Raw genomic sequence first — 217,005 nt, 5'->3', positions numbered from 1 at the left:
CCTGCTCCGGCAGCGGATGCAGATCCAAACAAGAAGCTGTCTCCTGATGAGATAGCAGCTCTTTTTGCCAGCGCAGGCGGCGGAGATGAAGCAGAGCCCGAACCTGAAGCAGAGCCCGAACCTGAGCCTGAGCCCGAGCCTACACCTGAAGCAGAAGCCCCGGCTGCAGCTGCTGATGATGATCCCAACAGGAAGATGTCTCCTGATGAGATAGCTGCCATGTTTGCTGCAGCAGAAGGTGATGACAGTGATGCTGCCGAGTCAGAGACGGAAGCTGTGCCCGATGAGCTGCTCCTTGACGAATCCTCCTTTAGCGAAGAAGACGGTGCAAAAAAGGCTCCTGCCCAGGAGGAAGAGAGCTCTGTAGAGGATATAGAATCGCTCTTTGAGAATCTGGGCGGGGATAATGTAGGCGAAGCACCCACCACCGAGGAAGCTGCAGGTGAAGAGGCTGAGGGCGATGAAGGAGGCGGCGAAGAATCCCTTGACGAGCTTATGATGGGCCTGTCCGAAGAGGGCGTGGAATCTGAAGCTCCTGAAGATGAAGCTGAGCCCGAAGGAGAGCCTGAAGGAGCTGATGAGCTGCCCGAGAAGCCCAGGAAAGGCGCTCCTTCCAACGATGAGCTGGATGACCTGGAGCTGGAGAAGAAGGGAAAAGACGGCAAAAAGCGTAAGGAAAAGAAAGAAAAAGGCAAAGGATTATTTGCTAAGATACTCTCAGCTATTTTTGCAGAAGAAGAGGCTGATGTAGTAAATGTAGAAAATAACGAGCTGGCGTCCCTTACCAGTGAGAACCAGGAGGTCCTCAACGAGCTGGAGGGTGAAGCCGCTGCCGCAGGCAAGAAAAAGAAGAAAGAAAAGAAGCCTAAGGAGAAAAAGCCTAAGGAAAAGGCTCCTAAGAAAGAAAAGCCAAAGAAGGAAAAGAAGCCTAAAGAAAAGAAACCAAAGAAGGAAAAGAAGCCAAAGCCGGATCCCGGTCCTCCGCCGCCGCCTATGCCAAAGCGGAAGATCATACTGGGATTCCTTATAGCTATCCCTATTGGTCTTATGGCGATCGCACCTGCTATGGCTCTGCCCAGATCAGGAATACTGCATGAAGGCATAAAGGCTTATGAAAATGCTGATTACTGGACCGCTTACAAGGATCTCTACGCTCTCTATAGAAAAGGCGAGTTAAATGAAGAGCAGGAACTGATCTATTGGAAGTCCAGAACAGTAATGCAGATGCAGCATTACTACAATCAGTATGAGACCTTTGCAACTTCCGGTCATGAGCTGGAAGCGCTCAATGCTCTGATCAAAGGCGTGGGTCAATATGCGGATATCAAGGAAAGTATACAGGAGATATATAACATAGAAAGCGTCCTCTATCAGGGCGAAGGACATGATACTACTGTTGAAAACGAAGTCGATTTAGCGTACTATAATATAACGTCGGTGCTTCAGACGAAGTATGGTCTCACAGTAGAAGATGCTCTGGAACTTCGTAAGATCAGGCACGACCGTGAATATACCAAGAAATTGCAGGTTATATGCGGTATGAGGAAGGCACCTGACTAATAATTTTAAGGAAGGTTACCTTCATGCTGGCTATAATCGACTATGATGCAGGAAATATCAAAAGTGTTATAAATGCCTTTGACTACATTGGCTGCAAGGCCATGGTCACTAGAGATCCGGTTGAGATTGCAAAGGCAGATCATGTAGTACTTCCCGGTGTGGGAGCTTTTGGCGATGCCATGAATAAGCTCCGCGAATATGAACTTGATGGTGTGATAAAAGAGGTTACTGCCTCCGGGACACCGTTTCTGGGTATATGCCTGGGTTTGCAGCTGCTATTTGACTCCAGTGAGGAATCAAAGGATGCTGCAGGCCTGGGCATTTTGCGTGGGGAAATAGTGAAGATCCCGGGAGGAGATGGCCTTAAAGTTCCTCAAATAGGCTGGAATGAACTTACTTTTCCTTCAGAGGGCAGACTCTTTAAGGGAATCCCTGAGCATAGCTGTGTATATTTTGTACATTCATATTATCTAAAGGCCGGTGACAGGGATATAGTCAAAGCTCGTTGTGAATACGGTGTGGATATTGACGCTTCTGTTGAGAAGGGTAATGTTTTTGCCTGTCAGTTCCATCCTGAGAAGAGTTCTGATGTGGGCATGCAGATCCTGAAGAATTTCGTTGAGATCTGATACGCGGATTGTTGACCGGAAGCTATATTCCGGCTTGGAGGACTAATATGCTTAAAAAGAGGATCATCCCCTGCCTTGATGTCAATGACGGCAGGGTTGTAAAAGGGGTTAATTTTGTAAATCTGAGGGATGCCGGAGATCCTGTCAGTGTAGGCGCTGCTTATTCTGAGGCCGGAGCCGATGAACTGGTATTTCTTGATATCACTGCTACTTCTGATGCCAGGGCTACAGTTTCCAAGATGGTCAGGCAGGTGGCAGAAAAGGTATTTATTCCCTTTACTGTAGGCGGAGGCATCAGAAGCTGTGATGATATGAAAGCTATCCTTAGAGAAGGTGCTGATAAGTGTGCTATCAATTCTGCAGCTATACTCAGGCCTGAGCTGATATCTGAAGGTGCTGACAAGTTTGGAAGCCAGTGCGTTGTGGTAGCAATAGATGCCAAGAGAAGATCTGACAAAAGCGGCTTTAGCGTGTACAGGAGCGGCGGCAGGATCGATACAGGTATCGATGCTATAGAATGGGCTATGAAGGCAGCTGAGCTTGGAGCAGGAGAGATACTCCTGACCAGTATGGATGCAGATGGCACCAAGGCAGGTTTTGACCTGGAGCTGACAAGGGCAGTGGCTGATAACGTATCTGTCCCTGTGATAGCATCAGGCGGCGCAGGAGAGAAGGTCCACTTTTATGATGCTCTGACAAAGGGCGGAGCAGACGCAGCGCTGGCTGCATCACTTTTTCATTACAAGGAACTTGAGATCTCAGAACTCAAGGACTATCTGGACGAAATGGGCGTAGCAGTTCGCAGAGTCTAAGAAGACTATAGCAATAAGGGAGAAAGATCATGTCAATGCTCACAGGGGAATGGCTGGACGCAGTCGGAAGTGAATTCAAAAAGGATTATTATAAGGATTTGTATAAGTTTGTATTAAATGAATACAATAACTATACTGTATATCCTCCGGCTGATGATATCTTCAATGCCATGCATCTGGCCCCTTTGAATAAAGTTAAGGTGGTGATCCTGGGGCAGGACCCCTATCATGAACCCGGCCAGGCTCACGGCCTGTCATTCTCGGTTAAGCCGGGCATTCAGACTCCCCCGTCTCTGGTGAATATCTATAAGGAGCTCCATGATGATCTTGGATGCAAGATTCCTAATAACGGTTATCTGACCCACTGGGCAGAGCAGGGAGTCCTCTTATTAAATACAATTCTTACTGTACGAGCTCACCAGGCATTTTCACACAAGGATAAGGGCTGGGAGACTTTTACAGATGCGATCATATCTGCTGTTGACAAAGAAGACAGGCCCATCGTATTTATGCTTTGGGGCAGTCCTGCTCAGAAGAAAGCAGCTCTCTTGTCCAATCCACGTCATCTTGTTCTTAAGGCGCCTCATCCCAGTCCATTGTCTGCTTACAGGGGCTTTTTTGGCTGCAGGCATTTCTCTAAATGTAATGATTTTCTGGTAAAAAATGGCTGCGAGCCCATTGACTGGCAGATAGCAGACATTTAAATACGATTTTTTTGATTATCTGTAACTGCTCACTTCTTTTATACTAGTGCATTTTGATGTCATGAAAGAAGTGAACAGTGATTTTTTGTCCAAATGGTCAAAAGTTAATTCTTTCATCTGTACATTTGAAAAGAAGTATGTTAACTTATTAAAAAACAAAATTGTATACAAAAATACATGTAAACGAAAGGTAGCATATGAAAGAGGCATTTTTAACTGCCGATCAGGCTAAAAAGATCGCAGAAACATATCCCACACCCTTCCATATTTATGATGAAGAAGGCATCAGAGCCAATGTCAGGGCTGTTCAGAAAGCCTTTGCATGGAATCCCGGCTTTAAAGAATATTTTGCAGTAAAGGCAACACCTAATCCTGAGATATTGAAGATAATGCTGGAAGAGGGATGCGGAATGGACTGCTCTTCAATGTCAGAGCTGGTTTTATCCAGGGCCTGCGGAGCAAGAGGCAGTGATATCATGTTTTCTTCCAACGATACTCCCGCAGAGGAGTACCGGTTTGCTTCCAAGATAGAATCTATCATTAACCTTGATGATATTACACATATTGAATATTTGGAGCGTATCGGAGTTGCTTTTCCTGAGACTATGAGCTGTCGTTTTAATCCCGGTGGAGTATTCAGGATGAGCAATGGCATTATGGATAATCCCGGAGAATCCAAGTATGGCATGACCAGAGAGCAGATCAGTGAAGCCTTTAAGCTTATGATGAAGAAGGGCGTAAAGCGCTTTGGTATCCACTCATTCCTGGCTTCCAACACTGTGACTAATGAGTATTATCCCATGCTGGCAGGTCAGCTCTTTGAACTGGCCGTAGAGCTTCACCGGGAAACAGGCGCTGATATCGCATTTGTCAATCTCTCAGGCGGCGTAGGTATCCCCTACATGCCTGACCAGGAAGGAAATGATATCTATGAGATTGGTGAAGGCGTCAGAAAGAAATTTGAAGAGATCATGGTACCTGCAGGTCTTACTAATACTTCTATCTATACAGAGATGGGAAGATTCATGACAGGCCCTTACGGAGCTCTTGTAACCAAGGCTATCCATGAGAAGCACATTTACAGGGAATATATTGGCGTAGATGCCTGCGCAGCTAACCTGATGAGACCTGCTATCTACGGTGCATATCATCATATTACAGTCCTGGGCAAAGAGAACGCACCTCTTGATCACAAATATGATGTAGTAGGATCCCTTTGTGAGAACAATGATAAGTTTGCTGTAGAAAGAGCTCTTCCCAAGATCGAAGAGGGAGATCTTCTCTTTATACATGATACAGGTGCTCATGGCTTTGCCATGGGTTACAACTATAATGGAAGACTGTGGTCCTCAGAGCTTCTCCTTAGAGGAGATGGATCTGTTAAACTCATAAGAAGAGCGCAGAAGATGGCGGACTATTTTGCTACATTTGACTGTCTGCCTGTAAGTGAAGATATCAAAGAAATAATTAAGGAAGAGGGGCTGGAATAATGACTAAGAAGGTTGCAACAAAGGCTGCTGTTAAGGCTTATACTGAAATGACTGCCGAGGAGCTGAAGAATGAGCTGGCAGGTCTTAAAAAGGAATATGAACGCTATCAGGCAATGGATATGAGACTGGACATGAGCAGAGGTAAGCCCTGCAAGGAACAGCTGGATCTGTCCATGGGAATGATGGATGTACTGAGCTCCGGATCTGATCTGAGATGTGAAGATGGTACTGATTGCCGTAACTATGGTGTACTGACAGGTATTGATGAAGCCAAGGAACTGCTGTCAGATATGATGGAGAATAATCCCAATAATATCATCATCTATGGCAATTCATCACTTAATGTAATGTACGATTGTGTCAGCAGGTCTTATACACATGGTGTTATGGGTAACACTCCCTGGTGCAAGCTGGAGAAGGTTAAGTGGCTCTGTCCTGCACCCGGATATGACAGACATTTTGCTATCACTGAGTATTTTGGTTTTGAGATGATCACTATCCCTATGACCAAGGATGGACCGGATATGGATATGGTAGAGAAGCTGGTATCCGAAGATCCTGCTATCAAGGGTATCTGGTGTACTCCCAAGTATTCCAATCCTCAGGGATATTCCTATTCAGATAATACTGTCAGAAGATTTGCCCGCCTTAAGCCTGCTGCTCCTGATTTCAGGATCTATTGGGATAATGCTTATGGCGTACATCACCTCTATGATCAGGATCAGGATCATCTGATCGAGATCCTGGCTGAGTGTAAGAGAGCAGGCAACCCTGACCTGGTATACAAGTTTGCATCCACATCCAAGATCACCTTCCCCGGATCCGGTATTGCTGCAATGGCTACCAGCTCTAATAATATGGAAGATATCATCAAGCAGATGAAGAATCAGACTATTGGTCATGATAAGGTTAATCAGCTCAGACATGTTCGTTATTTTGGAGATATCTGCGGACTCATGGAACATATGAGAAAGCAGGCTGATATCCTTCGTCCCAAGTTTGAGACAGTTGAGCATATATTTGAAGCTGAGCTTGGCGGCCTGGGTGTAGGTCAGTGGACCAATCCCAAGGGCGGATACTTTATCAGCTTTGATACTCTTGAAGGATGTGCCAAGACAGTTGTGGCCCTGTGCATGAAGGCAGGTGTCAAGCTCACAGAGGCAGGAGCTACCTTCCCTTATCACAAGGATCCAAGGGATAGCAATATCCGTATTGCTCCTACATTCCCGCCTGTATCAGATTTGGAAAAAGCAGCACTTCTTTTTACTCTTTGCGTTAAGATAGCAAGTGCAGAGAAGCTCCTTAAGGAAATGAACGCATAAGACAAAAGATATAATATAGAAAAATAGCTGATCTGATACAGAGGAACTTATATGCACAAGGCAGCAGATGAGTTTATTGAATATCAACAAAGTGTTAAGGGTGTGTCTGACTCTACTGCAGAGTCTTATTTGAGCGACCTTGAGAATCTTATATCCTTTTTGGAGAGTGATGGGATAAGCTCCTGGGCTGACGTGACAGATGACCGCCTGGTAATGTATATCAGGAACCTTAGAGAGAATATGATGGCAGATTCCACCATTGCCAGAAAGGTATCATCTATCCATTCCTTCTTTCACTTTATGGTGGAAAATGGTGAACTGCCGGATGATGTATCAGAGATATTAAGAGCTCCAAAAGTGGAGCGGGGTCTTCCGGAAGTGCTTACTGTAAGGGAAATAAACGCTTTATTTGAACAGCCTGACAGGAATACCGCAAAGGGCAAGAGAGATATAGCTATCCTGGAGCTGATGTATGCCACAGGCATGAGAGCAGGAGAGATCATATCACTTAATATAGATGATATTGATTTCAGAGTGAATTGTATCAGGTTAGAGGACAAGGGGATTGAGAGGATCATTCCCTTTAGTCAGGAAGCCAGAACGGCTATTATGAGATATCTCATGGATGTTAGGCTGGATTTTCTGGGAGACAATATTGACGATGGTACACTCTTTTTGGCAGTTGCCAGCGGAAAGGCCATGAGCAGGCAGGGGCTTTGGAAGATGATCAGGCGCTATGGTGACAAGGCAGGTATTGGAGAGAAGATCACCCCATATACTATCAGGCATACTTTTGCAGCACACCTTTTGGATAATGGTGCAGATATAGCTGTGGTACAGGAGATGCTGGGACATCAGGACAAGGCATCTACCAAATGGTATGCAGCAAATAAAAATAATTATGTCCGTGAGATATATGAGAGAACAAGACCAGGTAAAGACAGATTCACTTGATTACGGGTGCGGGGTTATAAGCCCCGTACCCGTAGAACTGCGTCAGCAGTGATTTTATAACGAGCAAAAAGCGAAGCGTTTGCGAGTTTAACAGCATAAAAAAATCGCATTCATCTGAATGCGATTTTTTTTGCTAAAGACAAATAAGTAAGTTTTATATGATCTATTTGGAGAAGCTGTTTGATCAGCAAAGCTCTGCAATGTCATAAAGGAGCTTCTCTGTATCCTTCCAGCCAAGGCAGGGATCTGTAATAGACTGACCGTATACACCACCGCCGACTTTCTGGCAGCCTTCCTCTATATAGCTCTCGATCATTACGCCCTTGACCAGGTTCTTTATGTCTACGGAATGAGTCCTGGAGTGGAGTACTTCTTTTACGATCCTGATCTGCTGGCGATACTGCTTGCCGGAGTTGTTGTGATTGGCATCAACGATGCAGGCAGGATTTACAATGTCTCTTTCTGCATAGAGCTGGAAGAGGAGATTGAGATCCTCATAGTGATAGTTGGGAATGCTACGTCCGTTCTTGTTCTGTGATCCTCTCAGTACGCTGTGCGCCAGAGGGTTACCCCCTGTCTTTACCTCAAAGCCCCTATACATAAATGAATGTGGATGCTGGGCAGCATATATGGAATTGAGCATTACTGAGAGATATCCACTGGTGGGATTCTTCATACCGGCAGGTACATCAAAACCGGAAGCAGTCATTCTATGCTGTTGATCCTCTACCGATCTGGCACCTATAGCTACATAGGAAAGGATATCAGCTACATATCCCCAGTTATCGGGATAGAGCATCTCATCTGCAGGAGTAAGCCCTGACTCCTCGATAGCCTTGATGTGCATATGTCTCATGGCTGTGAGACCCTGTCTGAAATCTGTCTTGCCTTCAGGATCGGGCTGGGATGTAATACCCTTGTAGCCTTCACCTGTGGTCCTGGGCTTATTGGTATATATCCTGGGGATCAGGATGATCCTGTCCTCAACCTTCTCCTTGATAGCAGCAAGCCTTGAGATGTAGTCAAGAACCGAATCTTCATTATCTGCTGAGCAGGGCCCTACGATCACCAGGAATCTGTCGTCTTTACCTGTGATAACATCAGCAATCTGTTTGTCTCTTTCTTCTTTTACTTTTTTGAGCTCAGGTGAGAGGGGCATTTCCTCTAAAATCTCCTGAGGAGTTGGGATTTTTTGAATGTATTTAAATGACATCTTTTCTTTGACCCGAATATGTTTTTCGGGCTGTCTCCTTTCTTTGACTCTGCTGTTTTGACTTGTTTTGCAGTTTGATCTCGGATCCGGTCCCTCTTTGAATAAATACTACTTCGTATTTGGAAAGCTTTTCTATGGATTTTGTAAATATCGAAGACATTTGTACAAAATTGTGATTTTTTAACTACTTTTGCACTTTACCGAATCAACGTATTGAATATCCATGTTTAGTAGTATATCATAATTCCAATCGTTGTATAGGGTAAATATTTTATTTCTTTAAATGCTCTTGCAGACAGTATTTTAGAGCTTTTGAGAAAAAATTACAACAATTTCTTGTTAAAAGCTGTATATTTTATACAAAATATGGTAAATTGTTATAGAAATCACAATGTGGGTATAAAGGGGTTGTGATTTCCACCAACTTTTGACGTAAGGACTGGGTAAAATTACGGGAGAATTTAGTCTCTGCGTCTCTTTTGGGAGGAGTGTTTTGGAAAAATTCAAAGAGTACATCGAACTGATATGTGAGGGGAGTGATCCTCTTATAGTGTCGGACGGCTTTGCTATGATGATGTTTTCGGAAGATACGGGAGCGGTAGGTCTTTTGACGGAAAAGGTTGGCGGAGGCGCTGTGACAGGTACAGAGCTTGCCATGGACCTTGAAGAGATCTGTGTTGCTCTTAAGATCTACATGCATGATAATTCTGCTCTGAATTGTGGATGTAATATGGAAGCTGTTAAATCCTTCATCTGTATTCACAAGGAGGATGAGGAGGTTATCAGATCGTCCATGGGGCTTTTATATGACAGGGTAGAACGTAGAGTCCATCTGGTAGGTATCAGATCGGATAGTGATCATATGGAGCTGCTCTATGATCATCTGATGAGAGAAATGGAAAGAGCTGCTACGGGTACTGTATCAGGAGCTCTTTCATCCGGCTTTGATATAGTGGAAGAGGATGACCGCTTTATGAAGGCTGTTCCTTCACATAAGCCAAGGACTGATTACAGACTTCGCTCCGCCTTTGACTATGTTAGCAGTGGAGTCTTTGTGTTCGCCAATAGTGCCAAAGAGGAACCATATCTTCATCTTTTTGCCAAGACTGCAGGTATTTCCGACAATGCCATCAGACGAGGATCATATGAGTATTATCCTTATGTGACCATCAGAAACAGGATCATGATCCCTGTAAAAGACTGCAGGTGGGATAGTGTCATTAGCTGCAAGGCGCTCCTTGAGAGGATGCAAAGGGAGAATGAACCTCTTTTTGATACCAGGCATTGATCTTATTTGCTGATAATACATTTGCTCAGAATTACTTTATTGAATACCGTAAGTAATATAAATAAATAATAAATATAATTTTTGTCTCCTGAAATCCTCTTAATACTTGATTTTTAGCTGACATTTTGTATAATTTGTTTATATGCTGTTCATTTTATGTTAATCTTATGTTTAAAATATACATTGCGTGCCTATTTTTATTGGATTATCATGAAATGAGCTTATTTTTGAAAAGTCTGTTCAATAAGAGGATAGTTGATGGATACTAGAATATATTTAAGCCGCGAGTCTGTCGCACGCAGCAGGTGTTTGAGCAGGACTGAGGAGGTTCGTATCAAAACGGCATCTACTTTTGAGGCAGTTAAATGGATAGCAGCAGTGGGACTTTTTGTTGCCTTCACAGTAGCCGCAGTACTTCTTCCCAGACAGGTACTTTATTCTTATCTGTTTCTGTATACTGTTCTGATAGTTCTTTTTCATAAAGAGCTTTCATTTAAGGAGATGGTGAAGGGCGCTAGAAGCGGAGTCTGGTTCTGGCTGGTGACAGGCGGATTGTTTGCGGTCCTTTTTCTGATCAATAAATTAAATTACTACATCAGTTTTCAGCTTTTAGCCGGTACAGATACAGGTACTATCAGTATCTGGATGAGAGAAGAGTATTGGATCCTTGCTCTCTATGGTATCATCTTTGTGATCTTAGAGCCCCTTGCTGAGAATATGGTGCTCAGGAGTGCTCTCTTATCTGTAAAGAATAGAAAGCTCCTCCCTGTATTTGTATTTCTTAGTCTTGCTATTTGCGGACTGCTTCATGCACAGGGAATTGTAGGTATCGCCGAAGCCATGCTTCTTGCTTTGCCTTTGACTTTTGTATATTTGAAAACCAATAACGTATATATCACTTTGTTCGCGCAGATTGCCCTGGCATGTGCCACCAAGCTGCCTGATCTGATCTACTCGGCGATGAGGATCGCTCTTCGCTGATCAGAAGCTGATTTAATTCAATGAACATGTGGCACTGCCATATGTTCATTTTTTATAGCAGCACCCGGCAAGCGACCGCCATGCCTTTCGTGAGTTGTAAACAATATTAACAGGGAGCCCTAGATGACATCTATGACAAAGAAGATATTATTATCCTTAACAGGGGCTGTTTTACTTATATATCTTGGTGTAGCAGCATTTTTTTCTAATAGATTTTTGCCGGGATCCATGATGAATGGACAGGATGTGTCATGCATGACTGTGGATGAAGTCAGGAAGCGCTTTGCTGATGAGGCTTCCGGCTACAAGCTGACTATTAGGGGCAGAGAAGATATGACTGACAGTATCAGTGCTCGCGATATTGGTTTTGTCCCTGATTTTGACGGCATAAGGGATGATCTTGTCAGCTTTTCTGAAGGCCTTAAGTGGCCGTCTTCGTTTTTTTTCGCTCATGAATATGAGACCGGTGCAGTGGCTGATTATGATGATGAGTTGTTAAGTGCTGAGTTTGACGGGCTCGTATTTAATCTTTCTGCTAATATCAGAAAGCCTGTGAATGCTGAACTTGTGTTTGATGATGAAGCTGCACAGTATGCTATCAGACCTGAAGATAACGGAACTGAGCCTGATATATCAAAAGAAAAGGAAACGATAGCAGAAGCTATAAAATGTATGACTCCTGATATTGATCTTGATGCGAATGATTGTTATCATAATGCGTCAATAGATTCTGATGATAAGGAGCTTAATACACTAGTTACTAATCTGAATAAATATGCCTCTGCCAGGCTTAGTTACAGCTTTGGTGATAATGAAGTGGTGGTAGATGGAAGCATGATCAAGGACTGGCTTACCGTGGACGGGACCAGTGTGACCTTTGAAGAAGAAAAGGTCAGTGATTTTATCAATCAGCTTGCAAGAACCTATGACAGCTTCGGCAAGGACAGGCAGTTTGTAAATCATGATGGCAAGGAGATCACCATTAGGGGCGGAGATTATGGATGGTGGATGGACAGAAAATCCACCGCTGCTGAGCTGGTAGAAGCTATAAAGGAATGCCGCGTTTGTGATATGACCCCTGTGTATTATGCCACAGCCTCGGCTTATGGGGATAATGACTGGGGCGATAGCTATGTGGAAGTAGATCTTGATGAGCAGCATGTATATATTTATGAAAATGGCGAGCTCATAATAGACTGCGATTGTGTATCCGGTAAACCTACAGCTGACAGGATCACTCCTACAGGTACCTATGGCATTACATATAAAGAAAGAGATGCCACTCTTAGAGGCAGCAATTACAGCTCTGATGTAAAATATTGGATGCCCTTTAATCGTAATGTGGGTCTTCATGATGCGTCCTGGAGATCTGAATTTGGCGGAGATCTGTATGTTACAGGAGGTTCCCACGGCTGCATTAATCTGCCGCCTGATATTGCTGAACAGATTTTTGAGCATGTATTCCCCAGAGAAGCAGTACTGGTCTATGGTGGTATGAGCGTGGACCAGGCCAAAGCATATGTAAGGCGTAAGAAAGAAAACGAAGCCCAGCTTAATGCTCCGGCTCCCAGTGAGAATATTCCCATTACGGATGCCCAGCAGACATCGCCTGCTGATAATAATCCTGATGCAAACATAGAGCAGACCGCCCCGGCAGAGCCTTCTGTCAGTCCATGATCATTTTATGATAGCCGTAGCTGGATAGTTACGGCTATTTTTCTGAATTGCAGGTGAAAAAGTCTGTAATTATTGATACAATATATTTTACAGGGCGTGATTCTAGCCCTAATTTCCATGAAAATAATGACAAGTTAACTTAATAAAGGAGGAATAAGATGGGTTTATTAGCAGTTGGTATCGGTTCAGCAAAAGATGTTCTTGCAGATTCCTGGAGAGATTATTTCTACTGTGATTCTATGGATGAGACTGTTCTGGCATGCAGGGCTCTGAAGAAGACTGACAGAGGTAATAAGAAGGGAAGCAATAATATTATCAGTGACGGTTCTATTATTGCAGTCAATGAAGGACAGTGCATGGTCATTGTTGACCAGGGCCAGGTGGTTGAACTTTGTGCAGAAGCAGGTCAGTTTACATATGACAAGAGCAGTGAGCCTTCACTTTTCTATGGCAAGCTTTCTGCCAATATTGGCAAGACCTTTGAGCAGTTCTTTAAGAGAGTATCCTTTGGTGGCAATACAGGCACAGATCAGAGAGTATACTTCTTCAATACAAAGGAAATAATGGGTAACAAGTACGGCACAGCTAATCCCATTCCTTTCCGTGTTGTGGATAAGAATACAGGGCTGGATCTGGACACCAAGCTTAAGGCTCATGGTGAATACAGCTTCAGGATTGAGGATCCCCTTCTTTTCTATAAGAATGTATGCGGCAACTTTGAAGGCAGCTATACAAGAGATGAGATCGAGTCACAGCTTAAGAGCGAGCTCCTTACAGCTATGCAGCCTGCTCTGGCTCAGATCAGTGAGATGGGCATCAGATATTCATCCCTTCCGGGACATACAATGGAGATCGCTAATGCTCTTAATGATGTATTGTCCAAGGACTGGAGAGATAAGCGCGGTATCGTTATCGTAAACTTTGGTATCAGCTCTGTTACCATTCCCGAAGAGGATGAGAACAGGATCAAGAAGCTGCAGGAGACAGCAGTATTTACCAATGCAGCAATGGGCGCTGCCAATATGAACGCAGCTACAGCTGATGCTATGAGGGATGCTGCCAAGAATACAGCTACAGGTCCTATGTTTGCATTTGCCAATATGAATGCTGCAGCTCAGATGGGTCAGGCACAGCAAAACAGCCTCTATCAGATGGCAGCTCAGCAGGCTCAGGCACAGCCTCAGATGGCTCCTTCATCCCAGGCAGGAGCATGGACATGCGCATGTGGTGCTACCAATACAGGCAAGTTCTGTTCTAATTGCGGTCAGCCTGCTCCCTCTGCTAACTGGACCTGTTCCTGCGGTGCTGTGAACAGCGGTAAGTTCTGTTCTAATTGCGGACAGCCCAGGCCATGAGATTGACATAAAGTATTAACTAGGATTTTGGAGGAATAGAATGGCAGCACACGAATATGAATGCCCTGCCTGCGCCGGTGTGATGGAGTTTGATGCTTCGCTCCAGAAGCTCAAATGTCAGTTTTGTGATACTGTCATATCGGTTGATGAATATAAGAAAATGGTATCCAAAAAGGAATCTGAGTCTGCTAACCATGCACCCGGTGGTTTTCATGATCAGATGACTGCAGAGGATGCTGATAATGCCGGTTTTGGCGAGGATAAAAACGTATATCTGTGCCAGTCCTGCGGCGGTGAGATCATAGCTGATAAGACTCAGGGGGCGGCTACATGTCCTTTTTGCGGTAATAACGTTACTTTCAAAGAAGTATTTACCAAAGGCAGAAAGCCTGATTATATCATTCCCTTTAAGCTTACAAAGCAGCAGGCCAAGGATAAATACAGGGAATATGCTAAAAGCAAAAAACTGGTACCCAAAGCTTTTACCAATGAAAGTCATATAGACGAGATCAAGGGTGTATATATCCCTTACTGGCTCTTTGATGCCAGTGCTCAGGGACATCTGGATGCAGAATGTACCAAGGTAAGGACCTGGTCCGATAAGGATTATGCTTATACAGAGACCAGTCATTACAGTGTGTCCAGAGATGGCAATGAGTCATTTACCATGGTTCCTGTAGATGGCTCCAGCCATATGCCGGATGAACTCACAGAGGCTATTGAGCCCTTCAATAAGGAAGGGCTTGTAGCCTATGATGAAGCTTATCTGGCCGGATATGTTGCCAATCAGTATGATGTCAGTGAGGCAGAATGCGCCAAGAGGGCAAGACAGCGTATCACCAACAGCTTTTCATCTGATATGAGGGCCTCAGTGTCAGGCTATTCATCTGTTCATGTTGTGAATAACACCATCAATATTGATGAAAAGAAGGTCAACTACGCACTTTATCCTGTCTGGCTCCTAAATACTACATATAAGGGGCAGCGCTACCTTTTTGCCATGAATGGTCAGACCGGCAAATTTATCGGCGACCTCCCTGCGGATGAGGGCCTTGTAAAGAAATATTACTTTATCTATGCAGGTATTGCTGCACTTGCAATGATCATTTTTGAGATGATCTTCAAGATATAAGAAGGGAGCAGGAGATGAAAATATTAAAAAACGCTGCGCTTATTGCCTGCGTGATATCTCTTGTGGGCCTTCCTTGCTTGAAGGCTCATGCAGATGATCACATAGGGCAGTATGGCAACTATGGATTTGTACAGGATGAAGCGGACCTCTTATCGACAGAAGAGGAGATGGGGCTCTTGGAAAAACTGGAGTCTGACGGAGCAGCTCATGATCTGCAGATAGCTGTTGTGACCGTGGAGTCCTATGAGCAGTCTGACATCCTCTATTACGGCGATGACGTTATGGATTACAATGACTGGGGCTTTGCAGGTGATGAAGCCGTTAAGGCTATACTACTTGCCTTTTGCCCTACCGAGAGGACCTACGCTGTAGTGATCGAGAATGCTGCAGCCGGGATATTTACTGATAATGCCCAGACAGCTCTTGATGATATGTATATACCATATCTGAGGGATGGCAGATATTATGATGCCTTTGCGAGTTTCTCTGCAGGCTGTGATAAGATCTGCAGAGCTTATGAAAATGGCGAATCTACATATGATCAGTATGGTGAGAAGGATAAGGGTATCAGTGGAGTTGCCTGGTGGAAATGGCTGATATGCCTGTTGGGCGGCGGACTCTTTGGCATGGCTCCTGTCAGTTCCATGAAGGCTGCGCTTAAGAATGTAGTCAAGAATGACAGTGCCGGTATGTACAAGAATCCCGGTGGTATGAATCTTACAGGCAGACAGGATCTCTTCCTGAGAAAGAATGTATCAAGGACAAAGATTCAGCATGATGATAATAAGTCTTCGGGAGGTGGTGGTCATACCACCATGCATCATGCATCTTCCGGTCACAGCCATGCAGGCCACAGCGGCAAGCTGTGATCTTGTATAAGCATCCCTGCACTTGTGACTGAATATGATCAGACGAAAGGTCAGGTATTATGTCAAAAGATCTTAATGAAGACAGTAAGAATATAGCTCAGGAAGAAATAAAGGATTCAGCTGTGCCTCAAGAGGACGAGAGTGATAACGGTCAAAAAAAGAGCGGCAGGAGAAAGGTCCTGTCCGCTCTTCGTTATATACTGATCATAATTTTGTTATGCATTATAGTATATGAGGCTTATTCTATATATACGGAAGAGAGCGAGAGGGCAAGAGCTGTAAAGGACTATGAAGAGCTGGAAACAGATGTAGTCATGGCAATACCGGAGCCCGAGAAGAAGTATGCCATCTTTGATGACTATACTGAAGAAGGCGCTGTGTCTGAGGATATTGAATTTCCGCGCTTGTATGTTAATAATGATCTGCTAGAGAGCAGTAACAGTGACTATATAGGCTGGATATACTGGGACTTTGACGTGGTGGATGACAAGTATGACTTTACATTAAACTATCCTATAGTCAAAGAAAACAGCAAGGATGAGTATCTCCATCTTACCTATGACAGGCAGAAAAACAGTGCGGGCTGCATATTTATGGATTTGGCCTCAAACGAGTATTTTGAAGGCTACTCTGATTTTCTCTTTGGTCATAATATGAGAAACGGCAGCATGTTTGGCTCTCTTGATGGTATATACAAGACAACGGATAAGGACACTTTGGAGAAAGAGCCTCTTTATGTCTATATTTATACCAAGGACGCAGTATTTCAATATGTGGTATATGCATATGAGAGGACTCAGTCAGGTAATCCTGATGTATACGGCGTCATAGCAAACGACGAGGCTTATGATGCCTATGTGAGCAGGATGAAAAAGCTGGGCAGCTATAAATGCCCCATTGATGTATCCTTTGACAACAGGCCTGAGATACTGAATCTCTCTACCTGTTCCGGGCCTGCGGGCACCAGCAGCAGACTTGTAATACATCTGGTCAAGATCAGGACTTTTATAGGATGAAAATGTGATCTTGTAAAAAATCATTTAAATGCTCATGAAATGTTTGAAAACCGTTAAATTTTTCTTTGAAAAGCTCATAAAACCTATAGTCTGACATGGTACTTATGTCGATAAAACAATCAGCTAAAGTTCGTAATATCGTTAAAAAAATATCAAAAATATCATATTTTGACCTTGGGAATGTATTATTGACTTGAAAATATGATTAAAATATGGTAAGATTCTAGTAGAAAATATTGAGCATAGCTCGAAAGGATTCGATATGAAAATGAACGAGAGGATGAAAAGGGTATTTTCCAGTATTTTAGCGGTTGCACTTATTGGTCTGACAGTGGCCTGCGGAGCAAGAGATGCCGGGATTGATGATGTAGCTGCACTGCGTGGCAAGGGTGTAGGTGCTGGCGAGATATATATTGATGAACCTGCTATTGCTCTTGCGGGTAGCTATGCTACACCTGAAGAGGTATCAGCAGCTGTTACAGCAGCATTTAACCTTGTAAATACACACAGAGCCAATGCAGGACTCTCAGCACTTACCTGGAGCGATGGACTGGCACAGGCTGCAGCAGTTAGAGCTAATGAGATCACTACGAGCTTCTCACATACAAGGCCTAACGGATCAGACTGGTGGACAGTTAATTCCGCACTTCAGTATGGCGAAAATCTTGCAAAGCTCTATAATTCAGCTGATACAGTTACAGCTGCCTGGATGAACAGCCCTACACATAAGGCCAACATCCTCTACGGCGGATTCAAGACTATCGGCATTGCTATTTATCAGGGGCCTAATGGTTGGTATTGGGCGCAGGAATTTGGCTATTGATCTGCTGATGATCAGAATTAAATATGATTAAAATTATTAAGGAGCTTCCTGGCTAAGATTATTAGCAGGTAGCTCCTTTTTTGATTCGGAATATCATATATATACATGTACGGATCATTTATTTATTTATTTGCTGAAAATGATCAATTGAAATATACGGCCTTATCTGAATATTTCTCATCGCAGTACTTGCAGCGATAGATCTCATTGGCTTCGTCAGCCAGATAGAAGATATGCGGCAGTCCCTGCTCGATGGAAGTGATGCATCTGGGATTGTGGCAATGGAGCACTCCCTTGATCTTGGTAGGAAGAGTGAGAGCTCTCTTTTCTATGATCTCTCCATCCTTGATCACATTTACCGTGATATTGTGGTCGATGAAGGCCAGAATATTCAGATCCATGCTGTCAATATCACATTCTACCTTAAGGATATCCTTGCGTCCCATGGCCTGGGATCTGGCATTTTTGATAATGGCTACTGTGCAGTCCAGCTTATCCAGGCCCAGATGCCTGTAAATGGACATGCTCTTGCCTGCTTCTATGTGATCCAGTACAAAACCTTCTTCAATCTTACCTACGTTAAGCATTTGCATCCTCCTTATCAGAAGCTGTGTTTCTACCCTTTATCCCCAAAAGCGTCAGTATGAGGGCCATTCTGACATAGAGCCCGTATTGTACCTGCTTGAAATATGCTGCCCTCTTGTCATCATCTACTTCTACAGATATCTCGTTTACCCTTGGAAGGGGGTGAAGGACATTGAGACTGTCCTTGGCCATGTTCATCTTATTCTTGTCCAGGATATAGAAATCCTTTAACCTTACGTAATCCTCTTCGTTAAAGAAGCGTTCTCTCTGAACTCTGGTCATGTAGAGGAAATCAAGCTCCGGCATTACATCTTCCAGCTTGATGACTTCTCTGTAGCTGACTCCCAGCTTATCCAGCTTCTCTGTGATATAATCAGGAACTCTGAGCTCTTCGGGAGATATGAATATGAAATTGATATTGTCATATCTGCAAAGGGCGTTGATCAGGGAATGTACAGTCCTGCCAAACTTCAGATCTCCGCAAAGACCAATAGTAAAGCCCTCAAGGCTTCCATGGAGAGATCTGATGGTGAGCAGATCTGTGAGAGTCTGTGTGGGATGCTGATGGCCGCCGTCACCTGCATTGATCACGGGAATCGAGGATCTGGCTGCGGCTACCATGGGAGCGCCCTCCTTTGGATGTCTCATGGCGCAAATATCTGCAAAACAGGAGATGACCCTTATAGTATCGGATACGCTTTCGCCCTTGGCTGCGGAGGATGATCCGGCATCAGAGAAGCCTATTACCTGACCGCCAAGTCTGAGCATTGCTGTCTCAAAGGAGAGTCTGGTCCTGGTGCTGGGCTCGTAAAAGCAGGTGGCCAGGATCTTGCCGTCGCACATATGGGAATAATCCTTCATGTTTTTCTCAATGTCGGCAGCCAGATCAAACATTTCATCCAGCTCCTGAAGACTAAAATCCATTGGACTCATCAAATGTCGTAAATTATTCATGCTTGCCTCTTTTCTGTGCTGTTAACTGTTCCCAAAAAAAGAAGAGATATTATGAATAAATATCTCTTCCTGTTATAAACTATTTAAAATAATGACTATTATGAAAAATGGAAATAGTGACAGAAGGTAGATCGGCATACATCTTGGAAGTTGAAAGTTTAAAAAGCTTTAACATATATCCGGCCTCCTGTTGCTTCGTTTTTACTTCTTAGGTATGATATCACGCCGTCTTCATAACTGCAACAGGATTTGACCAAATGTTTAAAAAAACTTCCCCAAGGTCATTGCCTATGTTCATGGGACTTGTTTCTTGGGGTTCTTGGGGGTGAAGACGCTGGGAGGAGCTGCCCCGTTTGTGGGCATGTGATAGATCTTGGTGTCATCATCAAAGGCTGTGAAATACACATAGCGGGAGGTGAGGTTGATATTGTGATAGACTCCCTCCATTACGGCTACATCGCTGCCTCCTGTGAGGCTCATCACGCGAAGGGCCGGCTTGTCATCAACAGAGCAGGCATAGAAGATGTAGTTATCATTCATGTTAAAGCAGTCTGCGCGGCGAGTTGATAGGGCAGTAACTGTACCTGTAGAAGGATCGAGCCTGCTGATACGGTAATCATTTTCAGCGTCCATGAAATATATGCTGCCCTTATGGTATATGGGATAGAAGATGCTACCGGTCTTTACGGTAGTGATCTTGTCATTGTTCTTGGTATCAAGTGCATATAGATTATGATCTTCAAGGATGCCTGTAAAATAGATCACTCCGTCCTCTGATGCACAGCTTGGATCAATAAAATCATTAGAGACTTTGGTGAGATCTGTTTTATCTATACGTATCTTATTAAATGTTCCAAACTCCTTTTGAAGCTCCTGGAAATAGACATAGCTGCCTATGAGGTTCTGAGCACCTGTATAGCCTCTGTAGAGACATACCTGGGAAGAGCCGTCAAGATTACTCCTGTATACGCCGTACATACGCATGACAGCGCCAAAGCCTGTGCCGCTGCCTGAGAGATTCTTGGAATTCATGTAGAAATAAAGGAAACGTCCGTAGCCGGATATGTGATCTACATTCATATCTGTGAGCTGTCTGACATTTTCTTCGTTGACATTCATGGAATAGAGACAGCCTGAATCATAGAGATTCCTGAAATATACCTTGCCATCCAATTCCAGGAACCAGCCGCCGTTGTTCATGTTGCCCGGAGTATTGCCCCTGACCCCCGGATCGTTCATGGGAACATGCTTCCTGTATATATAGATGCCTGCAAAGCCCACTGCAATGGCTATCACTATTATGCTTATCACTATTTTCAAAATCTTTTTCATTATTACAGCCTCCCTGCGTAAAAAGAAAAGCATCTAAATATATTGCTAAAATAAAACGGCTGTTTTTCGCAGTCTTGTCATTGCATATATAATGCTCTAGCTGTACAATCATTGACATAAACACGTGATCAAGCGGCATTATATGCTATGCATCAAGGTTGTCAAGCGGGTATTCCTTGCAATACCTGTGCCTTAGGGATTTCGATATACCTTTCCCATTATTATTTCGGCATAAAGTATAGGATAAATAATATGAACTAATATGATAAAATCTTAATTTCTTGAGTTGATAAAGGATTTAGAAGGAGTCTGATTTGGAACTGGAAGAGATTAGAAATAAACTGGATGAAGTAGACAAAGAGATAGTAGAGCTCTACGAAAAAAGAATGGATCTGTGCAGCAAGGTTGCTGATTACAAGATATCCAGCGGCAAAAAGGTCTTTGACCCTGCCAGGGAAAAGGAAAAGAAGAGCGCTGTAAGAAAGCTCTGTACAAGCGAATTTAACGGTGACGGTGCAGAAGAACTTTTTGACCAGCTCATGAGTGTCAGCAGAAAGCTCCAGTATCAGAAGCTCTCTGAAGCAGGCGGAGGCGGCAGGCTTCCCTTTATTGAAGTTAAGGACCTTAAGAGAGATAAGATGAGAGTGGTCTTTCAGGGTGCTGAAGGCTCTTATTCCCAGGCTGCAATGCAGAGCTTTTTTGGCAAAGATGTGGAGAATTTCCATGTTGAGACCTTCCGGGATGCTATGGTGGCCATAGATGAGGGATCTGCTGATTATGCAGTCCTTCCCATCGAAAATTCATCTGCGGGTATTGTGACAGAGATATATGACCTGCTCACAGAATACGAGAATTATATAGTTGGAGAGCAGATCATACCTATAGAACACTGCCTTATAGGAGTGCCGGGAGCCACTATAGAAGATATTGAAAAAGTATATTCCCATGCTCAGTCCCTTATGCAGTCATCAAGATTCCTTGCCGAGTACCCTTCCTGGGATCAGATCAGCATGAAGAACAATGCATTTGCAGTAGCCAAGATCGCAGCTGACAATGACAAGAGAAAGGCTGCCATAGCCAGCGAGTATGCTGCGGACTACTACAAGATGAATATACTCAAAAAGAAGATCAATTCATCAGATACCAATTCCACAAGATTCATCGTAGTATGCAATCAGAAGATATATCTGCCTGATGCCAGGAAGATATCCCTGGTGCTGGAGGTATCCAATGAATCCGGCAGTCTCTATCACGCTCTTTCACATTTTCATTATAATCATGTGAACATGACCAGGATCGAATCCAGGCCAATAGAGGAGAGAGACTGGGAATACAGATTCTTTATAGATATCGAGGGAAGTCTGTCTGACAGCGGCGTTATGAATGCCATAAGGGGACTTCGCGAGGAAACAAGGTCACTCAGGATCCTTGGAAATTATTAACAGTAACTAGTAAACAGTCAAAAAACAGACGGGAAAATGATATAATGAATAGAGATTTCATTTGCTATCAGACAATCGGAAAAGACAGTATTTTCAGTAAACTTGCAGATTTGATCCGGAGAGACGAGGATGATAAGATATCTTTTTCCGGAGACAGGACACTTCTTTATGAATGTATGGCTGAGCTTGTAGAGAGAGCATCTGCAGGGGGCTTTTATGGGAATCTTTGGCATGTGCATATAGCAGAGCTCATTGTCAATGATGAGAATGCCTATTCTCTGGCATGTGAGAGAAGAGGCGAGATAGACGGCAGTGTAAATGACCTGGTTCTTATGGATATGGAGAAGCTCAGGGAGTATTTTGATTATGACTTCTCCGGTATCATCAAGAAGCTGGGCGCTCCTGAGCTGCCCTTGATATTTGATTATAGGCCGGACAGCGCTGATCATAGCAGATACAACAAAAGGATCAGGGACAGGATCTGTAATCTGGCAGATGAGCTTAGCAGGGCAGCTGATGCCAAAGAGATGAAAGCAGCTGTTACTGCTTTTTACAAAGACTTTGGCGTGGGCAAGCTTGGCCTTCACAAGGCCTTTAGAGATCTGGAGGGAGAGATCATCCCCATCAAGAATATCAGGCATGTGAAGCTCTCTGATCTGGTGGGCTACGAAATAGCCAAGAAGAAGCTGGTGGATAACACAGATGCCTTTATAGAAGGAAAGCCCTCCAACAACTGCCTGCTCTACGGCGATGCAGGAACAGGTAAGAGCACCTGTATCAAGGCTATTGCCAATGAATATTATGACAAGGGCCTGAGGATAATCGAAGTATACAGGCACCAGTTCAAGGACCTGAACCATATTATCGACCAGATAAAGGGCAGGAACTACAGATTCATCATATATATGGATGATCTGTCCTTTGAAGATTTTGAGACTGAATACAAATATCTGAAGGCTGTGATAGAAGGCGGCCTGGAAAAGAAGCCTGAGAACCTTCTTATGTATGCAACATCTAACAGAAGGCATTTGATCAAGGAGAGCTTTTCTGACAAGAAATCCCTGTCAGATGAAGGTGATATACACAGAAATGATACTGTGCAGGAGAAGCTGTCTCTGGCAGACCGCTTCGGTGTGAGCATATATTTTGGCAGACCTTCTTATAACGAATATCAGAATATCGTTATCACTCTGGCCCAGAGGGCAGGCCTTGATATTTCTGAAGAAGAGCTCCTTGCAGAGGCTCGCAAGTGGGAGATGGCACATTCCGGTTTGTCGGGGCGCACTGCATCCCAGTTTATAGATTATCTTTTGGGACTTAGCTGCTGATCTATATAGCAGATTGCTGGAATTTAGCGAATCTGACCTGTAAATATAGCATGGAGGTAGACATGAGTACGGTTTTTTCAGCGATCCACGTAGGCTCCTATGAACTGTCCATGAAGATCTACGAGATATCCAAAAAGAGCGGTATCAAGACCCTGGACCATATCAGGCACAGGATCGATCTTGGTACCGAGACTTATGCAACAGGTACTATTTCCACCAGACATGTTAATGAGTTGTCCAGACTTCTTCTGGAATTTTCCTCTATCATGAAGAGCTATGGAACAGATTATTCCATGGCTTATGGCACCAGCGCCCTGAGGGAGACCCGCAATATCAATATCATCCTGTCTCAGCTAAAGCAAAGGACTGGGATCCATGTTGACGTATTGTCCAATTCCGAGCAGAGATTTCTGGATTACAAATCTATAGCTCTCCATACTGATGAATTTGAGAATATCATTGAAAAATCCACCGCCATTATAGATATAGGCGGCGGATCCATTCAGGTGTCACTGTTTAACAAGGACAAGCTGGTGACTACCCAGAATCTCAAGATGGGTGTACTGCGCCTTAATCAGACTCTGCAGAGCCTCTCCAAAGGGCGTCAGTTCTATGAGAATCTCATATCTGAGCTGGTGGATCCTCAGCTGGCGATCCTGTCCAATATGTACCTGTCCGACAAAAAATACAAGAATCTCATAATCATTGACGAATATATAAGCCCCATTCTACAGAAACTATCATCTGAGGGTCATCCAAGGTCTTATCTTACAAGAGAAGATTTTGACAAGCTGATAAAGCGTTTTATGTCCCTTTCTCCCGAAAACCTTGGCAAGGAAATGAATATCAGCCCCGAGTATGCAGGACTTGCCTGCATATCAGGACTTCTGATCAGCCGTCTGGCTCACAGCCTTAGCACAGAGCTTTTCTGGGCTCCGGGAGCTACGCTATGTGACGGAATGGCCTATGAATTTGCCGAGAACAAGAAGATACTGAATCTCAAGCATGATTTTTCTGCTGATATCATAGCCTGCGGCGAATCAATAGCGGGGCGCTATGGCGGCAGCAAGCAGCGAGGAGAGACTCTGCGCTCCATAGCACTCAATATCTTTGACAAGACCAAAAAGATGCATGGCATGGGCAAAAGAGAAAGGCTGCTGCTGGAGCTCTCGGCCATACTCCATGATTGCGGCAAGATGATCAGCTTTATCAATATGGGAGACTGCGGCTACAATATCATCATGTCCACAGAGATCATAGGCCTGTCACACAGGGAGAGGCACATGGTAGCCAATATTGTGAGATTCAATTATGACCGCTTTGAATACTATGATGATTCTCCTGCCTGCTATGAAGGTCTTAACAGAACGGATTATATGACTATTGCCAGGCTTACAGCCATACTTCGTATATCCTCCGGACTGGATCGTACCCACAAGCAGAAGTTCAGGAGTGTTAAGATCTCATTTAGTGACAATGATCTGATCATCACTGTGGATACTGATCTTGATATCACGGTTGAGAAAGGCCTGATCGGAAAGAGAGCGGATTTCTTTGAGGAAATATACGGTGTAAGACCCGTTATCAAGCAAAAGAGAAGCTTTTAGTCCGGTCAAAAGATAAGCTTACAGATGAGGGAAAAGAAATTTTCAAAAAGGTATATGTGATCTTGCTTATTAAAAGATTACTGATATGGAGGGGTTATGGCTGATATGAATAATCACAAAAGCGGCGCTATAAACGTCGAAGATCCCAAGTACTATACCAATAGGGAATTATCATGGATATCCTTTAATAAACGAGTTTTGTCAGAAGCCAGGGACAAGTCCAATCCCCTGTTTGAGAGGCTAAAGTTCCTGTCTATAACTGCTTCCAATTTGGATGAATTCTTTATGGTCAGGGTGGCATCCCTAAAGGATATGATCCATGCCCAGTATTCCAAGCCTGACATAGCGGGACTAACGGCTTCCATGCAGCTGGAGCAGGTGTCCGAATCTCTGCATGAGTTTGTCAGCCTGCAGTATCACACTTTTAACAAGATGCTGCTGCCCCTCATGGAAGAGAACGGACTCTATATTGTCCGCAATCACAAGGAACTCTCAGAGGAAGAGGCTGAATATGTGGACAGGTATTTCACGGAGTTTGTATATCCTGTTCTCACACCTATGGCTGTGGATTCTTCAAGGCCCTTCCCTCTTATCAGAAATAAGAGTCTCAATATCGGAGCGCTGATCCGTCCAAAGGTAAGGCCTGAGAGCAAAAAGTCCAAGGGCTCCAAATATGATTTTGCCACAGTACAGGTACCTGACGTACTGCCCAGGATATTGGAGCTTCCTCAATATGAAGGAGAGCAGAGAAAGATCATCCTCCTTGAGCAGGTCATTCTCAGAAATATGGACAAGCTCTTTTTGAACTATGATATTGAGAGCTCCTATTGCTTTAGGGTAGAGAGAAATGCCGATCTGTCCATAGATGAAGATGAGGCTGAGGACCTGTTAAAAGAGATCGAGAAGCAGGTCAAGAAGAGGGCATGGGGTGAAGCTATCAGGCTGGAAGTTGACAGCATGATGGATAAAAAGCTCATGAAGACCATAGTGGATGAGATGGGTATATCCGATAAGGATATCTATTCCATAGATGGTCCTCTGGATCTCACTTTCCTGATGAAGGTCTACAAGATAGAGGGTTTTGAGCATCTCAAAGAGCATGGCTACAAGGATCCAGCCATTGTTCCCGAGATCAGCCCTGATGAGAATATATTTGCATCTATAAGGCAGGGTGATATCCTGATGCATCATCCCTATCAGACCTTTGATCCTGTGGTAAGATTTGTATCTGACGCTGCTTCCGATCCCAAGGTCCTGGCTATCAAGCAGACTCTCTACAGAGTATCAGGTAATTCGCCTATCATAGCAGCCCTGGCTAGAGCTGCTGATAACGGCAAGCAGGTTACTGTGCTGGTAGAGCTCAAGGCCAGATTTGATGAAGAGAATAATATAGTATGGGCCAAGAAGCTGGAGCAGGCGGGCTGTCATGTTATATATGGTCTGGTAGGTCTCAAGACTCACTGCAAGATAACTCTTGTGGTACGAAGAGAGGATGAGGGTATCCGCAGATATGTACACCTGGCAACAGGTAACTATAATGATTCCACAGCCAAGCTCTATACGGATATAGGCCTCTTTACCTGTAAGGATGCCTTTGGCGAGGATGCTACGGCGGTATTTAATATGCTGTCAGGCTATTCAGAGCCTCTGGCCTGGAACAGACTGAGCCTGGCTCCCCTATGGCTCAAGGACAGGATCATATACATGATCGACAGAGAGGCTGATAATGCAAGGCGCGGTGAGACTTCCAGGATCATAGCCAAGATGAACTCCATCTGCCACAAGGACGTGATAGCAGCCCTCTACAGAGCTAGCCAGGCAGGAGTCAGGATAGATCTCATAGTCAGAGGCATATGCTCTCTTAAGGCAGGGATTCCCGGTCTGTCAGACAATATAAGAGTCAGATCTATTGTGGGTAACTATCTTGAACACAGCAGGATATTCTATTTTGAAAACGCCGGTAAGCCTGAGTATTACTGCAGCTCAGCTGACTGGATGCCCAGGAATCTGGAGCGCCGCGTTGAGATCATGTTCCCTATAGAAGAGGGAAGGCTGCAGGACAAGATCAGGCATATCTTGGATGCAGAGCTCAGAGATACTGAGAAGGCGCATATCCTGGCTCCTGATGACAGCTACAACAAGGTGGACAAGAGGGGCAAGACCGAGCTGAATTCCCAGAAGCTCTTTGGCGATGAAGCCTGGCTTTTGGAGAGTAAGAACATCTCCCTGACTGGAGATTCCCGTACATTTATTCCGGAAAAGGGACCGGAGGAAATAAATAATTTAGAACATTGATATAAGGAGTAGTGATAATGACAGATCTGATACTGGCTTCTGCCAGCCCCAGAAGACGCGAGCTTATGAAACAGGCAGGACTTGAATGCAGGATAATACCCGCTGTAGGGGAGGAAAAGGCAGAGGCTGATGATCCGGCGCTCCTGGTTGAAGAATTGTCTTTTCAAAAGGCCAGAGAAGTATTTGAGAAAGTTACCGGCAGACAGATGATAGCTCCCACAAGGCTTCCTGCATACAATGGAGAAGCTGGTGATAATATAACAGATGGCTTTTCTTATTTTGGCTCCGGACCTGTTGTAATCGGCGCAGATACCGTTGTATCATATAATCATAAGGTGATGGGTAAGCCAGTTGACAAAGATAATGCAAGGGAAATGATAGATAGCATCCAGGGCGGCGAGCATGAGGTGTTTACCGGGGTTACATTTATTTGGCCGGATGAGGGATGCGATAAATATGTTACCTTTCATGAGCTTACAAGAGTCATGGTCTATCCTATGTCATCTTCAATGATCGAGGACTATATATCCGGCGAGGAGCCCTATGATAAAGCAGGGGCTTATGGTATCCAGGGTAGTTTTGCTATTAATATTAAGGGCATAAATGGCGATTATAATAATGTGGTAGGACTACCTGTTTCCAGACTTTACAGGAGCCTGGATATATATGGACTCATTTGATTTTACAGATATACCAGAGGTGTTTGCTTATGTATGATGATGAAGTTCTTGATTGTTTTCTGAAGAATCAGGGTCAGCTCTTTCCTGAGAATGTTGCCGACTCGCCTGAAGAGGCTGAGGCTTTTTTGGATGATTGCTGTGCTGTTGTAGTTGATTCCGCCAAAGAGGTTGTGGAATACTTCGAAGAGGCCGGTGTTGATTTTGATATTGACAGCATCCTTGAAGCTTCTGAGGTTTTTGATATAGGAGACGGAAGATATCTTATAGTTGAGGGATGAGGAACGGCAGAGGTACTTTGATGCCTTTTTTATCCTGATCAGGACTTTGATATTACCGGTGACTTTGTGTCACCGGTTTCTTTTTGGGATTGATCTGTTTTATGGGATTGGTTTCTTTTATGAAAGCACTTTTGATGCTCATGACAATATAAGAGATTGAGGAGGACTATGAGAATAGTAGACTTACATACACATTCCACTGCTTCAGACGGGAGCGTAAGGCCCTCACAGCTTGTGAAAATGGCTCATGATAAGGGACTTGCAGCTCTGGCTCTTACAGATCACGATACTGTAGCAGGACTTGATGAAGCTGCTGAGGCAGCAAAAGCCTATGATGATCTGGAGTTTATACCGGGTATTGAGTTTAGCAGTGAATATGAAGGCAGAGATATCCATATAGTGGGCCTTTACATGGATTACCGAAATGAATCTGTGGCTGCAAGGCTAGATGAATTTGTGGATTCCAGAGTCAGGAGAAATATCAGGATGTGCGAGCTCCTTAGGGAAAACGGCCTGGATATAAGCTTTGACAGGCTGCAGGAAGCTTTTCCCGAATCTGTTATTACCAGGGCTCATTATGCCAGATATATGCTGGAGCATAAGATGGTGGGATCTCTCCAGGAGGCTTTTGACAGATATATTGGAGACAGGTGCAAATGCTTTGTGCCCAGGGAAAAGATCAGCCCTGCAATGGCTGTAAAAATGGTCCTTGAAGCAGGAGGCGTACCCATCCTGGCGCATCCTGTTCTCTACCACATGTCTGATGCAAGGCTAAGGCGCCTGGTGGGAGAGCTTAAGGAAGAAGGGCTTATGGGCATAGAGGTCATTTATTCCACATATACTCCTTCCGAAGAAAGGGATATGAAGAGGATAGCAAGTGACTTTGGCCTCTTAAGATCAGGGGGCTCAGACTTCCATGGAGCCAATAAGGAAGGGATAGATCTGGGAAGCGGCAAGGGGAGATTATCCGTACCGGAGGAATATTATCTTGCCATAAGGGAAGCTGCTGATAATAAGGCACTTGCAAAATAATAATATTCCTATATAATGTTGCATTGGTGTATAAACGTAAGTACGTATTTGCTCCCTGAGGGCGGCAGATACTGATTATAATACATAACAAGAGAAGTTTAATTATTTATCACGAGTAGATTTACTGAAAGGATTAGTATGATTCAGGCAAACGGAGTTACTTTACGTGTTGGCAAAAAGGCCCTTTTCGAAGATGTTAATATCAAGTTCACTGAGGGTAACTGCTATGGTATTATCGGCGCTAACGGTGCCGGTAAATCAACATTCCTTAAGATCCTCTCCGGAAGACTTGAGACCACAAACGGCGATGTTACCATGACTGAAGGCCAGCGTCTCTCATTCTTGGAGCAGGATCAGTACAAGTATGATGATCAGGTGGTACTGGATACTGTTATAGGCGGTAATTCAAGACTCTTTGAGATCATGAGAGAAAAGGATGAGATATATGCCAAGGAAGATTTCTCAGATGAAGACGGCATAAGAGCTTCCGAGCTTGAGGCTGAGTTTGCCGAGATGGACGGATGGGAAGCTGAGTCCAATGCAGAATCACTCCTTAATGGTCTGGGCATCGAGACAGAATATCATCAAAAGCTCATGAAAGAGCTAAACGGTGCTATGAAGGTCAAGGTCCTTTTGGCAAGAGCACTCTTTGGTAATCCTGATATACTCCTTCTGGACGAGCCTACCAACCACCTGGATCTGGACGCTATCGCATGGCTTGAAGAGTTCCTGATCAATTTTGAGAACACCGTTATTGTAGTATCCCATGACAGATACTTCCTTAACAAGGTATGTACATATATCGCTGATATCGATTATGGCAAGATCCAGCTCTATGCCGGTAACTATGACTTCTGGTACGAGTCTTCACAGCTGATGATCCGTCAGATGAAGGAAGCTAACAAGAAGAAGGAAGAGCAGATCAAGGAGCTAAAGGAATTTATAGCAAGATTCTCAGCTAATGCAAGTAAGTCCAAGCAGGCTACTTCCAGAAAGCGTGCTCTTGAGAAGATCCAGCTGGATGATATGAGACCTTCAAGCCGTAAGTATCCTTATATTGATTTCAGGCCCAACAGAGAGATCGGTAATGAAGTACTGACAGTGGAGCACATCAGCAAAACTGTAAACGGCGTAAAGGTGCTTAATGATGTTTCTTTTGTAGTACAGCATGATGACAAGATCGCTTTTGTAGGCGGTACAGAGCTTGCAAAGACTACTCTTTTCCAGATACTTACAGGAGAGATGGAGCCTGACGAAGGCACATATAAGTGGGGTGTGACCACATCCCAGGCATATTTCCCCAAGGATAATACCAGGGAATTTGATAATGACTACACCATAGCCGAGTGGCTGACCCAGTATTCAGAGGTCAAGGATGCCACATACGTAAGAGGTTACCTTGGACGTATGCTCTTTGCCGGCGAGGATGGTGTAAAGAAGGTCAAGATCCTCTCCGGTGGTGAGAAGGTGCGCTGCCTTCTGTCCAAGATGATGATCAGCGGAGCCAATGTACTGATCTTTGACGAGCCTACCAACCACCTGGATATGGAATCCATTACCGCTCTTAATGACGGTATGGTCAAGTTCCCCGGAGTTGAGCTCTTTGCCTGCAGAGACCACCAGGTAGTGCAGACAACAGCCAACAGGATCATGGAGATCCTTCCTGACGGCAGCCTTGTTGATAAGCGTACTACATACGACGAATATCTTGAAAGCGATGAGATGGCTCGTAAGAGAACAGTTTATCAGACTACCGACGAAGACGAAGAAGACGATTAAGCAACATAAGGCAGGAAAAATTTTATATGATTTTTCTTGCCTTGGTTATTGCTATGCGTTAAAATATAATAGCTTTTTAAGACAATTGTCCAAACCGGAAAGGTAAATGATGAAATTTAATAAAGCTTTATTCAGGCTTTTGACTATACCTGCTTTGGCAGGAGGTGCCTATCTGGTTGCGGTCATGCCGCGTATGACAAAGCGGCCCAGCAGGAAACCTTTTGTTAGCAGACTATACGCTCACAGAGGCCTGCATGACAATAATTCCGATGCACCGGAGAATTCCATGAAGGCCTTTAGAAAGGCTGTGGAAGCCGGATATGGTATAGAATGTGATGTTCAGCTATCCAGAGACGGTATACCGGTGATCTTTCACGATTCAACTCTTGCCAGGGTGGCCAGATATGACAAGGGTTATGAATCGCATTTTGCAGTCAGGAATCTGGATGGTTCCAAGGGGGTCAGGGGTAAGATCAGTGACTACAGCTACGACGAGCTGCAGCATTTTCATCTGATGGATTCAGAAGAGAAGATACCCAAGCTTGAGGACTTCCTGGATATGGTTGACGGCAGAGTTCCTCTTATCATAGAGATCAAGATAGATATGGTTGATACCGGTGTATGTGCGGTGGCTGACGGGCTGCTCAGGAAGTATAAGGGTCCTTATTGTATAGAGTCATTTAATCCGCTGGCACTTCTATGGTACAAGAAGCATCATCCCCAGGTCATGAGGGGACAGCTTGCAGAGGAATTCCTTAAGGATGATGAGCTGGATCTCCACTCCAGGATATGGAAGGTGCCTTCCAATCTGATGCTGAACTTCCTTACAAAGCCTGATTTTGTGGCATATAATTACAAGCATGCCAATAATTTCAGCAGACGTATAGTCAGGAAACTCTACAGAAATGTATCGGCTGGTTGGACCATCAAAGACCAGAAGGCCCTTGATGAGAACCGAAACAAGTTTGATATCTTTATATTTGATTCCTTTATTCCGGACAGTGACGACAAGTTCGACGAGTTCCAGGATGAGGGCAATATTGAGAGGGAATATACCGCCCTCCGTTCATGATTTTGGTAATATCTGTATATAATTGGACAAACTGCGGGTAGCTCCGGGGATTTGACATTTATACGGATGATTATAGAAACAAGTATTATGGTAGATTGCCGTAAATGGAAGATACGGCAAAGAAAGGGAAAAAGAATATGGCTAACAAGTGGGTTTATACCTTCAAAGAAGGTAACATGTCAATGCGAAATCTTCTTGGTGGTAAGGGTGCTAACCTTGCAGAGATGACTGAGATCGGTCTTCCTGTTCCTCAGGGTTTCACAATTACAACAGAGGCTTGTACTCAGTACTACGAAGATGGCCGCAAGATCAATGACGAGATCATGGCTCAGGCAATGGAAGGCGTTGCTTGGATGGAGAAAGAGAACGGCAAGAAGTTCGGCGATCTCCAGAATCCTCTCCTTGTATCTGTTCGTTCCGGTGCTCGTGCTTCCATGCCCGGCATGATGGATACAATCCTTAACCTTGGTCTGAATGACGAGGTTGTAGATGCAATGATCAAGGGCAATCCTGATCCTGCATTCGAGCGTTTCGTATATGACTCATATCGTCGTTTCATCCAGATGTTCTCTGACGTTGTTATGGAGGTCGGCAAGAAGTACTTCGAGCAGCTGATCGACAAGATGAAGGAAGAGAAGGGTGTTAAGTTCGACGTTGAACTTACTGCAGCTGATCTTAAAGAGCTGGCTACACAGTTCAAGGCTGAGTACAAGAACCAGCTGGGAACAGATTTCCCTTCAGATCCCGTAGAGCAGCTTAAGCTGGCTATCGAGGCTGTATTCCGTTCATGGGATAACCCTCGTGCAAACGTATATCGTCGTGACAATGATATCCCTTATTCATGGGGAACAGCTGTAAACGTAATGCCCATGGTATTCGGTAACCTGAATGATCAGTCCGGTACAGGTGTTGCATTTACACGTGATCCTGCTACAGGTGAGAACAAGCTCATGGGTGAGTTCCTGATCAATGCACAGGGTGAGGACGTTGTTGCTGGTGTTCGTACTCCTATGCCTATCGCTCAGATGGAGAAGGAATTTCCTGAAGCTTATGCTGAGTTCATCAAGGTTTGTGAGACTCTTGAGAATCACTACCATGATATGCAGGATATGGAATTCACAGTAGAGAACAAGAAGCTCTATATGCTTCAGTGCCGTAACGGTAAGAGAACAGCTCAGGCTGCTCTGAAGATCGCTTGTGATCTGGTTGATGAGGGACACAAGACAGAGGCTGAAGCTGTTGCAATGATCGATCCTCGTAACCTTGATACACTTCTTCACCCTCAGTTCGATGCTGCTGCTCTTAAGGCTGCTACTCCTCTTGGAAAGGGCCTTGGCGCTTCACCCGGAGCTGCTGCAGGTAAGATCGTATTCACAGCTGATGATGCTGTTGAATGGGCTGAGAGAGGCGAGAAGGTAGTTCTGGTTCGTCTTGAGACATCTCCTGAAGATATCACAGGTATGAAGGCTGCTCAGGGTATCCTGACAGTACGTGGTGGTATGACATCTCACGCAGCAGTTGTTGCTCGTGGTATGGGTGAGTGCTGTGTATCCGGTTGCGGCGATATCATCATGGATGAAGAGAACAAGAAGTTCACACTTGGTGGCGTAGAGTTCCACGAAGGTGACACAATCTCTATCGATGGTACAACAGGTAACATCTACCAGGGCCTGATCCCTACAGTAGATGCTAAGATCGCTGGTGAGTTTGGCCGTATCATGGGCTGGGCTGACAAGTACAGAAAGCTTAAGGTTCGTACAAACGCAGATACTCCTGCTGATGCTAAGAAGGCTCGTGAGCTTGGTGCTGAAGGTATCGGTCTTTGCCGTACAGAGCACATGTTCTTCGAGGCTGACAGAATTGCAGCATTCAGAGAAATGATCTGCTCCGATACAGTAGAAGAGAGAGAAGCTGCTCTTGACAAGATCCTGCCTTATCAGCAGGGAGACTTCGAAGGTCTCTTCGAGGCTCTTGAGGGCAACCCTGTTACAATCAGATTCCTTGATCCTCCGCTTCATGAGTTCGTTCCTACAGAGGAAGCTGACATCCAGAAGCTGGCTGAGGCTAAGAACAAGAGCGTAGAAGAGATCAAAGCTATGATCAACTCTCTGCACGAGTTCAACCCTATGATGGGTCACAGAGGATGCCGTCTTGCAGTTACATATCCTGAAATTGCAAAGATGCAGACAAAGGCTGTTATCCGTGCAGCTATCAACGTACAGAAGAAGCATGCTGACTGGAAGGTTGTTCCTGAAATCATGATCCCTCTTGTATGTGATGACAAGGAACTTAAGTTCGTTAAGAAGGTAGTTGTTGAGACAGCTGATGCTGAGATCGCAGCTGCAGGCGCTAACCTTGAGTACGAAGTTGGTACAATGATCGAGATCCCCAGAGCTGCTCTTACAGCTGATGATATCGCTAAGGATGCTGATTTCTTCTGCTTCGGTACTAACGATCTGACTCAGATGACATACGGCTTCTCAAGAGATGATGCCGGCAAGTTCCTGAATGCTTACTATGACACCAAGATCTTCGAGAACGATCCTTTCGCTAAGCTGGATCAGACTGGTGTTGGAAGACTTATGGAGACAGCTATCAAGCTTGGTAAGCCTGTTAATCCTAAGCTTCACGTTGGTATCTGCGGCGAGCACGGCGGTGATCCTTCATCTGTTGAGTTCTGCCACAAGATCGGTCTTGACTATGTATCATGCTCACCTTTCCGTGTGCCGATCGCAAGACTGGCTGCAGCACAGGCAGCTATCGCCGAGTCACGTCAGTAAGCGAGACCAGTTGTTTTTTGGGAACTTTTGAAATCTCGAAGGATTTTATGAGACAATCTTCAAAGATTTATCATAAGAAAAACGGGTTCAGATTTCCCGAAAAGCTTGTAATTAAGCTATTTCTAGTATAGGGTGTCTACTTTAGACACCCTATATTTTTTTACACAAAGATAAAATTCAATTAAGCTGCCGGAGTACTTCATACATTTTTTGCTGACTACATTCGACAAAATTTCGGAGCATTTGTTCCGAAAATCGTAACACGAAAAATGGACCATTTTGATGTTTGTTCCGAAAATCGGAACTTTGAAGGAGGTTTAAAAATGTCTGAATTTACGGGTAAAAAGCTTAAAGAAGCACGTGTGAAGAAAGGATTATCCCAGGATGAGGCTGCTAATCTTATGAATGTTGCAAAGAGAGCGATTAGTGAGATGGAAGCAGGTAAGAGAAGTATATCTGCAGATGAGCTTGCTCAGTTTTCTCGTATTTATAATGTAGATGTGAGAGAATTGCTTTTTGTTGAATTTACAGAAGCTGGTGATGAGCAGAGATTAACTGCCAAATATAGTTCTTTCCTTAAGCTACTTGAAAAACTATCTGATCGAGAGGTCGAAGATGTTTATTGGGTAATAAAGCGTAAGGTTGAAGGATTGCTTTAAGAACTAAATAATGCTTAGGATGCCCGCATTGCAGATCAAACCTGCTTTGCGGGCATTATTATGCTTCTTAAATTTTGCATTTTAAAATATCCTAAAAAATATTTTGAGATATTTCAGAAAATCCCAGTAAATACAAGGGTTATAGAGCTTCGCTAACCAAATATCAAATAAGATAGTGCATAATTATAAAATAAAAAAAGCAAGTATTTTGGGCGTTTCGATGGTATAGTCAAAATATATTTTGGTAAATTTTAACGATAAAAAAATAACTAAACTTGAATGAGTAGTGAAAATATGCTAATATACTTATATTAATAATTAACGGAGGTGCTTCTATGGGTTTTTTAACGGATGCAATTATTGATGCGCTTAACGACATGAAGAAAAACTATGAGCCTGCTCCTGCCGGAGTTGCTTATTATGCTAATGGATGTGGTTGTACAGGTAATTGTGGACAGTCATGTTCAGGCGGATGTGAAACAGGCTGCTCTGGAAACTGTGGTAGAAGTTGCAGTGGATCAGGAAGCTGATTTTCATTGAGTGAATACGCAAAAAAGCTGCTTGCCGATCTATGGTGAGCAGCTTATTTTATATTATTGCAAGGGAGAGCAAAAAATGAGCGACATTAGAAAAGGTACTAGGTTTTCTCCTAGTTTATGTGTTACACATAGCTGTAATTTAGATTGTGTCTATTGTTATCAAAATCATGATGGAAATAATCGAATGACTTTTGAGACAGCATGTAGTTGTATTGATTGGATATTTTCTAATATTCCTGAAGATATGGATGGGGTTGAGATTACCTTTATTGGTGGAGAACCATTAGTTGAATTTGAGTTAATAAAGAAAATATACGAGTATACTCATAAACGGTATGGTGCTGATTATTCGTATATTTTTTATGCTACAACAAATGGAGCATTATTAAATGATGAAATGAAAACTTGGTTTGCTGAAAGAAAGAATAAATTTGTTTTAGGACTAAGTTTAGATGGATTGCCTGAAACGCACAACCATAATAGAAGTAATTCATACGATAAAATAGATAAAGAGTTCTTCTTGAATACGTGGCCAAATCAAGGAGTTAAGATGACTATTTCTGATTTTACACTTCCTAATTTAGCCGACAATATAATTCATATTCATAGATTAGGTTTTAAAGAGATTGATGGCGTGAATCTCTTTGAAGGTGAATTTGATTGGAGTGATGAAAAATATATAAAAATGCTTATTCCTCAATTAAAGAAGCTAGTCGAGTTCTACGTTGAGCATGATGAGTTAATGCTGGATCAGATGATGGGACGACAAATTGGTGTCTGCGTTGAGGAAGTTGAGAACAAACGAAAATGGTGTGGAATTGGCGTTGGTACAATCTTTTTTGATACTGATGGTAAAAGATATCCATGTCCTTTTGTAACCCCGATGACATTTGATGAGAAGGAACTGGAGGATATTCAAAAGACTGACTTTAAAAATGATGATGGCTTTGTAGACGAGGAATGTTTTGATTGTTTTATTCATCCAATCTGCCCTTATTGTCCAGGAGCAAATTATTTAACGCAGAAATCGTTTAAGAATCGCGATAAATCAAAATGTAGAGCGCAGAAGTTAATAACATTATATGTTGCTGATTTACTTGCAAAACGCCTTTTGAAAAACCCAGATTCGCTTCCTAAGGATAGGGTATATAATACTATTACAGCAATTGAACGCATTAAGAAAGATTTTATGCCAGAATTTAAGGAGTACAAGGATATTATGTAATTAAAGGAGATCTGTCATGAAGGATATCATAATCAGAGGTGCAGAAACCAATAATCTTAAAAAAGTCTCTGTTAACCTAAAAAAGAATGCGATAAATTTGATTGTTGGGCCATCGGGAAGTGGAAAATCATCTTTGGCTTATGATACAATTGCACAAATTGGCCTTCATGAGCTCGGATCAATGTATTACGATGGTGTAAAAGAACCCGAGTATAAGGTGGATTCTTATGAGAATATATTAGTTACAGTTCCGATAAAACAGATGAACAACAATAATAATGTTCGTTCAACTATTGGGACATATTTTTCTTTAAATTCTAATATCTCAAAGATTTTTTCATCTCTTTTGGATCTACCATATGATTTATTCGTTTTAAATAAGACGGAAAATGTCTGTCCACATTGTTTAGGACTGGGATATACGAAGCAATTAGACGCAAATAAGATTATTGATTTTAATAAAAAGATTGCTGATGTACCGATTCGCTGTTGGAATCGAAACAAGGATTTTTACAGACAAATATTGGAATCGTATTGTGCAGATGTTGGAATCAATACGTCTCTAAAATTTAAGCAGTTATCAGATAATCAAAAGCATTTACTACTGGAAGGTTCCGGAACAAAAAAATATACAATAAAGTATAAAGTAACTAATCACTATTGCACAAGGACGACTTCATATTATGGACCATTGATAGAAAAGCCTATGCTCAAAAACTTTGCGCCGAGTTCCAAATTTTATTCTGAGTTACCGTGTACCGAATGCCATGGTGAAAAGTTTGAATCAGGGCATAAAAAATATAAAATTTGTGGCTATTCAGTAGGCGAAGTTTTATTGCTTTCTTTTGATAAATTACATGAATGGACATCGCTGGTTCGAAAACAGTATGACTGTAAAAATATAGATTTTTCACTTACACAATTAGAGACTTTTGCACAAAAAGCATCAGAGTTAAAAGTGGGTTATCTATTTATGAATAGAAATATCCCGTCATTATCTGGTGGCGAGTTACAACGTTTGAGATTGATTCAAGTGTTTGCAACTCAGCTTACTGACTTGTTAATTGTATTGGATGAACCATTAGCAGGGTTATCTACTGATGAAAAGAAAATAGTATATAAGAATGTTAAAGCACTTGAAAAAAAACATACCCTTCTGATAATTGATCATCATGATATGTTTGTCAAAGATGCTGCTCAAATAATAGCTTTGGGGGAGGGGAGCGGCAAAAAAGGTGGTAATATTATCGATGCTTCTAAGTACTTGGAAAAACAAAATAAAAAGTACGTATTGAAACCTAGAACAGAGGAAGCTACAATTACTGTTTCTTTATCTGGTAGAATTTATGGATACACTGGCGTTGATGTTTCATTTGGAAAATCCACTTTAAATATCATATCCGGTAAATCTGGTGTTGGAAAATCAACAGTTTTGCGAGAATATTTACCTAGATATTTTGACAACTATGAATATATTAATCAAAAACCACTTGAAGGAAATTCGCATTCGTTTGTTGCAACAAATTTAGGTATCTTGGAAAGAATATCTAAGTGTTTTGCGAAAAATTGCAAAAAAGATAAAAGCCTGTTTTCAAATATGTCTAGTGCAAGTGGTGCTTGCCGAACATGTGGTGGGACGGGATTGATTACGTATGGTTCAGAGTTACAAAGTCAAATAGTTTTGAAGTGCAAAGATTGTAGAGGAACGGGATTTGATAAAAAATTACAAAACTATCAGATTAAAGGAAAATCAATTTTGGATATCTGGGAAATGACGATAGATGAGGCGATTGATTATTTTGAGGATGTTGAAAAGACGGTTTGTGAGATTTTAAGAACGGCTCAGAAGTTAATGCTAGGGCATCTTCAAATTGGTGAACGAATATCTTCCCTATCCGGAGGAGAAAACATAAGAATAAAGCTTGTATCTGCGCTTAAAGGGAAATCTGAGGTTTATGGAATAGATGAACCATTCAAGGGACTTGATAATTCTGAAATATTTGTTGTTGCCAAAGCGTTAGCTGAATTATGTGAACAAGATAAAACGGTTATAGTTGTAGATCATGAGGAGGAAAGCTTTGCTTTCTTTGCAAGGCATATAGAGCTACAAAACAATGAAGGACATTTGGTAGGAAAAGTAATCAAATAATGAGATTATGTTTACCTAATAAATACCGTGCTGCCCGCATTGCAGATTACACCTGCTTTGCGGGTATTTTTTTACATTGACATATACGGAGACCGTATATATAATAAAAAGTAGAAAGATATACGGAGACCGTACATAGGAGGTGCGTTATGGCAGATTTAGATTTGAAACTTGATGGTATCGCCAATGGATTATTAGTTGAACAAACTGATAAGAAAAAAGCCGATGCGGACAAGAAGAAAAGAATGTATGCAAGCGCCTTTGCGTATATTAGAAGCCAGACTGGAATGAATAAGAAGGAGTTTGCAGAATACCTTGGAATTCCTTATAGAACTTTACAGGATTGGGAACTAGGAAATACCCAGGCTCCAGAATATGTGCTCCGGCTAATTGCTTATAAAGTACAGATGGAGAAGGAAAGGGGGAACCTATGATGACAGTATTATATGGTATTGGAATGATATTAAGATTTATCCTAAAAATTGCTTTATTACCAGTTCAGGCGGCACTTACCTTGCTTATGCTTGCTATTGGATTTATTGGTGGTTTTGCAAATATTGCATGTGGATTAATAGGGTCGTTCTTTGTAATTGGTGGCATTTGCTCATTTATTAATGGAGATATATCTCTTGGATGGCAGGGGCTTCTTGTGGGTATTGTTGTTGCAGTGATTCCTCAGGCATTAACTCTTTGGGGAGAAGAAGGATTACTTGGATTAAAGGAACTTTTAGGAAGAATTTAATGGTATGACCGACATTGTCTCGTTTTGACTCGTTATGTCTCGCCATGACCGACATTAGCACTTTTCTTATGGATTTAACGGTGCTATTATTATCATAGACAAGTGAGAGGTAAACAAAAGCCTCCCACTTGTTTTTCTTTTGCAGAAGAATAGGAAGCAGATTTAAGCGTCAGCATGACCAAACCCTCACGGTCATGCTTGGCGCTTTTTTTGTTGTCCGAAACCGGAAAGCGCGCGCCGGTGTTTCTATTAAAACTGTCAAAGAAAAGGAGAAAATTGAATATGGATTATGAACGTTTCAAAGAAGGTTTCCAGGATGCCTTAAAGGCAGAACTTGCTGTTAGAGGAGCTGATGTTGAACTTACTGCTCGTAGAGTAGATAAGATGAATGATAGCTATGATGCTATCACAGTAAGACCTGTGGACAGTTCCATTGGAGTGAACATCAGCGTTGAGAAAGCATTTGCTGCTTATGAGAATGGTACACCAATCCCTGAGATTGCAGAGCATTTTGCTGATGCAGTGGAGAAAGGATTTCGTGAATCCCCTCAGGTCGATCTGGAGTCGCTCTCTGATTATGAGCAGATGAAGAGCAAGCTTTCTATGGAAGTGGTTTCTGCAGAGAAGAATGCGGAACTTCTTGAGAGCGTACCTCATGAAAGAATGGAGGATATGGCTGTTGTTTATCGCTTTGTGCTTGATCAGACAGATTCCGGCAATGGAACAATCCTTGTTACCAATCAGTTGCTTGATCAGTATGGCATTACCAAAGAGCAGCTTCGCGCTGATGCCATGGAGAATGCACCAGAGATTAGACCATCTGAAATCAGAGGTATGTCTGAAGTGATGAGTGAGCTTGCACCTGGCATGATTCCTGAGGTTGCACCGGAAGATGAGCAGATGTTTGTTGCTACAGTTCCGGATAAGATTCATGGAGCCGGTGTTATCGCATATCCGAATTTCATGGAGGATGCAGCTCAGAAGATGGGCGGTGACTTCTTCGTTCTCCCAAGCAGTATCCATGAGGTTTTGCTTGTGAAGGACAATGGCCAGATTACAGCCAAGGAGCTGGAAAATATGGTCAAAGAGGTCAATGCTACTCAGGTTGAGCCTGCAGATCAGCTTACAGATCACGTTTATCATTACGACAGTCAGAATCATATTTTTGAGTTGGCTGATAAGTATGAGGAACGTCAGCGTGAGGCTGAACACGAGGCTGTTGATAAAGATTCTGTCCTTGGAGATCTAAAAGAAAAGAAACAGGAGATTGCAAAGAAAGATCCGGCTAAGGATGCAGCAACAAAGGCTGCAACCAAGAAGCATGAGACTTCTTTATAAGCTCCATCAATAAGTAAGAGAGAGGCTTCCCTAGTTTTAGGGAGGCCTTTTTCAGTGGTGAAAGGAGATATCTAAGATGAGTAAGAAATATATGAGAGTTCAGAAGAACTTTAATAAGAATGGCATTTCAAGAGTGCCTCACAGTGTGGCACCTAAGCTTGGCCCAGTTACACCTTGCAATTGCAGTCATCCTTGCCCTTATGGCAATGGAAGGACGTTTTGCTTTCCCTGCTATCAGAAGCTTGTTGCTGACAGCAGAAGTAACAGTGTTGCTACAGGTAATGCCTAAAGAGGTGTGGTATGGACTTTGGCTATTTTCATGAGGAAGAGTCTGAGCAGTTTGCCTTCTATAGGATTCCCCAGGTTCTCTTTAAGGATGATAAGTTTGCAAAGCTTTCTACGGATGCCAAGGTTCTGTATGGATTATTTCTGAATCGGGTATCTCTTTCCAAAAAGAATCATTGGATTGATGACGAGGGCAGAGTGTATGTCTATTACACACTTGTCAGTATTCAGGAGGATTTGCATTGTGCGAGTCAGAAGGCTTTAAAGCTTTTAAAGGAGCTAGAGAGTTATGGACTTATCGAAAGAGTTAAGCAGGGACTTTGTAAACCTGACAGGATCTATGTGAAGAACTTTGTCCTGCTTCAGGAATCACCAGTCCGGAGTGGTGAAAATCACCATGCCGGTGTAGTGAAAATCACCAGCCCGGAATGTCGAGAATCACCACCTAATAATACTGAGTTAAATAATACTGAGTGTAGTAATACTAATCTTATCTTATCTAAGAGCAGAGAAGATGAGAGGGAGCTATACAGACAATATTTATACCAGTCACTGGATATAGAGATACTCAAAGAGCGCTACCCCTATGGAGTAGAAGAGATAGATGAGATTTTTGACATAATCCTGGATGTGCTGTGCAGCAATCAGAAGTTTATCACTATATCCGGGGATAAAAAGCCTATTAATGTAGTGAAAAGCAGATTCATGAAGCTGGATAGCAGCCATATCCAGTTTGTAATGGACAGTATGAAGGACAAGACTACAAAGGTTCGCAATGTGAAGAAATACATAGTGGCAGCACTTTATAATGCGCCAATTACGATTAACAACTATTATCAGTCGCTGGTCCAGCATGACATGGCGACAGGAAAAATCTAAGGAGGAATGACAATGGAACAGATTACAATTGATATTCAGCTTGATCCTATGAAGGATGGAATTAAAGTACCGGAGACAGATGTATCAAGGCCTGATGCTCATGCTGTGATTCTTGGAACCAACGGCAAAATCAGACAGATTTCTATGAAGGAAGCAGAGCATATTCTTGATCAGATGGCCACTTGTGGTGCAGGGACTCACCTTGGAAAGTCAGATTATATTGCTGTTTACAACAAAGATAAGCTTTTTAAGGCAGAGGGTGAAGAGTATTTAGTTGGCAGCGTGCTTATTTTTCAAAGAGCAGGGAATGTGCTTAAGGCTATCCCTGATGATGAGATTGGTGATCTCTTAGAGGTTGCTATGGCACAGATGGATACTTTGAAGGCAGGAGACGCCTGCTTTTCAGCAATGCGTGTTGATTAAGGGAGGAAAATTATGAGTAGAACAATACCGAGAGCTTATGTTACTGCAGCATGGAATAAGAATCCGGTTGTGGCAAAAGAAGATGCAAAGAAGTACTGCCAGGAGTTGGTAAAGGAAGGATATCTTCCCCTTTGCCCTATCCTTGCTTTTGATGGAATCTTTTCAGCTGAGGATACAGAAGCTCATAAGAGATTCAAGGAGATGTCAGAGGATCTGCTTCGTAGAGCAAGATTCCTTGTTATCTGTGGTAATAAGCAGAATGAGGAAGTGAAGGATGATATCGCAATAGCCAGAAAATCCAAGGTTATTGTTACAACCTTAGATGGAGTTATTGGACTATGACTGGCCCAGATAGAAGGGAGGCGATAATTCGTGGTTAATGAAGAGCTATCAGCCAAGTCGCTCCATTTCATGGTGGAAAAAGGTGTTAAGCCAACAGCTAGGTTGTTACTTAATGTTCTAAAAGCTTATTTGCGTCATAGGCATGATAAAAAGTACTTCGGGAAGGAAAAGGTTAAGACTGGTAAGATGCCGGTGAAAAAGCTCATAAAGCAAGGCAAAGGTGCTCAGAAGATTGAGCTGGATGGTGAAGATATCCATTTATTTAATCGCCTTGCCAGGAAGTATGGTGTAGATTATGCCGTGGTTAAGGACAAGGAGGCTGGCACTTATAAGATCTTTTTCAAGGCTCAGGATGCAGATGCTATCTCTGATCTAGTAGCGGATTATACCAAACGTACCCTTGGAAAAGAAAAAGGTGCAAAGGAGAGCATACTTGGTAAGCTAAAGAAACTTAAGGAAAAGGTTGCTTCTATACCTCGCAAGGTAGTTGAGAAGAGGAAGGAGCAGACACGATGAATCAAAAATTAAAAAAGAAGATTATCCTGAATATCCCTTATATAGCAATAGGTCTGTTTGCTACCAATTTAGGTGAGGCCTGGCGAATTGCAGAGGGGATGAATGCTTCGGAAAAGCTTCAGGGGCTTATTATCGGAGGTGGATTTCAAACCGCATTTACGAATCCGCTTCCTAGCTTACATCCCTTTGATTTGCTTATTGGCGCAGCGTGTGGAGCAGCACTAAGACTTGCAGTTTATCTGAAGGGAAAGAATTCTAAGAAATTTCGGCATGGCTCAGAATATGGTTCAGCCAGATGGGGGAAGCCCTCCGACATAGAACCTTTCAAAGATCCTGATCCGAAGAATAATGTGATTCTGTCCCAGACGGAGCAGATTACACTAAGTTCCAGACCATCACAGCCAAAGTACGCAAGAAATAAGAATGTGCTGGTTGTAGGTGGTTCCGGCTCAGGTAAAACACGCTTTTTTATTAAACCAAACTTGCTGCAGTGCGACAGTAAGGATTACCCTTGTTCGTTTGTAGTAACTGATCCAAAAGGTTACTTTTGGATAGGACAATAGTAATGTCACCTTGAAAAAAGAAAGGAGGCTCATATGAGTAAACACCAGTACACAGCCCTGTATGAACGCCTTTCAAGGGATGATGAATTGCAGGGCGAGAGCAACAGTATCACCAATCAGAAGCAGCTTTTAGAGGACTATGCTAAAAAGCACGGCTTCGATCCCGTCCGTCATTTCACCGATGATGGAATCAGCGGGACAACCTTTGACCGTAAAGGCTTTAAGGCAATGATCGAAGAGGTTCTTGAGGGGAACATATCCACGATCATCGTTAAGGACATGAGCCGTTTCGGTCGTGACTATCTGAAAGTCGGTTACTACACCGAGATCATGTTTGTCGAGAAAGGTGTCCGCTTCATCGCTGTTAATAACAACATAGACAGCGCAAATCAGACAGACTCAGATTTTACCCCGTTCTTGAACATCATGAACGAATGGTATGCCAGGGACTCAAGCAGAAAGATCAGTGCGGTATTTACCGACCGTATGGAGCGTGGACTGCGTTGTAGCGGTGCCATCCCCTACGGGTATTACCGCAAGCCGGATGATAAGCAGACTCTGTATGTTGATGAAGAGGCGGCAAAGGTTGTAAGACGTATCTTTGACATGGTTGTGCAGGGATATTCCTATAACGAGATTATCCGCATCTTTCACGATGAGAAGATCCTTATTCCGGCAGAATACGAGAGAATACACTCACCATCTGATTGCAGACATAATCCCGTGCCGGATCCCTATATGTGGAACTCAACAACATTGGGATATATCATCCACCGGCAGGAATACTTGGGGCATACGGTACTTAAGAAATCAAAGGGAATATCGTATAAATCCAAGAAGAGAGTGAATGTGGCTGCTGAGGATCAGATGGTTTTTAAGAATACACATGAACCGATAATTGACGAGGAAACTTGGAAGCTTGCCAATAAGATAAAAGCTCGCAAGAAGAAAACACCATATGCCGAGGATCCGTTTAATCTTACCGGATTGCTATATTGTGCCGATTGCGGATCAAAGCTGATCCGTCATGATGCACAGCCGACCACACGGGAAAAGATGGATTCAGATCGGGCGTATTGTTGTGGGATGTACCGTAAGGGAGTCAACAAGGTTTGTACCATGCATTACGTTAAGCGAAACGATATGCTTGAACTGATCCGCAAGGCAATACAGAGAGCAAGCAAGTATTCGATAACTAACGAGCAGGAATTCAGAGAAAAGATCATGGCAGAGTTATCGGTCAAGCAGGAGCTTGATGATTCGGAGAACGAAGAAAAGCGTACATCTGCCGAGAACAGGATGCAGGAGCTTGATGTTCTGATAGGCAAGCTGTATGAAACATATGCCATGGAGAAGATAGCACCGAAGCAGTATGAGCGCCTTATGAGCCAATATAACACCGAATATGAGGAGCTTGAAGCATTGGTGGCTGAGTTATCGCCCAGAGCGGAAGAACGTGATCCCAAGGCTGATATGGAGTCTTTCATAACGCTTGCCAAGAAATATGCGGACTTTGAGGAACTTACACCATTGATGGTCAGTGAGTTTATCGACAAGATCATCGTACACGAATCCAACGGGATCCGTGGTTTTGGCAGAAAGCAGAAGATAGAAATCTATTTCAACTTCATTGGTCAGTTTATCCCACCGATCCCCGAAGAGGAGATACGGGAGGAAGCCAAGAAGCAGGCAGCCGTACAAGCGGAGAAGAACCGGATCCGTGCCGAGAAGAGAAAGGCTACGCTTGTCAGATATAACGCCAAAAGGGAAAAGAGGCTTGAAGAACTCAGGCTTGCCGCTGAATCCGGAGATCCCGAGGCGAAGGCGCAGTATGAGGAGCATTGCAGGAAAGAAGAGGAAAAGCGGGAGCGAAGCAAGGCATACTTCAAAGAGCGTTATCGCAGGGAGCAGGAGAAATATGCGAATACCAAGGCACTTGCAGAGCAGGGAGATCCGCAGGCGGTAGAGCTTTTGGCAGAGTATGACCGCAGGATAGCGTACCGGAAGAAACGTGTGAGTGAGCAGGGAAAGGCAAAGCGCAGAGCCGAGAAAGAGGCGCATGCAAACATGACGTTAATTACCGCTAATGCATAACCTTACAATAGGGCAGGTAGGGAAATATCCAAAGAGCATAATGCAGTTTCTTTTCATCCGATAACTATCGTATGAATTGAAAGAAAAAAGGCATCCAAAGAGATCAGCAGAGATACAGATCCCAGAGGGTGCCTTTTGAGTATGCGGATTGTTCCCTTTCTTCCTTTCCTGTCCTTCCCTTTTCCCTCTCTTCTTCCCCCTTAGAAAGAAAAGCGAAAAGAAAGAACCAAAGAAAAGATAAAAGAAAGATATACCCCTATTATTTTTCTCTTATCCTATCCCATCCTATCCTTCTTTCCTTCCGTCCCCCTGCGGGGAACGCTGAGTATGCGGTCAGTCTGTCAGTCAGTCTGTCCGTCAATCAATATCTTTATAGCCATATATGGCAGAAAGGAGCAATTATGCAGAAAGACAAACAAATGGACATTATCGCTGATTATTACATGGCACTTGGGAAGTATTCCCCGAACGAGAAGTACAGTGAGAGCAATGTCAGGGTTTACACCTCACCGGATAGCGACTGTTGGCTTGTCCTTGAACGCAAGGGAGAGAATGCCATACAGGCACGCATGACGGACGAGACCGGAAAAATCATATCTTGGGACAACTACGAGGTGATGAATGTTGCCGTTAAGCAGATCGAGGCTATTCGGGTATCTGTCAGCGGACGCAGTGAGATACTGTTTACCCCCGCAGAACTGAGGGTAATTGAACGCTATGGAGACCTTGACCGGAATACCACGAGAGGCAAGCTTGATATCCTGCTTGAAAGGTTCAAGGACGATGGCACAAAGAAGAGCGCACAGGCGGTTATTGATAAGCTTGGGAGGATATCGGATAAGTCCTATGCAGATCTTTATTCCGTCAGACAGCGGAAGATGGAAAATGAGAAAGAGTTTAGCATGGAAAACCGCTTTAAGGTGGCACGAGAAAAGGCGGAGAAACACAATGCAGAGGTCAAGAACCTTGTCGTGGAGAGAAGAAAGGGAAAGGGGATCGTGCTATGAGGCTAACCCGATATGAGCAGGAAACAATCATCAACTTCAATGCCGGAGATCAGACCGCCACCCTTTACACCCGTGATCCTGCCATTATGAGAAAAATTGATGCGTTAGTTATCGAGTTTCCCGACATATATAAGTGCATAGGCGAAACAGACATCGACAAGACGTATGAAATGCCTAAATCTGCCGTTAGTTATCGTAAGCCGAGAAAGATAAGCAATGATACACGCAAGAAAATGAGGCAAAGAATGCGTAAAATCAATGGAACGTGACTTATAGTCGATTGACTTATAGTCTACAAACAAATATAGTTTATCATAGTTTGGAGGCTTGTAGTATGATCGAAAAATACGTGGGAGAAAAGATAAGAGAACTTCGTAAAAACGCTTCGCTTACGCAGGAAGAGTTGGCGTTTAAGTCTGGTCTTGATCGCACATATATTGCAAGCGTAGAAGCAGGGCACAGAAATATATCTATAAAAAACCTTGATAAGATAACGCAGTCGTTAGGATGTACACTGTCGGAATTGTTCGAGGATTACGAGGTGAAATAAGACGATGAGCAAATATGTATTAGGGACAATTGAAGCATCAGAACAGTTGATAAAGGACTTGTACATCAACTTAAGAAATGAAGTAAATGCATGGTCTAAGATTACTTGTCAGACACCGCAGGCAAGAATGGGATACATTGGTCAGCATTTGGTAAGTGTTGTTACAGGTTATCCAGGGGGCAAATCGGGAGCCCGGGGATATGACTTGGTTATGGATAACGGTGATTACGGCGAAATCAAGACATGTTATCGTGTTGATCAGCTTGGAGCATGTGGGGATTGTGGTGCTGTCGTATCAAGTTTGGAAAAAGAGTGTTCAAGTTGCGGATCAAAAAATATTATTAGAAAAGATGATTCAAAGTGGTTGATAGGAATTCAGCATGATCAAGAGTTTTCTGAGATATCTGATCCTAAAAGTTATTACTTTGTTTTATTCGAGTTTGAAGATATTAAGGATTATGATAATGACAATATCATAGCTTCGATATGGGAAGTGGATCCGAAATGCAAAGGGTTTATGTATTGCATGATTGACTACTATTTCAATATCCGAGCAAAATCAAAATCTAAGGCACCGTTTAATATGTGGCCCTACAATTTAAAGTTTGAAATCACAAATCCCAAGCTCATTTACAGATCGGTAATATATAGTGATGGAAAAATTGAAACGAAGATATTTCCGACATTGAAAAACGGATATATTGATGAACTTAAACCAATGCCGTCGTATTCTTCAGCAACTACATTAACACCTGAGAATATATCATCGGTCATAAAAAAAATATCTCCGAGTGCATCGGTTTCAGGAAGCAAGAAAGAATTGCTTGAAAGGCTTGAAAATCTTAGAAGAGAAAAGAAAATCGGAAATAAAGAATTGTGCGATATGTTAGCGGATGCAATCTACTATCCATATATCGAAATACAGAAGGATAAGATACCAGAGCATCTGTTTACATACTTCAAGAAAATATCTGATATTAAGTAATGAAAAAACATCCCGCCCGAATCAAATCGGGAGGGATGTTTGCATATACTGTAATCTTTCAAGAGATTTGCTATAGTATTCATCGTCTATTTCAAATCCTAAGTATTTACGATTATGGTTAAGAGCAGCTTCAGCAGTTGTTCCACTTCCCATGAAGGGATCAAGAATCAGATCACCTTCGTTACTGCTTGCCAAAACTAATCGCTCAATCAACTTCAGTGGTTTCTGAGTAGGATGAAATCGCGCTTTTTCTCCATAGAAGTTTATATCATCCCATACGTCAGTTATTCCGAGTTGTGCGTTATAAGTTTGTGAGAGTTTATCATACGGGATATTAAAATCAAGTATTTTTTCAAGCTTGTGCCATAATTCTTCGGTGGGTAATTGTTTACAAACATTTTTACCGGTATAAATACTCCACATACCCCCACCATTGGATTTTACGCCAAGAGCTTCGTTAATCTCTTTAGCAGTAAGACCTAATTCTTTTTGACGCTGTTTTAGGAATTGCTTAACAAAAGGTTTACTGTCTTTGTAAAGAAAAAGGATGCTTTCGGTAACATTGGGGAACATCTTATAGTTCTTCGTAGCACGTCCGGATACTGCTTGCATACCTTTGTTGAGGATAAGTTGCTGCCGCAATTCCAATCCGCATTCTTCAAGAATAGGAAGCAAGCGACTAAGCATTCTAAAATACCCAAAAAGATAAAAGGATCCTCCTTTTCGGAGGACACGGGAGGCTTCGCTAAACCACTGTTTTGACCACTCAATATAGTCTTCTTCGGTTCTCCATTTGTAATCCCATTTTTCACCAATAACCTTGAAATATGGGGGATCGGCTATGATTAAATCAATGGACTCATCTTCGAGCTTATCTTTCATGCCCGAAATGCAGTCCATTTTGTATATTACATTCTCATCCATTCTTGACACCTCTAATGTAGATTATAAGTAACATTATATATATTTTCGGATGATTGTCAAGAGTAGTATTCATGCATATTTAAACTTGTTCATCTGACGGTAACGAATGATTATTTTATTTCATCGATATCGTCTTTTTTTATCAGTAAATCGCCGGAAACGGCACACAAAGAAAGGAGATTTTCAAAATGGAAGAACAGAAAAAAAAGACAAAGGTTGATCGTGCGGCACGGAAAGTGAAGCAGGCACAAGCGGAGTACAGAAAGGCAGTCCGTGAGCAGAAAAAGCAGGAGCGAAAAGTTCAGGATCGACACAAGTATATGATGGGCGGTTGTGTGCAGAAATACTTCCCCGAAGGGCTTAATGTATTCGACTTCAACGAGCTTGAAATGAACCGGATCATATCTTGTGCGTTCAGTCTTAAGGATGTGAAAAACATGATCAACACCGTTATCAAGGAAAGACCGGATCCCGATGCAGAAAACGATGAAGAGGAGGTGGCAGATGATGAAGCCGAAAGTGATGATTCTGATGATGAAGAGTAGGTCGGTGCCGAGGGGGATTCCCGCACAGGTCTTTCACCGAGATTTTCTCGGTGCGCACAGATATACCACCAGAGGTGGTACTGCGCGTCCTGCCGGAGGCGTCCTGCGGACAGCTGTTGTCTGCCACGGGCAGCCAAGAGGGGAAGCTACACTTCCCCTCCGGTGTGCGAGGCACACCTACCCTATTGTATACTTTGCGTCTGATGAAGCTCTAAAAAGCAGAGCTTCACCATCCACAAAGTCTGCCCTGCCATCCTGTCACTATCGCAACCCGTCAAGGTGTAGGAAAGCGAGGTGTCGGCATGGCTGTTAAAAACATAAGTACCCGCATGAAGATATGCGGCAGGACGGCGAAGTGTACCGGAGGTCACTCTGCCGTTGAGCAGTCCGGTTATATCAGCCGAGAGATCATGTATTCCGAGTATGACGGCAAAACATATTATCCGAAGTATGCCGAGGACTTGGTGCATAATGAAGTATTGCTACCGGAGAATGCACCCGAGGAATTTAAGGATCCGAAAAACTTATGGAACTCTGTCGAGATGTTCGAGAAGAAAGATGATGCGCAGCTTGCAAGAACTTGGCGAATTGAACTTCCGAATAATTGGACATATAAGTTTGCAATCATGTTTTTGAGGGAGCTATGTAAGAGGTTGTTCGTTTCAAAAGGTATGTGCGTGCAGTTTGCCATCCATGATTCTGAAAATGATAAAGGTCAGCGCAATCTTCACGCTCATATTATGCTCACCATGCGGAGCATTGACGAACAGGGACATTGGATGCCAAAACAGAAGAAGGTTTATCTCACCGATGAGAACGGAGAGCGTATTCCTGTTATTGATGAAAAGACCGGACAACAGAAGGTTGATAAGCGTAACCGAAAGCTATGGAAGTGTACCACGATCAAGACCAACGATTGGGACGATAAGAAGTATGGAAAGTTGTGGAGAAAGGAACTGACGGATGCTATCAATTCTGCCAATGCAGAGCTTGGAATGACAGAGGATCATTGGGAGCATCGTTCATTCAAGGAGCAGGGACTTGATATCATACCCCAGATCCATCTTGGGGAAAAAGCAAGTGCCATGGAGCGTGCCGGAATTAAGACTATCCGAGGCGATATCAATCGGGACATCATAGCGAGAAATGCAATCATAAATGCTGCCCGTGCGGCATATGAAAAAGCCAAGGAAGAACTTGCGGAAGTTGTGGCTATTCCGGTCACTGTTATTAAGACATTCAAGAGTGAGATCGTTGATATGATCCGAAAGATGGCGGAGCGTAACAATAACCGTCTGACACTTCCCGTCATGAAGGGTAAGTTTATCGGTGCCGTTTCTGATCGTGCATCTTTGCAGGACAAGGCAAAAATGGAAGCATATGTGCAGAGCAAAGGTTGGACTACCTTTGATGCAATGCAGGCTGACAGGAAAGAAGTGAAAGCAAATTATGAAACGATGGAAAAGAACAGAAGCGTTATGACTGATCGTATGGCTTATCTTCAAAAGCTACTCGATTTTCATGATGAAACCTATGAGCCATATCACAAGATCAATGCTGAGTATTGGAAACTGAAAAAAGCCGAGGAAAAGAACGGAAAGCCACTTGGATTCTTCAAGAAGAGTCAGGCAGAGGAATATAAGAAACAGCATCAGTCACAGCTTAATAGTTTCAAAATGTATAAGAACGTGATGAAGGATATGATTGAGGAGCCGGACAAGAAGATTAAGCCGAAAGCATGGAGAGCGGAGCTTGAAGGCTTGCAGGAAAAGTATCGGCAGACAGAAAAGCCGATGTCTGATGCAATCATTAACCTTGCTAAGATGGAAGTACTCAGCTACAACAAGCGGTATCTTGAGCAAATGCTTCAGAACGAGCGCAATGAGAGGACGAAGAATCTCAGCAGAAATAATGATCGGTCACTGTAAAAATCAAAACAATAATGAGAAGAAAAGGCATGGTTATCATATAGATGATCGTGCCTTTATTTTTGGAGAGGAGGATTATGGAGAATACCGAACAGAAATACAATGCCGGAGGAACTTTTGAGACCACCATTGGCAAGACACAGTATGAAGTCGTAATGAACTTCAAGGAGGAAGGCATGAGTATGCAGGAAAAGGCTCTCAGAGTGGTAAAAGAGGGAGCTTCCGAGGATAGTAAGCCTGCGTGATTTTATGCAAATGACACCATTTTGGTCTTGACAAAACTCATCCAAAGGGAAGCGTGGTTCTTGAATGTGGCAATGCACTTTTGAAGAAGGGGTATCGAATTAAAATCTTCAATACCATTAACTTTAACAAGAGTATGCATTACAATCCTTTCGCGTATATTCATAGTGAGAAGGACATCCTAAAGCTTGTAACTACGTTGATAGCCAACACTAAAGGTGAAGGAAAAGGCGGAGATGAGTTCTGGGAAAAAGCCGAGAAATTGCTGTATTCAGCGCTTATAGGATACATCCATTATGAGGCTCCGATAGAGGAACAGAACTTCACAACACTTCTTGAAATGATCAACGCAATGGAGGTCAGAGAAGATGATGAGGAGTTCAAAAACGCAGTCGATATGCTCTTTGAAGAGCTGGAAGAAAAAGATCCAAATCATTTTGCAGTTCGCCAATATAAGAAATACAAATTGGCAGCTGGAAAGACAGCTAAGTCAATCCTTGTAAGCTGTGGTGCCAGACTGGCTCCATTCGATATCAAGGAGCTTCGAGAGATTACAGCTTATGATGAATTACAACTGGATACGATAGGTGATAAGAAGACGGCGTTGTTTTTGATTATGTCAGATACAGACGCCACTTTTAATTTCCTGATATCTATGGTGTATACACAGCTGTTTAATCTCCTTTGTGAGAAGGCTGATGATGTTTACGGCGGAAGGCTTCCGGTCCATGTAAGGTGCCTTGTAGATGAGTGCGCCAATATCGGACAGATCCCTAACCTGGAGAAGCTGGTTGCAACCATCCGATCCCGTGAGATTAGTGCCTGCCTAGTGCTTCAGGCAAAGTCACAGCTTAAGGCGATCTACAAAGATAATGCTGATACCATTATCGGTAACATGGATTCACAGATCTTCCTTGGTGGAACTGAAAAGACAACGCTAAAGGATCTCACAGAGATTCTCGGCAAGGAAACCATTGATATGTACACCACAGGAAATACCAAGGGCTCTCAGGAGTCTTACAATATGAATTACCAGAAGCTTGGCAAAGAGCTGATGAGCATGGATGAGCTTGCAGTTATGGATGGCAGTAAATGTATCGTGCAGGTGAGAGGTGTGAGACCTTTTCTTTCAGATAAGTATGACCTGACAAAGCATCCAAACTATCCGCTGACTGCAGATTATGACAAGAAGAACTGGTTTGACATTGAGAAATATCTTAACAGAAAGCTTGTCCTACATCCAAATGATGAATACGAAGTATTTAACGATGCCTAGGCTAATGGAGTATAAGAGAAGAAATTTTTCACTGACATTTTTAAAATTCATCCCGTATAATTGAGGATGAGTTATTTAACTTATATTTAATATATTCGCTGGAGGAATGAGATTCATGAAATTTGCTATGTTACTGTGGAGTTTTGGATTTTTTGAGTAACTACCATATCTTTTAAATAACAGAATCAATGTAGCAAAGGAGATTATAGATATGGAATTTAATAAAGTTATTCAGAAGAGAGAGTCTGTTCGTAAGTATAGCGATACAAAGCCAACAGAAGATCAAGTGAAATATATTCTAGAAGCAGGGCGCTTAGCACCAACAGCTTTTAATAAACAACCACAACGAGTGTATATACTAAAAAGTGGAGAAGCTCTTCAGAAGATGGACAGTGTTCATCCATGCCGTTATGGAGCACCGATGGTAATTCTAGTATGTTCCGATAAAAATGCTGCAAGTAATTTTCAGGGTGGAAATAGCTATTTGACAGATGGTGTTATTGCAGCAACACATATGATGCTGGCAGCAACAGATATAGGATTGGATACATGTTGGGCTGGAGTGAATGACGTTCTTAAAACACAGAATGTTTTTGATTTGCCAGAAAACATCTATCCTATTTGTTTCCTGGATTTGGGATTTCGCGCTAGCGATTTCAAAGGTGTATCTAGCGATAAAAAAAGAAATCCAATTGATTCAATGGTAACTATTTTATAAAAAATTGCGGCGTAGCCCTAGTGCGATTGTAAAGCAGGAGTCATAACCTGCCGCCGTATTTACTCCTGTAGAGGAGTATAGCGGAAGATTCCGCGTTAATTAATGCAGCGCTGTGCCGGAAAAGTCACTGCAGAAGACATCCGGCTTACAACTGAATATGGAACTTTTTTCAAGGGTAATTAACTAGAGTCACGGCCTGATCAGCCATGGCTCTTTTTTAATGCCCGCAACTACAAACAATCAATTTTTTTAATCACAAGGAGGATTTTATTATGGCATTTTTCAACTCAGCAGTAGGTGTACTTCAGACACTCGTTATCGCACTTGGTGCAGGTCTTGGAATTTGGGGTGTTGTAAACCTCATGGAGGGATATGGCAATGACAACCCTGGAGCTAAGTCACAGGGCATGAAGCAGCTCATGGCCGGTGGTGGAGTTGCCCTCATCGGTACTACTCTCGTTCCACTTCTTTCCGGACTTTTCTAATCCGGCCTATCACCAACAAAAAATCAGGAGGGGCAGTGTAACAAGCTGCCCTTCCCTGAGAAAGGAGGCAATCGTTGGAAAGTTTGTTAGAAAAACTGACTGATTGGCTCAAAGACATGCTGGTAGGTGGGATTATGGATAACCTCACATCTACATTTTCAACCTTGAATCAGAAGATTGGAGAAGTAACAGCACAGGTGGCACAGACTCCGGATCAGTTCCAGCCCACGGTTTATAACCTCATCAGGAACCTGTCGGAGAATGTGATTCTACCCATAGCAGGAATCATCCTTACGTTTATTGCCTGCTATGAACTGATACAGCTGGTCATCGCTCACAATAACCTGGCAAACTTTGAAACCTGGATCTTTTTCAAGTGGGTATTCAAGACCTTTGTAGCAGTAACGCTGATTACAAATACCTTTAATATCACCATGGCAGTCTTTGACGTAGCACAACATGTGGTCAGTCAATCGGGATCGCTTATCGCCGGAAGTACCGCAGTGGACGGTTCAACTCTGGCAACCATGCAAAGCACATTAGAAGCAATGGATGTGGGGCCGCTATTTGGCATATTCCTACAGTCCTTTGCAGTGAAGTTCTTATTTGAGATTTTATCGATTCTGATCTGGGCTATTGTTTATGGTCGAATGATAGAGATTTACCTGACCATTAGCCTTGCTCCGATTCCATTTGCGACTTTTGGCAATAGAGAACAGAGCATGATTGGACAGAACTATTTGAGATCCCTTTTTGCTCTTGGTTTCCAGGGATTCTTAATCATGGTATGCGTAGCAATCTATGCAGCCCTGGTTCAGACAGTTTCATTTTCATCGGATATCATGGGTTCTTTGTGGAATGTCCTTGGTATCACATTACTTCTTGCATTCACCTTGTTTAAGACAGGTTCTATTGCAAGATCTGTATTCCACGCACATTAAGGAGGAAAAGAAATGGCATCTTATATTCCGGTGCCTCGTGATCTCACGAAGGTAAAGAGTAAAGTGGCATTCAACCTCACCAAGCGTCAGCTCATCTGCTTCTGTATAGCTGCAGCTATTGGTGTTCCTACCTTTTTCCTTTTGAAAAAGATCGGAGACTCAACCTTTGCAGCTATGGGCATGATGATTGTAATGATGCCGCTGTTTTTCTTTGCAATGTATGAAAAGAACGGACAGCCGCTTGAGGTATTCTTGCATCACTTTATTCAGGCAACATTTATCAGGCCGAAGATCAGGCCTTACAAAACAGATAATTATTACGCTGCCCTGATGAGGCAGGAGAAAGCAGAGAAGGAGGTAGAAAAAATTGTTTCTGAAAGCGAAAAAAAGAGACATCGCAATGCCGGCAGGGTTATCGAAAGCAGACCAGAAAAGAGTAAGAGCCGTCATCAAAGAAGCTCAGAAAAATGATGGTGTTCCCAGAACAGCTCAGCAGAGCATTCCTTTTGACAGGATGTTTAAGGATGGCATTTGCAGAATAGGCAGCGATTATTATACAAAGACGATTCAGTTTCAGGATATCAATTATCAGCTGGCACAGCAGGAGGATCAGACAGAGATTTTTGAGGAGTGGTGCAGCTTCCTGAATTTCTTTGACAGCTCGGTTCACTTTGAACTCAGCTTCATGAACATGGCTACGGATGCTGAGAAGTTTGAAAAGTCCATTGCCATACCACATCAGAACGATAGCTTTAATGAAGTAAGGGATGAGTATACCGGCATGTTAAAGCGTCAGATGGAAGCTGGTAACAACGGTCTTACCAAGACCAAGTATTTATCCTTTGGAATTCATGCAGAGTCTATGAAAGCAGCAAAACCGAGACTTATTCATATCGAGATGGATCTTCTTAACAACTTTAAGAGACTTGGTGTTCAGGCAAATACGCTAAACGGCGCAGAACGCTTAGAGCTGATTCACCAGCAGTTTCATATGGGAGATGATGAGAAGTTCTTCTTCGACTGGAAATGGCTTGTGGGAAGCGGCCTTTCTGTAAAAGACTTTGTTGCACCTGCAGGACTTAATTTCAAAAACGGCAGATTATTCCAAATGGGAAATCTCTATGGAGCCATGAGCTTCTTAAGCATCACAGCGTCTGATATCTCAGACAGAATGCTTGCAGATTTCCTTGGTATGGAGTCTAGTCAGATTGTGACAATGCATGTGCAGTCAGTAGATCAGACTGAGGCGATTAAAACGGTAAAACATACCATTACAGAACTTGATCGAAGCAAGATAGAGGAGCAGAAGAAGGCTGTAAGAGCCGGTTATGATATGGACATTATTCCATCAGACCTTGCAACTTATGGTAAGGATGCAAAAGCACTCTTAAAGGAATTGCAGAGTCAGAATGAGCGTATGTTTCTTTTGACATTCCTGGTACTCAATACCGGAAAGACAGAGCAGGAGCTTGAGAACAATGTGTTCCAGGCAAATTCCATTGCTCAGAAGCATAATTGTAATCTGGTAAGACTTAATTTCCAGCAGGAGCAGGGGCTTATGAGCTCCCTTCCACTTGCTTACAACGAGATCGAAATCCAGCGTGGAATGACTACAAGCTCCACAGCTATTTTTGTTCCATTTACAACGCAGGAATTATTCCAGGCAGGAGATGAGGCTTTATACTATGGCTTGAATGCTCTTTCCAATAACCTGATTATGGTGGACAGAAAGAAGCTTAAGAACCCTAACGGTCTTATCCTTGGTACACCTGGTGCCGGTAAATCGTTCTCGGCAAAAAGAGAAATCGCAAATGCGTTTCTTGTTACAGATGATGATGTTATCATCTCAGATCCTGAGTCAGAGTACAGTGCTCTGGTAAAAAGATTTGGAGGTCAGGTCATTAAGATTAGCCCTACCAGCAGTCAGTACATCAATCCGATGGATATCAATATGAACTACTCGGATGATGATAATCCGATTGCTCTTAAGGCAGATTTTATCCTGTCTTTGTGCGAGCTTATTGTTGGTGGAAAGGAAGGACTTAAGCCTGTTGAGAAGACTGTTATTGACCGTTGTATTCATCAGATTTATCAGCAGTATTTCCTGAACCCTGTTCCTGAGAACATGCCTTTACTTGAGGACCTTTACAATGCGCTATTGAAGCAGGATGAGCCGGAAGCTAAGAATGTGGCAACAGCCCTTGAAATCTACGTTACAGGTTCTTTGAATGTGTTTAATCACAGAACCAACGTGGATATTACCAACAGACTTGTATGCTATGACATCAAAGACCTTGGAAAGCAGCTGAAGAAAATCGGAATGCTGGTTGTTCAGGATCAAGTCTGGGGCAGAGTTACAGAGAATAGAAGCCAGGGTAAATCCACCAGATACTACATGGATGAGATGCACCTTCTTCTTCGTGAGGAGCAGACAGCAGCCTATACCGTAGAAATCTGGAAGCGTTTCAGAAAGTGGGGCGGTATTCCAACCGGTATTACCCAGAACGTAAAGGACTTACTTGCTTCTAAGGAAGTTGAGAATATCTTTGAAAACTCTGATTTTATCTATATGTTGAATCAGGCGGTAGGAGATCGAGCTATCCTTGCCAAGCAGCTGAATATCAGCCCTCATCAGCTCTCGTATGTCACACATTCGGGAGAAGGTGAAGGGCTTTTATTTTATGGCAATGTCATCCTTCCATTTGTGGATCGTTTCCCTAAGGATTTGGAACTCTATCGTATTATGACCACCAAGCTTGATGAGGTGGCACAGTCTCAGGAGGAGAGCTAAATGAATGAAGAGAAAAAGCTTACGAAAGAAAAGCCACGGAAGAGAGCCTCCGGTAGATATCAGAAGAAGAGCCAGGGTGAGAAGCTGAAAAGCGAAACTGCTGCTAAGAAGGCTTATGGAAAGAAGTTCCGCCATGGCAAAAAGAACCTGGAGCTTACAGCAGAGGAAAAGAAAAAGATTAAAAAGCTTCAGGTTCAAGGGCGGCATAAAATCCGCCGTGAGGTAGCTGAAAATGTATCTGTTCATCGTCAGATTGACAGAACGAATGAAGATCAGAATGTGGGTACAGAGGCTTTGAATAAGACTACAGCGACTGCTGAAAATACAGCAAGAACACTTCATCAGAGCCGGTATTCTAAAAAGCTTCAGAAGGATGTCAAAAAGTCAGCTGAGGAGACTACTTCCACTAAGGCAGTTCAAAAGAATTACATGAAAAAGGAATTCCAGAGAGCTGCTTATAAGAAATCACAGAAGGAAGCAGCTAACCAGGTTGGAAGCATCTCGAAGAAATTTGTCGATAAGGCAGAAGACCTGGTTGGCAGATTTGCAGAATGGATTCGTGAGAAGATCATGGATAATCCATTAGTAATTATCATGGCACTTGTGATTCTTATTCTGATTTTGATGCTTTCCGGCAGTGCCGGTCTTGCAGGAGGAATGCTTGGTTCCTTTAGTGATACTACAGTAGCTACTTCCTATACAGCGGATGACGATGATATTAAGGCTGTAGAGCAGGATTATAAGAGTAAGGAGTCAGACCTGCAGACGCAGGTAAATAACATTCCTACAACGTATCCCGGCTATGATGAGTATCGTTATAATCTGGCTGAAATCAATCATAATCCTTATCAGCTGGCAGCTCTTTTGACAGTACTGTATGAGGATTATACGCAGGCAGAAGTGGAAGCTAAGCTTACAGAAATCTTCAATGCACAGTATAAGCTTACGACCAGGGAAGTCATTGAAAAGAAAACCAGAACAGAAAGAAGAACCGGTCATTATACAGATGAGAATGGGAATGTTCATTCCTACACTTATACGGTGGAAGTTGAGTATGACTGGCATGTACTTGTGACAACCCTTACCAACAGCACTATGGATTCTGTTGTAAGAAATATGGGGCTGACTGAGGATCAGATGAGCCGTTATGAGCTTCTGTTAGAAACAAGAGGCAACAAGGCTTATCTATTTGAGGGTGATCCTTATTCCAATCCTGATCCAGGTGAGTATCAGGACTATGATATTCCACCGGAAGCTCTTACAGATACCAGATTCGCCAATATGATTCGAGAGGCAGAAAAGTATCTTGGCTATCCATATGTGTGGGGAGGAAGCAGCCCAAGTACCAGCTTTGACTGTTCAGGTTTTGTAAGCTACGTCATCAATCACTGTGGTAATGGATGGAGCTATGGTAGACAGACTGCTGATGGACTTCTGAATAATTGCTGTACTAGGGTTTCAAAACAGGATGCGAAACCTGGAGATCTTATTTTCTTCCAGGGAACCTATGATACGGCAGGAGCCAGCCATGTAGGAATCTATGTTGGTAATGGCATGATGATTCATTGCGGCAACCCGATTCAGTACACATCCATCAATACAAATTATTGGCAAAATCACTTTTATACATTTGGAAGAATTAAAAACTAGGAGGAAACAGCATGTTTGAGAAATTAGATAAGCTTCGTGAAGAAGTCAGGCGCTGTGAAAAGCGTAGAGATGAAGCCAATGAGCGATTAAAAGCAGCTCAGGCAAAATTAAAGGATGCAGAGGCTAGTCAGATTTTATCTGATGTAGGTGCTTTGAAGCTTTCTCCGGAAGAGGTGGCAAAGCTTTTACAGCTTGCAGCATCTGGACAGCTTTCTGTTCCAACAGCTGAGAATAAGACGGAAAACACAACTACTGAAGCAACGTCATCAATCTATGGCGATGATGACAGTGATGATAATAAGGAGGAATCAGAGGATGAAGATTACTAAATTAAATAAGCGACTTACTGGAGCTGTGGCATGTGCTGCAGCTCTTTTTATAGGGATGACTCCCATGACAGCCTTTGCGCATACAGGTCCTGAAGCGGAATGTACCTGTGAGACGAAATGCAGTGAAGACTCTGTAAATGAAGAGTGTCCTGTATGCAAAGAGGATATTTCTATCTGCCAGGGCGAAGAGAAGCCTGCGGAGCCTGAGGAAAAGGAAGAAGAGAAAATGGGGCCTCTTACACCGGATGGAAATCTGACTTTGGTAGATGATTATGGTTCGGTGGAAGCTGGTGGCAAGCAGTTTATTACTGTTGTTACCAAGAAGGGGAATTACTTCTATATCATCATTGACCGTGATGATAACGGCACTGAAACCGTTCATTTCTTGAATATGGTTGATGAAGCAGATCTCTTGGCGTTAATGGATGAGGATGAGCAGAAAGCTCTTCAGGAATCTTTAGAGAGCGCGGAAAAAGAGGAAGCTACAAAGGAAACAGTTGAAGAGACTGAGACCACACCAGAACCTGAGGTTAAGGAAGAAAAGAAGAAACCGTCAGTTGGTCCAGCAGCTATTGTGGCACTTATTATTTTCCTCGGTGCAGGTGGATACATGGGATTTAAGTACTTGAAGGAAAAGAAGCCTAAGAAGGTACAGGCATCACCTGATCCTGATGAAGATTACTTAGAGGATGAAGAGGACGATTATCTTGAAGATGCAGAAGAGGAATCAAATGAAGAGATTCCTGAGGCTGACGAAGATACATCGGAAGAATCTGATTCTGATGATGAGTAATTGAATAATTGATTCTAAAGGGCAGTCCATAAAGGCTGCCCTGATTTGTTTTGGAGGACAAGTTATGGCAAGAAAATCAAGATATATGGGTTACGTGGAAGGCTTGGAACAGATGAAAGCCAAGCATGAGAAACGTAGAAAAATCGAAAAGGAAAAGTCTCTTACCAGGAAACTGAATCAGTACAAGAAGGAGGTGAGGGAGAATGGGTAAGACCACAAATTTTGATCCTGAGAAGGCAGCTGAGCAGCGAAAAGCTGAAATGAAGGATATTACAGAGAAGCTGGAAAAGGGTGTGCAGGATGTCTTTGGCTCAGAGCAGTTTCAAAACCTACTGGACACCATGGCGAAGTTTCCGCATTACTCGGTGAATAACAATATCCTCATTATGATGCAAAAGCCTGACGCAACACTGGTTCAATCCTATACCGGATGGAAGAAGATGGGACGATTTGTAAAGAAGGGTGAGAAGGGAATCCGTATCCTTGCTCCGGCTCCTTTTAAGTTGGAAAAAGAACAGGAAAAACTAGATGAGGCCGGCAAAGTCATTCTTGATAAAGATGGCGAAGCTGTAAAGGAAAAGGTTGAAATCAACCTGACTGCTTTTAAGCCAGTTAGTACTTTTGATGTTTCTCAGACAGAGGGCGAGCCACTTCCTACCATTGGTGTAGATGAGCTTACCGGAAGTGTGGAAGGATATCAGACATTCTTTGAAGCAATCAAGGCAGCAAGTCCTGTGCCTATCGGATTTGAAGATATCAAGTCAGGTACCAAGGGCTATTTTCACGTTGAGGACAATCGCATTGCTATCAATAACGGGATGAGTGAGATCCAGACAGTAAAGACTGCAATTCATGAAATGGCTCATGCCAAGCTTCATAACCTGGAAGCCCAGAAAGATAATAAGCAATCCAAAAACAGTAAAGAGGTTGAAGCGGAGAGTGTTGCTTATACCGTTTGTCAGCATTATGGAATTGATACTTCTGATTACAGCTTTGCTTATGTTGCAACTTGGTCTCAGGGTAAAGAGATGCCTGAGTTAAAAGAATCACTTAATACGATTCGTGAGGCAGCAGCTGATCTTATTACAAAGATTGATGCGAAAGTACAGGAGCTTACAGCTGAGAAGGAACCTATCAGTTTCTATGTAGCTGAGTGCGGTGAGTTTCATTCCATGGGTGAATTCCATGAGAACCTGACCTTGCAGCAGGCAGTAGATATTTATAAGTCGATTCCGTCTGACAGGATGAATGGAGTAAAGACAATCGGTTTTGTCATTAATGATGATCAGCTTCTTGCTAATGAATATGACCTGGTTGTTGGCAACAGATTAAATATGCAGGAGATGAAAGATATCCTTCCTGATCTGGCTGCTCATCCACAGGTTGTAAAGGCAGCAGATGAAATAGCAAAGCTTATGCCTGAACTTGAAGGAACTGAGAAAGGTGCAGTAAAGGATGCAGAAAAAGAAGAATCCGTATCCAAAAAGATTAAGGAAAAGGCGAAGGCTGCAAGGCCTAAGAAAGCCAAAACATCAAAGAAGAAGGAGGAAGTTGCTATATGAAATTAGTGATTGCGGAGAAACCTTCGGTAGCTCAGTCCCTGGCGAAAGTCATTGGAGCAAATCAGAAAAAGGATGGATATCTTGAAGGTAATGGTTATATTGTCAGCTGGTGCGTAGGGCATCTAATCGAGCTGGCAAATCCGGAACATTATGATGAGAAATATAAGAAGTGGCGCAAGGAAGATTTACCGATTTTCCCTGCGCCATTTTCATATCAGGTAACTGCTTCCACGAAAAAGCAGTATCAGGTATTAAAGGATCTCATGAAGCGTTCTGATGTAGACAGCCTTGTAGAGGCAACTGATGCAGGGCGTGAAGGAGAGCTTATCTTTCGTCTTGTTTATAAGCAGGCAGGATGTAAAAAGCCGTTTGAGAGACTTTGGATTTCATCTATGGAAGATAAAGCAATCAAAGATGGTTTTGCTAATCTGAAGCCAAGTGCTGATTATGATGATCTCTATGAAGCTGCACTTTGCCGTGAACGTGCCGACTGGCTTGTTGGTATCAATGCTACAAGATTCTTTTCTACAGTCTACGGTCAGACTTTAAATGTTGGTCGTGTTATGACTCCAACACTTGCCATGATTGTAGAGCGTGAAGCTGAGATCAAGGGCTTTAAGCCTGAGAACTTCTATACTGTTCAGATGTTAGTATCCGGTGTTGCAGTTACCTCAAAACGCTTTAAACATAAGCAGGAGGCAGATGAACTTGTAGAGAAAATTAATGCAGCTGATAAGGCGAAAATTTCTAAAATGGAGACTACTACGAAAACTGAGAAGCCACCACTTCTTTATGATCTGACAAGTCTTCAGAGGGATGCCAATAAATATTATGGCTTTACTGCTCAGCAGACTCTCGACTATACCCAGAGTTTATATGAGAAGAAGCTTGTTACTTATCCAAGAACGGACAGCAGATATCTGACAGATGATATGGATGACAGTACAGCTCGTCTTTGCTGCCTGATGAAAGATAAATACGGATATACGAAGATGGTTCCTATTTCTACAAAGCAGGTTCTAAACAGCAGCAAAGTATCAGATCACCACGCGATTATTCCTACAGAAAATGTTTCGGATGCTGATTACTCAGAAATCCCATCCGGTGAACAAAAGATTCTTGGTCTTGTAACTGCAAGGCTTCTTTCTTCTGTTGGAGATCCGGCTGAGATTACAGAGTATGCCCTGGAAGTGGAATGTGCTGGTGAAGTTTTTAAGGCAAAGAGTAAGTGCATCACAAGTCCTGGCTGGCATCTATTGGAAGACTGGATTCTTGGAAAAAAGCAGGACGAGGAGGAAGAGGACTCCGGTAAAAAAGATGATGGTGGTTCACATGGTATTCTGGAAATCCTAGAAGCTGATGCATCTCTTTTAGCTGAAGGTCGTGAGCTTCCTGCCAGAGATCCTAAGGTAAAGGAAGGAAAGACTACACCTAAGAAACGATTTACCGAAGACTCGCTACTTTCTGCTATGGAATCGGCTGGTGCTAAAGATATGCCAGATGAAGTTGAACGTAAAGGGCTTGGTACTCCTGCAACAAGAGCCGGTGTTATTGAAAAGCTGGTTCGTATCGGTTTTGTAGAAAGACAGGGCAATAAGAAAACAAAATATCTAGTTCCAACAGAAAAGGGAACTTCTCTTATTACTGTCATGCCGGAACAGATTCAGTCGGCATCTATGACAGCTGAGTGGGAACAGAAACTTCTGGAAGTGGAAAAACAGGATATTGCATCGGAAGACTTTATGGCTGAGATCAAGGATATGATTGTTGATCTGATTGAAACTTATGAGCCTGTAAAGGGTGCAGATAAACTCTTTCCACCTCGTCAGTACAAACAGTATAAAAAGTATCCGAAGAAAGGAGCGTCCAGATGGCAAAGATGAAAAAAATCAGAAAATGGGATGAAGTCACAGGTAATGCAGTAGAGGAACAGATTCCTGAGTCCATTGATCCGATAGAGGATGTTGGTGCAGGCCCATCTATCAGCAGAAATCATATGCGCGGTATCGAGGATATGGTGGAACAGAATGATAATTCATTTGACGGAATCATCAATAATGTGCCTGTAGCTCCTGTGCCGGATTTTGCAGAAATCAATGAAAAGGCAGATCAGGAGGATATTATTGCAGATACCAAAGCTTCTGTGATGGAGAAGATAAAAGAGCAGCAGGAAAAAGTGAAGCTGGCTCCAATACCGGAACCTGAGAAGAAGACTCCTGTGATTTGTCCCTGCAGGGAGATGTAATCATGAATAACAGAACGGAGCAGTTTCATTTCTTTGCAACTCCTGAGGAAGCTAAACTGATTCGTGACAGGGAGAAAGAAATCGGCATCTTAAATGAGAGTGCTTATCTTCGCAAAATGGCGATTGATGGTTATCTCATCCAGATGGATTTAAGTGATGTCAAAGAGGCTGTGAGGCTTCTTGGCATTACATCTTCCAACATGAATCAGTATGCAAAGAAAGCAAATGAAACCGGCAGTATCTACAAAGAAGATATCGATGATATCAGACTTCATCAGGAAGAACTTTGGAAAGTGATGAAGGAAATACTAAAGCACCTGTCTACAATTTAAGGGAGGAGGTGAATGCGCATGGCGGCTACAAGACTTATCACGATGCATCAGAATAAAGGTAAAAGCGTAGCGAAGTCTCTTAGCGACAGAACAGATTATGCCAAGAATGGAGAGAAGACCGAAAATGGTCAATTCATTAGTTCCTACGCCTGCCAGGCTGAGAGTGTTGATGAAGAATTCATGCTATCAAAAAGAGAATATGAGCGTCTGACAGGAAGACATCCCAGGGGCAATATCATCGCTTATCAGATCAGGCAATCCTTTAAGCCGGGAGAAATCACACCGGAGGAAGCTAATCAGGTAGGCTATGAAACCGCCATGCGATTTACCAAAGGCAATCATGCTTTTATCGTAGCGACTCATACAGATAAGGCGCATATTCATAATCATATTATCTTCAATTCCACCAGTCTTGATTGTACGCATAAGTTCAGGGATTTCTTTTTTGTTGGACTGGCTCTGCAGAGATTATCGGATATCATCTGCCTAGAGCATGGTCTGTCTGTCATTGAAAAGAAAAAGCCTAGTGAGCGTGTTAAGCGAACCACTTATCCTGAGAAGAAATCCTTTCGCGATGATATTAGAGATGCGATTGATCAGATTCTTAAGGAAGGTAGCACAAAAGATTTTGATGAGCTGCTTTATAAACTGAAAGATGCCGGATACGAGATTAAGCGTGAAAAGCACATTTCTCTAAAAGGAAAAGATCAGAAGCGTTTCATCCGACTTCGTTCTCTGGGTGATGGTTATTCAGAAGATGATCTTAAGAAGATTCTTGCCGGTGAGATGGAGCATGCTTTCTACGATAATGAAAAAGCTGAAAAGCAGCCAAAGACTTACCAACGAAAAAAGGAAGATCATGAGTTTGATCTTCTTATTGATATTCAAAAGAAGCTGGCTCAGGGCAAGGGAAAATATTATGTCCGCTTTGCCAAGAACTTTAATACAAAGCAGGTGGCCAAGGCAGTTTTATATCTGAAGCAGCATGACATCCGAAGCTACGATGATCTGGAGAAAAATGTGAAAACAGCAACAGAGCGATTTACGAAAATTTCAGCTTCCATTAAAGAAAAGGAGAAGCGGCTTGCTGAGATTCAGGTTTTGAAGAAACATATCTTTGATTACTTCAAGACCAAAGACGTATATGCGGATTATCGTAAATGCGGATACAGCAAGAAGTTCTTAGAAGAGCATAGACAGGAAATCCTGATTCATAAGGCAGCCAAGAGTGCTTTTGATGAGCTTCATTTGAAGAAGCTTCCTAAGGTAAAAGATCTCAATGCAGAGTATGCCGAAATCCTTGCAGAAAAGAAAAAGCTGTACGGTGAATATCGTCAGGTTAAGAAAGATATGCAGGAGATTCAAAGAGCAAAATACGATATCGACCAGTTCCTTAAAAGCGATGAAGAGCAGAAGAAGGAACGTGTCAGAAAACACAATATCACTCGATAATTCTAATAGGGAATCTGTAGGTTTAAGACTTATAGGTTCCCTTCTTTTTTCATTTCTGAAGAAAATTCCAACGGAAGAAAATAGCGATTCGTAAGAATTGCGTAGCCAAGCGATTAGCTTGTTCAAGGGGATTGGGGATGTGCCTCCAACGAGCGAAAAGTAGCTTTTTGTACAAAAAAGCACTGCTCGCCACTTTGCGAAGACGCGCCCTAACACCATCAAAGATGGTGCCGCGCGAAGAGCGGGAATAATGAGAAAAACCGAAAAAATAAGATGAGAGTCCATATAATGGGACAGTAGTTTTGATAAAATTCTAATGGAGGTAACGGAGGTAACAAACACGGCTGAGAAATTTTAATTTGGAAAATTGATTTCAAGAAAACAAAATATCATCTTTTACTTTCTAAAGATTTACCGTGACTTTTGAGGCTCGCTGTGATATACTTTTCACTGGATACGTATTTTTTGTTTTGCGCTATGTGCGCAACTTAGTGAAAGGGAAAAATATGGCTATATCTTATAACGGCTTATGGAAAATGCTAATTGACAAAAACATGTACAAGAAGGATCTTGCTGCAGAGCTTAATATTAGTTCTGCTACTATGGCTAAAATGGGCAAAGGTGAAAATGTCTCTCTTGATGTTCTTCAGAAAATTTGCGAGTACATGGATTGCAACATTGGCGACATCATGAGTTTTGAAAAAGAAGATAAAAACGAAAAGGAAGAATGACATATGGAGTATAGCGCAGGGAATGTAAGCAATTTGCTTTGGTTCGTTGAAACGCGAGAAACAATGCGTCTTCTTAATACTGATTCAGTGGATAATGTAATGAATCGGGTTATAGACGAAAATGTGTATCAACAAAAAGATTTGAAACGTGCGAAGAGACAATTCAATGTGATTAGAAAACGATTAGAAGCTTTACCAGAGTCGTTGGCAAGAATGATAGTGTCATCAGATATTTCAACGGCAAAGTTAATAGTTTTTATTAGTTGTATGGCGACAGACCGTTTACTATTTGAACTTGTTTATGAAGTGTATAGAGAGAAATTGTTTTTAGGAGAAAAGAATTTGTCAGATGCAGATCTTAATATCTTTTTTAAAAACAAGCAGGATCAGAGCGAAAAAGTAGCGAGGATGTCAGAAGCATCTATCAAAAAATTGAAACAGACATATTGCAAGTATATGCTCGAGTGTGGTTTGTTGGCAGGAAAACCTACCGAGAAGATTGTATCTAAACCATACGTTGACCAAGAACTTCGTTATGAGTTGCAAAGAAACGCTATGGAGAATTACTTATTTGCATTAACAGGAGAAAAGTAATGGAGTTTAATGAACGCTTAGACAAAATCTGGGACAGAATTTCAGATCAGGACTTCTTGGCAAACCGAGGAGTTGCTAATGAGGTTCGATACTATGTTTTTGATTATGAGCCATGCGATGAACTTATTATCAGAGACAAAATCAAAGCATTAAAGAAACAGAATAATCCGGATGCTGACGGATTTCAGATTTTAGAGTTTGACCTTTATGAGATGGTAATAAGCATCTTGGAAGAAAAGGGATACATCGATAAATGTGTTAAGTTCGAAGAACAAAAAGGCATGGAGTATCTTTACACAGCAGTAACAAAGATGCTTCGTCTTACAAATGATGACAACTTGATTGTGAATCGAATTTTGGAGAGCACACCTGAAAATGCAGTTGTCTTTTTGACAGGAGTTGGAAAGGTATTTCCTTTTGTAAGGTCTCACAATGTATTAAACAACTTGCATCAGGTTCTTGATAGTGTGCCAGTAATTATGTTTTATCCGGGCACATGGAATGGACAGAGCTTAAGCTTATTTGGAACGATAACTGACGGTAATTACTATAGAGCATTTCCGCTCATTGTATAGGAGGGTGACAAATGAAAATCCAGGATATGTTTGAAAAAAAGATTACCCGTGAGATTAAAGGTGTAATCAAAGTTGGCCAGAAAGATGACGAGAATGTATATCAGGAATTGGATGAGTACGTTGTTACCACTGAGCTTGAAAAATACATGAACCGTTTCTTCGATGCATATAAGAGAAGTGTTACTGGAAGAACGGACAATATGGGTGTATGGATTTCCGGTTTCTTTGGAAGTGGTAAGTCTCACTTCCTTAAAATCTTGTCATACATCTTAAGTAATCGTGTTGTAGAAGATGAAGAGGGAGCAAAGAAGGAAGCAGTTTCTTTCTTCACTCAGGGAGTCAAAGTTGAGGACAGCAAACTGAAAGACAAGATTGCAGAGGTTGCTTCTGAGAGTGGAGACATTGATGTAATTCTCTTTAACGTAGATTCAAAGAGTACGACTGATTCCAAGATCAACAAAGAGGCTATCAAGGATGTATTCATGAAAGTCTTTAATGATCATCTTGGATACTGTGGCTCAATTCCTTTCCTTGCAGATTTTGAGCGTAAGCTGGATGACCAGGGACAGTACGAAGCCTTTAAGCAGAAGTTCGAAGAGATAGAAGGAACTTCGTGGAAAGAAGGTAGAGAAGATTACTATTTTGTTCAGGATTCAATTGTTCAGGCTATCACTGAACTTGGAATTATGAGTGAAGAGTCTGCTCGTAGTTGGGCAGATAATGCAGAAAAGTCTTACAGCTTATCCATAGATAAGTTTGCTGAGTATGTAAAGAAGTATTGCGACAAGAAGGGTAAGAACCATCATATTCTTTTCCTTGTAGATGAAATTGGACAGTACATTGCGGACGACAGCAAGTTAATGTTGAACCTCCAGACTGTAACAGAGGATCTCGGAACAGCCTGCGGAGGTAAAGCATGGATTGTTGTTACATCACAGCAGGATATTGATTCGATTACCCAGACAATGGGCGAAGACTTTTCTAAGATTCAGGGACGTTTCGCAACAAGAATTGCTCTTTCCGGAGCAGATGCAGCAGAGGTTATTAAGAAGCGTATCCTTTACAAAAAGCCTGAGGCAAGACCTATTCTTGAGAGCTTGTATAAGGAATACGAGTCCTCAATTAAAAATATTATCACCTTTAGTGAAGGCACACCGAACATGCCGCTTTATACCGATGCTGAGGAATTTGCAGATGTCTATCCGTTTATTCCTTATCAGTTTAAGTTGGTTGGAGATGTCCTTACAGCAGTTCGTCAGTTCTCTTCCAGCGGTAAACATCTTGCTGATGGTGAGAGATCACAGCTTGCTTTGTTCAAAGAAGCTGCTGTTGCTTATGCCGATGAGAGAGAGGGGTTATTAGTTCCTTTTAACGCTTTCTACAGTGCGTTGGATGACTTTATTGATCACACCCATAGAATCGTTATCACTCAGGCATCAAGAAATACCAGACTCAACAATTTTGATGTTGAACTCCTTAAGGTTCTCTTCATGACAAAGCATCTTAATAACTTTAAGCGTGACGTAGAGAATCTTACTACTCTTATGATCTCAAAAGTAGATCAGGATAGATTGGAATTATCTAAGGCTGTAGAGAAGTCTTTGCGTGCTCTTTGTGATGAAGCACTTGTTCAGAAGAATGGCGATGAGTATACCTTCCTTACAAACGAAGAACAGGAAGCGGAAATTAGAATCCAGCATTACAATATCGACCCTAAAGATGTGGTTGATTATGTAGCACAGGTTGCTTTCGAGGAAGTAATCGTATTCCCGAACAACAAATACAGATATAACTCTCGTTATCAATTCTCCTTTAATCAGTTGATTGATGACAAGGCATATAGAAATAATGTGTCTCATAAAATTGGACTCAAACTTCTTACTGCATATAGTGGAAAAGAAGATGAGGTTGCTCTTGGCTTGCTTTCATACCAGGAAAAGTGTGTAGTTGTGCGTTTGTCAGATGACTATGCGTACCTTTCTGAGATAGATGGAATGAAGAAGATAGAGGCTTTTTTGAACGATCCTACATCTGCAAATCTCACAGACTTTGAGGTGATTAGTGCAAATAAGAGGAAAGAGCGTTCTCAGAAAGCAAAGAGAGTTAGTGATTACATTCGTTTCGCATTAGAGAATGCAGAAATTTATGTGGCTGGTTCTAAGATTTCTACGAAATCTAAGGACGTTACATCTCGCATTTCGGAAGCGTTTGAAAAACTAATTAACAGCGAATATCACAAATTGAAATGTATGGAGTCTCAGCCTTCTCAGTCTGACATCATGGACGTATTAAAGCAGCCTAAGACTCAGATATCCATGAGCGATTTGGGATTTGGAAATGAAAGAAATCATGACGCCCTTGCAGCTGTCATTGATGAAATTAGATATGCTGGTGCTCATGCTGCACAGTATTCTGTAAAGCAGGCATTGGATCAGTTTATGGATCCTCCTTACGGGTATACAGAAGAGGATATTGAGTTCCTTATTGCTACATTGTACCGAAAGGGACAGATTAGCCTTAAGGTTAATAGCGTTATTTACACTCCTGCAAGTACTACACCGGAAGATGCTTATAAGTACATTACTAAGAGAGAGTTCCGTGAGAAGGTGCTCATTGAGATTAAAGAAGTAGCTCCTCAGCAGCATATTAAGGCAGTTAAAGATGTCATCCGTGAGTTCTATGGAAAGACTGTAACCACAGATGATCAGGATTCTTTGATGCGCGATTATCGTAACTACGCAACAACAAAGAAGGGTGCTATCGAGGAAGTACTTCGTGAGGACTATGGGGTTAATTCAAAACTTCCTGGAAAGAAAGTTCTTGAAAAAGCATTAAGACTCATTGATGATACTTTGAAAATCAGTGATCCAATCAGCTTCTACAAACGAGTTGATGAACTGTGTGATGACTTTATTGAAGTAGGTCTTGATATAGGTGACTTGAATAGCTTTCTTGGTGGAGTTCAGAAGGATAAATACCTTCACGCAGTTAAGGTATTAGGAATTTACGAGAACAGTAAGAACTATATCTCTGATCAGGAGATTATAGATTACGCTGCAGAGGTTAAGAAGATTCTTAGTGTCGAAAAGCCTTACTCATTCATACCGAAGTTGGAAGAGTATGACAACAAACTTTGGGATGCAATTATGAAACTTCTTGAAAAGGATACACAGCGTATTCAGCCTGATGTGTATGCTGACTGGAAGACTGTTAAAACAAGCATTCCTTCTGACAGACCTTATGCACAGAGATTGCTGGATAGGATTGATCCTAAATTCCAGGAGCTTATTGATAAGCTTGAAAAGATTACAGATATTGCAACTTTGAATGGTATTCCTGCCGAGAGTAATGCATTGCTTCAGAATTGTTTGCGAATGATTCAGACAGAAGAGGATGCATTCCAGGCCGAAATTGAGCGTAAGAAGAAAGAAGCTGAGAAGCAGGGCGATGGAAGTGATGCTCCAGTAGCACCTCCTGTGGAACCTGTGAAGGTTATCAAGAACAAGCCGGTTTCTTTCAGAACAATTACAGGAAACAAAACATATTCGATTAAGACGGAAGCTGATATAGATCAGATGTTGGATGAACTTAGAACCGCACTGAAGGCTCAGCTGGAAGAGGATACGATTATCAAACTTAGTTAAGAGAGGAAGCTTTTATGGATAAGACTGCGATAAGAAATTTTGCGATTGAAGCAAGAAAAATCTTAATGAAGTCTGCTATTACAGAAGCAGGTTTTTATGGAATAACAAAAGATGGATGCAAAGATCCTGTGCAGAAAGGTAATGATTTTGAGGTATACGAAACTGTTGCCGGTACAGAAAACAGAATCTTTGGAGATGATATTAAGCGCCGTGCAAATCTTGTGCAGGCGATTAAAACCTTGGGCTTTGAGCAGGTAATCGAAGAAACTGCGTACACATGGTTCAACCGAATTATCGCAATCCGTTTCATGGAGGTAAACAACTACCTCCCTACAAGAGTGCGTGTCTTATCCTCTGAAACAGGTAGTGGGACTCCTGACATTATTACACAGGCTGATACTGTGGAATTGAACCTTACTTCAGATGAACTTGAAAAAATTCAGACGGCTAAGAGAGAGAATCGATATGATGATGCATTCAGAATGCTCTTTATAAAGCAGTGTAATGAATTGAATGCTATATTGCCTGGCCTTTTTGAGAAGACTGATGACTATATGGAACTTCTTCTCAAAATTACATACACCGGTGATGGCGTAATTCGTATGCTTGTGGATTCTATTCCAGAAGATAATTTCAATGTTGAGACCGAAGGTCAGGTTGAAATTATTGGTTGGATGTATCAGTACTACAACACTGAGCTTAAGGATGACACATTTGCGAAGCTCAAGAAGAACGTAAAGATTACCAAGGAGAGAATCCCAGCAGCAACTCAGTTGTTTACACCTGACTGGATTGTAAGATATATGGTCGAGAACTCCCTTGGTAGAGTATGGATTGAACATTTACGTGCAGTAAATCCTTCTGTTGATGAGAAAGCAAAAGCAGAGGAATTTGGCTGGAAGTATTACCTCCCTGAGGCAGAACAGGAAGATGATGTACAGGCTCAGCTTGTTGAAATAAGAAAGTCTTATAAGAATTTAACTCCTCAGGATATTACCTGTATCGATCCATGCATGGGCTCCGGTCATATCCTTGTATATATGTTTGATGTCCTTATGGATATCTATCGCAGTGAAGGTTTCTCTGAAAGAGAAGCTGTATTTGATGTACTCGAAAAGAACATTAGAGGTCTTGATATTGACCGTCGTGCATATCAGCTCTCATACTTTGCTCTTATGATGAAGGCAAGAGGATACAACAGAATCTTCTTCCGCGGTCATGAGGACATAGACGGAAATAGAGTGCAGGCAGTGCCAAGAGTGTATGCTATTGAAGAGAGCAATTCTATAGATAGAAGTGTGCTCCAGTTTTATGGGGCAGGCTTGGACGAATTGCAGAAGAATAATGCAGTTAATCAGATGAATGGTCTTCTTGATTCTTTGAAAGATGCGAAAGAGTTTGGCTCAATTTTGAATGTCGAGAATTATGATTGGCAGCTATTACGTTTGTTTATTTCAAGTATAAGTGAAGAAGGACAAGGGTCTTTATTTGGATATGTAGCTTATATGTCAAAAGGGCTGCTTGAAAAAATAGTTGATATCGGAATTATATTGTCAGATAAATATGATGCTGTTGTTACTAACCCTCCTTATATGGGAAGTAAGGGAATGTCTGCAACATTGCAATCATATATACAAGAAAACTATTTGGACGAAAAATATGATCTTTTTGCTGTATTTATTTCCAGATGTTTAAAAATGGCTAATTCTTCGGGATTTAGTTCGCTTGTAACGATGCAATCATGGATGTTTTTAAGTAGTTTTGAGAAAATGCGTGAAAAACTAGAAAGAGATGCCACGTTATCTTCACTATTGCATATGGGAAACATGGTGATGGGAATCGCATTTGGAACGGCTGTTTCTATATATTCAAAGAGGAAAATACCAAGATATAATTCGCGGTTTAGTTACGTGGAATTAAAAGATATTGATAAGGATAAACCATATGCATTTCCGACGGGATGTTGTAGGGATTCTATAGATAAAATAGAATCTTTCGATGTTATTCCAGGAAAGCCAATAGCTTATTGGGCTGGTCCCAAAATGCTTGAGCATTTTGTTAATGCTCCTGCATTGTCCGATAAATTTGATTTAAAGCAAGGACTTATTACTGCTGACAATGATCGATTTTTGAGGTATTGGCAGGAGGTAAATATTGAAAAAATTGGATTAAACACTGCAAGTATAAGTGATTTTGTGTCTCAGGGAAAGAAGTGGCTTCCTTACACGAAAGGTGGAGATTACAGAAAATGGTATGGCAATAATTCGTTAGTTGTAAATTGGGAAAATGATGGATTTGAAATTAAAAACTTTAAAAACGACAAAGGAAAACTTTTATCCCGTCCACAGAATATACAGTATTTTTTCAGAGAAGGTGGTTCATGGTCTATTTTGACAAATGGTTTTTTTAGTATGAGGTATACACCTGTGGGATTTGGATTTGACGCCAGAGGTTCTATGATGTTTTCGAATAGTGGAAATATAAAATATGCCATAGCACTTTTGTGTTCAAACGTCGGCGCAGGATATTTGGAGTTTTTATCGCCAACAGTTAGCTTTGAGGTGGGAAATCTATCAAAAGTTCCTTTTTATTATGATGAAGGAGTGGCTGATAAAATAGAGGCCATGGCGGATAAATGCATTAATCTTTGCAAGGAAGATTGGGATTTGCACGAGACATCATGGGATTTTTCAAGTCATCCATTTCTTAAATATGACGTAAAAAGATTAGAGGATGCATATAATCTTTTTGATGAAGATAACAAAAGCAGAAGAGATGAATTAAGAACTTATGAAGAAAGGATTAATGAAATTCTTATTGATGAATATGGACTTTCTGGAAGGATTTCTAAAAAGGTTGAAGAAAACACACTTAGTATAGAAATCTACGAAAAAAAGAGAGTAATTGAAGAGTTTATTTCTTATGCTGTTGGATGTATGTTTGGCAGATATTCTATAGATGAGCCTTGTGTTGCATATGCAGGAGGAAACTGGAACACAGACAAATATAAATCATATATGCCGGATAAAGATAATATTATTCCGATAACTGATGAAGAATATTTTGATGATGATATTGTGAAAAGATTTATTGATTTTCTTGTTACTGTTTTTGGAAAGGAAAACTTAGAGGATAATTTATCTTTTATTGCAGAAGGACTCTGTGGCGAGAAAAATAGTAATTCCCGTGAAATGATTAGAAAATATTTTCTGAATGATTTTTATAAATTTCACTGTGATATGTATAGCGTTACAGGTTTGGGAAAACGTCCGATTTATTGGCTGTTTGATTCTGGTAAACAGAATGGATTCAAATGCCTGATTTACCTACATAGGTATACTCAAGATACAGTAGGGCTCATTCGCTCAGATTATCTCACAAAAACACAGGGAATGATAGAAAATGCTCTGAGAAATGCTGAATATGCCATTAATTCTTCCACTAGTGCTGTTGATAAAGCTCAAGCGACAAAAAAACGAGACAAATATATTAAGCAGTTAGCGGAGATTAGAGCTTACTATCCTGCACTATCACATATCGCACTTCAGAGAATTGAATTAGATCTCGATGATGGCGTAAAAGCAAATTATGCAAAGTTCCAAGGTATAGAAGTGTCTGTAGAGGGCGAAAAGAAGCAAAAGATAGACCTTTTGGCAAAGATTTAAACAGGAGTTGAACTCATGGATTTACAAGAAATACAGGACAAACTGAATATCCTTTTGGAAGGAACAGAGCGAAAAATTGTATTCTGGTATGACGATGATGCTGCATATGTAGACGAAATCGATCAGCTTGAATTGGCAGGAGATAGCAAGGTTATCAAACTGACCGGCAGCAATAACTTTGCTACTAAGTTGTTGCTGGAACATCAGGATTTGACTACAAATTACCTGGTGTATGCTCCGTTTGCTCGTCCGGAGGATAAAGAGAACTCATTAGTAGATATTTTCTACTATTCAGAGCATTTCTATTCTGACAAGCTGATTCAGCTGATGGGAGAATTAAATATCCCTCCGGAATGTCAGGATGAAGTGAAGCTTTATAAGAAATTCTGGGCAGGTAATAACCTTCAGAAATTTAAGAGCCTTGAGATAGAGACATATACCAATGAGTCTATTGATTTAGGTATTCTTTGCGTGCTTGCAGGAGTTAAAACACTTAGCTTTGAAGAGATGCTTAGAAAGACAATCCTTGCAGGATTTAATGATAACAGCATTATAAAAAAGCTAGAGACTCAGAAAATTGACCGAGTGTTCTGGAGATTCTGCGAGAAACAGTATGGATATAAGGATTCCAATCCAACTATTCAGAAGTTCCTTGTAACAATGCTTGTTACTTATATGGATGCTCAGATGAATGGCAACGAGCCTAAGGCATGGAAAACTTTTGTTTCTAGCAAGAAGAATGACGCTGTTGTATTCATTAAGAACCTTATGAACAATGAGGAATCCAAAGAGTTTTATGATGGATTTGCAAGTAAAGCTGCTGATGAACTTAATGTTACTGGTCTTATTACACAGATTCCGCTTGCTGATGTTGTTTCTTCAGATGCGCTGAAAGAATTTGACGACAATATTATTGACTGGATTGCAGCTAAACTTGAGGATCAGATGCTTGATGAAAAGATTTCTGGCATGACGATACCGGAAATTTGTGAGACCCGTTCAAAGAGCGGATATCATTTCTCAAGCGTTTATAGAGAAAAATATCAGATGCTCATTGCGGCATATCATGTGCTTAAGGAGGTTTCACTACATAGATACCAGTCTACTATCAAAGAGGCTGTGGAAGATTATGTAGGTGGAACATATCTGATTGATACATATTACCGTAAGTTCTATTACTATTTGGATCGTATCGGAATGGATACGAATATTGAGAAAATTAGGGATCTTGTTGAGAACATGTATACCAATAAGTATCTTACAGACTTTGCTAATAAGTGGAATCAGTCGCTTACTGACGAGGAATATGATGCTTATACAGAAATCAGGCAGGAAGAGTTCTTTAGCCACTTTGTAAGACCGTTTATGAGTGAATCCGGCGGCGGAAGAGTAGTTGTCATTATTTCTGATGGCATGAGATATGAGTGCGCCCGTGAACTTCTTGATAACTTAGACCTTGATGAGAAGTGCGATGCAAAGATAGACCATATGCTTAGTGTATTGCCTTCAGAAACGACTCTTGGTATGGCTTCACTTCTTCCGAATAAGGCAATTCAGGTTGATGGAAATCTCGATATTTTTGTTGATGATCTTCATTGCGGCAACAGCACAGCTGAGAGACAGAAGATTCTTCAGACTGTTGTACCAAAGTCGGCTTGTTATGAGTTTGACAGTGTAATGCAGGCAAAACAGGCTGAAATCCGTGAAATGTTCCAGGATAAGGATCTTGTTTATATCTATCAGAACCAGATTGACCAGCGCGGCGAAGGAATGCGCTCTGACAATGAGGTATTTAATGCCTGTCAGGAAGCAATTGAAGAGATTCAGACAATGATTCGCAGGTTGACCGGATATATTTCAAATACAAGATATCTGATTACAGCAGATCATGGTTTTATTTATAAACGAGACAAGCTGCCTGAAAGCGACAAGATTAAGATGGAGAAGATTACAGCAAGCTTCAAGAATAAGAGATATTTGCTGTCAGATGAACCAATCTTAAATGACGCACTTGTAAGTAGATGTATGGCTTACCTCAGTAAGCTGAATACAGTTTTTGTCACGACTCCAATCGGTGCAGATATTATCAAGATGCCGGGCGGCGGACAAAACTATGTACATGGAGGATCATCACTTCAGGAGATGGTTGTTCCGGTAATCAAGGTAAACACATTTAAGGGCAAACAGGACACAGGTCTTGTAAATGTTGAACTTTCAAGTTTCCATCACCGGGTAACTAACATTGAAGTGAAACTTGATTTCATGCAGATGGAAGCTGTTACAGATACTGTTAAACCTCGTAGACTTCAGGCATTCTTTGTAGATGCGGATGGAGCAAAGATAAGCTTCCCTGTACCTATTACGGCAAATATCAAGTCTGCTGATGCAAAGGATCGTTTAATTCAAGAGAAATTTACTTTGAAGAGTGGGCGCTATAGCCGAGATCAGGAATACTTCTTAGTTATTGCAGATCAGGACGACGAAAAGAAAGAGTTGCATAGATATAAGTTTGAGATTGATATCTCAGATATGGCTTACTAAGGCATAGGTTACACAAGAGAAGGAGGAGCTGTCATGGACGATTCCTACATGATTGGGAAAATGAATACATTCATGCATCGCCTGGCGGAGCAAATGAGCGGATGGTTGGGGACACGTCTGCCGAAACTGACTGATGAATGGTGGAGAGATCTGGTATATAACAATCTCTCTCAGCTTCAGAGAGATCAGGTAGATCAGAAGAATATTACAGAGCTGAAAGGGCTTGACCTTGCAGCTTTACTTCGCGTGTTTGATCGCAACTGGTTTGTTATTACAAGCTCTTGGTTTGTGAATAACAAGGAACGTCAGAAGATTAGGGACATGATGGGAGTTCGTAATTCGTGGGCTCATATTTCTTCTGAGGAATTATCCAAGGAAAAGGTTATCAGTGATGTTGAAATCATTATTGAACTGATGCAGACCTTTGATGCCAAGATGAGCGAGACCAGAGATATGGAGCAGTTCATCATGGATGTTGAAGAAGATAAGGATATTCAGGATAAGCCAGCTCTGGCACCGGTACAGCAAGTCGTTGTTCCGCTTGCCAATCCAACCCCTACAGCAGGGGATATAGTAGCCGGTAGCATGGTTACGCTTGTTAGTGATCCGTCTAAAGCAGGAGCTGTTATTGCAGTAGATAACGGTAAATTTACTGTATGGATGGATAACGCACCTCAGACATTCTACCGTGAGCAGATTCAGTTAAAGGCACCGGAAGTAACAAGTGTTCATTTAGCATTATCAAGAGTACGCTCTGCTCTTACTGCATATCAGATTAATAATCCGAGTTCAAGTAACCTTTATTCACTTAATTCTGCGCGTATTGACTTTGTACCGTATCAGTTTAGACCGGCTCTTAAGATGATTAAAGCAGACAGCCCAAGGCTCCTTGTTGCTGATGATGTCGGTGTTGGTAAAACTATTGAGGCGGGGCTTATTCTTAAGGAAATGGAAGCACGTTCCAGCATCAATTCTGTACTTATTATCTGCCCGAGACCACTGGTAGCAGAGCGTAAGTGGGAACTTGAAATGAAGCGCTTTGATGAAAACTTTACGCAGCTTGATGGTAAAGAACTTCTTGAATGTATTTCCGAAACGGATCGTGATGGCGAATGGCCGGAACGACACAAGAAAACGATTATTCCATATTCTCTTTTCGGAGAGGATATGCTTGCAGGAACTGAGTCTACAAGTGATAAGAAGAGAAAACAGAAGGGTTTATTACAGCTTGATCCTGTGCCTCATTTTGACCTTGTTATTGTGGACGAGGCTCATAATATACGTAACTCAAACACCTGGGCTTATCAAGGTGTAGAGCTCTTTACGAGGGCTGCGGATGCAGTTGTATTCTTGACTGCTACACCTCTGCAGAACAGTAATAATGACCTCTATACGTTATTGAATCTTTTAAGACCGGATGTTGTACTCGATAAAGATACTTTCCAGACCATGGCTGAGCCAAATGCTTATATCAATGGTTTGCTTCGTGCTGTCCGTAATCAGGAAGAAGGCTGGCAGGAGACAGCAAAGGAAGAAATATCACATATACTTGAAACAACATGGGGACGTAATGTAATCCAGCATAATCCGAATTTTGCGCAAGTTTTTGAGCTTGTTGACAAGGGTGTAATAACAAGAGAAGAGAAGGTAGAGGCTATTAGCCTTATTGAGAGTTTACATTCTTTCAATAGTTTGATTACACGAACCAGAAGACGTGACATTGAGGATTTCTGTATCCGACACACACAGACGATAAAGGTACCTTTTACAAGCGCACAGCAGGATTTATATGATGCCCTGATGGAATTTGAAACTAATGCTCTTACACAGATGCATGGAAGCAGATCTGTACGTTTTATGATGTGTACCATCATGAGACAGGCTGCCAGCTGCATCTATGGTTTAGCTCCATTTGTAAAAGATATAGTGAATAAGAAACTGTCTCAGATTCAAGAAGACGGTGAATTATATGAGGCAGATATCGATCTGAACTCGGATCTTGAAAACTCTATTTTTGAGTTAGCTGATGAACTGGATAAGCTGACAGAATCACTTCCGGAAGAAGATCCTAAGTTAGAGAAGCTTTATGAAGTAATTGATCAGAAGCAGAGGGAGGAAAACAACAGAGTTATTCTGTTTAGCTCTTTTCGTCATACACTCAGTTATGTAAGAAAGCATCTTCAGGCAAAAGGATATAGAGTTGCCCAGGTGGATGGTTCTGTCCCTGACGAGGAGAGATTTAAGATTCGTGAGAGATTTCTCATGGACAGAGATAACGAGCAGGCAGTGGATGTCCTTCTATTTTCGGAAGTCGGATGCGAAGGTTTGGACTATCAGTTCTGCGATACTATGATCAACTATGATTTGCCTTGGAATCCTATGCGTATCGAGCAAAGAATCGGTCGTATTGATCGTCGTGGACAGAAGAGTGAATCAGTTCGAATTTATAACATGATTACCGACGGCACTATTGATGCGGTTATTCATGATAGATGTCTTTCTAAGATTGGCGTATTTGAAGCTAGCATAGGTGATTGCTCTGAAATCCTTGGCGATATAAGTGAACAAATCTTCAAGATTATGCTTGATCCTGGTCTTACTGACGAAGAGCGTCAAATGAAGATTGAGAAGATGGCTGATAATGAGGTCATGAAGGTTCAGGAGATGAATCGCTTAGAACAGGAGGAGAAATCCTTATATGGCTTTGATTTGTCAAATTATATCCAGAACAAGGATGTACAAGATGCAGAAAGCCAGTGGATAACACCTGATAGCATTAGCAATCTCGTTGATTCATTCTTGATTGATTTCCTTGGTGACGGTGAATATATTCGCTCAAACAAGCAGAATGAACTTAGAACAATGCGTATTGCATCTGACAAGAAGCAGCTGTTGATTGATGATTTCAAAAAGATGGAGTTTGTAAACAACAATAATGCTACAAAGCTCTGGAATGCTTATCTGAAGTCTACGGTGGCGCAGCTTCGTATTACTTATGATGCAACTACAGCAAAGGATAATAGAGATGCAACATTCCTTACACAGATGCATCCGCTTGTTTTACAAGCAGCTAAGCATGAGTGTGAGATGCTACCTTGTGAGATTGGAATCAGCGTATCCGATGATTCAATCCCTGCAGGCGATTACGAGTTCTTAATCTATGCATGGAAATATGTGGGCCTTCGTCCGGATATTAAGTTGATTGCAGTAAGTGATAATGATGCGGTTAGGGATAATGTCCTTAACTTTATGCAATACGCATCTGACTTTACATTTGATGATGCTTCGCATTCTGCAAGATGGGATAGCATGGACAAGATCCATTACGAAAACTGGCAGACTGCTAAGGCAGATTATATAGAGCTGGTTAAGGAAGACTGTGATTTTAGAGTAGAGCAACTTAGGCAGACTACTACTAAGCGTGAAATCATTATTAAGGGACAGATTGCAAATGCTACGGATGAAAGAATCCTTCGCATGAGAAATGCGCAGTTGGAGAACCTTCGTAAGCATTATGAAGAGCAAAAGAAAGTATTGGAAGAAACAATCCAGAAGGCTGATATTCATACTCAGCCACTGGTTAAGGGTGTTTTACATGTTGAGTAAAGCCCAGGCATAAGGAGAGAAGGCAGCCATGGGAAGAATCGATTACAAGGCTATATTTGAGCAAAATCAGGATGAGTGGAAAGCTTTGACAAGAGATCCTCAAAAGTATGAGGCTCTGTTGGCAGGACATTACTCAGATAGTAACCATTTTGTATATGAGCTTTTGCAAAATGCGGAAGATGCTTTTGATAAGAGTACAGGAGTTTCGGCAAGCAAAGTTGTTATTGAGTATTACCCTGATAAGCTTGTGTTCTATCACAATGGAAAGCCTTTTGATGAGGCAGATGTTAGGGGCGTTTCATCAATGCTCATGGGAACAAAGGATAGGGATGATGCCCAAACCATCGGAAGATTTGGTATGGGCTTTAAGTCCGTGTTCAAATACACCTACCAGCCCGAAATTTATTCTGATGATGAGGCTTTTAAGATTACAAATTACCTTCTCCCTGTAGAGATTACAGATGGCTGGGATTATGAGACTGAAAAGAAGAACATTATTTGTAAATTAGGAGAAGGAAGATCCTTTGTACCTTTTTCTAAAGAAGAACATTTAACTAAGATAGTTATTCCTTTTCAGAAGTATGGTAAGGACGGCGTATTAGTGCCGGTTCCCGGAGATGACGTATTAAAGAAGCTTGATGAATTGGATGGTGAGATTCTTTTATTCTTGTCGCACATTCAGAATCTTTACTGGGTAAACAAAGAAACTGGTAAATTTGCTTATATTACGCTGAAACAGGATGAGACAGACGAAAAGTTAATTACATGTCGCATTGAAGGAACTGATTATGACGATAAAGAGGAAATCTCACGATATTTGAAATTTAAGCGTGTATTCGATCATCCTGAAATGGATAATGCAGAAGTAAGCGTAGCATATAAGCTCAATAGCCGTGCAGATAATATCAATGAGGTGGATGGTTCTTCGGTATGGGTTTATTTTCCAACTAGAGATGAGACCGATTTACCTTTTTTGATTCATGGATCATTTGAAACAGCGGTTTCACGAGAAAAACTTATGGCACCTTCTTCTTTCAATGATGATCTTTTTGATGAATTAGGCGATTTGATAGCGGAATCTATGCTGGATTTGGCAGAACGTAAATTGATTACTCAGGTGTTCTTGAGAAGAAGCATTCTGGGCGCATTTGAGGATGAAGAGGATAATGAGACTATTCCAGGATTAAAAGAGAAGATAACGGATGTCATTGTAGAGAATGGGCTTTTACCTGATAAAAATGGTACATACAGAAAGCCAGAAGAAATGATTCTTCCGGTTCCTTTTCGAATGGCCGATTTTGCAGATAAGCCACTATTTTCTCAGGTGTTTAAAGATAAGGTATTCGTAGCCTTTAATAACGAACGTGAAGCAAAATTTAGCGAGTACTATAGCTGGCTAGTAAATGATTTAGAAGTACCGGTTTATGGATTACGTGAGCTGGCAACGGACTTATCTGTGTTTGCTGATTCAACTGTACCTACCACAGGTGAAAAATATGAAAACCTAAAGGATTTCTATGATTTTCTTTCTGATAATAGAGAATCTGTATATGATACTGGACTTACGTATATGCGAAGTGGTCCTTATGAGCAGAGATTACGTAGAGATCTTAAGGAGGCTTGGAAAGCTTTTCGAAAGGCGCCTATCATTCTTAATCGCCTTAACCATCTTGTGCCTGCGGAAGTAGATGGTAAATCAACCATTTATCTAGGAGCATCAAGTGAATACAAGAGTGTGATGCAATCTGCTTTGGTAAGCAAAGGTATAGCAGATACGTTTGGAAAAGTGTTGACGGACGGATTTCATATCCAGGAGTTTAACAATTTCCAATACATTAAAGAGAAGGTTATACAGAAATATATTGATATTGAGGATAGCCTTGGCTTTATTAATGATGATGACTTTACAGATGAATATGTCGAGGATCTGAATCAGATTTTTGCATTAATTAAGGAAACCGGAGATGTGAGTCGAATTAAGGAGTTATTGACGGATGCTTATATTATTAAGATAAAGCCAGAACCGGATGAAGAAAAGGCTACATTTAGTAAGCCAAGTGACTGCTATGTTCCTGTTTCTGACGAAGGAATTGATCTTGAACTTTATTATGCGCCGATTCCGATGAGCGGTCTTGATGAAGAAGAAATGGAAGACCCTGATAACTGGTACGATTTCGATATGTATGCCATTGACAAAGAGTTTTACGAGGAAAATGGCATTTCTATATCTACGCTTTCCAAACTTGGTATGGTATCTACGCCAATCAATGAGGGCAGAAGATCACAGGAAGGTGTAGGAGATAATCACTGGGTTGCTCTCGGGGAATATTGCCCTGAGATAAAAATCGATGGCCTGGATGACAATCTTAGATATATTTCAGAATACTATGAAGATGATTTGGCAAAGAAAAAATCTGCTGAGATTCTGAAAATGCTGTTAAGTATAGCCAATAAACTTCAAGGTAAGAAGAAGTTTAGAAAGATGAATCCGTATACCAGTGAACTTCGTAATGCAGGTGTGCTAACGAATGTGATTCGCCAATATGAATGGCTGTATGATAACGAGTTGGAAGTGCATAAGCCGAAAGAAATGTCTCGATTTGACCTTAGCACAGCTCTTTATGGAGATAACACCAGAGATAAAAAGGCGTTTACCATTTTGGGATTCATAGAGAAAGAAGCTGACGAGACAGAAGAAACGTTCCAGAAAGCCGCTAATCTTAACAGGCAAGACAAGAAGATTCTTGTTACTCAGTTAGCAAGGGAACTTGGTTTGCAGGTGTCCGAAGCAAGTAATGATGATGACTGGGATGATGATGACGGAGAAGTGTTTGACCCGAATGCTTGGAGAGATGAGGAGTTTCCGGTAAATAGAGTCAATAACATCGATTATCTGATTCGCCATGTACAGGAGCAGTTCTATTGTGCTGATCCTATTACCTATAAGCAGGTATGGAGACAGATTCGTGTAAGCAAGAATGCCAAAGCAGATCGTTCTTATGCAATTGGTATGTATACCAATTCGAGTAATACAAAGATATGCCAGATGTGTAGGAAGCCTGTAGCATTTATTGAAGTTGATCAGATTTCAAATTTTGGAATTGAGATGCCACAACTGAATCTATGTCTCTGCAGAGAATGTTCCGCAAAGTATCATGCTATGCGTGATGGAAATAAGGAAGAATTTAAGAAGCAGATTAGAGCTGCACTGCTTTCGATTGATATTGAAGAATATTCGGATGATTATTCTATTCAGTTCAATGAAGATACTACGCTCTACTTTACACAGACTCATATAGCAGAAATACAGGAAATATTAAGGCTGCTTGCTGAATATGGAGCACCTGCAGAAGAAGAGGATGAGATTGAAGGCAGAGTTGGCGGTCCACTAATGCATCCTATGAGAACTCAAGAGGCTGATGATTCTATTGCAGCTGAGTCTTTTAATGCTCCGGGAAATATAGGAACGCATGAAGCTTCTACAGAAACAGAGGATGTGGCAGTAGCAGGAAGGTTTATCAGTTACAAGAAAAAATTTGCTAATGATGAAATTTACGATAACGTACTGCAGCCCAATAAGTTCCCTCTGCATAAAGCACTGGAAGGGCATAAAGTCGGGGATGTAGTAACGTTTCAGGGTAAGGAATATGAAATTATAGGACTTTAATAGAATGGAGTAAACGGTATGGCACAGCATATTTCGGTCAGAGTACCATGGCATGACAATGGATGGAATGGCACAGTATGTCAGTTCCCGGGAGAAAACAACGCATGTCTTAGACTAAAGAATATCTATGAAAATCGTAATGATGCCGAGGAAATAGATATTTGTGGTCAGTGCATGGAACATTTGGAAGAGAAGCTTCCTTGCATAGGGGAGGGTTCTGCCTTTATGTCTGACAAAGACCTTGTAAAAACAACTGTGCATCCGTATAAAAAATCCAATCCGGCTACACATGGTCATTTTCAAGATACTGAGATTGTGTACCCGGCATATTCTTTCCCATCAAGACCTTTTGCATGGCTGATGAAAAGCAGTATCCAGTTCATGCAGGAGAACTATGGCATAAAGATTGATCAGAGCATAGAGCCTCTGTTGAATTTTGAAACAAACTGGATTCAGGAAAGAGATAATCACAAGGCTATATTTGATTATTTTTATGGAGATGTGATTCCAGATCAGTCTCTTGTAGTTGCGTATGCTAAGCAGGTTCCTTTCGTAGAGGATCATCGTCGGGTAATTATCGGAATGGGCCATGTTAAGCGAATTGTTGAGGCTGAAGAGCATAAGCATACAGATGAAAAGCCACTTCGTTCACTTACATGGGAAACACACGTATGTCATTCGATTAGACCTGATCATGAGGACGGATTTGTTATCCCTTATCAGGAGATGATGGCATATGCCGAGGAACATCCCGAGTTTGATATAAATGAGATAACTGTGTTTGCGCCTGATGATGCATTCGCAGAGTTTTCTTATGCAACTGAACACGTTAGTTATGATGCAATGATTGACGTGATTCTTTCGTGCATAAAGGCTTTTGAAAAGATTAATGATTGCCTTGATGAAGATTATTCCAATGTCCTAGATTGGCTTAATGCAAGACTTGCTGAGGTATGGGAAGACCGAGGAGCTTTTCCGGGGCTTGGACCGATGCTTAGTGCTATGGAGGTACCGCTTGGTGTACTTATTGCTAAGCAGATTAGGGAGCAGGCATCTAAGGAAGATAATATTTGGGATATTGTTGATACAGTATTTGAAGCTCCGGAAGAAGTGCTGTCAGAAAACTTGGCAGTGAAAATTACGCCTATCATGAAGCAGACATGGAAGGCAATGTCTGAGGAAAGAAAGACCTTATTCAGATTGTTATCGCGTATGTCTATCAGTATTGACCAGGCAAAAGTTCTTTTTATAGAGAGTGATAGACAGAAGAAGCGTATTAATTGCTCAGACAGGGAGATTATTGAGAATCCTTATGTAATTTATGAGCAGACAAGATTGAAGCAGGAAGCGCTGTTTGTTTCTGTAAAGAAGGTAGATAGAGCGGTATTTCCTATCCCTTCAATCGCTGAGAAATATCCACTTGAAGCACCTTCTAAGCTTACTTCTGATAATGATGAGCGCCGAGTACGTGCTATTGCAGTTTCTGTAATGGAAAATGCAGCAGAGAATGGTAGTACAATTATGCCTTGTACGAATCTCTCTGACGCAATGAGAAGCCTTACGCTTAATCCAGAATGCGCAGTGACTCCGGATATTATTAAGGCTGTTGAAAAGTTCATGCTTCCAGAGATTATGAAGCGTGAAATGAAAGATGGAACTGAGTATTACAAGCTTGTTCGTATACAGGAGTTCGATGATATTATCGAGCGCAGAATCAGCAGAAGGCTTAATGCTCCGAGACTTCCGCTTAATGCGGATTGGAGAGCTTATCTTGACTCAAAGTTTAATGAGGTAGATGAGAAGACTGGCGAAATTCTTCCTATATCTGAGCAGGAGGAGAGAGCTCGTCAGGAAAAGGCAGCGATTCTAAACGAACTGGCACAGTCAAGAATATCTGTACTTGTTGGTGATGCCGGTACTGGAAAGACAACCGTGCTTTCAGTATTATGCAGCCATCCTGATATTAAAGCTGGTGGAGTTTTACTTCTTGCACCTACCGGAAAGGCAACAGTGCGTTTATTAGAGAGCATGGGTGAAGAAGGTAAGGGCTTCACAGCTCTTAATGTAGCCCAGTTTTTAGTTCGTAGTAAAAGATTTGATTTTAGCGATATGCGGTACATTCTGTCTGATGAAGAATTTGCGGATGTGCCGGATACCGTAATCATAGATGAATCCTCTATGCTGACAGAGGAAATGTTTGGAGCTCTGATGCAATCACTGAAGAGAGCCAAGAGAATAATCTTTGTAGGCGATCCAAACCAGCTTCCTCCGATTGGAGCAGGAAGACCGTTTGTAGATCTTGTTTACATGGTTAAGATGAACCTTAAGCCTGGGTTCCCGAGGGTTTGCGACCATTATGGTGAGCTGACAGTAAACCGTCGTCAAAAGGCGGATGAAGTCCGTATGGATGTGCGTTTATCAAGGCTGTTCACTAGCACAGAAGAACGTCCAGATGACGATGTTATTACGGATATTCTTCGTGATGGCAATCCTAATATTGAATTTGAACAATGGAGCACCAGAGAGGAACTGGAAGAAAAACTCTTATCTATCATGGCTCGTGAAATCGGAATGAAAGATGTAGAGGATCAGGAAGGCTTTGATAGAGCTCTCGGTGCTGAGTTCGGTGAATATGGCACATTCTTTAATGTTGGCGCGGCAAAGCAGGCTGACAAGTGGCAAATTCTGGCTCCGGTTAGAAATATGCCTCAGGGCGTTATGAATATGAACCGTTTGATTCATCTCAAATACAGAGAAAAGTATCTTGAGGTATCAAAACACTGGGGAGCACGTAAGCGTATTGCTAATAGCCTGGGCCCAGAGGGTATTGTTTACGGTGATAAGGTAATTAATGTAATCAATACTTCTCAAAAGGAAGCATGGCCGAAGGATGATGACGCAAGAAATTATATTGCCAATGGTGAAATAGGAATAGCATGTGGTGACTATTCTGCGAAACGCAAGAATAACTACATGCATGTAGAGTTTTCATCACAGCCTGGATATATGTATTCCTTTGACAAGAAGGATTTTGATGAAGAGAGTGGCTCGGCACAACTTGAACTTGCATATGCTCTCACAGTGCATAAAGCACAGGGAAGCCAGTTTAAGACTGTCATACTTGTAATGGCTGAACCTTGTCAGATTATTTCAAGGGAAATGCTTTATACAGCCCTTACAAGGCAGCTTAACAAGATTATTATCCTGTATAATCAAGAGCCTTATCATCTGCTTAATTACTCGACAGATGCAAATTCAGATATAGCTACAAGGTTTACTGATCTATTTGCTGATGTATTTAAGGATGAAGGGCCTGATTTGAGACCTCAGATTGTCAAAGTCGGCGGAAAATTCTATGAGGATAAGCTGATTCATAGAACCGCTCGCGGAGAGCTTGTTCGTAGCAAGTCAGAGGTGGCTATTGCGAATGCTTTGTATTATCACCATATCGACTATGAGTACGAGCCTGAATTGAAGCTGGAAGATAAGATTAAGCGCCCTGATTTCAAGGTCGAGGATTATGATACCGGAGTTGTCTGGTACTGGGAGCATTGCGGCATGATGACAGATCCTCAGTACAGGAAACGGTGGGAAGATAAAAAGAAGTTCTATGAGAAGAATGGCATTGTGGAAGGCAAGAATCTTATCGTTACTTACGATGATGACAATGGCGGAATCGATACAGAACTTATAGAGAAGATTATAAAAGATACATTTGATGAGGATTAGATACAGTTATGGAAGGTAAGTATCCTGTTGTTACTCTTTGCGGAAGTACAAGGTTTAAAGAACAGTTTATGGAAGCACAGAAGAGACTTACATTGGAAGGCAACATTGTTATTAGCGTAGGTCTCTTTGGACATTCTGGTGATCAGGAAGTCTGGGAAAATATGGATGAAGGAACTCTCACCAAGACTAAAGAAATGCTGGATGATATGCATAAACGCAAGATTGATATGGCAGATGAAATATTTGTAATCAATGTTAATGGATATATTGGTGATAGTACTTGCTCTGAAATTGAGTATGCAAAGGCACATGGTAAGAAGGTAAGGTATTTGGAAAAAATATAGTATGTACAAGGACTATAGTAAAAATAATAAAGTGAATCGAGGCGCGCAAATTGGTTATTGAATGGGGTAAGGCTGCAGGTATTGCATATAATATAATAAGCCTTTTTCTTAATGATGAAATATCATCAGGAAAGAATAAGATTAAAAATAAAGTTATAGAAAGATTTCATAGGCGAAAAATAAAAAGGTTCTGTTACTCATATTTTATAAAGCATAATGGAACAGTTATAACTAATCCTGTTTTTGCTGAATTCATAAAAAACGATCAGACTATAGAACGTCTTTTTATTTATACCGGGAAAGCGCATGTAGATGAAACTGATAGTGAATATCTTAATTCTGAAATGATTAGAATTGAGAAAGAATTAGAATACCCTATTACTGTTTTAGATAAAAAAGCTATTCGAGGATTCTTAAATGGATTGCTTTTACAACATAGACAGTACAGAGAAAAATGTTTGACTGATGATTCTAAGCAAATTATTCAAAATAATGATAGAAATACGAAAGAAATTATAAACAGCTTTGAATCGATAAATGAAGATACTAAGAATGAACTATTGGCAGCTATATCCGCCAAGGGATCATTACAGATTAGCCAGGAGAATGCAATCTTTAAGATTCTTAATGATAGTTTTTGGAACGGCGAATTCTACATTTTGGAGAGCATACAACCTGCTCTTCATGAAAAGAGTGAAAGCCTTGATATATGGGTAAATATGGTGCTAAATATGGCACTTCTTAATGGTGAAAGCTATAGGACTTTTCATTCTATAAATGATATAAAAAATCCAAATATAAGAGAGGATGCTGTAAGGAAGAATATAATTTTTTCGTATTTGTGCAAAAAAACAGATGAAATTGAAGCGTTCAATGTTTCAGGAGACCTTAAAGAATTAGTAGAGAAAATTAGTATTGGTGATGAATGGCTATTCAGTGAGTCTAAAGAGGTAAAGGATAATGTTGAATGCTATAACATTACGCCTTTTTCTGGACTCAAGCAAGAAGATGAGACTATTAAAAATCTCCAGATTATTTATATATTTGGCAAGGGTATTTTAGGCGTTGCTAAGGTTATCGATGATATTGGTGTTAGAGAATCCAATTTTATTATAGAGTTGTTAAGTGATACTAGGCATTATGAAGATTCTATAATAACTTGTGAAAGTGAAACAGAAGCTAGAAAACTATCGTCAGCTTTATTTGAAAAGTTATGGGGCGAGAAAAATAAATATGTCAAAACATGTAAGGAATTACAAGTGATTTATTGGCGTATATTATTACAAGCAGCATCTGTTAGTAACAACCATAGAGTTAATGATATTGTTTCAAATATTCCGGAAATAATTAAGGAAGAATTAGCTGAAAGTATTTTTCTGGCCCGTTTTGAAAATGGAGAAGACATTAGCAACAAAGAAGTCATTGATATATGGAATAAGACAAAAAAACCACGTATTATGATTCCATATTTTGCAAAGACTAGTGCCGATAATGCTAAACAGCTTATTAGTGAAATTCCTGATATTATGCAAAATCCGGAATTAGTTATAGTTTACATAGAAACCTATCTAAAAGAGGATAGATATGATGAAGCAAAGCTTTTAATAAGACAATATGAAGCTTTGTGCAATGGGTATGCTGAATTCTTGGTTGATAAGATACAAGTTTTTCATGATGAGGAAGACGTGAAAGTACTTGTGGAAAAATGGAATAATCGGCAGTTGTCTTATATTACTAATCAAACGGATATAGCAATTGCTTACCTTTTGTTTGATTGGAAAAAATATGAGATGTGCCTGAATGTTCTTCAGGCCTTGGAACTTAAGGGATTTGTCAACCATAAATTAAAAAAACTGCGTGCTTTTTCCTTGATAAATACTGATAGAACGGTTGAAGGTCTTTCTATTTTGAATGAGCTTATTCCTGAATGTAGGGAGGATAAGGCAGTTGTGGGTAATATATTAAATTGCTCACTTGGTTTACAGAGAGAGATTTCTGAGGAGGTATTATTAGCAGCAGAAGAGATTAATACTCCTGAGATTAATCTTTACTTAGCAGTTGCCTATGAACGGCGTGGTGATATAGCGTCTGCCAAAAAGACATATTGGAAATCATTATTATTTAATAAAAATGCTAAGTCAAAAGTTTATGGTACGTATTGGTTTTTCTCAACAAATCATATAAAAGGCAATGGTGAAGTTGAAATATCTGATGAAAATACATGTATTATCGCAGATGAAGTTGATGGTAATAGAAGAGTATCCTTGGGAATTCTTTCAAAAGAGTACTTAGAATCAGAGCTTAATTTAGATGATTTATTCATTGTACCAACAGATAACGCTATAAAGCGAGGTTGGATTGGGAAAAAAGTTGGGGCGGTTATTGAATATGAAAGTATTCAGTATAATATAGTCCAGATAAAAACTATGGATGCTCGTTTTTCCGAATATTGTCTTGGAAAAATGATAGATTATGACAATGTAAAAGTTCTATCTGTACCTCAAGATTCTGAACCAGAAAAGATGAGGGAATACTTTGTTAATTTCTTAAAAGAGAACTCTTTCGGAAATAACAAGATTCAAGATTTGATTAAAGATTACAAAGACTTATCAAAAGTACCATTAAGTTTATTTTCTTTATCACAAAGCTTTCGTCCTAATTATATAGTTTTAGTGTATGAATTCTTGAAAGATCCGTCATTGTTGATTAGAGAATGGATAGATTATGACAATGATGTAGCTTGCATAAATGAGGAAGGTTACATTCTGTCGTTTTCATCACTTATCCTTCTTTTTTTACTAGATGTACCGGTTGAGATGTTAATCAATAATAATGTATATCTGCCGAAGTCCACAGTATTAGAACTAAGAGATGAGAAAGATAAAGTTATTTCTGAGAACAAACGAGATGGCGGAGGAACGGTAGCTGTTGTTGATGATCAATTGCAGTTTTTTGTAAATTCAGATGATTCAAAGCAAGAATTGATGAAGTATGTAACTGAACTGCTAGAATATGCTGAAAAAATACCTACAGTTGATAATAAGAAGGACTTTTCGTTAAATAATATTCCAGAATCTCAACTGCGGCTTTTATTAGGAACTCCTGATTTAGATGCCATTTCAATTTGTAAAACAGAGAATTATGCTCTTATATCATTTGAAATATTTTTAGTAGAGTTAAATTTATTAGCTGGAAATAAGAGTATTACTCCGCTCGCATATATTAATTCAATCGAAAAAGATGATAGTGGTTTGATTGGTTATCTAAATAAAATGGTTCAATTTCATATGATGAATATTCTTAATAAGGATATTTATGAAAGAATAGCTAAGAGCACTGCCTCAGGAATTACGGAAGAGTGGAACCAATATATTGGAATGATTGATCAACAAGACAGTAATTATAAGAACTGGATTAAAGAACATTTTGCGCTTGTTGGACAAAAATATCAACAGAACAGAGGCGAAGATCAAACTATAAATGATATAGAAAAAATATTCACCGTTGAATTATATAAACTCTTGGAACGAGAAGTACATTATAGTATGGATACTCTGCATGATGAAAAAGGCAACTTGGTGATTCGTACATACATGAGAGTATTTGATAAAAAGGAGCAAAAATATATAGAAGGCCTAGATCAAATTATAGATAGCGTGTTTCAAATTGATTTTTCGGATGAACAATAGAAGCCGGAAAATATGAAAAAGGTTAGAATAATGTAAAAAAAGTAAGTCGCGCTCCTTAAAAACAATCTCGCGTTAATGTTTTACTTGAATTTGTGATATGGTTGTTTTCAGAAGGAGGTATTTGATATGGATTATTTGGAAAAGACTTACATTGATAATGGCATAACGTATTACATTGACATTGAAACATTAAGTGCAGAACTTGATATCAGAAGAGGTAAAGAAGGTATAGAAAACTATGTCAAATCTTTGCCGAAAAAAGATGAAGAGAATATGCCTTCTGGAAGAGCTGTTTTAGACTGGACTAAGAAAGCACATAGTCCTCGTAATATTTCACAGTTGAAATGTTTGCTTGATGCTATATCAGTTGCATATGAAAAGGTTATAATTCCAGAAAGTGTAGCATTTGATCCAGAGTACAAAAAGAAAAAGATAATTGAACGCCAATTGCAGCTTAATGAAAAGAGGAAAAGGTTAGGCCTTGATATATTCTTTTTGACGCATTATCTTTTCTATTTTGGGCCGTATAAAATTAGCCCTTTTAATATGAAAAGAGTTTTTGATGGTAAAATGTTTGCACCGAGTGAATTTCTTGATGATTTAGAAGAAGTATTAAATCGTTATAATAAGGAGCCGGTGTATTATAAAGAATATAAATCAGACCATAGGTGGATGGACGCTAATGATAGGAACTTGCGAAATAGATTTAAAGTAGTTTTTCCTGGTTATGAACTCGTATCGAAAATGTTACGCTATGAGTATGGCTTTAATGTATCAAGGTGGCAGTTAATGCTAGTTGTCAATGGTCTATATAGTCCATCACCAGAGCTGACCAGTGCGCTTGATGAGATTTACAATGAAGCGAAAAAACATGTAATAGCAAATAATTTTGGAAGTGATTATTTAGGTTTTGAATATTGTGAACCAATTGAGGAAGTAGCCAAAGGAGATTGGTATGTTCCAATATTATTGGGAAATGATTCATTTATTTCTAGGCATTTTAAATACAAGAAAATGGAGAAGTTCTGTAAATTGAATGAAAAACGTATGCTGTCTGCGTGCGTACATGATATGGATATTAGTTCATTATGGGATATAAAAAAAGCTGTCGAACTTGCTCAGGAGAATTTTTCAACTGTATTGGTTTATGGCAACTGGGATTATGTAGATGAAGATTTAAAGACTCTTTTATGTAATTACTCGAAAAATCACAATGTCCCGATACAATACATGTTTAAGGATAATCGTATAGCATAGCCGTTCTAGCCTGTCCCTATAAAAGGACAGGTTTTTTGTTACCATAGGTATCATAAAAGGGGGAGTGCACGATTTTCGCGGCTGTCAGATATTTTTGATATTTTGTAGATTATTGTTGCAAACAAGTGTTCGTGGTGATATACTTTCAAATAGGAAGTAACGAAAGCAGATTGCTTCCTTTAGAAAGGAGCGGCGTATGAGACATAAATCTACAGAGCTTATGGGTACTATTAAGGCATTTGTAGAGGAATACTACAAGAATTATCGCCACTCACCGTCTACAACAGAGATTGCCAATGCGGTCGGTATTGCCAGAGGAACTGCATATAAGTATCTGTTAGCCATGAGTGACAATGGCATGATCAGATATGATGGCCAGCAGATTTCTACTGAGCAGACCGAGAAGGTTCAGACAGAGTTTACAAGTGTAGCACTTCTTGGTGCTGTTTCCTGCGGCGTTCCCACTCTGGAGGAAGAGTACGCAGAAGAATATGTGTCATTGCCTGTTTCTATGTTTGGCAACGGAACTTTTTTCCTACTTAGAGCAAATGGCGAGTCCATGATTGAGGCTGGAATCTCTTCCGGAGATCTGGTACTTGTCAGAAAGCAATCAGAAGCTACGGATGGCGATATTGTTGTTGCACTTGTAGGGAATGAGAACACGCTGAAGCGCTATTTTGTAGACAAAGAGAATCAGAAGATCAGACTTCATCCTGAGAATAAGACTATGAAGGACATTATTGTTTCGGATTGTGAGATTCAGGGTGTAGCTGTTAAGGTCATTAAAGACCTCGCGTAATGTGTGCTAAACAGTTTTTACAGATCAGACCAGTCGTGCATTGATGATGGCAGTGTTGACTACACTACGGAAAGGCCATTATCGGGAGATTACAGTATGCTCATCATATCGGTTTCTTTCCCTTTTCCGAATGAGAGATATCAAGCTTGAAAGTCAAAGGAGGCGTGATGTTGATGAGTCCAGCGGAGGAAAAAATTGGGGAATGCGTGGTTTGCTGCCACAGATGTGGTGGATTTCTTATGGAGTCAGCTAGTACAACTTCGTATATGGTCTGCCCGGAATGCGGTGCTCGCCTTGTTGTGTGCGTGAAGAAAGGCAAGGTATCCGTATTCGATGATAATAGATCCGAGGAGGAGCTTGCTAAGAAGAGGCATGCTCGTTTAACTGGATACGCTGCAAAGCTTAACAAGTTAGGTAAGTAGCAATTAGATTTACAATTAAATATTTATGAGGATGCCAGGGAGATTGCTGGATTGGTCGTCAGTATGACGTTAAAAGACTTACAAATGAGTGACGTCTGGCATCCAAGAGTTTGTGAAGAGAGTCGTATTTACTACGGATAGATGCAGCAAGGGCGTAAGACATCTATTCAGATTAAAAAGGGCCTGCAAAACAGAAGCTAACTTGAAGTATGTTTTTACATACCAAGAGATTTAGTAGTTGTTTTGCAGTGCTCTTTTTATTTTTGCGCTCTTTTTCGGTTCGCTTCTGTTTTGGAAGGCACCGGAAAGGGTGTAGATGATGAAAAAAGTGAACAGAAACAATGGAACTATTGATGTAACAACAGTTGGTGGAAGAATTAAGAAGTTACGTACAGATGCAGGATTTACCCAGGAGGAGCTTGCTATAGAGCTTCATCTTGAGGGAAAGTCTGCTATCTCTAATTATGAAACCAACAGCAGAGGTGTTTCAGCTGAGATGCTTACACAGCTGAGCCGCCTGTTTCATGTATCTGCTGATTATATATTAAACGGTGACACACCGGATAATCTTGATCCTATTGTTAATGAGGCAATAGAGATTCTAAACAATCTGAAGACTGACAAAGCAAAGAAGTCTGCACTTGAAATGCTAAGACAGATTCAGATTCTTGAGGGCTAAGGTTCACATTATGTGTACCTTATGTCCACATCCGCGCTAACGATTATAAGGCGCATTCCAATTAGACTTAATAGTGTAAGAGTTACGAAGCGGCGCGCAGCCAAGTGACATAAACACAACTGAATATAGGAGGTGTATATGGCCACTATGGTTAATATCTATGAAAGCTACGGTGACAAATCAGCTAGGGAGAGGGCCGAACTGATTTATTCCAATTACTCTTCCTTCCAGGGAATCATCGAGGATTGCAAGATGAGACTGATCTACGAGATTAAGGCAGAGAAGGAAAGAAAGCGTAGCAATCACAAAGATGAACTTGGAGTCCGTATTCAGAATTTGGGTAACTATAGTAATCCTACAGCGGATGAAGCGGTTCTTGATGTAATGCTTGAGGGAGCTATCAAAGGACTGAATTCAGCAGAGGATGCTTTATCAGATCCGGCTCTGGTACAGGAATTCAAGAGAAGAGAGTATGTCATTGTAATGATGGCTGATGAATATGCTTCTTTCAAGAGACACCTGCATGCACTTAGTGTGAAGGAGCAGGAACTTATCATTCCGCTTCTTAAGCAGGAGAAGGATTACTATACACTGGCAGAAGAAGCTGGTGTATCTGTTCCGGTTGTCAGAAGAAAGGCAAGCCGTATTCATTGTGAATTGATTTCCTACATGGAAAATTATTTCATTGAGAAGCTTTAGGAGGGATGGTCGTGAAGGAATTAAAAGAGCTTACATTTCCTCCAGAGGCTGAGGAAATGGCTATTAAGTATGCTGCTTTTGACATTATGAAGCAGCTTAACAAAGAAGGGAAGATAACAGACGAAGAATTGCGGTATATCGCGAAAAAGCGTGATTTACCAATTGAGTAATTAGAGTAACCATTATATAATTAAGCTGTATGATGTACTCATAGTACTGACAGCTTAATTGGGAATGCGAGGTGCAATATGGCGCGAAAAGCTGCTATCTACGCCCGTGTTTCTACAGAGCATGAGGCGCAGATTTCTGCACTGGAGAATCAGGTGCAGTACTATGATGAATTATTACAAAGGCATCCTGACTGGGAGCTGGTAGATAGATATATTGATGAGGGTATCACCGGTACGTCTATTCACAAGCGAGAATCTTTTATGAGAATGCTTCAGGATGCAAAAGAAAAGAAATTTGATCTAATCATTACCAGAGAGGTATCCAGGTTTGCGAGAAACACAGTTGATACACTGCAGCAGACCAGAATCCTCAAATCTTACGGTGTGGAGGTGTGGTTCACAGAAGACAATATCTGGACAATGAATGATGAGGACGGAGAGCTTCGTCTATCAATCATGGCAACTTTGGCTCAGAACGAAAGTAAGAAGATTTCACAGCGAGTAAAAGCTGGGCAGATGATTTCATTTAAGAATGGAGTTCTGTATGGCAATGGCAATATTCTTGGCTATGACAGAGTAGGGGACAAGCTTGTTGTAAATAAAGAGCAGGCTGAAACAGTGAAGAGAATCTTCGAACTTTATTTAGCTGGCAATGGTGTTCGCAAAATTCAGGACATCATGGAGCAGGAGGGCCGAAAGACTGCAACAGGACTTACCAGATGGCAGTCCGGTAATATTAACCGGGTGCTTAGAAATCCTTTTTATTGCGGAAGAATCGTTTATCGTAAGCAATATGTTCCTGATTATCTGGTTCAAAAGAAAATCAATAATTTTGGAGCCGTTGAAAAGGTTTATGTGGAAGGCACTCATGAGAAACTTGTATCACCTGAAGATTTTGATCGTGCTCAGGAGTTAAGAGCAAAACATCGAATCGGAAAGCGTGATAAGAATGGCAGATCTATTGGTCAGTCACCATGCAAGCATATCTGGGGTAACAAACTTGTTTGTACTTGTGGTCATGCTATGAACAGAAGAATTGCTCACAAGGCAAAAGATGGAAATCTTTCGTATATCTATCAGTGCTATGGACAGTTAAGAACAGGCACACCTGAAAGCAGACGGAAGAAAGGCCTTGAGGTTGATGGAATCTGTGACAACTCATCGTTTATGGAATGGAAGTTGGAAGTTCAGGCTGATTTCATTTTTAAAAAGCTTTTAAACAATAAGGAAGCTATTTACCGTGAAGCATTGTCGATGTTGAGTGATGTGGCTGAAGTTAAGGCTCCTGAAAGAAATGATAAGGAAAAGCTTGAACGAAATATGAAGCAACTTGATAAGCTTCGTAAGCAAATGGCTAATCTTGTTGATATGTGTGCTGACGGGGATATTTCCAGAGAAGTCTTTCGCAGTAAGAAAAAGAAACTTGAAGATCAGATTTCAAACATTGAAAAAATTAATAGTGAGTGTAGACAGCAGATTTTAGAATTGGAAGATAATGAAGCAAAGGATAGACGTATTGAAAGTCTTTCTGAATTCATTAAGATGACTGCTTATGATTTCAGGGCTAAGATACCTGATACAGTGATTGATAACTTTGTTGATCGAGTGGTGTATGATCACGGGGAATTCATTTGGTATCTAAATCCTGCCTTTGGAAATGAAGCATATAAGCAGACCACTTCCGATTGGAAAAAAAAACAACTGTCGACCGCTTCAAGTGATATAAAAGATACGTCATGTGCCTACACCAGCACAGGCAGCTATCGCTAACAACTAATTGTTGTGCGAATAGCATAATGAAAACATTAAGGGAGTCCCGTAAGGGACTCCTTTTTTCATGCATTCTTTTTAAATGTATGCATTTCATTGTTAAGAATGGTTGAAAAGATACAAATAAATGCGACTTTCAAAAAACAAAAAAATTGTGATTTTTGAAAGTGGATGATATAATGTTTTCAAAAGTCAAATAATTTTTAAGTTTTGAAAGTGGGCGACACATGAAGTTTATTGAGCGAAAAGATTATTTATCCAAGAATGTATTAATTCTGGGGTGATTTATGAGAACACGTGAAGAGGCATTATCATACGGCTTATCATTTGCTGATACCTATCAGGGGGCTCCTTTTCATGATGAAAACTGGCAACTGATTCGTGTGAAGCCTGGTAAAAAAGCTTTTAATTGATGGCAAAGTTGATCTGACAAAGTATGGGATAGATGAAATATAGGGTGCCTATTTCAGGCATCCTTTTTGATGTGTAAAATAATACTCTTAATTGTATGATTGTCTTCTTTTTCATGCCTATTTCAAAGCCTAAAATCATTATGGGATATTAAATCCACGTGGGGGTTGTGCAGGATGGGTAACTGCACGGTTATGAGAAGGAGGAAAAAGATGTACAAAGCTAAGAAGAGGCACCTGACCAAACGGCTTATGTCAGGTTTACTCGCAATTGCAACAACACTAGCTATGACTGCAGGGGCCGGAATAGGATCGCGGGAGGCTTATGCAGCAGAAGATGAGCCATATGCAGTATCTGTGGGGAGAATGGTATATGCCAGTTCATCTGCAGCAGACAGTGACCCGTCCTATGCAGTGGACGGATCTACTAACACCAGGTGGGAGAGCTCCTGGGACAATAAGTCTGAGTGGATCTGTGTTGACCTGGGGAGGGTCACATCTATCAAAGGCGTAAACCTATACTGGGAAGGCGCTTTTGCAAAAGCCTATGATATCCAGGCTTCCAATGATATGTCGAACTGGTCGGAAGTATACAGTACTTCATCATCTAGTGGCGGAAATGAAAAACTGTCTATCAATATTTCTGCAAGGTATCTGCGATTAAATATGAATGAAAAGCAGCTGCCTGCTTACGGATATTCCCTTTATGAATTTGAGATAATGGGTCTGGATGGTCTGACAAAGAGGCCGGCTGACTATGGTACAAATATTGCACTTAATAAAAATGTGACTGTGTCATCCTTGAGGGATGCCTGGTGGATGTACAATGGCGGCGTGCTGGACCAGACATCTGTACTTGGCAAGAATGCTGTAGATGGACAGGATAATACACACTGGACATCCGGAGAAAGCGACAAGCAGTGGATAACCGTGGACCTTGGAAGAAATTACACCCTTGGCCGTGTGATCCTGGATTGGGAATCCGATGCAGGCAAGATCTATGATATCCAGCTGTCTACAGATGGCAATAATTATACTACCGTTTATAGGCAAACAAGGGGATACGCATCTGAGACTGCAAATATCCCTCTATACGGCACAGCCAGATATCTCAGGATCTATGGATATACCAGAGTGGAGTCCGGAAGCGGCTTCTCATTAAAAGAGATTAAGGCATATGAATACAAAAATACTGATCCAAGACCGACGTATGATATCCCTGAGCTTCCCCAGTCTCATATAGAAAACTATAAAAAGGGAAACCTTATCAGTAACGATATCTATCTTGAGCAGGCTAAGCTCCCTGTTTATATTGATGATAGTCTGAAAGCGCCAATAGCCAGTAATGACTGGTGGCAGTCTTCGCTGATCAAGCGCTTTGGCAATCCCATGAGCACCATGCCTTTTAAGACCAGGTTTACTGCCCAGGGTCTATCAGTTATTACCCTTAGCGAAGGATGGCTCCCCGATATGGGGCCTACTGATGTGAATGTGTCAGTAGTCACGGAAAACAAGGTGGATCTGTTAGTCATTCCTGAAAACATGGATAGCGCATCATCCTATGACAAAGTCCTTGATTACAGCGATTATTCGGTGACTCTTGGCTTATTTGATGATGACCACGAGGCCATGAAAGCGACCTTTGTAAAAGGCTCGCCTTATATTTTTACGGAATATGGCAGCACCAGGACTGTCTATATCTCTGCCCCTGCGCTTGAAGAAATATATAACGGCGGGGGAAATAGTATTTTGACCAAAGATCAGGATACTATTACAACAGACCACATTGGTTTAAAGATAGTAGACGATGATAATAAGAATAAAACAAAGACAAGTGAAAACAATTACTGTCTTACAGTTCCTCAGGGTACAGTTTTTGCAAAGACAGGAAATTATATAAAGATCACTTTCCCTGAAGCCTACGGATATATGTCCATAGCTACCATGGGCAGCAAGGATCAAATAGATACCTTCTATAACCATGGCTATGCATTTCCTGTGGATACAAGCGTGACATATGATTACGATGAGAACCTTGCAGAAGTCAAAACCTTCTATAAGGTTACTACAGCCTTGAAGCGCGGGGGATTTTCTAACGAGACGATCCAATGCATGCTTCCTCACCAGTGGAAACATTCCATAGATGACAACGGAGCTTTTACAAGCTATAGCTCTGTCAGAGGAGATATGAAGGCGATAACTGCCAATCAGTTCCAGACATCAGCTACATTTGCGGGACTCCTTCCTATATTTGCAATGCCTGAAAATGAAGGTTTTGACAAAGAACAATTGCGTTCATATCTGGGACTTCTTGAAGATGCTACAAAGAATCTCACTCCCGCAGCTGATGCATACTGGGAGGGCAAAAATCTCCATCCCCTTGGAATGGGCGTGCTTATGGCGGATCAGCTTGGGGATTCAGGGCTAAGAGATGTATTTCTTCAGAGGATCAAAAAGATCCTGGTCAACTGGTTTACATATGATGGCCCTGGTGATGTCAGCTACTTTATCTATAATGAGAACTGGGGAACACTCTTTTATAAGAACAGCGAGTTTGGAGCCAATTCTGCGATCTGTGACCATCATTTTACCTATGGCTATTTCATGTTCGCGGCAACAGTGCTTGCAAGCTATGATGAGGAATTCTATAACGACTACAAGGATATGATAGAGCTGCTCATCAGAGATTATGCCAATCCCTCTGACTCGGACAGCGAGTATTGCCGTTTCAGGGCCTATGATCTCTATGAGGGCCATTCCTGGGCCGGCGGCTATGCTGATAACGATTCCGGAAATAATCAGGAATCAGCATCTGAGTCCCTCTTTAGCTGGGTCAGCATGTACCTATGGGGTGTGCTCACAGAGAATGACAGCTACAGAGATGCAGGAGCTTTTGGCTTTACTACGGAGATGGAAGCTGTAAAGCAGTACTGGTTTGATTATGATAAGGATAACTGGATAAATGACTGGCCTTATGAAGTTGTAGGACAGGTATATGGAAGTATCAATTTCTATGGCACATTCTTTGGCGGACAGCCCTTGTACGTATATGGAATCCAGTGGCTGCCTATATCTGAGTACCTGACCTATTATGGCATGGATCAAGAGAAATGTGCTGAGATCTACAAGGGCCTTGAAGCTGATACTGATATGGCTATAAATAAAGCCGCATTAGCAGCAAGAAATGAAGGAAAGAGTCAGGCTGAGATTGATAAAATAATAAGAGAATATGCTCATCAGGATAGAGGCTGGCAGCATATCACATGGCCTTTCCTGTCTCAGACTGATCCGGATAGAGCACTGGACCTGTTCAAAGCACACGACAGCGAAGTGCAAAAGACAGACACAGCAAATACCTATCTATTCTTAAATGCTATGAAGGAGCTGGGGTTAAAGACCACGGATATTATTGCAACAGGTGATCTTGCTGCAACAGTATATAAGAAAAACGGAAAATATACTGCAGAAGTTTGGAACCCTTGCAATAGTACAAAAACAGTCACATTTAAAGTAAATGGAAATTATATTGGAAAGGCGAGAGTAGCAGCCAAATCTTTGGTAAGCTTTGAAGTATTTAAGGATAGGAATTTTGAAATAGATCTGACTGATACTTCTGAGCTTCCTGAACCCGGACCGGTAAACGGCATAAAGGCATACGCTTCATCAGCTGAAAATGATGGTGTGTCAGCAGACAAGGCTGTAGATGGTAATATGGGCACTCGCTGGTCATCAGCTTTTAACGATGACGAATGGATATACATAGACCTTGGCAGCAAGAAGTATATAAATAAAGTAATCCTGGACTGGGAAGCTGCATATGCATCTGCATATGAGATACAGGTCTCCGATGATGCATATAACTGGCAGAAAGTATATGAGACAAATGATGGCAAGGGCGGAAGTGAAGAAATATCTTTTAACTCTGTTAATTGCAGATATGTAAAAATGCAGGGTATCAGGAGAGCTACAGGCTATGGTTATTCCCTTTGGGAGCTGGAGGTATATGCTAATGCCTCCGGAGCTGATAACGGGGCCAATAATGGAAACGATAACGGTGGAGACGGCGACCATAACGGATCAAATAACGGCGATACCACAGAATCTGTAAAGCTTCAGATCACTGAAGCTACAGCATCAGGTGAAGAGAATGTGGACACACCTGTGTCCAATGCCTTTGATGGTGATGATAAGAGCAGGTGGGCATCAAACTTTTCAGATGATGCCTGGATTCTCTTTGATCTGGGAGAGGTCGTAAGCGTAGACAGGATGGTCCTTAACTGGGAAGATGCCTATGGCGAGAGCTATGATATCCTGGTTTCAACTGATGGACAAAACTATAATACAGTTAAGAGTCTGACAGGGATGAAAGGCGGCATAGACAGCATCAGCTTTAGCCCTACTGACGCCAGATATATTAAGCTGCAGGGCGTAAAGAGAGCACTTCCTTATGGTTATTCTCTTTGGGAAGCTGAGATCTATGGAAGATAAGATTTTTTCCGATCACTGATTACTGATCATAAATATTGCAATGGGGCTTTTGCTATGGATAATGGATATTCTTGGCAAAGGCCTCATTTCTTTTGATGATATGGGTCATTTTTTTAGGACTGTCAGGACTAGAATATTATATTTAGCAAATTTATATAAAAATACATCAAATAATTCTTACACTATTCACGATACAATAAAAACGTTTTTATTGTATCGTATTTTTATAGGCAAAAAGAGTTGATCATTTATAGCTGGCTTTTGAATCAAAGAAGCTTTTATCATTCAAAGCCCAGATATATTTGATCAGATATCAAATTTTTGGAGGGGCAAATGTCAAAAGTAGAAAAGGAATATTTATGGGATATCCACCTGGAGGATCACACATCTCCGTATGAGGGTAAGCAGGCAACAAATAAGGATATGATCTTCATGGGCGGGAGAGAGGTCATATCTTTAAATGGTGATTGGAAATATGCTGTAGATCAGTACGAGAGCTGCATCAGGCAGAAATGGTTTAAGGAAGGCTATTATGATGACAAGGGTTTTAGTCTGCCTGTGGATTTCTCCTTTGAGCAGTGGCCGACTATGAAGCTTCCTGTGTGCTGGAACGTGGTCAGTCCCGAATATAGGCTTTATGAAGGCACTTTTGTTTATTTTAAGGAGTTTGTGCTGAACAGGACTGATAATGATCTGTTCCTGAGAATTGGCGGGGCCAATTATGTGACCAGGGTATTCTTAAATGGCGAGTACATTGGTATGCATAGAGGCGGTTCCACACCCTTTTTCTTTAATATCACAGATATAGTCAGGTTTAAGGGCGATGAGAAGAGCAGCAACAGACTGCTCATAGCTGTAGATGACACCAGAAAGCCTACACAGGTACCCATGGATAATACCGACTGGTTTAACTATGGTGGTATCTACAGAGATATTGAGATTGTTGAAGTGCCTCGTATTCATATCAAGGATTTCAGAATCGGTCTTGTCAGGGATGGCTCTTTTGACAAGATCAGCGTAAACGCCAGGCTATCATATCCTGCAGAAGGAAAGTTTGTCTTAAAGATTGCTGATCTGGGTCTTGAGAAGGAGCTGGATATAAATGAAGGCAGCGCAGAAGCTGTTATCATAAGGGATGAGATGAAGAACGACATAGAGCTATGGTCTACTGAGAATCCCCGCCTCTACGACTGCGAGCTGACTTATATTGATACTGCAGGAAGAGAGCTTGACACAGTAAGGGACAGAGTAGGCTTTAGAGAGATCCGGGTAGAAGGCACTGATATTATCTTGAATGGTAAGTCTGTATTCCTCAGAGGCATCAGTTGTCACGAAGAGAGCGTAGTTAATGGCAAGGCACTTACTGAGGATGAGAGAATAGAGAATATAAGGCTTGCAAAGGAGCTGGGGTGTAACTTTATGAGGATAGCTCATTATCCTCATCATGAGAATATGGCGAAGCTGGCTGATGAGATGGGTATCATGCTCTGGGAAGAGATCCCTGTATATTGGGCAATCCGCTTTGAACGTGAGGAAACATATCAGGATGCGGAGAATCAGCTGCTGGAGCTGATAGGAAGAGATTACAACAGGGCCAGCGTGATTGTTTGGTCTATTGGCAACGAAAATGCAGATACTGATGAGAGGCTGAAGTTTATGAGCAGACTTGCAGCTACTGCGCATAGAGAAGATAAGACTCGACTGGTATCAGCTGCTTGCCTTGTGGATGCCCAGGAGCTCAGGATATCTGACAGACTTGCGGATCATCTGGATCTGATAGGTATCAATGAGTACTGCGGCTGGTACACACCTGACTTTAACCTTCTTCCCGGCATCATGAAGAATTCCTCACCTGACAAGCCTGTGATCATCACAGAGTTTGGCGCAGATGCTCTTACAGGTTATCATGGTAAGGTCGATGAGAAGGGCTGCGAAGAGTGCCAGGCAGACGTGTATGAGAAGCAGACCAGCCTCCTGGAGACTGTATCCTTTGTAAAAGGCATGACTCCCTGGATCCTCTATGATTTCAGATGCCCAAGACGTACCAGCTATATCCAGAAATACTATAATCGTAAGGGCCTATTAAATGAGGACAAGACCTATAAAAAGCCTGCTTTTTATGTATTGCAGAATTTCTATAAGAAGCTGATGAATAAGTGATCATATCGTGATATCAGAATAAGCATATTTACTAATGATCATATGCTTATATATGTATTACGTTTATGAGCTTATGGTGGATAAAAAGCTATATTATATTTCCTTGTAGTTGCTCATTTGGGTGGCTACAAGGATTTTTTCTTTTTTGGGTATTGATTGATTTTATAAATAAAACATTAGGGCCCATTTAACTATCCTATGATAATTGGATAGCCCGAGCATATATGCTAATATAGGATTTGAATGTGCATCGGTTGAACTTTGCAGATCATGACCATTCAAGCACCAAACAATTTTTGTGAAAAAAACTTTATTTATAGGGAATGAGATAGATGGATAGATCCAAAATTGAAGAATATGGACAGATAAGATTCTACAATCTTAAAAAGAAAAGCGTTAACGAAGAACTGGCAGTTGTTTTAATAAATACCGCAGATAATGATCGTATACAGGCTATAGGGAACGATGTATTTGATGATGCGAAGATTGTGGAATACTGCTCTGAGCATCCTGAGGAAAAGATAACGAATCTCTTATCATGCCACAGGTCCTTGAATAAAGAACACATGGAAGCTTTTCTCAGATTCTTCCATCGAAAGCATATAATGCAGGGGAAATATTCCATACTGAAGGGAAAGCTTGGAGCCATAGTCTATCATGGTAGCCCGGATAAGGATACTTTGGCTATCTATACCGGTTTTCTTGAGAACTGCTACCTAAAGACACTTCTGATTCCTGCATATGAAATTCATCCTGATGAACTTTTATCAAGGGATGCTATATTAGCGCTTGGCGAGAAATATAAGGGGCTTAGCTGCGTGATAGAGATTGATGCTTAACAGATAATAACTCAAGACAGGTTATGAGGGCAAAATTGAAGACAATCATCTATTCTAAGATAAAGGAAAAGAAAGAGCGTATCATCACAAGCTGCGATAGCAAGGATATTCAAAGCGAGTTGAATGATGAGGGCTTCAAAAAAGCTGCTTCCGAAGCAGATATCCTGCTTATCCGCCCTGTTGGTGAATGGAATGAGGGAGCTCTGAACGCGGAATATGATGCATTAGAAGCAGCTTATGATGATATCGCTATTATGGCCGTGTACCTGCTGGTCAGTGATTGGAATCATGAGCTCTCTCCCTGGCACAATCCTCCGGTATTTGGTAATGAAGAATTTGGAGATGGAGCATCTGATACCCTTGATCAGATAAGAGAGAATATATTAGAGCCCCTTTTGTCTTTGAAAAGTTTGAGCATCCCAGTCATTATAGCAGGCTACTCCCTGGCCGGCCTTTTCTCTCTTTGGGCTACATGTGAGGATGAGTGCTTCAGTGGCTGCGCAGCTGTATCACCTTCTGTATGGTTTCAGGGATTCTTGGATTATCTGAATATACATATGCCAAAAAGCGGATGTTATTACCTGAGTCTTGGAAGAAAAGAGCCCAGAACTGCCAATAAGACTATGCAGAAGGTGGGAGACAATCTTGTCGCTATAGATGAACTCCTTGAACAAACTGGCAAGAAGCATATTCTTAAGTGGAACGACGGCGGGCATTTCAATGACCCGGATAAACGCATGCTTGAAGGCTTGAAAGATATTATCAAGATGTCTTTATAGACATAGCATCTTGGATGCTTTATCCAAGAATTAGTAAAAAGCCATTTGGAGTGCAGCGAGCAAGGAAAATAACTTCCGCAGCAGCACATAATAATACAATAATTTCTATTGACATATGGCGTATGGCCTTTTATACTTTACTGTAATAAACCGAAGCGGAAGAGTGAGTAACCTCTATGTGAGCATCCCAGCTAGTCGCAGATGGTGAGAGTGCGATATGCAGCATATAGGCGAATGGACTTCCAAGGGCAAACACAAAGGGATATATCCTGAGTATGGGCGACGGGGCTGGACTCCCCGTGATCAAAGGTCAGCATATGTAGGTATGCGTTAAGAGGGCGCCTGTTGGCGTCAAGCAGGGTGGCACCGCAGATGATGAATATTATCTGTCCCGGCATTTTAATATGCAGGGACAGATTTTTTTGTATGGTCCGAACTCAGAGTCTTTTCCTCTGTTCAGATTAAGGTCTTTCATTTGAAAATGTCCCTGGAATCAGCCTACACATTAGTAATTGTCAAAAAAGGAGAGAAAAAATGAAGACTAAAACAATCATGAAGAAAATTGCAGCTATCACTATGGGCACTTGTATAGCAGCAGGCCTTAGCGCATGCGGACAGTCAGGTGCAGCAGGAAACACAAATGCAGAAGGTGCTGCGGCAGATAATGCAGGCGCTGATGCGGTAGTGGAGTATAAGGTGGGCATCTGCAATTACGTAGATGATGCATCTCTTAATCAGATAGTGGATAATATTGAGAGTGAGCTGGAGGCTATCGGTAAGGATAAGGGCGTGACCTTCACAGTAAAATACGATAACTGCAATGCTGACGCCAATGTACTGGCTCAGATAGTGGCAAATTTTGAAGCTGATGACGTAGACCTGATGATAGGCGTGGCTACACCTGTAGCTATGGCTATGCAGGGAGCTACAGAAGAGTCAAAGACTCCTGTTGTATTCTCCGCTGTGTCAGATCCTATCAGCACAGGACTGGCGGCATCCATGGATGCTCCCGGTGCCAATATCACAGGTACATCTGATATGCTTAATACAGATTCCATCATGAACATGATGATCGCTGCTGATCCTGATATTTCCAAGGTAGGCCTTCTCTATGATGCAGGTCAGGATTCTTCTACAACAGCTATTAAGAAAGCCAAAGAATTCCTGGAAGGAAAGGGCATCGAGGTAGTGGAGCAGACAGGTACCAATGTAGAAGAAGTGACACTTGCAGCTAACGCTCTTGTATCTGCAGGCGTAGAAGCTATATTCACACCTACTGATAATACTATCATGACAGCTGAGCTCTCTATCTATGAGATCCTTAGAGATGCAGGTATCCCTCACTACTGCGGAGCAGATTCCTTTGCTCTTAACGGTGCTTTCCTGGGCTTTGGCGTAAATTATGCTAACCTGGGCAAGGAGACAGCTGACATGGCTGCAGATATTCTTCTAAATTCCAAGGATCCCGGAGCAGTTCCTGTAAAGACCTTTGATAACGGCATTGTGACTATCAACGAAGAGATCATGGAAGCTCTTGGTATGGATATTGATAGCCTTAAGACTTCATTTGCAGATTATGCCAGCAGCATCCAGACTATAAGGACAGCGGAGAGTTTTGAATAAGAGCTCTTGTTTATATTCTTGATATGATTATTCTTTTTATCTATTTAAAATTTTAGGGGAAGTGATCTATTATGGCAGCTTTGATCCAGACAGCTGTTGAACTGGGACTTATCAGTTCTTTAACAGTACTTGCTTTATATCTAAGTTATACAATGTTAAATGTATGTGACCTGTCCACTGACGGCGCTTTTACAATGGGTGCCGCTGTGGGTGCGGTTGTAGTCCTGGCGGGACATCCATATCTGTCCCTGCCTGCTGCTATGCTGGCAGGTATGGTATCAGGCTTTATCACAGCTATCCTTCAGACCAAAATGGGAGTGGACAGCCTGTTGGCGGGTATTACGGTCAATACCGCGGCATATTCTGTAAATATAGCGATCATGGGCCGCTCATCTCTTCTAAATCTTAATTCTGCGGATACTGTATTTAGCAGGATAGGTGACAGTCTGGATGGCAGCGTTCTGGATCCTATGTCCAAGCTGATACTGATCACAGCCCTTATACTATTTGTAATGATCTGCCTGGTGGCATTTCTCAGGACCAGGCTGGGTCTGGCTATCAGAGCTACAGGTGACAATCCCGACATGGTGAGATCTTCATCCATCAATACCGTGGCCATCACTGTTACCGGATTGTGCCTGTCCAATTCACTGACAGCGCTTTCAGGGTGCCTTCTTGCTCAGTACAATAAATCTGCCAATATAGATATTGGTACAGGTATGCTGACCATAGCTCTGGCATCCCTCCTTATAGGCAGACTCTTCTTTAGAAATAAGGGAGTAGGTCACGGCATCATTGGTGCAGTGATAGGTGCCATATTCTTCAGGATAGTATACACACTGGCTCTGAGGCTTAACATGCCTGCATTTATGCTCAAGCTGGTATCCTCTGTGATAGTCATACTGGCTATCTCCGGGCCTTACTTCATAGGTAAGTTAAAAGAGATGAAGGAGGTAAGGGACAATGCTTGAACTTAATAAGATATCCAAAACCTTTGGCCGTGGCACTGTTAATGAAAAGAAAGCTCTGACAGATATCAGCCTGAAGGTGAATAAAGGGGATTTTATCAGTATAATAGGCTCAAACGGAGCAGGTAAATCCACTCTCCTTAATGCCATAAGCGGTGTGTTTAAGGTGGACAGCGGCTCTATCATATTAGATGGCACAGATATCACATCTATGAGTGAGCACAAGAGAGCAGCCCAGATAGGCAGGCTCTTTCAGGATCCCATGAAGGGCTCAGCTCCTTCTATGAGCATTGAAGACAATCTCTATCTGGCTTCCGGTAAGAGAGGCTGGTTTGCTCATATATCAGCTGCAGACAGGAGAGAATTCAGAGAGAGGCTTTCTATGCTTGGGATGGGATTGGAAGACAGGATGAAGCATCCCGTTGGCCTTTTGTCCGGAGGACAGCGTCAGGCACTGACTCTCCTCATGGCTACCTATAATGTACCTAAGCTCCTTTTGCTTGACGAGCATACAGCAGCTCTTGATCCTGCTACTGCCGAGAAGGTCCTTGATATCACCAGGACTGTAATAGAAGAGAACGGCATCACCTGTCTCATGATCACTCATAATATGCAGTCAGCTCTGGAACTGGGCAACAGGACTATCATGATGAATGATGGTGAGATAATATATGATGTGAGTGGGGAGAAGAGACGCAGTACCACAGTTGAGGATCTTTTGACGCTCTTTAAGGAAAAGGCCGGAGAGAAGCTAAGTAACGACAGAATGCTACTGGCGTGATATAGAAGGAGGCATGTAATGTCAGATAAGAAGCTTGCTATTTTCTTTGCAGATGGTTTTGAAGATGTGGAGGCTATTGCTGTATACGATATTTTGTATCGTGCAGGTATAGATACCTTAAAGGTATCCATTATGCCTGACATTTATGTCAGTTCGTCTCATGAGCTGACTATCAAATGCGACTGTCTCATAGGAGATGTTGACTTTGACAGCCTGGATATGCTCATTCTTCCCGGAGGAATGCCGGGCAGCACTAATCTCAGAGCATGTGACAAGCTATGCGACGAGCTTGTCAGATTTGCGGGCAGTGGTAAGACTGTGGGAGCAATATGTGCAGCGCCTTATGTATTTGCTGAGCTTGGGCTGCTTAAAGGCAAAAAGGCAACCTGTTATCCTGCAAGAGAAGTTGATCTTCTGGCGGGGGGAGCTGATCTGGTTCATGATAAAGCTGTCATTTGCGATAATATCATCACCAGCAGAGGCATGGGCACTGCTATAGACTTTGGACTGAAGATAGTAGAACACTTCCTTGGCAAGGATAAAGCAGATGAAATAGCCTGCAGCATTGTTTATGCGTAAGAGATCAATGCCACAGGCTGTATGAGATTTAGTGATTCTTAAGCCGGCATTATTATAATAGCCCGGGCTCTTATTGGCTATTATGCCTGTATATCGGGCAGAGATGAGATAATCTTTGTTACAGATGACCTGATATACAATAAATACAAGAAATATACATAAAAATACCTTCTATATAAGCATTAAATTACGCATATATTCACGTATTATAACATGCACTGTGTATAATTATAAATGCTTTTAATAGAGGGTATTATTTTATTTGAATAGTCGTTCAAATTAGATGTTGACAAATCTGTCAGGTATAATTATATTGAATGGGTGGTCAAAAAGTTTTGATGTGAAATCAAGGCATTTTTGGCTTTTTCATTTCAAGATATAAAGGCTATGAATGCTGTTTATATCAATCACTTAATAGTGTTTAACAGGAGGAAAACATGAAGAAGAAACTTATGAGTCTCATGCTGGTTGCTGCTACATCTGTAACAATGCTGGCCGGCTGCCAGAGTGCATCTGCTCCCCAGCAGGAAGAAGCACAGGGCGAAAGCGCTACAGAGGAACAGGCATCCGAAGGTCTGGATGCATCAAACATCAAGGTTGGTGTTATCTACATCGGTGATGAGAACGAAGGATATACAGCAGCTCACATGCAGGGTATTGATGATATGCAGGCTGCGCTTGGCCTCTCTGATGAGCAGGTTATCGAGAAGTCACTTATCCCTGAAGATGAGTCCTGTGCAGATGCTGCAGAAGATCTTGTAGATCAGGGCTGTAATGTTGTATTTGCTACAAGCTTTGGTCATGAGTCATTCCTTATGCAGGTAGCAGGTGATCATCCTGAAGTAGAGTTTGCTCATGCTACAGGTTATCAGGCTGCTGGATCAGGCCTCAGCAATTTCCACAACTACTTTGACAATATCTATGAAGCACGTTATGTAAGCGGTGTTGTAGCTGGTATGAAGCTCAACGAGATGATCGCTGACGGCAAGATCACAGCTGACCAGGCTAAGGTTGGTTATGTTGGTGCTTATCCTTATGCAGAGGTTATCAGTGGTTTCACATCTTTCTTCCTTGGCGTACGCAGCCAGGTTCCTACAGCTACTATGGAAGTACAGTATACCAACAGCTGGGCTGATATGACAGCTGAAGGTGAGGTTGCTACTCAGCTCATCGCTGACGGATGCGTTCTGATCTCTCAGCACGCTGATACAACAGGTGCTCCTACAGCTTGTGAGAAGGCCGGAGTTCCCTGCGTTGGTTACAACGTAGATATGACAGCTGTTGCTCCTACCTGCGCACTCACATCCGCAAGCAACAACTGGGGTGTATATTACACATATGCTGTACAGGCTGTTCTTAACGGCGAAGTAATGCCTGCTGACTGGACTGCAGGTTTTGCAGATGGCGCTGTAGCTATCACAGATCTTAACCAGAACGCTATCGCTGAGGGTACTGAGGATGTTGTTAAGGAGACTATCGAAGCTATCTCTTCCGGTAAGCTCAATGTATTCGATACATCAACATTTACAGTAGACGGCGGCAAGACTCTTGAGGATGCCATTGCTGAAGGCGGTGACTATGCTCAGTATGCACAGTATGTATCTGACGGTGCTTTCCATGAGTCTTCTGTAGCATCTGCTCCCGCATTTGCTATGATCATTGATGGCATCACAGCTAACGCTGAATGATCCATCTTTCTTAGAAATTTAGATTGATATTTTGAATTTGATTAACTCAGCCGAAATTCTTTTCGGCTGAGTTAAATCTTCCGTAAGGGATATTAAAATGGTCCTTTTCAACGGATCATAATTGTTTAGTATATCCCTAATACTTGCTTAAAAAGGATAATGTATGGATACAAACGCAATCGAATTAAAGGGCGTTACCAAAAGATTCGGAAATGTAATAGCAAACGATCACGTAGATCTCACGCTTAAAAAGGGTGAGATATTGTCTATTTTGGGAGAAAACGGTAGTGGTAAGACTACCCTTATGAATATGCTCTCAGGAATCTACTTTCCTGATGAAGGGCAGATCATGGTAAACGGCGAAAGCGTTACCATCAGGAATCCCATGGATTCCTTTGAACTGGGGATTGGTATGATCCACCAGCATTTTAAACTGATCAATATCCTTACAGCAGCTGAGAATATTATCCTTGGCCAGATAGGCCAGGGCCGCCGTGATATGAAAAAGGTCAATAAGGAAGTCAAGGACCTTATTGATAGATACGGCTTCGAGCTGTCTCCAACAGAGAAAATATACAACATGTCTGTATCACAGAAGCAGACTGTTGAGATCATAAAGGTTTTATACAGAGGTGCTGATATCCTGATCCTGGATGAGCCTACAGCAGTACTGACTCCCCAGGAGATCGAGAAGCTCTTTGACGTGCTTCGCAGGATGAAGAAGGCAGGCAAGTCTATTATCATAATCACACATAAGCTTAACGAGGTGCTGGAGATATCTGATCGAGTAGCTGTGCTGAGAAAGGGCTCTTGTATCGGTACTGTGGAGACTTCACAGACAAATGCCCAGCAGCTCACCGAGATGATGGTAGGTGAGAAGGTCCACCTTGATATTAAACGTACTGATCCTGTGGGCTGTGAAAAGAGAATAGATGTGAGAGGCGTCAGTGTCAGAGATAGTGAAGGCCTCTTCATACTAAAGGACGTATCCTTTGAAGCTAATTCCGGCGAGATCCTGGGTATAGCAGGTATCTCCGGAAGTGGTCAGAAGGAGCTTTTGGAGTCCATAGCAGGACTGCAGAATATTGATTCCGGTGAGATACTCTATTATCCTCCGGGAGATGCACCTGTTGAGAAGTTGTCTGAGAAGTCAGTGCAGGAGATACAGAATCTCAAGATCAGCCTGTCCTTTGTACCTGAAGACAGACTGGGAATGGGCCTTGTAGCTTCCATGGACCTGACTGATAATATGATGATCCGTTCCTACAGATCAGGTAAGAGCAAGTTCTTTACAGACAGAAAGTCACCCAAGAAGCTGGCTGAGAAAATAGTGGATAAGCTGGAAGTCAAGACTCCCGGTGTGGAAACTCCTGTGAGCAAGCTTTCCGGCGGTAATGTGCAGAAGATACTGGTAGGAAGAGAGATTGCTACCAATCCTAATGTGCTCATGGTAGCTTATCCCGTTAGAGGTTTGGATATCAACTCATCCTATACAATATATAACCTCCTTGCTGATCAGAAGAGCAAGGGCGTAGCTGTAATGTGCGTAGGTGAAGATCTGGACGTACTGCTCCAGCTCTGTGACAGGATCATGGTCCTGTGTGAAGGCAGTGTGACAGGTATTGTAAATGCCAAGGAATCCTCCAAGGAGGAGCTGGGCATGCTCATGACAGGCGGCAGGAAGGTGGAAAGAAGTGTCTAAAATAGCAAGGTCAAATAAAAAAGTCATACATATGGTAAAGAGAAGCGGCATCAGCCCTCTGAAAGCATGGGGGATCAGACTGATCGCTGCTGTGCTGGGCCTCATTGTAGCTGCTTTTGTTATTGTGGGTATTACCGGTGTAAATCCCCTTAAGGTATATGAAGGTATAATCGGAGGCGCTGTTGGTTCTCCCAGGAGAATATGGGTGACTGTCAGGGAGACTGTGGTACTTCTGCTCATAGCTGTAGGCCTAATGCCTGCATTTAAGATGAGATTCTGGAATCTGGGTGCTGAAGGACAGATCCTGGCAGGAGGTATAGCTTGTTCAGCTCTTATGATCTATGGTAAGAGCATTCCTGCACCTTTACTTCTTTTTCTCATAATTGTATGCAGTGCCCTTGGTGGTATGATCTGGGGATTTTTACCCGGACTCTTTAAGGCTATATTTAATACCAACGAGTCACTCTTTACATTGATGCTCAATTATGTGGCTATGCAGCTTGTTACCTTCTTTATTGTATTCTGGGAGAATCCTTCCGGTTCCAATTCTGTAGGTATCATCAATCCTTCAGGCAAGGAAGGCTGGTTCCCGGCTCTGTTTGGATCCGATTATGGTCTGAATATCCTGATAGTGCTCATAGTGACTGTTGTGATGACTCTTTATATGAAGATCACCAAGCATGGCTATGAGATAGCTGTAGTAGGAGAGAGCCAGAATACAGCCAGATATGCCGGTATCAATGTAGGCAAGGTCATTATCAGGACCATGCTGGTATCCTCAGCTGTATGCGGACTTGCAGGCGCTGTCATCGTATCAGGTGCCAGTCATACCATTTCCACATCTACTGCAGGCGGAAGAGGCTTTACAGCCATCGTGGTGGCGTGGATGGCCAATCTTAATCCCGCAGGCATGCTGCTGGTTGCTGCTTTCCTTGTATTCATGCAGCAGGGTAGTATCCAGATCGCATCACAGTACGGACTTAATGAAAATGCATCAGATATCATTACCGGTATTCTGATATTCTTCCTCATCGGATGTGAATTCTTTATCCGTTATCATTTGAAAGTTGTTAATACGGAGGATGACAAGTCATGACCCTTCTTCTTACATTTATTGTTGCAGCTGTAGGACAGGCAGTTCCTCTTCTTTATGGAGCTACAGGTGAGATCCTTACAGAGAAATCAGGCAATCTTAACCTGGGTATACCGGGCATCATGTACATGGGCGGTATATCCGGTCTTATGGGAGCATTCCTTTATGAGAATGCCACGGATAACCCGTCAGCTTTTGCGGGCGTAGTCATTTCCCTTATCTGTACAGTGATAGCAAGCGCTCTTGGAGGACTTCTCTACTGCTTCCTTACTACCACACTTCGTGCTAATCAGAATGTTGTGGGTCTTGCACTTACTACCTTTGGCGTGGGCTTTGGCAACTTCTTTGGAGGCAGCCTTTCCAAGCTTGCAGGCGGCGTAGGTCAGATCTCTGTTGCGACATCAGCAAGCGGTTATACCAATTTCTTTCCTGCGTTTATGAGGAATATCCCTCTTGTGGGCAAGATCCTTTTCTCTTATGGTTTTCTTACATATCTGTCCATAGTGATAGCTCTTATAGTCACATGGCTTATTGTTGGCACCGGCTATGGCCTCAATCTCCTGGCTATTGGCGAAGACCCTTCTGTTGCAGATGCTGCAGGCATCAATGTTACAGGCAATAAATATATTGCAACTGTTGCAGGCGCTGTTATTGCAGGTCTGGGAGGTCTGTATTTTGTAATGGAATATTTGGGAGGAACCTGGTCCAATAATGGATTTGGAGACAGAGGCTGGCTGGCTATAGCTCTTGTTATTCTGGCACTCTGGAAGCCTTCCAATGCTATATGGGGGTCCTTGGTATTCGGTGCTCTTTATGTACTCTACATCTACCTTCCGGGGCTGAACAGGGCTACATCAGAGCTGGTCAAGATGCTGCCTTATGTGGTTACGATCATTGTGCTCGTAGTGATATCCAAGCGTAATAAGCCTGAGAATCAGCCTCCGGCTAGCCTTGGTAAAGCTTACTTCAGAGAGGACAGATAATTATGAAGAACAGCGAGAAGAACAACGAAGAGAAAATCCTTGAGGCTACTCTCAGAGTAATGGAAGCTCATACCATCAGCGGTACCAGGATCAGTCTGATCGCCAAAGAAGCAGATATGCTCCAGTCCAATGTCCTGTATTATTACAAGACCAAGGAAGAGATCCTCATAGCCCTTCAAAAGAAGATCCTGGGTAATTTCCCCAAGCTTCGTGAAGAGCTAAGAGAAGGTGCAGAGGATACGCTGGAAAGCGCTCTGGATATTTTTACAGAAAACGAGATCCATCTGATAGAGAATTTCCCTGAGTACAACCATGCAGAGATGGACTTTTGGGTACAGAGTAGGGTAGATGAGGATACCAGGCAGAGGTTCGCTGAGTCCTATTCCCTTTGGAGACAGGAGATAGGTCAGGTACTGGACAGATATGTACCGGGGCTCCCTGATGATATCAGACAGTACCTGCCTGCCCAGTATGTATCAATGCTGGAAGGCGCTACCATACAGTATCTTATCGATGAAGACAGTATTGACCTCAGGCAGTATTTTGAGATGTCCAAGCAGATTGTCCTTAAGATGGTTGAAGCATACAGATAAATACAAAAATCTGGCAAATAACTTAGTAAAATCGGGAGAGCATCATGAATTTTCTTGAAGAAAAGATTGTAAAAGACGGACTTGTAAAAGAGGGAAATATACTGAAGGTAGATAATTTCCTGAATCATCAGCTGGATGTGGATACACTGGATAAGCTTGGCAAAGCATTTTATGATGAGTTTAAGGATGAGGGTATTACCAAGGTGGTGACTGTTGAAGCAAGCGGTATTGCCATTGCCTGCATGACAGCCAGATATTTTAATGTTCCTGTGGTATTTGCCAAGAAAGCAAAGTCCATGAATCTGGATGGAGATCTCTATACCAGCAAGGTCAGATCTTTTACTTATGGCAAGGAATATGATGTGACTATCGCCAGGAAATTCCTTGGCCCTGATGACAAGGTACTCCTTGTGGATGATTTCCTCGCTATAGGCAATGCCATGAATGGTCTTCTTGATATATGCAGTCAGGCTGGTGCCCAGGTAGGCGGAATCGGTATAGCAATTGAGAAGGGCTTCCAGGGCGGCGGAGACGAGCTTAGAGCCAAGGGCTATAAGCTTATGAGCATGGCTATTGTTGAAGCTATGGATCCTGTAAATGGTGTCACCTTCAGACAATGACGCAGTTCTTCTTTGTTATCAAATGGTATACTTTTGTACCAGTTCACATAAACGTCTCATCTCGCCTCTTGGAAGAGAGAAGATCTGCCCGTTGTCCATGGTCACATGTTCGGATGTGACGGACTTGACATGCAGCACATTGATCAGGATCCTTTTGCCCAGAGGGTAAAAGAAATCTGCGGCAAGTCTTGATATCAGCTCCTGCATGGTGGAACGGACTACAAATTCCTCATTTCTCGTTACTATTTTCTTGTAATGCTCGGCGGATTCGCAGTATAGAATATCTCTAAGGGGGATCCTGACTGCGCATTTGCCGTCCTGTATCAGGAAGCTGTCATCTTCAAAACGCTGGCAGATGATAGACAGCGCTTCAAAGAATTCTTCAGGTTCTATGGGCTTTGCAATATAACGGGAGACCTTTAGCTTATAGGCGTCACGGTAATAGTCTTCAGATGCTGTGAGGAAGATTATCTCGCTTTTGCTGCCGTCAGCACGGATCTGACGTGCGATCTCTACTCCGCTTAATTCATCAATAAAAATATCCAGCAGATAAATGTCGAAATGTTTCTTCTTGATGGAAGAGAGCAAAGTAGCAGAATCCTGGAAAGATTCTATATCAAAGGATATGCGTTTGTTCTCCCTTGCAAATGTCTGAAGAAGGTGTGTGATTTGTTTAAGAGTGACGATCTCGTCATCGCATACAGCTACACGCAGCATATTGCTCCACCTCAGATAGTTATAGATAACATTTGAACTATTTAACAATAGGATATCACAATCACTGTAATTTATCAAAAGCTGTCACCGCGGCCGGTCGGTATATATAAAATAATCAAGATAACCCACCACCTTTAGGTGGTGGGAATATCTTGATTACGGGTGCGGGGTTATAAGCCCCGTACCCGTAGAACTGCGTCAGCAGTGATTTTATAACGAGCAAAAAGCGAAGCGTTTGCGAGTTTAACATTGCTGCTGCCCATAAGCGAGATCAAGTAACCGGCAAAACTATGCTAATAGGCAAGCTAAAGTTATAAATGATAATCACCGATAATCTGTATGGACATTTAGGATGACATAATTAACATATGTATCATGATATGACGAGATATCTAATCATAAGGAGAAATCTGAACATATGGATTCATATAACCCTGAAGGATCTATAGACGAGCTTACCGGCTTATCGAATTATACCCAGTTCCGTAATCTTGCACAGGATGTGATGAACAATCCGGAGCTCAGGAAGCAGATTGCTTTTATCTACTTCAATATCGAAAACTTTCGCTCGTATAATGAAAGATATGGCTCGGCAGCCGGAGATGACTGTCTGGTACTTGTTGCCCGTACCATAGATGCTTTTTTTCCTCAGGAAATCTGCGCCAGAATGGGTGCGGATCATTTTGCTGTTGTTGCGGACAAGACTGATATTGAGGAGAAGATAGAGGGCGTCTGTGATGAATTCAGACCCTTCAGAGTAGATACCAGGCTGCAGCTATCAGCAGGTATTTATCTGCCTGCAGATGATGAGTATGATGCTGTTACCTGTATTGACAAAGCCAAGGTGGCCTGTGATACCATCCGCAATGAATATGACAAGAAGTTTGGTTACTACGATGAAAAGCTGGACCGGACCTATCAGAGAGAGCGCTATATTGTAGCTCAGCTTGACAGCGCCATCGAGAATGGATATATATACCCCTATTATCAATCTATAGTTAGATGTCTTACCGGCAATATCTCCGGTTATGAAGCTCTTGCCAGATGGAATGATCCTGAGATAGGCCTTATTTCACCCGGGGATTTTGTGCCTATTCTTGAGAAGTATCACATGATCAAGAAGCTGGACCTGGCTATCATAGAGAAGGTTTGCATTGACAAGAATCGTATCAAGGCTGAGACAGGCAGTGATTCACCTACATCAGTTAACCTCTCCCAGCAGGACTTTTCCTTTGGTGATATCTTCACTGATGTCCATACCATAATCAGCAGATATGATATCAATCCCTCTGAGATCCATATAGAGATCACTGAGTCTGTTTTTTCCATGGAAAAAGATCTGGTCAATGGCTGCATCAAAAGATTCAGAGAAGCTGGGTATGAAATATGGATGGATGATTTTGGAAGCGGATTCTCATCGCTGAATACTCTTAAGGATTATGAATTTGACTGCCTGAAGATGGATATGAAGTTTATCCATGACTTTACGGATAATGAGCAAACAAGGACTATCCTGGAATCTGTAATGGATATGACCAAGCGCCTGGGCATAAAGACTGTGGCTGAGGGCGTTGAGACCAATGAAGCAGCTGAATATCTAAGAAGTATTGGCTGTGATAACCTCCAGGGCTTCCTCTATTCAAGGCCTGTGGATCTTGAGAAAACTATCTCTGATAACAGGACCAATGAGACCAAGGGAATGAGGAAGTATTATGAAGGTATTGGCAGGCTCAACCTCCTGTCATCAGAGCTTCCTCTTGGTATGTCTGGTGCCAGTGCCCATGATGATTTCTATGGCGCAGCTATGTCTATTGTAGAATGTCAGGGAGATGAGCTGTCCATACTCAATTACAATCCAAAATTCAAGGAATTTCTTGAGTCTATAGATATCAGGACTATCGAAGAAGCTAATGAACTGATGAGTAGGAAGAGAGGTCAGCTTCCATCCAGATTCCTCAATGTGGTGAGGATAGCAAGGAGCAGCGGCAGCTCACAGTCTGTGGACTTTGTTAAATCAGGGCAGAGTTGTAACTGCAGGTTTATACCTATTTCCAGCTACAAGAACAGGAGTGCCTTCCTAAATATAAGTATCAATCTGACAGCTACTGCTGATGTGAGCAGAAGTTCCAGACAGGAAGCTATGCTCAGGTTTGTATACTCCCAGTATAACAGGCTGGATCTGATAGATGTCAACGAAGATACGATCCATAACGTATATATCAATACTGCTCATAGTAGGCTCATAAAAAAAGGCAGCAGCATCAAGGATAGCTATAAAGAGTTTGCCATGGCATTTGTTATGGATGTTGATGTTGAAAGATTCCTTCGCTTTTATGATATCGCTAATCTCAAGGATCGTATTGAGCATACCTTTGGCGATTATGTTACAGACTATTTCCGTTGTCTGGGAGCAGATAGCAGGTATAACTGGCAGCAATTTACTGTTATCAGGGCTGACCTTGATGATCATGAGATGTTTCTCTCCTGTATATCTGATGTTGATATCGATAGGATACGTATGCTTCAGGGGATGGATGAAGCATCAAGGGATCTTCCACGTAATCCGGTATTTATGTGGCTTTCCAGCAGAGGTTATGCGGAGATACTGGGCTATGAGTCATATAAGTCGTTTTTGGACAACTCCTATTATTTTGAAGTCAATCTGACTCAGAACATTGTAAATGAGATGCATCTGGCGGGGGCTGATACCCTTCTTGGAAGAGATTACAAGGAATATACTACAGATTACGAGCAAATGATGAGGATCTTCCTGGATCTGACTACCAATGCTGATGATGAAGAGCGTCTGATGGAGTTCTATAGCAGAGACAAGCTCCTTCGTGAATTTGAAAATGGCAATAAGATAGGCTCCATAGAGTATTGCAGCTATCTGGAACATGGCCCTGTATGGCTCCATTCCTCTTATCAGATGATGAGACTTGAGGAGACAGGCGAGATCATTTGTTATTTCCTGACCTATAATATTGATACATACAAGAAAAAGATATTAAGTGACAGAAGAGCTCTGGAAAGGGATACGCTGACCGGCATATATAACAGGTATAGTGCTGTTCCCATGATCAGAGAATATATGCACAAGCATTCAAGCAGCCAGTGCGGACTTGTCATGATGGATCTTGATAATTTCAAGGAGATAAATGACAAATACGGTCATGAGTGCGGTGATAATATGCTCAAGGCTTTGGCCAGAAAGCTAGACGATAACTTTGGCATGTATGGCTTTGCCTGCCGCCTTGGCGGAGATGAGTTCATGGGCTTTATAAAGGATAGATCAGCACTTTTTGTAGAAGAGTTCCTTGCGAATTTCACTGCAAAGCCTGTTTCTATCACCTATAAAAAGAATAAGGTGAGCTGCACGATATCAGCGGGCTTCGTAATGTTCCCTGAGCACGGAAGAGGCTATCACGATCTGTATCGCAAGGCTGATATGGCGCTGTATAAGGCTAAGTTGGCCGGCAAGAACTGCTTTTGCAAATATATCCCGGATGAAGACACAGGTGATGATGACAAGATCCTCGTAAGGAATGAAGATATCATCCAGAATATCCCTTGCGGTCTGCTGGTATGTACGGTTAATAACGACCATGCAGAGATCATAAGTGTCAATGATATGGCTATCAACATGTGCGGCTTTACCAATCTGAAAGATTTTAAGGAATACTATAATAATTCCTGCGAGAATATCCTCTGGCCTGAGGACAGAGAAGAGCTCCTATGTAGATTCGTAAACTTCGTTGAAGAACATCAGGGTACCAAGGACGTAATGCACTGCGATATGAGGATCATATGCAGTGATAATTCTGCCAAGACTATAAAGGTAGCAGGCAGGGTCCTGCCTGATGCCAAGGGCGATAAGCTCCATATGGTATGGATGGATGAGTGATATGATCAGATTCCGCTCATTAGCATTAAAAATGCTAATGAGCGGTTTTTACGACATAGAAATGCATCCGTGCATTTCTGAGCATGTCGAAATGCATCCTTGCATTTTACGACATAGAAATGCATCCTTGCATTCTACGACATAGAAATGCATCCATGCATTTTACTCCTTATGCACTGTTTTCCGGGGGTGGAGCGGCCCTGCATACAAACCATCTGTAGTTCTCTTCATAGAATAGCCGTACCTCCCGGCCTGAGACCATGCATATATACATGATACCTATGCCGCCTGCATCAGTACTGGCAGCACGCCTACAGCTTCTGATCTTGTCTATATTGTAGCGCCTGCCATCCTCCCAAACGACATACTTGGGCTTTAGAAAGCCGTCTCTGGTAAAGACTGCTTCCACGTCTACATATACTTTCATCAGATTCTCTTTATCATCTACTCTCATAATTAGCATTTTCCTTATACATATTACGTATATTTCTCTTGAAAAAGTTACAGCATTAAGCTATCATAGTCTTAGCATTTATTCGTCTTGATTTTATTTTATGATTTTAAAATGCTAATGTCAACAGGAGGAGATATATGTCATTTGGAGAGAATGTTAGAAGAGCCAGGAAGAGAATAGGTTTGTCCCAGACAGAGCTGGCAGATCAGCTGGGAATAGCACAGAGGACCATATCCTCTTATGAGACTGATATCAGTATACCCAGGACTACCAAGCTGCTAAGAGAGCTGGCTCAGGTACTGGAGGTGGATCCCACAGAGCTGGCATCAGGTGATGACAGATTCCTGATGGAGGCCCAGGAGGAATTTGGCAGAGGCGGCAGAAGAGAGGCAGAGGAGCTTGTAAGCGAGCTTGCAGGCCTTTTTGCCGGCGGCGAGATGGAAGAAGAGGACATGGATACTCTGATGCTGGCAGTCCAGGAGGCTTATATTGATGCCAAGAGAGCCAGCAGAAAGAAGGGTATCGTCAGCGGTAAGAAGAGGAAGAATTAAGCCTTGCTAAATACTAATGAACATATAGTGGCTGCTGCCGATGAGCTGCTAAAGGATGCCGGGACAGGAGATCCCCATGCTCTGGCTTCTTTTCTTGGGATCGAAGTCAGGCCCATTCCTTTTAAGAAACAGAAGGGTGTGTATAAGCTGATATCCGGACAGCCCTATATTTTTATCAAAGAAGATCTTGATGAGGTCTCTTATAAGATGGTGCTCTTACATGAAATTGGTCATGATATGCTCCACAGGGATGCTGCAGGGGTGTTCTTTGACCAGACTCTTTTTGATACCCAGAACAGCCGCATGGAATATGAAGCTAATCTCTTTGCAGCGCACATTCTCATAACTGATGAGGATGTCCTGGAGTGCGTCAGCAGGGAGATGGATATCAGCCAGGCTGCGGGCTATCTAAGGGTAGACAGTAATCTCCTGGGGCTCAAGATATCCGATATGATCAGGAGAGGCTATGACTTCAGGAGGCAGGAGAGCAGGAGTGATTTTTTGAAGGACTAGCTGTATATGGCGATGAGCATGCCTTGCTTTTTATGGTTTTAAAAAGCTGCAAGCCTTGATCTATCAAGACTTGCAGCTATTATTTTATTCCTTATCTTCTTCGGGCTTGTCGCATACATAGCCGCATTCTGTATCGGAGCATACCAGCTTGTTGCCCTTCTCCAGCATCAGACCGCCGCACTGGGGGCATTTGGTCTTGGAGGGCTTTTGCCAGGTCATGAAATCGCAATCCGGGAAGCCGGTACAGCCATAGTAACGACGGCCTTTGCGTGTCTTCTTGATCACTATGTCGCCGCCGCACTTGGGGCAGGTAACATCTATCTTTTCAAAGTAAGGCTTGGTATTGCGGCATTCAGGGAAGCCGGGGCAAGCAAGGAACTTGCCGTGAGGGCCGTATTTGATGACCATCTTTCTGCCGCAGTTCTCGCACTCAATGTCTGTTTCTTCGTCTGCGATCTCTACCTTTTCCATTTCTTTCTCGGCTATATTTACAGCCTCATCCAGGTCAGGATAGAAGTTCTTGATGATAGTCTTCCATTTAACGCTTCCTTCAGCCACGCCGTCCAGGAGAGTTTCCAGATTGGCAGTGAAGTTGACGTTTACTATGGAGCCAAACTGCTCCTTCATGATCTTATTAACTGCTTCACCCAGCTCTGTTACGAATATATTCTTGCCTTCCTTGGTAATATAGTGTCTGCTCAGGATGGTAGAGATGGTAGGAGCGTAGGTTGAAGGACGACCGATTCCCAGCTGTTCCAGATCATGTACCAGAGATGCTTCTGTATAATGACCCTTGGGCTGAGTGAAATGCTGTTCAGGTATGAGTTCCTTGCAGCTAAGAGAAGATTTTTCATCGATACCCTTGACCAGAGTATTCTTCTCGATCTTATCATCCTCATCTGTATATACGTTCATGAAACCGTCAAAGACTGTCTTGGATGCAGCAACGGTAAAACGGCTGCTACCGGCATCTATCTTGACAGAAGTGGTCTCATATTTGGCTGCTGCCATTCTGCAAGCCAAAAATCTTCTCCAGATCAGCTGATAGAGTCTGAACTGGTCACGAGAGAGATAATCCTTGACTGCAACGGGAGTACGTCCTACATCTGTAGGCCTGATAGCTTCGTGAGCATCCTGGATCTTTTGAGCATTCTTGGCCTTGACTTCATCAGAGAGAAGATATTCAGGTCCGAAAGCTTCCTTAATGTACTGGCCGGCAGCTGCAATAGCTTCATCAGAGATACGGGTGGAATCGGTACGAAGATATGTGATCATACCTACGGTGCCGCTGCCCGGTATATCGATTCCTTCATAGAGCTGCTGGGCGATCCTCATAGTCTTTTGAGTGCTGAAGTTCAGAGATCTGGAGGCTTCCTGCTGTAGTGTGGATGTGGTAAAGGGAAGCGGAGGCTTCTTCATCCTTTCGCTCTTTTTAACAGAGTTTACTTTGAATTTGGCGCCTTTAAGAGATGCCATGAGCTGGTCCAGCTCTTCTTTGGATCCGATTTCTTTCTTTTCGTCGCCCTCTCCATAGTAGCGGGCTACCAGGGGCTTCTTTTCACCGGCAATATTCAGGCTGGCGTCCAATGTCCAGTATTCCTTGGGGATGAAAGCGTTGATCTCATCCTCTCTGTCGCAGATGATCCTCAGTGCTACAGATTGAACACGGCCTGCGGACAGACCTCTTTTGATCTTGCCCCAGAGAAGCGGAGATATGCGGTATCCCACCATTCTGTCCAGGACTCGTCTGGCCTGCTGTGCATCTACCAGGTTCATGTCTATTTCTCGAGGCTCCTTAAGGGCCTCCTTTACAGCATTTTTGGTAATCTCGTTGAAGGTAACCCTGTAAACCTTCTTGCCGGTATCCTCCAGCTTGAGAGCGGAGATCAGATGCCAGCTGATGGCTTCACCTTCTCGGTCAGGGTCGGTTGCGAGATAGATCTGATCGGCCTTCTTGACCTTCTTTCTAAGATCTGCCAGGAGATCACCCTTGCCTCTGATTGTTATATACTTGGGTTCGAAATCGTTCTCAATATCGATTCCCATCTGTGATTTGGGGAGGTCTCTTACGTGTCCGTTGCTGGCTGCAACATCGTAGGAGCTGCCCAGGAATTTCTTGATTGCTTTGACCTTGGTCGGGGACTCGACTATAAGTAATTTCTTAGTTCCTGCCATGATTAAAGATTCTCCTTTGGGATTATTTGAGTTGCGGCTTGCGGTCTTTTACCTCATAACTGCAACTTGTATTTTCCTATAAAAAAAGAATTCATTGTCAAGAGTGAACTATACACTTATTTTTACGATTGCGCAATGATAAAAAGAGCCCATTTGAAAATGGGCTCTTAAGATCTGCATATTTTCCGTAACTATTGTTCGGTTTTAAAGCTATGAGCCAGTTGCTAAAAAAAGAACACCTATGGATCAAAAATCAGATATTCAGCTTTTGATATAATCCTTTTTTAATTTTTTGACTTCGTCAAATACCACATCATTAAGGACCTTGATATAGGTGCCCTTCATACCGGAGCTCCTGGATTCGATGACTCCTGCTGATTCAAATTTCCTAAGGGCATTGACTATTACAGACCTGGTAATGCCTACTCTGTCTGCGATCTTGCTGGCAACCAGCACGCCTTCCATACCATCCAGCTCATCAAAGATATGGATGATAGCTTCCATTTCAGAGAAGGAGAGTGTACTGATGGCGGACTTTACAACAGCGATCTTGCGGCTCTCTTCGGCATTTTCTTCATTTACGGCGCGGAGCATCTCAAGGCCCACAACTGTGGTGCCGTATTCGCAGAGTATGATGTCATCGATATCATAGCTGCTGCTAGTCCTGTAAATGAAAAGAGTGCCCAGACGCTCACCTGCGATCTCAATAGGCGTAATGATAGCCTGGTGAACAGATGACTCACTACTTGTAAAGCCCAGAGTTTCCAGGTTGACATTTTCTTTGGTGGAGAGGATGTTGAGGAGCCTTTCGTTGAGCATATTATCAATAAAGCCGCCTACATCATCTACCAAAAGCTCTTCGATACTTTTGTTATCGCCTGTCTTGGCATAGCCCAGGACCTTGCCCTTTCTGGAAATGACCAGAACATTGGAACCAAGGGTATCGCCCAGGACTTCGCAGATATCATTGAAAATCACCTTGCCGGAATTTGAATTATGTAATAATTGACCGATCTTCCTTGTTTTATCGAGAAGTTGAACACTGCTCATTTGAATCTCCTTTTCAAGACGGTTTTGATACTATACAAAATATTCACACATTTCATATAGTATCACATATTAGTCGAATTTACAATGATAATGAGCGAAAAATAAACGATATAAGGGTAATTGTGCAAAAATTCTGACAATATAAAAAGGGTGAATATAAGTCGCCATTTGCTGTATTGATTTTATATTTAACATATTCTTAAATGGCGTATATACAAGGATGTATTATGATATGCTCTGAAGTACAGGGATGTACTTCAATGTCATATATACAAGGATGTACTTCATTGTCATACATTCCGATATATATACGGAATATAGTCTGTAAATTCAAGCTAAATACGTGAAAATTATTGCAAATTTACGAAAAATCGTATATCATAAATATTGAGTAATTGGATAATTTGTCGCGTTTTTTATGACTGTGATGAAATGTTCCGATAAGGGGGAATCTATATGATCAACTCCGGTGTATTTGATTATATTGACGTGCTTCATTCCACTGCTGATGCAGCCTGGAAGAGGAATGACATTATTGCCAACAATCTGGCCAATGCCACAACTCCCGGTTACAAGAGAGAGGATCTGGATTTTGAAGGTGAGCTGGCAAGAGCTCTTGGCAATTCAAAATACAGGTCTCTTGATGCCAAGGTAGCATCCTTAAGGGGGCAGAAGATCACGGGCAGGAGCTATTATGACAGTGCCAATTATTCCTACAGACTTGATCGCAACAATGTGGATCCTGAGCAGGAAAACGTGGAACTGGCTTCTAACCAGCTTAAGTATCAGGGCGTGATCACGTCTCTTACAAGTCAATTTCAGAATTTGCAGACAGCTATGAAGAATCCATCCTGATATAGATAGAGTCAAAGGAGGAATCTGATATGTCATTATTTACATCTTTTGATATCAATGCATCAGGGCTTACAGCCCAGCGCTTTCGCATGGATATCATATCCGAGAATATCGCAAATGCCAATTCCACCAGAAATGAAGATGGGGATCCTTATGTCCGTAAGGTTGTGACTTTTGCGGAAAAAGAGCATCCTTCACAATTTCAGAAAATATTAAACAGCAGACTAAGGTCATATTCCGGTAAGGGTGTAAAGGTCACTTCCGTAAGGGAGGACAATGAGACCCAAATGAATATTGTATATGATCCTTCCCATCCCGATGCTGATGAAGACGGATATGTAACCTATCCCAATGTCAATATAGTCACCGAGATGACTAATCTTATAGACGCAAGCAATGCATATCAGGCCAATCTCACCGCTTTTAATGCCAGCAAGAATATGGCGTCCCAGGGCCTGACAATGGGTAAGAGCTGATAAGAATGCAGCTTTTGTAAGTTTGGATGCTGATCAGACCTTTTTGGGAGCCTGATACAGCTTGTTAGATGCTGTAAGGGGGGTAAAAATGGCAGATATATCCACTATCACCAACGTAAGATCAGGTGCTATAAAAGCGGCAGAAGAGCTTTATAGCAAGGTAAAGAACCCTGTGGCAAGAGTGACTGATGACGGCAATACTTTTTCGATGCTCTTTGACCAGGCTGTGGAAAATATAAATACAACAAATGCCTACCTGTCTGATGCTGAAAATGAAGAGATCAAATGGGCACTGGGACAATCTGAGAATACTCATGATCTGACTATAGCTCTTCAAAAGGCATCTACGGCACTGCAGTATACAGTAGCCATCAGAGACAGGGTACTGACTGCATATAACCAGCTTATGCAGATGCAGTTCTGACATATAACGAGCCTTGCAGACTCCAGAATGCTTCGCATTCTGTCGTTTGGCGATAGTCGCCAAATGCAATCATTCAAAAATGTCTTTTTCTGTGCAAGCACAAAAATACATTTTTGAATGATTGCGCAAGGCTCGTTATGAAGAATATTCAAAAATGTATTTATTGCTGTATTTTTCGGGATGATGACCAGGGGAGGATCTTATGCCGGAACAGATTAAAAATATTCTTGATCGAATCAAAGAGTGGTGGAACCGCTTCACCACCCGTCAAAAGACTCTGATAGTTGTGGTGGCTGCAGCTGCGGTCATGACACTGATCATTCTGGTGACAGTTCTCACACAGCCAAATTATTCTTATCTTGTAACTGCTGAGACGCCTGCAGAAGCGTCTACTATCAGAGACCTTTTGCAGGAAAATTCCATAAGCTATCAGATCGCAGATGATGCTGTGACTTTCAAGGTACTGGATAAGCAGGTGATAGATGCCAGGCTCCTTCTTGCTGCAAACGGTGTACAGGCAGCTGATTATACTATTGATGCTGCTACCAATTCCAGCTTTTCCACCACGGAATCGGATAAGCAAAAGAAGTATGTGGCATACCTGGAAAATAAGCTGACATCTGACTTAAAGACCATAGAGACAATTGATAATTGCCGCATCACTTTACACGTACCTTCAGATGACGGGACGCTGATAGCTTCCAAGGAAAAACCTACTGCCAGCGTGATCCTGCAGCTAAATGATCCCGAGAAATTTACTGATGACAATGCAGCTTATGTTGCAAAGATAGTGGCTACAGCTCTGGGTAATGATTCTACTCAGAACGTTACCATTCTTGATACCTCCGGTAATATGCTCTTTACAGGTGAAAGCGATGATTCCATGGGAACAGCTTCCACCCAACTGACTTTGAAGCAAAAGATGGAAAAATACATCGAGGGTCAGGTAAAGAGTGTCATATTGGGAACTAATCTGTATGACAATGTAGAGGTAGCTCCCAATCTCAGCATGGACTTCTCATCCATAGAAGATACCAATCATACCTATACTCCTGTTGATGGCGGTTCTCAGGGGGTGCTCAGCCATGAAGAGAACTACAAGCAGTCCACCAGCGGCGGAGAGACAGGAGTACCCGGGACAGACACCAATGATGATACTACCTATGTGACCGAGGACAGAGACAATTATCAGTCCTCCACTTCAGAGAATGCCAAGGACTATCTGCCCAATGAGAGGATCACCAACACTCATACGCCTCCGGGCAAAATCAATACAGAAGATTCTTCCATATCAGTATCTGCGATCAATTATATAGTTATCAAACAGGAAGACTACAAGCCTGATGAACATGACGGACAAAGCTGGGCTGAATATAAGGCCAGCCACACGGCGCCTGTGGATGTGACTGACACAATAGATTCAGCTACTTTGATCAGGCTCCAGAACCTGGTATCCACTGCTACAGGCATAAGCAATGAGAATATAACAGTCGCTCTTTGCGATGAAAATGTATATTTTGACAGCGAAGGCCTAAACATATCAGTTACAGATGTGCTGCAGATACTACTGATCCTGGTGATCCTGGGTCTGCTTGCATTTGTAATACTCAGGAGCCTGAGAGCAGAACGACAGGAAGAGGTGGAAGAGGAGCCTCAGGAGCTCTCTGTGGAGCAGCTCTTGGAATCCCAGGCTGCAGAGCATGAGATGCTTGGGGATATTGAGATAGATGAGGGCTCTGAGACCAAGAAGCTCATAGAGCAGTTTATCGAATCCAATCCCGAAGCTGCTGCAAATCTCCTTAGGAACTGGCTGAATGAAGATTTTGGAATGTAAATACTAATATGGGGGAAGTATTATGGCATCTGACAACAGCTTATTGGAGGAAATGACAGGCACCCAAAAGGCGGCAGTACTCCTGATCGCTCTTGGTCCTGAAAAATCTTCTTTGGTATTTAAATATCTAAAGGAAGAAGAGATTGAGGATCTGACTCTTGAGATCGCCAACACCAGAAGCGTGTCATCAGAGGTCAAAGAGGCTGTGATCAACGATTTCTATGGTGTGTGCCTGGCCCAGCAATATATTGCAGAGGGAGGTATCACCTATGCCAAGGAGCTGCTTGAAAAGGCCCTTGGTGAAGACAAGGCTATTGATGTAATCAGTAAGCTGACTGCATCACTTCAGGTTAAGCCTTTTGAATTTATCAGAAAGACTGATCCATCCCAGATACTGACCTTCATACAGGAGGAGCATCCTCAGACCATCGCACTGATATTGTCATATATGTCACCACAGCAAAGTGCTCAGATCTTGGGATCTCTTCCTCCGGACAGACAGGCAGATGTTGCAAAGAGGATAGCTACCATGGACAGAACCAGCCCCGATACCATCAAGGATGTAGAGAAAGTACTGGAGACCAAGCTCTCGAGCCTGGTAAATCAGGATTATACAATCATCGGCGGCGTAGACGCTGTAGTAGAGATCCTCAATACAGTAGACCGTCAGACAGAGAAGCATATCATGGAGACTCTGGAGATCGAAGAGCCCGAACTGGCAGACGAGATCCGCAAGAAGATGTTCGTATTCGAGGATATCCTTATGCTGGACGACAGATCCATTCAGAGAGTGCTGCGTGATGTTGATAATTCCGACCTGGCTCTTGCATGTAAGGCTGCCAATGAACAGGTGCAGAATGCAATATTCAACAACCTCTCCAAGCGTCTGGCTGTAATGATAAGAGAAGATATGGACTTTATGGGTCCTGTAAGAATGAAGGATGTAGAGGAAGCTCAGCAGAAGATAGTAAATATCATCAGAAAGCTGGAGGATTCCGGCGAGATCATCATTTCAAGAGGCGGAGGTGGCGAGATAGTTGTCTAATCTTGTTAAAGGTTACTTTGTCAACCTGGAAACAGATGATGCCAGGGTAATAGATAATAATGAGCTGGTCAATCAGCTGATATTGGAAAAAAAAGAGGAAGAGGCAAAGCGCAGGGCAAAGCTTGCCGAGGCAGAAAACGATGCCTACTATGACGATTATGATCCTGATGAAGGCGATATTGATATGGAGAAGCTTGACAGGCTTACCCAGGATCAGTCGGGCTTTGAGGATATGCCGGCAGAGATGAACCTCACTGACTTTGGGGGTGAGCAGGATGATGTATCCCAGGAAGCGCCTGCTACCCCGGTAGTTCCTCCCAATACTCAGAAAGAGATCGACCAGATCCTTGATGATGCGCAGACTCAGGCGAATTCCATTGTTGCTGATGCCAGAGCCGAAGCAGAGAAGATCAGAAAAAAGGCCCAGGAAGAAGGCAGGAAGCAGGGCTTTGACCAGGGACTTAATGAGGGCCTTGCGGAAGCTGAAAAAAAATCAGCTCAGCTATTAAAAGCCCAGCAGGACAATCTCACTGCCGAATATGAACGGATGCTCATGACTATTGAGCCTGAGATGGTGGAGACTCTTACCAAGATATATGAGCATGTCTTTAATATATCTTTTAGAGAGGATAAGGATATCATACTTCATCTTCTTCAGACCTCCCTGTCCAGGATAGAGCCTTCGGGAGGTCTTATTGTCCATGTATCACCCGATGATTATGACATGATATTTGATGCCAAGAATGATCTGATGCAGAATGTGACCAATCCTGACATCAATATGGAGCTGGTGGAGGATCCCACTCTCCATGAAAATGAGTGCATTATAGAGACTGACGGCGGTATCTTTGACTGCAGCGTGGGAGTAGAGCTGGAGGAGCTCTCCAGAAAGATAAGGCTCTTATCTTACGACCGAAGAAAATAGAGGGAAACTGATGAGCAGCGGACTTATAGATTATGCCAGATACAAAAAGCTTGAGACCCAGACCTTCTACAGGACCAGGGGAAAAGTTGTAAATATTGTAGGTCTGACTATAGAATCCGCAGGTCCCGATGCCAAGATGGGAGATATCTGCTATATCTATCCCAAGCAAAAAGAGGATTCCTCTATAGTAAGACTATCCGGCAGGCCTACAATGGCAGAAGTAGTAGGCTTTGCTGACGGAAGAGTCCAGCTGATGCCCTATGAGAATACCAGCGGAATAGGATCAGGTTCCATTGTGGAGAATACCGAGTCTCCTCTTAGAGTAAATGTGGGAGACGGCCTTTTGGGACAGACACTGGACGGCCTTGGCAGGATAGACGGTACCAGCTTTGGACAGGGGCATTCATTGGAAAATGGAATATCCTATTCAGTTGAAAATCAGCCTCCGGATCCCATGAGCAGAGATCCCATATCTGAGGTGCTTCCTCTTGGCGTCAAGGCAGTGGACGGGCTCCTTACCGTAGGCAAAGGTCAGAGGATAGGCATATTTGCAGGCTCCGGCGTAGGTAAATCCACACTCCTTGGTATGTTTGCCCGTAATACAAAAGCCGATATCAATGTTATAGCCCTTATTGGAGAACGTGGAAGAGAAGTAAGGGAATTTATAGAAAGAGACATGGGACCTGAAGGCATGAAGAGGTCTGTGGTGGTCGTAGCTACCTCTGACAAGCCTGCTCTTGAGAGAGTGAAGGCTGCCAAGACTGCCACCTCCATTGCTGAGTATTTCAGGGATCAGGGCAAGGATGTACTTCTGATGATGGATTCGCTTACCAGATTCTCCATGGCTCAAAGAGAGATAGGCCTTGCCAGCGGCGAGCCTCCTGTATCCAGGGGCTATCCCCCCAGCGTATATGCAGAGATGCCAAAGCTCCTTGAAAGGGCAGGAAGGTCCGGAAAGGGATCTATCACAGGTCTCTATACAGTACTTGTAGACGGTGATGACTTTAATGAACCCATAACAGATACTGCAAGATCCATTCTGGATGGCCATATAGTCCTTAACAGAAAGCTGGCTCAGAAGAATCATTATCCTGCTATTGATGTCCTTCAGTCCATATCCAGATGTATGAGCGCTATAGCAAGCCCTGAGCAAAAAAGAGCTGCAGGACGTTTTAAGAATGTCATGGCAACCTATAATGATGCGGAAGATCTGATCAATATAGGTGCTTATAAGAAGGGAGCAAATAAAAATATTGATTTTGCCATCGAGATGATTGACGGAGTAAATGACTTCCTTCTCCAGGGAACCGACGAAAAGTTCACCTTTGAAGAGATAATGGACAAGCTTTTTGCTCTATTTCCTGATAATAAGTAGGAGTAGTTATGGCCCGTTTCAGATACAGGATGCAGAGCATCCTGGACCTTAAATTAAAGACTGAATCCCAGGCCAAAGCTGAATTTGGAGCAGCTCAGGCACAGCTAAATGAAGAAATGGCCAGGCTTGAAGAGCTTCAAAATAGGCGTGAATTCTATATGTCCGAGATAGTACGTCTCCAGACGGGGCGTCTGGATGTAATGGAGATCCGCTTTAATCAGAATGCTGTAAATAATATGGATGCCCTTATAGAAGCTCAAAAGACTGTGATAGTTAGGGCAGAAAATGCTGTAGATAAGGCAAGAGCAAAGCTCACAGCCGAGATGCAGGAGCGTAAGATGCAGGAGACTCTCAAGGAGAGAGCCTTTAATGAATATCTGGCGGAAGAAAAGGATGCCGAGTACAAGGAAAGTGATCAAAGGACCAGCTTCACCTACGGACGTAAGACTGTAGAAAACAGACGGAGAACAAATGGCTGATAAGAAGAAAAAAGAACCGGAACTGCCGGAATACTCTCTTCCTGATGATCCCCAGGAGGCCATCAAAAAGATAAAAGCTGACAGAAAACAGCTAAAGGAAGAACAAAAGGCCGCCCGTAAGCAGGAGAAACTAAGACAAAAGCAGATGGAGGAAGCTCAGGCCGAGCTGACAGGCGATAAGACTGCAGGCCTTAGCTCTTTTCTTGCTGTGGTTCTTATAGTTCTGTTGTGGGTGCTGCTCATGGCTGTCATGTGTAAGCTTAATATAGCCGGCCTTGGAGAACTGATGCGCCCTGTTATAGGTGATGTGCCTTATCTGTGTAATCTCCTTCCCGATAAAGATGATGAGCTGCCCACGCCTGCTTCCAGCGTATCAGATAACGGGATAGATGAAGCATATGTCAGGCAGCTGGAAAGCGAGCTGGCTCTGGCTCAGAGCAAAAATGCAAGTCTTGCTGCATCCATTGAAACTCTCACCACTGAGGTTGCCAGGCTCACCCCTTTTGAAGAGGAACAGCTATCCTTTGAAGAGGATCGCAAAAAATTCTATGAAGAGATAGTATATTCCGATAATGCTCCGGATGCAGATGCTTATGCCAGCTATTATGCCATGATCTATCCTGACCAGGCAGAGAAGATATATGCAGAGGTAGTAGCCAGACAGATCAGTGATGAAGAGGTCAAGACCTATGTGGCCGCCTTCTCTGCAATGGATGCCGAAAATGCTGCCAATATATTTAACAGTATGCAGGATCTGACCCTGGTTGCACGTATCCTCAATCAGATGAGCAGTGATGACAGGGGAGCTATATTATCTGCTATGAATGTGGATGTGGCTGATGCTGTCACAGAGCTAATGGAGCCTGAGAATCTTCCCGAGCTGTCCAATTACAGATATCGAAAGAGCAGCCTTACAGATGCCGATATTGTGGGCAGCGGGATCAGCGATACGGGCGCATCATCTTCATCAGAAGCTTCTTCAGCTTCCGGAGAAGCTTCGTCAAACTGATTTTTGATATCTTATATATATCCTCTTAAAGCAGGTTTTTGAGCCTATCAAAGCCTTCTTTAAGGGGATTTTTATGTGCAAAAACATAGCTTTTGACCATATTTGAGTGTTATCAGAAAAAAGATATTAAATAGTGCTTTTAAGCTGATTTTCTGATTTTTTAGCAGCTAAGTCTTATTATGCCATGAATGAAGGCCGATATAGTGATTGAAAGGTGTATGCATACGGATATGCATTCCGATCAGACCAAGATTCTTTAAGTATTCTAAGCAAATCCCCGACATGGATGTCAAAGATTTATATGGAAAGAAAGGAGGCATAATGCCGGGACTTAGTGCAGGCGATGTCAGTGCTCTGACAGCAACTCTGCAAACAGGCAGTGCCAGAGCACAAAACGATGTCAAAGCTGACAAAAATGACAAAAGTGAGTTCTCTTTTGCGGATGTAATGAATGATGCAAAGGTCGAAGTCGCACAAAACAGTAACAAGAGACAGAACATGATGCAGGATAATAACCTGCAGGCTGATCGCAATAAGGCTCAGCCAAAGGCAGAAAGCGGCCAAACAAAGACAGAAAAGACAGACGACAATCAGGCTGATAAGGATAAGGGCCAGTTAAAGACTGATAAGCCAGAAGAAAAATCTGTAACTAATGAAACGGGGACTGAGAGCAAGGATAAGAGCGAACTTACAGAAGCTGTCAAAGAAGAAGCAGCAAAAGCAGGTGATGAACTGGTAGAAGATGCTGCAAGGGAGCTTGGAGTAAGTCAGGATGAGATACTCCTTGCAATGGCAAATCTGGGGATCCCCCCGCAGGACCTGTTAAATCCTGAGAATCTCACCAGGCTGATAGTCGAGGTATCAGGTGACGAAGATCTCTCGGTAGTACTCACAGACGAAGACCTCTACACTAATCTTAAAGCACTTATAGAGAGATCGGTCGAAGTTAAGAGAGACCTGGCAGAACAGCTTGGTATCAGCCCCGAGGAACTGGAAAAGGAGCTTCAAAAGTTTACAGGTTATAAGCCCGAAGGTAACGAAGATCCTGCATTCTCAGGTGAGATCACAAAGCTCCTGGGATCAGAGGAAAAGATATCCGGTGAAACAGCTAGTCCTCTTATCCAGGCTAAAGACAGTAAAGAAACAGATGATGGACCAAAGGTAACAGTAAAGGATCTCAGGACAGATGCCTTTGAGGATAAGGTAGATCCAAAGCTTGCCAGTCAGACCTTTGATAATAACAAGGATGCAGATAGCGGTCAGAAGAGATCTTTTACAGATGAAGGCAGTAAAAAGAACGGCTTTGAAGAACTGATCCAGACCACTTCTTTGATAAATGAGAACAGAGGCGCAGGTGAAGTGGTTGCTAATGAGAGACCTGTATATACAGATCAAAGTCAGCAGACAGAAATATTCAGACAGATAGTAGACAGATTAAACGTAACTACAACGGATGAGCTTAGCAAGGTTGAGATGCAGCTCCATCCCGCAAGCCTTGGCACTGTAAAGGTAATGGTACAGCAGGCGCAGGACGGAACAGTAACAGCCAGATTTACAGCTCAGACAGATGCAGTAAGAAATGCTCTTTCATCCCAGATAGTACAGCTTCAGCAAAAGCTGGATGAGCAGGGTATCAAGGTAAATGCAGTGGAAGTGGCAGTTGACACCCACGCCTTTGAACAGAACCTGGAGCAGGGACAAAAAGAGAATAACAGCAGTGAAAACAATGCCCGTCAAAGCAAAACAAGGAGAATTAACCTTGGTGATCTGGACCTTAACATGGAAGATGCCGGGGAGCTGGACGAGACAACCAGGATCGCTGCTGAGATGATGGCTGCAAACGGTAATCAGGTTGATTATACAGCCTGATATGATCGTGGTTTATAGCAGTCAGCAAAGAAAGAAGTGAGGTATTAGCGTATGTCAGTAGATGCGATCGTAAAAGATGGTTCCGTGATCAACCAGTCGGGAGCAGCTTCTAATTCCGAAAACAAGGCTGTTGAGAAGATGAATGACTACAAAGAACAGTTCATGAGTCTTCTGGTAGCCCAGATGAAGTATCAGGATCCTCTGGAACCTACATCCAACACAGAGTATATTTCCCAGTATGCACAGTTTACACAGGTTGAACAGATGCAGAACATGGCAGATGCCATGACTCTTAATCGTGCCTCCGAGATGGTTGGCAAGACTGTTCAGATCGAGGATACCAATGATGACGGAGTAAAGTTCATCAAGGATACCGGTAAGGTAGACTATGTGACTTATTCCGCAGGAGATGCTTATGTGCATGTAAATGGCAATTCCTACAAGGTAAGCCAGGTGTCCAGCGTGCTGGATGACAAGTATTACTCGGATGTGGAGACTTCTGATGAGATCAGGAATATGATGAAGAAGCTTCCTGATGTGCAGAGTCTGACTCTTTCCAGTCAGGCTGATCTGGAAAGTCTGCTACAGGCTTTCAATTCCCTTACAACAAAACCCGGCATACTCTTTGAAGAGTCCGAGCTTAAGCTTATCGATAGCTATGCCAACAGATATGCTGAGCTTCTTCAGACTGCTTATGATGAAGCATCCAGGGAAGAAGCGCCTGATGAAGAAAAAGGCGCCATATCCGGAGTAGAGATGGAGTAAATAGAAGCTATCCTTCTATGAAGTTTCTATTATGAAGTTTCTATGATATGAAAGGAAGGCATATATGGATAGAATAAATCCCTCCTTTCTCTCCATAAATGAAGTCCAGGACAGGCTGCTGGGAAACGGGGCGGGAGCAAAGCCAATTGTAAGGCCTCAGGATGAAGGCGAATCATTTCAGTCAATACTTCAAAGAGAGGCCGGCAAAAGCGATTATCCCAGATTCTCGAGGCATGCATCAGCCAGGTTGTCAGAGCGTAATATCACACTGACTCCGGGGCAGATGGAAAGACTAAACGAAGGCAAGCTCAAGGCAGGAGAGAAAGGGATCCATGATTCACTGATCCTGGTTGACAGCCTGGCATTTATAGTAAATGTCCCAAACAATACGGTTGTCACAGCAATGGATGCGGACAGTGAAGATTCCGGCAAGATTTTTACAAACATTGACGGCGCAGTTATCGCATAACTGATCTGTTCAATGTTAGATATAACGGAGGTTTTTCTATGTTAAGATCAATGTACTCAGGTGTTGCAGGACTTAAGACCCATCAGACCAAGATGGACGTTATTGGTAACAATATAGCCAATGTTAACACCACATCCTATAAATCACAGTCTATCAGCTTCTCTGATCTGATGTATCAGACTACTCAGTCTGCATCAGGCGCCACAGAGACCAGAGGCGGTGTGAACGCCCGCCAGATAGGTCTTGGTGCTCAGTCAGCTGCTATTTCAACAGCTATTGATACTCAGGGTGCTACACAGACTACCAACAATCCCTTTGATCTGATGATCAGCGGCGATTCCTTCTTTGTAGTCAATAACGGAGCTCAGAATCTCTATACAAGAGACGGTTCCTTCTACGTAGACGGTGCAGGCAATCTGGCTACACAGTCTGACGGTTATTATGTAATGGGTTGGATGGCTACCACCGATCCTGATACCGGTGTTACACAGGTCAATCAGAACGGCGGTCTCACCAACATGCAGATCATGAGTGATTCATCCACTACCTATCCACCTGAAGGTACATCCCAGGCAGTCATCACAGGTAATATTGATGCCAAGGATGTGAATATCACATCATCTGCAGGAAAGACCCTGTCAATGGAATTCTATGACAATCTTGGCTATCTCTACACAGCTCAGTTTACTGTCAAGGACGTGGACGGAGAGAGCAATCTCTATTCCATGACACTTACAGATATCCTGGATTCCAAGGGCAAATCCGTAGGCAATGAGCAGCTGGCAATGGTACACCTGGGCAATGACAACCAGGCAGGTATCACTTCTCAGGTACCCGGCGTACTCAATAGCAAATACTACGTATCAAGCTATTCTACAGGCTCCGGTACTGCTAATTTTGCCATTACCGATTCCAACCTTGCTACCAAGGAAAATGATGCATACACAGGTATCCCTGTAGAAGGTACTCTGGAGGATTTGGATGATGCAGGCATCATCAATACTCTCTATGGCATCACTCTTGGAAGCGACGGCTTTAAGGGCTCTGATAAATACACCATGGACGAGCTGGGCAATCTGACTATCTCTCAGGTAAATGTAGCAAGCTCTACAATTCCCAAGTCAGTAGCCACAAGCGCCGGTTATGTAGTAGGTATCAGCGGCAAGACCGCTGCTATCCAGTACACAACTGCGGCAGGCGAGATCTCCATACTGGAGAAGAGCCAGATATCAGCTCTGTCATCTGAGAATCTCACAGCCATGAAGAAGGCATTTATAGACTTCCCCGAGAACTTCAGCTCAGAAGCTACATATTCCCTGGCAGCCAACGGCCAGACTGTTACAGTATATGATTCCACATCTACCTACCACTCTGTTAACAAGGAAGATGCAAATGCATATGCTGTCAGCGTAAATGATGATGTGGCTACCATCTCAAGCGGTAAGCCTGTTACCACCACTATCCGTAAGACAGGATATCTCAGCTCATTGTCTGATGACGTGCTCAAATACTACGGTATCGATCCTGATTCTATCCTGGATCAGTATGGCGGTGCTGCTACCTTCTCTATCTCTACAGAGAATACATCCACATCCTCAGGCTCATCCAATATGGGTGAGATGACCATCACCTTTAAGAATGCTACCAAGTCCGGCACTCTTGGCAGATCTGAGATCTATGATCTGACAGCAGATGTTGCAGGCGGCAATGTTACCTTCCAGTATCCTGATTCTGCAGGTCCTATCCTTACAGTTCCTCAGGAGGGATCTCTGGCAGGTCTTAATGACAATATGTACAAGCTCCTGTCATACTTTGGCATGACAGGTGATGAGAGCTTTATAAAAGCTGACAGTGAGTACAAGATCAGCGATTCAGGTAATACCCTGACTATCATCAACAATGAGTATGATGCTCTTGATCCTGCTGATAATATCTCCAAGCTGGGCTCTGTAACCTTTGTAGTAGATACCGAGTCAGGTACAGCAGAATACAGGAACGTAGGCGCAGACTCTACAGTAGTCAGCGGTGTCAAGCTCTCCGGTACCATCAGCGAACTGGGAGCTGATTTCCTGGCTGCCTTTGGTAATCCCGATCTGTCCGAATATGGTCCCGGCGCCAGCTATACTATAGATCCTACAACAGGTGACCTTCAGATCGCTACCAAGATAGGTCCTGTAGAGTATCCTCAGGCAGGCGGAGCAGAGCTGGGCGTTGTTAATTATGAGAACCTCTCATCTCAGGTATCAGGCGGAGAGGTCAAGATCACCTATTCTGTTGGCGGAACGGATTATTCCAATACCTTCCCTCAGACAGGAAAGCTCAGGGATCTGACAGCTTCTCAGCTGGCATTCTTTGGTCTGACTCCCGATACAACGGATCTGACCAGCGATTATGCTGTATCCAGTGATGGCAAGACCATCTCCATATATGCAGAAAATGCTGATTCCAACGTAGTCAAGAAGGCTATCGCCATGAGCGATGTATCGGCATCCTTTGACCCCAGCAACTCTGCAAATGTTATCTTTACAGATAATTCCGAAGTGACAGTGATAGCTCAGATCCCTACAACAGGTGCCGGCGGAGATCTGTCAATGTCTGCTCTGGCAGCCTTTGGCGTAGATACAGCTCTTCCTGAAGATGTGACCTATCTCATCACAGAAGCAGGCCTTACCGTAACCAGCTATGATGGTAAGACCTACAATGTAAAGGAGACTTCACCTGACGGTATCACCTATTCCGTAGACGGCTCTACAGGTATCATCAGTAAGATCACTACTGAGACCACCACAACCACAGGCAAGGTGGATGATCTATCTGACCTTGTTAAGAAGGCTTTCAAGATCACAAGCTCTGACTTTGACGAGGATGATACCTATGAGATGAGCATAGGCTCTGACGGTGTGAAGATGACCATTACCAACACAGAGGCCACCACAACCGTTAAAGAGTTTAAGCGTAATTCCATGATGCTCAATTATGATCCTTCCACAGGTGCTTTCACAGGATCTTCCTTTAGAAAGTCCAATGGTACCTTTACGGATCCCACAACAGAGAAGATCGTGCTGAACTTCAATCCCGATATGGAGGATGGACTTAATCCCTGGACTGATATCAGCATAGACCTTACTACCACCAAGAATTACAACTCATCAGGTACTTCCACACTCAAGGCTTCAAAGGGTGATCTGGAGAACAATAATACAGGTCGTATGATGGGTATCATGACAGGTCTGACGATCTCCACAAACGGTGAGATCCATGCCACATATTCCAATGGTCAGACACTGCTCCTTGGCCAGATAGCGGCAGCCAAGTTCTCCAATGCTTCAGGTCTTCAGAAGGAAGGCAACAACCTCTATTCATCAACCCTTAACTCAGGTGATCCTACGGTTCAGGATATCACAGTAGACGGCGGCTCCATTTCCACAGGCGTATTGGAAATGTCCAATGTTGATCTGTCCAATGAGTTTACCAACATGATCACTGCTCAGCGTGGTTTCCAGGCAAACTCCAGGATCATCACAGTATCCGATACTCTTCTTGAGGAACTGACAAATCTTAAGAGATAAAATATTATTTGGCACTATTAGTAATATCAAAAATGTACGATATTACAGGTAACAACGACAATATTTTAGGACAAGTCCCCCAATTCATGATATAATCTATTTATAAACGATTTATCGATTGGGTTGGGGGACTGGCGCATATGTGACCATTAAGGAGAGTGCGATGGATCTGGCGACACTAATATCCCTTGTTGGTGGCCTTGCTATTATCCTTATAGGTATTGCAACGGCCGGAGGTCTTCAGACAATTCCCAGCTATATCGATGTACCATCGATGATCATTACCTTCGGTGGTGCTTTTATCTGCGTATTCGGATCGCAGTCTGTACCGGGCTTTATCGGTGGTGTCAAGACCATCGGAAAAGCACTTAATGAACCTAAGTTTGACATGGCGGGCCTTGTTAAACAGATAGTTGAGCTGTCCAATACAGCCAGAAAAGACGGACTTCTGGCACTGGAAGAAGCGTCTAACAATATCGAGGATCCGCTCCTAAAGAAGGGCCTGGTACTAACGGCAGATGGTACAGAACCTGAGCTGGTAAGGGCTATTCTGGAAGCAGAGATCGAATCTATAGACGGAAGACACAAAGTAGGCATCAAGCTCTGGGAGGATATAGGAGCCCAGGGACCTGCCTGGGGTATGATCGGTACCCTTGTAGGTCTGGTAAACATGCTGAACAACATGTCGGATGCATCAGCCCTGGGACCAAACATGGCAGTTGCTCTTATCACAACCTTCTATGGTTCGGCGCTGGCCAACTGGGTGTGCTTCCCTGTTTCCAATAAACTGAAACTGAACAATGAAAAGGAACTGACCTATAAAGGAGTAATGGTGGAAGGAATCCTGTCCATACAGGCAGGAGAGAACCCCAGAGTTACAGAAGAGAAGCTTAAGGCATTTATGAGCCCTGCCGATCAGGCAGCATATAACGCTGCTAACGGTTCAGGCGAGTAATAAACGGAGAAGATAATATGAAAAAACGGGAAGAAGAGCCCCCGAAAGGGTCGCCTGCATGGGTGGGTACCTTCGGTGATCTGATGAACCTGCTCCTGTGCTTCTTCGTTCTTCTCTTTTCAATGTCCACTATGGACGCTGCAAAGTTCGAAGAAGCAGCTGCATCCTTTGCATCAGCCTTTAGTATATTCAACGGAGGCGAAAACGCTTTGGGCAAGGGAGCGCTTGTAGGAGACGGTGTATCTCAGCTTAATGCACTGTCTGCATATACATCCTCTATGGGTAATGCCGCCTCGGGAGAAGCGGAGGATATGACTGAAGCCCAGGAGGGTGATCAGTCTATGAGCGAGGACGGTACAAGCGAGCAAAGTCAAAATGCAAATTCAGATGCCAGAGCTGAAGTAGAACAGGAGCAGATGGAAGCCTCCAAGGAAATGGCAGAGGCTATTGAAGGCGATCTTCAGCAGGGTATGACTGAGGAAGAGCTGGCTGAACTGACTGCAGAGGAAGTAATATCTGATGTAATCCTGGATTACAGCAGTCAGTATGTGGAGCTGACCATCTCAGGTTCGCTCCTCTTTGCATCCGGCAAGGCTACAATATCAGAGGATGCCTATCCTGTACTTGATAAAGTGGGACAGGTCCTTGAGAGTTATGCAGGGGGCACAATTGAGATAGAAGGTCATACTGATAATGTTCCTATACATAATTCATCCTTTTCAAGTAATGATGAACTGTCATCAGCAAGGGCGCTTTCGGTATTCTACTATATCCTGGAGCATACAGGCATAGATGCTTCCAATATCAAGCATTCCGGCAGAGGAGCCTATGTACCTGTAGCTGATAACTCTACAGAAGAGGGTAGATCCAGGAACAGGAGAGTAGTGATCAGGATCTATAATCCTCTTAGTGCAAATTACTGATAGTGAGGTCAGACATGAAGAGAAATATGTTATCCATCATTATTTTGGCACTACTGATCATCAATATTGTACTCACAGCCATTATGATGGTCTCTGTTCTTCAGACCAACTCCAAGACTGCAGCTGTTGTATCTGATATAGCTGCAGCTGTTGAGCTTGAAGCCGGAGGCGGCGCGGGCAATGCTTCAGGTTTTGGCAGAGATGCCACCAACGTTCCTGCCAATGAGAGAGCAAACTATGATATCACTGATGTGACCATAGCTCTCAGCTCTCAGGATGATAAGGTACATTACCTGGCCTGCAGCGTGACACTTACCATGGATACTGTCAATGCCGACTATGAGACATATGGTACTGCCGAGATCATGGAGGGTAATGTCAGTGTTATCAAGAGTAAGATCAATGATGTAGTCGGCAAATATACCTACGAGCAGATAACCCAGGATCCTCAGAATATCAAAGAGACCATGCAGACAGAGATCCTTGAGACGCTTCAGGACTATTTCTCATCTGCGTTCATTATCGAAGTCAGCTTCAGCTCATTCCTGACAACATAAGCCTGATAAAGAGCTTGTAAGGAAAAAGATGCTGGCCTGTAGAGCTATTCTCATATAGGGGAGTGAGGTGAGAATAATTTGAGTGATGTACTAAGCCAAAGTGAGATAGATAACCTACTTGCGGCGTTATCTACCGGTGAGCTTGATGTTGAGGAGATGTCCAGGGCCGACGAAAAAAAGGTCAAGGATTATGACTTTAAACGTCCGGCCAAGTTCTCAAAAGAGCACCTGCGTACTCTGGAGATCATATATGAGCATTACGGTCGTCTCCTTTCAACCACGCTTCCTCTTTATCTCCGAAAAAATGTAATCATAACGGTGGAAAACTCAGAGACCGTTACCTTCTCCGAGTTTTCAAATGCTCTGTCCAATCCTGTTATTCTGGGTATTGTCAATTTTAATCCTTTGCAGGGACAGATCATCCTGGAGGTACAGTCCAATCTGGGCTTTGCCTTTATTGACAGGATGCTGGGAGGAGAAGGCAGTACTCTGGACAGGCCTCGTTCTTTTACTGATATAGAGATGCCCCTTATCGAAAAAATGGTAACCATCTGTGTACAACAGCTGGTTGAACCCTGGGAAAACGTAGTGTCTATCGATCCGCTTTTGGACAGGATCGAGACTAATCCCCAGTTCGCTCAGGTCATCTCACCAACCGATATGATCGCTATCGTCACTCTCAATATCAAGATTGGCGAGGTTGAAGGTCTTATGAACTTCTGTCTTCCTTTCTTTACTCTTGAGAGTGTTATGGACAGACTCAATACCAAGTATTGGTTCTCATCCATGCAAAAGCAAAATGATGAGAATGATGTGGAATATCTGGAGTCTCTGGTGAGACATGTAGATGTACCCGTCAAGGCAGTCCTTGGAAAATGTCAGGTATCAGTCAGTGATTTTGTACAGCTGCAACAGGGAGATATTATCCGCCTGGATTCACGAGTCAGTGATGAGATGCATATCTATGTAGGAGATATAGATAAATTCACTGCACTCCCGGGTACTTCGGATAATAAGTATGCTGTAAGAGTTACTTCTGTAATCAGAGAGGAGGAATAAGGGATGGATGGGACTCTTTCTCAGGACGAGATCAATGCCCTATTGGAAGGGATGGACACTTCGGGCAACGTGGGCGGCTCATCGGATGGTGACCTGGCAGCTGCAGCCATGAGCAGTGAGATAGATGAGAATCTGCTCAATGATACAGAAAAGGATGCCATTGGTGAAGTAGCCAATATCAGTATGGGATCTTCTGCGACCACGCTATTTTCTCTGGTCAATCAGAAGGTAAATATCACTACGCCTCGTGTTGAGCTGTGTAACTGGGAAAAGCTCATGAACGAGTACGAAAAGCCTTGCGTATTTGTACAGATCAAATACACCATAGGTCTTGACGGCAGTAACATCATGATCCTCAAAGAGCGTGATGTTATGATCATCACGGATCTGATGATGGGCGGAGATGGTACCAATATTGAAGGCTCTGAGATAGGAGAGCTGCAGCTCTCAGCTATATCAGAGGCCATGAACCAGATGATGGGTGCTTCGGCTACGGCTCTTTCATCTATGATCAATCAAAAGGTTGATATCTCACCGCCTCAGGCAACTTTCCTTGAGGCTATGGATACAGATCCCGGCGAGATCGCAGAATTCTTAAGGGGTACCTTTGTACGTATCTCCTTTAAGATGCAGATCGGTGATCTTGTGGATTCCTCTATCATGCAGCTCTATCCTATAGATTTTGCAAAGAGCCTGTATGATACCTTTATCTCCAGTGCAGGAGAGGATCTGGCTGCTTCTGTAAGCACTTCTTCAGCTCCTGAACCTGCTCCGGCACCTGCTCCCGCCCCTGCACCTGCGCCAATGCCTGCACCTACTATGGATGCTCCTCCCATGGGCCAGCCTATGCCTCAGCCTATGTACCAGCAGCCCATGTACCAGCAGCCGCAGATGATGCCTCAGCCCAATATGAACGTGCAGCCTGCCTCCTTCCAGAATTTCAGCATGGATGCCGGCATAGCCCCCGGAGGAGAGAATATATCCCTTATTAAGGATGTACCTTTGGAGGTAACGGTAGAGCTGGGACGTACTCACAAGCCTATATCGGATATCCTGGATTTCTCGCCGGGTACCATCATAGAGCTGGATAAGGTTGCAGGCGAACCTGTTGACGTACTGGTCAACGGCAAGTTTGTGGCAAAGGGCGAGGTAGTAGTAATTGAGGAAAGCTTCGGCGTGAGAGTTACGGAAATAGTGAAGTAGACGAGAAAACTATATCAAGAAAGCAGTATTTCCCACAAAAATTTCACCTAAGTTTTCAAAAAAAATATCTTGTTACCCGAAAATTGTGTTATTATCAATATAAGAGAAATTTTTATACGTTTTATAATATTTTATTAAAGTTATGTTTGTACCTGCCGATACTATTATGTAACCATTTATAAGGTGGTTTATTCAGCTCCCCCGGAGCTACCTACAATCTAAAGAAATGGAGACTTGGCGATGGCAAAGAATGTTTTAGTTTGTGATGATGCAGCTTTCATGAGAATGATGATCAAGGACATTTTGACAAAGAACGGCTACAATGTCGCAGGTGAAGCAGAGAACGGTGCTAAGGCAGTTGAGAAATATAACGAAGTTCATCCCGATCTGGTACTGATGGATATCACAATGCCCGAGATGGACGGTATCCAGGCGCTCAAGAAGATCAAAGAGACAGATCCCAAGGCTGTAGTGATTATGTGCTCTGCAATGGGACAACAGGCCATGGTTGTTGAAGCCATCCAGTCCGGCGCTCGTGATTTCATAGTTAAGCCTTTCCAGGCTGACCGTGTTCTGGAAGCTGTTCAGAAGGTTCTGGGATAATGGACGCGGCAGGATATGCTCAGTTCTTTACCGTCCTTTTGATATTCCTGCTGGTGGTTGGGCTGACCTATCTGGTCACCAAATGGCTTGCTTCCTGGCAAAAAGTGAAGACTGCAGGCTCTAACATAAGTGTGGTTGAGACCTATAGGATCTCTCAGAGCCAGTATGTCCAGATCCTGAAGATCGGAGAGAAGTATGTTTGTCTTGCGGTCAGCAAGGATTCCACAGAAAAGCTCTGCGAGCTTGATGCAAACGAAATAACGATTCCTGAAAATGAGAGTCCTTCTATAGGACTTTCATTTAAGGATATCTTTAAAAATGCCGCAGGTCTTGTCGGCGGTTCTGACAAAAACTAAGATAGACGGGATTCTCCCGTTTATCTTTTTTGTACATTTTCTGTTTGTATATTTTCTATTGACTGGTTATGAGGGGAGATAAGGGAGCATGACCGGATCAAATAATCACAATATGCTAAAAAGCTATTTGCATAGGGCTATTGTAAGCTCCTTGATCGCTTTGGTATGCGGAGCTTTTCTTTTTATTGTCCTTCCTGTGACTGCAGGGGCTACAGAAGTGCCTACTGAGATCACAGATACTTCTATATCGGATCCTACAAGAGAAAGAGAGAGCAATCTCACAGGCAGTCAGGGCGTCAGGACCAATATAAATGAGCCCGGCAGCGCTCAAAGTGCTGATGATCTCTCGGAACTTAATATTGCCAATTATGTGACAGTGACCTATGAAAATGGCAACGGCTCTATCAGCGGTCCCTTAAGGATACTGATCACTCTGACCCTTTTGGCGCTGGCTCCGTCTCTTATCGTGATGATGACCTCCTTTACGAGGATCATCCTTGTTCTTCATTTTACCCGTACTGCTCTTAATACTCAGACTGCTCCGCCTAATATGGTCATGGTGGGCCTTGCTTTATTCCTTACTTTTTATATCATGCAGCCTACTATACTTGCTGTATATAATGATGCCATTGTTCCCTTTGATAATGGCGAGCTCACCCAGCAGGAAGCTCTTGATGCTGCCATGGAGCCTATCAGAGAATTTATGTATCCTCAGACTCAGCGAAAAGATGTAGAGCTTTTTATGGAGATGAGTGGTACAGATTGGGACGGTACTCTTAAAGGGATACCCACATCTGTTCTTGTTCCTTCGTTTATGATATCAGAGCTGCGAACAGGCTTTATCATAGGCTTCCTCATCTATATACCATTTGTAGTGATAGATATGGTTGTGGCATCTGTACTGATGTCCATGGGTATGATGATGTTGCCGCCTACCACTATATCGATGCCCTTTAAGATACTGCTTTTTGTACTGGCAGACGGATGGAATCTGATAATCGGTTCTGTTGTGAAGACTTTTATTTGATCATTCTCCGGATATGGAGCTATGTACTGATTGGTTTACAGTTTGCTTTTATTTTGAAAAGAGGATGTGGATTATGGATGCTTCTGTTGTCAGCAATATTATCAGAGAAGGTCTCTTTATAGTGATCAAGGTATCTGCGCCCATACTCCTGGTATCTCTTATAACAGGTCTTATAGTGTCTGTATTTCAGACTGTTACATCTATCCAGGAGCAGACACTGACCTTTGTGCCCAAGGTACTTCTTACCTTTGCGGGCATCATTCTTCTTGGCAACTGGATGGGTACACAGATCACGGATTTTATGTATCAGCTTTGGACTAATTTCTCAATCTACATAAGGTGAAAAAGTGCTGGATATTAGTTTTAGCTATGGAGATCTGGAATATTTTTTGCTCGTAGTCATGAGGGTGTCGGCGTTTGTGTTTGTTGCGCCCTTTTTTAGTGCCAGAGGTATTCCAAATATGGTCAAAGTGGCTATTTCGCTTTTTACAGCTTCTGCCATTTTTATGACAATCAGACCTGATCCTGTCTATTATAATTCTGTATTTGGCTATTTGGTGATGGTCATCAAAGAGCTGATGACAGGCTTTATCATTGCCTTCTCGGCACTTTTGTGTATGCAGATAGGTGCTTTTGCCGGTCAGATAGTAGATATGATGACAGGTCTTTCCATGGTATCTGTCATGGATCCCGGCAGCAGCCAGCAGGTCACCATTTCGGGTGTTCTCTATCAGCAGTTTCTCATGGTCACTCTCATTATCAGTGGTATGTACAGATTCCTTTTGGATGCGCTTGCGGATTCCTTTGTGCTGATCCCTGTGAGCGGCATGGTGCCTCATTCTCATCTAATGCTGGGGACCATTGTGGAATTTATGAAGGACTATATGGTCATAGGCTTTAGGATCACTCTTCCAGTATTTATAGTGACCTTTTCCGTTAATATGATCCTTGGTATCTTGGCCAAGGTATCACCTCAGCTCAATATGTTTGCAGTTGGTATCCAGATCAAGATACTGGTTGGACTGTTCATACTCTTTACAACCAGCTTTATGCTTTCCGGAGTATCGGAATTTGTATTTGACAGGATGAGGGAGCTGATGACACAGTTTGCAAGCTCCATCAGCCCCTAGGGAGTGCTAGAGGCATGGATATTCTTATGGCTGCCCCCGGCAGGGAAAATCTAATTAAATACAATCTGCAGTTCTTTGCCAAGCAGGGCCCCGGCGGCGCCAAGACTGAGGAGCCTACCAGCAAGAGATTGCAGGATGCCCGCAAAAAAGGGCAGGTAGCCAAGAGTCAGGAGATATCTATTGCAGCTGATCTTCTTGCTTTTTTTGTTATGCTCAGATTCCTGTTGTCATTTATGGGACTTAGGATCCTTAATGTATTTCAGAAAATCTATAATGATATCCCTCATACCATCAGGATGGAGGAGGGCAGGGTCCCTGTAATGGCCCTTAAGAGCTCTATCAATTCCATGATCATAAATGTTGGAGTGCTCATACTTCCTTTTTTGCTCATTGGCTGCGCTATAGTCCTTTTGGCCAATTATCTTCAGATAGGCTTTAAGGTTACCTGGGAGCCCATGAAGCCTAAGTTTAATAAGCTTAGTCCCATTAGCGGCTTTAAGAGGATATTTTCGGTACAGTCACTATTTAATCTTTTAAAGGCTATACTTAAGATCACATTATTATCAGTGGTAGTATATATTACGGTAAAAGGAAGAGAGGAATCCATTTTCCTTCTCTATGATATTCCACTAAAGCAGGCCATTGCTTTTATGGGTGATCTGATCATTGAGATAGGCATTAAATGCTCGGCTGTATACTTTCTCATTGCAGCCATTGATTTCATATACCAGAAACGCAAATTCCATGAAGACATGAAGATGACCAAGCAGGAAGTCAAGGATGAATACAAGAATTCCGAAGGAGATCCTGCTGTTAAGGCAAAGCAGAAGCAGAAGATGAGAGAAGCCTCCCAGCGAAGGATGATGCAGAATCTCCCCAAGGCTGACGTGGTCATCACTAACCCTACTCACTATGCTGTGGCAATAGCATATGATCAGGACAATGATCCTGCGCCCAGAGTCATTGCCAAGGGTGCCGATCATATTGCCATGAAGATCAGAGAAGCGGCTGCGGAAAACAATATTGAGATAGTTGAAAATAAACCCCTTGCCAGAATGCTATACTCCAGTGTGGATATAGGCGAGTTCATACCTCCTGAGCTCTACAAGGCAGTAGCAGAAGTATTGGCATATGTTTATAAACTTAAAGGGCGAGTTTGACTATGGTTTTTCTTATGAAATAAGGAGTATAGTCCATTAATTGTCAGTTCAGTGATAAGCAGCAAATAATATACGAAATTTCAATCATTTATCGTTTTTACAAATGAAAATCTGATAAAAATCTGATAGAATTATAGATAGGAGTAGTGTAATTAAATCCGGAAGAAAGGGGGGACTTTCATGAATCGTAAGCGCTTTACCGAGCTTGTCTTTGATTACGGAGTTGCACTGTATGTGGTCGCTGCTCTTGTAATGCTCATTATCCCTATTCCTCCCCTTCTCATGGACCTGCTTCTTGCTCTTGATCTGTCCATGGCTTTTGCCATTCTCTTTGACGCCATGTATGTCAAAGAAGCTCTTAATATGAGCTTTTATCCCACTATGCTATTATGTACCACTGTATTTCGTATAGCACTCAACGTATCATCTACAAGGCTGATCCTTACAAGCGGTAATCCCGGTCAGGTCATCAGGGTATTTGGTGAATTCGTAGGTGGCGGCGACCTGGTTGTAGGTATTATCGTCTACATCATCCTGGTGGTAGTGCAGTTTGTAGTCATCAATAAGGGTTCTGAACGTGTATCCGAGGTAACAGCCAGATTTACACTGGATGCTATGCCCGGTAAGCAGATGGCTATAGATGCTGATCTTAATACAGGCGTGATAGATGATAAAGAAGCCAAGGCCAGACGTGAACATATCCAGCATGAAGCTACCTTCTTTGGTAACATGGACGGTGCTTCCAAGTATGTACAGGGTGATGCCATAGCGGGCATCATCATCACAGGCGTCAATATGGTGGGCGGTATCATTATGGGTGTCCTCAGGATGGGCATGACTGCAGGCGAAGCTGCAAACACCTTTACCATCCTGACTATAGGTGACGGCCTTGTATCTTCTATACCTTCACTGTGTACTTCCCTGGCTACAGGTGTCCTTGTTACCAAGGGTGCCGGTGAAAATGATTTTGGTCATACTCTTATAAACCAGATATTCGGTCTATCCAAGGTTATGTATCTGGTAGGCGCAGTTATTGCCTTTCTTGGCATTTTTTCTCCCCTTCCCACCGTTGTTTATGCAGCTATAGGCATCCTCTACATCGTAGGCGGCAGGCTTATGGATCAGAGGATCGAAGAAGCCCTTATCACTGACAAGACTGAGGAACAGGAGGAGATACAGGCAGAGGAGATCAGACAGCCGGAAAATGTAAATTCCCTTCTTCAGGTAGATCCCATAGAACTGGAGTTTGGTTATGGCATCATCCCCCTGGCTGACGTGAATCAGGGCGGCGACCTTTTAGACCGTGTTGTCATGATCAGGCGACAGATCGCTCTTGAGCTTGGTACCGTTGTTCCTATCATCAGACTAAGAGACAATATCCAGCTCAATCCTAATCAGTACATTATCAAGATCAAGGGTATACAGATATCTGAGGGCGAGATCCTTTTTGATCACTATATGGCCATGAATCCCGGTCATGTGGAAGAAGAGATCACTGGTATACCTACCTTTGAACCATCCTTCCATCTGCCTGCTATATGGATCACAGAGTCCCAGCGTGAGAGAGCAGAGTCCATGGGCTATACAGTCGTGGATCCTCCGTCCATCATAGCTACCCATCTGACGGAAGTCATCAGAGAGCATATCGCAGAGCTCATGACCAGGCAGGATGTACAGAACCTGGTCAACAATCTCAAAGAGAACAATGCAGCCCTTGTGGATGAACTGGTACCCAAGCTTATGAGCCTTGGTGAAATAGAGAAGGTGCTTCAGAATCTTTTATCAGAGGGCATCTCCATAAGGGATCTGGTATCCATATTTGAAACGCTGGCTGACTATGCGCTGTCTACTCATGATACGGATATTCTGACAGAGTATGTAAGGCAGAGCCTCAGGCGTGCCATCAGTAATAAATACTTTGGACAGGGTGAGACTACCAGCGTAGTGACCCTGGATCCCAAGCTTGAGCAGGAGATCATGGGAGCTGTAAAGCAGACTGAGACAGGAGCCTATCTCACACTGGATCCTGCAAGGACCAGAGCAATCCTTGATAATGTGGGAGTCATGGCAAAGAAACTGGAGGATTCAGGCAGAAGCCCTATTGTCATGACTTCGCCTATAGTGCGTATGTATTTCAAGAAAATGACACAGGATGTATACAAGGATCTCATAGTGATCAGTTACAGCGAACTGGAGCCTGATGTGGAGCTTCAGTCTGTAGGTATAGTGACTGCATGATATGGGAGAAAACTATAATCATACGCTGTCAAATTATTCTTTTAACAGCTGCAAGATAGCAGTGCAAAAATAACATCATGGAGCGTGGCAGATGATCATCAAAAAGTTTATTGGGAAAACTGAAGAGGAGGCAACCTTCGCAGCCAAGGCTGAACTTGGGGACGGAATCGTGGTAATGAATGTGAGACCTGTCAGAAAAGCAGGCTTTTGGTCATTTCTTCGAAGTCCCAAGACTGAGGTGACAGTGGCTCTTGAAGAGGATCCTGACGACACACCTTCAGCTAATGTAGTAAGGCCCGAAGGGAGTATCTTTTCCCCTGAGAGGAGAGAGGCTCTTAATCGTCTGAACATCAAAGTTGGCGAAGAAAATGAGCTGTCAGCAAACAGTGGCAAGGAATCCATGGCAGAGATAGGCAAGATGCTCTCCAAGGCAAGCAGAAACGGTTCCCTTCCGCCGCTCAAGGTAGGAGATAAGGTCTCTGTAACTAAAGCTGCAGAGGATAGTCAGGATAAGGATGCAGTGTCAGATAAGGCGGGGGGTGATGCTTTGCCGGATAAGCTTATAAAGTCTTCCCAGGCAGGCTCCTTTTTTGAGGGTGATCCGTCTAAGGAAGAGATATCCAAGAAGCTTGATAGCCTTCATACACTTTTGGAAAAGAATATCAAAAACGATTCCTCGGTATCTGACAAGGATAAAGCTGATCCAAATGCTCTCTCAGCTGCCAATGGCGCGGTGCTTCATACAAAAGGCGAGACTCTTCCTGATGAAATGATGAATTTCATAAAGCTACTCTATAACACCATGCTGGAAAATGAGGTAGATGAGAGATATGCAAATGAGCTTACAGATGAAGTAGAGAAATTTGCAAGGCCTGGCCTTCCTCTTGAATACACTCTAAGTAATGTTTATCAGAAGATGATACTCAAATTTGGCAAACCCGAAGAAATAGAAGCTTCAAAGAACGGTACAAAGGCTCTTATATTCATAGGACCCACAGGAGTAGGCAAGACTACTACAATAGCCAAGCTGGCATCACTTTTGTCAATCACAAAGGGCAAGAAGGTGGCCCTTATTACACTGGATACCTATAGGATCGCTGCTGCAGAGCAGCTAAGGACCTATTCCGGCATATTAAAGATCCCCTTCAAGATAGTATATTCGCCGGAAGAGATGGCCTTAGCCATAGCAGGCTTTAAGGATATGGACTTTATTCTCGTGGATACGGCAGGCCATTCTGTGAGAAACGATGAGCAAAAGGATAATACCCAGGCCTTTGTGGAAGCGCTTCAGAAGGTATGTGATACAGATATTTTCCTGGTAATGAGCGCTACTACCAAGTACAGGGATCTCATAGAGATATCCGATGCTTATAAAGACATGTTTGATTTCAAGCTTATTTTTACAAAGATGGATGAGACAAGCTTCGCCGGCAACCTCTATAATATAAAGCTCCATACCGGCGCGCCCATGTCCTATATTACCAATGGACAAAATGTTCCTGACGATATAGCTGTCTTTGATCCTCAGATGATTGTCAAGAGTCTTCTGGGCGGCAAGACCCGCGTGTAAGGGATTACAAAAGATCGAGGTAGAATATGGCAGATCAGGCAACAAAGCTTAGAAGGATAATCAAAAATACATCTTCAGCTGCGCAGACCAGGCCCCTTGCCAGAGTCATAACCGTTACCAGTGGCAAAGGAGGCGTGGGCAAGAGCAATGTGGCTATAAATCTTGCAATACAGTTTCGCAAGATGGGGCAGAGAGTGATCATACTGGATGCGGATTTTGGCCTTGCCAATATTGAGATCATGTTTGGTACTGTGCCAAAGCACAATCTTTGTGACCTGATCTATCAGGGCAAGAATATCAAGGAGATCATTACCTGGGGGCCCATGGGAGTAGGCTTTATATCCGGAGGCTCCGGTATATCCGGTATGTACAACCTCTCCAGAGATTATTTGGTTTATATAATTGTTAACCTTGCTGAACTGGACGCAATCGCCGATACAATAATTGTGGACACCGGCGCGGGTATTTCCGATGCGGTACTTGAGTTTTTGGTTGCAAGCGGTGAGATAATACTGGTCACTACGCCGGAGCCTACATCCATTACTGATTCCTACTCATTGCTCAAGGCCCTTAATCATCATCCCAGATTCTCCAGAACTGATACGGTGATCAAGACTGTCAGCAACAGAGTGGAGTCTGAAGCGGAAGGAGAGCAGCTTTATCACAAGCTTAGCGCTGTATCCAACAGATATTTAAAATTACCACTTACCTATCTAGGAGCTATACCACAAGACCCTCAGCTGGCCAAAGCAGTAATGCAGCAGCTTCCGGTTTCGCTGGCTAATCCGTCAGCAAAATCGGTGAGAAGTTTTGAAAATATAGCTCAAAAGCTGTGTCCGGGACAGGGAGCTTCGGAGATGGTCAGGACCAGAGGTATGGCAGCGTTCTTTTCACATATCATCAAGAGCAGAAAACTGGAAAATGAGGCAGAACTGACTTCTGCCAAAGAGCCCGCTTCTATTGCAGGAAGGACAGGGACTTCCGGCTAAAATATATACATAAAGGGGAGACAAGAATGCTATCCGATTACATCAGTCCGGGCAACAGAATTGAATTACACGCTTATACCGGAGGTTGGAAGGAATCTGATTCCAAGAGGGTATATGCCAGTAAGGTTTATGACATCATGACGGATGAAAGCATGGATGTTATGATGCCGGTGGAAAAGGGGCAGCTGCAGCTATTGCCGCTTGATTCAGTCTACAATGTTGTTTTTTATGCAGAGAAGGGACTATTTGAATGTTATGCCAGAGTTGCTGACAGGTACAGATCAGCCAATATGTATATACTGACACTGGATATCACAAGTCCTCTGCAAAAGCTTCAAAGAAGAGAGTATTACAGGTTCTCCTGCAGTCTGAATCTCTATTTCAGACTCCTTACCCAGGAGGAAGAGGACATCCTGAGGGATAATCCTTTTAGCAGATTTGAACCGGGAGATGATCTTAAAAAGGCCTTTGTAGTAGATATCTCCGGTGGAGGACTGAGGTTCGTATCTGATGAGCTATATGAACCGGGAAGCCGCATATTCATGACCTTTAAGCTACCGGCAGGCGGGATGATCAAGGATTATATGATGCTGGGGCGTATCATATTGTCGGATGAGATTGAGGGTAGGCCCGGGACCTTTGAACACAGGGTCCAGTATACCAATATAGATGAAGATAACAGAGAAGATATAATCCATTATATCTTTGAAGAAGAGCGAAGGCTAATGCGCAAATGACATAGAAGTGCATCCATGCACTTCTGAACATGTCAAAATGCATCCTTGCATAAAATGACATAGAAGTGCATCCATGCATAAAATGACATAGAAGTGCATCCATGCAATAACGACAAGACGATTAGGAGTTGACGAAATTATGAAAAAAATTTTCCTGGTAGATGACTCTGCACTTATGAGAAGTGTCCTTAGTGATATCATTAATTCAGACTCAAGATTTCACGTAGAAGCTACAGCCAGGGACGGTATCGAAGCTCTGAATATACTAAAAGAAAACAATATCTTCGATGTCATGGTCCTTGATGTGAATATGCCTAAGATGAACGGCATAGAGCTTCTTAAGGAGATCAACAAAGAGGGTATCAGGATTAGAGTCATGATGGCTTCCACAGATACTCTCGAAGGAGCCAAGGTCACTATGGATGCCCTGGATCTGGGGGCCATAGACTTTGTACACAAGCCTGACAGAGCATCGGCTTGCAAGAGCGCGGATTTTTCTGATGAGTTCCTGTCCACTCTTGGTTCGGTTAGTATCAGTAAAATTCCGAATGTTATTAACAAAACTCCGAAGTTTGCCGATATAAAGAAAGATAAGCAGATCCTGAAAGTAATAGAGAAGCACGCTTCCAATGTTACAGGTAACAGGATTGTGGCTATTGCTTCATCTACAGGCGGACCCAGAGCTCTTCAGTCCGTTATTCCTAAGCTTCCAAAAAACCTCAAGGCACCTGTTGTGCTGGTACAGCACATGCCTGTGGGATTTACGGCATCTCTGGCTCAGAGACTGGATTCACTCTCTGAGATAGCTGTCAAGGAAGCAGAAGATGGTGAAGAGATCAAGGATGGAACAGTATATATTGCAAGAGGCGGCATCCACATGTATGTGGAGAAGAATGCAAGCGGCAAGAGCATCATCCGTTTTAAGGATGGTCCTAACAGAGAGGGTGTAAAACCCAGCGCTAACAATATGTATGAATCTCTTGCGAATTGCCCTTACGATCAGGTGGTATGCGTAGTCCTTACCGGTATGGGCGCAGACGGAACAGAAGGCATCAAAAACCTTAAGGGTTCCAAAAAGGTACATGTTATATCTCAAGACGAAGCCAGCTGTACAGTATACGGAATGCCCAGAGCTGTAGCTGTGGCAGGACTGTCAGACCAGGTTGTGACTCTTGAAGATATTGCACAGGAAATAGTAATGAATGTCGGTGTGAGGTAGATCATAGTCTATAATGCGCCGGCGAACACACATTTCATTCATCTTCGATATGGAGGATTATTATGGATGTATCTCAATATCTCGGCGTGTTTCTAGACGAAGCAAAGGAGCATATCCAGACTCTCAATGATGCTATCATGACTCTGGAAGATGATCCCACCAATGAAGAATGTGTCAACGAAATATTCCGTTCGGCGCATTCCATGAAGGGTATGGCCGGCACCATGGGCTACAAGCGCATGCAGCAGCTGACCCACGACATGGAGGATGTTTTCTCTGATGTTCGTAACGGTACTCTTAAGGTTGACTCCCATATGACTGATACTCTGTTCAAATGTCTGGACGCAGTTCAGGGCTATGTGGACAATATTGAGAGTACTCAGGATGAAGGCACTGAGGAAAACGCTGATCTTATACAGGCACTTGCTGATATAAGAGCCGGTAAGACCGGTGCTTCCGCTTCCGGCGATTCTGAAGCTCCTCATGAAGAAGCTACATCAGACGAAGGCGCTTCTGCTGCAGTTCCTCATGGCAACTGGAAGCTGGTACCTCTCTCTGACAAGATGAGAGAGACTGTGAGAGCAGCTATTAAAGAAGAGAGCCGTAAGGCGTATGGCCTTACTATCAAGATACAGGAAAGCTGTCTTCTTAAGGCTGCAAGAGCATTCCTTGTATTTAAGGGGATTGAGGATGTTGGCGAAGTAGTAGCTACAGATCCTTCTACTCAGGATATTGAGGATGAGAAGTTTGATTTTACTTTCTCTATGGTCATACTCACCGATACAGATGATATGGAGAAGATCGCATCTATAGCAAAGAGCGTATCAGAGATAGAGTCCGTTGATATAGGTGAATTTGATCCCGATGCTCCTCTTCCTGCAGCAGCTGAAGAAACTACTGTTGAAGAAGCTAATGCAGCTGAAGCAGCTCCCGCACCTGCCGCTGCGCCGGCACCTTCTCCCAGCCCTGCACCTGCTGCTGCGGCTCCTGCAGTTAAGAAAGAGGATAAGGCTGCACCTGCCAAGAAGGCAGTTGCAAAGCCTGTTGTAAACAGGACCATCCGTGTAGATACAGAGAAGCTGGATATTCTCATGAATCTGGTATCAGAGCTTATCATAGCCAAGAACTCACTGATATCAGCTACAGAGTCTGCCGGCGTTCAAAACGGCAATGTCAATGAACAGATCGAATATCTGGAATCAGTTACTACCAATCTTCATGAGTCTGTCATGAAGGTTCGAATGGTACCTATTGAGAATGCACTGCAGAAATTCCCTCGTATGATCCGTGATCTGAACAAGTCGCTGGGCAAGAAGATGGAACTGACCATGACCGGTGAAGATACAGAAATGGACCGTACCGTTGTGGATGAGATCGGTGATCCTTTGATGCACCTGCTTAGAAACAGTGCTGATCATGGTATTGAAGATGCTGAGACCAGAAAGGCTCATGGCAAGCCTGAAACAGGACAGATATTCCTGCATGCTTTCCAGGATGGCAACTCTGTTGTCATTGAGGTTGGAGATGACGGTAACGGTATCGATTCCCAGGTAGTCAAGAACAAGGCTATCGAAAAAGGTATCGTAACAGAAGAAGAAGCCAATATGCTCACAGAGCAGCAGTGTATAGACCTGCTCTTTAGCCCCGGATTCTCAACTGCCAAGCAGGTATCTGAGATCTCAGGAAGAGGCGTGGGACTTGACGTTGTTAAGAGTAAGGTAGAGTCGCTCTCCGGTGAAGTATCCGTTAAGACCAAGCTTGGTGAAGGTTCCACCTGGGTTATCCGTCTGCCTTTGACACTGGCTATTATCCAGGGTCTGATGGTAGAAGTCGGAAATGAGAAGTATGCTATTCCGCTTGATTCCATTCAGTCCATTGAGAGTGTTCCCGAATCGGATATCAAGTTTGTATCCAACAAAGAGGTTATCAATCTCAGAGGCAGCGTTACAAGGCTTATCCGTATGAACGAAGTCCTTGAGAACGAGTCAGTACACAATCCTAATGAGGATCTTATAGTAGTTATTGTCAGAAAGGGTGACCAGCAGATAGGTCTGGTGATCGACAAGCTGGAGGGCCAGCAGGAGATCGTTATCAAACCTCTGGGCAGATACATGAACAAGGCCAGATTTATAAGCGGTGCTACCATCCTGGGCGATGGTGAGATCGCACTGATCCTTGACACTAACGCTATCGTATAAGAGATTGGAGGCATGTGATGAACGAACTTCGTGATACAGTTGATATCGGTGAAATAACTCAGTATATCATCATCAGGCTTGGTGACGAGCAGTATGGAATTGATATCAAATTCATTGATAATATTGTCAGGATGCAGAACATCACCAGGGTTCCCAAGATTGATGAGTACTTTAAGGGAGTGATCAACATAAGAGGTGTTATTGTGCCTGTTATGAGCATCCGTATCCTCATGGGAATGGATGCTGATGATCTCACAGACAAGAGCAGGATCATCATCCTCAAGATCGGTGACGAAGGAGAGCTCCTTGGCATCATCGTGGACCAGGTAGACCAGGTGCTAAATATCGGCTCCAAGAACGTTGACAAACTCTCTCTTGATGACAAGAGCAAGAAGGCCAACGGACGCTTCATTTCCGGTGTAGGCAAATATGAGGGCGGACTGGTATCCATCCTTGATCTTGCTTCCCTGGAAGTTGATAAGTAAAAAATAAAATTGCGTATAAATAACAATTTTTCGTGAAAATGTGATACCATAAAGAGAGAACTATTCTTCTCTCTTTATGGTATTTCAGCTTAATGCATTGTTTCTTTTTGCAGGAGGATCACAAGTGGGAAATCTTAGTCTTGACGCACTATCTGAGCAGTATTTTGATGTACTCAAAGAATTGGGGAATATAGGCGCAGGTAATGCGACTACTGCTCTGGCTCAGATGCTGGGAGCCAAGGTGGATATGTCTGTTCCTCAGGTTAGGCTTCTGGAATTCAAGGATGTAGGAGACAGTATGGGCGGTGCCGAGCAGATCATGGCTGGCATCTACCTTCGCATGGAAGGAGATGTGGACGGCTCTATCATGTTCCTGTCCGGCCAAAAAGAGGCCAGGTATCTGGTCAATAAGCTTATGATGCAGAATACTCCCGAAGATGCTGAGTTTTCTGAGATTGAGCTGTCTGCTCTTAAAGAGATCGGTAATATCATTACCGGCTCATATCTTAATTCGCTTTCTACTATGACAGGTCTTAAAATGATCCCTTCTGTACCTTATCTTGCGGTTGATATGTGCGGAGCTATCCTGTCCGTACCCGCTATTGAATTTGGTCTGATGGGAGACAAGATCCTTCTTATCGAGACAGAATTTTCCGATGACATTAAATTGAACGGCTACTTCATACTATTGCCTGATATAGAAGGCTACAAGAAGATATTATCATCTCTGGGAATGAATCTTGAAGATTTTCAGTGATGTCTTATAAGCACGATTATATTTGCCGGAATATTCCGGTACTCCCTGAATGGGAGTAAGCGATTACTTGAATGATTGTCATAAGGGGTAATATATGCCGGATATAATTAAAGTTGGAATGGCTGATCTTAATACATGCAAAGCACCTGACGGAATCACAACTTTGGGACTGGGCTCTTGTGTAGGCATCGCGATCAGAGATCCGGTCACCAAGATAGGAGGCCTTGCTCATATAATGCTCCCTGATTCCACGGAGATGAAGCAAAATAGCAATATCCCTAAATTTGCGGACACCGGGATCAGGGAATTGGTTTCCAGACTGGAAAAGCTGGGAGCTTCAAAGAGCAGAATGGTCGCCAAGCTTGCAGGTGGTGCGACTATGTTTTCCTTCCAGTCTTCGGGAAATACGATGAAGGTTGGTGAGAGAAATGTAGAAGCCTCTATTAAAACTCTCAAGGAGCTGAATATCAAGATTTTGGCCCAGGACACGGGACTTAATTTCGGACGCACAGTTATCTTTTACCCGGAAAACGGCGATTATGTGATCAGGGCCGTGGGTAAACCTGAGAAGATAATCTAAGGTAAGAGCCATGAGTGATTCTCAGAATATAAATGCTGAAGAAAATGAGAATGCTGCTGAAGATCCAAATGGTCATCGTCATATGAATCTGGATGAGACCAAGGTGGAGTATCTGATCAAATGCATTCGTAGAAATGAAAATGCCGAGTCCAAAAAAGACATGGTAAAGGTGAACTATAAGATACTGCTAAATCCTAAGCTCCGACTTGTGAGACCGTTTATGGTACTCTTTGGGACGGCAGTGGTAGCTATTGTCACCTATTTCAGGCGTTTTCCTGTGGGAAGGTGGATCGTGTGCGTATGTGCTACGCTGGTCCTGTTCCTTCTCTTAGGGACCATAATGGAATACCTTCTTGAGAGTTATATGCTCCAGATAATCAGGAAGGAAATTGATAAGCGCCTTGAGGAGATCAAGGAGAAGGAAAGACTTGAGGAAGAAGAACGGATAAGGCTTGCGAGAGAGGAATTTGAAGCTGCTACCAATCAGTAAAATATCTGTATTGCTACATATAATCTAGAGCGTGGGGGTACGACTAATGGATGAAGCATCCAGGAACAAGCTTTGGAAGGAATACAGCAAGAATAAAACACAGGAACTTAGAGAAACACTTATACTTGAATATGCTCCCCTTGTAAAGCTGGTTGCCGGCAGACTGTCTATGTATCTGGGCTTTAACGTAGAATACGACGACCTTGTAGGTTATGGTATTTTTGGCCTGATAGATGCCATAGACAAGTTTGACATGATGAAGGATGTCAAATTTGAGACATATGCCAGCCTCAGGATCAGAGGAGCCATATTGGACCAGATTCGTAAGATGGACTGGATACCCAGGACCATAAGGGATCGTCAGAAGAAGATAGATCTGGCGATAAAAGAAGTAGAGGCAGAGTCTGGTCATGTGGCTACCGATGCAGAGGTGGCTGCCAGAATGAACATTACAGAGGATGAGTACCTTAGCTGGCAGAGCCAGATGAAGGTGACGGGCGTTATCTCTCTGAATGAATTTATGGAGCAGGGCTCTGATATACCTGAAGACCACAACAGGACTTCCAGGTTTGATAAGCCGGAAGAAGTTGTGGAAAAGGCTGAACTTAAGGAGATGCTCCAGGAAGCTCTGGAGATGCTCACCGAAAAGGAAAAGAAGGTTGTCCTTCTGTACTATTATGAAGAACTCACCTTGAAGGAAATAAGCAATATCCTGGAGGTGTCCGAGTCCAGGGTTTCCCAGCTCCATACCAGGGCTCTTCAGAAGATGAAAGTAAAAATGGGCAAGTATATGGGTATTCTTACTGACAGATTATGACTTCTTTGATCAGTTTATCAGGAGGAACGCTATGAACGGGTATTTTCAGCTCGTACATTCCAAGGCAGGCACCGGAGTAATTGTGTATCCGCCTACAGATGGCGGCGTGGATGTTACTACAGGTGAGATAACCAGATATCTTGAAAAGCATAAGATTGGTTATGATGTCATCCAGATAGACAAGGCTGTCAAAGAAAAGAAGGCAAAGGAAGAGTATTTTACTGTAAATAAGACCAATCCCATCAGTGAAAGCTATACTCTTGATGTGTCCAAGGATCTGATGACTGTGACCCTTAGGTTTTATGCTCCTTCACAGGGGGCAAACCTTACTGATTCCAAGGAAGTATTTAATGAGCTGAATCTCAAGAAGATCAAATACGGAGTAAATAATGAAGCTATAGAAGGCTTCTTTAAGAACAGAGAGTATTGTACAGATATAGAGATAGCAAAGGGAAAGCCTCCGAGAGAGGGAAAAGATGCTGAGATAAGCTACCATTTCTCGACTACAAGGCATCCACATCCTGAGATGAATGCAGACGGATCTGTGGACTATCACAATCTGAATCTGGTGAATCATTGCAAAAAGGGTGATGTGCTGGCTACACTGACCCCCGCAGATATGGGAGATCCCGGTGTAAATGTATACGGTAATCCCATGAAGCCAAAGCCTGTTAAGATCAAGCACCTGCACTTTGGAAATAATATAGAACTGTCCGAAGACAAGCTGACTATCACATCCATGGTGGATGGACATGTATCCCTTCAGGATGGCAAGGTGATGGTATCCAATGTACTGAATTTGCAGAACGTGGATGCTTCTACAGGTAATATTGATTATGACGGATCTGTAATTGTGGAAGGAGACGTTACAAGCGGCTTTAGTATCAAGGCCGGAGGCAATATAGAGATCAAGGGCAATATAGAAGGTGCATTTCTTGAAGCCGGAAATGACATCGTCATGGAGAGAGGCATAAACGGCGCAGGCGGAGGTACTGTTAAGGCTGGCGGCAATGTGATCTCCAAATTTATAGAAAATACCAATGTAGCTGCAGGGGCTTCTGTTACCGCAGAATCCATACTGCATAGCAAGATCGAAGCCGGTACGGAAGTTAATGTAAGCGGCGTGAAAGGCTTTATAGTAGGCGGTAATGTGATAGCCGGTGAAAAGGTAGAGACCAAGATCCTGGGCGGTGAAATGGGAACCACTACCAGGATAGATGTGGGAGCTGATCCTCAGCTAAAGGCCAGGATCAGAGATACCATGCAGATAGTTCATGAGTCGCAGAAAAATCTGCAGGCTATCCTTCCTACTTTTGAAAACATAGTCAAAAAGCTGCAGGCGGGTGTAACGCTTCCTCCCGAGCAGGCAGCCTATGCAAAGAAGCTCCTGGCTATGAAGAAATCTCTGGAAGCTACAATAACAGAGAAGTCAGAGAGCCTGTGCGAGCTTCAGGACAGGCTGGCAGAGTCCCATGAAGCGCTGGTGATAGTAAACGGTACCTGTTATCCCGGAACTACCATCTCAATTGGTGAGTTATCAACGGTTGTGAAGAAACCGTGTAAATATTGCAAATTCGTCCAAAAGGACGGAGATGTAAAGATGCAGCCGCTTAGGTGATGCTGCATATGGGTTAAGTGTCTTGCTGCATATGTGGGGCATGGAGGGAGATCATGGGAATCGGAGTGATAATCCTTTTGGTGGCTGGTACTATCCTGATAGTATTGGGCTTTATACTACCCACCGGGGAGGGCCCCGGAACTAATAGGGATGTGGAAGCTGCCGTACAAAGGGCCGTTAAGAAGACTGTGGAAGAATCCCAGTCCGACATCAGAAGAAGGATCGATGATACCATCGAGGAATCTCTTTTGAAAACGGAAAGAGGTCTGGATCGCATGACCAATGAAAAAATGGGTGCGATCAGCGAATATGCGGATACGGTAATGGATGACATACATAAGAATCATGATGAAGTGATGTTTATGTATGACATGCTAAATGACAAGCATAAGGATCTAAATGACACAGTAGACCTGGCCAGAAAAACCGGAGAAGAAGCCAGGAAAACTGTCCTTGATGCTGAGCTAACAGCCCGGGAAGCACAAAGGGCCAGCATGATGATAGAAAATGACAGAATAATGTCATCCGGCAGGGGGATCAACAGAGATTCTGAAGGCATCGCACCTCCTGAAGGGGATACTGCAGCAGGCTTTTATGATAGTGCAACGCCTCCCATGTCTTTTCACAATTCCGCAGCAGAGAGCTTTTTTAGCGTATTGGAGCAGGGCAGGAAAAAGGGCAGAAACAGGTCTAATCAGGAGAATTACGAGAAGGCCCTTTATCGTTCGGGAATAGATAATTACAGAGATAATATAGAAGATGGCGGCTCGTTTGCACCTCTGACCCAGGCACCAAGGCTGACAGGAGAGGATCTTGAAGAGAAGCTGGGCAGAGTGTTTGGTACTGTCCCTGAACCCAGGGATAATATGGATGATTTATTTGATGTAAAGGAGATCGCTAAGTCTGCAGACGTGGCCTCTGAAAATGAGGAGTCCGGGAGATCTACGGAGAATATAAGGGAAGGTCAGGTAAAGATAAGCCCTTATGATTTTTCAGAAGTGGATCATTATGTAAGGGGACAAAAGGTAGTGCCTATCAGCCAGGCTGTAAAGCCCGGTAAAATAGAGGAAGAAGACGAACAATATCTTCAAAACAGTACCATTCTTGAAATGCATGATCAGGGAAAGAGTAATATTGCAATAGCCAGAGAATTGGGACTGGGAGTGGGCGAAGTAGGACTTGTAATAGAGCTTTCAAGGAAAAATGTAAGAGCTTGAATCATGGGGGGCGCCTCGCTTAAGTTTATCAGGGAGGTAAGTTATGAAACTAAAATTGTATCTTAGAGGACTTGGTATCGGACTTATCATAGGCGCTCTGGCGCTTATGATCTTTGGCGGAGGGCCCGGAGTTGACAAGAAAAAATCATCTTCAAAAGGAAAAGATATTACGGCATCCGCGGAAAAAGAAAATGACGGCAGCTACGCTGATGCTGTTCCTTTTGGGCAAGGCTGGGCCGTTTCGGACGATAATGAAGACGATAAAGCTGGAAAGGAAAAAGCTCAGGAAGGAGATAAAGCTTCAAAAGAAGGGGCTGATAAGGCAGCTAAAGCGGCAGAAGAAGGGACTGGATCAGTCGCTGCTGCAGGCGAGATCTCTCTGGAGGAAGTGCTCGAAGGCGCTACAGGAAATGAAGACGCAGAAGTAATGGGCGCCATAAAAGTTAAAACTGATGATGAAAATTCTGCTAATGACAGTAAAGATACTGCAGCTGCAAGCGAAGCTGAAGATGGTGAACAGTTTGCTCTTGTAAATAAAAATGATACAGTAGCAGCCGGTGATAGCCCAGGGGCATCTGATGATACTACGATCATCACAAGCTCCGGTCCATCAGATGTGAGCTTGTCCATAGGAGATGATATCGCAGCTGCTACAACTCTGGAAAATGAAGCACCTCCAAAATCAGACGGAGTTGCAGCTGCCAACGGAGATACTGTTGCAGATCAGGGCGGCGTTGATAATACAGCTGTATCTGATGCTGCGACTTCTGCAGCCGGAAGTGTGACTATCACTATAGCAAAGGGTAGCTACTCAGATGCTGTAGCAAGGACCCTTGCAGACAAGGGGCTTGTAGATAACGCAGTGAGCTTTGATAAATATCTTTGCAGGACAGGAATGGACAGAAAGATATCTTCAGGTACATTCTCGATTCCTTCAGGTGCAGACTATTCTACTATCGCTTCTATCATTACAGGCAGAAGATAAGTGTTGCCTGTAAATTTGATTTACTCTATTGCACTTTGTCCCTATCTGTGATAAATTATTAGAGCTGTGGCAATAGGGCCTCAGTCTGCCTATGGGCAGAAATAATCACGTGTGCAAGCAGCTTTCATTGGTGCCGGATGTCCGGTTTGAGAGCGTCTGCTTCGGTGTAACGCCGCCGGAGAGCCACAGACAGCTGCACTCGGAAGACTAACCAAAACGGAGGTAATATCATGAGCGTTGTTACAATGAAGCAGTTACTTGAAGCAGGTGTTCATTTCGGACATCAGACCAGAAGATGGAACCCTAAGATGGCTCCTTACATCTTCACAGAGAGAAACAACATCCACATCATCGACCTTCAGAAATCTGTAGGCAAGGTTGACGAAGCTTACAAGGCTATCTTTGAGATCGCTGAGCAGGGCGGTACAGTTCTGTTCGTAGGTACCAAGAAGCAGGCTCAGGATGCTGTTAAGGACGAAGCACTTCGCTGCGGTATGTACTATGTAAACGAGAGATGGCTGGGCGGCATGCTCACAAACTTCTCTACAATCCAGTCCAGGATCGTAAGAATGAAAGAGATCGAGAGAATGCAGGAAGATGGCACTTTCGATGTTCTTCCCAAGAAGGAAGTTGCTGGTCTTAAGAAGGAGCTTGATAAGCTTCAGAGAAACATCGGCGGTATCCGCGATATGAAGAGAATTCCCGATGCTATCTTCGTAGTAGATCCTAAGAAGGAGCACATCTGCATCCAGGAAGCTCACTCACTGGGTATCACTCTTGTAGGTATCTGTGATACTAACTGCGATCCTGAAGAGCTTGATTACATCATCCCTGGCAACGATGACGCTATCCGCGCTGTTAAGCTGCTGGTTGGCAAGATGGCTGATGCTGTTATCGAAGCAAAGCAGGGTGCTGAGAACGAAGTACCTGCAGCTGAAGAAGCAGTAGCAGAAGATGCTGAGTAATCTATAATATCAGAACTATTATGACCCCGACGGCGGTGACTCCGCCGGGGTCTCTTCAATAAACAGATAAAGGAGAAAAACAATGGCAGCAATTACAGCAGCAATGGTAAAAGAATTACGTGAGTCCACAGGCGCAGGCATGATGGAGTGCAAGAAGGCTCTTGCAGCTTCTGACGGTGATATGGATGCAGCAGTAGAGTTCTTGAGAAAGAACGGACAGGCTAAGGCTGAGAAGAAGGCAAGCCGTATCGCAGCTGAGGGTCTTACTTCTGTAGCAGTTAAGGATGATCAGACAGCTTCTGTTGTAGAAGTTAACTCTGAGACAGACTTCGTAGCAAAGAACGAGAAGTTCCAGGCATTCGTTAATGCAGTAGCTACTCAGGCTGTTAACTCTGATGCAGCTGATCTTGATGGATTCCTTGCAGAAGCTTGGAATGAGGATGCTTCCAAGACAGTTAAGGAAGCTCTTGTTGAGATCACAGCAGTTATTTCTGAGAAGATCGACATTCGTCGTTTCCAGAAGGTTGTTGCTTCCGAAGGTATCGTAGTTCCTTACGTACACGGCGGCGGACGTATCTCTGTTCTGGTAGAAGCTAAGACTGATGTTGTTAACGATGATATCAAAGAGGCTCTGCACAACGTAGCTATGCAGGTAGCAGCTCTGTCTCCCAAGTATGTTGACATGAACGATGTTCCTGAAGATTACAAGGAGCACGAGAAGGAGATCCTTCTTGCTCAGGCTATGAAGGAGAACGAGGAGCTTCCTGAAGAGAAGAGAAAGCCTCAGCAGATCCTTGAGAAGATGCTGGTTGGTAGACTTGGCAAGCAGCTTAAGGAAATCTGCCTCAACGAGCAGGTATATGTTAAGGCTGAAGATGGCAAGCAGACTGTTGGTCAGTACATCGCTCAGGTTGCTAAGGCAAACGGTGCTAATCTCTGCATCAAGAACTTCGTTCGTTTCGAGACAGGCGAAGGTATCGAGAAGAGACAGGACAACTTCGCTGAAGAGGTTATGGCTCAGGTTAACGGCTAATTTGATATCTTATCGGTTAAACTCGCAAACGCTTCGCTTTTTGCTCGTTATAAAATCACTGCTGACGCAGTTCTACGGGTACGGGGCTTATAACCCCGCACCCGTAATCAAGATATTCCCACCACCTAAAGGTGGTGGGTTATCTTGATTATTTTATATATTACGAATTTTGCAATGGGCCGAGGATTATTCCTCGGCTCATTTTTTTGATCATTTGATAATGCAAGTGTTAAACGATGCTATTCCCTGCTGTATTACCTTATTTTTTGTCAATTTATGTATTAGATAGCATTAAAATATTTACTAAATTGTGGAAAAATGTAAGTTTTCCTTTTAAATTGCATCAAATTGAGTTAAAATAGATTTTGCGACATCGTAATTATGAGGTGGGGGAGATAATGGCACAGCCGGTTTCTATAAAAGGTACTAAAAACGGAATCATTCTGGTTCTGGATAAAGATATTCCCTATGAGGAGCTTAGAAGAGATATAGCATCCAAATTTGCTGAGGCTGCTTCATTCCTTGGCAAAAACAAGATGGGGCTTATGGTCAGAGGAAGAAGGCTTAATGACGCCGAGCAGGAAGATCTTTTGGAGATCATAAAGGGCAACTCTGATCTGGACATAGTCTGCATCCTTGATGAAGATCATCCTCTTGATAATGCTTTTGTAAAAGCTGTAAGGAGCACTCCTCATCATGTAGAGACTGTGCAGCCACAGGCTCTTCGTCCTACAGAACTAACTCCTGAAGAAAAGAATAAGCTATTAAGCGAAGCCTATACAGATGCCTATGAAGCTGCTTTTCAGCAGCTGGGCGATGCCAACGCCAGGATACATGTGGGTAACCTCAGGTCCGGCCAGGAGATAGTATCTGAACATTCACTTGTAATATTTGGTGATGTTAATCCCGGAGGTTCAGTAATATCAGCCGGTTCTATATTTGTATTTGGTGCGCTTCATGGTACAGCTTTTGCAGGTGCTACAGGTGATGCCAATGCTTTTGTTATGGCCATGGACTTTAATCCCTTGCAGGTACGTATATCTGATGCTATAGCTGTATCTGATGATAAGAAGACTGTAAAAGAATCAGGTGGACTCCTTTCAAGGCGCAGGAAGAAGGCTGTAGCGGGAGGCCCCGAGGTAGCTTATACCTACCAGGGAGCTATTGCAAGATCTGCTTATGACAGGCAGTTTCTTATGAGTAATAAGTTCTTTAAATGATCAATGAAATATAATAATTTATATTAATATAAGGTGGAGGAATTAAGCATGGGTGAAGTTATTGTTGTTACATCCGGTAAAGGCGGTGTTGGTAAGACTACAACAACTGCGAATGTCGGCATGGGTCTGTCTATGCTGAACAAGAAAGTAGTTCTGGTTGATACCGATATAGGTCTTCGTAACCTGGACGTAGTACTGGGACTTGAGAACCGCATTGTTTACAACCTTGTAGACATTGTTGAAGGCAACTGCAAACTGGCACAGGCTCTTATCAAGGATAAGGATAACAATAACCTCTTTTTGATAGCTGCAGCTCAGCAGAGAGACAAGAATGCTGTTAATGAAGAGCAGATGGTAAAGCTCACGGAAGAGCTTAAGAAGAAATTTGATTATGTTATCGTAGACTGCCCCGCAGGTATCGAGCAGGGCTTCAAGAACGCTATTGCAGGTGCTTCCAAGGCTATCGTTGTTACAACTCCCGAAGTATCAGCAGTACGTGATGCAGACCGTATAATCGGCCTTTTAGAAGCAAATGAGATGAAGGAAGTACAGCTAATCGTCAACAGACTTCGTCCCGATATGGTAAAGCGCGGTGATATGATGAGCGCTGATGATGTGGTGGATGTCCTGGCTGTTAACCTTCTGGGCATTGTTCCTGACGATGAGGAAGTCGTTGTAGCAACTAACAGAGGTGAGCCCCTTGCAGGTAATACCAAGACTATGGCAGGACAGGCATATATGAACATCTGTAGAAGACTGACAGGGGAACAGGTTTCCTTCCTGGATCTTGATTCCAAGAAGGGCTTCTTTAGCAGACTGTTTGGCAAATAATTCAGTGGTACTACCTAATACCGGGAAGGGGGACTATTTATGAAATTTACAGATTTTTTCAAAAAGAAGAGCTCCGGTGAAACAGCTAAGGATCGTCTGAAAATGGTGCTGGTATCAGATCGTACCAACTGCTCACCTGAGATAATGGAGAAGATCAGAAGCGATATTTTAGAAGTGCTCTCCAAATATGCTGAAGTAGATAAGGAAGCCCTTGAACTGAAGATCACCAATGTTGAAACAGATGACAAGGGAACTGAGAGACCTGCACTGTATGCTAATATTCCTATCAGAAATATTCATCATACAGCCAAATAATACTACTTTCGGTCATAATGAGTAGGAGAGCCAAGGCCTCCTACTCACTTTTATCTATAGTATATTGTGAGGAATTAGATGATGGAATTAAATGATAAATATGACAAGCTGAAGCTTGAGAATCAGCTCTGTTTTCCCCTTTATGCATGCTCCAAGGAGATAGTCAGGTCTTATAAAGGGATCCTTGATAAGCTTGATCTGACTTACACTCAGTATATTGCCATGCTGGTCCTTTGGGAAAAGAAGAAGGTCAATGTCAAGACTCTGGGTCAGTCCCTCTTTTTGGATTCAGGAACGTTGACACCTGTTCTGAAAAAGCTGGAATCCAAGGGCTACATCAAGAGAGAACGTAATAGCAAAGATGAGAGAAATCTGGAAGTGACAATCACTCCCGAGGGCGAAAAGCTCAGAGACAAAGCTTTGTCAGTTCCTGATCAGGTTGGCTCTTGCGTAAATCTTTCGGGAGAAGATGCAAGAGAGCTATATAAGCTTCTCTATAAGGTCCTTGATAGCGTAAGGAAGAGCAACGAATAAATTTATGATCAATTATTAAGATTATGTGTTATACTTGTTGCTGTTAATAATATTTTTGGAAAGGTTGGCAGGTAGGGTTAGCTTACCTGATGGATTTATGGAATTTAACAGAATAGATGACAGCAATGTTGAGTGCATCATCACTCAGGATGATATGGAGGAGTTTGGTATCGATATTGAAGACCTCCTGAATCATAAGCCTGAGGGACTTGAATTTATACATGATGTGATAAATAGAGCCCAGGAAGAGGCAGGATTTAAACCTGCAAATGGTATGGCTGTTCCAATGCAGGTCAGTGTAGGTCCTGATAAGACCATCAAGATCATGCTGACAGAGGATCCACAGTCTGCTGCTGAGAATTTTATAAGAGATCTCAAGGAGAAGGCAGGACTGGATATTCCTGAGAATATACTTGAAGAGCTCTCTGATGTTGATGATATGGACCGTTTTAATAAGATCAGCGAGTTCCTGTCAGGACTTGGTGATATTACTATCAAGGCCTTTAAGAAGAGCGGGGATGGATTCTCTGAGCTGAATATAGGCCCTGATAAGAGACGCAGCAGGATTGCCGGGGATGACCATGCTATTCCTGTGAGAAAGTCCAGGATCAATAGTCTTAAGGATGCATTGGACAAGCTTGAAAAGAATGGATTCGTATTTGCTTATGGATCTATGTCTGATGTAATTCGTCATTCCAGACTTTTCGCCGGTATAGCTGTAAGATTTAAGAGCAGTCTCTATCATAATAAGGATAAGGGAGTATATTACCTTAAGTTTGTAAAGGGCAAAGATTCCATGAAGCATTTTGCTACTGTATTCAGGAGCGGATGTGAATTTGGAGAATTTTATGGGGCTAATCCCATAGCCTTGTCCCATCTTGAAGAAAGCAGTGATATTGTGATTGAAGATAAGGCTGTTCAGGTCCTGAGGAAGTTCAAGTAAAAGCATTTGTCAGTAGAGTTGGCAATTTAAGCTTTTGACATCCTGCTCACAATATATAAAATAATCAAGATAACCCACCACCTTTAGGTGGTGGGGATATCTTGATTACGGGTGCGGGGTTATAAGCCCCGTACCCGTAGAACTGCGTCAGCAGTGATTTTATAACGAGCAAAAAGCGATGCGTTTGCGAGTTTAATATACAATTGATATATCAGAATATTACAATTCCACGCAGCAGCTGCGTGGAATTATTTATAAAAAGGTGAATATATGGCTGAAGAGATCAGATTAAATAAATACATAGCAATGTGCGGCATATGCTCCAGGCGTGATGCAGACAAGCTGATCGCATCGGGGAAGGTTACCATCAATGATATGACTGCAGATCCAGGCAGCAAGGTTACAGGGAAGGATACAGTCAAAGTAAATGGCAAGACGGTAAAGCCTGCGACTGTCAAGAAGGTATATGCCTATTATAAGCCTGAAGGTGTGGTCTGCACTGAAAGAGATGATCATGCAGAGCGTAAGGTCATAGATGAACTCCATCTCCCTGAAAGAGTAACTTATGCAGGCAGACTTGATATGAATTCTACGGGCCTTCTCATACTGACCAATGACGGTGACCTGATCAATGCCATGATGAAGGGCTCTAAAGGGCATGAAAAGGAATATTCCGTTCATGTGGACAAGGAAGTAAACGGTTCTTTCCTCAGGCAGATGGCTAATGGAGTATATCTGGAGGAACTGGATGTCACTACCAGAAAATGCTTTGTGACCAAGACAGGAGCCAAGTCTTTTCGTATCACACTGACTCAGGGCCTAAACAGGCAGATAAGGCGAATGTGCAAGGCTCTGGGATATAATGTAAGGAGCCTGAACAGAACAAGAGTAGTAAATATCAAGATAGGTGATATGAAGCCCGGACAGGTAAGGGAGATCACAGGCAGGGAGAAAGCCATCCTTTATGAGAAATGCGGGCTGAAGTATAATAAATAAAGGTTATAGAGTCATATATACAAGGATGTATTATGACATGCTCTGAAGTACAGGGATGTACTTCATTGTCATATATACAAGCGGCGGGGGGAGAAATGTCAGAAGATTATAGCTTAGTATCTATAAATGAGTACCATGACCTGTGTGATACTATCAAATATCACATGGATAAATATTATAATGATGATACGCCTGAGATCAGTGATCATGAGTATGATATGCTCATGCAAAGATTAAAGGCCATAGAAGAAGTGCATCCTGAATATATAAATGACGATTCACCTACGAGGATCATCGGAGGGAGCGTCAAAAGGACTGCAGGCGTAACTGTAGAGCATGATGTTCCCATGCTCTCTATCCAGGATCTCTTTAGCAAGGAAGATGTGCTGGAATGGGTGCATAACGTTAGAAATACTCATTCAGATGCTGTCTTTTGCGTAGAGCAAAAGATTGACGGTCTGTCCATGAGCATCAGATATGATAAGGGAAGGCTTGTACTGGCTGAGACCAGAGGCGACGGCCTTATAGGTGAAGATGTTACTGCCAATGCCCTGGTGATACCTGACGTAGTCAAAAAGCTGGATCTGCCCTTTGATTCACTTGAAGTCAGGGGCGAAGTATATATGACTCATGAGGACTTTGACAGGACCAATGATCGCATGGAAGCCATGGGCAAAAAGCTTTTTGCAAATCCCAGAAACTGCGCAGCAGGGACTCTCAGGCAACTGGATTCATCCATTGTCAAAGAGCGCGGCCTTTCAATGTTTGTCTTTAATATCCAAAGATCCGAACCTGCTATCAGCTCCCATATAGAAGGACAGGAGCTACTTAAGAAGGCAGGCATAGCTACAGCGCCGGTATACAGGTGCGTGACAGATGAAGAGATCCTGTCTGCTATAGATGCCATAGGAGAGTCCAGAGGGGACCTGCCTTATGACATAGACGGAGCTGTGATCAAGATAGACCAGATAGCATACAGAGATGACTTTCCAGCAGGAAGCAAGTATAGCGCAGGCCACGTAGCCTACAAGTATCCTCCTGAGGAAAAGGAAACTGTGATCAGAAGCATAGAGCTCTCTGTAGGAATGACAGGCAGGATCAATCCCACAGCAGTATTTGACCCCATCAGACTCTGCGGTACTACAGTATCCAGAGCCACACTTCACAATCAGGACTTTATAGATGAGCTGGGCATAGGTATCGGCAGGACTGTTATGGTATATAAGTCAGGAGAGATCATACCCAAGATAAGACGGGTTGTTTCTGACAAGAATCCTGCAGATTCCGTGACCTTCAGGATCAGTGACACCTGCCCCGTATGCGGCGGCAGAGTAGTAAGAGAGCCTGACACAGCTGATATGGTATGTCAAAATGATGACTGCCCGGCCAAGCTTGAGAGGCGCATCATCAACTTTGTTGGCAGAGATGCCATGGATATTAAGGGCTTTGGTGAAGAATACATCAGGACCCTTATAGAGCATAAGTATATAAATGATGTAGCTGATATATATTTGCTTAGGAATCACAGAGATGAGCTCATAGAGCAGGGTCTTATAGGCAAGCAAAAGGGTACGGACAATGTACTAAATGCCATAGAGGGTTCAAAAGCAAATGAACCTGCCAGACTCCTTGCAGGGCTCGCTATACCGGGTATAGGCAAGGCGACGGCCAAGAGCCTTATGAAGGTCTATCCGTCCTTAGAGGGGCTAATGGAGGCTTCTGTGGACGAGCTCCTACAGATCAGGGACGTGGGCGAGGCTACAGCAAGAGATCTCTATGATTATTTCCATAAGGATAGTAATATAGCTCTCATGCACAGACTTAAGGAATACGGCCTGAAGTTTGAAGCAGACAAGGTCCAAGCAGGAGATGAGCTAAAGGGCAGGACCTATGTCATAACAGGTAAGCTCCTTAAATTCAAGAACAGGGATGCTCTTGTGGAACTAATAGAATCCAGAGGCGGCACAGTATCAGGCAGTGTATCCTCCAAGACCTACGCGCTTATCAATAATGATGTGACATCAACTTCCGGTAAGAATAAGAAAGCCAGAGATCTTGGAATAGCTATTATCTCTGAGGAGGACCTGCTAAGCGAACTATCGTTTAATCCAGATCAGAAAGGAAATCTATAATGCCTATTAAAATCCAGAATCAGCTGCCTGCCAGAGAGCAGCTGGAAAAAGAAAATATATTCGTTGTAGATGAAGACAGAGCGCTGCATCAGGATATCAGACCCCTGTCCATATGTATACTCAATCTGATGCCCTTAAAGGAGGATACAGAGCTGCAGCTATTGCGCGCGTTGTCAAACACTCCCCTGCAGATTGATATCACCTTTATGAAGGTATCATCACATATAGCAGGTCATACATCGCCCTCTCATCTTAATAATTTCTATAAGTCATATGATGAGCTCAAGGATTATCATTTTGACGGTATGATCATCACAGGAGCACCTGTGGAGAAGTTAAAGTTTGAGGAAGTTGATTATTGGGATGAGCTGTGCAGGATATTTGAATGGTCCAAGACCAATGTAACATCTACTTTCCACATCTGCTGGGGGGCTCAGGCCGGAGTGTATTATCATTTCGGACTGGATAAGATAGAGCTTCCCCAAAAGCTTTTTGGCATATACAGGCATAAAGTGCTCAATCGTAAAGTGCCCCTTATCAGAGGCTTTGATGACATATTCTATATCCCTCACAGCAGGTATACCACTGTGCCCGTGGCGGATATCCATGCCTGCGAGGATCTGGTGGTGCTGGCCGAATCCTATGAAGCAGGAGTAATGCTATGTATGACCAAGGATGGCAAACAGATATTCAGTTTTGGTCATGCAGAATACGACAGGATGACCCTGGATAATGAGTACAGGAGAGATATGGGCAAGAATCTGTCAACGGCTCTGCCCAAGAACTATTATCCCGATGATGAACCTGCCAATAAGCCTCGACTGACCTGGAGAAGCCATTGCAACCTCCTTTATTCCAACTGGCTCAATTACTACGTATATCAGGCTACGCCTTATATGTGGGGCCAGATACTGGACAAGGAAAGGATGGATGCCGCCTCTGAACATTTGACAGTTGAAGTAAGTAAATAATTAGATAACATACAATATTTTGAAAAAGCCTAAGGTATTATGAATAAACGGGATTATGCACAGATGTTTACCAAAAAACGTTTGCGGATTATCTCTTTTTGGCATAAAATAAATATGTGCAGTTATTTATTTAAGCCAAAAACCAAGCATGATACCATAAAGGAGATTGCATTATGGCTCGTATGGAAGATGAAGAGGTAGTAAAGACCAAAACACGGAAGAAGACAAAGAAAACCCGTGAGCTTCTGGACGAGGCTGATCGCCAGATGGATAATCTTCGTAAGCAGAGAGAAGACTACGAGGATGTCCTTCAGGATCTGATGAAGCAGAACGATGCTCTGGGTATTAAAGCAGCTAAGAATCTGCGCGTCAGCCATGTGAAGTTCGGCGAAGGCAGGGTGGTTTCGGAACAGGGCAAGTATATCGATGTTAAATTCGGTAATGTTATCAAGAAATTTGTACTTCCCGGTGCCATAGCCGACAAGCATTTGAAGGTCAATGATGATGAAACCTTCAAATACTACGTTCAGAGCAATGACATACATAATAAGATCCTAAAGGTGCAGATGCAGATCAGGTCCACTGATTTTGCTATTGAGCGTCAGGAAGATGTGATAGAAAAACTGAATATGAAAGCATAAATAGATGATTATATAAGCTTAAGGGGATAAGGCGTCAGGCCTTATCCTTTTTTTCATAATCCTTCTGAAAATGAGAGTACGATAAAAGCGATCAAGGAAACAAAGCATGAACTTGAGGCCTTTTTCGGGGACTTTTAAAACCAGGGAGATATAAAAAGCTTTAGCATATAATGAGAATAAGAATTATATTATTCTGTCCATTCTGTATAAAACTCCGCGATTATGTTTTCTTTTCCGCCGAAAGCTTCTTTTATTTCTTCTTCCGTAGCGTTTAGTCGTCCGAGTCTGGTAAAGGTCCAAGTATTCTCTTCGTAGTATATGGATATCTGATTTCCCTGGTAAAGAATAAGATCTCCCGGCTTAGTGGTAATCTCGCTGTCAGTTTGAGTGATGCTCCACGGCAGATCTCCGACCTTTTCAAAATCACCGTAATCGTGCATTTCAATCTGTATAGGCTCTTTCTTAATCTTTTTAAAGAATTCATCAGCAGAAGCGTTGCTTTCAAGATCAATGGTAATAAAAATATCACCTATGGATACTACCGGTATTGCCATAGGCGTCATATCATCCTGCTTTGATCCCATATCTGACCCGCCTTTATCTATATCGCCAGTCCAATCAATGATTCCGCCAAATTCAAAAACATTACTATAACCCATATCAGCAAGCTTCTGAGAAGCTTCTTTGCTTCTTCGTCCGCTGCGACAATAAACGAGAATGATCTGGTTAAAATCAGGCAGTTCTGCAGGGGGCTCTAGATCGATACTTTCGTTGGGTATCAGTATTGCTCCCGGAATATGCCCTTCGTCATACTCGTCCTGTCTGCGAACATCAACGATCACATGTCCGTCATCCTGCGCCATCATGCGTTTTGCTTCGTCCTGAGATATCTGGGTATATTCAAAGGTCTGGATCATACCGTCTCCGTCCATGATCTGACCTACAGGGGAGCAAGCTCCAATAAACAATATAGCAAGTATTATAGCTGTAATTTTTGTTTTTCTGAATAATTTTGCCATATATGCCTCATTAATACGTTTATTATCTGCTCTTGATCTCTTTTGCTATTTCCATACATTCTTCCATACTGGCGCTAAAAGCATCATCAAAGCTTGAAGTGAATATTTTATTAATTGCTGCAGCAAGTTCATCTGCTTTGAAGAGCTTGTTAGAGGCGTCGACAATATCAAGTATCTCAAAATTATACTCATCTTTGGGCGCATGAGATAAGAGATCTATTGGATCCCACCTGTTGATGATCTGTTTTATTTTCATGTAGTCCTTTGCATCAAAAGCATCAAGAGGGTACTTTTGACCGCTAAGAACAAGGTAGAGAAAGTCTTTGAGATCAAGATCTGTTTTTTCCACAAGTTCATCAAAGCTCGTATAAGTCTCTTCCCAAAGAGTATCGTGGTATATAAAGGCTAGCTTTCCGTCGGCCTTGTCTATGCATGTAAGGTCTCCGTTTGGCCCGAAGCCTATGACAAAGTAGTTGTTGTCTTTGATGATCTTATCGTGTTCATCACTGTATTCCTCGAAAAGTTCTTTTTGCGAATATAGATATACTCCGGCGGAACCATAAGGTGTTAGATCTAATTGGATTGTGCTTCCCATGATTTCAATCCATCTTTTTATGTCATCTGGAAGATTGGCATTATCAAATAAACTGAACTTTCTTTCTGTAAAAGTTATGTTATTCTCAGTGAACAGCTGCTTTATTCTATCAATATCAATCATCTTATTCCTTCCATCTTTATCTGAAACAGTACAAAATAAGAACATTTTAGTATTCTTTATCTACACATTCAAGGTCATAGAGCTTCTTGAATAAATGATCAAACATGTAGTCAGTATACATAATGGCATAAGCAGACAAAAAAGCAAAGAGGATGACTCTGCCGGTTTTTGTGACTCTTATGGCTTCGGTTGAATTCCATGGTTACAAAATATATATCTGTCTTATCCCTAAAAAATTAAATAGAAATATACTCTTTGTATTGTTTTATGTCAATAAATTTTTATTCATAGATTATAACGTCAAAATATAAATATAAGATATATGAAATAGATGATTAAAATATTTAATTAAGATTAGCCATAACTCTATGGATTTGATACAATTATTGCCGGGTAATAAGCTTTATGAGGATGATGTTTAATGAAAAAAGAGTTATTATGTTACGCCTTATGTCTGGCGTTGACTATACCGTGGGATGTAGTTTTCTTCTGGTGTCGATGCTGATGGTAATTATGTATATATAAAATAATCAAGATAACCCACCACCTTTAGGTGGTGGGAATATCTTGATTACGGGTGCGGGGGTATAAGCCCCGTACCCGTAGAACTGCGTCAGCAGTGATTTTATAACGAGCAAAAAGCGAAGCGTTTGCGAGTTTAACTGAGTGATTATTTTCTGATTCTGCAATATAAATCATTATAGGGGGACGGAATGGCTAAATACAATTTTGATGAGATCCACGACAGGAGAGGTACGAACAGTATCAAATGGGACATGGGGCCTAAGTATATGGGCAGGGACGACCTGCTGCCAATGTGGGTTGCGGACATGGATTTCAAGCTCCCTGACGAGATCATTGAGGATATAGTAAAGAGCGCTTCAAGAGGTATCTATGGCTATACGGATCCCGGAGAGGACTATATAAAGTCTCTAAACTACTGGTTTAAGACAAGGCACGGCTTTGAGGTAGAGAGTGACTGGGTTATTGTTCAGCCCGGGGTGGTATTTGGCATATCAATTGCGATAAGGGCGCTTACTGAGCCCGGGGATGCTGTCATGGTGCAGCAGCCGGTCTATTATCCCTTTACAAGGACCATTGAGCAAAATGGCAGAAGAGTTGTCAATAATGAGCTGCTCTATACAGATGGCGGATATGAGATTGATTTTGAAGACTTTGAAGAAAAGATCATCTCGGAGAATGTCAAAATGTTCATTCTGTGCAGCCCCCACAATCCAGTGGGCAGGGTCTGGACCAGGGATGAACTCCTTAAAATGGCCCGTATCTGCAAAGAACACGATGTGTACGTCTTTGCTGACGAGATACACTTTGACTTTGTTTATAGCTCTTATACCCATATTCCATATATCAGTTTGGGTAGAGAGTTTACAGACAGACTTATTATAGGCACTTCTGCCAGCAAGACCTTTAACATGGCCGGTCTTCAGATAGCAAATATCATAATACCTGATCCTGAGGTCAGGGAGAAATACAGAAAAGTCAATACAGCCTCGGGGTATGGCCAGTGTGCAATCACAGGCCTCTATGGCGTAATGTCTGCATACACCAAAGGCGCAGAGTGGCTTGATGAGATGTTGGAGTATATTGAAGGTAATCTGGCCTGTGTGAGGAACTTTCTTAAAGAGAAATTGCCCAAAGTGCATCTGGTAGAGCCTGAGGGTACCTATCTTATCTGGCTTGATTTTACTGAGCTTGTTCAGGATCATAAGGAGCTGGAGAAGCTGATCGTGGACAAGGCTCATCTATGGCTGGATCCCGGCAGCATCTTTGGAAGCAGGTCCTCTCTATTTGAGAGGGTCAATATAGCCTGCCCCCGCTTAACAATAGTCCAGGCTATGGACCAGCTATATGAGGCTGTTAGAAGTTATTGTGATGATACAATGTGATGCAATGTTTTGTGGGGGAGACATAAATGAACAGATATGAGCGGGTTACCTTGACTGTAATAGCCTAAAAGAAATCGAAAAGCGACTGTGAAAAATAGAGGTAGGATATATTATGAATAGAAAGTTTTGGAAAAGTATAGTTTGCTTGGTTGCAGTATTACTATTTACCTCATGCGGCTTAAGTTCTAACGATGTTAGCACTCGTTTTATCAAGGAATTTGAGTTGAGCACTGCAGATAAGCAGATAACAATTGATGAGTTATATAATAGTTACGGAGGAGTTCCATATGAAGGAATTGCTTTATATAAATTAGAAATTGATCAAAATGTTTTTGAAGAAATACAAAAATGGGACGCTTTGCCGTATTCGGATGAGGTTACTGATTTTATCGACAGTGTATCGCCTTCTGTGGATTTTCCTAATATTATAAAAGGATACTACAAATTCATAAACCGAGGCGAAGATACAAATATCATAAAAAATGCATCCTTATGTGTGTATGACCAAGATAATGGTATAGCTTATTATCTGTTATTGGATTCGTAAAATGTTTTATCAGTATCTGGATATAAGAATTTTTTTTACGTAGAAAAAGAGAGCCGAGGCTCTCTTTTTCTATCTATACCAAGATAATATTTTTTAATTCTAATGGGCATCTTTTATGCTTAGCCTGTAGCCTTATGGCTGGCTTTTTCTTCGGGCATTGGTCTTATGCTGATCTTACTTTGCTCGTCCTTGATCCTCTTATTGGCTGTAGAGAGCATAAGCTTGATACGGTTGAGCTGGTTGACCTCTGAAGCGCCGGGATCGTAGTCAATAGCTACGATATTGGAGCCGGGGTAGAGGCTTCTGAGCTGCTTGATAACACCTTTACCTACCACGTGGTTGGGGAGACATCCAAAGGGCTGTGTGCATACTATATTCTGAGCACCTTCTTTGATAAGCTCAATCATCTCGCCTGTAAGGAACCAGCCTTCACCTGTCTGATTGCCTATATCTACAATGGGACGTGCATATTCTACCAGCTTGTAGATGCTGGTAGGCGCCTCGAAGTGAACACTCTTCTCAAGAGCCTTGCTGGCGCCGCTTCTGAGTCTCTCAAGGGCCCATATTCCCAGGCGGGATAGGCGTGCTGTCTTCTTGCTGGTACCCAGGTACTCTGCCTTGTATATCTGGTTGTAGAAGCAGTAGAGCATGAAGTCCAGGAGGTCAGGTACTACAGCCTCAGCGCCTTCTGATTCAAGAAGGTCTACCAGGTGGTTATTGGCTGCAGGAGCAAACTTGACCAGGATCTCACCTACGATACCTACTCTGGGCTTAACTTCATCTGTGATCTCTATTCTATCAAAGTCTCTTACCATCTCTGCGCATAGCTTCTCAAAGGGCAGGAGAGTGATCAGAGGATTGATATTCTTTCTGGATACAAAATCTCTGCAGATCTTGAGCCATTTCTGGTGAACAGCTTCAGCAGAGCCCTTTACCTTTTCATAAGGTCTCATACGGTAGAGACATCTCATCATGATATCTCCAAATACAGCACCATAAGCTGCTCTGATCATCATATTGGCATCGATCTTAAAGCCCGGATTGGACTCCAATTTTGACAGGTTCAGTGATACTACAGGTATCTGCTCCATGCCTGCCTTTTTAAGAGCTCGTCTGATAAAGCCTACATAATTGGTAGCCCTGCAGCCGCCTCCTGTCTGAGACATTACGATAGCGGTCTTATTAAGGTCATATTTGCCTGAGAAGAGTTCGTCCATGATCTGGCCTACTACCCAAAGGGAAGGATAGCAAGCATCGTTATTAACATACTTCAGGCCCATGTCTATGGCTTTATGGTTGTCATTTTGCATGACTACCAGGTTGTAGCCGCAGGCTCTAAGAGCTGTCTCCAGGATATCAAAGTGTATAGGTGACATCTGAGGACACAAGAGAGTGTAGCCTTCCTTCTTCATCTCTTCAGTGAAGAGTACTCTGTGATTTGCACAGTCTCTGACTGTGGCATGAGTGCCTTCTTCCTGACGGGCTCTGATGGCAGCCAGCAGGGATCTCACACGGATCCTGGCAGCACCCAGGTTATTGACTTCATCTATCTTGAGACAGGTATATATCTTGTCTGAACCGGAGAGGATGTCAGCTACCTGATCTGTAGTAACTGCATCCAGGCCGCATCCAAAGGAGTTGAGCTGGATAAGGTCCAGATCCTCCCTGCCTCTGATATAAGCAGCTGCTGCATATAATCTTGAATGGTACATCCACTGGTCTGATACGATAAGGGGTCTCTCAGCCTTGCCCAGGTGGGATATGGAATCCTCTGTAAGTACTGCAGCGCCGTAGGAGCATATCATATCCGGGATGCCGTGATTGATCTCAGGATCAACGTGATAGGGACGACCTGCCAGTACTATACCGTGTGCGTGATTCTCCTCTATCCATTTCAGAGTCTCTTCGCCTTTGAGTCTTACATCGTTTCTGGCCTTTTCAAGCTCGTTCCAGCCTTCTTTTGCAGCTTGTCTGATCTCGCTCTCGGGTATCTCCTTGAATTCCTTGATCAGTGCGCTTGTTGCAGTATCAAGAGAGGTAAATGCCATGAAAGGATTGCGGAGTCTGGCCTTACCGCTGGTAATGGCTTCTACGTTATTCTTGATATTCTCAGAATAGGAAGTAACAATAGGGCAGTTATAATGGTTGGTAGCACCATCTACCTCCTGTCTCTCATAGAAGAGACCGGGATAGAATATGAAATCAACGCCCTTCCTGATCAGCCATTCCACATGACCGTGGCTGATCTTGGCCGGATAGCACTCTGATTCTGAAGGTATGGATTCTATGCCCATCTCATATATCTGATGAGTGGACCTTGGAGAGAGCACTACCTTATATCCAAGCTTTGTAAAGAAGGTAAACCAGAAGGGGTAGTTCTCATACATGTTGAGGACTCTGGGAATACCTACTATGCCCCTTGTGACCTTGTCGTCAGAGAGGGGAGTGTAACCAAAGATCCTCTTGTACTTCCAGTCAAAGAGATTAGGAATGCCCTTTTCATTTTTGACCTTGCCCAGACCTCTTTCGCATCTGTTGCCGGATACATGCTGACGACCACCTGTAAACTTATTGATGGTCAGTCTGCAGTGGTTGGTACAGCCCTGGCAGGTAGCCATGCTGGTCTCGTATTTCAGATTATCTATTTTATCTATAGAGAGCATGCTGGTCTCGTATGTAGGATCCTTCATGAAACGGTTCCTTGCTATAAGAGCAGCACCAAAAGCGCCCATGATACCGGCGATATCGGGTCTTATGACCTGGGCACCTGCTATCTTTTCAAAAGCCCTAAGAACAGCGTCATTGTAGAAGGTACCGCCCTGGACTACGATATTCTTGCCCAGCTCTGTGGCATCTGATACCTTGATGACCTTGAAGAGAGCGTTCTTGATAACTGAGTAAGCAAGGCCTGCGGAGATGTCATCAACACCTGCGCCTTCCTTCTGGGCCTGCTTTACCTTGGAATTCATAAATACTGTGCACCTGGTGCCCAGATCTATGGGATGCTCTGCAAAAAGGGCAGCTTTTGCAAAATCCTGGACGCTATAGTTCAGTGATTTGGCAAAGGTCTCAATAAAGGATCCGCAGCCTGAAGAGCAGGCTTCATTGAGCTGTACGGAATCTACAGCCTTGTTCTTGATCCTGATGCACTTCATGTCCTGTCCGCCAATATCCAGGATGCAGTCTACATCCGGATCAAAGAAAGCAGCGGCATTGTAATGTGCTATGGTCTCTACTTCGCCGTCGTCCAGCATAAAGGCTGACTTCATAAGAGATTCGCCATAACCTGTGGAGCAGGCTCTTGCTATTCGCACACCCTCGGGCATGAGCTTGTAGATCTCTCTGATAGAGCTGATAGCTGTCTTTAAAGGAGAACCGTTATTACTGGAATAAAATGAATAGAGAAGATCTCCGTCCTCAGAAACAAGGGCACACTTGGTAGTAGTAGAGCCAGCATCTATTCCCAGGAAGGCATTACCTTTGTAATTATCAAGGTGTGAAGTCTTAACTCTGTATTTCTTTTGCCTGTCAGTGAATTTGTCATAGTCCTCTTTGCTCTCAAAGAGTGGCTCCATACGGGCTACTTCAAACTCCATATGGATCTCTTTGGACAGCTTGGCAGTCATCTCGCTGATAGGGAAGTGTACCTTGTCTTCAGCATTCATGGCTGATCCCATAGCTGCGAAGAGGTGGGAATTGTCCAGATCAATGGTATGCTCGTCATCAAGCTTAAGAGTCCTGATAAATGCAGCCTTAAGCTCGGACTGGAAGTGGAGAGGACCGCCAAGGAATGCTACATGACCTCTTATGGGCTTACCGCAGGCAAGACCTGATATGGTCTGGTTTACAACTGCCTGATATATGGAAGCTGAGAGGTCTTCTTTGGTAGCTCCGTCATTGATCAGGGGCTGGATATCGGATTTGGCAAATACACCGCATCTTGCTGCGATGGTATATAAGCTCTGATAGTTTTTGGCATATTCATTAAGACCTGCAGCATCTGTCTGAAGAAGAGATGCCATCTGGTCTATAAAGGAGCCTGTACCGCCGGCGCATATGCCGTTCATACGCTGCTCAATATTGCCGTCTTCAAAATATATGATTTTGGCATCCTCGCCGCCCAGCTCAATTGCTACGTCTGTCTTGGGTGCGATCTCCTTTAATGCAGTAGATACGGCTACTACTTCCTGTACAAAAGGGATACCCAGGTGGCTTGCAAGGTTCAGACCGCCGGAACCCGTGATAACAGGGTGTATGATAACATCTCCTGCCTGGATCCTGGCCTTTTGGACCAGCTCAGCAAGAGTCTCACGAATGTTGGCATAATGTCTTTGATAGTCTGCAAAAATTAGCGTCCCTTTTGCGTCTATAAGAGCTACTTTGACAGTGGTAGAGCCAACGTCTATTCCTAATCTGTAATCATGTGAAATCATATCTGTCTCCCATGCCGGGCTTTTACCCTCGCCCGGATAATTTTTCGCCATATTAACTTTATGAATTATAGTGCATGGGGGTCTATTTTTCAATATTGGATACATAGATAATAGCTGGTATATGAGCGGATATTTTGTGACGTTTTTTGGCTATACAAAGGGTCTGTCATGATAGGCTAAACTCTTGCATATATAATGATTATCTTTTTATTAAAAGTACAAGATAAGAATAAACAATTATAAAAGCTTAGTGTCAGCGTTTACTTATGATAGATGCAATGATAAAATCAATATGCAAATCAAAGCTTGACTGAGAGGAATACTATGCTTAACAAACTAGAGAGAAAGTATGGCAGATATGCCGTCAAAGACCTGACAATAAAAATGATGATAGTACTGGCTGTAGGCTATATGCTCAATCTCATGGCCGGTGATTATCTTACTTTTAACCCCTATCTGATATTTCACGGGCAGATATGGCGCATATTTACATGGGTACTTATCCCCATGCAGAATAATCCATTTTTGTATGCCCTGACCATTCTTGTATTTTTCCTTCCTATTGGTAAGTCCATGGAGATGACCTGGGGAGATTTTAAATATAATCTCTATATCTTTTCAGGCCTTATAATCACAATGCTCATGGGACTGCTATCCTATGTATTTTATGCCCTTTATATTGGAAGACTTGGCCTTGATGTGACCACCGCCAATTTGGCTGTGCAGATGTTTTCTGCCAATATGGCATTTTTGATGATCCCGTATTTTATATTGATGTCTATCTTTTTTGCCTATGCTGCAATCTATCCCAATGCCATGATCCTCTTTATGTTCTTTATTCCTATCAAGATCAAGTGGCTGGCAATATTGGATGCTCTTTATTATGTTTATATAATGTACGAATATGTGTCTATGGGAGTATGGTACGGTGCCCTGATCATACTGGCTTCATTTATCAATTTTGGCATCTTTTATCTCCTGGATCATAAGAAGGTAGGTAACCCTTATGCAGCAGCTTATAAGAGGGCTATGTCCGCTGATAAGAGGAGCGGCGCAAGAATAGTGCGTACAAGGCCTGTAAATCATGGACCTGCAGGGGAGCACAAGAAGATACTGACTCCCTCACAGTCTGTTCACAGGTGCGAGATCTGCGGCAAGACTGATAAGGATTCACCGGAGCTGACCTTCCGTTATTGCTCCAAGTGCAAGGGCAGTCATGAATACTGCCAGGAACATCTGTTTACACATGTTCATATTGAATAAAACAAAAGGAGTTTTTGTATATGAGTCCCGAAGAATTATTTGCAAAGCGTCTTGCAGAGCTTGTTGATACTGCAAGAGGTCAAAAAGGAATAGTAAGTGACGAGCAGCTTAAGGAAGCTTTTCCTGAGCTGACAGAAGATAAGAGGGGCCTTATTGAGGACTATCTCAAAGGGCATGGAATAGGAATCGGCGTAGCTCCAAAACCTGAGGAGTTCCTCACTGAAGAGGAACATGATTATCTCAAGGATTATATCGCCAGCCTCTCCGAGCTTCCGGAGGTGTCTGATGGCGAGAAGGAAGGTATCACCATCTCTGCTATGGCAGGTGATGTATCTGCCCAGAAGAGGCTTATCGAGATATATCTTCCCCTGGTACCTGATATTGCCAGGATGTATGCGGAGCAGGGAGTGTATCTTGAGGACCTCATAGGAGAGGGTAATATAGCTCTGACTACAGGAGTGACCATGCTTAAAGCTATAGAGTCTCCAGGGGAAGCTGAGCAGTTTCTGTCAAAGCTGATCATGGATGCCATGGAAGAAGCTGTGTCTGACGCACTGGACGAGGATGCAAGGGGCCAGCGAGCCATAAAGCAGGTACAGGAGGTGGCTGATAAAGCTTCTGAGCTGGCAGAAGAGCTTAGGCGCAAGGTGACTATAGATGAGCTTGCCAAAGAGACAGGCATGGACCGCAACAAGATAATAGAAGCTGTTGAGATGACAGGCTTTAAGATCGAAGATATAGACTACGAAGAAGACTGATATTTATAATCGGTATAGTGTAGCTATGGTGGCAGCAATTAAAATACATCAAGTATTTTAATTGTTGCTCTTTTTTGACTGCTTTTGGCATAAAGATTTGATAACCCAAGTTATGGCAACGACATTTTATTGAAATAGCAAAATAATAAATGCTATTACTTGTACGAAATTGCGATAATCTAAACGAAATAACGATTTCTCTTGATTTATATTGTTATTTGTTGTATATTTGTTTTCGTTGAATCCACACAACTTTACATTTGGCAAAATAAGTGAAAACTTATGACGCAAAGCTACAGGGCCTGTAAAATGGCAGCCAGTTGCAACTGTACTAGAAGCACTGCTCCTTACATTCGCTTGTAAGGAGCTATTTTTTTTGCTTTTAATAGTTACTGTTTGCTCTTGATCACTATAAAGGGGGGAGTGTCATATCAGGTGCGAACTTATTAGATAAAGCAGGGAAAAGATTAAGAATTAATGGTATCCTGCCGAAATAATAATAGCTGAAAGTCTATGATTTTATATGAATTAGAGATTAAGCATAACGCCCTATGACAGGTATAAGATGAACACATTAAGGACAAACAAAGACGTACTAAGAAGCTTGGTGCTGGGGATCATAATCCTTGTCATATTTGTGTGCCTTGCTGTCGCAGATATAAGGCTTGATAATTCCGCGGATGCCTCCTATGGATCCGGGGCTTATGATTATGACTTTTCAAGAGAATGGACCAGTGAGGAAACGGGCGATATCGTTAATATCGAGGATGTTAAATTCTCCGAGGCTGATGGAGAAAAGGAGTTTGTTTTTTACAAGACTCTTCCCGAACTCACAGGCAAGGAGCATTTCTGTCTGCAGAGTAAGAATATGAGCTTTAAAGTTGTTGAGAAGAAGTTTGCGTCTTCTTATACTGCTTTTGAATTTGATGGCAGGGGTAGTGGAATAGGTGGCAATGCTTCCGGGAATCATATCCATACCATGCAGCTATATAAATCTGACACCGATAATACTTTCTATTTAATTCTCAAACCTATTTACAAATCTTCTGCTGTATTTAATGTCAGGATACAGGATCCTGATAGTTATACCAGAGCATGTATTAGAGCCACGCTTCCTTCATTTCTTTCCAGCGTGATAATGATAGTGGCTGCCATATCTGTATTTATCATGGCTACTTTCCTGGACGGCGAAGTTAATAAGAGGATATATATGTCCCTGGCTATTGTTGTAGTTCTTGTGGGACTGATGTCCCTTCTTGATTCCCATTTTATTGAATATGTAATGGGCAAGTCAGACCTCGTCCATACCATTAACTACTTTACACTGATGCTGGCTGCATTTCCTTTCCTTATGTTCTCAGATGCAGTGACCATCAAGCCTCATAAGAATCTGTCGGGCTATGCATGGCTTGCTGTTATTGGCATGATGGCTTTTCAGGCATTTATGAATTATAGCCATATTGCAGATTTTCATAATATGACTGTACTGACCAATCTTATGACTATTCTTTCAGGTGTGATTGTAGGAGCGAGGCTTATTGAAGACTGGAAATTCAGAAAGGACAATGACCTTCATATTGAAGATTCGGGTGTGACCTACGGTCTGGCAATCCTGTCTGTCTGCGGTGTATTGGATTCCCTGCGTTATCTTGGCTTTTATAGTATACACGGACTTAGGGATAATACTTTGCTGATCAGAGTAGGCCTTCTTTTCTTTGTATTTGGCATACTTTTTAATATCTATAATGAAGTAGTAAACAGCAATAAACGCGCAAATGCTGCCGGCGTTTATATGGAAATGGCTTATACGGATCCTCTCACAGGCATCCCCAACAGAGGAGCTTTTGAGGGTATGGAAAAAGAGATGTCAATGCAGCGCGAGCATTTGCTTAGCCTTGGAAAACCCTTTGATGATGAGATCCTCATATCTTCATTTGACCTTAACGGATTAAAGCAGGTCAATGACGGTCTTGGACATGCTATGGGAGATGAGTATATCAAATCCGCGGGAGCAGCTCTGCTTAGCAGCTTTTCATCTGTGGGCAATGTATTTAGAGTGGGCGGCGATGAATTCTCAGTTCTCATGTTTGGAAGAGATGTAGAAAAGCAGTATCTGAATTCGCTTAACCGTCTCTTTGAACTGGAAGAAGCTTATAATAAGAATAATGCAGATAATTCTGTTAATATGCAGTTTGCTTATGGGCATTCGGTATGGAAATACGGGGATGACAGGACTCTGGCCCAGGTAGAGGTTGATGCCGATAATGCCATGTATGAAAAGAAGAGACAGATGAAGGAGCAGGCTGCAGCAAATATAGAATTCTAATAACCTGAGCGTCAAAAGAACCATTTCATAATATCAACTACTGAGGAGGCAAAAAGGATATGTGGGCTTATGAAGGATTCTTTTATCAGATATACCCTTTGGGAATGACAGGAGCGCCTTTTGAAAATGATGGGGTACTTAATCACAGGATCAAGAAAATCGAGAAATGGCTGCCTCATCTCAAGAAGCTGGGAGTAACAGCTGTTCTTTTTAATCCCCTCTTTGATAGCGATACTCATGGATACAATACCAGAGATTATCGTAAACTGGATCCCAGGCTTGGTGATAATAAGGATTTTAAGAGCCTGGTTAAAAAGCTTCATAAAAACGGACAGAAGGTGATCCTGGATGGTGTATTTAATCATGTGGGAAGGGGCTTTTTTGGCTTTAAGGATGTGCTGGAGAAAAGGGAGCACTCACCGTATCTGTCCTGGTTTAATATCAATCTGTCAGGGAATGATGCCTGGAACGACGGGCTTTGGTATGAAGGCTGGGAAGGCAATTATGACCTTGTAAAGCTGAACCTGTCTAATGAAGAGGTAGTAAATTACCTTTTAGAATCAGTGAGATTTTGGATAGAAGAGTTTGATATAGACGGGCTGAGACTGGATGTGGCATATTGCCTGGACCAGAACTTTATCAGAAGACTCAGGTCCTTTTGCGATTCTCTTAAGGAGGACTTTTTCCTGACAGGTGAGATGATAGGCGGAGATTATCGCAGGATCATGGGAGATGGCCTCTGTCACAGTGCTACCAACTATGAGTGCTACAAGGGCCTATATTCTTCAATGAATTCCTATAATCTCTTTGAGATCACCCATTCCCTTCTGAGGCAGTTTGGCCCTGAGAACTGGACTCTTTATAAAGGGGAACACCTGCTCAGCTTCCTGGACAATCATGATGTAACTAGGCTCGCTTCTGTGCTTACAAGGCGAGAGCATATACTTCCTGCATATACACTTATGTTTGGTATGCCGGGTATACCTATTGTATATTATGGCAGTGAATGGGGGATAAACGGAAATAAGTCGGAGGGCGATCCGGCTCTTCGTCCCGCTATTGAGGAGCCTTCCTGGAATGAGATCACAGATCATCTCTCAAAACTCGCTGCTGCCTATAAGGACTGCAAGCCCCTGTTCTACGGCGATTTCAAGGCTCCTGTGCTCCAGAACAAATACTGCGTATGGGAGAGAGACTACGAAAGAGAGCGTGTATTTGTGGCCTGCAATATAGGTGATGAGCCGGTCCGCGCATATTTCGATGCCGGTAAGGGCGAGCTCACAGATATCATAACGTGCAAGAAGTGTTCTATGGATGGGGGATTAGAAATTCCTCCGCTTACAGCTTATATCTTGAGATAATATATATCTTCTTACTCTTAAGACTTATCGCTTAAATATGTGATAAGTCTTGTTTGCTTTATAAGTAAAGATGAGACAATAAACCGGCTCTTTGTGGTATTATATGAAAGAAAGAATGTATATTAATAAAAGTAAACGATGATATAGTACATCGTTTTGATCCTGTAACCAACTTTTTGTAACTCCCGGGGGAAGACATCTATGAACAGGGGCAAGTATTCATATTATCTAAAGAATGAAAATGAGATCGATCTAAAGGATCTCTTTATCCATATTCTCCTTAAATGGAGATTTCTTTTTGTCCTCTCAATTATTGGACTCATATTGGGCGCAGGCTTACTTAGGCTTGGCATATTAGAAGCGCCGGGGGGATATGACCTTGAAGGGATGCTGACAGCTTCCGACAAGACCAGGATCGATTCCTTGTATGTGCAATCTGCTATTGATGCAAGAACAGCTATAGATGAAACAGCGGATAGGATTGATGCTATCAAGGATTACAGGTCCCATTCAATTTATGCTTCTCTTGATCCCGGCAAAGTATTTTCCATGAGTGTGAAGCTGGCCATATACGGAGATGAGAACACTTCGCCTAATAGCCTTATGCTCATACAGTCTGAATACTTAACTTATATAGAGAGCGGTGAATATATGGAAGAGGCTGCTGCTGCGCTCCTTGTATCTACAGGTGACGTGGCAGAGCTGATTCAAGTAAGCTCGGATTTTTATAATGAAGATAGGTATGTGTTTGAAGACGGCTCATATCATTCTAATGACGCAGCTTCTATATCCCTTCATAGAGGAGATGCCATAACCGGCAGCATGAGCGGCGGCGCGGCAATAGTTACAGTCCGTATCATCGGACCTGATGAAAATACCGTAAATATTATTGCTGAACATCTTACAGATGCTATCAGCCAATATAGCGATACTGTAAGATCTGCAATTGGAGATCACAAGCTTGATATTTCAAATGGAAAAGTCATTGCAACAGCAGATAGTCTTGTAAGGGAGACTCTGTCCATAACAGACAATGAGATCATTGAACTGGAAAAGACTGTCTCGGAGCTTCGTAAAACTTATGATACCGTATCCAGGGATCTCTCTGCAGGAAGCCTTGATGATCTGAGCTTTATCCGTGACAAGCTTGCAGCATACGAAAATGGCTCTGTATCTGACAAAGAGCTGGCAAGAGCCCTGTTATATCTCAGGGACAAAAAGGCTGCCTCTGCAAAAGGCGCTGCAGTAGACTATTCATTATATGAAGGTGAAGGCAAGGATTCTATAGGACTTAGAGCATATCTTATCATGAGCCTAGCATTTATGTTTGCTCTGCTTTTTATGGGGATCATCTATATTGCTGCAACATATGTAATGTCTCCTTATTTTACCTGCGAAAAGGTATTTGCAGGCAGGTCAGTGGGCATCAGAATACTGGGCAAGCTGGACCGGGGCAGTGACCTTGATGCCAAAGGCATAGATAAGCTCCTGATAGCCAAAAGAGGGGATATCACAGGTCTTTCAGGCGATGACAATCTGGATTATATAGCTGAGAATATCAAAGCCGGCTTAAAGAAAAGGCCTGATATTGGAAATAATAAGCTGGTCATAAGCGGCATGGCAGATGAAAACTCTATATCTGAGCTTATATCTAAGCTTGCAGATAAGCTTTCAGGATATGAAATTATCCATGGGGAGAATATGGCAGGAAGCCCTGCTGCAATTGCTGCTATAAGTGACTGCCGCGCAGTGATACTGGTAGAAGGCAGAGATAAGAGCAGTTTTAAGGATATTGACAAAGAGCTTAGGATCATTAGGGATCTGGAAGCAGATCTGATCGGTGTGATACTGGTATGAACAAGACAGATAATATTAGAGATGACTACAAGGCAGTGATCAGGCGATTGGAGTCTTTGTTTGAGATCGGACTTCTGGGGCTTGTATTCTATCTTGTGTGGAAATATAATTACAGACTGGCGTTTACTGCACCCATGTATGGACGTGGTAAGTACGTGCTGGTGGGCGTATATGCTCTTTTGACCTTTATTATCATGGAGCTATGCGATGCCTTTAGATTTGGCTACCTCAAATTCTCAGAGACCTTTATCGCATCCATGGTCTCTGAATTTCTTGTAAACTTCATCACCTATTTTGAGATATCCCTTATCAGTAATGTCATGGTACCTGTATGGCCCATGCTCTTTATGACTCTGGCTGATTTTGGCATTTCTCTGATACTATGTTATTTATATACCTATATCTATCATCTAAGCTATGTTCCCCATAATATGCTGCTGATATATGGCAGCGATTCCGCGCTGGATATCAAATTCAAGATGGAAACCCGCCAGGACAGGTATACTGTTACGGAGATCATCCATTATGAAGAGGGGCGAGATAAGCTCATAGAGGCTATCAGCCGCCATGACAGTGTCATTCTCAATGATATTCCTGCCATTAGCAGGAATAATATCCTGAAATATTGCTATAGCAACGAGATCAGGACCTATGTGGTGCCCAAGATCACAGATATCATTATAAAAGGTGCTCCGGATATCACTCTTTTTGATACTCCGCTGATGTTGGTAAAGGGAAGGGGACTATCCAGGGATCAGAAGATTGCCAAGAGGCTATTGGATATAGTACTTAGCCTCATCGCCATCATCCCTTTTACAGTGCTTGGGATCATTGTAGCTATAGCAATACTCATTGATGATGGGGGCCCGGTTTTCTTTGTGCAAAAGAGGATCACAGAGGGCGGAAGGTCTTTTAAGATGTATAAATTCAGGAGCATGAAGAAGGATCTGTCAGGAGATGAGCTCACAAACAGGGCAAGGCAGGAAGACAGCCGCATTACCAGAGTAGGGCGCCTTATCAGAGCCATGCGCCTGGATGAGATACCTCAGATCATCAATATCATAAAGGGTGAAATGAGTTTTGTAGGCCCCAGAGCAGAGCATGAGGATGACTATCACAAGGGCCTCAGCGAGATAAGCGAATATGGTGACAGGCTCAAGGTAAAAGCAGGGCTAACAGGTTATGCCCAGATATATGGCAAATATAATACCTTGTCTTATGACAAGCTGCGTCTGGATCTGATCTATATAGAGAATTATTCCATATTACTGGATATCAAGCTCATATTCATGACTCTGATCATCATCTTTAAAAAAGAGAGTACAGAAGGCGAAGACAAGAGAGAAGAAATGACTGCCAGGAGAGAGAATCTCCTTAAAGAAAAGGACAACTGATGAGTAATAAGCTTGCAGGCAAGAATAAGACAAAGAGCAGAACAGGAAAGCTTTCAGCTGACTGTAAAAAAATGACCGGCAGGGATATCACCTCCCTGGCTATCAAGGCACTGACACTGGTATATCTTATAATCCTGACAGTCTGCCATCCTTTGTATTACCATAACGGATATTATGATATTGGCGAAGCTAAATGGAAATTTTATAAAGCACTGACATTTTATTATTACGATACAAAGAATAAGACTTTTATACCTGGCTATATAATAATACTGGCTATTTTATTTATCTTATCTTTCTTATACAGGATCATGAAAAAGGAAAGCCTGTCAGAGATCATAGCAAAGAGCAGGTTCTCTATGACTGATATTATAGTCCTATGTTACGGGCTTATATGCATATTATCAGCCCTTTTTGCACCTTACAGCGGCCTTCCCGAGAAGTCCGGGGATCTGCTGCTGCCAAAGCTCTATAATGTGATCGGCGGATATTCGGGCTGGTATATGGGCCTTGCTGCGCAGTTATCCTTTGTCATTATCTACTTTGCAGTATCCAGATCGTATACAGAATACAAGGCTTTGTATTATGTTTTTGGCGCATCCTATTTTACGGTTATTTTCATAGCTTTTATAAATGGCTTTTCCATTGATCCACTGGATATCCTTGTCAAAGGCAAGAATTTCCTGACGACTATGGGTAATCCCAACTGGTTTTCATCCTATCTGACAGTATGTCTTCCTGTATTTATCTTTCTATTTTGGGACAGCAGGAAAATATATGTGAGAATACTGTCTATGATAGTCATGATATTTGCTTTTATGGATCAGGCCATGGGCTGGTCGGAGAGTGCTATACCGGGGATACTTTCATGCCTTTTTGCTTTTTTTTGTTTTTCATTTATAGACAAGAGGCATATCTATTCTTTTATAGAACTATTGATCGTAGTAACGGGTTCATTTCGTCTGGCAGGACTTCTCTATAAGCTCTTGCCTGATATGGTCACTGCATACGGCGATGATGATATATCCAGCGGTCTCTTAAATAAGGCCATGCATTCTGCACCGGTGCTCATATTGCTGATCCTCCTGATAGTCCTGTATATATCCATGAGAATTACTGACAGGAAGGGTTTCTTGCCCGATCCTTCAAGTTATATTCTGCTTAGAAATATAATTGCAGGGATAGTTGCCTTTTCTTTGATCCTTGCACCTGTTTATGTATTTCTTAATACCAAAGGCTTTCTTCCGGATGCGCTGTCCTCCAGGCACAATTATCTCTATTTTGACAGATATTGGGGAAGCTGGAGAGGCGGCACCTGGATAGCTGCAGGAGAGACTATAGGCAGGAATTTTAAAGAGGATATCCTGTCATTCTTTATAGGCTCAGGACCTGACGGCTTTTATAAGAGGATATATGAGTATTTTCCTGATTTTGAGGTGCCGGGCTGGGGCAAGACTACCATAGCCTGTGCTCACAATGAATGGCTCAATATGTATGTGAACCTGGGCATCCTGGGAGGCAGCGCTTATCTTATGATATTTGTGACCAGTGTGTCCAGGATGATATCCCTTTATAAGAAGGATATCAGGGCCGTCCTTGTGGCAGCTGCCATTATCTCTTATATGGCCCACAACTTTTTTACCTATCAGACGGTCTGCTGCAGTCCCATAGTCTTTGTTATAATGGGCTACGGCGCATGGCTTGCCAGGGCCAAAAAAGGAGATGGTTATTGATCTATGACAAGAGTAGCAATAGTATCTTCTTCATCGGTTTTTGAATACAGGGTTATGCTCCTGGCCCGCGTCCTTGCAGATGAGGGCTATGAACTGTCCCTCTATTTATCAGATTATGATCATATCAGGAAGTGCAGGATCTACGCTTCTTCTATTGGTGATAATACTGATATCCCGGGAGAGAATTTAATAAGGCAGATTAAAATAGATCGTATATCCACCTTGCCTTACAAGAAGAATATCTCTGTAAAGAGAATATTATCTCATATAGATTTTAGCTATAAAGCAGCCAGGCTTCTGAAAAAGGACAGCTTTGACATATTATATCTGGTAATGCCGCCCAATAGTCAGAGTCTCCTGGCGCGGAGCTATAGCAGAAAGGGCGTAAAGGTCATAGGAGATATCATAGACCTGTGGCCGGAGAGCTTCCCCGGTAAGGGGCGTGGCTTTCCCTTTAAGCTATGGGCTGATGTGAGAAATAAGAGCCTGAAACACTTCGATATCATAGTTACAGAATGTGATCTATATCATAGCTATATCAGGAAATATATATCAGCTGATACCCTGTTGAAGACGGTCTACTGGGCGGGGAGTCCTGAGGATGACGATTTTATCAATAATCTCTATAGTGCTAGCTGCGAGCTGCCCTTAGACAAATGGATAGTGGGATATCTGGGCAGTGTCAATAATATTATTGATATAGACAGGATCATCTATGAAATAAAGCGCCTTATGAAATATAGGCCCGTGGAAGTGAGAGTAGTAGGAAAGGGAGAGCGCTACGAGGAATTTATAGATCGTCTAAAGGAGGCCGGAGCGAATGTTATAGACTATGGCGCAGTTTTTGATATCAACGAGAAATACAGAATTTTCTCAGGCTGCCACTTTGGACTGAATGTCATGAAAAAGGATGTGACTGTTGGCCTGTCTATGAAGGCTGCAGATTATCTAAAGATGGGCCTTCCTATCCTGAATCATATCAGCGGTGATACTGAAGATATCATAAGACGCTATGGCTGTGGCATCAGCAGCAGTGATCTGGATATGTCAGGAGACGTGCCTGTATATGAGGCATCTATGAGAGATAATGCAAGAAGGGCATACAAGGATCTATGCTCCTATGATGCTTTTAGGAGATCAATGCTTGAGATATTCAAGTAAATTTATATAATTCAATGGATAAAACAATAAATAAAAGATAATACAATAAATGAAAGATAATACAATAAAGCAAGACATGAATAATGAAATTAATAATGACACGGATAATGACATTATAAAAAGTACCATTGTGATCAGTGGTATCAATCTATTCGAGGGTGGCCCCTTATCAATATACAAGGACTGCCTGAGAGCACTGGCAAATTTGGGACTTGATGAGAAATTTAACATAATATGTTTTGTGCATCGCAAAGAACTCTTTACAGACTGCAAAGGCCATTTCCATTTCATAGAACTGCCAAAGTCCAGGAAGAGCTATCTCTTTAGACTCTACTACGAATATATATACTTTTATAATTATTCCAAAAGAAGAAATATATATATATGGCTATCGCTCCATGATATTACTCCAAGAGTAAAAGCTTTTCAGCGCTATACCTATTGCCATAATCCGACTCCCTTTATGAAGGATAGGAGAGGAGCTCTGAAATACAACCTGACTCAGTTTTTGATGTCTTATCTATACATATACTTGTATAAGTACAGTCTAAAAACTGCAGATACTATCATAGTGCAGCAAGAATGGATAAGAGAGGAATTTGAAAAGATCACAAAAAATTTCATTGTTGTGGCAAAGCCTGTACTTAGGGGGGCTAATGATGACGGGATAAAAAACAGCTCATCAGGAGAAATATCGGATAATAATTCATCTCATACCGAAAGAAAGCTTTTGCCTGCTCATAAGACCATATTCATATCTGCTTCCCTGCCCAGATTTTTCAAAAACTTTGAGCTGCCTCTTAGGGCCTGCGAAATACTTGAGAAAAAGGGCATAAATGATCATCTGCTCTGTATCACTGTCAAAGGGGACGAAAACAGATATGCCAAAGACCTTTATAAAAAATATGGTCATCTAAAAAGTGTTAAATGGCTGGGAAGGCTTGAAAGAGAGAAGCTTATGGCTCTATATGAAGAGTCTGATTGTATGATATTTCCGTCGAAGCTTGAGACCTGGGGGCTTCCTATAAGTGAATATAAAGCTACAGGAAAACCTATGATCCTGGCAGATCTTCCCTATGCTCATGAAACTGTGGGAGCTTATGACAAGACTGCTTTTTGCGACGTAGATGCTCCAAAGAAACTTGCAGAGCTTATGGAGTCTGTGATAAATAAAGAAGATATATTTAGGCCTGTATCTGAAATGAAACATTGTGATTTTTATTACACAAGCTGGGAACAGCTGATGTATGTTATCACGAATGAAAAAGCAATGAAAATGCAATGATAAAGCAGGGATAAGTTGAAAGGTCACGCACTCACTATGCCAATAAACGGTATTCATATCAAAAAATATCATATCCCTTTGCTGATCATCTTTGGCAATGCCATTATTGGCGATGACAGGGTGCTTTTTTTGGAACTGATACTCCTTGCGCTATCCGGAAAAGCCAAGGCTCTTAGGCTGACTATAGCAGGGAGTCTTATTCTGCTGCTGCATACTATTCCGGGGCTCTTATTGGGCACAAATACTCCTGTGCTCTTTGTGAAGCAGCTGGCAGGAATCTTTATCAGCATCATATTCTTCTCATCCTTTGTTGATAAGGAGGAAATAAAGGATTTCATTGCTGTTTATTACAGATGCTGCATTGCCCTTGCTATCCTGTGCATATTACAGATCCTGACCATACGTCTGGGTTTTAGATATATCTATGATCTGTCCTGGCTGGGAACAAGGCCCAGGAATCTCAATCCCCTTGAAGGCAGAGCCTATGGCCTTTTCAGCGAGCCTACTGAATGTGCTTTTGTGATGATGCCGGGGATATATCTCTCCCTCTACAGGCTTTTTGGACGCGGCAGGCAGATCCTTATGAGCAGGATAGGGCTATTATCATCTCTTTCCATATTGGCAGGCTTTCTCTGCTGCAGGTCTTCTACAGGCTATATCACTGTGGCATTTGCTCTCTTTATCATTATCCTGGAATATGGCCTGACACCCAGGAAGATCATAATAGCAGTAGCAGGAGTGATAGCTCTTGTATTTCTTGTCTTCAAAGTAGAGCTCTTCAGGAACCGCATAGTATACGCCTTTGATATGATCAGGGACTTTAGTCCTGATAAGGTCAATTATTATGGTTACAGCTCTTATGCATGGCTGCTTAATATCAAGATCAGCTTAAAGAGTCTTTTGGACAGCTTTGGCTTTGGCGGAGGGCTGGGCGGTTACAACATGCTCAATAATAAGTATTCCTATCTGATACTGGCATCTTTTAAGAACCCCAACCCCTATGATGCCAATTCACTGTTTTTGCGTATTGCAGCTGAGCTGGGACTTCCGGGGCTTATGGCGCTTCTTGTATTTATCAGGCGCTATGGCATATTCAAAAAAGAGAACAACGAAGAAAGCCCGGGAGCAGATGACGAGAGGATATACCTAAAGATTATCAATAACCTTTGCCTTGTAGTCATCTTTCAGAAACTATTCAGAATGGGACATTACTTTGAACTGGGCTTTTGGCTCTTTGTGATCCTGTATTATTACACCGGAGTGATAGAGAGAAAATATGAGGAATGTGAAGATTATTGCCAATTATCTCCCGCAGTATCACGAGACTGCAGAGAATAATAAATGGTGGGGCAAGGGTTATACTGACTGGAAGGCTGTGAAGGATAGTATTGGAAGAAAAATACCCGGTCACAGGGATTTTGCGCCTTTAAATGATAATTACTATGATCTCTCTAAAGCGGATACAATCAGATGGCAGGCGGATCTTGCAAGAGAATATGGTATATACGGCTTTGGTATATATCACTATTGGATAAACAGCAGTCAAAACCTGCTGACCACTCCGCCCAATATCTTACTTGATAACCCGGATATTGATATACACTTTCTCTTTATATGGGACAACTGCTCTTGGAAGAGGACCTGGAGCGTGGTGCCAAGGTCCAACAGCTGGGCACCTGCCTATGATGCTGCAGCTGATGGCCAGACGGATGATGGCCGCAAAGGAGATGGAATCCTGGCAAGACTGGAATATGGTGATGAGAAAGACTGGGAAGCTCATTTTAACTTTCTCCTTCCATTCTTCAAGGATCCCAGGTATATCAGAGTTGATAATAAGCCTCTTTTTATAGTCTTTAAGCCTCAGATAGGAAAGAGTGTGCTATATAGGATGATGTCCTATATGGACAAAAGGTCAAGAGAAGAGGGGCTCGGCGGCATAGCAGCCTGCTGCCGTGAGAATCACCAGAATATCAGATATGACTATCTTATGAGATATGCGCCCTTTGATACACCTGCGCTTCGTGACTATCTTCACTACAAGCTTTTTGATATGAAAAGAAAGAGTGACCAGCCTGGTCTTTTTGACTACGACGGTCTGTGGAAGAGGATATTGAAATCAGCAGAGACTGCACCGGTCAATAGTTTTCTCAGCGGTTTTGTTAGCTATGACGACAGCCCGCGGCGGGGGATGAATGCCAAAATAGTTGTAGGGGCGGCTCCTCATAAATTTGAAGCATATCTAAATAGACTATTGGATATCGCGGAAAAAAGAGGAAACGAATACATCTTCCTCACAGCCTGGAACGAATGGGGCGAAGGAGCGTACTTGGAGCCGGATAAGGTTAATGGCTATTCCTATCTTGAGGCTTTGAAGAAAGCACTGTCTCAAGTATGATCATATGCTTTTAACTGATTTTAGCTAAAAAGATCTAATTGCATGATCGGATTTGTTATATATAAAATAATCAAGATAACCCACCACCTTTAGGTGGTGGGAATATCTTGATTACGGGTGCGGGGTTATAAGCCCCGTACCCGTAGAACTGCGTCAGCAGTGATTTTATAACGAGCAAAAAGCGAAGCGTTTGCGAGTTTAACAAAGGGGCTTGACATTATAGATATAAGCCCCTTATAATAATTACAACATATGAATAATCATTCATATATAAAAACATTCAAATGTTCTAAGGAGGTTCTTTTATGAAGAAGACTTATGTAATCGATGTTGATTGTGCTAACTGTGCCAACAAGATGGAAGAGGCTACAAAGAATACCCAAGGCGTAAAGGACGCAGTAGTCAATTTCATGACACTAAAGATGAAGGTTGAATTTGAGGAAGGTGCAGATCCTGCGGAGGTTATGCCCAGAGTGCTGGAGAACTGCAAGAAAGTGGAATCTGATTGTTCTATTGAATTCTGATGATCATCTTTGCAAGTATTCTCATTTACTCTAATCTCTGAGAGATCAGATCGGACTGTCATCTTACCGGTCATGTTGATTTTTTTATGGAGTAGGCTTATGAACAAGAAACAGAAAAATCTGATGTACAGACTTATCGCATCCGCTCTGATGATGATCGTGTTGCATTTTTTGCCCATAAGAGGCATTTTGCGATTTGTGCTTTATATGATCCCTTATCTTACAATCGGATACGATGTCCTTAGAAAGGCTTTTAAGGGTATCATGAACAGGCAGCCCTTTGACGAGTGCTTTCTTATGGCTGTAGCGACTATTGGAGCTATGGCCCTTGCTGTGACAAAGAGCGGCGATTATACAGAAGCTGTTGCAGTTATGTTCTTTTACCAGCTGGGAGAGTTCTTCCAGATGGTGGCTGTGGGTAAGAGCAGAAAGAATATAACAGAGCTCATGGACATCAGACCTGATCATGCAAATCTCCTTACTGAGGAAGGCATTGAAGTCGTAGACCCTGACGAAGTAGAGGTGGGAAGTGTTATCGTTGTTAATCCCGGTGAGAAGATAGCTCTGGACGGCGTAGTCATAGAAGGTAGCTCTTCGCTTAATACTGCGGCTCTTACAGGAGAGAGTATCCCCAGGGATGTATCTGAAGGTTCTGAAGTCATAAGCGGCTGCATTAATATGTCAGGCGTACTGAAAATACGTACCAGTAAGGAATTTGAGGAGTCAACGGCTTCCAAGATCCTGGACCTTGTAGAGAATGCCAGCTCCAGAAAGTCCAGATCAGAGAATTTTATCAGTAAGTTTGCCAGATATTATACTCCTATAGTCGTATACAGTGCCCTTGCTCTTGGCATAGGCATGCCTCTTATCAGGATCCTCTTTCTTGCTGCTGATCCCATGTGGGGACAGTGGATCTACAGAGCCCTTACTTTCCTGGTAATATCCTGTCCCTGCGCGCTGGTCATCAGTATCCCTCTTACCTTCTTTGCAGGTATAGGCGGTGCAGGCAGGGCAGGCGTTCTGGTCAAAGGCTCCAATTATCTTGAGCTCCTCTCCAAAGCTGGTACTGTTGTATTTGACAAAACAGGTACTCTGACCAGGGGCAGCTTTGAAGTAGGCGGAATCCATCATAGTGATATGGAGGATGCAGAGCTGTTAAGGCTTGCTGCATATGTAGAGAGTGCGTCTTCGCATCCTATCAGTAAGAGCCTGGTCAAAGCTCACGGACTGGAGATAGAAAGAGAAAAGGTCACCGATATCGAAGAAATAAGCGGCAAGGGTGTCAAAGGCCTTGTTGATGGCAGACATGTAGCTGCAGGTAACGAGAAGCTCATGAAGGATATGGGCATAGATTACAGGCCCTGCTCTCATCCCGGTACCGTGGTACATATGGCTGTAGATGGCAGGTATGCCGGCCATATCCTGATATCCGATCTGCCCAAGGATAAATCTGCCAGGGCTATAGACAAGTTGAAAAAACTTGGAATAAGCCGTATAGTCATGCTGACAGGCGATATGAACTCTGCAGCGGAATATGTAGCAGCAGAGCTTGGTATAGATGAAGTATACAGCGAGCTGTTACCCGGTGATAAGGTGGGTATGCTGGAGAAGATCATGGACGATAATGGTCAAAAGGCTCAGAATAGACCTTCCATATTCGTTGGTGATGGTATCAATGATGCCCCCGTTCTCACCAGAGCAGACATCGGTATTGCTATGGGAGCTTTGGGCTCAGATGCAGCTATTGAAGCAGCAGACGTAGTCCTTATGGACGACGATCCAACCCATGTGGCTGTTGCAATATCTATAGCAAGGAAATGTATGAGGATAGTATATGAGAATATCTATTTCTCAATAGGAGTCAAGATCCTCTGTCTCATACTGGGAGCATTTGGCATAGCGGGCATGTGGCTGGCTATCTTTGCAGACGTGGGTGTTATGGTCATAGCAGTCCTTAATGCTATAAGAGCGCTTTTTGTTTCCGGGAAAAAAATCAGTAAATGAGGAAATGATATGTTTGATCAGAACTTTCAGAAGAGTCTTTTAACCAATAATGAAAAGCTTGAAGATCTTGCTGAACTCTTTAAGACCTATGGTGATATGACCAGGCTCCGTATCCTCTTTGCCTTGTCAGGAGGAGAGATCTGCGTGACAGATCTGGCTGAGAGCCTGGAAATGACCCAGTCTGCTGTATCACATCAGCTCAAGGTACTAAAGAACCAGCGCCTTGTCAGCAGTAAGAGAAGCGGCAAGACCATATATTATTCTCTGGCTGATGAGCATGTCAGGACTATCATACTCCAGGGCTGGGATCATATAAACGAGGACCACTAAGGCTTTGGGCCGGCCTTTTCCTTTATTTTTTCAAGACACAGGTCGTTTGTTATTTTTTTAAAACTAAATATAGAAACAGTTAATGCCGATAACTAAGCAGAGCTTTTGGCTAAATGATCAGAAAAGTCAATGTCTCGTATATAGTAAACTTTGGTTGCCGCAAACATTATCAGCCCTAGCTCATGTGATCTAAGTACATCATAGGGCAATTTGCCAGAGAGTTATCGATGCAATATAACATTTCTTTTGATATCTGCGCCATTTGCATAGATACAGCCGTTCTTGTCATGTTTTTCCTTAGGAAAAACTATGTATCAAAGGCTAACAGAGCCTACAAGCTCCTTGTTGTAGACTCTCTTGTTGCGGCTGTATGTGACCTGGCGACAGCATATACTATTTCTTATCCATATAGCATCCCTCTTTGGGCAAACTATCTGGTAAATACCATATTCTATCTGTCTATCAATACCATACTCCTTTGGTATTGCAATTATCTGCTTCGTGTTATTTATAAGACCAGACCATATCTAAAGTCCACCAGTATCTTTCTAAGGTGCTGTGCACTTCTTGATATAGTCCTTATCACCAGCAATCCCCTCACTCATTTTATCTTTTATTTTGATGAAAACAGACAATATTGCAGCGGCCCATTTAGGATAGTGGTATATGCAGTATCTGTTTTGATCCTTATTGACTGCATCTATCAGACTATCCGCAACTGGGAATCCCTGCAGACAGATCAGATATTCGGTATGCTCTTTATCACTGTTGCCAATACGGGTTCTGTGGTATTTCAGCTATTCCATCCCAATCAGCTGATCACATCCTTCTTTGTGGCACTTGCTATACTGGTAATATATCTTTCTATTCAGGATGTAGATAATTATATAGATCCTCTAACAAGGGTCTATAATCAGCAGGCCTTTGAGGACACCCTTAACAGCTGTGTCAAGACCAGGCTCCCCTTTAATATCATATCTATCAAGCTTAGGGATTTCAGGCAGGTCAATGAGATGGCAGGCGTTGTGGCAGGTAATCGTGTCCTTGAGATGACCTCCAAAAGGATCCAGAACGTGGTAGGCAAGGAAAATGTATATTACAACTCGGGAACACGTTTTACAGTCATCCTTGATAACAAGTCTATTGACGAAGCTTCTGCCATAGAACAGCTTAGGACTGAGCTTATGAAGGCCTTTGAGGTCAGTCAGATGAGGATATATCTTAGGCCTCAGATGATAGTAGTGCATTTTCCCGAGCATGGGAGCAGCTCCTTTGAACTGGAAGATGCCATATCCTATTGTCTGCATCAGCTTGAGAGGCAGAAGATCAGCGATATCATATATGCAGATACAGGCACTCTGGAATCAGTCAGGCGAAATGCCAAGCTGGATACCATAATGCACAATGCTCTTATTGACGGCAGCTTTAAGATTTATTTCCAGCCTATAAGAGATGCCGTGACAGGTGAGTATCATTCTGCAGAGGCGCTCCTTAGGCTTATCAATGATGAATACGGCTTTATCAGTCCTGACGACTTTATCCCCAGAGCTGAAGAAAACGGCCTTATCATCAAGATAGGAGAGTTTGTATTCGACGAAGTCTGCAGGCTGATGCAAAAATATGACTTTGAAGGTCTGGGTATCAGCTTTATCGAGATCAACCTCTCTGCGGCTCAGTGCATACAAAAAGACTTAAAGACCATATTTATGAATACTATGGCCAAATACCGTATACCTCCTGAAATGATCAATCTGGAGATCACAGAGACTGCTGCCATCGCCTCCAGTGAAAGACTGCTGGACTTTATGAAGAACATGAGGGCTGAGGGTATTGAATTTTCCCTTGATGACTATGGCTCCGGACTTGCCAATGTCAATTATCTTCTTGATTATCCATTTAAGATAGTAAAGCTTGATAAGTCCCTGGTCTGGAAGGCTTTCTCTGAAAGGAACGCCTTTATAGCTCTTGAGCATACAGTCAGGATGATGAAGGAACTGGGCTATATCACTGTTGCTGAGGGAGTAGAGACAGATGAGCAGGCAGAGGGCCTAAAGAATATAGGCGTAGATGAATTCCAGGGCTTTTTGTATTCCAAAGCCATACCTACGCTGGAATTTGTTAACTTCATGAAAGAAAATAGCAGGAGATAAAAATATATACGAAAGTTTATACAGGTACTTACGAGTACCTGTATATTTGATTTATAATATGACGTAAGGGTCAAAAGTCATTTCGATTCGAGCTTGCTCGAAATCGAATATGAATTTATGACCCGCAAAACATGAGCAAAGTAGCACGTAGTGCGGATTTGCGAATGTTTTAGGATTGTGAGAGTTTCGAAGAAACGGAACAATCCGTTAGTCATAAGGTGTCAAAAGGAACTTTTGACACCTACCTCATAATATGACATTGAAGTGCATCCTATATTTTTTTTATTCCGGAGGATTGTCTGTATGGCTTCACTGCTGGTTGCAATAATTTATCTGATATTCATAAGCCTTGGTCTTCCTGATTCCCTTTTGGGTTCAGGCTGGCCCAAGATGCAGGTGTTTTTTGGTGTTCCTTCGTCTTATGCAGGATATGTGTCAATGACTATCTGCTTTATGACTATCATATCAGCCCTTTTTAGCCCGAAGTTTATCAAGAAGATCCATACCAAGTGGATTGTTATAGTCTCTATTTTTTTGACTGTAATTGGCTTGTTTGGCTTCTCTGTATGCACGAGCTATTATATGCTCTTTATCTTTGCTATTCCCTTCGGACTGGGCGCAGGAGCCATAGATGCAGCTGTCAATCACTATGTAGCCAATCACTATTCGGGAGCTGTGATGAGTTTTCTTCACTGCTTCTACGGAGTGGGTGCGATGATCAGCCCTTCCATTATGGCAGCCGCCTTAAAGCATGCCAGATGGAACGAGGGCTACAGATGGACTGCATATCTTCAGATAGCTATCCTTGTGGTGGTAATATTGTCACTGCCTTTGTGGAGTAAGAGCGAATCTGTGGAAGAAGAGGAGGAGCTCAAAAACGGCGCAGGTATCAGAGAGACCATCAAGGCTCCCGGCGTTGTACTCACACTTATCGCCTTTTTTGCTTATTGCTCAGGGGAAGCTATTTGTTTTGTATGGACTCCCAGCTATTTTGCAGGAACCAAGGCAGGGCTTAGTGATGGCCTTATAGCTTCCTTTGGTTCATTGATATTCGGCGGTCTGATGCTGGGCAGGATGATATCAGGCTTTATCTCCAATAAGCTGGGTGACAGGCTGATGATCAGGCTGGGTATAGCAGTAGAGCTTGTTGGTATACTTATGGTATTTATCCCTACATCAGGTTATATAGCTGCAGCAATAGGCTTTGTGATAATAGGCACCGGCATGGGGCCTGTATATCCATCTATACAGCATATGGCACCTGAGAATTTTGGCAAGAGATATTCCGCTGCAGCCATCGGCCTTCAGATGGCATCTGCTTATGTGGGCAGCACATTTATGCCGACTATATTCGGTATTACCCAGCAAAGCGTGGGAATATGGATCATGCCCGTATTTCTCCTGGTATTTGCGGGGCTGAATATTGGATTTATGGAATTGACCTACAAAGTAATAAGAAAATAAACATTTTTGGATAAAACCAACTTGAATATTGGACTTTGTGAGAAAAAAGACGCCCTTTTCAGGGCGCCTATATCAGTGGGTAAATTCGCGTTTTAGAAAGATCATCTGATGATCCGTATGCATAAAAAAAGCAGGCGGCGGGAGTCGAACCCGTCTCGCCAGCTTGGGAAGCTGGAGTTCTACCGATGAACTACGCCTGCAACAAAACTTATTATATCAGCAGTAATAGTTCAATTCAAGTAGTATTTTATAGATATTACCTGCTGTATAAGTGTTTCCGTGCCTTATTCAGCAGTTTGTAAATACAGTTAACGGCTTAAGAGAAGGATTTTTGTAGATTATTCGAAATAACGTTAATTATCTATTGACTTTTATACGCGAATCCTTTAAGATAATTGAGTATGCCGCTTGACAAGGCCGAAGTGCGCCCATATTTAACAGCAGGACGCCGCCGTAATCAGCGAGTTTTTTAAAGAAGGAGGTGCCTTATGTACGCAATTATAGTTACAGGTGGAAAGCAGTACAAGGTTTCCGAAGGCGATGTTATCAATGTAGAGAAGCTGGATGCTGCAGCTGACGAGAAGGTTACATTTGATCAGGTTATCGCCGTAAACAACGACTCTGAGCTTAAGGTTGCAGGAGATGTTGCATCAGCTAAGGTTGAAGCTACAGTTCTTAAGCAGGACCGCGCTCGCAAGGTCATTGTTTACAAGTATAAGCCCAAGACCGGTTACCACAAGAAGAACGGTCACAGACAGGCTTTCACACAGGTTAAGATCGACAAGATCTCTCTCTGATAAGTGAGAAATGTCTTAATGGCACAAACATACTGAAAGACAGATATTATGACAGACATAACGATCATTAAGGATAGCAGTGGTTCATACAAGGGATTTATATGTCACGGTCATGCAGGTTTTGCAGACTACGGCGATGATATTGTTTGTTCAGCCATTTCGGTTCTGACTATCAATACCATCAATTCCATAAATGAATTTACTTCCGACCAGATGGACGTTAGTCAAGATGAGGAAGAGGGACTTATCACTTGTTTTTTTAAAGACGGTATATCCCATGATAGTGAAATCCTCATGAAGTCTTATGAGCTGGGTATAAACGGTATTTACCGACAGTATGGAGAAGAATTTTTGAACATTAAATTCGAGGAGGTATAACCATGTTACAGATGAACCTTCAGTTTTTTGCTCATAAGAAAGGTGTAGGATCCACAAAGAACGGTCGTGATTCCGAATCCAAGAGACTGGGAGCAAAAAGAGCCGATGGTCAGTTCGTAAAGGCTGGAAACATCCTTTACAGACAGCGTGGAACACATATTCATCCTGGCGTTAATGTAGGCATCGGTTCCGATGATACATTGTTTGCACTTGTTGACGGCGTTCTGAGATTTGAGCGTAAGGGCAGGAGCAAGACTCAGGCTAGTGTTCATCCCGTTGAAGCTGAATAAGCTTTTTATCTAGACTGATTTTAGGACCCCGGACAGAAATGTTTGGGGTCTATTTTTTCAAAATTATATAATTTGGTAACTGAAAGAATGGCAGGTAATATACTGCTGTGAAGAGATTCAGGAGGAAAGAAGATGCCTCAGTTTGTAGATCAGGCACGTATTTTCGTAAAGAGCGGTAAGGGCGGAGACGGCCACGTATCTTTTCGAAGAGAGAAATTCGTCGCTAACGGCGGCCCCAATGGTGGTGACGGCGGTAAAGGCGGCGACGTAATTCTGCAGGTAGATAACGGACTTAATACTCTGTCCGACTACCATTTCGGCGGTAAATATAAAGCGGAACCCGGTGCAGAAGGCGGTCAGAACCGCTGCACTGGCAAGTCCGGATCCGATATTGTCCTTCGCGTACCGGAAGGAACCGTCATCAGAGATGCCCAAACCGGTAAAGTCATTACCGATATGTCAGGGGATAATCACAGATTTTTATTATTAAAAGGCGGAAGAGGTGGTAATGGTAACATGCATTATGCTACAGCTACCATGCAGGCCCCTAAGTATGCACAGCCCGGACAGCCGGCAAAGGAGCTTGAGATCATCCTTGAGCTCAAGGTTATTGCCGATGTAGGTCTGGCGGGCTTTCCTAACGTTGGAAAATCTACCTTTTTATCAAAGGTTTCAAATGCCAAGCCCAAGGTTGCCAATTATCATTTCACGACACTGACCCCTATGCTGGGCGTAGTGGATCTGGAAGATGCCAAGGGCTTTGTAGTAGCTGATATACCCGGTCTTATTGAAGGGGCCAGTCAGGGTGCCGGCCTGGGACATGAGTTCCTGCGCCATATAGACAGGACCAGGATGATCATCCATGTGGTAGATGCAGCATCTACCGAAGGACGCGATCCTATTGAAGATATTTATGCGATCAACAGGGAGCTGGCTGATTATAACGCTGACCTGGGTTCCAAGACTCAGATCATAGCTGCAAATAAGCTGGATATGCTCACACCTGAGGAAGCTGACGAAGTAGTAGCCAAGATCAAGGCAGAATTTGAGCCCAAGGGCGTAAAGGTATTCCCTATGTCAACCCTTACAGGTATGGGTATCAAGGACATACTTTATTATGTCAGCAGACATCTGGACGAGCTGGGCGAGAAGCCTGTTGTATACGAACAGGAATTCGATCCCGAAGTTGAACTCAAGGAGAGACAGGAAGCCTTTACTGTTAAGTATGATCCTGAAGAGGATGAATATGTTGTTGAAGGACCCAGAATCGAGAAAATGCTGGGCTATACAAACATTGATTCCGAGAAAGGCTTTGCTTTCTTCCAGAACTTCCTGGCTGATAATGGCATTCTGGATATGCTGGAAAAGGAAGGCATTAATGAAGGCGACACTGTCAGGATGTATGGACTCTTGTTCGATTATTACAGAAACGCTGACACTACTCCTGGCGGAGAGGTCGATGAAGAGCTTGAAGACCTGGAAGACCTTGACGATTCAGAAAGTGATATAGAATAAAAAATGAAGCTAAGACAGGACACGTTGTTCATGACGAGCTGTGACTTGTTTAACTATTTATGATCTACTAATAGCATGACCGGTTACATTTGTTATGATAATGTGTATCTGTCAGTCCGATATAATAATTAGAGCATATGTATGGAGGATTGATATGCAGTTTACAAGTAAGCAGAGAGCCTACCTCAGAAGTCTGGCTCAGAACATAGACCCTTTATTCCAAATTGGCAAGAGCGCTGTATCACCCGAGATCACAGCTGCAGTATCAGAAGCATTTAACACACACGAACTCATTAAGCTGACTGTTCTCAAGAACTGTCCCGAAGATGTTAAGACAGCCGGTATCATGATATCCGAAAGGACCAGATCTGACCTGGTAGAGGTGATCGGCAGGAAGATAGTCCTCTACAAGCAGTTCCATGAGGATCCCGTGATTAAGCTGCCACGTAAATGATACCTTCGACTCACGAACTTTTAAATACATGAGTTTTTTAAAGTACTTATTCATTTCTATATTGTTTGCAGGAGGAAAGCATGCTCAGAAGAAGAATAGGCATCATGGGCGGTACATTTAATCCGATTCACTATGCGCACCTGTATATGGCAGAATGCGCCAGAGAGCAGTTTTCGCTGGACAGGGTGATTTTTATCCCCAGTGGTTTTAGTTATCTTAAAAAGGATCAGAATATTCCTGAAGGTGAGATCAGATATCAGCTTTGCAAGATGGCTACTTCAGGTAATCCCTTTTTTACCGTATCCAGGATTGAGATAGACAGGCCTGGTGATACTTATACAATTGAGACGCTTGAGCAGTTGTCTGAGCTTTACCCGGGCGATGATATCTATTTTATCCTGGGAGCTGATTCACTTAACTATCTTGACAAGTGGGTGAGATACGAGGATATCTGCAAAGCCTGTACAATACTGGCTGCAGTACGTAATGATACGGACATGGACGGCCTCAAGCAGCGTATCGCTTATCTTAAGAGTCAGGTGCCGGAGGCCAGGATAGAGCCTATCATGATGGGACATATGGATATCAGCTCCACTATGATCAGGGACAAGATCAGGCAGAATAAGTCAGTAAAATACCTGCTTCCTGACGAATGTATAGAGTATATCATCTCGCAGAATCTATATTCAGAAGATAATAATTCTTCTGATATAATGGATGCGCCGGATAAGATCGTATAAAGGATGACAATGAAGATTTTAGAGACATCGCAGAAATTCAGACAGGAAATGGAAAAGGTTCTGAAAAAGAACCGCTTTGATCACACTCTGGGAGTTGCCTATACTGCAGCCAATATGGCATTTGTATTTGACGAAGATCCGGAGAGGGCCCTGATAGCAGGGATGCTCCATGATTGCGCCAAGTGCATGCCTTCAGATGAACAGATAGAGATTTGCAGGAAATACGGCGTAGAGCTCACAGAGATTGAGCTAAAGAATCCAAAGCTCATACATGCAAAAGCCGGAATGTGCCTGGCTGAGCACAAGTATGATATAGATGACAAGGGTATACTGGATGCTATCAGGTATCATACTACAGGGCGCCCTGGAATGACCGTCCTTGAGAAGATCATCTTTACAGCAGACTATATAGAGCCCAACAGAAAGATGCTGACGGATATGGCTATCATCCGCAAGGAAGCCCTGTCAGACCTGGATAAGGCTGTATATCACATACTCTACAATACCTTGTCATATCTGGATAGTCAGGAGGATGAAACAGATCCCATGACTCTGGAGACTTTTGAATATTATAAAAATAAGTTATATGGGAAAGGATAATTAATGGGAGCATCAGAAAAAGCATTGAAGATGGCTGACCTTGCTATCGAAGCACTTGAAAATACCAAGGCAGAAGAGATCAAATCTATTGATATCAGTGAAGTATCAGTAATGTCAGATGTATTTATCCTGGCATGCGGCAATAGCAGAACTCAGATCAGAGCTCTTGCTGATCATGTAGATGAGGCATTGTCCAAGGCCGGCTACCAGCCCAAGAATATTGAAGGCTATGATACCTGCAAATGGATACTTATGGACTACGGCGATATCATCATCCATGTCTTTGACAACGAGAGCCGCAAGTATTATGACCTTGATCGTATATGGCGCGACGGCGTAGAAATTAATGTTACCTAAACATTTCATGTCAAAAAAGTCAGGAGGGATAGTATGCAATATCAGATCAGTAATCAGCCATTTACAGTTGTTACACTTCAGATGAGTGCAGGAGAATCCATCAAATGTCAGAGCGGAGCTATGGCTTGGATGTCCAGAGGAATCAGGATGGAGACAAAGACCGGCGGCCTGGGCGGTATCTTCAAAAAGGCTATTGTTGGTGAGTCAATTGCCCTTAATCATTATATTGCCGATCAGCCCGGAGAATTGACACTGGCCAAGCATTCACCCGGTGATATCGTAGCTTTTGATGTTACTACAATGCCTGTCATTGCTCAGAAGACTTCTTTTCTGGCATCTAATGATAATGTGAATATAGATATATTCCTTCAGCACAAGGCTGGTGCAGGCTTCTTTGGCGGAGAAGGCTTCCTGATGCAGAAATTCTCAGGTCAGGGCATTGTATTCCTCGAAATAGACGGAGCTGTTCAGGAGAGGCAGCTGGGTCCCGGAGAACAGCTGGTCATCGACAGCGGATATGTGGCTGCCATGGAAGCAAGCTGCAGCATGTCCATTGAGACAGTTAAGGGTCTGACCAATATCGTACTGGGCGGAGAAGGCCTCTTCAACACTGTAGTAACAGGTCCCGGCAGAGTATGGCTGCAGACCATGCCCATTAATCAGCTGGCTATGAATCTCTATTCATACATGCCTCATCCTCGTAGCAATTAAAATATTGTAATGTTATAAGCCTGATTGGTCAGGCGCTATTAATTAATCGATCTTTTAATTATTTTCGCGAAGCCTTACTATACGTGCTGCTCTACGGCGGTTCTCGTCGCTCTGGTCGGCGTAATGCTTTCTGGTGGTATTTATATCACTGTGACCCAAAACGTCCGCCACGAGGTAAATATCGCCTGTCTCGCGGTAAAGATTGGTTCCATAGGTGGAACGGAGCTTGTGAGGAGTGATCTTCTTAAGTGAGGTCACATTTTTCGCATATTTTTTTACAAGGTTCTCGACCGCTCTTACAGAGATGCGACGGTTCTGCAAAGAGAGGAAGAGAGCCTTTTCATGTCCGGTTATAGGTACTATGAGATTCCTCTCAGCCAGGTATGCCATAAGGGCATCCCTGACCTCATCTCCAAAGTAAATAACTGAATCCTTGCCGCCCTTACGGTGAATGCTGATACCGCAGTTCTCAAAGTCAAGATCATTAAGGTCTATACCTACACATTCAGAGACACGTATGCCTGTGCCCAGTAGGAGAGTAATGATGGCAACGTCTCTGATGCGGGTCTTATTGTGGTAGATTTTCTGCTTATCAGTTAATTTATCCCCTTCCTCTACAACGTCCAGCATTTCTACAATTTCATTGGGCTCCAGACGGATGATAGGCTTTTCCTTAAGCTTTGGCATTTCAATTTTTGACGGGGCATTATGACTGATCTTGTCCATTTTAAAGAAATAATTAAACATACTGCGGACTGCAGCAGCCTTTCTTTTCTTGCCTACAAGCTCATTTGACAGTTCACGGCCTTCGTGGTCATAAAGTGAAATATAATCAAGATATTCATCAATATCTTCACGTGTGACCTGATCCAGGACATTAAGAGTAAAATCCCGAATATTAAGCTTATTAAGGGTAGGATTTTGCTCGTGAAGAAATTCAAAGAATGTGCGGATGTCATAAGCATAGCCAAGCCTGGTCCTGGCAGCTTTACTGTTGGCTATGGACAGAAAGTATTCTCTGCAGAATTTCGGAAGAGTATCGATAACAGCACGGAGCTTTAGGATGTTTTCCTTATCCTGTTCCTGATAATACTTGAGATTGTCTGAACTTATATTGTTTTGCATATTCCCCCCTTAATCAAGTATGTTTTTTGAGAATCCTTTACCTTATTATAGTCCTAAGCAATGCCTGCACGATATTATGATAGCCGGCAACTATGTTACCTTACCTATAGG

The 217,005-nt window shown here is 42.7% G+C and carries 181 protein-coding genes, 1 tRNA gene, 4 pseudogenes and 1 riboswitch; of the genes and pseudogenes, 172 read left to right on the top strand and 14 right to left on the bottom strand.

The window, feature by feature from the left end; genetic code table 11:
* The 7 genes and pseudogenes from G636_RS0115860 to G636_RS0115830 all read left to right on the top strand — a co-directional run.
* Positions 1-1,560, top strand: a pseudogene (locus tag G636_RS0115860) (hypothetical protein); the annotation flags it as partial.
* A gap of 23 nt (positions 1,561-1,583) precedes the next feature.
* Positions 1,584-2,189, top strand: a complete 606-nt coding sequence (gene hisH, locus G636_RS0115855) for an imidazole glycerol phosphate synthase subunit HisH (RefSeq protein WP_026508857.1) — start codon at positions 1,584-1,586, stop codon at positions 2,187-2,189.
* A 47-nt stretch (positions 2,190-2,236) separates the two neighbouring features.
* Positions 2,237-3,001 carry an imidazole glycerol phosphate synthase subunit HisF gene (gene hisF / locus G636_RS0115850; RefSeq protein WP_026508856.1) on the top strand — a complete coding sequence of 255 codons (765 nt, stop codon included), beginning with the start codon at positions 2,237-2,239 and terminating at the stop codon, positions 2,999-3,001.
* Between the two features lie 29 nt (positions 3,002-3,030).
* Positions 3,031-3,705 (top strand): uracil-DNA glycosylase, encoded by a 675-nt coding sequence (gene ung / locus G636_RS0115845; protein ID WP_026508855.1) that lies wholly within the window; start codon positions 3,031-3,033, stop codon positions 3,703-3,705.
* Between the two features lie 197 nt (positions 3,706-3,902).
* Positions 3,903-5,195, top strand: coding sequence for a diaminopimelate decarboxylase (locus tag G636_RS0115840; RefSeq protein WP_026508854.1), 1,293 nt, complete (start codon positions 3,903-3,905; stop codon positions 5,193-5,195).
* Positions 5,195-6,517, top strand: a complete 1,323-nt coding sequence (locus G636_RS0115835; protein ID WP_026508853.1) for an aminotransferase class I/II-fold pyridoxal phosphate-dependent enzyme — start codon at positions 5,195-5,197, stop codon at positions 6,515-6,517. The genes G636_RS0115840 and G636_RS0115835 overlap by 1 nt, the downstream gene beginning before the upstream one ends.
* Positions 6,518-6,568: 51 nt before the next feature.
* Positions 6,569-7,471: a tyrosine-type recombinase/integrase gene (locus G636_RS0115830; protein ID WP_026508852.1), complete on the top strand. Its 903-nt coding sequence runs from the start codon at positions 6,569-6,571 to the stop codon at positions 7,469-7,471.
* Positions 7,472-7,655: 184 nt separating this feature from the next.
* On the opposite strand, the gene G636_RS0115825 is transcribed toward G636_RS0115830, so the two are convergent.
* Entirely contained in the window at positions 7,656-8,684 is a 1,029-nt protein-coding gene (locus G636_RS0115825) for a 3-deoxy-7-phosphoheptulonate synthase (RefSeq protein WP_026508851.1), read from the bottom strand.
* A gap of 493 nt (positions 8,685-9,177) precedes the next feature.
* Between G636_RS0115825 and G636_RS0115820 the strand changes: the two genes are divergently transcribed.
* The 8 genes from G636_RS0115820 (at position 9,178) to G636_RS19790 (ending at position 17,825) form a co-directional block, all read left to right on the top strand.
* Entirely contained in the window at positions 9,178-9,972 is a 795-nt protein-coding gene (locus G636_RS0115820; RefSeq protein ID WP_026508850.1) for a hypothetical protein, read from the top strand.
* A 258-nt stretch (positions 9,973-10,230) separates the two neighbouring features.
* The gene (locus G636_RS19795) at positions 10,231-10,953 is read left to right on the top strand and encodes a CPBP family glutamic-type intramembrane protease (RefSeq protein ID WP_051227080.1); all 723 of its coding nucleotides are present in this window, start codon (positions 10,231-10,233) and stop codon (positions 10,951-10,953) included.
* A gap of 123 nt (positions 10,954-11,076) precedes the next feature.
* Positions 11,077-12,630 (top strand): L,D-transpeptidase family protein, encoded by a 1,554-nt coding sequence (locus G636_RS0115810; protein ID WP_026508849.1) that lies wholly within the window; start codon positions 11,077-11,079, stop codon positions 12,628-12,630.
* A gap of 158 nt (positions 12,631-12,788) precedes the next feature.
* The gene (locus G636_RS0115805) at positions 12,789-13,985 is read left to right on the top strand and encodes an SPFH domain-containing protein (RefSeq protein ID WP_026508848.1); all 1,197 of its coding nucleotides are present in this window, start codon (positions 12,789-12,791) and stop codon (positions 13,983-13,985) included.
* 40 nt (positions 13,986-14,025) lie between these two features.
* Positions 14,026-15,117 carry a hypothetical protein gene (locus G636_RS0115800; RefSeq protein ID WP_026508847.1) on the top strand — a complete coding sequence of 364 codons (1,092 nt, stop codon included), beginning with the start codon at positions 14,026-14,028 and terminating at the stop codon, positions 15,115-15,117.
* 14 nt (positions 15,118-15,131) lie between these two features.
* Entirely contained in the window at positions 15,132-15,986 is an 855-nt protein-coding gene (locus tag G636_RS0115795; RefSeq protein WP_026508846.1) for a TPM domain-containing protein, read from the top strand.
* A 59-nt stretch (positions 15,987-16,045) separates the two neighbouring features.
* Positions 16,046-17,002, top strand: a complete 957-nt coding sequence (locus G636_RS0115790) for a class B sortase (protein ID WP_026508845.1) — start codon at positions 16,046-16,048, stop codon at positions 17,000-17,002.
* A 262-nt stretch (positions 17,003-17,264) separates the two neighbouring features.
* Entirely contained in the window at positions 17,265-17,825 is a 561-nt protein-coding gene (locus tag G636_RS19790; RefSeq protein WP_051227079.1) for a CAP domain-containing protein, read from the top strand.
* A 143-nt stretch (positions 17,826-17,968) separates the two neighbouring features.
* Here the strand turns inward: G636_RS19790 and G636_RS0115780 are convergent, their stop codons facing one another.
* From G636_RS0115780 to G636_RS0115770, 3 genes are all read right to left on the bottom strand, one after another.
* On the bottom strand, positions 17,969-18,412 hold the full coding sequence (locus G636_RS0115780; protein WP_026508844.1) for an aspartate carbamoyltransferase regulatory subunit: 444 nt from the start codon (positions 18,410-18,412) through the stop codon (positions 17,969-17,971).
* A complete protein-coding gene (gene pyrB / locus G636_RS18965) occupies positions 18,405-19,364 on the bottom strand; it encodes an aspartate carbamoyltransferase (protein WP_051227078.1) in 960 nt (319 codons plus the stop codon). Before pyrB ends, G636_RS0115780 begins: the two co-directional genes overlap by 8 nt.
* A 294-nt stretch (positions 19,365-19,658) precedes the next feature.
* Entirely contained in the window at positions 19,659-20,696 is a 1,038-nt protein-coding gene (locus tag G636_RS0115770) for a DUF5050 domain-containing protein (RefSeq protein ID WP_026508843.1), read from the bottom strand.
* A 314-nt stretch (positions 20,697-21,010) separates the two neighbouring features.
* Here G636_RS0115770 and pheA point away from each other — a divergent pair, with 314 nt between their 5' ends.
* From pheA to G636_RS18940, 27 genes and pseudogenes are all read left to right on the top strand, one after another.
* A complete protein-coding gene (gene pheA / locus G636_RS0115765) occupies positions 21,011-22,138 on the top strand; it encodes a prephenate dehydratase (RefSeq protein WP_026508842.1) in 1,128 nt (375 codons plus the stop codon).
* A gap of 41 nt (positions 22,139-22,179) precedes the next feature.
* The gene (locus tag G636_RS0115760) at positions 22,180-23,466 is read left to right on the top strand and encodes an ATP-binding protein (RefSeq protein ID WP_442856001.1); all 1,287 of its coding nucleotides are present in this window, start codon (positions 22,180-22,182) and stop codon (positions 23,464-23,466) included.
* Positions 23,467-23,528: 62 nt separating this feature from the next.
* Positions 23,529-25,073: a Ppx/GppA phosphatase family protein gene (locus tag G636_RS0115755; RefSeq protein ID WP_026508840.1), complete on the top strand. Its 1,545-nt coding sequence runs from the start codon at positions 23,529-23,531 to the stop codon at positions 25,071-25,073.
* Positions 25,074-25,169: 96 nt separating this feature from the next.
* Positions 25,170-27,368, top strand: a complete 2,199-nt coding sequence (locus G636_RS0115750; RefSeq protein WP_026508839.1) for an RNA degradosome polyphosphate kinase — start codon at positions 25,170-25,172, stop codon at positions 27,366-27,368.
* A gap of 17 nt (positions 27,369-27,385) precedes the next feature.
* A complete protein-coding gene (locus G636_RS0115745; protein WP_026508838.1) occupies positions 27,386-28,048 on the top strand; it encodes a Maf family protein in 663 nt (220 codons plus the stop codon).
* A gap of 29 nt (positions 28,049-28,077) precedes the next feature.
* Positions 28,078-28,326 (top strand): hypothetical protein, encoded by a 249-nt coding sequence (locus G636_RS0115740; RefSeq protein ID WP_035779849.1) that lies wholly within the window; start codon positions 28,078-28,080, stop codon positions 28,324-28,326.
* Between the two features lie 168 nt (positions 28,327-28,494).
* On the top strand, positions 28,495-29,358 hold the full coding sequence (locus G636_RS0115735; protein WP_026508836.1) for a PHP domain-containing protein: 864 nt from the start codon (positions 28,495-28,497) through the stop codon (positions 29,356-29,358).
* A gap of 138 nt (positions 29,359-29,496) precedes the next feature.
* On the top strand, positions 29,497-31,137 hold the full coding sequence (locus tag G636_RS0115730) for an ABC-F family ATP-binding cassette domain-containing protein (RefSeq protein WP_026508835.1): 1,641 nt from the start codon (positions 29,497-29,499) through the stop codon (positions 31,135-31,137).
* A gap of 109 nt (positions 31,138-31,246) precedes the next feature.
* The gene (locus G636_RS18960) at positions 31,247-32,209 is read left to right on the top strand and encodes a glycerophosphodiester phosphodiesterase family protein (protein WP_155832420.1); all 963 of its coding nucleotides are present in this window, start codon (positions 31,247-31,249) and stop codon (positions 32,207-32,209) included.
* A 137-nt stretch (positions 32,210-32,346) separates the two neighbouring features.
* Positions 32,347-34,989 carry a pyruvate, phosphate dikinase gene (gene ppdK, locus G636_RS0115720; RefSeq protein WP_026508834.1) on the top strand — a complete coding sequence of 881 codons (2,643 nt, stop codon included), beginning with the start codon at positions 32,347-32,349 and terminating at the stop codon, positions 34,987-34,989.
* Between the two features lie 323 nt (positions 34,990-35,312).
* Positions 35,313-35,648: a helix-turn-helix transcriptional regulator gene (locus G636_RS18955; RefSeq protein WP_004602798.1), complete on the top strand. Its 336-nt coding sequence runs from the start codon at positions 35,313-35,315 to the stop codon at positions 35,646-35,648.
* 615 nt (positions 35,649-36,263) lie between these two features.
* The gene (locus G636_RS0115705) at positions 36,264-37,412 is read left to right on the top strand and encodes a radical SAM protein (protein WP_026508833.1); all 1,149 of its coding nucleotides are present in this window, start codon (positions 36,264-36,266) and stop codon (positions 37,410-37,412) included.
* A 16-nt stretch (positions 37,413-37,428) separates the two neighbouring features.
* Entirely contained in the window at positions 37,429-39,561 is a 2,133-nt protein-coding gene (locus G636_RS0115700; RefSeq protein WP_026508832.1) for an ATP-binding cassette domain-containing protein, read from the top strand.
* Between the two features lie 149 nt (positions 39,562-39,710).
* Positions 39,711-39,995: a helix-turn-helix domain-containing protein gene (locus tag G636_RS0115695; RefSeq protein WP_004602793.1), complete on the top strand. Its 285-nt coding sequence runs from the start codon at positions 39,711-39,713 to the stop codon at positions 39,993-39,995.
* On the top strand, positions 39,992-40,303 hold the full coding sequence (locus G636_RS0115690; RefSeq protein WP_026508830.1) for a hypothetical protein: 312 nt from the start codon (positions 39,992-39,994) through the stop codon (positions 40,301-40,303). Before G636_RS0115695 ends, G636_RS0115690 begins: the two co-directional genes overlap by 4 nt.
* A gap of 282 nt (positions 40,304-40,585) precedes the next feature.
* Entirely contained in the window at positions 40,586-41,641 is a 1,056-nt protein-coding gene (locus tag G636_RS0115685; protein WP_004602789.1) for a DUF5688 family protein, read from the top strand.
* Between the two features lie 76 nt (positions 41,642-41,717).
* Positions 41,718-41,930, top strand: coding sequence for a hypothetical protein (locus tag G636_RS0115680; protein WP_026508829.1), 213 nt, complete (start codon positions 41,718-41,720; stop codon positions 41,928-41,930).
* Positions 41,931-41,941: 11 nt separating this feature from the next.
* A complete protein-coding gene (locus tag G636_RS0115675) occupies positions 41,942-42,805 on the top strand; it encodes a DUF6017 domain-containing protein (RefSeq protein ID WP_026508828.1) in 864 nt (287 codons plus the stop codon).
* Positions 42,806-42,817: 12 nt separating this feature from the next.
* Positions 42,818-43,228, top strand: coding sequence for a hypothetical protein (locus tag G636_RS0115670; RefSeq protein ID WP_026508827.1), 411 nt, complete (start codon positions 42,818-42,820; stop codon positions 43,226-43,228).
* A 12-nt stretch (positions 43,229-43,240) separates the two neighbouring features.
* Positions 43,241-43,570, top strand: a complete 330-nt coding sequence (locus G636_RS0115665) for a DUF7768 domain-containing protein (protein WP_004602785.1) — start codon at positions 43,241-43,243, stop codon at positions 43,568-43,570.
* 30 nt (positions 43,571-43,600) lie between these two features.
* Entirely contained in the window at positions 43,601-44,086 is a 486-nt protein-coding gene (locus G636_RS0115660; RefSeq protein ID WP_026508826.1) for a PcfB family protein, read from the top strand.
* A pseudogene (locus tag G636_RS0115655) lies at positions 44,083-44,628 on the top strand (VirD4-like conjugal transfer protein, CD1115 family); the annotation flags it as partial. The gene G636_RS0115660 and the pseudogene G636_RS0115655, both read left to right, overlap by 4 nt.
* A gap of 54 nt (positions 44,629-44,682) precedes the next feature.
* Entirely contained in the window at positions 44,683-46,743 is a 2,061-nt protein-coding gene (locus G636_RS18950; RefSeq protein ID WP_081668527.1) for a recombinase family protein, read from the top strand.
* Between the two features lie 401 nt (positions 46,744-47,144).
* The gene (locus G636_RS19785; RefSeq protein ID WP_026508824.1) at positions 47,145-47,750 is read left to right on the top strand and encodes a hypothetical protein; all 606 of its coding nucleotides are present in this window, start codon (positions 47,145-47,147) and stop codon (positions 47,748-47,750) included.
* Positions 47,747-48,019 (top strand): hypothetical protein, encoded by a 273-nt coding sequence (locus tag G636_RS0115640; protein ID WP_026508823.1) that lies wholly within the window; start codon positions 47,747-47,749, stop codon positions 48,017-48,019. The genes G636_RS19785 and G636_RS0115640 overlap by 4 nt, the downstream gene beginning before the upstream one ends.
* A gap of 65 nt (positions 48,020-48,084) precedes the next feature.
* On the top strand, positions 48,085-48,300 hold the full coding sequence (locus G636_RS0115635) for a helix-turn-helix domain-containing protein (RefSeq protein ID WP_026508822.1): 216 nt from the start codon (positions 48,085-48,087) through the stop codon (positions 48,298-48,300).
* 4 nt (positions 48,301-48,304) lie between these two features.
* The gene (locus tag G636_RS18940; protein ID WP_051227076.1) at positions 48,305-49,285 is read left to right on the top strand and encodes a MamI family restriction endonuclease; all 981 of its coding nucleotides are present in this window, start codon (positions 48,305-48,307) and stop codon (positions 49,283-49,285) included.
* 21 nt (positions 49,286-49,306) lie between these two features.
* Here the strand turns inward: G636_RS18940 and G636_RS0115625 are convergent, their stop codons facing one another.
* Positions 49,307-50,209: a DNA-methyltransferase gene (locus G636_RS0115625; RefSeq protein WP_026508821.1), complete on the bottom strand. Its 903-nt coding sequence runs from the start codon at positions 50,207-50,209 to the stop codon at positions 49,307-49,309.
* Between the two features lie 188 nt (positions 50,210-50,397).
* Between G636_RS0115625 and G636_RS0115620 the strand changes: the two genes are divergently transcribed.
* The 51 genes and pseudogenes from G636_RS0115620 to G636_RS0115370 all read left to right on the top strand — a co-directional run bounded on the left by G636_RS0115620 (position 50,398) and on the right by G636_RS0115370 (position 119,386).
* A complete protein-coding gene (locus G636_RS0115620; RefSeq protein ID WP_035779847.1) occupies positions 50,398-50,754 on the top strand; it encodes a hypothetical protein in 357 nt (118 codons plus the stop codon).
* A 302-nt stretch (positions 50,755-51,056) separates the two neighbouring features.
* Positions 51,057-52,682: a MobA/MobL family protein gene (locus G636_RS0115615; RefSeq protein WP_026508819.1), complete on the top strand. Its 1,626-nt coding sequence runs from the start codon at positions 51,057-51,059 to the stop codon at positions 52,680-52,682.
* 77 nt (positions 52,683-52,759) lie between these two features.
* Positions 52,760-52,927 (top strand): hypothetical protein, encoded by a 168-nt coding sequence (locus G636_RS20425; RefSeq protein WP_155832419.1) that lies wholly within the window; start codon positions 52,760-52,762, stop codon positions 52,925-52,927.
* Positions 52,928-52,962: 35 nt separating this feature from the next.
* Positions 52,963-54,201, top strand: a pseudogene (locus tag G636_RS18935) (VirD4-like conjugal transfer protein, CD1115 family); the annotation flags it as partial.
* Positions 54,202-54,412: 211 nt separating this feature from the next.
* Positions 54,413-54,919 carry a nitroreductase family protein gene (locus tag G636_RS0115600; RefSeq protein ID WP_004602782.1) on the top strand — a complete coding sequence of 169 codons (507 nt, stop codon included), beginning with the start codon at positions 54,413-54,415 and terminating at the stop codon, positions 54,917-54,919.
* A gap of 272 nt (positions 54,920-55,191) precedes the next feature.
* Positions 55,192-55,404, top strand: coding sequence for a Maff2 family mobile element protein (locus G636_RS0115595; protein ID WP_004602781.1), 213 nt, complete (start codon positions 55,192-55,194; stop codon positions 55,402-55,404).
* 74 nt (positions 55,405-55,478) lie between these two features.
* Complete coding sequence (locus tag G636_RS0115590) at positions 55,479-56,345, top strand: VirB6/TrbL-like conjugal transfer protein, CD1112 family (RefSeq protein ID WP_026508818.1); 867 nt, start codon at positions 55,479-55,481, stop codon at positions 56,343-56,345.
* Between the two features lie 12 nt (positions 56,346-56,357).
* Complete coding sequence (locus G636_RS0115585) at positions 56,358-56,816, top strand: PrgI family protein (protein ID WP_026508817.1); 459 nt, start codon at positions 56,358-56,360, stop codon at positions 56,814-56,816.
* The gene (locus tag G636_RS0115580) at positions 56,746-59,136 is read left to right on the top strand and encodes a VirB4-like conjugal transfer ATPase, CD1110 family (RefSeq protein WP_026508816.1); all 2,391 of its coding nucleotides are present in this window, start codon (positions 56,746-56,748) and stop codon (positions 59,134-59,136) included. Before G636_RS0115585 ends, G636_RS0115580 begins: the two co-directional genes overlap by 71 nt.
* On the top strand, positions 59,137-60,786 hold the full coding sequence (locus G636_RS18930) for a C40 family peptidase (protein WP_051227075.1): 1,650 nt from the start codon (positions 59,137-59,139) through the stop codon (positions 60,784-60,786). It begins immediately after the preceding gene.
* Positions 60,787-60,797: 11 nt separating this feature from the next.
* Entirely contained in the window at positions 60,798-61,115 is a 318-nt protein-coding gene (locus G636_RS0115570) for a DUF4315 family protein (protein ID WP_026508815.1), read from the top strand.
* Positions 61,102-61,908, top strand: a complete 807-nt coding sequence (locus G636_RS0115565) for a DUF4366 domain-containing protein (protein WP_035779843.1) — start codon at positions 61,102-61,104, stop codon at positions 61,906-61,908. The genes G636_RS0115570 and G636_RS0115565 overlap by 14 nt, the downstream gene beginning before the upstream one ends.
* Before the next feature lie 64 nt (positions 61,909-61,972).
* A complete protein-coding gene (locus G636_RS20420; protein WP_155832417.1) occupies positions 61,973-62,119 on the top strand; it encodes a hypothetical protein in 147 nt (48 codons plus the stop codon).
* Positions 62,112-63,470, top strand: coding sequence for an ArdC family protein (locus G636_RS19780; protein WP_051227074.1), 1,359 nt, complete (start codon positions 62,112-62,114; stop codon positions 63,468-63,470). Before G636_RS20420 ends, G636_RS19780 begins: the two co-directional genes overlap by 8 nt.
* Positions 63,467-65,353, top strand: coding sequence for a DNA topoisomerase 3 (locus tag G636_RS18920; protein WP_035779841.1), 1,887 nt, complete (start codon positions 63,467-63,469; stop codon positions 65,351-65,353). Before G636_RS19780 ends, G636_RS18920 begins: the two co-directional genes overlap by 4 nt.
* Positions 65,341-65,715 carry a DUF4316 domain-containing protein gene (locus G636_RS0115545; protein WP_026508813.1) on the top strand — a complete coding sequence of 125 codons (375 nt, stop codon included), beginning with the start codon at positions 65,341-65,343 and terminating at the stop codon, positions 65,713-65,715. Before G636_RS18920 ends, G636_RS0115545 begins: the two co-directional genes overlap by 13 nt.
* Before the next feature lie 2 nt (positions 65,716-65,717).
* Complete coding sequence (locus G636_RS0115540) at positions 65,718-66,047, top strand: plasmid mobilization protein (protein WP_026508812.1); 330 nt, start codon at positions 65,718-65,720, stop codon at positions 66,045-66,047.
* An 18-nt stretch (positions 66,048-66,065) separates the two neighbouring features.
* Complete coding sequence (locus G636_RS0115535) at positions 66,066-67,499, top strand: relaxase/mobilization nuclease domain-containing protein (protein WP_026508811.1); 1,434 nt, start codon at positions 66,066-66,068, stop codon at positions 67,497-67,499.
* A 506-nt stretch (positions 67,500-68,005) separates the two neighbouring features.
* Positions 68,006-68,230: a helix-turn-helix domain-containing protein gene (locus G636_RS0115530; RefSeq protein ID WP_026508810.1), complete on the top strand. Its 225-nt coding sequence runs from the start codon at positions 68,006-68,008 to the stop codon at positions 68,228-68,230.
* Between the two features lie 3 nt (positions 68,231-68,233).
* Positions 68,234-68,824, top strand: a complete 591-nt coding sequence (locus G636_RS0115525) for a DUF1819 family protein (protein ID WP_026508809.1) — start codon at positions 68,234-68,236, stop codon at positions 68,822-68,824.
* Entirely contained in the window at positions 68,824-69,399 is a 576-nt protein-coding gene (locus G636_RS0115520; RefSeq protein WP_026508808.1) for a DUF1788 domain-containing protein, read from the top strand. The genes G636_RS0115525 and G636_RS0115520 overlap by 1 nt, the downstream gene beginning before the upstream one ends.
* Before the next feature lie 11 nt (positions 69,400-69,410).
* Positions 69,411-73,043 (top strand): BREX system P-loop protein BrxC, encoded by a 3,633-nt coding sequence (brxC, locus tag G636_RS0115515; RefSeq protein WP_026508807.1) that lies wholly within the window; start codon positions 69,411-69,413, stop codon positions 73,041-73,043.
* 14 nt (positions 73,044-73,057) lie between these two features.
* A complete protein-coding gene (gene pglX, locus G636_RS0115510; protein ID WP_026508806.1) occupies positions 73,058-76,708 on the top strand; it encodes a BREX-1 system adenine-specific DNA-methyltransferase PglX in 3,651 nt (1,216 codons plus the stop codon).
* 15 nt (positions 76,709-76,723) lie between these two features.
* On the top strand, positions 76,724-79,249 hold the full coding sequence (gene pglZ, locus G636_RS0115505; RefSeq protein ID WP_026508805.1) for a BREX-1 system phosphatase PglZ type A: 2,526 nt from the start codon (positions 76,724-76,726) through the stop codon (positions 79,247-79,249).
* Between the two features lie 33 nt (positions 79,250-79,282).
* Positions 79,283-82,855: an SNF2-related protein gene (locus G636_RS0115500; protein WP_026508804.1), complete on the top strand. Its 3,573-nt coding sequence runs from the start codon at positions 79,283-79,285 to the stop codon at positions 82,853-82,855.
* A gap of 28 nt (positions 82,856-82,883) precedes the next feature.
* Positions 82,884-86,522, top strand: coding sequence for a sacsin N-terminal ATP-binding-like domain-containing protein (locus tag G636_RS18915; protein ID WP_051227073.1), 3,639 nt, complete (start codon positions 82,884-82,886; stop codon positions 86,520-86,522).
* Positions 86,523-86,540: 18 nt separating this feature from the next.
* On the top strand, positions 86,541-90,251 hold the full coding sequence (locus G636_RS0115490; protein ID WP_026508803.1) for an AAA family ATPase: 3,711 nt from the start codon (positions 86,541-86,543) through the stop codon (positions 90,249-90,251).
* An 8-nt stretch (positions 90,252-90,259) separates the two neighbouring features.
* Positions 90,260-90,595 carry a hypothetical protein gene (locus G636_RS0115485; RefSeq protein WP_022518940.1) on the top strand — a complete coding sequence of 112 codons (336 nt, stop codon included), beginning with the start codon at positions 90,260-90,262 and terminating at the stop codon, positions 90,593-90,595.
* A 50-nt stretch (positions 90,596-90,645) separates the two neighbouring features.
* Entirely contained in the window at positions 90,646-94,284 is a 3,639-nt protein-coding gene (locus G636_RS0115480) for a PIN domain-containing protein (RefSeq protein WP_026508802.1), read from the top strand.
* A 126-nt stretch (positions 94,285-94,410) separates the two neighbouring features.
* Positions 94,411-95,541 carry a hypothetical protein gene (locus G636_RS0115475; RefSeq protein ID WP_026508801.1) on the top strand — a complete coding sequence of 377 codons (1,131 nt, stop codon included), beginning with the start codon at positions 94,411-94,413 and terminating at the stop codon, positions 95,539-95,541.
* 196 nt (positions 95,542-95,737) lie between these two features.
* Entirely contained in the window at positions 95,738-96,340 is a 603-nt protein-coding gene (gene lexA / locus G636_RS0115470) for a transcriptional repressor LexA (RefSeq protein WP_026508800.1), read from the top strand.
* A gap of 173 nt (positions 96,341-96,513) precedes the next feature.
* Entirely contained in the window at positions 96,514-96,762 is a 249-nt protein-coding gene (locus tag G636_RS0115465; protein WP_155832416.1) for a hypothetical protein, read from the top strand.
* Positions 96,763-97,078: 316 nt separating this feature from the next.
* A complete protein-coding gene (locus tag G636_RS0115460) occupies positions 97,079-97,441 on the top strand; it encodes a helix-turn-helix domain-containing protein (RefSeq protein WP_051227072.1) in 363 nt (120 codons plus the stop codon).
* Positions 97,442-97,579: 138 nt separating this feature from the next.
* A complete protein-coding gene (locus tag G636_RS0115455; protein ID WP_026508797.1) occupies positions 97,580-98,140 on the top strand; it encodes a hypothetical protein in 561 nt (186 codons plus the stop codon).
* Positions 98,141-98,151: 11 nt separating this feature from the next.
* Complete coding sequence (locus tag G636_RS20415; RefSeq protein WP_004602750.1) at positions 98,152-98,310, top strand: hypothetical protein; 159 nt, start codon at positions 98,152-98,154, stop codon at positions 98,308-98,310.
* 78 nt (positions 98,311-98,388) lie between these two features.
* Entirely contained in the window at positions 98,389-100,080 is a 1,692-nt protein-coding gene (locus tag G636_RS0115445) for a recombinase family protein (RefSeq protein WP_026508796.1), read from the top strand.
* Between the two features lie 287 nt (positions 100,081-100,367).
* A pseudogene (locus G636_RS20145) lies at positions 100,368-100,487 on the top strand (methylated-DNA--[protein]-cysteine S-methyltransferase); the annotation flags it as partial.
* Positions 100,488-100,703: 216 nt separating this feature from the next.
* A complete protein-coding gene (locus G636_RS0115435) occupies positions 100,704-104,978 on the top strand; it encodes a discoidin domain-containing protein (protein ID WP_026508795.1) in 4,275 nt (1,424 codons plus the stop codon).
* A 333-nt stretch (positions 104,979-105,311) separates the two neighbouring features.
* On the top strand, positions 105,312-107,138 hold the full coding sequence (locus tag G636_RS0115430; protein ID WP_026508794.1) for a glycoside hydrolase family 2 protein: 1,827 nt from the start codon (positions 105,312-105,314) through the stop codon (positions 107,136-107,138).
* A 332-nt stretch (positions 107,139-107,470) separates the two neighbouring features.
* Positions 107,471-107,977, top strand: a complete 507-nt coding sequence (locus G636_RS0115425) for a hypothetical protein (RefSeq protein ID WP_026508793.1) — start codon at positions 107,471-107,473, stop codon at positions 107,975-107,977.
* A 35-nt stretch (positions 107,978-108,012) separates the two neighbouring features.
* On the top strand, positions 108,013-108,756 hold the full coding sequence (locus G636_RS0115420) for a hypothetical protein (protein ID WP_051227071.1): 744 nt from the start codon (positions 108,013-108,015) through the stop codon (positions 108,754-108,756).
* Positions 108,757-109,290: 534 nt separating this feature from the next.
* Positions 109,291-110,379, top strand: a complete 1,089-nt coding sequence (locus G636_RS0115415) for an ABC transporter substrate-binding protein (RefSeq protein ID WP_026508791.1) — start codon at positions 109,291-109,293, stop codon at positions 110,377-110,379.
* A gap of 71 nt (positions 110,380-110,450) precedes the next feature.
* The gene (locus G636_RS18910) at positions 110,451-111,350 is read left to right on the top strand and encodes an ABC transporter permease (protein WP_035779837.1); all 900 of its coding nucleotides are present in this window, start codon (positions 110,451-110,453) and stop codon (positions 111,348-111,350) included.
* Positions 111,343-112,128 (top strand): ABC transporter ATP-binding protein, encoded by a 786-nt coding sequence (locus G636_RS0115405; RefSeq protein ID WP_026508790.1) that lies wholly within the window; start codon positions 111,343-111,345, stop codon positions 112,126-112,128. Before G636_RS18910 ends, G636_RS0115405 begins: the two co-directional genes overlap by 8 nt.
* A gap of 18 nt (positions 112,129-112,146) precedes the next feature.
* Positions 112,147-112,707 carry a DJ-1 family glyoxalase III gene (locus G636_RS0115400; RefSeq protein WP_026508789.1) on the top strand — a complete coding sequence of 187 codons (561 nt, stop codon included), beginning with the start codon at positions 112,147-112,149 and terminating at the stop codon, positions 112,705-112,707.
* A 437-nt stretch (positions 112,708-113,144) separates the two neighbouring features.
* Positions 113,145-114,395: a BMP family ABC transporter substrate-binding protein gene (locus G636_RS0115395; RefSeq protein WP_026508788.1), complete on the top strand. Its 1,251-nt coding sequence runs from the start codon at positions 113,145-113,147 to the stop codon at positions 114,393-114,395.
* A 163-nt stretch (positions 114,396-114,558) separates the two neighbouring features.
* Positions 114,559-116,097, top strand: coding sequence for an ABC transporter ATP-binding protein (locus G636_RS0115390; RefSeq protein ID WP_026508787.1), 1,539 nt, complete (start codon positions 114,559-114,561; stop codon positions 116,095-116,097).
* Positions 116,098-116,128: 31 nt separating this feature from the next.
* Positions 116,129-117,193, top strand: a complete 1,065-nt coding sequence (locus G636_RS0115385) for an ABC transporter permease (RefSeq protein WP_155832425.1) — start codon at positions 116,129-116,131, stop codon at positions 117,191-117,193.
* Positions 117,190-118,173 carry an ABC transporter permease gene (locus G636_RS0115380; RefSeq protein WP_026508785.1) on the top strand — a complete coding sequence of 328 codons (984 nt, stop codon included), beginning with the start codon at positions 117,190-117,192 and terminating at the stop codon, positions 118,171-118,173. Before G636_RS0115385 ends, G636_RS0115380 begins: the two co-directional genes overlap by 4 nt.
* A gap of 2 nt (positions 118,174-118,175) precedes the next feature.
* Positions 118,176-118,766 carry a TetR/AcrR family transcriptional regulator gene (locus G636_RS0115375; RefSeq protein WP_026508784.1) on the top strand — a complete coding sequence of 197 codons (591 nt, stop codon included), beginning with the start codon at positions 118,176-118,178 and terminating at the stop codon, positions 118,764-118,766.
* A 44-nt stretch (positions 118,767-118,810) separates the two neighbouring features.
* Positions 118,811-119,386 (top strand): xanthine phosphoribosyltransferase, encoded by a 576-nt coding sequence (locus tag G636_RS0115370; RefSeq protein ID WP_026508783.1) that lies wholly within the window; start codon positions 118,811-118,813, stop codon positions 119,384-119,386.
* Positions 119,387-119,404: 18 nt separating this feature from the next.
* Here the strand turns inward: G636_RS0115370 and G636_RS0115365 are convergent, their stop codons facing one another.
* On the bottom strand, positions 119,405-120,103 hold the full coding sequence (locus tag G636_RS0115365; RefSeq protein WP_026508782.1) for a LytR/AlgR family response regulator transcription factor: 699 nt from the start codon (positions 120,101-120,103) through the stop codon (positions 119,405-119,407).
* Positions 120,104-120,521: 418 nt separating this feature from the next.
* On the opposite strand from G636_RS0115365, the gene G636_RS0115360 reads away from it, so the two are divergent.
* Positions 120,522-124,007 carry an EAL domain-containing protein gene (locus tag G636_RS0115360; protein WP_026508781.1) on the top strand — a complete coding sequence of 1,162 codons (3,486 nt, stop codon included), beginning with the start codon at positions 120,522-120,524 and terminating at the stop codon, positions 124,005-124,007.
* A gap of 169 nt (positions 124,008-124,176) precedes the next feature.
* Here the strand turns inward: G636_RS0115360 and G636_RS0115355 are convergent, their stop codons facing one another.
* On the bottom strand, positions 124,177-124,461 hold the full coding sequence (locus tag G636_RS0115355; RefSeq protein WP_242826988.1) for a hypothetical protein: 285 nt from the start codon (positions 124,459-124,461) through the stop codon (positions 124,177-124,179).
* A 137-nt stretch (positions 124,462-124,598) separates the two neighbouring features.
* On the opposite strand from G636_RS0115355, the gene G636_RS0115350 reads away from it, so the two are divergent.
* Together G636_RS0115350 and G636_RS0115345 are read left to right on the top strand one after the other, a co-directional pair.
* Positions 124,599-125,012 (top strand): helix-turn-helix domain-containing protein, encoded by a 414-nt coding sequence (locus G636_RS0115350; RefSeq protein WP_026508779.1) that lies wholly within the window; start codon positions 124,599-124,601, stop codon positions 125,010-125,012.
* Positions 125,013-125,015: 3 nt separating this feature from the next.
* Positions 125,016-125,525 (top strand): ImmA/IrrE family metallo-endopeptidase, encoded by a 510-nt coding sequence (locus G636_RS0115345; RefSeq protein WP_051227070.1) that lies wholly within the window; start codon positions 125,016-125,018, stop codon positions 125,523-125,525.
* A gap of 84 nt (positions 125,526-125,609) precedes the next feature.
* On the opposite strand, the gene topA is transcribed toward G636_RS0115345, so the two are convergent.
* The gene (topA, locus tag G636_RS0115340) at positions 125,610-127,700 is read right to left on the bottom strand and encodes a type I DNA topoisomerase (protein ID WP_026508777.1); all 2,091 of its coding nucleotides are present in this window, start codon (positions 127,698-127,700) and stop codon (positions 125,610-125,612) included.
* Between the two features lie 261 nt (positions 127,701-127,961).
* On the bottom strand, positions 127,962-128,750 hold the full coding sequence (gene codY, locus G636_RS0115335; protein ID WP_026508776.1) for a GTP-sensing pleiotropic transcriptional regulator CodY: 789 nt from the start codon (positions 128,748-128,750) through the stop codon (positions 127,962-127,964).
* A 456-nt stretch (positions 128,751-129,206) separates the two neighbouring features.
* On the opposite strand from codY, the gene flgB reads away from it, so the two are divergent.
* The 49 genes from flgB to G636_RS0115090 all read left to right on the top strand — a co-directional run bounded on the left by flgB (position 129,207) and on the right by G636_RS0115090 (position 179,298).
* Positions 129,207-129,605 (top strand): flagellar basal body rod protein FlgB, encoded by a 399-nt coding sequence (flgB, locus tag G636_RS0115330; RefSeq protein WP_026508775.1) that lies wholly within the window; start codon positions 129,207-129,209, stop codon positions 129,603-129,605.
* A gap of 29 nt (positions 129,606-129,634) precedes the next feature.
* Complete coding sequence (flgC, locus tag G636_RS0115325) at positions 129,635-130,081, top strand: flagellar basal body rod protein FlgC (protein WP_026508774.1); 447 nt, start codon at positions 129,635-129,637, stop codon at positions 130,079-130,081.
* Between the two features lie 88 nt (positions 130,082-130,169).
* Positions 130,170-130,505: a flagellar hook-basal body complex protein FliE gene (gene fliE, locus G636_RS0115320; protein WP_035779835.1), complete on the top strand. Its 336-nt coding sequence runs from the start codon at positions 130,170-130,172 to the stop codon at positions 130,503-130,505.
* A 202-nt stretch (positions 130,506-130,707) separates the two neighbouring features.
* The gene (gene fliF / locus G636_RS0115315) at positions 130,708-132,339 is read left to right on the top strand and encodes a flagellar basal-body MS-ring/collar protein FliF (protein ID WP_026508772.1); all 1,632 of its coding nucleotides are present in this window, start codon (positions 130,708-130,710) and stop codon (positions 132,337-132,339) included.
* Between the two features lie 22 nt (positions 132,340-132,361).
* Complete coding sequence (gene fliG / locus G636_RS0115310; RefSeq protein WP_026508771.1) at positions 132,362-133,384, top strand: flagellar motor switch protein FliG; 1,023 nt, start codon at positions 132,362-132,364, stop codon at positions 133,382-133,384.
* On the top strand, positions 133,377-134,309 hold the full coding sequence (locus tag G636_RS0115305) for a FliH/SctL family protein (RefSeq protein WP_026508770.1): 933 nt from the start codon (positions 133,377-133,379) through the stop codon (positions 134,307-134,309). The genes fliG and G636_RS0115305 overlap by 8 nt, the downstream gene beginning before the upstream one ends.
* 10 nt (positions 134,310-134,319) lie before the next feature.
* Entirely contained in the window at positions 134,320-135,684 is a 1,365-nt protein-coding gene (fliI, locus tag G636_RS0115300; protein WP_035779833.1) for a flagellar protein export ATPase FliI, read from the top strand.
* An 8-nt stretch (positions 135,685-135,692) separates the two neighbouring features.
* A complete protein-coding gene (fliJ, locus tag G636_RS0115295; protein ID WP_026508768.1) occupies positions 135,693-136,163 on the top strand; it encodes a flagellar export protein FliJ in 471 nt (156 codons plus the stop codon).
* Positions 136,156-137,172, top strand: a complete 1,017-nt coding sequence (locus G636_RS0115290) for a magnesium transporter MgtE N-terminal domain-containing protein (RefSeq protein ID WP_026508767.1) — start codon at positions 136,156-136,158, stop codon at positions 137,170-137,172. Before fliJ ends, G636_RS0115290 begins: the two co-directional genes overlap by 8 nt.
* Positions 137,173-137,493: 321 nt before the next feature.
* Positions 137,494-139,041, top strand: coding sequence for a flagellar hook-length control protein FliK (locus G636_RS0115285; protein WP_026508766.1), 1,548 nt, complete (start codon positions 137,494-137,496; stop codon positions 139,039-139,041).
* A gap of 51 nt (positions 139,042-139,092) precedes the next feature.
* Positions 139,093-139,806, top strand: coding sequence for a flagellar hook assembly protein FlgD (locus G636_RS18905; RefSeq protein WP_026508765.1), 714 nt, complete (start codon positions 139,093-139,095; stop codon positions 139,804-139,806).
* A 64-nt stretch (positions 139,807-139,870) separates the two neighbouring features.
* Positions 139,871-140,275: a TIGR02530 family flagellar biosynthesis protein gene (locus G636_RS0115275; protein WP_026508764.1), complete on the top strand. Its 405-nt coding sequence runs from the start codon at positions 139,871-139,873 to the stop codon at positions 140,273-140,275.
* A gap of 38 nt (positions 140,276-140,313) precedes the next feature.
* Entirely contained in the window at positions 140,314-143,844 is a 3,531-nt protein-coding gene (locus G636_RS0115270) for a flagellar hook-basal body complex protein (protein ID WP_026508763.1), read from the top strand.
* Between the two features lie 163 nt (positions 143,845-144,007).
* Entirely contained in the window at positions 144,008-144,799 is a 792-nt protein-coding gene (locus G636_RS0115265) for a motility protein A (protein ID WP_026508762.1), read from the top strand.
* Between the two features lie 17 nt (positions 144,800-144,816).
* The gene (locus G636_RS0115260) at positions 144,817-145,722 is read left to right on the top strand and encodes an OmpA/MotB family protein (protein WP_026508761.1); all 906 of its coding nucleotides are present in this window, start codon (positions 144,817-144,819) and stop codon (positions 145,720-145,722) included.
* A gap of 14 nt (positions 145,723-145,736) precedes the next feature.
* On the top strand, positions 145,737-146,279 hold the full coding sequence (locus G636_RS0115255) for a flagellar basal body-associated FliL family protein (RefSeq protein WP_026508760.1): 543 nt from the start codon (positions 145,737-145,739) through the stop codon (positions 146,277-146,279).
* Between the two features lie 78 nt (positions 146,280-146,357).
* Entirely contained in the window at positions 146,358-147,338 is a 981-nt protein-coding gene (gene fliM / locus G636_RS0115250) for a flagellar motor switch protein FliM (RefSeq protein WP_026508759.1), read from the top strand.
* A 3-nt stretch (positions 147,339-147,341) separates the two neighbouring features.
* A complete protein-coding gene (gene fliY, locus G636_RS0115245) occupies positions 147,342-148,541 on the top strand; it encodes a flagellar motor switch phosphatase FliY (protein ID WP_026508758.1) in 1,200 nt (399 codons plus the stop codon).
* A 240-nt stretch (positions 148,542-148,781) separates the two neighbouring features.
* A complete protein-coding gene (locus G636_RS0115240; protein ID WP_026508757.1) occupies positions 148,782-149,144 on the top strand; it encodes a response regulator in 363 nt (120 codons plus the stop codon).
* A complete protein-coding gene (locus G636_RS18900; RefSeq protein WP_035779827.1) occupies positions 149,144-149,500 on the top strand; it encodes a flagellar biosynthetic protein FliO in 357 nt (118 codons plus the stop codon). The genes G636_RS0115240 and G636_RS18900 overlap by 1 nt, the downstream gene beginning before the upstream one ends.
* A gap of 88 nt (positions 149,501-149,588) precedes the next feature.
* Positions 149,589-150,527 carry a flagellar type III secretion system pore protein FliP gene (fliP, locus tag G636_RS0115230; protein ID WP_242826987.1) on the top strand — a complete coding sequence of 313 codons (939 nt, stop codon included), beginning with the start codon at positions 149,589-149,591 and terminating at the stop codon, positions 150,525-150,527.
* A gap of 73 nt (positions 150,528-150,600) precedes the next feature.
* Complete coding sequence (gene fliQ, locus G636_RS0115225) at positions 150,601-150,870, top strand: flagellar biosynthesis protein FliQ (protein WP_026508755.1); 270 nt, start codon at positions 150,601-150,603, stop codon at positions 150,868-150,870.
* Between the two features lie 4 nt (positions 150,871-150,874).
* Complete coding sequence (locus tag G636_RS0115220; protein ID WP_026508754.1) at positions 150,875-151,657, top strand: flagellar biosynthetic protein FliR; 783 nt, start codon at positions 150,875-150,877, stop codon at positions 151,655-151,657.
* A gap of 14 nt (positions 151,658-151,671) precedes the next feature.
* Positions 151,672-152,817: a flagellar biosynthesis protein FlhB gene (gene flhB, locus G636_RS0115215; protein ID WP_051227069.1), complete on the top strand. Its 1,146-nt coding sequence runs from the start codon at positions 151,672-151,674 to the stop codon at positions 152,815-152,817.
* A gap of 180 nt (positions 152,818-152,997) precedes the next feature.
* On the top strand, positions 152,998-155,055 hold the full coding sequence (gene flhA / locus G636_RS0115210; protein WP_026508752.1) for a flagellar biosynthesis protein FlhA: 2,058 nt from the start codon (positions 152,998-153,000) through the stop codon (positions 155,053-155,055).
* 91 nt (positions 155,056-155,146) lie between these two features.
* Positions 155,147-156,625 carry a flagellar biosynthesis protein FlhF gene (gene flhF, locus G636_RS0115205; protein ID WP_026508751.1) on the top strand — a complete coding sequence of 493 codons (1,479 nt, stop codon included), beginning with the start codon at positions 155,147-155,149 and terminating at the stop codon, positions 156,623-156,625.
* 26 nt (positions 156,626-156,651) lie between these two features.
* Positions 156,652-157,614: a MinD/ParA family protein gene (locus G636_RS18895; protein ID WP_081668522.1), complete on the top strand. Its 963-nt coding sequence runs from the start codon at positions 156,652-156,654 to the stop codon at positions 157,612-157,614.
* Between the two features lie 26 nt (positions 157,615-157,640).
* Complete coding sequence (locus tag G636_RS0115195; RefSeq protein ID WP_026508750.1) at positions 157,641-158,351, top strand: flagellar brake protein; 711 nt, start codon at positions 157,641-157,643, stop codon at positions 158,349-158,351.
* A gap of 139 nt (positions 158,352-158,490) precedes the next feature.
* Positions 158,491-159,570, top strand: coding sequence for a protein-glutamate methylesterase/protein-glutamine glutaminase (locus tag G636_RS0115190; RefSeq protein WP_196803126.1), 1,080 nt, complete (start codon positions 158,491-158,493; stop codon positions 159,568-159,570).
* Positions 159,571-159,632: 62 nt separating this feature from the next.
* Entirely contained in the window at positions 159,633-161,768 is a 2,136-nt protein-coding gene (locus G636_RS0115185; protein ID WP_026508748.1) for a chemotaxis protein CheA, read from the top strand.
* A 17-nt stretch (positions 161,769-161,785) separates the two neighbouring features.
* Positions 161,786-162,253: a chemotaxis protein CheW gene (locus G636_RS0115180; RefSeq protein ID WP_026508747.1), complete on the top strand. Its 468-nt coding sequence runs from the start codon at positions 161,786-161,788 to the stop codon at positions 162,251-162,253.
* 124 nt (positions 162,254-162,377) lie between these two features.
* Positions 162,378-163,010, top strand: a complete 633-nt coding sequence (locus tag G636_RS0115175; protein ID WP_026508746.1) for a chemotaxis protein CheC — start codon at positions 162,378-162,380, stop codon at positions 163,008-163,010.
* Between the two features lie 94 nt (positions 163,011-163,104).
* On the top strand, positions 163,105-163,590 hold the full coding sequence (locus tag G636_RS0115170; RefSeq protein ID WP_026508745.1) for a chemotaxis protein CheD: 486 nt from the start codon (positions 163,105-163,107) through the stop codon (positions 163,588-163,590).
* Between the two features lie 10 nt (positions 163,591-163,600).
* Positions 163,601-164,080: a hypothetical protein gene (locus G636_RS0115165; protein WP_026508744.1), complete on the top strand. Its 480-nt coding sequence runs from the start codon at positions 163,601-163,603 to the stop codon at positions 164,078-164,080.
* A gap of 46 nt (positions 164,081-164,126) precedes the next feature.
* Positions 164,127-164,897 (top strand): FliA/WhiG family RNA polymerase sigma factor, encoded by a 771-nt coding sequence (locus G636_RS0115160; RefSeq protein ID WP_026508743.1) that lies wholly within the window; start codon positions 164,127-164,129, stop codon positions 164,895-164,897.
* Between the two features lie 31 nt (positions 164,898-164,928).
* Positions 164,929-166,515, top strand: a complete 1,587-nt coding sequence (locus G636_RS0115155) for a DUF342 domain-containing protein (RefSeq protein WP_026508742.1) — start codon at positions 164,929-164,931, stop codon at positions 166,513-166,515.
* A gap of 53 nt (positions 166,516-166,568) precedes the next feature.
* On the top strand, positions 166,569-167,732 hold the full coding sequence (locus G636_RS0115150) for a DUF6115 domain-containing protein (RefSeq protein WP_026508741.1): 1,164 nt from the start codon (positions 166,569-166,571) through the stop codon (positions 167,730-167,732).
* 43 nt (positions 167,733-167,775) lie between these two features.
* A complete protein-coding gene (locus tag G636_RS0115145) occupies positions 167,776-168,717 on the top strand; it encodes a hypothetical protein (protein WP_026508740.1) in 942 nt (313 codons plus the stop codon).
* Positions 168,718-168,947: 230 nt separating this feature from the next.
* A complete protein-coding gene (rpsB, locus tag G636_RS0115140; protein WP_026508739.1) occupies positions 168,948-169,682 on the top strand; it encodes a 30S ribosomal protein S2 in 735 nt (244 codons plus the stop codon).
* An 82-nt stretch (positions 169,683-169,764) separates the two neighbouring features.
* The gene (gene tsf / locus G636_RS0115135) at positions 169,765-170,715 is read left to right on the top strand and encodes a translation elongation factor Ts (RefSeq protein ID WP_026508738.1); all 951 of its coding nucleotides are present in this window, start codon (positions 169,765-169,767) and stop codon (positions 170,713-170,715) included.
* Positions 170,716-171,113: 398 nt separating this feature from the next.
* Complete coding sequence (locus tag G636_RS18890) at positions 171,114-171,935, top strand: septum site-determining protein MinC (RefSeq protein WP_051227068.1); 822 nt, start codon at positions 171,114-171,116, stop codon at positions 171,933-171,935.
* A gap of 48 nt (positions 171,936-171,983) precedes the next feature.
* A complete protein-coding gene (gene minD / locus G636_RS0115125; protein ID WP_026508737.1) occupies positions 171,984-172,766 on the top strand; it encodes a septum site-determining protein MinD in 783 nt (260 codons plus the stop codon).
* 39 nt (positions 172,767-172,805) lie between these two features.
* On the top strand, positions 172,806-173,081 hold the full coding sequence (minE, locus tag G636_RS0115120) for a cell division topological specificity factor MinE (protein ID WP_026508736.1): 276 nt from the start codon (positions 172,806-172,808) through the stop codon (positions 173,079-173,081).
* 81 nt (positions 173,082-173,162) lie between these two features.
* Positions 173,163-173,615, top strand: coding sequence for a MarR family winged helix-turn-helix transcriptional regulator (locus G636_RS0115115; RefSeq protein ID WP_026508735.1), 453 nt, complete (start codon positions 173,163-173,165; stop codon positions 173,613-173,615).
* 97 nt (positions 173,616-173,712) lie between these two features.
* Entirely contained in the window at positions 173,713-174,558 is an 846-nt protein-coding gene (locus G636_RS0115110; protein ID WP_026508734.1) for an adaptor protein MecA, read from the top strand.
* A gap of 270 nt (positions 174,559-174,828) precedes the next feature.
* Complete coding sequence (locus tag G636_RS0115105) at positions 174,829-175,554, top strand: pseudouridine synthase (protein WP_026508733.1); 726 nt, start codon at positions 174,829-174,831, stop codon at positions 175,552-175,554.
* Between the two features lie 95 nt (positions 175,555-175,649).
* A complete protein-coding gene (ligA, locus tag G636_RS0115100) occupies positions 175,650-177,686 on the top strand; it encodes an NAD-dependent DNA ligase LigA (RefSeq protein ID WP_051227067.1) in 2,037 nt (678 codons plus the stop codon).
* Positions 177,686-178,657 carry a homoserine O-acetyltransferase MetA gene (gene metA / locus G636_RS0115095; protein WP_026508731.1) on the top strand — a complete coding sequence of 324 codons (972 nt, stop codon included), beginning with the start codon at positions 177,686-177,688 and terminating at the stop codon, positions 178,655-178,657. Before ligA ends, metA begins: the two co-directional genes overlap by 1 nt.
* Before the next feature lie 173 nt (positions 178,658-178,830).
* On the top strand, positions 178,831-179,298 hold the full coding sequence (locus G636_RS0115090; protein ID WP_026508730.1) for a hypothetical protein: 468 nt from the start codon (positions 178,831-178,833) through the stop codon (positions 179,296-179,298).
* Between the two features lie 188 nt (positions 179,299-179,486).
* Here the strand turns inward: G636_RS0115090 and G636_RS20945 are convergent, their stop codons facing one another.
* Both G636_RS20945 and G636_RS19775 read right to left on the bottom strand, forming a co-directional pair.
* Entirely contained in the window at positions 179,487-180,317 is an 831-nt protein-coding gene (locus G636_RS20945; RefSeq protein ID WP_081668520.1) for a cyclophilin-like fold protein, read from the bottom strand.
* Between the two features lie 22 nt (positions 180,318-180,339).
* Positions 180,340-181,035 carry a DUF1871 family protein gene (locus tag G636_RS19775; protein WP_051227066.1) on the bottom strand — a complete coding sequence of 232 codons (696 nt, stop codon included), beginning with the start codon at positions 181,033-181,035 and terminating at the stop codon, positions 180,340-180,342.
* 713 nt (positions 181,036-181,748) lie between these two features.
* Here G636_RS19775 and G636_RS0115075 point away from each other — a divergent pair.
* Together G636_RS0115075 and G636_RS0115070 are read left to right on the top strand one after the other, a co-directional pair.
* Positions 181,749-182,942, top strand: coding sequence for a MalY/PatB family protein (locus G636_RS0115075; protein ID WP_026508728.1), 1,194 nt, complete (start codon positions 181,749-181,751; stop codon positions 182,940-182,942).
* Positions 182,943-183,054: 112 nt separating this feature from the next.
* The gene (locus G636_RS0115070; protein ID WP_026508727.1) at positions 183,055-183,489 is read left to right on the top strand and encodes a hypothetical protein; all 435 of its coding nucleotides are present in this window, start codon (positions 183,055-183,057) and stop codon (positions 183,487-183,489) included.
* Between the two features lie 119 nt (positions 183,490-183,608).
* Here G636_RS0115070 and G636_RS18880 read toward each other — a convergent pair whose 3' ends face one another.
* Positions 183,609-187,922, bottom strand: a complete 4,314-nt coding sequence (locus G636_RS18880; RefSeq protein ID WP_051227096.1) for a 2-hydroxyacyl-CoA dehydratase — start codon at positions 187,920-187,922, stop codon at positions 183,609-183,611.
* Positions 187,923-188,246: 324 nt separating this feature from the next.
* On the opposite strand from G636_RS18880, the gene G636_RS0115060 reads away from it, so the two are divergent.
* The 16 genes from G636_RS0115060 (at position 188,247) to G636_RS0114985 (ending at position 209,927) form a co-directional block, all read left to right on the top strand.
* Positions 188,247-189,185 carry a hypothetical protein gene (locus G636_RS0115060; protein ID WP_026508726.1) on the top strand — a complete coding sequence of 313 codons (939 nt, stop codon included), beginning with the start codon at positions 188,247-188,249 and terminating at the stop codon, positions 189,183-189,185.
* A 20-nt stretch (positions 189,186-189,205) separates the two neighbouring features.
* A complete protein-coding gene (locus G636_RS0115055) occupies positions 189,206-189,943 on the top strand; it encodes a hypothetical protein (protein WP_026508725.1) in 738 nt (245 codons plus the stop codon).
* 252 nt (positions 189,944-190,195) lie between these two features.
* Positions 190,196-190,271: riboswitch (cyclic di-GMP riboswitch) on the top strand.
* Between the two features lie 237 nt (positions 190,272-190,508).
* On the top strand, positions 190,509-192,269 hold the full coding sequence (locus G636_RS0115050) for a GGDEF domain-containing protein (RefSeq protein WP_026508724.1): 1,761 nt from the start codon (positions 190,509-190,511) through the stop codon (positions 192,267-192,269).
* A gap of 59 nt (positions 192,270-192,328) precedes the next feature.
* Complete coding sequence (locus tag G636_RS0115045; protein WP_026508723.1) at positions 192,329-193,630, top strand: alpha-amylase family glycosyl hydrolase; 1,302 nt, start codon at positions 192,329-192,331, stop codon at positions 193,628-193,630.
* Positions 193,631-193,831: 201 nt separating this feature from the next.
* Complete coding sequence (locus G636_RS0115040; RefSeq protein WP_026508722.1) at positions 193,832-195,487, top strand: hypothetical protein; 1,656 nt, start codon at positions 193,832-193,834, stop codon at positions 195,485-195,487.
* A complete protein-coding gene (locus G636_RS0115035) occupies positions 195,484-196,881 on the top strand; it encodes a sugar transferase (protein ID WP_026508721.1) in 1,398 nt (465 codons plus the stop codon). Before G636_RS0115040 ends, G636_RS0115035 begins: the two co-directional genes overlap by 4 nt.
* Positions 196,881-198,614 carry an O-antigen ligase family protein gene (locus G636_RS0115030; RefSeq protein WP_026508720.1) on the top strand — a complete coding sequence of 578 codons (1,734 nt, stop codon included), beginning with the start codon at positions 196,881-196,883 and terminating at the stop codon, positions 198,612-198,614. The genes G636_RS0115035 and G636_RS0115030 overlap by 1 nt, the downstream gene beginning before the upstream one ends.
* A 3-nt stretch (positions 198,615-198,617) precedes the next feature.
* Entirely contained in the window at positions 198,618-199,775 is a 1,158-nt protein-coding gene (locus G636_RS0115025) for a hypothetical protein (RefSeq protein WP_026508719.1), read from the top strand.
* A 76-nt stretch (positions 199,776-199,851) separates the two neighbouring features.
* A complete protein-coding gene (locus G636_RS0115020; protein WP_196803125.1) occupies positions 199,852-201,060 on the top strand; it encodes a glycosyltransferase in 1,209 nt (402 codons plus the stop codon).
* Positions 201,061-201,096: 36 nt separating this feature from the next.
* Positions 201,097-202,398 carry a hypothetical protein gene (locus G636_RS0115015; protein WP_026508717.1) on the top strand — a complete coding sequence of 434 codons (1,302 nt, stop codon included), beginning with the start codon at positions 201,097-201,099 and terminating at the stop codon, positions 202,396-202,398.
* Positions 202,337-203,455 carry a glycoside hydrolase family 99-like domain-containing protein gene (locus G636_RS0115010; protein WP_026508716.1) on the top strand — a complete coding sequence of 373 codons (1,119 nt, stop codon included), beginning with the start codon at positions 202,337-202,339 and terminating at the stop codon, positions 203,453-203,455. The genes G636_RS0115015 and G636_RS0115010 overlap by 62 nt, the downstream gene beginning before the upstream one ends.
* Positions 203,456-203,760: 305 nt before the next feature.
* On the top strand, positions 203,761-203,979 hold the full coding sequence (locus G636_RS0115005) for a cation transporter (protein ID WP_026508715.1): 219 nt from the start codon (positions 203,761-203,763) through the stop codon (positions 203,977-203,979).
* A 99-nt stretch (positions 203,980-204,078) separates the two neighbouring features.
* Positions 204,079-205,983: a heavy metal translocating P-type ATPase gene (locus G636_RS0115000; RefSeq protein WP_026508714.1), complete on the top strand. Its 1,905-nt coding sequence runs from the start codon at positions 204,079-204,081 to the stop codon at positions 205,981-205,983.
* A 9-nt stretch (positions 205,984-205,992) separates the two neighbouring features.
* Complete coding sequence (locus tag G636_RS18875; protein ID WP_051227064.1) at positions 205,993-206,313, top strand: ArsR/SmtB family transcription factor; 321 nt, start codon at positions 205,993-205,995, stop codon at positions 206,311-206,313.
* Between the two features lie 227 nt (positions 206,314-206,540).
* The gene (locus tag G636_RS0114990) at positions 206,541-208,463 is read left to right on the top strand and encodes a GGDEF domain-containing phosphodiesterase (protein WP_026508713.1); all 1,923 of its coding nucleotides are present in this window, start codon (positions 206,541-206,543) and stop codon (positions 208,461-208,463) included.
* A 303-nt stretch (positions 208,464-208,766) separates the two neighbouring features.
* Positions 208,767-209,927 carry an MFS transporter gene (locus tag G636_RS0114985; protein ID WP_026508712.1) on the top strand — a complete coding sequence of 387 codons (1,161 nt, stop codon included), beginning with the start codon at positions 208,767-208,769 and terminating at the stop codon, positions 209,925-209,927.
* A gap of 129 nt (positions 209,928-210,056) precedes the next feature.
* Here G636_RS0114985 and G636_RS0114980 read toward each other — a convergent pair.
* Positions 210,057-210,127, bottom strand: a tRNA-Gly gene (locus G636_RS0114980).
* Positions 210,128-210,415: 288 nt separating this feature from the next.
* On the opposite strand from G636_RS0114980, the gene rplU reads away from it, so the two are divergent.
* From rplU to G636_RS0114935, 9 genes are all read left to right on the top strand, one after another.
* The gene (rplU, locus tag G636_RS0114975) at positions 210,416-210,724 is read left to right on the top strand and encodes a 50S ribosomal protein L21 (protein ID WP_026508711.1); all 309 of its coding nucleotides are present in this window, start codon (positions 210,416-210,418) and stop codon (positions 210,722-210,724) included.
* Positions 210,725-210,772: 48 nt separating this feature from the next.
* Positions 210,773-211,102, top strand: coding sequence for a ribosomal-processing cysteine protease Prp (locus G636_RS0114970; protein ID WP_026508710.1), 330 nt, complete (start codon positions 210,773-210,775; stop codon positions 211,100-211,102).
* Positions 211,103-211,104: 2 nt separating this feature from the next.
* A complete protein-coding gene (gene rpmA, locus G636_RS0114965) occupies positions 211,105-211,392 on the top strand; it encodes a 50S ribosomal protein L27 (protein WP_026508709.1) in 288 nt (95 codons plus the stop codon).
* 132 nt (positions 211,393-211,524) lie between these two features.
* On the top strand, positions 211,525-212,907 hold the full coding sequence (gene obgE, locus G636_RS18870; protein WP_051227063.1) for a GTPase ObgE: 1,383 nt from the start codon (positions 211,525-211,527) through the stop codon (positions 212,905-212,907).
* Positions 212,908-213,061: 154 nt separating this feature from the next.
* Complete coding sequence (locus G636_RS0114955; RefSeq protein WP_026508708.1) at positions 213,062-213,361, top strand: YhbY family RNA-binding protein; 300 nt, start codon at positions 213,062-213,064, stop codon at positions 213,359-213,361.
* A gap of 80 nt (positions 213,362-213,441) precedes the next feature.
* Positions 213,442-214,101 carry a nicotinate-nucleotide adenylyltransferase gene (gene nadD / locus G636_RS18865; protein ID WP_051227062.1) on the top strand — a complete coding sequence of 220 codons (660 nt, stop codon included), beginning with the start codon at positions 213,442-213,444 and terminating at the stop codon, positions 214,099-214,101.
* 9 nt (positions 214,102-214,110) lie between these two features.
* Positions 214,111-214,701 (top strand): bis(5'-nucleosyl)-tetraphosphatase (symmetrical) YqeK, encoded by a 591-nt coding sequence (yqeK, locus tag G636_RS0114945; protein ID WP_026508707.1) that lies wholly within the window; start codon positions 214,111-214,113, stop codon positions 214,699-214,701.
* A gap of 3 nt (positions 214,702-214,704) precedes the next feature.
* Positions 214,705-215,058, top strand: coding sequence for a ribosome silencing factor (gene rsfS / locus G636_RS0114940; RefSeq protein ID WP_035779821.1), 354 nt, complete (start codon positions 214,705-214,707; stop codon positions 215,056-215,058).
* A gap of 33 nt (positions 215,059-215,091) precedes the next feature.
* Positions 215,092-215,769, top strand: a complete 678-nt coding sequence (locus G636_RS0114935) for a TIGR00266 family protein (protein ID WP_026508705.1) — start codon at positions 215,092-215,094, stop codon at positions 215,767-215,769.
* A gap of 54 nt (positions 215,770-215,823) precedes the next feature.
* On the opposite strand, the gene G636_RS0114930 is transcribed toward G636_RS0114935, so the two are convergent.
* Positions 215,824-216,894, bottom strand: coding sequence for a tyrosine-type recombinase/integrase (locus tag G636_RS0114930; protein WP_026508704.1), 1,071 nt, complete (start codon positions 216,892-216,894; stop codon positions 215,824-215,826).
* Positions 216,895-217,005 lie beyond the last annotated feature (111 nt).

It is taken from the genome of Butyrivibrio sp. MC2013, from assembly GCF_000424585.1.
Lineage (GTDB): Bacteria > Bacillota > Clostridia > Lachnospirales > Lachnospiraceae > Butyrivibrio.
The sequence above is the reverse complement of the archived record's forward strand: the minus strand, read 5'-3'. Positions and strand labels throughout refer to the sequence as shown.

Excerpts from the sequence above, each read along its gene's own strand:
- hisH (WP_026508857.1), top strand. The coding sequence starts at position 1,584 with ATGCTGGCTATAATCGACTATGATGCAGGAAATATCAAAAGTGTTATA.
- hisF (WP_026508856.1), top strand. The coding sequence starts at position 2,237 with ATGCTTAAAAAGAGGATCATCCCCTGCCTTGATGTCAATGACGGCAGG.
- ung (WP_026508855.1), top strand. The coding sequence starts at position 3,031 with ATGTCAATGCTCACAGGGGAATGGCTGGACGCAGTCGGAAGTGAATTC.
- G636_RS0115840 (WP_026508854.1), top strand. The coding sequence starts at position 3,903 with ATGAAAGAGGCATTTTTAACTGCCGATCAGGCTAAAAAGATCGCAGAA.
- G636_RS0115835 (WP_026508853.1), top strand. The coding sequence starts at position 5,195 with ATGACTAAGAAGGTTGCAACAAAGGCTGCTGTTAAGGCTTATACTGAA.
- G636_RS0115830 (WP_026508852.1), top strand. The coding sequence starts at position 6,569 with ATGCACAAGGCAGCAGATGAGTTTATTGAATATCAACAAAGTGTTAAG.
- G636_RS0115825 (WP_026508851.1), bottom strand. The coding sequence starts at position 8,684 with ATGTCATTTAAATACATTCAAAAAATCCCAACTCCTCAGGAGATTTTA.
- G636_RS19795 (WP_051227080.1), top strand. The coding sequence starts at position 10,231 with ATGGATACTAGAATATATTTAAGCCGCGAGTCTGTCGCACGCAGCAGG.
- G636_RS0115810 (WP_026508849.1), top strand. The coding sequence starts at position 11,077 with ATGACATCTATGACAAAGAAGATATTATTATCCTTAACAGGGGCTGTT.
- G636_RS0115805 (WP_026508848.1), top strand. The coding sequence starts at position 12,789 with ATGGGTTTATTAGCAGTTGGTATCGGTTCAGCAAAAGATGTTCTTGCA.
- G636_RS0115800 (WP_026508847.1), top strand. The coding sequence starts at position 14,026 with ATGGCAGCACACGAATATGAATGCCCTGCCTGCGCCGGTGTGATGGAG.
- G636_RS0115795 (WP_026508846.1), top strand. The coding sequence starts at position 15,132 with ATGAAAATATTAAAAAACGCTGCGCTTATTGCCTGCGTGATATCTCTT.
- G636_RS0115790 (WP_026508845.1), top strand. The coding sequence starts at position 16,046 with ATGTCAAAAGATCTTAATGAAGACAGTAAGAATATAGCTCAGGAAGAA.
- G636_RS19790 (WP_051227079.1), top strand. The coding sequence starts at position 17,265 with ATGAAAATGAACGAGAGGATGAAAAGGGTATTTTCCAGTATTTTAGCG.
- G636_RS0115780 (WP_026508844.1), bottom strand. The coding sequence starts at position 18,412 with ATGCTTAACGTAGGTAAGATTGAAGAAGGTTTTGTACTGGATCACATA.
- pyrB (WP_051227078.1), bottom strand. The coding sequence starts at position 19,364 with ATGAATAATTTACGACATTTGATGAGTCCAATGGATTTTAGTCTTCAG.
- G636_RS0115770 (WP_026508843.1), bottom strand. The coding sequence starts at position 20,696 with ATGAAAAAGATTTTGAAAATAGTGATAAGCATAATAGTGATAGCCATT.
- G636_RS0115755 (WP_026508840.1), top strand. The coding sequence starts at position 23,529 with ATGAGTACGGTTTTTTCAGCGATCCACGTAGGCTCCTATGAACTGTCC.
- G636_RS0115750 (WP_026508839.1), top strand. The coding sequence starts at position 25,170 with ATGGCTGATATGAATAATCACAAAAGCGGCGCTATAAACGTCGAAGAT.
- G636_RS0115745 (WP_026508838.1), top strand. The coding sequence starts at position 27,386 with ATGACAGATCTGATACTGGCTTCTGCCAGCCCCAGAAGACGCGAGCTT.
- G636_RS0115740 (WP_035779849.1), top strand. The coding sequence starts at position 28,078 with ATGTATGATGATGAAGTTCTTGATTGTTTTCTGAAGAATCAGGGTCAG.
- G636_RS0115735 (WP_026508836.1), top strand. The coding sequence starts at position 28,495 with ATGAGAATAGTAGACTTACATACACATTCCACTGCTTCAGACGGGAGC.
- G636_RS0115730 (WP_026508835.1), top strand. The coding sequence starts at position 29,497 with ATGATTCAGGCAAACGGAGTTACTTTACGTGTTGGCAAAAAGGCCCTT.
- G636_RS18960 (WP_155832420.1), top strand. The coding sequence starts at position 31,247 with ATGAAATTTAATAAAGCTTTATTCAGGCTTTTGACTATACCTGCTTTG.
- ppdK (WP_026508834.1), top strand. The coding sequence starts at position 32,347 with ATGGCTAACAAGTGGGTTTATACCTTCAAAGAAGGTAACATGTCAATG.
- G636_RS18955 (WP_004602798.1), top strand. The coding sequence starts at position 35,313 with ATGTCTGAATTTACGGGTAAAAAGCTTAAAGAAGCACGTGTGAAGAAA.
- G636_RS0115705 (WP_026508833.1), top strand. The coding sequence starts at position 36,264 with ATGAGCGACATTAGAAAAGGTACTAGGTTTTCTCCTAGTTTATGTGTT.
- G636_RS0115700 (WP_026508832.1), top strand. The coding sequence starts at position 37,429 with ATGAAGGATATCATAATCAGAGGTGCAGAAACCAATAATCTTAAAAAA.
- G636_RS0115695 (WP_004602793.1), top strand. The coding sequence starts at position 39,711 with ATGGCAGATTTAGATTTGAAACTTGATGGTATCGCCAATGGATTATTA.
- G636_RS0115690 (WP_026508830.1), top strand. The coding sequence starts at position 39,992 with ATGATGACAGTATTATATGGTATTGGAATGATATTAAGATTTATCCTA.
- G636_RS0115685 (WP_004602789.1), top strand. The coding sequence starts at position 40,586 with ATGGATTATGAACGTTTCAAAGAAGGTTTCCAGGATGCCTTAAAGGCA.
- G636_RS0115680 (WP_026508829.1), top strand. The coding sequence starts at position 41,718 with ATGAGTAAGAAATATATGAGAGTTCAGAAGAACTTTAATAAGAATGGC.
- G636_RS0115675 (WP_026508828.1), top strand. The coding sequence starts at position 41,942 with ATGGACTTTGGCTATTTTCATGAGGAAGAGTCTGAGCAGTTTGCCTTC.
- G636_RS0115670 (WP_026508827.1), top strand. The coding sequence starts at position 42,818 with ATGGAACAGATTACAATTGATATTCAGCTTGATCCTATGAAGGATGGA.
- G636_RS0115665 (WP_004602785.1), top strand. The coding sequence starts at position 43,241 with ATGAGTAGAACAATACCGAGAGCTTATGTTACTGCAGCATGGAATAAG.
- G636_RS18950 (WP_081668527.1), top strand. The coding sequence starts at position 44,683 with ATGAGTAAACACCAGTACACAGCCCTGTATGAACGCCTTTCAAGGGAT.
- G636_RS19785 (WP_026508824.1), top strand. The coding sequence starts at position 47,145 with ATGCAGAAAGACAAACAAATGGACATTATCGCTGATTATTACATGGCA.
- G636_RS0115640 (WP_026508823.1), top strand. The coding sequence starts at position 47,747 with ATGAGGCTAACCCGATATGAGCAGGAAACAATCATCAACTTCAATGCC.
- G636_RS0115635 (WP_026508822.1), top strand. The coding sequence starts at position 48,085 with ATGATCGAAAAATACGTGGGAGAAAAGATAAGAGAACTTCGTAAAAAC.
- G636_RS18940 (WP_051227076.1), top strand. The coding sequence starts at position 48,305 with ATGAGCAAATATGTATTAGGGACAATTGAAGCATCAGAACAGTTGATA.
- G636_RS0115625 (WP_026508821.1), bottom strand. The coding sequence starts at position 50,209 with ATGGATGAGAATGTAATATACAAAATGGACTGCATTTCGGGCATGAAA.
- G636_RS0115620 (WP_035779847.1), top strand. The coding sequence starts at position 50,398 with ATGGAAGAACAGAAAAAAAAGACAAAGGTTGATCGTGCGGCACGGAAA.
- G636_RS0115615 (WP_026508819.1), top strand. The coding sequence starts at position 51,057 with ATGGCTGTTAAAAACATAAGTACCCGCATGAAGATATGCGGCAGGACG.
- G636_RS20425 (WP_155832419.1), top strand. The coding sequence starts at position 52,760 with ATGGAGAATACCGAACAGAAATACAATGCCGGAGGAACTTTTGAGACC.
- G636_RS0115600 (WP_004602782.1), top strand. The coding sequence starts at position 54,413 with ATGGAATTTAATAAAGTTATTCAGAAGAGAGAGTCTGTTCGTAAGTAT.
- G636_RS0115595 (WP_004602781.1), top strand. The coding sequence starts at position 55,192 with ATGGCATTTTTCAACTCAGCAGTAGGTGTACTTCAGACACTCGTTATC.
- G636_RS0115585 (WP_026508817.1), top strand. The coding sequence starts at position 56,358 with ATGGCATCTTATATTCCGGTGCCTCGTGATCTCACGAAGGTAAAGAGT.
- G636_RS0115580 (WP_026508816.1), top strand. The coding sequence starts at position 56,746 with ATGCCGGCAGGGTTATCGAAAGCAGACCAGAAAAGAGTAAGAGCCGTC.
- G636_RS18930 (WP_051227075.1), top strand. The coding sequence starts at position 59,137 with ATGAATGAAGAGAAAAAGCTTACGAAAGAAAAGCCACGGAAGAGAGCC.
- G636_RS0115570 (WP_026508815.1), top strand. The coding sequence starts at position 60,798 with ATGTTTGAGAAATTAGATAAGCTTCGTGAAGAAGTCAGGCGCTGTGAA.
- G636_RS0115565 (WP_035779843.1), top strand. The coding sequence starts at position 61,102 with ATGAAGATTACTAAATTAAATAAGCGACTTACTGGAGCTGTGGCATGT.
- G636_RS20420 (WP_155832417.1), top strand. The coding sequence starts at position 61,973 with ATGGCAAGAAAATCAAGATATATGGGTTACGTGGAAGGCTTGGAACAG.
- G636_RS19780 (WP_051227074.1), top strand. The coding sequence starts at position 62,112 with ATGGGTAAGACCACAAATTTTGATCCTGAGAAGGCAGCTGAGCAGCGA.
- G636_RS18920 (WP_035779841.1), top strand. The coding sequence starts at position 63,467 with ATGAAATTAGTGATTGCGGAGAAACCTTCGGTAGCTCAGTCCCTGGCG.
- G636_RS0115545 (WP_026508813.1), top strand. The coding sequence starts at position 65,341 with ATGGCAAAGATGAAAAAAATCAGAAAATGGGATGAAGTCACAGGTAAT.
- G636_RS0115540 (WP_026508812.1), top strand. The coding sequence starts at position 65,718 with ATGAATAACAGAACGGAGCAGTTTCATTTCTTTGCAACTCCTGAGGAA.
- G636_RS0115535 (WP_026508811.1), top strand. The coding sequence starts at position 66,066 with ATGGCGGCTACAAGACTTATCACGATGCATCAGAATAAAGGTAAAAGC.
- G636_RS0115530 (WP_026508810.1), top strand. The coding sequence starts at position 68,006 with ATGGCTATATCTTATAACGGCTTATGGAAAATGCTAATTGACAAAAAC.
- G636_RS0115525 (WP_026508809.1), top strand. The coding sequence starts at position 68,234 with ATGGAGTATAGCGCAGGGAATGTAAGCAATTTGCTTTGGTTCGTTGAA.
- G636_RS0115520 (WP_026508808.1), top strand. The coding sequence starts at position 68,824 with ATGGAGTTTAATGAACGCTTAGACAAAATCTGGGACAGAATTTCAGAT.
- brxC (WP_026508807.1), top strand. The coding sequence starts at position 69,411 with ATGAAAATCCAGGATATGTTTGAAAAAAAGATTACCCGTGAGATTAAA.
- pglX (WP_026508806.1), top strand. The coding sequence starts at position 73,058 with ATGGATAAGACTGCGATAAGAAATTTTGCGATTGAAGCAAGAAAAATC.
- pglZ (WP_026508805.1), top strand. The coding sequence starts at position 76,724 with ATGGATTTACAAGAAATACAGGACAAACTGAATATCCTTTTGGAAGGA.
- G636_RS0115500 (WP_026508804.1), top strand. The coding sequence starts at position 79,283 with ATGGACGATTCCTACATGATTGGGAAAATGAATACATTCATGCATCGC.
- G636_RS18915 (WP_051227073.1), top strand. The coding sequence starts at position 82,884 with ATGGGAAGAATCGATTACAAGGCTATATTTGAGCAAAATCAGGATGAG.
- G636_RS0115490 (WP_026508803.1), top strand. The coding sequence starts at position 86,541 with ATGGCACAGCATATTTCGGTCAGAGTACCATGGCATGACAATGGATGG.
- G636_RS0115485 (WP_022518940.1), top strand. The coding sequence starts at position 90,260 with ATGGAAGGTAAGTATCCTGTTGTTACTCTTTGCGGAAGTACAAGGTTT.
- G636_RS0115475 (WP_026508801.1), top strand. The coding sequence starts at position 94,411 with ATGGATTATTTGGAAAAGACTTACATTGATAATGGCATAACGTATTAC.
- lexA (WP_026508800.1), top strand. The coding sequence starts at position 95,738 with ATGAGACATAAATCTACAGAGCTTATGGGTACTATTAAGGCATTTGTA.
- G636_RS0115465 (WP_155832416.1), top strand. The coding sequence starts at position 96,514 with ATGAGTCCAGCGGAGGAAAAAATTGGGGAATGCGTGGTTTGCTGCCAC.
- G636_RS0115460 (WP_051227072.1), top strand. The coding sequence starts at position 97,079 with ATGATGAAAAAAGTGAACAGAAACAATGGAACTATTGATGTAACAACA.
- G636_RS0115455 (WP_026508797.1), top strand. The coding sequence starts at position 97,580 with ATGGCCACTATGGTTAATATCTATGAAAGCTACGGTGACAAATCAGCT.
- G636_RS0115445 (WP_026508796.1), top strand. The coding sequence starts at position 98,389 with ATGGCGCGAAAAGCTGCTATCTACGCCCGTGTTTCTACAGAGCATGAG.
- G636_RS0115435 (WP_026508795.1), top strand. The coding sequence starts at position 100,704 with ATGTACAAAGCTAAGAAGAGGCACCTGACCAAACGGCTTATGTCAGGT.
- G636_RS0115430 (WP_026508794.1), top strand. The coding sequence starts at position 105,312 with ATGTCAAAAGTAGAAAAGGAATATTTATGGGATATCCACCTGGAGGAT.
- G636_RS0115425 (WP_026508793.1), top strand. The coding sequence starts at position 107,471 with ATGGATAGATCCAAAATTGAAGAATATGGACAGATAAGATTCTACAAT.
- G636_RS0115415 (WP_026508791.1), top strand. The coding sequence starts at position 109,291 with ATGAAGACTAAAACAATCATGAAGAAAATTGCAGCTATCACTATGGGC.
- G636_RS18910 (WP_035779837.1), top strand. The coding sequence starts at position 110,451 with ATGGCAGCTTTGATCCAGACAGCTGTTGAACTGGGACTTATCAGTTCT.
- G636_RS0115405 (WP_026508790.1), top strand. The coding sequence starts at position 111,343 with ATGCTTGAACTTAATAAGATATCCAAAACCTTTGGCCGTGGCACTGTT.
- G636_RS0115400 (WP_026508789.1), top strand. The coding sequence starts at position 112,147 with ATGTCAGATAAGAAGCTTGCTATTTTCTTTGCAGATGGTTTTGAAGAT.
- G636_RS0115395 (WP_026508788.1), top strand. The coding sequence starts at position 113,145 with ATGAAGAAGAAACTTATGAGTCTCATGCTGGTTGCTGCTACATCTGTA.
- G636_RS0115390 (WP_026508787.1), top strand. The coding sequence starts at position 114,559 with ATGGATACAAACGCAATCGAATTAAAGGGCGTTACCAAAAGATTCGGA.
- G636_RS0115385 (WP_155832425.1), top strand. The coding sequence starts at position 116,129 with ATGGTAAAGAGAAGCGGCATCAGCCCTCTGAAAGCATGGGGGATCAGA.
- G636_RS0115380 (WP_026508785.1), top strand. The coding sequence starts at position 117,190 with ATGACCCTTCTTCTTACATTTATTGTTGCAGCTGTAGGACAGGCAGTT.
- G636_RS0115375 (WP_026508784.1), top strand. The coding sequence starts at position 118,176 with ATGAAGAACAGCGAGAAGAACAACGAAGAGAAAATCCTTGAGGCTACT.
- G636_RS0115370 (WP_026508783.1), top strand. The coding sequence starts at position 118,811 with ATGAATTTTCTTGAAGAAAAGATTGTAAAAGACGGACTTGTAAAAGAG.
- G636_RS0115365 (WP_026508782.1), bottom strand. The coding sequence starts at position 120,103 with ATGCTGCGTGTAGCTGTATGCGATGACGAGATCGTCACTCTTAAACAA.
- G636_RS0115360 (WP_026508781.1), top strand. The coding sequence starts at position 120,522 with ATGGATTCATATAACCCTGAAGGATCTATAGACGAGCTTACCGGCTTA.
- G636_RS0115355 (WP_242826988.1), bottom strand. The coding sequence starts at position 124,461 with ATGAGAGTAGATGATAAAGAGAATCTGATGAAAGTATATGTAGACGTG.
- G636_RS0115350 (WP_026508779.1), top strand. The coding sequence starts at position 124,599 with ATGTCATTTGGAGAGAATGTTAGAAGAGCCAGGAAGAGAATAGGTTTG.
- topA (WP_026508777.1), bottom strand. The coding sequence starts at position 127,700 with ATGGCAGGAACTAAGAAATTACTTATAGTCGAGTCCCCGACCAAGGTC.
- codY (WP_026508776.1), bottom strand. The coding sequence starts at position 128,750 with ATGAGCAGTGTTCAACTTCTCGATAAAACAAGGAAGATCGGTCAATTA.
- flgB (WP_026508775.1), top strand. The coding sequence starts at position 129,207 with ATGATCAACTCCGGTGTATTTGATTATATTGACGTGCTTCATTCCACT.
- flgC (WP_026508774.1), top strand. The coding sequence starts at position 129,635 with ATGTCATTATTTACATCTTTTGATATCAATGCATCAGGGCTTACAGCC.
- fliE (WP_035779835.1), top strand. The coding sequence starts at position 130,170 with ATGGCAGATATATCCACTATCACCAACGTAAGATCAGGTGCTATAAAA.
- fliF (WP_026508772.1), top strand. The coding sequence starts at position 130,708 with ATGCCGGAACAGATTAAAAATATTCTTGATCGAATCAAAGAGTGGTGG.
- fliG (WP_026508771.1), top strand. The coding sequence starts at position 132,362 with ATGGCATCTGACAACAGCTTATTGGAGGAAATGACAGGCACCCAAAAG.
- fliI (WP_035779833.1), top strand. The coding sequence starts at position 134,320 with ATGAGCAGCGGACTTATAGATTATGCCAGATACAAAAAGCTTGAGACC.
- fliJ (WP_026508768.1), top strand. The coding sequence starts at position 135,693 with ATGGCCCGTTTCAGATACAGGATGCAGAGCATCCTGGACCTTAAATTA.
- G636_RS0115290 (WP_026508767.1), top strand. The coding sequence starts at position 136,156 with ATGGCTGATAAGAAGAAAAAAGAACCGGAACTGCCGGAATACTCTCTT.
- G636_RS0115285 (WP_026508766.1), top strand. The coding sequence starts at position 137,494 with ATGCCGGGACTTAGTGCAGGCGATGTCAGTGCTCTGACAGCAACTCTG.
- G636_RS18905 (WP_026508765.1), top strand. The coding sequence starts at position 139,093 with ATGTCAGTAGATGCGATCGTAAAAGATGGTTCCGTGATCAACCAGTCG.
- G636_RS0115275 (WP_026508764.1), top strand. The coding sequence starts at position 139,871 with ATGGATAGAATAAATCCCTCCTTTCTCTCCATAAATGAAGTCCAGGAC.
- G636_RS0115270 (WP_026508763.1), top strand. The coding sequence starts at position 140,314 with ATGTTAAGATCAATGTACTCAGGTGTTGCAGGACTTAAGACCCATCAG.
- G636_RS0115265 (WP_026508762.1), top strand. The coding sequence starts at position 144,008 with ATGGATCTGGCGACACTAATATCCCTTGTTGGTGGCCTTGCTATTATC.
- G636_RS0115260 (WP_026508761.1), top strand. The coding sequence starts at position 144,817 with ATGAAAAAACGGGAAGAAGAGCCCCCGAAAGGGTCGCCTGCATGGGTG.
- G636_RS0115255 (WP_026508760.1), top strand. The coding sequence starts at position 145,737 with ATGAAGAGAAATATGTTATCCATCATTATTTTGGCACTACTGATCATC.
- fliY (WP_026508758.1), top strand. The coding sequence starts at position 147,342 with ATGGATGGGACTCTTTCTCAGGACGAGATCAATGCCCTATTGGAAGGG.
- G636_RS0115240 (WP_026508757.1), top strand. The coding sequence starts at position 148,782 with ATGGCAAAGAATGTTTTAGTTTGTGATGATGCAGCTTTCATGAGAATG.
- G636_RS18900 (WP_035779827.1), top strand. The coding sequence starts at position 149,144 with ATGGACGCGGCAGGATATGCTCAGTTCTTTACCGTCCTTTTGATATTC.
- fliP (WP_242826987.1), top strand. The coding sequence starts at position 149,589 with ATGACCGGATCAAATAATCACAATATGCTAAAAAGCTATTTGCATAGG.
- fliQ (WP_026508755.1), top strand. The coding sequence starts at position 150,601 with ATGGATGCTTCTGTTGTCAGCAATATTATCAGAGAAGGTCTCTTTATA.
- flhB (WP_051227069.1), top strand. The coding sequence starts at position 151,672 with ATGGATATTCTTATGGCTGCCCCCGGCAGGGAAAATCTAATTAAATAC.
- flhA (WP_026508752.1), top strand. The coding sequence starts at position 152,998 with ATGAATCGTAAGCGCTTTACCGAGCTTGTCTTTGATTACGGAGTTGCA.
- flhF (WP_026508751.1), top strand. The coding sequence starts at position 155,147 with ATGATCATCAAAAAGTTTATTGGGAAAACTGAAGAGGAGGCAACCTTC.
- G636_RS18895 (WP_081668522.1), top strand. The coding sequence starts at position 156,652 with ATGGCAGATCAGGCAACAAAGCTTAGAAGGATAATCAAAAATACATCT.
- G636_RS0115195 (WP_026508750.1), top strand. The coding sequence starts at position 157,641 with ATGCTATCCGATTACATCAGTCCGGGCAACAGAATTGAATTACACGCT.
- G636_RS0115190 (WP_196803126.1), top strand. The coding sequence starts at position 158,491 with ATGAAAAAAATTTTCCTGGTAGATGACTCTGCACTTATGAGAAGTGTC.
- G636_RS0115185 (WP_026508748.1), top strand. The coding sequence starts at position 159,633 with ATGGATGTATCTCAATATCTCGGCGTGTTTCTAGACGAAGCAAAGGAG.
- G636_RS0115180 (WP_026508747.1), top strand. The coding sequence starts at position 161,786 with ATGAACGAACTTCGTGATACAGTTGATATCGGTGAAATAACTCAGTAT.
- G636_RS0115170 (WP_026508745.1), top strand. The coding sequence starts at position 163,105 with ATGCCGGATATAATTAAAGTTGGAATGGCTGATCTTAATACATGCAAA.
- G636_RS0115165 (WP_026508744.1), top strand. The coding sequence starts at position 163,601 with ATGAGTGATTCTCAGAATATAAATGCTGAAGAAAATGAGAATGCTGCT.
- G636_RS0115160 (WP_026508743.1), top strand. The coding sequence starts at position 164,127 with ATGGATGAAGCATCCAGGAACAAGCTTTGGAAGGAATACAGCAAGAAT.
- G636_RS0115155 (WP_026508742.1), top strand. The coding sequence starts at position 164,929 with ATGAACGGGTATTTTCAGCTCGTACATTCCAAGGCAGGCACCGGAGTA.
- G636_RS0115150 (WP_026508741.1), top strand. The coding sequence starts at position 166,569 with ATGGGAATCGGAGTGATAATCCTTTTGGTGGCTGGTACTATCCTGATA.
- G636_RS0115145 (WP_026508740.1), top strand. The coding sequence starts at position 167,776 with ATGAAACTAAAATTGTATCTTAGAGGACTTGGTATCGGACTTATCATA.
- rpsB (WP_026508739.1), top strand. The coding sequence starts at position 168,948 with ATGAGCGTTGTTACAATGAAGCAGTTACTTGAAGCAGGTGTTCATTTC.
- tsf (WP_026508738.1), top strand. The coding sequence starts at position 169,765 with ATGGCAGCAATTACAGCAGCAATGGTAAAAGAATTACGTGAGTCCACA.
- G636_RS18890 (WP_051227068.1), top strand. The coding sequence starts at position 171,114 with ATGGCACAGCCGGTTTCTATAAAAGGTACTAAAAACGGAATCATTCTG.
- minD (WP_026508737.1), top strand. The coding sequence starts at position 171,984 with ATGGGTGAAGTTATTGTTGTTACATCCGGTAAAGGCGGTGTTGGTAAG.
- minE (WP_026508736.1), top strand. The coding sequence starts at position 172,806 with ATGAAATTTACAGATTTTTTCAAAAAGAAGAGCTCCGGTGAAACAGCT.
- G636_RS0115115 (WP_026508735.1), top strand. The coding sequence starts at position 173,163 with ATGGAATTAAATGATAAATATGACAAGCTGAAGCTTGAGAATCAGCTC.
- G636_RS0115110 (WP_026508734.1), top strand. The coding sequence starts at position 173,713 with ATGGAATTTAACAGAATAGATGACAGCAATGTTGAGTGCATCATCACT.
- G636_RS0115105 (WP_026508733.1), top strand. The coding sequence starts at position 174,829 with ATGGCTGAAGAGATCAGATTAAATAAATACATAGCAATGTGCGGCATA.
- ligA (WP_051227067.1), top strand. The coding sequence starts at position 175,650 with ATGTCAGAAGATTATAGCTTAGTATCTATAAATGAGTACCATGACCTG.
- metA (WP_026508731.1), top strand. The coding sequence starts at position 177,686 with ATGCCTATTAAAATCCAGAATCAGCTGCCTGCCAGAGAGCAGCTGGAA.
- G636_RS0115090 (WP_026508730.1), top strand. The coding sequence starts at position 178,831 with ATGGCTCGTATGGAAGATGAAGAGGTAGTAAAGACCAAAACACGGAAG.
- G636_RS20945 (WP_081668520.1), bottom strand. The coding sequence starts at position 180,317 with ATGGCAAAATTATTCAGAAAAACAAAAATTACAGCTATAATACTTGCT.
- G636_RS19775 (WP_051227066.1), bottom strand. The coding sequence starts at position 181,035 with ATGATTGATATTGATAGAATAAAGCAGCTGTTCACTGAGAATAACATA.
- G636_RS0115075 (WP_026508728.1), top strand. The coding sequence starts at position 181,749 with ATGGCTAAATACAATTTTGATGAGATCCACGACAGGAGAGGTACGAAC.
- G636_RS0115070 (WP_026508727.1), top strand. The coding sequence starts at position 183,055 with ATGAATAGAAAGTTTTGGAAAAGTATAGTTTGCTTGGTTGCAGTATTA.
- G636_RS18880 (WP_051227096.1), bottom strand. The coding sequence starts at position 187,922 with ATGATTTCACATGATTACAGATTAGGAATAGACGTTGGCTCTACCACT.
- G636_RS0115060 (WP_026508726.1), top strand. The coding sequence starts at position 188,247 with ATGCTTAACAAACTAGAGAGAAAGTATGGCAGATATGCCGTCAAAGAC.
- G636_RS0115055 (WP_026508725.1), top strand. The coding sequence starts at position 189,206 with ATGAGTCCCGAAGAATTATTTGCAAAGCGTCTTGCAGAGCTTGTTGAT.
- G636_RS0115050 (WP_026508724.1), top strand. The coding sequence starts at position 190,509 with ATGAACACATTAAGGACAAACAAAGACGTACTAAGAAGCTTGGTGCTG.
- G636_RS0115045 (WP_026508723.1), top strand. The coding sequence starts at position 192,329 with ATGTGGGCTTATGAAGGATTCTTTTATCAGATATACCCTTTGGGAATG.
- G636_RS0115040 (WP_026508722.1), top strand. The coding sequence starts at position 193,832 with ATGAACAGGGGCAAGTATTCATATTATCTAAAGAATGAAAATGAGATC.
- G636_RS0115035 (WP_026508721.1), top strand. The coding sequence starts at position 195,484 with ATGAACAAGACAGATAATATTAGAGATGACTACAAGGCAGTGATCAGG.
- G636_RS0115030 (WP_026508720.1), top strand. The coding sequence starts at position 196,881 with ATGAGTAATAAGCTTGCAGGCAAGAATAAGACAAAGAGCAGAACAGGA.
- G636_RS0115025 (WP_026508719.1), top strand. The coding sequence starts at position 198,618 with ATGACAAGAGTAGCAATAGTATCTTCTTCATCGGTTTTTGAATACAGG.
- G636_RS0115020 (WP_196803125.1), top strand. The coding sequence starts at position 199,852 with ATGAATAATGAAATTAATAATGACACGGATAATGACATTATAAAAAGT.
- G636_RS0115015 (WP_026508717.1), top strand. The coding sequence starts at position 201,097 with ATGCCAATAAACGGTATTCATATCAAAAAATATCATATCCCTTTGCTG.
- G636_RS0115010 (WP_026508716.1), top strand. The coding sequence starts at position 202,337 with ATGAGGAATGTGAAGATTATTGCCAATTATCTCCCGCAGTATCACGAG.
- G636_RS0115005 (WP_026508715.1), top strand. The coding sequence starts at position 203,761 with ATGAAGAAGACTTATGTAATCGATGTTGATTGTGCTAACTGTGCCAAC.
- G636_RS0115000 (WP_026508714.1), top strand. The coding sequence starts at position 204,079 with ATGAACAAGAAACAGAAAAATCTGATGTACAGACTTATCGCATCCGCT.
- G636_RS18875 (WP_051227064.1), top strand. The coding sequence starts at position 205,993 with ATGTTTGATCAGAACTTTCAGAAGAGTCTTTTAACCAATAATGAAAAG.
- G636_RS0114990 (WP_026508713.1), top strand. The coding sequence starts at position 206,541 with ATGCAATATAACATTTCTTTTGATATCTGCGCCATTTGCATAGATACA.
- G636_RS0114985 (WP_026508712.1), top strand. The coding sequence starts at position 208,767 with ATGGCTTCACTGCTGGTTGCAATAATTTATCTGATATTCATAAGCCTT.
- rplU (WP_026508711.1), top strand. The coding sequence starts at position 210,416 with ATGTACGCAATTATAGTTACAGGTGGAAAGCAGTACAAGGTTTCCGAA.
- G636_RS0114970 (WP_026508710.1), top strand. The coding sequence starts at position 210,773 with ATGACAGACATAACGATCATTAAGGATAGCAGTGGTTCATACAAGGGA.
- rpmA (WP_026508709.1), top strand. The coding sequence starts at position 211,105 with ATGTTACAGATGAACCTTCAGTTTTTTGCTCATAAGAAAGGTGTAGGA.
- obgE (WP_051227063.1), top strand. The coding sequence starts at position 211,525 with ATGCCTCAGTTTGTAGATCAGGCACGTATTTTCGTAAAGAGCGGTAAG.
- G636_RS0114955 (WP_026508708.1), top strand. The coding sequence starts at position 213,062 with ATGCAGTTTACAAGTAAGCAGAGAGCCTACCTCAGAAGTCTGGCTCAG.
- nadD (WP_051227062.1), top strand. The coding sequence starts at position 213,442 with ATGCTCAGAAGAAGAATAGGCATCATGGGCGGTACATTTAATCCGATT.
- yqeK (WP_026508707.1), top strand. The coding sequence starts at position 214,111 with ATGAAGATTTTAGAGACATCGCAGAAATTCAGACAGGAAATGGAAAAG.
- rsfS (WP_035779821.1), top strand. The coding sequence starts at position 214,705 with ATGGGAGCATCAGAAAAAGCATTGAAGATGGCTGACCTTGCTATCGAA.
- G636_RS0114935 (WP_026508705.1), top strand. The coding sequence starts at position 215,092 with ATGCAATATCAGATCAGTAATCAGCCATTTACAGTTGTTACACTTCAG.
- G636_RS0114930 (WP_026508704.1), bottom strand. The coding sequence starts at position 216,894 with ATGCAAAACAATATAAGTTCAGACAATCTCAAGTATTATCAGGAACAG.